Source organism: Pantoea brenneri (genome assembly GCF_038594305.1).
Taxonomy (GTDB): Bacteria; Pseudomonadota; Gammaproteobacteria; order Enterobacterales; family Enterobacteriaceae; genus Pantoea; species Pantoea brenneri.
This window is the reverse complement of sequence record NZ_JBCGBG010000002.1, coordinates 345,062-575,747: the sequence shown is the minus strand read 5'-3', so window position 1 is coordinate 575,747 and position 230,686 is coordinate 345,062. Positions and strand designations below refer to the sequence as shown.

The 230,686-nt window shown below is 54.1% G+C and carries 223 protein-coding genes and 1 pseudogene (2 of these 224 cut by a window edge); 99 read left to right on the top strand and 125 right to left on the bottom strand.

Going from position 1 to position 230,686, the window contains the following annotated elements; genetic code table 11:
* On the bottom strand, positions 1-60 hold the start of the coding sequence (locus tag AABB92_RS13505; protein ID WP_031375949.1) for a hypothetical protein. The gene continues 135 nt to the left of window position 1, outside the view; only the first 60 of its 195 coding nucleotides appear in the window; it begins with the start codon at positions 58-60; the stop codon falls past the left edge of the window.
* Between the two features lie 466 nt (positions 61-526).
* On the opposite strand from AABB92_RS13505, the gene AABB92_RS13500 reads away from it, so the two are divergent.
* Positions 527-1,543 (top strand): substrate-binding domain-containing protein, encoded by a 1,017-nt coding sequence (locus AABB92_RS13500; protein WP_031375948.1) that lies wholly within the window; start codon positions 527-529, stop codon positions 1,541-1,543.
* A gap of 24 nt (positions 1,544-1,567) precedes the next feature.
* Here the strand turns inward: AABB92_RS13500 and AABB92_RS13495 are convergent, their stop codons facing one another.
* Positions 1,568-2,452, bottom strand: a complete 885-nt coding sequence (locus AABB92_RS13495; protein ID WP_046289543.1) for a LysR family transcriptional regulator — start codon at positions 2,450-2,452, stop codon at positions 1,568-1,570.
* Between the two features lie 99 nt (positions 2,453-2,551).
* On the opposite strand from AABB92_RS13495, the gene AABB92_RS13490 reads away from it, so the two are divergent.
* Positions 2,552-3,277 (top strand): SDR family oxidoreductase, encoded by a 726-nt coding sequence (locus AABB92_RS13490; RefSeq protein ID WP_031375947.1) that lies wholly within the window; start codon positions 2,552-2,554, stop codon positions 3,275-3,277.
* Positions 3,278-3,322: 45 nt separating this feature from the next.
* On the opposite strand, the gene AABB92_RS13485 is transcribed toward AABB92_RS13490, so the two are convergent.
* The 4 genes and pseudogenes from AABB92_RS13485 to AABB92_RS13470 all read right to left on the bottom strand — a co-directional run bounded on the left by AABB92_RS13485 (position 3,323) and on the right by AABB92_RS13470 (position 6,565).
* Positions 3,323-4,054: a YoaK family protein gene (locus AABB92_RS13485; protein WP_031375946.1), complete on the bottom strand. Its 732-nt coding sequence runs from the start codon at positions 4,052-4,054 to the stop codon at positions 3,323-3,325.
* Positions 4,055-4,261: 207 nt separating this feature from the next.
* The gene (locus tag AABB92_RS13480; RefSeq protein ID WP_031375945.1) at positions 4,262-4,591 is read right to left on the bottom strand and encodes a DHCW motif cupin fold protein; all 330 of its coding nucleotides are present in this window, start codon (positions 4,589-4,591) and stop codon (positions 4,262-4,264) included.
* A gap of 49 nt (positions 4,592-4,640) precedes the next feature.
* Positions 4,641-5,332 (bottom strand): annotated as a pseudogene (locus AABB92_RS13475) (aspartate/glutamate racemase family protein).
* 78 nt (positions 5,333-5,410) lie between these two features.
* The gene (locus AABB92_RS13470) at positions 5,411-6,565 is read right to left on the bottom strand and encodes an MFS transporter (protein WP_046289542.1); all 1,155 of its coding nucleotides are present in this window, start codon (positions 6,563-6,565) and stop codon (positions 5,411-5,413) included.
* Between the two features lie 136 nt (positions 6,566-6,701).
* Here AABB92_RS13470 and AABB92_RS13465 point away from each other — a divergent pair, with 136 nt between their 5' ends.
* The gene (locus tag AABB92_RS13465; RefSeq protein WP_031375944.1) at positions 6,702-7,220 is read left to right on the top strand and encodes a MarR family winged helix-turn-helix transcriptional regulator; all 519 of its coding nucleotides are present in this window, start codon (positions 6,702-6,704) and stop codon (positions 7,218-7,220) included.
* Here the strand turns inward: AABB92_RS13465 and AABB92_RS13460 are convergent.
* The gene (locus AABB92_RS13460; protein ID WP_031375943.1) at positions 7,217-7,819 is read right to left on the bottom strand and encodes a helix-turn-helix domain-containing protein; all 603 of its coding nucleotides are present in this window, start codon (positions 7,817-7,819) and stop codon (positions 7,217-7,219) included. The genes AABB92_RS13465 and AABB92_RS13460 overlap by 4 nt on opposite strands.
* A 43-nt stretch (positions 7,820-7,862) precedes the next feature.
* Between AABB92_RS13460 and AABB92_RS13455 the strand changes: the two genes are divergently transcribed.
* The 4 genes from AABB92_RS13455 to AABB92_RS13440 all read left to right on the top strand — a co-directional run bounded on the left by AABB92_RS13455 (position 7,863) and on the right by AABB92_RS13440 (position 10,067).
* Complete coding sequence (locus AABB92_RS13455; protein ID WP_031375942.1) at positions 7,863-8,558, top strand: B3/B4 domain-containing protein; 696 nt, start codon at positions 7,863-7,865, stop codon at positions 8,556-8,558.
* A gap of 117 nt (positions 8,559-8,675) precedes the next feature.
* Complete coding sequence (locus tag AABB92_RS13450; RefSeq protein ID WP_031375941.1) at positions 8,676-9,002, top strand: hypothetical protein; 327 nt, start codon at positions 8,676-8,678, stop codon at positions 9,000-9,002.
* Between the two features lie 52 nt (positions 9,003-9,054).
* On the top strand, positions 9,055-9,432 hold the full coding sequence (locus AABB92_RS13445) for a RidA family protein (protein ID WP_031375940.1): 378 nt from the start codon (positions 9,055-9,057) through the stop codon (positions 9,430-9,432).
* Between the two features lie 32 nt (positions 9,433-9,464).
* Positions 9,465-10,067, top strand: a complete 603-nt coding sequence (locus tag AABB92_RS13440) for a LysE family translocator (protein ID WP_046289541.1) — start codon at positions 9,465-9,467, stop codon at positions 10,065-10,067.
* Here AABB92_RS13440 and AABB92_RS13435 read toward each other — a convergent pair.
* The 4 genes from AABB92_RS13435 to AABB92_RS13420 are packed head-to-tail and all read right to left on the bottom strand — an operon-like array spanning position 10,047 to position 11,273.
* Complete coding sequence (locus tag AABB92_RS13435) at positions 10,047-10,427, bottom strand: DUF4865 family protein (RefSeq protein WP_255352433.1); 381 nt, start codon at positions 10,425-10,427, stop codon at positions 10,047-10,049. The two genes, AABB92_RS13440 and AABB92_RS13435, sit on opposite strands and share 21 nt — an antisense overlap.
* Positions 10,337-10,582 carry a DUF4865 family protein gene (locus tag AABB92_RS13430; protein WP_255352432.1) on the bottom strand — a complete coding sequence of 82 codons (246 nt, stop codon included), beginning with the start codon at positions 10,580-10,582 and terminating at the stop codon, positions 10,337-10,339. The genes AABB92_RS13435 and AABB92_RS13430 overlap by 91 nt, the downstream gene beginning before the upstream one ends.
* Positions 10,579-10,968: a tautomerase family protein gene (locus tag AABB92_RS13425; RefSeq protein WP_031375939.1), complete on the bottom strand. Its 390-nt coding sequence runs from the start codon at positions 10,966-10,968 to the stop codon at positions 10,579-10,581. The genes AABB92_RS13430 and AABB92_RS13425 overlap by 4 nt, the downstream gene beginning before the upstream one ends.
* Entirely contained in the window at positions 10,968-11,273 is a 306-nt protein-coding gene (locus AABB92_RS13420; protein WP_031375938.1) for a carboxymuconolactone decarboxylase family protein, read from the bottom strand. Before AABB92_RS13420 ends, AABB92_RS13425 begins: the two co-directional genes overlap by 1 nt.
* A 97-nt stretch (positions 11,274-11,370) precedes the next feature.
* Between AABB92_RS13420 and AABB92_RS13415 the strand changes: the two genes are divergently transcribed.
* Positions 11,371-12,252 (top strand): LysR substrate-binding domain-containing protein, encoded by an 882-nt coding sequence (locus AABB92_RS13415; RefSeq protein ID WP_031375937.1) that lies wholly within the window; start codon positions 11,371-11,373, stop codon positions 12,250-12,252.
* Here the strand turns inward: AABB92_RS13415 and AABB92_RS13410 are convergent.
* Entirely contained in the window at positions 12,239-12,817 is a 579-nt protein-coding gene (locus AABB92_RS13410) for a TetR/AcrR family transcriptional regulator (RefSeq protein ID WP_031375936.1), read from the bottom strand. The genes AABB92_RS13415 and AABB92_RS13410 overlap by 14 nt on opposite strands.
* A 120-nt stretch (positions 12,818-12,937) precedes the next feature.
* The gene (locus AABB92_RS13405; protein ID WP_031375935.1) at positions 12,938-14,059 is read right to left on the bottom strand and encodes a serine hydrolase domain-containing protein; all 1,122 of its coding nucleotides are present in this window, start codon (positions 14,057-14,059) and stop codon (positions 12,938-12,940) included.
* Between the two features lie 443 nt (positions 14,060-14,502).
* On the opposite strand from AABB92_RS13405, the gene AABB92_RS13400 reads away from it, so the two are divergent.
* The 4 genes from AABB92_RS13400 (at position 14,503) to AABB92_RS13385 (ending at position 18,775) form a co-directional block, all read left to right on the top strand.
* Positions 14,503-14,937: a hypothetical protein gene (locus AABB92_RS13400; protein WP_046289540.1), complete on the top strand. Its 435-nt coding sequence runs from the start codon at positions 14,503-14,505 to the stop codon at positions 14,935-14,937.
* Between the two features lie 692 nt (positions 14,938-15,629).
* Positions 15,630-16,865, top strand: coding sequence for an oligosaccharide flippase family protein (locus tag AABB92_RS13395; protein WP_031375933.1), 1,236 nt, complete (start codon positions 15,630-15,632; stop codon positions 16,863-16,865).
* 5 nt (positions 16,866-16,870) lie between these two features.
* Positions 16,871-17,740, top strand: a complete 870-nt coding sequence (locus AABB92_RS13390) for an ATP-grasp fold amidoligase family protein (protein WP_082097638.1) — start codon at positions 16,871-16,873, stop codon at positions 17,738-17,740.
* Between the two features lie 519 nt (positions 17,741-18,259).
* Positions 18,260-18,775: a cyclophilin-like fold protein gene (locus AABB92_RS13385; protein WP_072051045.1), complete on the top strand. Its 516-nt coding sequence runs from the start codon at positions 18,260-18,262 to the stop codon at positions 18,773-18,775.
* A 51-nt stretch (positions 18,776-18,826) separates the two neighbouring features.
* Here AABB92_RS13385 and AABB92_RS13380 read toward each other — a convergent pair whose 3' ends face one another.
* The 7 genes from AABB92_RS13380 to AABB92_RS13350 form a co-directional block, all read right to left on the bottom strand.
* The gene (locus tag AABB92_RS13380; RefSeq protein ID WP_152659122.1) at positions 18,827-19,576 is read right to left on the bottom strand and encodes a carboxymuconolactone decarboxylase family protein; all 750 of its coding nucleotides are present in this window, start codon (positions 19,574-19,576) and stop codon (positions 18,827-18,829) included.
* 7 nt (positions 19,577-19,583) lie between these two features.
* On the bottom strand, positions 19,584-20,069 hold the full coding sequence (locus tag AABB92_RS13375; RefSeq protein ID WP_031375929.1) for a (R)-mandelonitrile lyase: 486 nt from the start codon (positions 20,067-20,069) through the stop codon (positions 19,584-19,586).
* 48 nt (positions 20,070-20,117) lie between these two features.
* The gene (locus tag AABB92_RS13370) at positions 20,118-21,140 is read right to left on the bottom strand and encodes an XdhC family protein (protein ID WP_046289539.1); all 1,023 of its coding nucleotides are present in this window, start codon (positions 21,138-21,140) and stop codon (positions 20,118-20,120) included.
* Complete coding sequence (locus tag AABB92_RS13365; RefSeq protein ID WP_046289538.1) at positions 21,133-22,344, bottom strand: MFS transporter; 1,212 nt, start codon at positions 22,342-22,344, stop codon at positions 21,133-21,135. Before AABB92_RS13365 ends, AABB92_RS13370 begins: the two co-directional genes overlap by 8 nt.
* Before the next feature lie 178 nt (positions 22,345-22,522).
* A complete protein-coding gene (locus AABB92_RS13360) occupies positions 22,523-23,863 on the bottom strand; it encodes a c-type cytochrome (protein WP_031375926.1) in 1,341 nt (446 codons plus the stop codon).
* Positions 23,864-23,887: 24 nt separating this feature from the next.
* A complete protein-coding gene (locus tag AABB92_RS13355) occupies positions 23,888-26,125 on the bottom strand; it encodes a xanthine dehydrogenase family protein molybdopterin-binding subunit (protein WP_046289537.1) in 2,238 nt (745 codons plus the stop codon).
* Complete coding sequence (locus AABB92_RS13350; RefSeq protein ID WP_031377666.1) at positions 26,122-26,580, bottom strand: (2Fe-2S)-binding protein; 459 nt, start codon at positions 26,578-26,580, stop codon at positions 26,122-26,124. The genes AABB92_RS13355 and AABB92_RS13350 overlap by 4 nt, the downstream gene beginning before the upstream one ends.
* Before the next feature lie 373 nt (positions 26,581-26,953).
* Here AABB92_RS13350 and AABB92_RS13345 point away from each other — a divergent pair, with 373 nt between their 5' ends.
* The 4 genes from AABB92_RS13345 to AABB92_RS13330 all read left to right on the top strand — a co-directional run bounded on the left by AABB92_RS13345 (position 26,954) and on the right by AABB92_RS13330 (position 29,630).
* Positions 26,954-27,838 carry a LysR family transcriptional regulator gene (locus AABB92_RS13345; RefSeq protein WP_031377665.1) on the top strand — a complete coding sequence of 295 codons (885 nt, stop codon included), beginning with the start codon at positions 26,954-26,956 and terminating at the stop codon, positions 27,836-27,838.
* Positions 27,839-28,134: 296 nt separating this feature from the next.
* A complete protein-coding gene (locus tag AABB92_RS13340) occupies positions 28,135-28,365 on the top strand; it encodes a tautomerase family protein (protein WP_031377664.1) in 231 nt (76 codons plus the stop codon).
* A gap of 24 nt (positions 28,366-28,389) precedes the next feature.
* Entirely contained in the window at positions 28,390-29,154 is a 765-nt protein-coding gene (locus AABB92_RS13335; protein ID WP_031377663.1) for an SDR family oxidoreductase, read from the top strand.
* Positions 29,155-29,225: 71 nt separating this feature from the next.
* Positions 29,226-29,630 carry a (R)-mandelonitrile lyase gene (locus tag AABB92_RS13330; protein ID WP_031377662.1) on the top strand — a complete coding sequence of 135 codons (405 nt, stop codon included), beginning with the start codon at positions 29,226-29,228 and terminating at the stop codon, positions 29,628-29,630.
* Between the two features lie 330 nt (positions 29,631-29,960).
* Here the strand turns inward: AABB92_RS13330 and AABB92_RS13325 are convergent, their stop codons facing one another.
* The 5 genes from AABB92_RS13325 to AABB92_RS13305 all read right to left on the bottom strand — a co-directional run bounded on the left by AABB92_RS13325 (position 29,961) and on the right by AABB92_RS13305 (position 32,515).
* Positions 29,961-30,197 carry a hypothetical protein gene (locus AABB92_RS13325; protein WP_052720675.1) on the bottom strand — a complete coding sequence of 79 codons (237 nt, stop codon included), beginning with the start codon at positions 30,195-30,197 and terminating at the stop codon, positions 29,961-29,963.
* A gap of 145 nt (positions 30,198-30,342) precedes the next feature.
* Positions 30,343-30,534, bottom strand: coding sequence for a con-10 family general stress protein (locus tag AABB92_RS13320; protein WP_072051044.1), 192 nt, complete (start codon positions 30,532-30,534; stop codon positions 30,343-30,345).
* Between the two features lie 839 nt (positions 30,535-31,373).
* The gene (locus tag AABB92_RS13315) at positions 31,374-31,646 is read right to left on the bottom strand and encodes an NUDIX hydrolase (protein WP_342557947.1); all 273 of its coding nucleotides are present in this window, start codon (positions 31,644-31,646) and stop codon (positions 31,374-31,376) included.
* Positions 31,647-31,700: 54 nt separating this feature from the next.
* Positions 31,701-31,922 (bottom strand): NUDIX hydrolase, encoded by a 222-nt coding sequence (locus AABB92_RS13310; RefSeq protein WP_342557946.1) that lies wholly within the window; start codon positions 31,920-31,922, stop codon positions 31,701-31,703.
* 17 nt (positions 31,923-31,939) lie between these two features.
* On the bottom strand, positions 31,940-32,515 hold the full coding sequence (locus AABB92_RS13305) for a TetR/AcrR family transcriptional regulator (protein ID WP_031377661.1): 576 nt from the start codon (positions 32,513-32,515) through the stop codon (positions 31,940-31,942).
* Between the two features lie 118 nt (positions 32,516-32,633).
* Between AABB92_RS13305 and AABB92_RS13300 the strand changes: the two genes are divergently transcribed.
* Complete coding sequence (locus tag AABB92_RS13300) at positions 32,634-34,076, top strand: amidase (protein WP_046289536.1); 1,443 nt, start codon at positions 32,634-32,636, stop codon at positions 34,074-34,076.
* Positions 34,077-34,197: 121 nt separating this feature from the next.
* Here the strand turns inward: AABB92_RS13300 and AABB92_RS13295 are convergent, their stop codons facing one another.
* The 3 genes from AABB92_RS13295 to AABB92_RS13285 all read right to left on the bottom strand — a co-directional run bounded on the left by AABB92_RS13295 (position 34,198) and on the right by AABB92_RS13285 (position 37,441).
* Positions 34,198-34,950 carry an alpha/beta hydrolase gene (locus tag AABB92_RS13295; protein ID WP_031377716.1) on the bottom strand — a complete coding sequence of 251 codons (753 nt, stop codon included), beginning with the start codon at positions 34,948-34,950 and terminating at the stop codon, positions 34,198-34,200.
* Between the two features lie 166 nt (positions 34,951-35,116).
* Positions 35,117-36,532 carry an NAD-dependent succinate-semialdehyde dehydrogenase gene (locus tag AABB92_RS13290; RefSeq protein ID WP_031377717.1) on the bottom strand — a complete coding sequence of 472 codons (1,416 nt, stop codon included), beginning with the start codon at positions 36,530-36,532 and terminating at the stop codon, positions 35,117-35,119.
* Between the two features lie 99 nt (positions 36,533-36,631).
* A complete protein-coding gene (locus AABB92_RS13285) occupies positions 36,632-37,441 on the bottom strand; it encodes a helix-turn-helix transcriptional regulator (RefSeq protein WP_031377718.1) in 810 nt (269 codons plus the stop codon).
* 223 nt (positions 37,442-37,664) lie between these two features.
* Between AABB92_RS13285 and AABB92_RS13280 the strand changes: the two genes are divergently transcribed.
* The 4 genes from AABB92_RS13280 to arsC all read left to right on the top strand — a co-directional run bounded on the left by AABB92_RS13280 (position 37,665) and on the right by arsC (position 40,766).
* A complete protein-coding gene (locus tag AABB92_RS13280; protein WP_031377719.1) occupies positions 37,665-38,288 on the top strand; it encodes a pyridoxamine 5'-phosphate oxidase family protein in 624 nt (207 codons plus the stop codon).
* A 269-nt stretch (positions 38,289-38,557) separates the two neighbouring features.
* A complete protein-coding gene (locus AABB92_RS13275) occupies positions 38,558-38,911 on the top strand; it encodes a metalloregulator ArsR/SmtB family transcription factor (protein WP_031377729.1) in 354 nt (117 codons plus the stop codon).
* Between the two features lie 94 nt (positions 38,912-39,005).
* Positions 39,006-40,289, top strand: a complete 1,284-nt coding sequence (locus tag AABB92_RS13270) for an arsenic transporter (RefSeq protein WP_031377720.1) — start codon at positions 39,006-39,008, stop codon at positions 40,287-40,289.
* A gap of 48 nt (positions 40,290-40,337) precedes the next feature.
* The gene (gene arsC, locus AABB92_RS13265) at positions 40,338-40,766 is read left to right on the top strand and encodes an arsenate reductase (glutaredoxin) (RefSeq protein ID WP_031377721.1); all 429 of its coding nucleotides are present in this window, start codon (positions 40,338-40,340) and stop codon (positions 40,764-40,766) included.
* Positions 40,767-40,969: 203 nt separating this feature from the next.
* Here arsC and AABB92_RS13260 read toward each other — a convergent pair whose 3' ends face one another.
* Positions 40,970-41,968 (bottom strand): 4-hydroxythreonine-4-phosphate dehydrogenase PdxA, encoded by a 999-nt coding sequence (locus AABB92_RS13260; RefSeq protein ID WP_046289535.1) that lies wholly within the window; start codon positions 41,966-41,968, stop codon positions 40,970-40,972.
* 10 nt (positions 41,969-41,978) lie between these two features.
* Positions 41,979-43,268: an MFS transporter gene (locus AABB92_RS13255; RefSeq protein ID WP_046289534.1), complete on the bottom strand. Its 1,290-nt coding sequence runs from the start codon at positions 43,266-43,268 to the stop codon at positions 41,979-41,981.
* Positions 43,269-43,929: 661 nt separating this feature from the next.
* Between AABB92_RS13255 and AABB92_RS13250 the strand changes: the two genes are divergently transcribed.
* The gene (locus AABB92_RS13250) at positions 43,930-44,280 is read left to right on the top strand and encodes a DUF3147 family protein (RefSeq protein WP_031377723.1); all 351 of its coding nucleotides are present in this window, start codon (positions 43,930-43,932) and stop codon (positions 44,278-44,280) included.
* A gap of 70 nt (positions 44,281-44,350) precedes the next feature.
* Here the strand turns inward: AABB92_RS13250 and AABB92_RS13245 are convergent, their stop codons facing one another.
* The 8 genes from AABB92_RS13245 to ssuD all read right to left on the bottom strand — a co-directional run bounded on the left by AABB92_RS13245 (position 44,351) and on the right by ssuD (position 53,875).
* A complete protein-coding gene (locus AABB92_RS13245) occupies positions 44,351-45,565 on the bottom strand; it encodes an acyl-CoA dehydrogenase family protein (RefSeq protein ID WP_031377724.1) in 1,215 nt (404 codons plus the stop codon).
* On the bottom strand, positions 45,558-47,021 hold the full coding sequence (locus AABB92_RS13240) for an MFS transporter (protein WP_031377725.1): 1,464 nt from the start codon (positions 47,019-47,021) through the stop codon (positions 45,558-45,560). Before AABB92_RS13240 ends, AABB92_RS13245 begins: the two co-directional genes overlap by 8 nt.
* A 182-nt stretch (positions 47,022-47,203) precedes the next feature.
* On the bottom strand, positions 47,204-48,079 hold the full coding sequence (locus AABB92_RS13235) for a MetQ/NlpA family ABC transporter substrate-binding protein (RefSeq protein ID WP_031377726.1): 876 nt from the start codon (positions 48,077-48,079) through the stop codon (positions 47,204-47,206).
* Positions 48,076-48,780, bottom strand: coding sequence for a methionine ABC transporter permease (locus AABB92_RS13230; protein WP_031377727.1), 705 nt, complete (start codon positions 48,778-48,780; stop codon positions 48,076-48,078). The genes AABB92_RS13235 and AABB92_RS13230 overlap by 4 nt, the downstream gene beginning before the upstream one ends.
* Positions 48,777-49,793, bottom strand: a complete 1,017-nt coding sequence (locus tag AABB92_RS13225; RefSeq protein ID WP_046289533.1) for a methionine ABC transporter ATP-binding protein — start codon at positions 49,791-49,793, stop codon at positions 48,777-48,779. The genes AABB92_RS13230 and AABB92_RS13225 overlap by 4 nt, the downstream gene beginning before the upstream one ends.
* Positions 49,790-51,199, bottom strand: coding sequence for an LLM class flavin-dependent oxidoreductase (locus AABB92_RS13220; protein ID WP_031375188.1), 1,410 nt, complete (start codon positions 51,197-51,199; stop codon positions 49,790-49,792). Before AABB92_RS13220 ends, AABB92_RS13225 begins: the two co-directional genes overlap by 4 nt.
* 72 nt (positions 51,200-51,271) lie before the next feature.
* Positions 51,272-52,684, bottom strand: coding sequence for an FAD/NAD(P)-binding protein (locus tag AABB92_RS13215; protein ID WP_031375189.1), 1,413 nt, complete (start codon positions 52,682-52,684; stop codon positions 51,272-51,274).
* A gap of 18 nt (positions 52,685-52,702) precedes the next feature.
* Complete coding sequence (gene ssuD, locus AABB92_RS13210; protein WP_046289532.1) at positions 52,703-53,875, bottom strand: FMNH2-dependent alkanesulfonate monooxygenase; 1,173 nt, start codon at positions 53,873-53,875, stop codon at positions 52,703-52,705.
* 274 nt (positions 53,876-54,149) lie between these two features.
* Between ssuD and AABB92_RS13205 the strand changes: the two genes are divergently transcribed.
* Positions 54,150-56,039 carry a sigma-54-dependent Fis family transcriptional regulator gene (locus AABB92_RS13205; RefSeq protein WP_031375190.1) on the top strand — a complete coding sequence of 630 codons (1,890 nt, stop codon included), beginning with the start codon at positions 54,150-54,152 and terminating at the stop codon, positions 56,037-56,039.
* A 94-nt stretch (positions 56,040-56,133) separates the two neighbouring features.
* Positions 56,134-57,081 (top strand): sulfonate ABC transporter substrate-binding protein, encoded by a 948-nt coding sequence (locus AABB92_RS13200; RefSeq protein WP_031375191.1) that lies wholly within the window; start codon positions 56,134-56,136, stop codon positions 57,079-57,081.
* A gap of 72 nt (positions 57,082-57,153) precedes the next feature.
* Here AABB92_RS13200 and yajD read toward each other — a convergent pair whose 3' ends face one another.
* A complete protein-coding gene (yajD, locus tag AABB92_RS13195; protein WP_031375192.1) occupies positions 57,154-57,501 on the bottom strand; it encodes an HNH nuclease YajD in 348 nt (115 codons plus the stop codon).
* Between the two features lie 456 nt (positions 57,502-57,957).
* On the opposite strand from yajD, the gene AABB92_RS13190 reads away from it, so the two are divergent.
* The 4 genes from AABB92_RS13190 to AABB92_RS13175 all read left to right on the top strand — a co-directional run bounded on the left by AABB92_RS13190 (position 57,958) and on the right by AABB92_RS13175 (position 59,880).
* On the top strand, positions 57,958-58,269 hold the full coding sequence (locus AABB92_RS13190; protein ID WP_031375193.1) for a type II toxin-antitoxin system HigB family toxin: 312 nt from the start codon (positions 57,958-57,960) through the stop codon (positions 58,267-58,269).
* The gene (locus AABB92_RS13185) at positions 58,266-58,685 is read left to right on the top strand and encodes a helix-turn-helix domain-containing protein (RefSeq protein ID WP_031375194.1); all 420 of its coding nucleotides are present in this window, start codon (positions 58,266-58,268) and stop codon (positions 58,683-58,685) included. Before AABB92_RS13190 ends, AABB92_RS13185 begins: the two co-directional genes overlap by 4 nt.
* A gap of 317 nt (positions 58,686-59,002) precedes the next feature.
* On the top strand, positions 59,003-59,161 hold the full coding sequence (locus tag AABB92_RS13180) for a methyl-accepting chemotaxis protein (RefSeq protein ID WP_238585878.1): 159 nt from the start codon (positions 59,003-59,005) through the stop codon (positions 59,159-59,161).
* Positions 59,162-59,340: 179 nt separating this feature from the next.
* Positions 59,341-59,880 (top strand): GNAT family N-acetyltransferase, encoded by a 540-nt coding sequence (locus AABB92_RS13175; RefSeq protein WP_031375196.1) that lies wholly within the window; start codon positions 59,341-59,343, stop codon positions 59,878-59,880.
* Positions 59,881-60,037: 157 nt separating this feature from the next.
* On the opposite strand, the gene AABB92_RS13170 is transcribed toward AABB92_RS13175, so the two are convergent.
* The gene (locus AABB92_RS13170) at positions 60,038-60,601 is read right to left on the bottom strand and encodes a DUF4142 domain-containing protein (protein ID WP_031375197.1); all 564 of its coding nucleotides are present in this window, start codon (positions 60,599-60,601) and stop codon (positions 60,038-60,040) included.
* 104 nt (positions 60,602-60,705) lie between these two features.
* Between AABB92_RS13170 and AABB92_RS13165 the strand changes: the two genes are divergently transcribed.
* A complete protein-coding gene (locus tag AABB92_RS13165) occupies positions 60,706-60,903 on the top strand; it encodes a hypothetical protein (protein ID WP_152659121.1) in 198 nt (65 codons plus the stop codon).
* A gap of 400 nt (positions 60,904-61,303) precedes the next feature.
* On the top strand, positions 61,304-62,716 hold the full coding sequence (locus AABB92_RS13160) for a hypothetical protein (RefSeq protein ID WP_046289531.1): 1,413 nt from the start codon (positions 61,304-61,306) through the stop codon (positions 62,714-62,716).
* Between the two features lie 131 nt (positions 62,717-62,847).
* On the opposite strand, the gene AABB92_RS13155 is transcribed toward AABB92_RS13160, so the two are convergent.
* Positions 62,848-63,717, bottom strand: coding sequence for an alpha/beta fold hydrolase (locus AABB92_RS13155; protein ID WP_031375198.1), 870 nt, complete (start codon positions 63,715-63,717; stop codon positions 62,848-62,850).
* Between the two features lie 840 nt (positions 63,718-64,557).
* Between AABB92_RS13155 and AABB92_RS13150 the strand changes: the two genes are divergently transcribed.
* The 10 genes from AABB92_RS13150 to AABB92_RS13105 all read left to right on the top strand — a co-directional run bounded on the left by AABB92_RS13150 (position 64,558) and on the right by AABB92_RS13105 (position 74,437).
* Entirely contained in the window at positions 64,558-65,067 is a 510-nt protein-coding gene (locus tag AABB92_RS13150; protein ID WP_031375199.1) for a cytochrome b, read from the top strand.
* A 519-nt stretch (positions 65,068-65,586) separates the two neighbouring features.
* The gene (locus tag AABB92_RS13145) at positions 65,587-65,862 is read left to right on the top strand and encodes a YtcA family lipoprotein (protein ID WP_202966903.1); all 276 of its coding nucleotides are present in this window, start codon (positions 65,587-65,589) and stop codon (positions 65,860-65,862) included.
* Between the two features lie 27 nt (positions 65,863-65,889).
* Positions 65,890-66,954, top strand: coding sequence for a multidrug transporter subunit MdtN (gene mdtN, locus AABB92_RS13140; RefSeq protein ID WP_031375201.1), 1,065 nt, complete (start codon positions 65,890-65,892; stop codon positions 66,952-66,954).
* A gap of 89 nt (positions 66,955-67,043) precedes the next feature.
* Entirely contained in the window at positions 67,044-69,032 is a 1,989-nt protein-coding gene (locus AABB92_RS13135; protein ID WP_161797061.1) for an FUSC family protein, read from the top strand.
* Positions 69,033-69,037: 5 nt separating this feature from the next.
* On the top strand, positions 69,038-69,574 hold the full coding sequence (locus AABB92_RS13130; protein ID WP_161797060.1) for a TetR/AcrR family transcriptional regulator: 537 nt from the start codon (positions 69,038-69,040) through the stop codon (positions 69,572-69,574).
* 300 nt (positions 69,575-69,874) lie between these two features.
* On the top strand, positions 69,875-70,540 hold the full coding sequence (locus AABB92_RS13125) for a helix-turn-helix transcriptional regulator (RefSeq protein ID WP_069729973.1): 666 nt from the start codon (positions 69,875-69,877) through the stop codon (positions 70,538-70,540).
* A gap of 355 nt (positions 70,541-70,895) precedes the next feature.
* Complete coding sequence (locus tag AABB92_RS13120) at positions 70,896-71,888, top strand: zinc-dependent alcohol dehydrogenase family protein (RefSeq protein ID WP_031375205.1); 993 nt, start codon at positions 70,896-70,898, stop codon at positions 71,886-71,888.
* Positions 71,889-72,218: 330 nt separating this feature from the next.
* A complete protein-coding gene (locus AABB92_RS13115; protein WP_031375206.1) occupies positions 72,219-72,902 on the top strand; it encodes an O-methyltransferase in 684 nt (227 codons plus the stop codon).
* A gap of 217 nt (positions 72,903-73,119) precedes the next feature.
* Complete coding sequence (locus AABB92_RS13110; protein ID WP_031375207.1) at positions 73,120-73,512, top strand: VOC family protein; 393 nt, start codon at positions 73,120-73,122, stop codon at positions 73,510-73,512.
* Between the two features lie 430 nt (positions 73,513-73,942).
* The gene (locus AABB92_RS13105; RefSeq protein ID WP_031375208.1) at positions 73,943-74,437 is read left to right on the top strand and encodes a glutathione peroxidase; all 495 of its coding nucleotides are present in this window, start codon (positions 73,943-73,945) and stop codon (positions 74,435-74,437) included.
* A 380-nt stretch (positions 74,438-74,817) separates the two neighbouring features.
* Here the strand turns inward: AABB92_RS13105 and AABB92_RS13100 are convergent, their stop codons facing one another.
* From AABB92_RS13100 to AABB92_RS13085, 4 genes are read right to left on the bottom strand one after another with little or no spacing between them, the layout of a single operon-like run.
* A complete protein-coding gene (locus AABB92_RS13100) occupies positions 74,818-75,759 on the bottom strand; it encodes a sugar phosphate isomerase/epimerase family protein (RefSeq protein ID WP_031375209.1) in 942 nt (313 codons plus the stop codon).
* Positions 75,760-75,786: 27 nt separating this feature from the next.
* Entirely contained in the window at positions 75,787-76,215 is a 429-nt protein-coding gene (locus AABB92_RS13095; RefSeq protein ID WP_031375210.1) for a PTS mannitol transporter subunit IIA, read from the bottom strand.
* Between the two features lie 35 nt (positions 76,216-76,250).
* Positions 76,251-77,261 (bottom strand): Gfo/Idh/MocA family protein, encoded by a 1,011-nt coding sequence (locus tag AABB92_RS13090; protein WP_046289529.1) that lies wholly within the window; start codon positions 77,259-77,261, stop codon positions 76,251-76,253.
* Positions 77,262-77,286: 25 nt separating this feature from the next.
* A complete protein-coding gene (locus AABB92_RS13085; RefSeq protein WP_031375211.1) occupies positions 77,287-78,696 on the bottom strand; it encodes a sugar porter family MFS transporter in 1,410 nt (469 codons plus the stop codon).
* A 710-nt stretch (positions 78,697-79,406) separates the two neighbouring features.
* Between AABB92_RS13085 and AABB92_RS13080 the strand changes: the two genes are divergently transcribed.
* Positions 79,407-80,276 (top strand): AraC family transcriptional regulator, encoded by an 870-nt coding sequence (locus AABB92_RS13080; protein ID WP_089562214.1) that lies wholly within the window; start codon positions 79,407-79,409, stop codon positions 80,274-80,276.
* 538 nt (positions 80,277-80,814) lie between these two features.
* Here AABB92_RS13080 and AABB92_RS13075 read toward each other — a convergent pair.
* Positions 80,815-82,209, bottom strand: a complete 1,395-nt coding sequence (locus AABB92_RS13075; protein WP_031374872.1) for a M24 family metallopeptidase — start codon at positions 82,207-82,209, stop codon at positions 80,815-80,817.
* A gap of 17 nt (positions 82,210-82,226) precedes the next feature.
* Complete coding sequence (locus AABB92_RS13070) at positions 82,227-82,988, bottom strand: DeoR/GlpR family DNA-binding transcription regulator (protein ID WP_031374873.1); 762 nt, start codon at positions 82,986-82,988, stop codon at positions 82,227-82,229.
* 176 nt (positions 82,989-83,164) lie between these two features.
* Here AABB92_RS13070 and AABB92_RS13065 point away from each other — a divergent pair, with 176 nt between their 5' ends.
* Positions 83,165-84,784 carry a PTS transporter subunit EIIC gene (locus AABB92_RS13065; RefSeq protein WP_031374874.1) on the top strand — a complete coding sequence of 540 codons (1,620 nt, stop codon included), beginning with the start codon at positions 83,165-83,167 and terminating at the stop codon, positions 84,782-84,784.
* Positions 84,785-85,489, top strand: a complete 705-nt coding sequence (locus tag AABB92_RS13060; RefSeq protein ID WP_031374875.1) for an MBL fold metallo-hydrolase — start codon at positions 84,785-84,787, stop codon at positions 85,487-85,489.
* Positions 85,490-86,224: 735 nt separating this feature from the next.
* Here AABB92_RS13060 and AABB92_RS13055 read toward each other — a convergent pair.
* Both AABB92_RS13055 and AABB92_RS13050 read right to left on the bottom strand, forming a co-directional pair.
* Positions 86,225-87,577 carry an esterase-like activity of phytase family protein gene (locus tag AABB92_RS13055; protein WP_031374876.1) on the bottom strand — a complete coding sequence of 451 codons (1,353 nt, stop codon included), beginning with the start codon at positions 87,575-87,577 and terminating at the stop codon, positions 86,225-86,227.
* 350 nt (positions 87,578-87,927) lie between these two features.
* Positions 87,928-88,890, bottom strand: coding sequence for an NAD(P)H-dependent flavin oxidoreductase (locus tag AABB92_RS13050; protein WP_031374877.1), 963 nt, complete (start codon positions 88,888-88,890; stop codon positions 87,928-87,930).
* 101 nt (positions 88,891-88,991) lie between these two features.
* Here AABB92_RS13050 and AABB92_RS13045 point away from each other — a divergent pair, with 101 nt between their 5' ends.
* Positions 88,992-89,861 (top strand): LysR family transcriptional regulator, encoded by an 870-nt coding sequence (locus tag AABB92_RS13045; protein WP_031374878.1) that lies wholly within the window; start codon positions 88,992-88,994, stop codon positions 89,859-89,861.
* Positions 89,862-90,199: 338 nt separating this feature from the next.
* Here AABB92_RS13045 and AABB92_RS13040 read toward each other — a convergent pair whose 3' ends face one another.
* From AABB92_RS13040 to AABB92_RS12985, 12 genes are all read right to left on the bottom strand, one after another.
* A complete protein-coding gene (locus AABB92_RS13040) occupies positions 90,200-90,733 on the bottom strand; it encodes a hypothetical protein (RefSeq protein WP_031374879.1) in 534 nt (177 codons plus the stop codon).
* On the bottom strand, positions 90,726-91,775 hold the full coding sequence (parM, locus tag AABB92_RS13035; protein WP_031374880.1) for a plasmid segregation protein ParM domain-containing protein: 1,050 nt from the start codon (positions 91,773-91,775) through the stop codon (positions 90,726-90,728). Before parM ends, AABB92_RS13040 begins: the two co-directional genes overlap by 8 nt.
* A gap of 81 nt (positions 91,776-91,856) precedes the next feature.
* Positions 91,857-92,441 carry a C40 family peptidase gene (locus AABB92_RS13030; protein ID WP_238585866.1) on the bottom strand — a complete coding sequence of 195 codons (585 nt, stop codon included), beginning with the start codon at positions 92,439-92,441 and terminating at the stop codon, positions 91,857-91,859.
* Positions 92,442-92,632: 191 nt separating this feature from the next.
* Positions 92,633-93,550: a putative lateral flagellar export/assembly protein LafU gene (gene lafU / locus AABB92_RS13025; protein ID WP_031374882.1), complete on the bottom strand. Its 918-nt coding sequence runs from the start codon at positions 93,548-93,550 to the stop codon at positions 92,633-92,635.
* The gene (gene motA / locus AABB92_RS13020; RefSeq protein ID WP_031374883.1) at positions 93,550-94,413 is read right to left on the bottom strand and encodes a flagellar motor stator protein MotA; all 864 of its coding nucleotides are present in this window, start codon (positions 94,411-94,413) and stop codon (positions 93,550-93,552) included. Before motA ends, lafU begins: the two co-directional genes overlap by 1 nt.
* A 7-nt stretch (positions 94,414-94,420) precedes the next feature.
* Complete coding sequence (locus tag AABB92_RS13015) at positions 94,421-95,113, bottom strand: FliA/WhiG family RNA polymerase sigma factor (RefSeq protein ID WP_031374884.1); 693 nt, start codon at positions 95,111-95,113, stop codon at positions 94,421-94,423.
* A gap of 22 nt (positions 95,114-95,135) precedes the next feature.
* Positions 95,136-95,603, bottom strand: coding sequence for a flagellar basal body-associated FliL family protein (locus AABB92_RS13010; protein WP_031374885.1), 468 nt, complete (start codon positions 95,601-95,603; stop codon positions 95,136-95,138).
* A gap of 11 nt (positions 95,604-95,614) precedes the next feature.
* Positions 95,615-96,664: a flagellar hook-length control protein FliK gene (locus AABB92_RS13005; RefSeq protein WP_052720651.1), complete on the bottom strand. Its 1,050-nt coding sequence runs from the start codon at positions 96,662-96,664 to the stop codon at positions 95,615-95,617.
* A complete protein-coding gene (gene fliT / locus AABB92_RS13000; protein WP_031374887.1) occupies positions 96,664-96,969 on the bottom strand; it encodes a flagellar protein FliT in 306 nt (101 codons plus the stop codon). Before fliT ends, AABB92_RS13005 begins: the two co-directional genes overlap by 1 nt.
* Positions 96,962-97,357 (bottom strand): flagellar export chaperone FliS, encoded by a 396-nt coding sequence (fliS, locus tag AABB92_RS12995; RefSeq protein WP_031374888.1) that lies wholly within the window; start codon positions 97,355-97,357, stop codon positions 96,962-96,964. The genes fliT and fliS overlap by 8 nt, the downstream gene beginning before the upstream one ends.
* Positions 97,358-97,373: 16 nt before the next feature.
* The gene (gene fliD / locus AABB92_RS12990; RefSeq protein ID WP_031374889.1) at positions 97,374-98,678 is read right to left on the bottom strand and encodes a flagellar filament capping protein FliD; all 1,305 of its coding nucleotides are present in this window, start codon (positions 98,676-98,678) and stop codon (positions 97,374-97,376) included.
* Positions 98,679-98,875: 197 nt separating this feature from the next.
* Positions 98,876-99,724: a flagellin N-terminal helical domain-containing protein gene (locus AABB92_RS12985; RefSeq protein WP_031374890.1), complete on the bottom strand. Its 849-nt coding sequence runs from the start codon at positions 99,722-99,724 to the stop codon at positions 98,876-98,878.
* Positions 99,725-100,411: 687 nt separating this feature from the next.
* Between AABB92_RS12985 and AABB92_RS12980 the strand changes: the two genes are divergently transcribed.
* A complete protein-coding gene (locus AABB92_RS12980) occupies positions 100,412-101,353 on the top strand; it encodes a winged helix-turn-helix domain-containing protein (RefSeq protein WP_031374891.1) in 942 nt (313 codons plus the stop codon).
* A complete protein-coding gene (locus AABB92_RS12975) occupies positions 101,331-101,795 on the top strand; it encodes a hypothetical protein (protein ID WP_031374892.1) in 465 nt (154 codons plus the stop codon). The genes AABB92_RS12980 and AABB92_RS12975 overlap by 23 nt, the downstream gene beginning before the upstream one ends.
* A 38-nt stretch (positions 101,796-101,833) precedes the next feature.
* Here AABB92_RS12975 and AABB92_RS12970 read toward each other — a convergent pair whose 3' ends face one another.
* The 12 genes from AABB92_RS12970 to flgB are packed head-to-tail and all read right to left on the bottom strand — an operon-like array spanning position 101,834 to position 111,577.
* On the bottom strand, positions 101,834-102,838 hold the full coding sequence (locus AABB92_RS12970; RefSeq protein WP_031374893.1) for a hypothetical protein: 1,005 nt from the start codon (positions 102,836-102,838) through the stop codon (positions 101,834-101,836).
* A 5-nt stretch (positions 102,839-102,843) separates the two neighbouring features.
* On the bottom strand, positions 102,844-103,764 hold the full coding sequence (flgL, locus tag AABB92_RS12965) for a flagellar hook-associated protein FlgL (RefSeq protein ID WP_046289459.1): 921 nt from the start codon (positions 103,762-103,764) through the stop codon (positions 102,844-102,846).
* A gap of 21 nt (positions 103,765-103,785) precedes the next feature.
* Positions 103,786-105,156, bottom strand: coding sequence for a flagellar hook-associated protein FlgK (gene flgK, locus AABB92_RS12960; protein ID WP_031374895.1), 1,371 nt, complete (start codon positions 105,154-105,156; stop codon positions 103,786-103,788).
* 3 nt (positions 105,157-105,159) lie between these two features.
* Positions 105,160-105,552 carry a rod-binding protein gene (locus AABB92_RS12955; protein ID WP_031374896.1) on the bottom strand — a complete coding sequence of 131 codons (393 nt, stop codon included), beginning with the start codon at positions 105,550-105,552 and terminating at the stop codon, positions 105,160-105,162.
* Positions 105,553-105,561: 9 nt separating this feature from the next.
* Entirely contained in the window at positions 105,562-106,650 is a 1,089-nt protein-coding gene (locus tag AABB92_RS12950) for a flagellar basal body P-ring protein FlgI (protein WP_031374897.1), read from the bottom strand.
* Between the two features lie 11 nt (positions 106,651-106,661).
* Positions 106,662-107,327, bottom strand: coding sequence for a flagellar basal body L-ring protein FlgH (gene flgH, locus AABB92_RS12945; RefSeq protein WP_031374898.1), 666 nt, complete (start codon positions 107,325-107,327; stop codon positions 106,662-106,664).
* Between the two features lie 24 nt (positions 107,328-107,351).
* Positions 107,352-108,137: a flagellar basal-body rod protein FlgG gene (flgG, locus tag AABB92_RS12940; RefSeq protein WP_031374899.1), complete on the bottom strand. Its 786-nt coding sequence runs from the start codon at positions 108,135-108,137 to the stop codon at positions 107,352-107,354.
* 17 nt (positions 108,138-108,154) lie between these two features.
* Positions 108,155-108,886 (bottom strand): flagellar basal body rod protein FlgF, encoded by a 732-nt coding sequence (locus AABB92_RS12935; RefSeq protein ID WP_046289461.1) that lies wholly within the window; start codon positions 108,884-108,886, stop codon positions 108,155-108,157.
* Positions 108,886-110,073 carry a flagellar hook protein FlgE gene (gene flgE / locus AABB92_RS12930; RefSeq protein WP_046289462.1) on the bottom strand — a complete coding sequence of 396 codons (1,188 nt, stop codon included), beginning with the start codon at positions 110,071-110,073 and terminating at the stop codon, positions 108,886-108,888. Before flgE ends, AABB92_RS12935 begins: the two co-directional genes overlap by 1 nt.
* 12 nt (positions 110,074-110,085) lie before the next feature.
* Positions 110,086-110,778, bottom strand: coding sequence for a flagellar hook assembly protein FlgD (gene flgD, locus AABB92_RS12925; RefSeq protein WP_031374901.1), 693 nt, complete (start codon positions 110,776-110,778; stop codon positions 110,086-110,088).
* A 3-nt stretch (positions 110,779-110,781) separates the two neighbouring features.
* Positions 110,782-111,207 carry a flagellar basal body rod protein FlgC gene (flgC, locus tag AABB92_RS12920; protein WP_031374902.1) on the bottom strand — a complete coding sequence of 142 codons (426 nt, stop codon included), beginning with the start codon at positions 111,205-111,207 and terminating at the stop codon, positions 110,782-110,784.
* Between the two features lie 19 nt (positions 111,208-111,226).
* The gene (gene flgB / locus AABB92_RS12915) at positions 111,227-111,577 is read right to left on the bottom strand and encodes a hypothetical protein (RefSeq protein ID WP_006177433.1); all 351 of its coding nucleotides are present in this window, start codon (positions 111,575-111,577) and stop codon (positions 111,227-111,229) included.
* Positions 111,578-111,739: 162 nt separating this feature from the next.
* On the opposite strand from flgB, the gene flgA reads away from it, so the two are divergent.
* From flgA to AABB92_RS12885, 6 genes are all read left to right on the top strand, one after another.
* Positions 111,740-112,450 (top strand): flagellar basal body P-ring formation chaperone FlgA, encoded by a 711-nt coding sequence (gene flgA / locus AABB92_RS12910; RefSeq protein ID WP_238585867.1) that lies wholly within the window; start codon positions 111,740-111,742, stop codon positions 112,448-112,450.
* A gap of 131 nt (positions 112,451-112,581) precedes the next feature.
* Entirely contained in the window at positions 112,582-112,854 is a 273-nt protein-coding gene (gene flgM, locus AABB92_RS12905) for a flagellar biosynthesis anti-sigma factor FlgM (RefSeq protein ID WP_046289464.1), read from the top strand.
* Between the two features lie 2 nt (positions 112,855-112,856).
* Positions 112,857-113,294, top strand: coding sequence for a flagellar protein FlgN (gene flgN, locus AABB92_RS12900; RefSeq protein WP_031374905.1), 438 nt, complete (start codon positions 112,857-112,859; stop codon positions 113,292-113,294).
* Between the two features lie 373 nt (positions 113,295-113,667).
* Positions 113,668-113,808: a hypothetical protein gene (locus AABB92_RS12895; protein ID WP_161797059.1), complete on the top strand. Its 141-nt coding sequence runs from the start codon at positions 113,668-113,670 to the stop codon at positions 113,806-113,808.
* Positions 113,805-116,090, top strand: a complete 2,286-nt coding sequence (locus AABB92_RS12890; protein ID WP_031374906.1) for a glycosyltransferase — start codon at positions 113,805-113,807, stop codon at positions 116,088-116,090. Before AABB92_RS12895 ends, AABB92_RS12890 begins: the two co-directional genes overlap by 4 nt.
* 22 nt (positions 116,091-116,112) lie before the next feature.
* Entirely contained in the window at positions 116,113-116,754 is a 642-nt protein-coding gene (locus tag AABB92_RS12885) for a class I SAM-dependent methyltransferase (RefSeq protein WP_046289465.1), read from the top strand.
* Positions 116,755-116,811: 57 nt separating this feature from the next.
* On the opposite strand, the gene AABB92_RS12880 is transcribed toward AABB92_RS12885, so the two are convergent.
* From AABB92_RS12880 to AABB92_RS12840, 9 genes are read right to left on the bottom strand one after another with little or no spacing between them, the layout of a single operon-like run.
* Positions 116,812-117,747: a hypothetical protein gene (locus tag AABB92_RS12880; protein ID WP_031374907.1), complete on the bottom strand. Its 936-nt coding sequence runs from the start codon at positions 117,745-117,747 to the stop codon at positions 116,812-116,814.
* A 35-nt stretch (positions 117,748-117,782) separates the two neighbouring features.
* Complete coding sequence (locus AABB92_RS12875) at positions 117,783-119,159, bottom strand: glycosyltransferase family 2 protein (protein ID WP_031374908.1); 1,377 nt, start codon at positions 119,157-119,159, stop codon at positions 117,783-117,785.
* Between the two features lies 1 nt (position 119,160).
* Positions 119,161-119,604 carry a flagellar export protein FliJ gene (fliJ, locus tag AABB92_RS12870; protein ID WP_031374909.1) on the bottom strand — a complete coding sequence of 148 codons (444 nt, stop codon included), beginning with the start codon at positions 119,602-119,604 and terminating at the stop codon, positions 119,161-119,163.
* A gap of 6 nt (positions 119,605-119,610) precedes the next feature.
* Positions 119,611-120,930: a flagellar protein export ATPase FliI gene (gene fliI, locus AABB92_RS12865; RefSeq protein WP_031374910.1), complete on the bottom strand. Its 1,320-nt coding sequence runs from the start codon at positions 120,928-120,930 to the stop codon at positions 119,611-119,613.
* Complete coding sequence (gene fliH, locus AABB92_RS12860; RefSeq protein ID WP_046289466.1) at positions 120,923-121,669, bottom strand: flagellar assembly protein FliH; 747 nt, start codon at positions 121,667-121,669, stop codon at positions 120,923-120,925. Before fliH ends, fliI begins: the two co-directional genes overlap by 8 nt.
* Positions 121,670-121,672: 3 nt before the next feature.
* Positions 121,673-122,707 (bottom strand): flagellar motor switch protein FliG, encoded by a 1,035-nt coding sequence (locus tag AABB92_RS12855; protein ID WP_031374912.1) that lies wholly within the window; start codon positions 122,705-122,707, stop codon positions 121,673-121,675.
* A complete protein-coding gene (gene fliF / locus AABB92_RS12850) occupies positions 122,682-124,346 on the bottom strand; it encodes a flagellar basal-body MS-ring/collar protein FliF (protein WP_046289467.1) in 1,665 nt (554 codons plus the stop codon). Before fliF ends, AABB92_RS12855 begins: the two co-directional genes overlap by 26 nt.
* Before the next feature lie 10 nt (positions 124,347-124,356).
* Positions 124,357-124,731, bottom strand: coding sequence for a flagellar hook-basal body complex protein FliE (gene fliE / locus AABB92_RS12845; RefSeq protein ID WP_031374913.1), 375 nt, complete (start codon positions 124,729-124,731; stop codon positions 124,357-124,359).
* 21 nt (positions 124,732-124,752) lie between these two features.
* Positions 124,753-125,784 (bottom strand): sigma-54 interaction domain-containing protein, encoded by a 1,032-nt coding sequence (locus AABB92_RS12840; protein ID WP_031374914.1) that lies wholly within the window; start codon positions 125,782-125,784, stop codon positions 124,753-124,755.
* A gap of 480 nt (positions 125,785-126,264) precedes the next feature.
* Between AABB92_RS12840 and AABB92_RS12835 the strand changes: the two genes are divergently transcribed.
* The 7 genes from AABB92_RS12835 to AABB92_RS12805 are packed head-to-tail and all read left to right on the top strand — an operon-like array spanning position 126,265 to position 132,560.
* Complete coding sequence (locus AABB92_RS12835) at positions 126,265-127,146, top strand: FliM/FliN family flagellar motor switch protein (protein WP_031374915.1); 882 nt, start codon at positions 126,265-126,267, stop codon at positions 127,144-127,146.
* Positions 127,139-127,540: a FliM/FliN family flagellar motor switch protein gene (locus AABB92_RS12830; RefSeq protein WP_031374916.1), complete on the top strand. Its 402-nt coding sequence runs from the start codon at positions 127,139-127,141 to the stop codon at positions 127,538-127,540. Before AABB92_RS12835 ends, AABB92_RS12830 begins: the two co-directional genes overlap by 8 nt.
* On the top strand, positions 127,537-128,289 hold the full coding sequence (gene fliP / locus AABB92_RS12825; RefSeq protein WP_031374917.1) for a flagellar type III secretion system pore protein FliP: 753 nt from the start codon (positions 127,537-127,539) through the stop codon (positions 128,287-128,289). The genes AABB92_RS12830 and fliP overlap by 4 nt, the downstream gene beginning before the upstream one ends.
* 2 nt (positions 128,290-128,291) lie before the next feature.
* The gene (fliQ, locus tag AABB92_RS12820; RefSeq protein ID WP_031374918.1) at positions 128,292-128,564 is read left to right on the top strand and encodes a flagellar biosynthesis protein FliQ; all 273 of its coding nucleotides are present in this window, start codon (positions 128,292-128,294) and stop codon (positions 128,562-128,564) included.
* 6 nt (positions 128,565-128,570) lie between these two features.
* Positions 128,571-129,344 (top strand): flagellar biosynthetic protein FliR, encoded by a 774-nt coding sequence (gene fliR, locus AABB92_RS12815; RefSeq protein ID WP_031374919.1) that lies wholly within the window; start codon positions 128,571-128,573, stop codon positions 129,342-129,344.
* A complete protein-coding gene (flhB, locus tag AABB92_RS12810; RefSeq protein WP_046289468.1) occupies positions 129,344-130,477 on the top strand; it encodes a flagellar biosynthesis protein FlhB in 1,134 nt (377 codons plus the stop codon). Before fliR ends, flhB begins: the two co-directional genes overlap by 1 nt.
* Positions 130,464-132,560 carry a flagellar biosynthesis protein FlhA gene (locus tag AABB92_RS12805; protein ID WP_046289469.1) on the top strand — a complete coding sequence of 699 codons (2,097 nt, stop codon included), beginning with the start codon at positions 130,464-130,466 and terminating at the stop codon, positions 132,558-132,560. Before flhB ends, AABB92_RS12805 begins: the two co-directional genes overlap by 14 nt.
* A gap of 2 nt (positions 132,561-132,562) precedes the next feature.
* Here the strand turns inward: AABB92_RS12805 and AABB92_RS12800 are convergent, their stop codons facing one another.
* From AABB92_RS12800 to AABB92_RS12780, 5 genes are all read right to left on the bottom strand, one after another.
* Positions 132,563-133,564: a lysozyme inhibitor LprI family protein gene (locus AABB92_RS12800; protein ID WP_082097632.1), complete on the bottom strand. Its 1,002-nt coding sequence runs from the start codon at positions 133,562-133,564 to the stop codon at positions 132,563-132,565.
* Positions 133,565-134,534: 970 nt separating this feature from the next.
* The gene (locus AABB92_RS12795) at positions 134,535-135,566 is read right to left on the bottom strand and encodes a methionine synthase (RefSeq protein ID WP_031374922.1); all 1,032 of its coding nucleotides are present in this window, start codon (positions 135,564-135,566) and stop codon (positions 134,535-134,537) included.
* 26 nt (positions 135,567-135,592) lie between these two features.
* Positions 135,593-136,576 carry a DUF1852 domain-containing protein gene (locus tag AABB92_RS12790; protein WP_031374923.1) on the bottom strand — a complete coding sequence of 328 codons (984 nt, stop codon included), beginning with the start codon at positions 136,574-136,576 and terminating at the stop codon, positions 135,593-135,595.
* Positions 136,577-136,940: 364 nt separating this feature from the next.
* Positions 136,941-137,693, bottom strand: coding sequence for an NAD-dependent epimerase/dehydratase family protein (locus AABB92_RS12785; RefSeq protein WP_031374925.1), 753 nt, complete (start codon positions 137,691-137,693; stop codon positions 136,941-136,943).
* 254 nt (positions 137,694-137,947) lie between these two features.
* On the bottom strand, positions 137,948-138,709 hold the full coding sequence (locus AABB92_RS12780; protein WP_031374926.1) for a FadR/GntR family transcriptional regulator: 762 nt from the start codon (positions 138,707-138,709) through the stop codon (positions 137,948-137,950).
* A 223-nt stretch (positions 138,710-138,932) separates the two neighbouring features.
* Between AABB92_RS12780 and AABB92_RS12775 the strand changes: the two genes are divergently transcribed.
* The 8 genes from AABB92_RS12775 (at position 138,933) to AABB92_RS12740 (ending at position 147,058) form a co-directional block, all read left to right on the top strand.
* The gene (locus AABB92_RS12775) at positions 138,933-139,673 is read left to right on the top strand and encodes an SDR family oxidoreductase (protein ID WP_031374927.1); all 741 of its coding nucleotides are present in this window, start codon (positions 138,933-138,935) and stop codon (positions 139,671-139,673) included.
* A 50-nt stretch (positions 139,674-139,723) separates the two neighbouring features.
* Positions 139,724-140,566 carry a fumarylacetoacetate hydrolase family protein gene (locus AABB92_RS12770; RefSeq protein WP_031374928.1) on the top strand — a complete coding sequence of 281 codons (843 nt, stop codon included), beginning with the start codon at positions 139,724-139,726 and terminating at the stop codon, positions 140,564-140,566.
* 26 nt (positions 140,567-140,592) lie between these two features.
* Complete coding sequence (locus tag AABB92_RS12765) at positions 140,593-141,870, top strand: L-fuconate dehydratase (RefSeq protein ID WP_031374929.1); 1,278 nt, start codon at positions 140,593-140,595, stop codon at positions 141,868-141,870.
* Positions 141,871-141,889: 19 nt separating this feature from the next.
* Positions 141,890-142,750 (top strand): amidohydrolase family protein, encoded by an 861-nt coding sequence (locus tag AABB92_RS12760; RefSeq protein WP_031374930.1) that lies wholly within the window; start codon positions 141,890-141,892, stop codon positions 142,748-142,750.
* Positions 142,728-143,504, top strand: coding sequence for an L-fucose dehydrogenase (locus AABB92_RS12755; RefSeq protein ID WP_031374931.1), 777 nt, complete (start codon positions 142,728-142,730; stop codon positions 143,502-143,504). The genes AABB92_RS12760 and AABB92_RS12755 overlap by 23 nt, the downstream gene beginning before the upstream one ends.
* A complete protein-coding gene (locus tag AABB92_RS12750; protein ID WP_031374932.1) occupies positions 143,501-143,845 on the top strand; it encodes an L-rhamnose mutarotase in 345 nt (114 codons plus the stop codon). Before AABB92_RS12755 ends, AABB92_RS12750 begins: the two co-directional genes overlap by 4 nt.
* 114 nt (positions 143,846-143,959) lie before the next feature.
* On the top strand, positions 143,960-145,198 hold the full coding sequence (gene fucP, locus AABB92_RS12745) for an L-fucose:H+ symporter permease (RefSeq protein WP_031374933.1): 1,239 nt from the start codon (positions 143,960-143,962) through the stop codon (positions 145,196-145,198).
* 1,587 nt (positions 145,199-146,785) lie between these two features.
* Complete coding sequence (locus AABB92_RS12740) at positions 146,786-147,058, top strand: hypothetical protein (RefSeq protein ID WP_046289470.1); 273 nt, start codon at positions 146,786-146,788, stop codon at positions 147,056-147,058.
* Positions 147,059-147,241: 183 nt separating this feature from the next.
* Here the strand turns inward: AABB92_RS12740 and AABB92_RS12735 are convergent, their stop codons facing one another.
* Positions 147,242-147,397 carry a YnfU family zinc-binding protein gene (locus AABB92_RS12735; protein ID WP_238585868.1) on the bottom strand — a complete coding sequence of 52 codons (156 nt, stop codon included), beginning with the start codon at positions 147,395-147,397 and terminating at the stop codon, positions 147,242-147,244.
* A gap of 300 nt (positions 147,398-147,697) precedes the next feature.
* Here AABB92_RS12735 and AABB92_RS12730 point away from each other — a divergent pair, with 300 nt between their 5' ends.
* Complete coding sequence (locus AABB92_RS12730) at positions 147,698-156,250, top strand: glycoside hydrolase family 94 protein (protein ID WP_052720654.1); 8,553 nt, start codon at positions 147,698-147,700, stop codon at positions 156,248-156,250.
* 179 nt (positions 156,251-156,429) lie between these two features.
* On the opposite strand, the gene AABB92_RS12725 is transcribed toward AABB92_RS12730, so the two are convergent.
* Positions 156,430-156,816, bottom strand: a complete 387-nt coding sequence (locus AABB92_RS12725) for a nuclear transport factor 2 family protein (RefSeq protein ID WP_031374935.1) — start codon at positions 156,814-156,816, stop codon at positions 156,430-156,432.
* Between the two features lie 182 nt (positions 156,817-156,998).
* Between AABB92_RS12725 and AABB92_RS12720 the strand changes: the two genes are divergently transcribed.
* From AABB92_RS12720 to AABB92_RS12705, 4 genes are read left to right on the top strand one after another with little or no spacing between them, the layout of a single operon-like run.
* Positions 156,999-157,646 (top strand): TetR/AcrR family transcriptional regulator, encoded by a 648-nt coding sequence (locus AABB92_RS12720; protein WP_031374936.1) that lies wholly within the window; start codon positions 156,999-157,001, stop codon positions 157,644-157,646.
* A gap of 48 nt (positions 157,647-157,694) precedes the next feature.
* On the top strand, positions 157,695-158,276 hold the full coding sequence (locus tag AABB92_RS12715; RefSeq protein ID WP_031374937.1) for a TetR/AcrR family transcriptional regulator: 582 nt from the start codon (positions 157,695-157,697) through the stop codon (positions 158,274-158,276).
* Positions 158,277-158,329: 53 nt separating this feature from the next.
* Positions 158,330-159,433, top strand: a complete 1,104-nt coding sequence (locus tag AABB92_RS12710) for an alkene reductase (RefSeq protein ID WP_031374938.1) — start codon at positions 158,330-158,332, stop codon at positions 159,431-159,433.
* A 51-nt stretch (positions 159,434-159,484) separates the two neighbouring features.
* Positions 159,485-160,228, top strand: a complete 744-nt coding sequence (locus AABB92_RS12705; RefSeq protein ID WP_031374939.1) for an SDR family oxidoreductase — start codon at positions 159,485-159,487, stop codon at positions 160,226-160,228.
* A 196-nt stretch (positions 160,229-160,424) separates the two neighbouring features.
* Here the strand turns inward: AABB92_RS12705 and pqiB are convergent, their stop codons facing one another.
* A complete protein-coding gene (gene pqiB, locus AABB92_RS12700; protein ID WP_031374940.1) occupies positions 160,425-162,041 on the bottom strand; it encodes an intermembrane transport protein PqiB in 1,617 nt (538 codons plus the stop codon).
* A gap of 672 nt (positions 162,042-162,713) precedes the next feature.
* Between pqiB and AABB92_RS12695 the strand changes: the two genes are divergently transcribed.
* Entirely contained in the window at positions 162,714-163,025 is a 312-nt protein-coding gene (locus tag AABB92_RS12695; protein WP_031374941.1) for a DUF3302 domain-containing protein, read from the top strand.
* Positions 163,026-163,032: 7 nt separating this feature from the next.
* Positions 163,033-164,169 carry an HlyD family secretion protein gene (locus AABB92_RS12690; protein WP_031374942.1) on the top strand — a complete coding sequence of 379 codons (1,137 nt, stop codon included), beginning with the start codon at positions 163,033-163,035 and terminating at the stop codon, positions 164,167-164,169.
* 111 nt (positions 164,170-164,280) lie between these two features.
* Here AABB92_RS12690 and AABB92_RS12685 read toward each other — a convergent pair whose 3' ends face one another.
* Together AABB92_RS12685 and AABB92_RS12680 are read right to left on the bottom strand one after the other, a co-directional pair.
* A complete protein-coding gene (locus AABB92_RS12685) occupies positions 164,281-164,946 on the bottom strand; it encodes a MarC family NAAT transporter (protein WP_031374943.1) in 666 nt (221 codons plus the stop codon).
* A 268-nt stretch (positions 164,947-165,214) separates the two neighbouring features.
* Entirely contained in the window at positions 165,215-165,871 is a 657-nt protein-coding gene (locus tag AABB92_RS12680; RefSeq protein WP_031374944.1) for a DUF3313 domain-containing protein, read from the bottom strand.
* A 434-nt stretch (positions 165,872-166,305) separates the two neighbouring features.
* On the opposite strand from AABB92_RS12680, the gene yahO reads away from it, so the two are divergent.
* The gene (gene yahO / locus AABB92_RS12675) at positions 166,306-166,575 is read left to right on the top strand and encodes a DUF1471 family periplasmic protein YahO (protein WP_046289472.1); all 270 of its coding nucleotides are present in this window, start codon (positions 166,306-166,308) and stop codon (positions 166,573-166,575) included.
* Positions 166,576-166,785: 210 nt separating this feature from the next.
* Here the strand turns inward: yahO and AABB92_RS12670 are convergent, their stop codons facing one another.
* On the bottom strand, positions 166,786-167,679 hold the full coding sequence (locus tag AABB92_RS12670) for an alpha/beta fold hydrolase (protein WP_202966901.1): 894 nt from the start codon (positions 167,677-167,679) through the stop codon (positions 166,786-166,788).
* A 161-nt stretch (positions 167,680-167,840) separates the two neighbouring features.
* Between AABB92_RS12670 and AABB92_RS12665 the strand changes: the two genes are divergently transcribed.
* Positions 167,841-168,239: a winged helix-turn-helix transcriptional regulator gene (locus AABB92_RS12665; RefSeq protein WP_031374946.1), complete on the top strand. Its 399-nt coding sequence runs from the start codon at positions 167,841-167,843 to the stop codon at positions 168,237-168,239.
* A gap of 628 nt (positions 168,240-168,867) precedes the next feature.
* Here AABB92_RS12665 and AABB92_RS12660 read toward each other — a convergent pair.
* On the bottom strand, positions 168,868-169,779 hold the full coding sequence (locus AABB92_RS12660) for an NmrA/HSCARG family protein (protein WP_046289473.1): 912 nt from the start codon (positions 169,777-169,779) through the stop codon (positions 168,868-168,870).
* Between the two features lie 128 nt (positions 169,780-169,907).
* Between AABB92_RS12660 and AABB92_RS12655 the strand changes: the two genes are divergently transcribed.
* The gene (locus AABB92_RS12655) at positions 169,908-170,342 is read left to right on the top strand and encodes a winged helix-turn-helix transcriptional regulator (protein ID WP_031374947.1); all 435 of its coding nucleotides are present in this window, start codon (positions 169,908-169,910) and stop codon (positions 170,340-170,342) included.
* Between the two features lie 126 nt (positions 170,343-170,468).
* On the opposite strand, the gene AABB92_RS12650 is transcribed toward AABB92_RS12655, so the two are convergent.
* Positions 170,469-171,359, bottom strand: a complete 891-nt coding sequence (locus AABB92_RS12650; RefSeq protein ID WP_052720657.1) for a LysR family transcriptional regulator — start codon at positions 171,357-171,359, stop codon at positions 170,469-170,471.
* Positions 171,360-171,486: 127 nt separating this feature from the next.
* Between AABB92_RS12650 and AABB92_RS12645 the strand changes: the two genes are divergently transcribed.
* The 3 genes from AABB92_RS12645 (at position 171,487) to AABB92_RS12635 (ending at position 174,129) form a co-directional block, all read left to right on the top strand.
* A complete protein-coding gene (locus tag AABB92_RS12645) occupies positions 171,487-172,800 on the top strand; it encodes a nucleobase:cation symporter-2 family protein (protein ID WP_046289474.1) in 1,314 nt (437 codons plus the stop codon).
* The gene (locus tag AABB92_RS12640; protein ID WP_152659119.1) at positions 172,793-173,278 is read left to right on the top strand and encodes a nucleoside deaminase; all 486 of its coding nucleotides are present in this window, start codon (positions 172,793-172,795) and stop codon (positions 173,276-173,278) included. The genes AABB92_RS12645 and AABB92_RS12640 overlap by 8 nt, the downstream gene beginning before the upstream one ends.
* Positions 173,279-173,733: 455 nt before the next feature.
* Positions 173,734-174,129: a VOC family protein gene (locus tag AABB92_RS12635; protein WP_031374951.1), complete on the top strand. Its 396-nt coding sequence runs from the start codon at positions 173,734-173,736 to the stop codon at positions 174,127-174,129.
* 266 nt (positions 174,130-174,395) lie between these two features.
* Here the strand turns inward: AABB92_RS12635 and AABB92_RS12630 are convergent, their stop codons facing one another.
* The 3 genes from AABB92_RS12630 to AABB92_RS12620 all read right to left on the bottom strand — a co-directional run bounded on the left by AABB92_RS12630 (position 174,396) and on the right by AABB92_RS12620 (position 176,503).
* Positions 174,396-174,713, bottom strand: a complete 318-nt coding sequence (locus AABB92_RS12630) for an ArsR/SmtB family transcription factor (protein WP_031376376.1) — start codon at positions 174,711-174,713, stop codon at positions 174,396-174,398.
* A gap of 16 nt (positions 174,714-174,729) precedes the next feature.
* Positions 174,730-175,848, bottom strand: coding sequence for an alkene reductase (locus AABB92_RS12625; protein WP_031376375.1), 1,119 nt, complete (start codon positions 175,846-175,848; stop codon positions 174,730-174,732).
* Between the two features lie 205 nt (positions 175,849-176,053).
* Positions 176,054-176,503: a GNAT family N-acetyltransferase gene (locus AABB92_RS12620; RefSeq protein WP_046289475.1), complete on the bottom strand. Its 450-nt coding sequence runs from the start codon at positions 176,501-176,503 to the stop codon at positions 176,054-176,056.
* Between the two features lie 308 nt (positions 176,504-176,811).
* Between AABB92_RS12620 and AABB92_RS12615 the strand changes: the two genes are divergently transcribed.
* Positions 176,812-177,588 (top strand): COG4705 family protein, encoded by a 777-nt coding sequence (locus tag AABB92_RS12615; protein ID WP_031376374.1) that lies wholly within the window; start codon positions 176,812-176,814, stop codon positions 177,586-177,588.
* Between the two features lie 228 nt (positions 177,589-177,816).
* Here the strand turns inward: AABB92_RS12615 and AABB92_RS12610 are convergent, their stop codons facing one another.
* Positions 177,817-178,446, bottom strand: coding sequence for a LysE family translocator (locus tag AABB92_RS12610; protein ID WP_031376373.1), 630 nt, complete (start codon positions 178,444-178,446; stop codon positions 177,817-177,819).
* A 386-nt stretch (positions 178,447-178,832) separates the two neighbouring features.
* Positions 178,833-179,903 (bottom strand): LacI family DNA-binding transcriptional regulator, encoded by a 1,071-nt coding sequence (locus tag AABB92_RS12605; protein WP_031376372.1) that lies wholly within the window; start codon positions 179,901-179,903, stop codon positions 178,833-178,835.
* Between the two features lie 266 nt (positions 179,904-180,169).
* Here AABB92_RS12605 and AABB92_RS12600 point away from each other — a divergent pair, with 266 nt between their 5' ends.
* The gene (locus AABB92_RS12600; RefSeq protein ID WP_031376371.1) at positions 180,170-181,432 is read left to right on the top strand and encodes a maltoporin; all 1,263 of its coding nucleotides are present in this window, start codon (positions 180,170-180,172) and stop codon (positions 181,430-181,432) included.
* Positions 181,433-181,518: 86 nt separating this feature from the next.
* Here AABB92_RS12600 and AABB92_RS12595 read toward each other — a convergent pair whose 3' ends face one another.
* The 6 genes from AABB92_RS12595 to AABB92_RS12570 form a co-directional block, all read right to left on the bottom strand.
* The gene (locus AABB92_RS12595; protein WP_031376370.1) at positions 181,519-181,833 is read right to left on the bottom strand and encodes a PTS sugar transporter subunit IIB; all 315 of its coding nucleotides are present in this window, start codon (positions 181,831-181,833) and stop codon (positions 181,519-181,521) included.
* 378 nt (positions 181,834-182,211) lie between these two features.
* The gene (locus AABB92_RS12590; RefSeq protein ID WP_046289476.1) at positions 182,212-184,284 is read right to left on the bottom strand and encodes a beta-galactosidase; all 2,073 of its coding nucleotides are present in this window, start codon (positions 184,282-184,284) and stop codon (positions 182,212-182,214) included.
* A gap of 50 nt (positions 184,285-184,334) precedes the next feature.
* Complete coding sequence (locus AABB92_RS12585) at positions 184,335-185,528, bottom strand: glycoside hydrolase family 53 protein (protein WP_031376369.1); 1,194 nt, start codon at positions 185,526-185,528, stop codon at positions 184,335-184,337.
* A gap of 3 nt (positions 185,529-185,531) precedes the next feature.
* Positions 185,532-186,383 carry a sugar ABC transporter permease gene (locus tag AABB92_RS12580; RefSeq protein ID WP_031376368.1) on the bottom strand — a complete coding sequence of 284 codons (852 nt, stop codon included), beginning with the start codon at positions 186,381-186,383 and terminating at the stop codon, positions 185,532-185,534.
* Positions 186,384-186,393: 10 nt separating this feature from the next.
* Positions 186,394-187,701 carry a carbohydrate ABC transporter permease gene (locus AABB92_RS12575; protein ID WP_031376367.1) on the bottom strand — a complete coding sequence of 436 codons (1,308 nt, stop codon included), beginning with the start codon at positions 187,699-187,701 and terminating at the stop codon, positions 186,394-186,396.
* Between the two features lie 42 nt (positions 187,702-187,743).
* Complete coding sequence (locus tag AABB92_RS12570) at positions 187,744-188,964, bottom strand: extracellular solute-binding protein (protein WP_031376366.1); 1,221 nt, start codon at positions 188,962-188,964, stop codon at positions 187,744-187,746.
* 323 nt (positions 188,965-189,287) lie between these two features.
* Between AABB92_RS12570 and AABB92_RS12565 the strand changes: the two genes are divergently transcribed.
* Positions 189,288-190,406 carry an ABC transporter ATP-binding protein gene (locus tag AABB92_RS12565; protein WP_031376365.1) on the top strand — a complete coding sequence of 373 codons (1,119 nt, stop codon included), beginning with the start codon at positions 189,288-189,290 and terminating at the stop codon, positions 190,404-190,406.
* Between the two features lie 173 nt (positions 190,407-190,579).
* Here AABB92_RS12565 and AABB92_RS12560 read toward each other — a convergent pair whose 3' ends face one another.
* The gene (locus tag AABB92_RS12560) at positions 190,580-191,305 is read right to left on the bottom strand and encodes a type 1 glutamine amidotransferase (RefSeq protein ID WP_031376364.1); all 726 of its coding nucleotides are present in this window, start codon (positions 191,303-191,305) and stop codon (positions 190,580-190,582) included.
* 215 nt (positions 191,306-191,520) lie between these two features.
* On the opposite strand from AABB92_RS12560, the gene AABB92_RS12555 reads away from it, so the two are divergent.
* Positions 191,521-192,294 carry an AraC family transcriptional regulator gene (locus AABB92_RS12555; RefSeq protein ID WP_031376363.1) on the top strand — a complete coding sequence of 258 codons (774 nt, stop codon included), beginning with the start codon at positions 191,521-191,523 and terminating at the stop codon, positions 192,292-192,294.
* 165 nt (positions 192,295-192,459) lie between these two features.
* Here the strand turns inward: AABB92_RS12555 and AABB92_RS12550 are convergent, their stop codons facing one another.
* From AABB92_RS12550 to AABB92_RS12540, 3 genes are all read right to left on the bottom strand, one after another.
* The gene (locus AABB92_RS12550; RefSeq protein WP_046289477.1) at positions 192,460-193,005 is read right to left on the bottom strand and encodes a hypothetical protein; all 546 of its coding nucleotides are present in this window, start codon (positions 193,003-193,005) and stop codon (positions 192,460-192,462) included.
* A complete protein-coding gene (locus AABB92_RS12545) occupies positions 193,002-193,547 on the bottom strand; it encodes a carbapenem self-resistance protein CarG family protein (protein WP_052720660.1) in 546 nt (181 codons plus the stop codon). The genes AABB92_RS12550 and AABB92_RS12545 overlap by 4 nt, the downstream gene beginning before the upstream one ends.
* Before the next feature lie 156 nt (positions 193,548-193,703).
* Complete coding sequence (locus AABB92_RS12540; protein WP_031376361.1) at positions 193,704-194,597, bottom strand: LysR substrate-binding domain-containing protein; 894 nt, start codon at positions 194,595-194,597, stop codon at positions 193,704-193,706.
* Positions 194,598-194,634: 37 nt separating this feature from the next.
* Between AABB92_RS12540 and AABB92_RS12535 the strand changes: the two genes are divergently transcribed.
* Positions 194,635-195,795: a zinc-dependent alcohol dehydrogenase family protein gene (locus tag AABB92_RS12535; RefSeq protein ID WP_238585869.1), complete on the top strand. Its 1,161-nt coding sequence runs from the start codon at positions 194,635-194,637 to the stop codon at positions 195,793-195,795.
* 194 nt (positions 195,796-195,989) lie between these two features.
* On the opposite strand, the gene AABB92_RS12530 is transcribed toward AABB92_RS12535, so the two are convergent.
* The 3 genes from AABB92_RS12530 to AABB92_RS12520 form a co-directional block, all read right to left on the bottom strand.
* Positions 195,990-196,301 carry a cupin gene (locus tag AABB92_RS12530; protein WP_031376359.1) on the bottom strand — a complete coding sequence of 104 codons (312 nt, stop codon included), beginning with the start codon at positions 196,299-196,301 and terminating at the stop codon, positions 195,990-195,992.
* A gap of 247 nt (positions 196,302-196,548) precedes the next feature.
* Complete coding sequence (locus AABB92_RS12525; protein ID WP_031376358.1) at positions 196,549-197,892, bottom strand: MFS transporter; 1,344 nt, start codon at positions 197,890-197,892, stop codon at positions 196,549-196,551.
* A 452-nt stretch (positions 197,893-198,344) separates the two neighbouring features.
* On the bottom strand, positions 198,345-199,508 hold the full coding sequence (locus AABB92_RS12520; RefSeq protein WP_031376357.1) for a mandelate racemase/muconate lactonizing enzyme family protein: 1,164 nt from the start codon (positions 199,506-199,508) through the stop codon (positions 198,345-198,347).
* Between the two features lie 182 nt (positions 199,509-199,690).
* On the opposite strand from AABB92_RS12520, the gene AABB92_RS12515 reads away from it, so the two are divergent.
* Both AABB92_RS12515 and AABB92_RS12510 read left to right on the top strand, forming a co-directional pair.
* A complete protein-coding gene (locus tag AABB92_RS12515) occupies positions 199,691-200,617 on the top strand; it encodes a LysR family transcriptional regulator (RefSeq protein WP_046289479.1) in 927 nt (308 codons plus the stop codon).
* Positions 200,618-200,743: 126 nt separating this feature from the next.
* Complete coding sequence (locus tag AABB92_RS12510) at positions 200,744-201,478, top strand: 2-phosphosulfolactate phosphatase (RefSeq protein WP_031376355.1); 735 nt, start codon at positions 200,744-200,746, stop codon at positions 201,476-201,478.
* Between the two features lie 77 nt (positions 201,479-201,555).
* On the opposite strand, the gene AABB92_RS12505 is transcribed toward AABB92_RS12510, so the two are convergent.
* From AABB92_RS12505 to AABB92_RS12490, 4 genes are all read right to left on the bottom strand, one after another.
* Entirely contained in the window at positions 201,556-201,930 is a 375-nt protein-coding gene (locus tag AABB92_RS12505; protein ID WP_342557945.1) for a metallophosphoesterase family protein, read from the bottom strand.
* A gap of 47 nt (positions 201,931-201,977) precedes the next feature.
* On the bottom strand, positions 201,978-202,289 hold the full coding sequence (locus tag AABB92_RS12500) for a metallophosphoesterase (RefSeq protein ID WP_342557944.1): 312 nt from the start codon (positions 202,287-202,289) through the stop codon (positions 201,978-201,980).
* A 289-nt stretch (positions 202,290-202,578) separates the two neighbouring features.
* Positions 202,579-203,748, bottom strand: a complete 1,170-nt coding sequence (locus AABB92_RS12495; RefSeq protein WP_031376354.1) for an MFS transporter — start codon at positions 203,746-203,748, stop codon at positions 202,579-202,581.
* 164 nt (positions 203,749-203,912) lie between these two features.
* Positions 203,913-204,842: a LysR family transcriptional regulator gene (locus tag AABB92_RS12490; protein WP_031376353.1), complete on the bottom strand. Its 930-nt coding sequence runs from the start codon at positions 204,840-204,842 to the stop codon at positions 203,913-203,915.
* Positions 204,843-205,012: 170 nt separating this feature from the next.
* On the opposite strand from AABB92_RS12490, the gene AABB92_RS12485 reads away from it, so the two are divergent.
* Together AABB92_RS12485 and eptA are read left to right on the top strand one after the other, a co-directional pair.
* Positions 205,013-205,537, top strand: a complete 525-nt coding sequence (locus AABB92_RS12485; RefSeq protein WP_031376352.1) for a VOC family protein — start codon at positions 205,013-205,015, stop codon at positions 205,535-205,537.
* 538 nt (positions 205,538-206,075) lie between these two features.
* Entirely contained in the window at positions 206,076-207,716 is a 1,641-nt protein-coding gene (gene eptA, locus AABB92_RS12480) for a phosphoethanolamine transferase EptA (protein ID WP_031376928.1), read from the top strand.
* 339 nt (positions 207,717-208,055) lie between these two features.
* Here the strand turns inward: eptA and AABB92_RS12475 are convergent, their stop codons facing one another.
* On the bottom strand, positions 208,056-208,976 hold the full coding sequence (locus AABB92_RS12475; RefSeq protein WP_031376929.1) for a LysR substrate-binding domain-containing protein: 921 nt from the start codon (positions 208,974-208,976) through the stop codon (positions 208,056-208,058).
* A gap of 117 nt (positions 208,977-209,093) precedes the next feature.
* Here AABB92_RS12475 and AABB92_RS12470 point away from each other — a divergent pair, with 117 nt between their 5' ends.
* A complete protein-coding gene (locus AABB92_RS12470; protein ID WP_046289481.1) occupies positions 209,094-209,816 on the top strand; it encodes an SDR family oxidoreductase in 723 nt (240 codons plus the stop codon).
* 55 nt (positions 209,817-209,871) lie between these two features.
* Here the strand turns inward: AABB92_RS12470 and AABB92_RS12465 are convergent, their stop codons facing one another.
* Both AABB92_RS12465 and AABB92_RS12460 read right to left on the bottom strand, forming a co-directional pair.
* Positions 209,872-210,099, bottom strand: a complete 228-nt coding sequence (locus AABB92_RS12465) for a hypothetical protein (RefSeq protein WP_031376931.1) — start codon at positions 210,097-210,099, stop codon at positions 209,872-209,874.
* Positions 210,100-210,489: 390 nt separating this feature from the next.
* Positions 210,490-212,511, bottom strand: coding sequence for an acyltransferase family protein (locus AABB92_RS12460; protein WP_031376932.1), 2,022 nt, complete (start codon positions 212,509-212,511; stop codon positions 210,490-210,492).
* 1,967 nt (positions 212,512-214,478) lie between these two features.
* Here AABB92_RS12460 and AABB92_RS12455 point away from each other — a divergent pair.
* The 4 genes from AABB92_RS12455 (at position 214,479) to AABB92_RS12440 (ending at position 219,175) form a co-directional block, all read left to right on the top strand.
* Positions 214,479-215,459 (top strand): LacI family DNA-binding transcriptional regulator, encoded by a 981-nt coding sequence (locus AABB92_RS12455; protein WP_031376933.1) that lies wholly within the window; start codon positions 214,479-214,481, stop codon positions 215,457-215,459.
* Between the two features lie 129 nt (positions 215,460-215,588).
* Positions 215,589-216,398, top strand: coding sequence for an inositol monophosphatase family protein (locus AABB92_RS12450; RefSeq protein ID WP_031376934.1), 810 nt, complete (start codon positions 215,589-215,591; stop codon positions 216,396-216,398).
* A gap of 109 nt (positions 216,399-216,507) precedes the next feature.
* Positions 216,508-217,866, top strand: coding sequence for an MFS transporter (locus AABB92_RS12445; protein ID WP_031376935.1), 1,359 nt, complete (start codon positions 216,508-216,510; stop codon positions 217,864-217,866).
* A 22-nt stretch (positions 217,867-217,888) separates the two neighbouring features.
* Positions 217,889-219,175, top strand: a complete 1,287-nt coding sequence (locus tag AABB92_RS12440; protein WP_031376936.1) for a histidine-type phosphatase — start codon at positions 217,889-217,891, stop codon at positions 219,173-219,175.
* A 454-nt stretch (positions 219,176-219,629) separates the two neighbouring features.
* Here the strand turns inward: AABB92_RS12440 and AABB92_RS12435 are convergent, their stop codons facing one another.
* From AABB92_RS12435 to AABB92_RS12425, 3 genes are read right to left on the bottom strand one after another with little or no spacing between them, the layout of a single operon-like run.
* Entirely contained in the window at positions 219,630-220,091 is a 462-nt protein-coding gene (locus AABB92_RS12435) for a DUF1214 domain-containing protein (RefSeq protein WP_238585870.1), read from the bottom strand.
* A gap of 12 nt (positions 220,092-220,103) precedes the next feature.
* Complete coding sequence (locus AABB92_RS12430) at positions 220,104-221,048, bottom strand: DUF1254 domain-containing protein (RefSeq protein WP_238585871.1); 945 nt, start codon at positions 221,046-221,048, stop codon at positions 220,104-220,106.
* A gap of 47 nt (positions 221,049-221,095) precedes the next feature.
* Positions 221,096-221,881, bottom strand: coding sequence for a hypothetical protein (locus AABB92_RS12425; protein ID WP_238585872.1), 786 nt, complete (start codon positions 221,879-221,881; stop codon positions 221,096-221,098).
* 295 nt (positions 221,882-222,176) lie between these two features.
* Between AABB92_RS12425 and AABB92_RS12420 the strand changes: the two genes are divergently transcribed.
* Both AABB92_RS12420 and AABB92_RS12415 read left to right on the top strand, forming a co-directional pair.
* Positions 222,177-223,688, top strand: coding sequence for a DUF1254 domain-containing protein (locus AABB92_RS12420; RefSeq protein ID WP_031376938.1), 1,512 nt, complete (start codon positions 222,177-222,179; stop codon positions 223,686-223,688).
* Between the two features lie 99 nt (positions 223,689-223,787).
* Positions 223,788-224,804 carry a GGDEF domain-containing protein gene (locus AABB92_RS12415; RefSeq protein ID WP_052720663.1) on the top strand — a complete coding sequence of 339 codons (1,017 nt, stop codon included), beginning with the start codon at positions 223,788-223,790 and terminating at the stop codon, positions 224,802-224,804.
* Positions 224,805-225,636: 832 nt separating this feature from the next.
* On the opposite strand, the gene AABB92_RS12410 is transcribed toward AABB92_RS12415, so the two are convergent.
* Together AABB92_RS12410 and AABB92_RS12405 are read right to left on the bottom strand one after the other, a co-directional pair.
* Complete coding sequence (locus tag AABB92_RS12410; RefSeq protein WP_046289482.1) at positions 225,637-227,139, bottom strand: hypothetical protein; 1,503 nt, start codon at positions 227,137-227,139, stop codon at positions 225,637-225,639.
* A 501-nt stretch (positions 227,140-227,640) separates the two neighbouring features.
* A complete protein-coding gene (locus AABB92_RS12405; RefSeq protein ID WP_031376942.1) occupies positions 227,641-228,006 on the bottom strand; it encodes a winged helix-turn-helix transcriptional regulator in 366 nt (121 codons plus the stop codon).
* A gap of 109 nt (positions 228,007-228,115) precedes the next feature.
* Between AABB92_RS12405 and AABB92_RS12400 the strand changes: the two genes are divergently transcribed.
* From AABB92_RS12400 to AABB92_RS12390, 3 genes are all read left to right on the top strand, one after another.
* Positions 228,116-228,850, top strand: a complete 735-nt coding sequence (locus AABB92_RS12400) for an SDR family NAD(P)-dependent oxidoreductase (protein ID WP_031376943.1) — start codon at positions 228,116-228,118, stop codon at positions 228,848-228,850.
* A gap of 70 nt (positions 228,851-228,920) precedes the next feature.
* A complete protein-coding gene (locus AABB92_RS12395; protein ID WP_031376944.1) occupies positions 228,921-229,523 on the top strand; it encodes an NADPH-dependent F420 reductase in 603 nt (200 codons plus the stop codon).
* A gap of 1,147 nt (positions 229,524-230,670) precedes the next feature.
* Positions 230,671-230,686: the beginning of a mechanosensitive ion channel family protein gene (locus tag AABB92_RS12390; protein ID WP_031376945.1), read on the top strand. The gene runs 1,076 nt beyond the window's last position; only the first 16 of its 1,092 coding nucleotides appear in the window; the start codon lies at positions 230,671-230,673; the stop codon falls past the right edge of the window.

Sequence of the window (230,686 nt, the reverse complement as noted above, 5' to 3'; positions counted from 1 at the left end):
CAGATCACTGACAATTGCGCCAACCAACGCGCGAATATCTTTTTCTTCATCGTACTTCACACGACCTCCAGACGGTGTATGCATATACAGTTTAACACCGTTGGAAGACAAAAAACAAAAGTGTCCGGTTCAGGGAAATATAAGCGAAGCGGCAGAAAAGGTTATTATTCGCACAGGCTCAGAATAATATCTGGTACTATTTCGTTAGCAGGGTAACGGCAAAGATATTATCGCCAGATATGGCGCGGGAACTGCTGCAATATATTTATCCCGCCTTTAAGCCCACGGTTAAACATATATATATTATGAAACTTATCAACGCCGCCGGATGTGATCCGTTAACTGATGGAGGTTAACCGGCACCGTCTGATGCGTCATCGTCAGGGCCTGTTTCTTCACGGCCACCGGTTTCCTTCACTGACCTGCCAGTTGGCGGATAAAAAATTTTTCGCCAGCCAAAGCCGGTGCGGTTTAGCGCCAACAGTGTGATAAAACTAAGCCTGTTTCCCCGTCTCACGAGTGACGTATGGCTAAGTTCACCTTAAAACAGATTGCTGCCCAGTCCGGCTTAAGCCTGGCGACGATTGACCGGGCGCTGCATCAGCGTGGCCGGGTGCATGCTCAAACGCAGCATCGCATCCGTCAGGCGATTGCTGACCTTGAACTGCTGCAAAAAACGGCGCTGGCAAAAGGCAGAACCCTCTACTTTGATGTCATTATGCACACGCCCGATCGCTTTCGGGAACTGGTGCGCGAGGCGTTCAGCAGTCAGATAGCCAGCTTCGCCAGCTTTAAGCTCCAGCTGCGCTTTCACTTCAGCGAGACGTTAACCGCCGGGGAGATCAACGCGCTGTTAAGCAAAAGCGCGCTGCACAGCCACGGCATCATTCTCAAAGCGGCCCACTCTGAGTTGCTGAATCCCACTATCGACACCCTGCTTAAGCAGCGGATACCGGTCGTGACGGTGATGAGCGATCTGCCGACCAGTGCGCGCCTGCGCTACATCGGTATGGATAACTTTGATGCCGGCAAACTCGCCGCCTTCTTAATGACAAAATGGCTGCGATCGGAGCAGTCGCACATTGTGGCGATTACCGGCAGTAAAGACTTTATCGGTGAGCAGGAGCGCATTGAAGGTTTTGAACGGGCGATGCAGCAGTTTGCGCCACAGCATCGGGTCAGCGTAGTGGCAGGAGGATACGGTATCGATCCGTTGATGTATCAGTCGCTTAAGCAATTTTTACAGGCCCACCCGGAAACGGATGCGGTCTACACGGTGGGTGGCGGTAATCCAGGCATCCTGCGCGCTTTTGACGAGCAAAAGAGGCCGATTAACGCCTTTATCGGTCACGATCTGGATCGGGAAAATCGAGCGCTGATGCAGGCAGGCAAAATTGATGCGCTGATCGAGCATAATTTACAACTTGATGCTCAACATGCCTTCAGGACGCTGCTGGAATTTCACGGCTTTCTGCCCGCATCGGAGCCACTCGCCCCTTACTCAAAAATCAACATTATTACCCGCTATAACATGACCACCTGAGCCTGCCGCCGACACCGTCAGGTATTACAGCTTCACGTGATCGATCAGCGCACGGAGCTTGGGTGCGAGGTTTTTGCGGCTGGGAAAGTAGAGATAAAATCCCGCAAAGCTCGGCAACCATGCGTCCAGCAACGTCACCAGCTCTCCACGCGCAATGTAAGGCTGAAACGTCTCTTCCATGCCGAAGCTGATCCCACCACCGGCGCAGGCGGTGCGAATCATTACGCCCATGTCATTGGTGGTGAGCTGCGGATTGACTGCCACATCGAATTCACGCCCCTGGTCAGCGAACTCCCAGCGATACGGTGACAGACCCGGTCCTTTACGCCAGCCTATACAGCGATGCTCAATCAGCTGCTGCGGATGCTGCGGCGTTCCATGTCGCGCGAGGTAATCTGGTGAGGCCACGGCAACCTGACGCTGCGCGGCGGAGACCGGCACCGCAATCATATCCTGGGCGATCACTTCCCCCAGCCGCACGCCCGCATCATAACCCTGATCGACAATATCAAACTCTTCATCGGTGACGGTGATATCCAGCTCGATCTGCGGATAGGCGGCCATAAAGCTCGCCAGCAGCTCCCCGCCAAGCATCCGTTCAGCGATGGAGGAGATCGCCAGCCGCAGCTGCCCGCGCGGCTCAGCGGCCAGCTCAGCGATATCGCTAATGGCCCGGTTCAGCTGATTAATCGCCGGTGCCACCTCGGCATACAGCCGTTGCCCCGCCTCGGTCAGTTGAATGGTGCGGGTGGTGCGTTGCATCAGTGACAGGTTGAGCCGGTCTTCCAGTCGCCGCAGCGTCTGACTGATTGCCGGGCGGGTAACCCCCAGCTGCTCGGCCGCCAGACGAAAATTACGCGTCTGCGCCACGATGACAAACACTTCCAGCGCATTTTTATCAGCCATCATTGGTTAGTTACAGTTACCAGTCTATGAAGCAGTGAGCGAATTATCTTTATAGTCGAGCCATCGTAAGATCACCAGCGATATCAGAACAGGAGAAAATTTATGACGCAGAAAGTGATCTTAATTACCGGTGCCTCCAGCGGCATTGGCGCGGGCATCGCCCGTGAACTGGCGAAAACCGGCACTACCTTGCTGCTGGGTGCCAGGCGCGAAGAGCGGCTGAATGCGCTGGCCGAAGAACTGCGGTTTAATGGCGCTGAGGTGGCCGTTAAACCGCTGGACGTCACCCAGCGTGATCAGTTGACCGATTTTGTCGGGTTTGCGCTGGCGCAATGGGGCCGGGTCGATGTGATGATCAATAACGCCGGTATTATGCCGCTCTCACCGCTGGCATCGCTGCGGGTCGAAGAGTGGGACCAGATGATCGATGTCAACATCAAAGGGGTGCTGTACGGCATTGCCGCCGTGCTGCCGCCGATGCTGGCCCGGCAATCCGGTCATATCATCAACATCGCCTCGATTGGCGCACTGGCGGTATCACCGACTGCGGCGGTCTATTGCGCCACCAAGTTTGCGGTACGGGCGATTTCCGACGGGTTACGTCAGGAGAACAGTCAGCTTCGGGTCACCTGTGTGCACCCTGGTGTGGTTGAAAGTGAACTGGCGGCGACCATTACTGACCCGACCGCGGCGCAGGCAATGCAGCAGTATCGGGCCATCGCGCTGCAGCCGGATGCTATTGGCCGGGCGGTACGCTACGCGATTGAACAGCCGGAGGAGGTAGACGTGAATGAAATTGTGGTGCGGCCAACCCGCACCCAGCACTAAGCCCTGGCCCGATGCCGTGCTGGCATCGGGCCGCGGTAAACGCGATCAGTAGAAGCTTCTGCGGCTACGCTGCACGGTGATGGCAATTGCGGTCAGCGCCACCAGCATCAGAAATAGCCCTAAACCGATCATGGCGTTGAAGCCATAGGTTTTGAACAACAGCAGACCGGCAATACAACCGATCAGGAATGAGAACACCGTGGTCAGGTGGGTATGCAGCACCTTCTGGAAGAAACGGCGGTCGGCGCTTTCATCGTGCGAAACATGCGACGACAACCACGATCCCAGCGCAATGCCGGCATCGGTTAAGGTGCCGGTAATATGGGTTGATCTGACGCGACCGTTCGACAGCTGGGTGGAGGTAGCGTTATGAATCCCCATCAGGAAACCCAGCATCACCAGCACTTCGCCGTTAAAGCGCGGGGTATAGAACATGGTTTCAAAGATGGATGCTGCCGTCAGCGCGACGCCTTCAGCCAGAATAATCAGACAGAAAATGGTGCGCAGCCGATGTTTCTGACCGACGATCACCGCCAGTCGGGCAACGGTGCAGCCCATAACAAAGGCGGTAATCAGCGCCAGCAAAAACAACAGAGTGTGCAGGTCGCTGGTGGTGACTTCGGTGGATATCTGTGAGGTGTTACCGGTCATGTGCGACGGAAAAAAACCGAACGCGCCCAGCGCCATGGCGTTAAGGATGCCCGCGGTGGTGGCCAGCACCAGTGCCAGCAGGCGATCTTCAGTATGCGATCTGACTTTCTTCTTTTTTATAAGCACAGGATTCCCCAAAACAGGTAGATGCAAACGGGTTTAACCGCTTCAAGCATACAACCTGATAAGAAATAATCCTGTCAGAAACAGATTACTCCGATGAAATAAACCATTAATTTTGCTGATTTTTATAAAGCAGTTTCAGTTTATCTCTATAAGTGTCAACCTGACTCGTTTGCGCCAGACCGCAGCACGCCAGCGGTTGGCAGAGCGTTAATCAACAATGAACAGTCGCGCGCCAACCGGCGTTGAAGAACGATGCGGTTCTGCGTTGTCTGCCACCTGGTAACTGATGCCAGGCGTCAGCACAAAGCGGCGGCCATCGGCCAGTTCGGTATGCAGTTCCCCGGCAAGACACAGCAGTATGTGGCCTTTAACGCACCAGTGATCGGCGAGATAACCGGGTGAATAATCGACCATCCTGACGCGAATATCGTTGAACTGTAGGGTTCGCCAAATCGCCTGGCCCTGATCGCCGGGATGAACCGTTTCTTCCACCTGCTCCCATTGCGTCAGTCCAAACGGCAAATTATCAATTTTCATGCGTGCTCCCGGGTAAATAGCAGCCAGTCTGCTGCCATGTTGAAAAATGCTATGCCAGCGCCTGGTTTACCGCTTCTTCCGCGTGAATCAGCGTGGTATCAAATAACGGGACGCTGGCATCGCTGTCATCCACCAGCAGGGTGATTTCGGTACATCCCAGAATGATCTCTTCTGCTCCCTGATCCACCAGCTGCTGCATAATCTGCCGGTAGCGCTGACGCGAAGCCGGATTAATTGTGCCGAGGCACAGCTCGTGATAAATCACCTGATGAACCAACGCGCGGTCCTCTTCCGCTGGGACGATAACCTGCAGATTGAACTGTTGCTCCAGCCGCCCGCGATAAAACGCCTGTTCCATGGTGAAGCGGGTCGCCAGCAACCCCACCTTGCGCAATCCCGCCTGCTGAATCCGTCGCCCGGTGGCATCAGCGATGTGCAACAGCGGCACGGAGACCGCTGCGCTGATCTGCGGGGCCACTTTATGCATGGTATTGGTACACAGCACGATAAACTGCGCGCCGGCACGCTCCAGATTCTGCGCCGCCGCGGCCAGCATTTCGCCCGCCTGCTGCCATTCACCCGCCGCCTGCAACTGCTCGATCGGCTGGAAATCGACGCTGTAAAGCACCAGCTGCGCCGAGTGCAATCCACCCAGCCGCTGTTTAACCTGCTGATTGAGGATGCGATAGTAGAGCGCGGTCGACTCCCATGACATTTCCCTAACAGACCGATGACTTTCATTACGGCTCCTGAATATGTGACCCATCAGCAGCATGCCAGATCGCGCGATATCAGCAATGGTTTGTTGAGACTTGTGATTTAGTTTGCCTGCGGTCTGAACTGCCAGGCAATCGCCATCAGCCCCACCACCCCGACGCTCATCATCAGCCAGGCGCTGGTCAGCGATGCCCCGCTGTCACGCACCCAGCCAGCCACCAATGGCATAATGGACGCGATGAGATAGCCTCCGCCCTGCACCCGCGATAGCAGCACGGCGGCCTCGGTGGCATTTCGGGCATGATCGAGCGTGACGATCAGCGACAGCGGAAACAGCGCCCCGATCCCAAGGCCGAGTAGCAGCGTCGACAGCAGCGGCATGGTACCCGGCGCGACAATCAGCGCGATCAGTCCGGCCAGCAGCAGCGTCAGCACCAGCAGCAGTAACCGGCGGCGATCGGGAAAACGCTGCTGAACGGCAGAGATCACCAGTCCGGCAACCACTTCTGTCAGCGTCAGCCCGGCGAGCAGGAAGCCGCTGTTGCGGGCGCTCCAGCCAGCCTGGATATAAAACGGCGGCAGCCAGGCCAGCACCAGGGTATAGGCGCCGGTTCCAATACCGAAAAACAGTAACAGTAACAAAGTGCGCGACGCGGACAGCGCTGCCACCCCAACGGACGGCGCGAGATCCGCCGGACTATCCGGATTCGCTGACCGCCAGACCAGCAGGGTGATCAGTGCCAGCCCGCCCGCCGTGGCCAGCGCCGCGGGTAAACCGAGCAGCGAAAACAGCGGATCCGCACCCGCAGCCATCAGCGCCGCACCCGCCATAATCCCGGTGCTGAATAACGCCATCAGCGTCGGGGCGGCGTGGAGATAGCGCTGCCGGATCAGCGCCGGCATCAGTGCCTGTATCACCCCGATCCCCGCGCCGCCCGCCAGCGCCGTCAGGATCAACGACAACGGCGAGAGCGAAAAGCCACGCCACAGCGAGGCGATCGCCAGACAGATCAGCCCTGCCGCAATGCCGCGCGCCGCACCGCTACGCTTAAGCAGCCACGGGCCAGCCAGTGCGGCAAGCCCCATCATGGCGACCGGCAGCGTGGTCAGCAGGCTAAACGTCGTCGCCGACAAACCGGCCTGCTGTTGCAATGCCGGAAACAGCGGGCCGATAATCGCCAGTAGCGGGCGCAGATTGAGCCCGACAAGAAAGGCGATCGGTGCGAAGATAGCGGGTAATAAGCGGGTGTTTTTCATAGCCGACTCCGTGGACAGGAACAACGCTGACAGCACCAGGCTGTCACTATTTATCTTAACGTTAAGATATATTCCGGCCGCCGTTAAGGGGCTGAGCACAACCCGACAAATTAGCCACACAGTTAACAGGTGAATGATGCAGGACCATATCGATTTTGTAGTCAGTCAGTGGGACAGCGCCATGCCAGATCTGGATGCCTCCTCAATGCGCATCGTCGGCAGGATGCTGCGCCTGATGAAACATCTGGCAAAAGCACGCAGTCAGGCGCTGGAGCAGTTTGACTTCCATGACGGGGAATTTGACGTGCTGGCGACATTGCGCCGGGCCGGGACGCCGTACTGTCTGTCACCGACCCAGCTGTATACCTCGCTGCTTGTCACCTCCGGCGCGATGACCCATCGTCTCAAGCGGCTGGAACAGCGAGGTCTGATCGCGCGCGTGGCGTCACCCGATGATAAGCGCAGTATGCTGGTGGGACTGACCGCGCAGGGTCAGCGCTGTATTGAGCAGGCGTTAGCGGTGCATACTGCCACCCAGAATGCCGTACTGGCACCGCTTTCGCTGTCAGAACGCAACGCGCTGGAAGGAATGCTGAAAACGCTGTTGCTGCCGTTTCCCGGTGAAGCGGTTACCGCAGCGGCAGAAAAAGATTAACGGTGCAGTTCAGCAACCGTCATGGTGAAGATCACCGGCTGTTGATCGGCGCTGGCATAGGCGTGCGGCATATCGGTTCGCGCGACTGCCGCGCAGCCCGGCCCGACCACCAGCGTCTGATCGCCAACGGTTAACGCCAGGCTGCCCTGCTCAACGTGCATCAACTCCAGCGTACCGGCCGGATGGCCTTCGGAGCGGAATGTTTCACCGGCAAACATCTGCCAGCGCCACAGTTCAATCATGTCAGGCCCGCGGGTACCGGCCAGCAGCTGCGCGCGACCACCCTGTTCGCCCTGCCACAAGGTCGGTATCGCACTATGATCAATCAGCCAGGCGGCGGGCGTATGGGTCACATTGACGATATCCGCCACCGACACGCCCAGCGCGGCGGCAATTTTGCATAAAATCGCGATGCTGGGATTGGCTTCGCCCTTCTCAATTTCCACCAGCATCCCTTTGCTGACTCCGGCCCGGCGGGATAGCGCATCCAGCGACAGTTTCTGGCTTTTACGCCAGTTTTTAATGCTGTCAGAGACAGCCTGATTGACGCTCGACACGTCAGCGCCTGCGTCGGTCGATATATTGACTTTTTTGGTCATCGGTCATTACTATGAAATAAATTAGTCACTGAGAGATTATCCAATGTTATCTGTTGATCCGTCAATCGACCCGGCCGTATTTGCACTGGCACCCGGCTTTCGCGCCATGAGCATTGTGGTGGAGGCCGCGCCAGTCACCTGCCCTGAGGTTGCCGGGCAGGCGCTGAAACGGGCCTGCCGCCAGGTGCTGGAGCAGGATGTGGCGTGGGCCGACGCCCATCTCGCGGCGTGGGCGGAGGTGTTCAAAGCGTTTGGCGCGAAGGCGAAACGGACTCCCTGCTCGGCTGACGCGCTGCGCAAACGGGTACTGCGCGATGGCGTAATGCCGGCTATCGATCCGGTGGTGGATCTGTATAACGCCATCAGCATTCAGTATGCGCTGCCGGTCGGCGGTGAAAACATTGCCGCCTACGTTGGCGCGCCGCGGCTGGTGATCGCCGATGGCAGTGAGTCATTCGATACGGTCAAAGAAGGCGAAGTGGTATATGAGTCGCCGGAGCCAGGAGAAGTAATCTGGCGCGACGATCGGGGCGTAACCTGCCGCCGCTGGAACTGGCGTCAGGGTGTGCGCACCCGGCTGGATGCGCAGGCGCGACAGATGTGGTTTATCCTTGAAAGCCTGCCGGCAATGCCGCTGGCGGCGCTGCAACAGGCCAGTGACGATCTGATCGCCGGTCTGCAACAGATGATGCCAGACGCCACCATCGACGCACGCCTGATAGACGCCTCTGACGCGTAAACCTGACCTCAACCGCCTGACAGCATGGGTTAACGGCGAACCGGATATATGGCAGGATACGCGCCCTGTGTCCGGCGATTCTCTGGCGGACCTCTTCTGCAGATAACGGGGGTAGTGTTGGTTAAGGGTAAACTCAAGTGGTTGATACCGCTGCTGGCGGTGCTGGCGCTGGCGGGCTGGTGGTTGATTCCGCATTTCAGCAGCGAGGATAAAGCGTACTACGTTGCGGTATTCTGCGGCATCGATCATCATGATACCCAACGGTTGCTGCCGCAGATGCAGCAGATCATCGAAGGCAGCAATTCTGACTATGCGCTGCAGAAAATCACTTTCAAGCCGGCGCTGGGCCGTCAGGTGATCGACCACTGGCAACAGCTGAGCGCCGATGAGCAACGCCAGGCAGCAACCGATAACCTCACCTGCCAGCAGTTACTGAAACGCTGAAACGGCTAAAGAGATGCTGCGCCGCCCCGGCTATAACCCGCAAGGAAACAGTATGCCGCAACCTGAACGCATCAATTATCCGCAGCTCGGCGAGGTGAAAGCGCCTTATGTGCATGCGGTGAAACATGGCGATACCCTCTACGTTTCCGGCCTGACCGCCTTTGGCACGCCGGCACAGCAGGGTGACATCGCTGAACAGGCGGAGGCGATCTTTTCACAGCTTAAACTGATCGCCGACGCTGAGCAGACGTCGCTGGCCGCTCTGTTGAAGGTGACCATTTTTATCACCGCCTTCACCGACATTGCGGCGCTGCGCGCGGTGCTGTTCCGTCACTACGGCAGCCATCTGCCCGCCAGTTCCCTGGTGCAGGTCAGTGGTCTGTTTTCGGCTGATTTACGCATTGAGATTGAGGCGATTTTCGCCCTATGAATCTCTCACCCTGGAGAGCGTAACCCGTTCCGATGCAGATCGATTATAGTGGTTTCCTTGTTGCCATCTTACCGATAGCGCTGTCGCCGGGCGCCAGTTTTACCCTTGCTATTAACAGCGCGCTGGCCGAAGGTTGGCGCGGCGTCGCGACCATCATTGTGGGCACCGCGCTGGGGATCTATTGCCACGCCTTGCTGGTGGGATTAGGCGTTTCGTCAATGCTGATGGCTTTTCCCTCGCTGTTTCATCTTCTGCAGATCGCCGGTACCGTTTATCTGCTGTGGCTGGCTAGCCAGTTAATTATCAGTGGGCTGCGGGCCCGCCAGCAGGATGTCAGCCTCGATCCGCAACCGGTGACACTGTCACAGGCATTCTTTGCTAACCTGCTCAATCCGAAAGCCGTTTTGCTCTACCTGACCGTGGTATCGCGCTTTACCAGCCAGAGCGGCAACTTATCCGATTTCCTGCTGCTGGCCACGCTGCATATTGTGATCATGGCCAGCTGGCTCAGCGGTGCCAGCCAGTTGCTGATGACCTCGACCCGCACCATCAGCACCGCCACGCTGCGTAAATATATCAACACGCTCGGTGGAACCGTGCTGCTGGCTATCGCCTTATCCGCGCTGATCCCCTGACGCCACCGCACCGCGAGCCAGATAACCGATGCGATATACTTCCGGTTCATCTGCGGACGGCACCGCTGAAGCCGTAACGCTAAGCCCCTGCCAGCGGCTCACATCCCAGGCGCTGAAGCCGGTATGCTGCGCCAGATCGGCAAGGTTGCTGTGCGGGACGATCGGCCAGCGGCGCAGCGTGATAAAGCGCGCCTGCTCGAGCGAGGCTGGCAGCGTATCGCCGTTCAGCGCCAGCCAGCTCTCTATCACCGGCCAGCCAAAATCATCCACTAAGCGCTGAAAGCCCGCGCTTTGCAGGAATCGCTGCAGGGCTGACGCATGCTGCCAGAAATAGAGCGGCGCATAGCGGTTCTCTGCCACTGCCAGTGGTCATCATCCAGCCGGGCGTAGAGATAAGCTTTGGCAATCAGACCTGGAAACCCATCCAGCCGTGCGCCGTTCAGCCGGATACGCTGCTCAATCGTCGCCATCGGGTAATCTGCCGACAGCGTAAAGCGGTAATGCATCACGATCATGACATCACCTCCGCTAACATTCTGCCGCCGCTGAAGCTCCACTCTTCGCTGCTGTTGAACTGGATGATCACCATTACGTCATCCGGGTCGATCCCTAGCGTGCTGTGCAATGAGGCACACAGCTGTTGATAAAAGCGCTGCTTCTGCTGCCGGCTGCGTGGCCGACCGGCGGTAATCTGGAACAGGATGAAATCCTCACTGCGCCCTTCGCTCAGGTAGTAACGGTTGTAAATTCGCTGACTGGCTGGCAGCAACTCGATCAACTGAAAACAATCATCAACCGGCACCGCAAACTCAGCCACCAGCGTCTGATGCAACAGCGCGGAGATTTGCTGTAACCGGGCCTCACTATAACCCTGGCCGAGGGTGATACGGGTTATCGGCATCAGCTGTTCTCCTCAAGGTAACTGAGCGCAGTCACTGCGGCGGGCCAGCCGGCGTAAAAAGCCAGATGGGTAAAGCTCTCGATCAGCTCCTCCTGCGTCAGCCCGTTTTTACGCGCGAAATCAATATGCCAGGGCAACTGCGCGACCCGGCCCAGTGCGGTGAGCGTCGCCAGCGTCAGCAGGCTGCGTTCACGCGCTGACAGCACGCCGCGCTGCCAGATATCATCAAACAGCACCTGTTGGGTCAGTTCAGCCAGCTTCGGTGCGCGCTGCATCAATGTTTCGCGATTCAGTGTCTCTTTCATTTTTTCTCTCCCGTGTTGATAGACAGAGTGTCGCGCAGCGTTATACTCCTGAAAATCAAATTAATCGGCATCAACCATCCACCATTACAGGATGATTATGAACAGAGTGCCTGAGTCACTGGATATGGATGCACTGCGAAGCTTTGTCACCGGCATAGAGGCGGGTAGCTTCGCGCTGGCGGCCCGGCAACTGTGTCGCTCAACCTCGGCGGTGAGTGCGCAGCTTAAAAAGCTCGAGCAGCAATGCGGCACGGCGCTGGTGATGAAAAAGGGACGGCATCTGCAACTGACGCGAAGCGGCGAACTGCTGATGAGCTACGCCAGACGGCTGCTGCTGCTGAATGATGAGACGTTGCGGGCAGTAAAAGGTGACGGGCTGAAGGGTGAAATCCGCATTGGTATGCAGGAAGATTTTGGTGAGTCGTTAATGCCGGCGATTCTCGGTGCGTTCAGCCGTCAGCATCCTGGCGTCACGATTACCGCGCGGGTTGACCGCAATCAGCCGCTGCTGAGCGCGATGGCGCAGCATCAGCTCGACCTTGCGCTGGTGTGGCAGGCCGATCCGCACGCTGCGGGTCAGTTGCCTGGCCAGTGTCCGTTAGTCTGGATACATCATCCTGATTTCACTCTGGCCGATCGGTTGCAGCGCGGCGACCCGCTGCCGCTGGTGGTGTTCGATGCGCCGTGCGTGATGCGCTCGCGGGCAACTGCCGTGCTGGATGCGGCGGGGATCCCGTGGCGGATCGTGTTTACCAGCCACAGCCTGAGCGGTATCTGGGCGGCGCTGCAGGCAGGTTTAGGCCTGACGCTGCGCACCCGCGCCGGTATGCCGGATAAGCTGACGATCGCATCCGAACGGCTGCCGGCTCCCGGTCATATCGGCATTGCGCTGGTGACGCCAGAGACCACGGATGACCCGGCGCAGGCGCTGCTGCAACAGCTGATCATCGACGCCGCCTTACCCTTTACTCAGCGATAAGGTGCCGGTCGGCGGCGCCACCAAATAGCCGCTGGATCAGTGACTGGCAGTAGCCGGCGGACACTTCCCGATCGTTAAACAGGATGTGGTACATCACCGGTGCCACCACCCCATCAATCACCTGCCTGACGTCAAAGCCCGGCTCACCGCGCGCCAGCGCCCGGCTGTTCAGCGTTTCAAGATGCTGCAAGGTATAGCCACAGCATTTCTGGCTGGCGTCTCCGCTGTAGCTGCCGATTACGTCGGTCAGCATTTCACGCCCGACTTTTGATGACATCTCTTCGGCATACTGCACGATAAAAGCCGTCAGATCGCCGATCATCTCACCGGTATCCTCCGGTTCAGCAATCGGCCGCATCCGCGCCACGGCAACATCGGCCAGTAACTGTGACAGATCTCCCCAGCGTCGATAGAGGGTGGACGGGGTAACCCCGGCCCGTTCAGCGATCATCGGCAGGGTTATCGCCGCGCGATCGGTCGTTTTGAGTAACTGATTCACGGCCCGGTGGACTTCCTGCTGGATCCGCGCACTGCGTCCGCCCTGACGAATCATCTCCTTTGCCATCTGTTCCTCCTGCTCTCAGCTGCAATCTGGCGGGTTAAAGCAAATAATTTGCATTAACTTATGGCCGGCAGTTTACCTTATCGGGCGATGCATGGGCAGCAATGTGCGGTTTCCGGCTTTTTAGCCGCCCTCGCAAATTTCATGCGCCAGTCTGACGATCGCTGGGTTGCTGAATAACCGGCTGGCACAGTCAGCTTCTGCCGCCGCATGCATCGAGCCGAGATTGGTTAATATCACCAGCGCGCAGTCGGTTTCTCTGAACCACCAGGCACAGGCGCTGTAACCCAGCACGTTGCCGCCGTGACCGATAGCCGGGCCAAAAGCAGAATCTGTTCTGAACAGGCTTAAGCCAATTTGCGCCTCACCGGCCGGCCGCCAGCATTGCATCTCACGCAGACTTTGCGGGTTAACTAACGCCCCGTTTTTCAGCGCCAGACAAAAGCGCATCAACTCCCCGGCGGTAGAAATCATCCCGCCGGCGGCCCATTCCACTGAGAGGCTGGCAGCAGAAACATTGATCATCGCCGCGCGCTCAGGCGTAAAACATCCGGCGATGCCGGCGTGCTGGATGAAATGTGCGTCCGCCCGATGATATCGCGTGGCGTCGTTGTGCCGATCGGATAGCAGATAGCCCTCCAGCCGGGTCTGTTTAAGCGAGAGCGGCCTGAAGATCCGCTGGTTTAACGCCTGCTCCAGCGTGTTGCCGGTGACCCGCTCAATCAGCATCCCCAGCAGGGTGAAGGAGCTGTTTGAGTAATAAAATTTTTCATCAGGCAGAGCCAGTGCCGGTTTGCCGTGAATATATTCCAGCGCTTCGTCCGGTCGCCAGACCTTATCTGCAACGCTATCTTTACCGCGCGCAACATGAATCCAGCCGGGCTGATCTTCCCAACTGGGGATCCCGGCGTAATGTGATAACAGCTGTCTGATCGTCACCACCCGGGCATTAGCGATGCCAGCAAGCTGTGCCGGTTCCAGCCAGGCAGAGAGCGGATCGTCAAGCGTTATCTGCCCCTCTTCGCTAAGCTGCAGCAGGATAACGGCGACAAATACTTTGGTGATACTGCCAATGCCAAACGCGGTATCGGCTGAATTTGTCAGGCGGTTGCTGAGGTCAGCATAACCCGCCGCATACTGCCAGATCAGACGGTCTGCTCTGCCAATGGCAACGGATATCGCCGGAAAATCTTTGCGGGTCTTTTCATCCAGCAGTTTGCTGAGCTGATCGGCACTGGCGGTCATTGCTGTTCCTCACGGTTAGTCTGTTAAGCATGCAACGCAGCACGGCTGACGCTGCAACCGTTCTCTCCGGCCACCCCGGCCGACGCTGTACTCTAAGCCGATTGCCGGGGTTTGCAAAACGCCGTCTGAAAACGCGTCGGCTGGCACAGGTCGTTAAACGGAATTCGACGTTGACCGCGATCAACTCACGTTGTGCGCTGCACAGGTAGATTCGCGCGGTCAGCCTGCCGCCGGTCATGGCTAAGTTTGAGACAGGCGGCGCTGCCGATCATTATCCGCCAGCGGCTCTGACCAGCAATGCCATCGGCACTATGCTTAATGTCGGGGCTTAATGTCGGGGCTTAATGGCGGGGCTTAATGTCGGGGCTTAATGATCGGGGCTTAATCACTGCGGCTGAAAAACATCGATGCGCCAGCAAAGCAATCATAAACGAGGAAATACCATGAACATCTCAGGTCCTGCGGGTTCCCGCATTTTAACGGCGATGCTGGTCATAACGGCACTGAGCTGCATTGCGACGCCTGCGCAGGCGATCAGCCGCGCCTATCGCGCCCAGCTTGAGCGCAGCGGGTGTAGCCAGATGACCGACGCCGACGGTACCTGCGACATCAAAAAAACCAGAGCGCAGAATCAGGCAAACAGCGTTAACGCCCCCGCCTCCAGCCTGAAGCTGGATCAGCTGATCGGCAAATCGATTGATATCGCCTCCGGTCAGCTGATTGCTGACGGCTGGAAAGCCAATGCCGGTCGCTGGTATCACGATGATCGTGTTCTGACGCTGACCGTCGCCGATAACTTTATCACCGCGGTCTCCCTGAAGCAGGCCGGACACGCCTCACTCACGCTAAAAAAAGAGTCAGGCAGCAGAGCGGATTAGCTGGCCGGTATCCCGCTTTGATGATTCAACGCAGAGCCTGTTGCCTGTCAGCAGGCAAAATACCTGACCTGTCTGGACTCAGGTCGCCAGGCGCTGTGTAGAGAGAAGGATGGAAAAACGAGGTTAACAGCGAAAGCAACGGGCAAAATCATTCTGGACGAAAATTAACACCGGTTGGATCTCGTCCCCTGAGGCCAACCGCGAAGCAGCCAATCAGAAATAGAGATTACAGCTAAACAAGATATCAAAAAGCCGCCTGCGATTAACTCGCTTATATTTATTCATTAAAGGCCGGAGCAGGACTGCGTCGGCCCGTTGTTCGGCATCTTATCCATCACCCACAAATAGTACATGCCGGCATCACTAAACATCACCTCAATGATCGCACCTCCCGTTATCACCTCATCAAACTACATAACACCAATAAACAATGGACTCATTATTTGCAAATAACTGTCACTTTTCTGATTAATTAAAAAAAACTCTTCACTAATTTTATTTGAGCAGCCACACTGTCAACCAAATAAATTTAACAAAAACTAAACAACATGATACTGAGACATTATCTGACCCGATGAAAAACGACTGACAGGGACAAAACTTAACGCAGAAGATAAACGGCCAGCCTGTTTTAGGGTTGCTTCATAAATCACACACTACAGCATTGAAAAATTGTTCATGAGAGATATGAAATGTACTCCAATTCAATATGGATCATGCTTGAGAAGTCAGTTAACATTATCGGCTTAATCTATATTAATGCACTGATGGCAAAATACGTTGGCCCGGAAAATTTTGGTAAGATAAACATCACTACGTCCCTGTTCATATTTGTCCAGACGCTCTCGTGGTTTGGCGGTCAGAATATTATATTTAAACGGATGAGTGAAAAGACCAAGTCCGGAATTGCCCTGGCGATGCATACTCAAAATCAACGGCGCCTTTTCTTCCTCTTATCATCAGCAGCAGTTTTAATTTACCTCTATATTTTCACTGATTTTATTGTTTTTTTATTTGGTGTAGCCAACTGCATTGCCACATACTTTATTGTGATGGACTTTTTCCCCATCTACAACAACACTCAGCTAAAATCAAAAATAAACACAATAACCAATATTATTGGTTTATCCATCGCCCTGTTGATCCGATTCTGTGTGGCACATTTCAAACTGCCAGTTTACTACTTCACAATCCCTATTATCATTATCCCGCTGATACCTTACATCCTGCGCCTTATTTATTTTAACCACACAACTGAAATAGACGAAAGCAGTAAGGGAATTGCTGCCTATAACCGGCACATGTTATTCGCCGGCGGTGCGCTGATTTTATCAAGCCTGTCTGCTGACATATACACGCAGATATCGAGCATTTTTTTAGCTAAGATGCTCTCTTATTCAAACCTGGGCGTTTATAGCGTCGCGTTAACCTTAGGAGGTGCATGGTCATTTATTGTTATGGCCTTAATAACCAGTTTCTTTTCAAGAATATACAGCGAGAAAGATCAACCAACTGTTGAAGCATTACTGATTAAAATCAATCGACTTGTCATTATGTTCTCTCTCATCGCGCTTGGCGGATTCTATATATTTGGTGATTTTGTCATACATTTACTCTATGGCGAAAAGTATATGGATTCGGTAAAGATCATCCCCATCATTATCATTGGCACAATGTTCTCGTCGTTAGGGACAATTTGCTACCGCTATATGATAAAAGAGTCCGGGTACAATTACCTGGCCAGAAAAATGTTGCTATGTTGCATCTTAACCATACCGTTATCCTGGCTAATGATAAGAGCTTTCGGGATTAATGGCGCTGCATACTGTTTTTTAATCGTCGAGATTTCATCCTGTACCCTACTCAATTACTTCTTTAAAAATAAAACCATCATCAAAATGCATCTTAATATTTTCAAACTGAGATAATTTTAATGAAAATGATAAAACACACAGTCAAATCAGCATTAAAATTTAGCGCTCACCTCTACCCTGAACTTTGCGCTAAAACTCACTACTACATTAAGTTCAGAAAAAAACTGAACTTAACAAACCCTACCAACTTCAATGAAAAAATTCAGTGGCTTAAGTTCAACGAGTTTCATGATGATATTTATACCCTGTGCGCTGACAAGTATAAGGTCAGAGAGTACATCAGATCGAAAGGATGTGGCGAAATCCTTAACGAATTATACGGCGTGTACGACGACTCTCGGGAGATTGACTACAGGCTGTTGCCCGATAAGTTTGCACTTAAATGTAACCATGGTGCGGGCTACAATATAATATGCCATAACAAAGCCTCACTGGACATTACGAAAACCAGCAGACAACTGGACAAATGGATGAGACAGGATTTTTCAGCCCACTTTATAGAGCCACAGTATAAGAGAATAGAAAGAAAAATCTTATGCGAAAAATACATTGAAAACGATCGCGGCGGGTTTCCTGATGACTACAAATTCTACTGTTTTAATGGCAAACCCTACGCGGTTATGGTTTGTTCGGGGCGTGAGAAGGGAACGCCTAAATTCTACTATTTTGATATGGACTGGACCCCACTTCCCTTTGAAGACACGGTTGAACTAATAAATAAAAATGATTACCCAGCAATGCCTGAGGGTTTCAAAAAAATGAGAGATTATGCGGTTAAACTCGCCTCAGACTTTAAGTTTGTCCGCGCCGATTTCTACCTGCTCAATGGAAGCGTTATTTTTGGCGAATTGACCTTCACCCCCTCTGCGGGACTTGATGTCACATTGCAGGAGGCCGATGTTATTTTAGGCAGCCAGTTAAGACTTTAGTCTTAACAGCAATAGATTTACTGTCTCCCGGAGCAGGTTACTCCGTTTATCCCGCCTGCTCCGCCCTTACAGATAACTATTTATCCTGTCCTTATTTGCCAATAGCAGCGGTTACCCGGCGCTGAAAAGTGCGCTTTGGATGTCTGGTCGCCACTGACTCACGGCTGGATTGGTCAGGACAGGTTCTTCCCCCTGCTCCACCCTGGATTCCTGCCTGCGCATACTGCTTAGCCGATATCCCGGCCAGACATGGGTAGCGCGTTTTATCAACGCAGGTTAGTCAGCCGTTCTGCCGGTTTCAGGTCACGCTGCCGCAATCTGCCCGGGCGGTGATCCGCTGACCTGGCTTTCATCTGAGAACAGTCATCTATGAGGACGCATTCGCCGGTCAGCTTGCACGCAAGGTCTGAACCGTTGTCAGGTGCGATGCCACAGCAACGCGTAAAACTAAAATATTGCCTGAACGTCAGACTGACCTATATCCTTTTAAGGCTACTATTTTGTATTAAGGTCTTTATCATGAAAGACAGGTTACCCATTCTGGCCCCCGGCACCGCCAGGCGTCAGTACATCTTCAGCATTACAGTAGCGGTACTGATTACGGCCACCAGCCGCCCTGGCGCTGCATCCGCCGCTGTAACATCAGCTGCCAGCCCGGATGCACCAGCCACCAGTGAGACCAGAATGATCAACATGCAAATCGATCACCAGTCGTTCACCCTTATTCCGGCCGAAAACGCCGCCTCCCGTGCCCTGATAAACAAATTGCCGCTCAGCGTGGAAATGCATGAACTGAACGGCAATGAAAAATATGTCGATCTGGCTTTTTCACTGCCGGTCGGGCCGGTAGTCACCGGCACCATTCATGCCGGCGATGTGATGCTGTATGGCAACAACACGCTGGTGCTGTTTTATAAAAGCTTTCATACCGCCTACCGCTATACCCGGATTGGCCGGATAGACGCGCCGGAAGCGTTAGAGAATCATGACAGCATGAAAACAGAAACAATCAGCGTGACGTTGTCACCACAGTGAGGGTGGCCTTTACCACGTGATAAGCGCCAGACACGGCATGGCGCTTTTTCGCTACTGTTGCGCTACTGAATTGAGCGCGGCCTTCAGCCGATCGGCCCAGCCTGGCTGTTGCTGTTCACTGAAAAACGGCACCAGTTCGCTCAGCTGATCGGCAGTCAGGCCGATATTGATGCTGATGCCAAGGTGAGATTTCAACTGCGGTTCTACCCCTTCCATCGCGGCAAGTGCGCCGACCGTCGCCAGCTCACGATTTTTCCAGCTGAAATTGTCCCGTTCAAAAATGTCACCGAACAGATGAGACTGCAGATAATCATTCATCACCGGCGCGAAATCGAACAGCGGTCCTTTCACCGGGCTGCCGACCAGTGCGGTCTGGTTGCGTTTACCGGCGGCCATCATCGTCTCTGGCGCAGGAAGCGGGCCAGGCTGCTGCCCCGGCTGATCCTGTTTTCCCGCCAGCCGTCGGCTTTCGGTCACTTTCATCAACTCGCCCAGCGCATTCAGACTGCGTGGAAAGCCGGCATAGGCATAGAGCTGGACCAGAATTTCGCGACAGTCGCTCAGGGTCAGGCCGGCGTCCAGACCGCGATTGAGCGCCGCGTTCAGTCCGGTTAAATCACCGACGGCCGCATAGGCGGCAATACTGGCAATGTTTTTCTGCTGTAACGACAGTGGCTGAGTTTGTTTCTGCATTTGAGCCTCTATTTTTTTGCGTTCTGCATCGGGCATGGCATCTGCCAGCCCCACGGACGGGGCCAGTGCCATGCAGAGCATCAGTGCGGCATTTAACGTTTTCATCATTCGGTCCTTACGATTTTTCAGCCGCGGCATATTGCCGATCGCTGACCTTTTCCATCCAGTCAACTACCTTGCCGTCCAGCGCTTCTGCGATAGCGATATGCGACAGGCTGTTTTGCGCAGCGGCACCGTGCCAGTGTTTAACGCCGGCCGGGATCCAGACAATATCGCCCGGTCGGATCTCACGCACCGGTCCTCCCCATTCCTGCACCCGACCCACGCCCGCCGTGACAATCAATGTCTGACCGAGCGGATGGGTATGCCATGCGGTGCGGGCAGACGGCTCAAACGTCACCGTCGCGCCACCGGTCCGTGCCGGTGCTGTAGCCTGAAAAGGCGCATCAATACGCACTGCACCGGTGAAATAGTCTGCTGGCCCCTTAACGGAAGGTTGATCACCACTGTGAGATAAGGCGATCTTTGCAGCCGTTTCCTGAGCAGAGACGGCGGAGGCGGTCAGTGCCAGTGCCAGCGCAACAAGGGTAAGTTTCTTCATAGGGCTCCTTACGAGTTGAGGGACAGAGGTTGATGATAATGACAATGACTAAATGATCTGCCGCGGGTCGTCGGCGTTAAGCGATGCCGGGCAGAACGCCTGCCCGGCTGCTGCGCCATTTTTGTAACGAACCACATCGGCCATGATCGACAGGGCAATTTCGGCTGGCGTTTTACTGCCAATTTCCAGCCCCACCGGCGCGTGGATACGGTCAAGCTGTTCGGAACTCATCTCTGCCAGCCGTGCCAGCCGCGCTTTACGATTAACGCTGTTGCGCTGAGATCCCATCACGCCGATGTAGAAGGCTGGCAGGTTAACGGCTTCCATCATGGTGAGATCGTCGATGCGCGGATCGTGAGTTAATGACAGAATGGCGGTGCCGGGATGACAGCCTTCGCGTTCCAGCCAGGCCGCCGGAAACTGATTAATCCATTCCACCCCGTCATTCACCTCCGCCGCCAGGCTGTTCATCACCTCATCCCGATGCTCACAAACAAAGGTTTCAAAGCCCAGCGCCACAGCAAAATTAGCGCAGTAAACCGCCACGCTGGAAAGACCGGCAATGATCACCCGCGCAGGCGCGCACAGGGTCAGTTCGATCTGCTGGAGGTCAAGCGTCACCCGGGTGCGCCGGGTATACGGGGCGGGTTCAAGTGAATGGCACGCGGCAGGCAGCGTCACTTTTTTGGTCAGCGCACTGGCGTTGTTCAGTGCTTCGATCATCTTCGACAGATAAGCGAGGGTCTCGCTTCCCGGCTGGCATTTTTCAACCAGAATATCCAGCACGCCTCCGCAGGGCAGCGCCCTGTCGGGGGCATAGCCGCCTTCGCCATACCGCACCCGCTGGCTCGCCGCAGAAAAATCCCCGTCACGGATGCGGGCAATGAAGTTTTCTTCAATGCAGCCGCCCGACAGCGATCCGCAATAACGGCCATCTGTGGCAATCACCATCATTGCGCCCGGCGGACGAGGCGATGAACCGTAGGTGCGCAACACGGTGCACAGCCAGATCGGTGAGGTTTCGGCCCAGCGCCGGGCCGTCTGCAGTATCTGAAGATCAGGGCTACGCATGTTGCTCCTGCGCCTGATTCACCAGGCCATAGCGGGCGGCCAGTAGCGCAAACAGTGCCGAACAGAGCAGAACCACCACGCCAAAGGCAAACGGACTCCACCAGCCGGCAGCGTCGAACAGCTCGCCTCCGACGCTGGCGCCCAGCGTAATGGCCATCTGAATCACAGCCACCATTAAGCCGCCGCCCGCTTCAGCCTCTTCCGGCAGCGCCCGGCTGAGCCACAATCCCCAGGCGACAGGCGCAGGCGTGGCAATCAGTCCCCACAGCGCCAGCAGCAGACCGGTGCCCCACAGTGAGCCGCCTTCAACAATCAGCAGCCCGCCGATCAGCGCCATCGCTAGCGGGATCAGCACCAGCCAGATAAACAACCGATGTGCCAGTAACCGGCCAATCAGCCAGGTCCCGACCAGACCGGCAGCACCCAGCAGCAGCAGGATAAAAGAGAGGGCGTCGACGCTGGCACCGGTTACCGATTCCATGAAGGGACGAAGATAGGTAAAGATGCTGAACTGGCCCATAAACAGGAACATAATCCCGGTCATCCCCAGTGCCACATGCGGATGTTTCAGTAACCGCAGCGGCGAGGCGCTATTTTTAGTCGCGGAGCCGGAGAGTGAAGGAATGCTGCGCCATTGCCAGATGAACGCCAGGATAGCGAGCGGAACCACCATAAAGAAGACCCCGCGCCAGCCAATATACTGGCCGAGAAAACTGCCGAGCGGTGCCGCAACCGTGGCCGCCAGCGCATTACCGCCGTTGATCAGCGCCAGCCCTTTTGCCACCGCGTGACGTGGCACCAGCCGCATCACCGTGGCGGTAGACATTGACCAGAATCCGCCGATGGCAATGCCCAGCAGCGCGCGTCCCAGCATAAACATGATGCCGTTAACCGCAAACGTCACCACCAGACCGGAGAGGGTCAGCAGCAGCGTAAAGGTCACCAGCACCTTTTTACGATCCAGCTGCCCGGTGAGTGGCGTGTTGAGCAGGCTGGTGAGCACCGCAAAGAAACCGCTGATCGAGATCGCCTGTCCCGCCTGCCCCTGACTGATGTTGAGATCGCTGGCGATCGGGGTCAGCAGGCTGACCGGCATAAATTCTGAGGCGATCAAAACCACCACGCCCAGCGCCATTGAGAACACCGCGCCCCAGGCAGCATGATGTGACTGCGCACCCGGCGCATTAAGGTTTACTGAAGACATTTTCATTCCTGCTAATCAGACAATGCCGCGATCTTATCCCGGAAGGAATAGTTTAATTAATAGCGGTAAACGTGATGAAATTGTGAGTTAAATTCATCAATACGCCGACCAGGCGATCGCGGTTGCCCGATCGGTAACAGCAACCCGGCAACCGCAACCGCAACCGCAACCTGCCGGCTTAGCGCATCTGTAAAATAATCACCTCGCTGCTGGCGGGATCGGTTTTCTCACGCATCGCCTTCACCGCCCCGGCGTCCGTTTTTTCACCCTGATTGCCCCACGCACTGCGAATGAAATTCAGCACATCCGCAGTCTGCCGATCGCTGAGCTGTTTACGATAAGGCGGCATCCGGTAGGCATCCGGTATCCCCTGCGACACTACCCGCGCCGAACCGTTGAGCACCACGTTAATCGCCGAAGCGGGATCGACCTGCAGTGAGGTCACGCCCGCCAGTGGCGGGATCCACGGTGCCTGGCCGCGACCATCCGCTCCGTGGCAACTGCTGCAACGCGCGGTGTAGATCTGGCTGCCGGGATGATCGCTGAGCTGTGGCTGGCTGGTCTGTGTCGGGTATTGCCAGCGCGGGCCTGCGTTGTTACTGCCTGGCGGCAGAGACTTGAGATAGTGCGCAATCGCCCGCAGGTCGCTATCGTGCATAAACTGGGTTGAGTTGTTGAATGCGTCGGTCATCGAACCGAAGACCACGCCATGCTGATTGCGGCCGGTCTTCAGGAAGGTCACCACATCTTCTTCGCTCCAGCGACTGAATCCGCTGTTGGCATCATTGCGCAGGCTGGGCGCATACCAGCCATCCAGTAAGGCACCGGCAAGATAGTCCGGGCTGCTGGCATTCAGCGCTTTTTCATTAAACGCCAGCCCGCGCGGGGTGTGGCAACTGCCGCAGTGGCCCGGCCCCTCTACCAGATAAGCGCCGCGATTCCAGGCCGCATTCTGCTCATCGTTCTCCCGCCATGGCTCACCCGCCGCGAAAGCCGCGCGCCATAACGCCAGCGGCCAGCGCATATTGAGTGGCCAGGGAATCTCGGACGGCGTATTGGATCGGGACGCGGGCTTTACTCCGTGCATCATGAAGGCATAGAGCGCAGCAATATCCTGATCGGAGAGTTTCTGATAGGAGGGAAACGGCATGGCCGGATAGAGACGATGGCCGTCGCGCGCCACGCCGTGACGCACCGCACGATCAAAATCGGCCAGCGAATAGCGTCCGATGCCGCTGTCATCGTCTGGCGTAATGTTGGTGGTATAGATTTTGCCGACCGGCGTGGCCATCGCCAGACCGCCGCTGAACGGGGCGCTGCCTGCCGTACTGTGACAGGCAACACAGTCGCTGAGCCGGGCGACATATTCACCGCGCTGGATCAGGTCGGCCGATGATGCTGATGCCGCTGAACTGACGCGGTCAAACGGCGAATCCGGAGTGTTAAACAGCCAGAGGGCAGCCGCGCCGGCGACCACCACGGCCGCCAGCAGTGTCAGGCTGAGCTTTTTATGTTTCATAATGCATTCCCTTTACGATGTAGCTCAGCTGAAGGTAATCCGGGACAGCGGCATACTACGCACCCGCTCACCGGTCAGACGTGAGACCGCATTGGCGACGGCAGGCGGAACCGCCGGCAGCGGCGGCTCACCGATTCCGCCCATTTTTGCCCCGCTCTCGACAATGCGGACCTGCACCTTCGCCATACGCGACGGAGGCAAAATCGGGTACATATCAAAGTTACGCGCCACCGGTTGCCCGTGCTGATAAACGCTCTCTTCGATCAGCACCTGAGAGAGCCCGAGCGCCACGGCCCCGTTGACCTGCGCCTCGACGATCGCCGGATTCACGATGCTACCCGGATCGATTGCTTGCCAAATCTGGTGCACTCTGACTTCACCGTTTTCGATAGAGACCTCGGCGATTGCGGCGGCCTCGGTTCCGAACGGTGACGCCATCGCCACGCCCCGCGCCCGACGGCTGCCGTCCGCGGCGGTATACGGGCCGGGTTGCCAGCCGCCGGAAAGATCGGCCACCGTCTGCAACAGCGTGGTCAGACGCGGATTGCCCTGCAGCAGATGCAGCCTGAGCGCCATCGGATCGAGCCTGCCCCGCTCGGCAATTTCATCGAGGAAGCATTCATAGAAAAAGTCATTCATCGAATTGCCGACCGATCGCCAGTAACCCAGCCGCACCGGGCCTTTATGATAAATCTGCGCGATACGAACGTGCGGAATGGCGTAGGCTTTGCCCGATAACCCTTCCACCGCGGTAGGATCCAGCGTGTCGCCGTGCTGACCGGCCAGCCCCTCGGTCGGCCCTTCACAGATGCTGACCGCCTCCAGCGCCAGCGGGTAGCCGTCGGCATCCAGTCCGGCACGAAACCGCACGGCGGCCATCGGGCGATGGGTATCGCGCAGGAACTCCTCTTCACGACTCCAGATCAGTTTGACTGGCCGCCCAACCGCCCTGGCCAGCTGGACGGCTTGTGGCCAGACCATCGCGGACTCATAGAGGAAGTGACGGCCAAAAAATCCGCCCAGCAGCGGGGAATGGATAATGATCTTATCCGGGCTGAGGCCGGTACGCTTAGCCACGTCGGCCTGGAACATTTCCGGTGCCTGATTGGGGATCCACAACTCCAGCGAGCCGTCGGAATTAAAACGTGCCAGCGCGGACGGCGGCTCAAGCTGGGCGTGGTTAAGATACTGGCTCTGGTAGTGGGCGCTAAAGGTGCTCTTCGCCTCAGCCAGTCCGTGCTGAAGGTCGCCACGAACCTCAGCGTTTTCCCCGTCGCCAGGCTGCTGCGCCAGCACGGCGGCGAACGCATCAGAGGAGAAGTCAGCGGGCATATAGCTGCCGTCTGGCTTCTCTGGCTCCAGCCACTCAACCTGCAGCGTTTCAACCGCACGTTTCGCCTGCCACCAGCGTTCGGCCACCACCGCGACGGCGCCAGGCAGTTGATGAACCGAATGCACGCCTTTCATCGCGCTGACCTGTGCGGCATTGCGCAGCGTACCCACCGTCAGACCGAGTCGCGGCGCGTGCTGTACGGCCGCGTGCAGCATGTTATCCACCCGGCAGTCGATGGTGTAAATCGCCTTGCCGGTCGATTTTTCATGCATATCCAGTCGCTGAACCGGCTTACCAATCCAGCGAAAGTGAGCGGGATCTTTCAGGCTGACCGAATCGACTGAGGGTACCGGCAGCTCACGCGCCCGCGCAGCCAGTTCGCCATAGCGTAATGAGCGCCCTGATTCGCCATGGATCACCCGTCCCGGCTCAGTGTGCAGGCTGGTAACCGGCACCGCGAGTTCAGCGGCAGCGGCCTCGATCAGCATCTGTCGTGCCAGCGCGCCGAGCCGTCGCATGGTGGTATAGCTGGTCCGCACCGACTGGCTTCCGCCGGTGATGCGCATCCCGTTATCCATTACCTGATATTGCGAACCAGGCGGCGCGTTCTCCACCATGAAGGATGCCGGATCGGCGTCCAGTTCTTCACCGACAATCTGCGCCATGGCGGTGAAGATCCCCTGCCCGCCTTCAATAAAGGGCGACAGAAATTTCACTGAGCTGTCCGCGCGTATTTCCAGAAAGGCTGGCACCCGGGTACCGGCTGGCATTGCGGCCGCGGCGGACTGTGCGCGGCTCTGTCCGACCGGCAACCCGACGCCCAGCACCAGCGCGCCCGCCAGACCGCTGCCCGAAATCAGAAAACGACGCCGGGAGAGATTGACCGGCTGTTCGCCAAATGTCCTGGTATCAGGCGTGCGGCGGCTCATGCTTTCTCTCCTTCACCGGCCAGTCGATGGACGGCAGCATTGATCGCGTTATAAGTGCCGCAGCGGCACAGGTTGATCATCGCTGCAGCAATCTGCTCATCCGTTGGCTGGCGGGTCTGTTTTAACAGTGCCGTTGCCGCCATCACCTGCCCCGACTGGCAGTAGCCGCACTGGGGGACCTGAAGATTGACCCAGGCGTCCACCACCCGCCGGCCCACTTCATCGTCTTCAATGGCTTCAATGGTGGTGATCTGTTTACCGGCGACCTTCTCTACCGGCGTCACGCAGGATCGGACGATCTGGCCATCAACCAATACCGAACAGGCGCCGCATTGCGCCAGGCCGCAGCCATATTTGGTGCCGGTCATCCCCAAATCGTCACGAATCACCCACAACAGCGGCGTATCCGCCTCGGCATCGGTTTGATAGGTTTGATTATTAATGTGCAGTTCCATAGGTTTTCCGCTCCAGAGGGGGGTGACATTGCCCGGAAGTCAATTAATCGCTTAGGCGCATTTTGCTCAACGCGCAACAAAAGACGGCAGCAGAGAAAGTGGATGAATAACATGATTAAGCGGGCAGATTATCCTGACAAAAATTAAGCGCATGATTAATAGCGCTGGTCTGAATGCCCTGATGAATTCAATTCACAAATAGCGCGGCCTGGTGGCGCTTATTCCCGCGCTCTGCCGACATAGGTATGGATAGCCCGCTGTTAATTCGCCATCGCTACCGTCGGGTTAATCATAAAGGCGATGGTGGTGGCTGATTAGATCGGATAATCTGCATCTGCTTGTGAATATAACTCACAAATAAAGGACTGAACCGATGAATGATATACAGGCATTTATTGCTGTTGCGCGCGAAAAGAGTTTTACCAAAGCGGCGGCGGGTCTGGGCGTCAGCCCGTCGGCTTTAAGCCACACCATCCGTAATCTGGAAGAGCGGGTCGGGGTTCCCCTGCTGGCACGCACCACGCGTAACGTCGCGCCTACCGAGGCCGGAGAACGCTTACTGAAATCTGTCGCCCCGCTATTTGAGCAGATCAATCATGAAATTGAGCGCATCGGTGAATTACGTAATACGCCAGCCGGCAATATTCGTATTACCTGTTCAGACGATGCCGCCGAAGGGTTATTACGTCCGATGCTGCCGGCGTTTCTGGAGAAATATCCCGATATCAGCGTAGAAATCTCGATTGATTATGGCTTCACTAATATCGTGTCAGAACGGTTTGATGCCGGTATCAGGCTGGGCGAATCGATCAGTAAAGATATGATCGCAGTTCGCATGGGGCCAGACTGGCGCCTTTCGGTCGTGGGGACGCCCGGCTATTTTAACACTCATCCATTACCGGTTATTCCACAGGATCTGGCTCAGCATCGTTGCATTAATATTCGCCATTCTCCTGCTGGCAGTGTTTATGCCTGGGAGTTTGAAAAAGCGGGACGCAAACTGAATATCCGGGTAAACGGACCGTTGCTTTCTAATAGCATCATACACGTGCTGAATGGCGCGCTGGATGGCATTGGTCTGGCCTATGTGCCGGAAGCGATGGCCAAACCGCACATCGAAAACGGCACGCTGATTGAAGTGCTGGCTGACTGGAGCCCGACCTTTGAAGGTTTTCATCTCTACTATCCCAACCGCCGCCATACCTCCTCTGCCTTCGTGGCCTTTGTCGATGCGGTCAGATACCGCGGCAAAGCCTGAGGTTGTTTCCGCAGAGTTGTTTCCGCAGATTAGTCGCCGCCCTGGCCGCCGGTTGTCATTCTCACTAGCGCTATCCAGCGCCGGCCGGACGGACTGCCTCAGCTGACCGGGGTGATTACGCCACCCCGCCACGCCGATAATACACCTGCCGCCCATGCCTTTGCCGTTATTCATGAATGACACTCATAAGCTTATTTCCGACAGCGCGCTTCACAGCGCAGCGTTCTCAGCCCAGACTCTTTTACCGGAACAGGCGTCACTGTTCCCCTGTTTAACAAAACTATTAAGGATCAGCGATGCCGCATTTAAGCCTGACGTTTAATCCGCAGGAAATGACGGACACAGAAATTGACGCCATGGCTGAAGATCTGTGTGCGGTACTGATACGTCATTTGAATATCAATGAGGCCGCGATCTCCCTGGCGCTCACCCGCGTCAGTGCGGCTAACTGGAAAGCAGAAGTTTACGATCCGATTATTTTGCCCAGCCTGGCGAGGCTCTATAAAAAACCAGGCTACTCACTCTGATTCTGATCACTATCCGGGACTAAGATGATTAATTATGACTATCGCGGAAAAGTTGCGCTGGTAACCGGCGCAGCCTCCGGAATGGGTTTTGCCACCGCCCGCGCTTTCTGTGAAGCGGGTGCGGCAGTGGTGATGGCTGATTTTAATCCGCAGGCCTTATCACAGGCGGCAGAGTCGCTACGCGATAAAGGTTATACCCTGCTTGAAGTAGTGTGCGACGTGACCGATGAGGCACAGGTTAAAAATGTGGTCGACCAGGCGGTGACGGCTTTTGGCCGACTCGATGCGGCTTATAACAATGCCGGAATTCAAAGCCCGGTGGCTGAAACAGCCGATGCCAGTGGAGAGGAGTTCGATCGGGTTAATGCGGTGAATCTGCGTGGTATCTGGAACTGTATGAAATATGAACTTCAGCAGATGCGCATTCAGGGATCGGGTGCCATCGTTAACTGTTCCTCTCTCGGCGGACTGGTCGGTATTGCCGGCCGCGGTGTGTATCACGCCTCCAAACATGGTGTGCTGGGTCTGACCAAAAGTGCGGCACTGGAATACGCCGCGCGCGGCATTACGATTAACGCGGTCTGTCCGGGCATCATCAGCACGCCAATGGTCGGGACGATGCTGGAAAAAGAGCCCGAAGCGATGGATGAATTGCTGAAGCTACAACCGATTGGTCGTCTCGGCCTGCCGGAGGAAGTGGCAGCAGCCGTGCTGTGGCTGTGCAGTCCGGGTGCCAGCTTTGTGGTCGGCCATGCACTGGCCGTTGACGGTGGCTATACCGTGCAGTAAATCCGCTGCCCCCTGATGCAGCAGCCGGTACAACAAACATTACTCACCCTGAATCAGTAAGGAACAATAAAATGACTGATATTTTCAAATGTGGCTCTCAGCCTTCAATGGTCGGTCCGGAAGAGTGGTTTACCGGTACCGTGCGTATCGATCCGCTGTTTCCGGCCAACGAATTTGCCCGCGCCAGTGGCGGTGCCGTAACCTTTGAGCCCGGTGCACGGACGGCCTGGCACACCCATCCGCGCGGTCAGACACTGATCGTCACGGCAGGTTCCGGCTATGTTCAGACCTGGGGCGAAACCGCACGGGAAATTAAGCCCGGTGATGTGGTCTGGATCCCCCCGTTTGAAAAACACTGGCATGGCGCGAGTGCAACCACGGCCATGACGCATATCGCTATCCAGGAAAATGAAGAAGGAAAAGTCGTCGAGTGGCTGGAACATGTCACTGACGAACAATACGGCAAAATCCGTTAACGCCCTCTCACCCTGCGGGCAGGCATTCGGATCATCCGGATGCCTGCGTAGCCGTTATCTGACCCGCTTTCAGACTTCACGCTGAACAGTAAGCTGAACATCACCTGAGAATCGCCAGCCTTCATCGTCCGAAACGGTAAATAATCGCCGGACGGTCGATCTGGCAGCAGGTGGAATAAAAAAAGCCCGTAAATACGGGCTGAACGCTAACAATTGCGTAAAAATCACATCACGATTTCTTCCACCAAAAGAAGCGTGGATCTTTCCTGACTCCCTTTTCAGGAAATAAGATCATTATCTGAAAACAGTTCTCCTGGGCCGCTAACGTTACTACCGGCCAAAAAGCAGGCGAAGTGTCCGGTAATAGGTGCGTTCTTCCTCCATTGACTGACAGAGCTCAAGCTGTCTGACTAATTTACAACACAGGGTCTTCCGGTTAATGGCTTCACCCGAGCGCATCAACTCACAAACAAGCACCCCCACCACCAGCGCGTGCGCGGCATCCTCGTCGTTAAGGTTCATTCTATTCAGAAAGTGTTCCAGCAGTTCGCTATTATTATCTCGCATACCGGCCCCAGCACGATAAAATAATTGCCACTGCTCTCTTGCCAGGTATAAGGAAAGCCTGACCCAGAATTCCCGGGCATGGTTTATCTTAATCTCGTTAAATTAACGCTTAAACTTACAGCATCAGGATTTTCGATCTGAGACTTTATCCGGCGGCTTTTTCCGCAGGCGGCCTGCGGCTCACTTTACCCCCTAGTCGACCCGCCTCAACCGCACGCTCCGGATTATTCTTGAAGTTTCCGCTACTTATCTGTCCGCCTTTGCGTCCCGCCTCGCGCGCCCGCTCTGGATTTTCTGCAAAATTACCCGATCCACCACGCCGTTTTTGTTGTTGCATAATTTCACCTCAACTGAATGTACACAAATAAACAAATACCCCACCAGAACAATTTAAATATTAAAACTGAAGTGATTATTTTCAAGAAAAATATTTAATCAAATAAAGTCATTTTGCCGCTTGGCTTTTTGGCTAAAACTGTCTAAGCAAAATTAAATTTAATTACATTTCAATTATTTAATTTATAAAACTGTACAGTAATTTCACCAAAGGTATAAATTTCTGAAATGTGAAATATGTGATCAGCATCACATTTTAACCAAATTGAATAATCAGGAATAATTTTATTTAACTTTCGTTTAACAACGAATTCTGGCGAATAAAAAGCCATCGCCTGAATATTATTCAGAAATTAAGCGAAGCGATATAAAAAAATAAATGTGGCCGCATGTAAGATGATTAATTATAAGCCAACCGTTAGAGGATTCGCTGGTAAGCCCAGCATTAAATATGAATAAAAAACCGCTAGCCTGACTATTCAACAGGATAGCAAGGCGTCATGCACTTTAATATGGTACTACGCTTAATGACCTGAAGGGTAACTCACTGGGGCCTGCCGGTCGGGAAACTACGCGAGCCCGTGAAGCCGGCATTCGGTTAAGGAGGTGCTGACACCTTACAGTTGCTGCTTTCTTCGCTCAGCAGAGATGTCAGACTACCGGGCTGCCGCTGCGTGGTATTAACCCACCGCAACAACCGTTAATGCGCCATTAATCACCAGAGGCTACCGGGAATATTTTGTCGCTGACAACCCCTAATCTGACTCAGGTGAAGAGGCCTTAGCATCGTCTTCAGCAGGCGGCGAAAGGGTCTGTTCTGCCCGCCTGCCTGCGGTCTGGCTAACCGCTGAGCAGGTTTTTTGCCGAGGTCAACAGAAAGGCGGTCACCGAGGTAGCGTCAGAAATCTCTCCCTCGAGTATCATTTGCCTGAATGCGGCTATTTTGATGCTTTTTACCTGCAGATCCTGCTCTTCCTGTTCGAGCTGTTGCCCCTCAAACTTGAGTTCTGTCGCCAGAAAAATATGGTAACCCTGAGAAGAGTACCCCTGTGCCAGTTTCTGGTAGCCGACATAGTCCAGCTTTCCCGCCACCAGACCGGTCTCTTCACGCAATTCGCCAGCAGCAATTGACGCCGGGGCGGCATCTGGCGCGTGCTCCCAGCTTCCCTAGGGCAACTCCAGCGTGCGCTTCCCTAGCGGATAACGGTACTGTTCGACCAGATAGATTTCATCATCCTGCACCGCAACGATGACGACAAAATCGTCTTTCTCAATCACCGAATAGATGCCCTGGCTGCCGTCAGCCCGCAGAATTTGATCTTCTCTGAGCGTCATCCAGCGGTTTCGATAAATTTCTGTCGATGTGACTGTGGTTATTGCTGCACGCATCACTGTCTCCTTGATTATCAGAATGCTTTTACCATCGCGTTTAACTTCTCAAGCACAAACTCAGCCGCGCCGTCGAATCCTGCATTCTGAGCCACCACCTGCAGTCCCTCAAGCATCAGGGTGATCTCTTTGGCCGCTGTTTCCGGTTGACTGGCACCGGCTTCGCGACAAAGCGCCACCAGCCGGTGAAATTGCCGCTGCTTATGGGCAAATATCAGCGCCCTGACCTCAGCATAATGCCCGGTTGTTTCCGCCAGGGTGTTAGTAAACGGACAGCCACGCTTCAGCGTCCCGCTGAGGTTGGCGGCGATAAACTCGCCAAATCCCCTAATCCGGGCGGCCGGATTGTCAGGAAACTGCTCAGCAAGCCGATCAAAGATCTGACTGTAATCTTCAATCAATCGCCCTATCCACGTCAGAACCAGCACTTCTTTAGAGGCAAAGTGGCGATAGAGCGTCATCTTGGTCGATTCTGCCTCTTCTGCTATCGCATCTACCGTCACACGGTTAATGCCTTCCTGATAGAAAAGCTTTTCAGCAGCCTGAAGAATGCGTTCTCGCGGCGGCAATCGCGGTTGGATCTCTCTCGTCACTATTCACTCCTTGCAACGATACTAATTAGTATACTACGATACCGATCGGTATCACTCGATACTAAACAGTATACACGCACAGTCGCTGTTCGTCTTGTCAGCCACTAACCGGACCCTTATGAAACTTTCAGAATACACCGCCTGCGATGCTACCGGCCTCGCTGAGCTGATTAACCAGGGCGACGTCACGCCCGCAGAAGTTAAAGCCGCCGCGATTAACGCCATCAATAAGGTTAACGCTGAGGTCAATGCCGTGATTGAAATCTGGCAGCAGGAAGAGAGCCAGCCGCACGGTCCGTTTCAGGGAGTGCCGATGCTGGTCAAGGATCTGGGTATTTCCGTTAAAGGTCGCCGTAACGAACTGGGCAGCCGTCTGGCGGCCGGTCACGTTTCGTCTCACGATTCCAACCTCGCGCACCGCATGCGCCAGGCCGGTCTGCTGTTACTGGGACGTACCACCACCCCTGAACTTGCCACCAGCACCACCACCGAATCGCGTTTTCAGGGTGAAACCGCGACGCCCTGGAATCCGGCCTACAGTGCGGGCGGCTCAAGCGGCGGCTCGGCGGCGGCAGTGGCGGCCGGTATGGTGCCAGCAGCGCATGCAACCGACGGCGGAGGATCGATTCGGGTTCCGGCTTCAGCAAACGGATTGTTTGGCTTAAAACCGAGCCGTGGCCGCATCAGCATGGGACCGGATGTTGATGAAGTCTGGTCCGGGCTTGCAGTGCATGGCTTTCTCAGCCGCACGGTGAGAGATAACGCGGCGTTACTGGATGCGCTTCAGGGCAACCAGGCCGGCGATCCCTTCACCATTCCCGCCTCCGCGCAAAGCTTGCGCGCCTGCGTCACTCAGGATCCCGGCCGGCTAAAAATCGGTGTCATGATGCATCCGCTGAATGGCGCCCGCACTGCGCCGGAAGTCGCTGGCGCACTGGAAAAGACCGTCGCACAGCTTGTTTCGCTGGGCCATCAGGTTGAAGAGGTTTCGCTGGAAATCGGCAGCTGGGGGGCGTTTGTTGAAATGAACAGCCGCTTCTGGGCGGCAAATACCGCCGCCTGGATAGATGCACTGGCGGCCGCGATGAACAGACCGGTCAACCACGAGACGCTGGAGCCAGCCAATCTGGCGCTGTGGCAACTGGGCCATAGCCTGACGGCAACGGATTTCATCGCGGCGATGCAGATGCGTAACAGCGTCACGCAGAAGATGGCGCAGTTTTATCAGCAGTACGACCTGCTGCTGACGCCGGTACTGCCAACGTTACCGACGCGGCTGGGTGAGTACAATCAGCATCAGCATCAGCTGGATGGGCGCGGCTGGATGCATCACGTGTTTGATCACTCGCCGTTTACCGCGCTGGCTAACGTGTGTGGCACGCCGGCCATGTCGGTCCCGCTGGGATTCAGTCCGGCAAATCAGCTGCCTGTGGGCATGCAATTTCTAGCCGGTTTTAATCAGGAGGCGGTGTTACTGAAACTGGCAGGTCAGCTGGAGCGCGCGTTTCCCTGGCATCACCGAAAACCCGCTATCTGGGCCGGGAACGACTGCGCGGGATAAGCCGTTAGCTCTCTGCTGACAACAGCGGCGGTGTCAGGCAACAGCGGGTAAGGTCAGAGAACGACGCGGATAACTGCACAGCAGAAGCAGCCTGATCGCTGCCTCTGCTGGTAATGGCAGGTTAGTTTAATGATTTTGCTGCGCCTTCGATGATGGCGGCGATTTTTTGCGGCTGTGACGCGTAAATCGCGTGGTTTCCTTTCAGTTCGGTCACCTTGCTGTTAGCCCGCTTAGCCATGAAGCGCTCCAGTTCAGGATTGATCGCCCGATCGGTGCTGGCGACCACCGCCCAGCTTGGTTTGGTTTTCCATGCCGGTTTGCCTGCAGGTGCATTAAACGCCGCGACGGCTGGCATAACCTGGGAACGCGCCAGCAGATCGGTTTCTTTTACCGGTAAATCCGCGGCAAAGTCAGCGTGGAACGATTCAGGTTTCAGATAGAGAAAGTGATCGTCGGTTTCCGCGATAGAGTGCGCAGCAGGCGGATATTTTTTCGCCAGGCTCAGTAACGAGTCACCTTCATCCGGTTCCATCGCCGCGATATACACCAGCCCCGCCACCGAAGGATCGTTACCCGCCTCGCTGATAATCATCCCGCCGTAGCTGTGGCCCACCAGCAGGGTTTTTCCGCTCTGCATTTTCAGCACGCGCTGGGTCGCAGCGACGTCATCCGCCAGTGAGGTTTGCGGTTCCTGCACAATCGAAACCTTGTATCCCGCTTTGCCCAGTATTTTAGCGATCGGATTCCAGCCAGAACCATCAACGAAAGCCCCGTGGACCAGCACAATATTTTTTACCGGCTCCGCCAGTGAGGACGCTGCATACACCGACATAACCAGACCTAACGCGATTGAAACCATTGATTTTTTAAACATGTGATTCACCTTATCAGTTTTGAATGCGATTCTGCGGCGTAACGCGTCCTGCCGGAGCGGGTCATCGCCAGCGTATTGTTTAAGCTGAATAATCTGTACCGCGCGTCGGATCGGACGGCATTAACGGCTAGCAGACCGTTAGCTGCCGTAACCGACGCGTCCCGGATCACACCGGCTGTTTAGCCCAGACTGCCTGCGCATTGGTAAATTCCCGCAGGCCGAAATGGGAGAGTTCGCGACCGTAGCCACTCTTTTTCACCCCACCGACCGGAATGCGGGCATTGGTGGCGGAGAAACCATTGATGAATACGCCGCCGGTTTCCATCCGGCGCGCCAGCCGCTGTCCACGCGTCACGTCACCGGTCCAGAGATTGCCGCCCAGCCCGTAATCACTCTGGTTCGCCAGTTCAATGGCGTGCTCAGCATTTTCCGCCACGCTGATGGCGGCGACCGGACCAAAGGTCTCTTCATCAAAGGCCGCCATACCCGGCACCACATTCCCCAGCACCGTCGGAGCATAAAAATTGCCGCTTCCCGCCAGCTTTGTTCCGCCCAGCAGCAGCGTGGCACCGGCTGACAGGGTGCGTTCAACCTGATGATGCAGTTCATCGCGCAGATCTTTTCTGGCCATCGGCCCGATATCGGTCTGCGGGTCGAGCGGATCGCCCACTTTCAACGCGCTGACCGCTTTAACAAACTTTTGGGTAAATTCGCTGGCAATCGGGGCTTCCAGAATGAACCGCTTAGCGGCCAGACAGACCTGCCCGGCGTTCTGGAAACGGGCCTCAACGGCTGCCTTCACCGCCAGGTCGATATTGGCATCGGCCAGCACAATAAAGGCATCCGAACCGCCCAGCTCAAGCAGACTTTTTTTCAGTGCCTTACCGGCGATGGCCGCCACCGCTGAACCGGCGCGCAGGCTGCCTGTTAAGGTGACCGCCGCCACACGATCGTCTTCGATGACCCGCGCAACGGTGTCATTGTCAGCAATCAGATTAGTGAACAACCCCACCGGGAAACCGGCGGCTTCATAAGCGTCCTGCAGGGCATAAGCAGAGCCGATAACGTTCGGGGCGTGCTTCAGGATGAAGCCATTGCCGGAGAGCATAATCGGACCTGAAGCGCGAATAACCTGCCATAACGGGAAGTTCCACGGCATCACCGCCAGTACGGTGCCAATCGGCAACCAGGAGACATACACCCGATCGTCGTTATCAACAGCCACCGGTTCGTCGGCCAGCACCGCCGGACCATTTTCCGCCAGCCATTCAAGGGTGACGGCGCACTTCTCTACTTCTGCCCGGGCAGCCTTCAGGGTTTTGCCCATTTCTGCGCTGATCAAGGCCGACAGGTTGTCAGAACGCTGACGTAGCACCACTGCGAGGCGACGGTAAGCCGCCACCCGCTCACGCAGCGGAGTGGCCCGCCAGATGCGAAATGCTGCTGCATTCTGCTCCAGCAACTGCTCTATCTGTTGCGCCGTCTGGCCGGCATAGGTCGCGATCAGCTCATCGGTTGCGGGATTACGTGATACCGCCAGCGGAGCGGAAACTGAATCGGGTCGGGCTGATTGAGATGACATATTGACTGCCTCCTGAAAGATGAAATGCAGCGCGGCTGTGCTGCGTTAAATCCATCTTAGGCATCTCATTTCAGCCCAGGAAGGCGTGTTGTTATCCTATTACTGGCAGTCACTGGCTACGTGTCGGGGGATATAGGTGACCAGAGACAGGTCGGGTCTGCCCTCAGGAGTTAACGCCACGTAGGTGAATTCGATGTGTCCGGAAACCGGGTGCATCAGGCGCTTACTTCCTTCGCTCATGCCCTGCACGTCGGTGTCCTGCCACCATTCGTGGAACTCCGGTGAGTTGTCTGACAGCTCTTTGATCAGCGCATCAAACGGGGCTTTGTTCTGAGCATGCGCCCGGGAGGCGCGAAAAACCGAGATCATGCCGCGCGCCATCTGTTCCCAGTCGAGGATCAGGGTGCGATAGGGCTGATAGAGAAAAAGCAGCCGCAGCGTATTGCGTTCGTGCGGCTTGAGCGAGCCGTAGTCGATGAACAGGTCGGCAATGGCGTCATTCCAGGCGAGGATATCCAGCCGGGCATTGCGCACGTAAGCCGGAATAGGATCGATGGCCCTGACCAGCATATCGAGACCTTCCGTCACCCCCGAATCGGCCTGACGCGGCACCGGTTGTTCCCTGGGAGAGAGCGCAAAAAGGTGAGATGATTCGACCCGGTTGAGTTTAAGCACGCTGGCGATTCGCTGCAGCGCGTCGGCAGAGGGCTTAATTTCGCGGCCCTGCTCCAGCCAGGTATACCAGCTGACGCTGACGCCAGCCAGAATCGCCACCTCTTCGCGGCGTAGGCCGGGCGTCCGGCGCGCGCCTTTCGGCAGCCCATATTCCTGCGGATTTAACCTCGCCCGCCGGCTTATCAAAAAAGCCCCTAATTCACGCCGTTGCTCTGGTGTGGTTTTTTTTACCATCTGGCATCCCCTTTAACATTTTTATTGTGGTTCTGCGAACAACTGACACGTCCCGCTGTTTTTATATCAATACGGTGTTTTTATTAAAGCCTTCGCTCACGCTTACTTACACTCTTTCGCCCCCCGCCGGGTGACGACAGTGCGCCGGCGTGAGATATGGCAACAAGGCGACGTTAGCCATAATCTGTAGCGGACATCCCCGATTAAAACGGAAGTGGATAAGATGACTGAAGAGAAAACCTCGATTACTGAGCTGGCAGAACTGGAGCGGATTTACGGCGCGGTGGCTACACCTTCACTGGCCAAGGTGACTGACCATATTCATCCGGCTTATCGTCCCTTTATCGAAGCCTCCTCGTTTGTGGCGCTGGCGACCTCCGGTCCGGACGGACTGGACGTATCACCGCGCGGCGATCCGGCGGGCTTCATTGAAATCCAGGATGACCGCACGCTGCTGTTGCCCGACCGGCGAGGCAATAACCGCATCGATAGCCTGCGCAATATTCTGCACGACAACCGGGTGGCGCTGCTGTTTCTCATCCCGGGGATTGGCGAGACCTTGCGGGTCAACGGCAAGGCGACAATCAGCACCGATCCAGCGCTGTTGGCCCGCTTCGCCGTCAATCATCAATTCCCTAAAACCGTCTTGCGCATTGCGGTAGAGAGCGTCTTTTTCCAGTGCAGTCGCGCCATTATCCGCGCCAGATTATGGGACCCGGCGGTTCAGATTGAGCGTCAGCAACTGCCCAGCACCGGCAGTATCCTGAACCAGATCGCCGGTAACGCGATTGATGGCGAGGCGTATGATAAAGCCCTGCCGGAGCGGTTGAAAAACACGCTGTACTGAGTGTTTCAGCATGCTGACACAGTCAACCGCTGGCCAGCGATGGCCGACGCGCCACGCCTTGCTGCCCGGTTAATGTTGTGGAGAGTGCGGTAACCGGCGTTGTCACGCCAGCAGCACTGTCGATATGCTGTTTCAGCACGGCGCTGCTGATTACCTCCGCCGCTGCATGCTGCCAGCCATCAAAAAAACAAATTCGAAAAAGTGAATATGTTATTGACCCGGCGTGGCGAAAGCCTGAGACTGAATCGCTACGGTCACAGGATGCTATCATGTCGCAAATCACCCCGCTTCAACTGTTCAAAAACCTTTCTGACGAAACCCGACTTTATCTGGTGTTATTACTGCGTGAAAAAGGCGAGCTGTGCGTCTGTGAGCTGGCGTCGACGCTGCAACAGCCCCAGCCGAAAATATCCCGTCATCTGGCTTTATTACGGCAACACGGGCTGCTTATCGACCGGCGCGACGGCAAATGGATCCACTATCGTTTGTCTCCCCATATGCCTGCCTGGGCCGCCATGATTATCGAGCAGGCTTATCTCAGCCAGCAGGATGAGATCCGACTGATTCGCCAGCAGGCCGAGCGCGACAATGCCACCACCAACGGCAAGCCGGTCTGCATCTAAAAATTTTGTCCTTACATATTCGAAATAGCGGATATTTTTCGATTCAGTATCTACAGCCCGGCTGGCCGGGTGACGTTATTCAACAGGAGAAGCTATGTTTCTGGCGAGCGCGATTTTCGTCCTCACCCTGGTGCTGGTTATCTGGCAACCTAAAGGATTAAGCATTGGCTGGAGTGCCACGCTCGGTGCCGGCCTGGCGTTGCTGAGTGGTGTGGTGCAGATAGCCGATATCCCTGTGGTCTGGCACATCGTCTGGAACGCCACCGCCACCTTCATCGAGGTGATCATCATCAGCCTGCTGCTGGATGAGTCCGGCTTTTTTGAATGGGCCGCGCTGCACGTTTCACGCTGGGGCGGCGGCAGAGGCCGTCGGCTGTTCGCAGCGATTGTGCTGCTGGGGGCGGCAGTCGCTGCGCTGTTTGCCAATGACGGGGCGGCATTGATCCTGACTCCGATTGTGATTGCCATGCTGCTGGCGCTGGGTTTCAGCCCCGCCGCAACGCTGGCCTTTGTGATGGCGGCAGGCTTTATTGCCGATACCGCCAGCCTGCCGCTGATCGTCTCAAACCTGGTGAATATCGTCACGGCGGACTACTTCCGGCTCGGATTCAGTGACTATGCTGCGGTGATGGTGCCGGTTAACCTCGCCTCGGTTGCTGCCACCCTGGTTATGCTGCTGCTGTTTTTCCGTCGGGATATCCCGCACAGCTATGACCTGAGCAAGCTGAAGTCACCCGGCGAGGCGATTCGGGATCGCCGCACCTTTAACGCTGGCTGGCTGGTTTTGATTCTGCTGCTGGTCGGTTTCTTCGGCCTGGAACCGCTGGGAGTGCCGGTCAGCCTGGTGGCGGCGGTGGCGGCAGCTATCCTGCTGGCCGTGGCCCGTCGTGGTCGGGTGATTGATACCGGCAAGGTGCTGAAAGGCGCGCCCTGGCAGATCGTTATCTTCTCGCTTGGCATGTATCTGGTGGTGTATGGCCTGCAAAATGCCGGCCTGACCGACTACCTTTCTGCCGTGCTGAACCGCTTCGCTGAACATGGCCTCTGGGGTGCCACGCTGGGAACCGGTTTGCTCACCGCCCTGCTCTCTTCGGTGATGAACAATATGCCGACGGTGTTGGTGGGCGCGCTCTCCATCGACGGCAGCAGCGCGCAGGGCGTAGTCAGAGAGGCGATGGTCTACGCCAATATTATCGGCTGCGATCTGGGGCCGAAGATCACCCCGATCGGTAGCCTGGCGACTCTGCTGTGGCTGCACGTTCTGGCGCAGAGAAACATCACCATCAGCTGGGGATATTACTGCCGCGTGGGGATAGTTATGACGCTGCCGGTGCTGCTGGTTACGCTAACGGCGCTGGCGCTGCGACTCTCTTTCTGACCTGACAAGCGGAACGTGCCAGTGCCGTTCCGTAACGGAGAATGCTTTATGCGAGACATCACTATTTATCACAACCCGGAATGCGGCACTTCGCGTAATACCCTGGCCCTGATCCGCAACAGCGGGGTCGAGCCGGCAATCGTGCTCTATCTGGAGACGCCGCCAACCCGCGAAACGCTTAAAAAACTGATCGCAGAGATGGGCATCAGCGTGCGCGCCCTGCTGCGGCAGAATACCGAGCCCTACCAGCAGCTGGGGCTGGCGGATCAGCAGCTGAGTGATGATACGTTGCTGGACGCGATGCTGGCTTATCCGCTGCTGATTAACCGCCCAATCGTGGTGACGCCGCTCGGCACCCGGCTCTGCCGTCCTTCTGAGCAGGTGCTGGATATTCTGCCGGATCGGCAGCAAGGCGCGTTCAGCAAAGAGGACGGAGAACCCGTCATTGATCAGCAGGGTAACCGCATCGGTGATTAACCACATTCTGCGAAGTTAACGATGTTCAGGCAACGGCGCGGCAGAGGATAACCGGGAATCTGCCGCACCACCGTCATCGCGTTAACTGTTGCAGAGGTTTACCGGCGCGGCGCGTTCAGGCGAAGGGGTGCTGGTGGGGTGCGCGACGATCCGCCCCGTTAAACCGGCTGATCCCGGCAGTCAGCCGGGATCACTGTGCCATCTTAACCAGCGCTGCCCGCCATTTTTACCAGCAGGCGGAAGGCATTCTCAAACGCCGAGGGCGTGGCAAGATTTTGCCCATACAGGTTATAGGCGGTGCCGTGGTTGGCGGTGGCAATCGGGACCGGCAACCCACCCTGAACCGTTACGCCGCGCTCAAAGCCCAGCATTTTTAGCGCCGTGGCGAACTGGTCGTGGTACATCGATACCACCGCATCCAGCTTACCGGTCTCCACCGCTTTATAGGTGGTATCCGCCGGGTAAGGCCCGTAAACGTCAATCCCCAGTGCTCTGGCCTGCGACATCGCCGGTTGGATAATCGTCTGCTCCTCATCGCCAAACAGGCCATTCTCGCCGCCGTGCGGGTTAAGCGCCTGCACGGCAATTTTGGGCGCGGCGATGCCAGCCTGACGCAGCGTACGATCCATCAGTGAAATCGTCTCCACCACACCGTTAACGCTGAGATTTTTCACGATATCGCGGAACGGAATGTGCGACGTCGCGCGTCCCGCCCAGAGATCATCTACCACGTTAACCTCACAGCAGAAGTCGTCAAACTTCAGCAGCTCAGCAAACCAGTGCAGCTCATCGCGATGCTTCAGTCCGCCCATGTGCATCGCCTGCTTATTCAGCGGCGCGAAGCAGATCCCCTGGGTAATACCCTGCTGGGTTAATTCGACGGCACGGGCCAGCGTCTCCAGGATATAGACGCCGCTTTGTTCGCTGGCGCTGCCATAGTGGAACGGCGTACGTCGGGACCAGTCGTGATTGAGCAGCAGCGGCCGGTCGGCGGTGAACGCAATTGCTGTGGTATCGGTGATTTCGTCATAGTCGAAACGCTGACCGGCAATGGCCATGCCTTTTTCCAGCTCATGGCGGTCCGCGATGATAATCACGTTAGCCAGCGCGCGCAGCGCCGGCTGTGACAGCACTTTCGCCACCAGCTCCGGACCAATACCTGCTGGATCGCCCAGCACCAGTGCAACAGAAGGTTTTTTCATCAGGGATTCCTCAGTGATACGCATTTTTAACCGGCTCAACCGCGCCGCGAGAAGGAGCATCTTCAGATAAGGGAATATCTGGACGCATAAAGAAGGTCAGTACGATGCCCACCATCAGCAGAAGCACCGAGCCGTAAAACGGCAGGCTCCAGTTACCGGTTTTGTCGATGATGATGCCAAACAGAATGGGCGAGATGATGCCTGCCACCGCCGAACCGGCGTTCACCAGCCCACTGGCGACACCGACATATTTAGGGGTGATCTCCATCGGTACCGCCCAGATCGGACCAATCGTCAGTTCGAGGCAGAAAAAGGCCAGACCGAGGCAGACCGTAATCACGGTCATATCGGTGGAACCGATCACCGGTATCAGCAGTAATCCGGCGGAAAGAAAGCTGAAGATAATCACGTTACGACGCGCAGCGACCACGTTGCCGGTGCGTTTCAGGATCCGGTCGCTGACCACCCCGCCGACCGTGTTGCCGACCACGCCGGAGAGAAAGACCGCCGAGGTAAACAGCGCTGACGATTTGAGATCCATGCCACGACCGTTCATAAAGAAAGTGGGCAGCCAGGTAAAAAACAGCCAGCCGGTCCAGCCGTAGCAGAAATAGACGCCCATGGTCGGGCCAATGCGTTTCAGCAGTGCCTTCCACGGCGTTGGCGCTTTAACCGTCAGGCTGGCATCCGGTTTTGGCAGGATTTTGCGCTCCTCCTCACTCATGTCGGCAATCAGATGTGGGTTGTCGCGGAAGCCGGCAATCCAGAATGCCAGCCACACCGCAGTGATGACCCCTAAGGCAATAAAGGAGAAACGCCAGGAGTGCAGCATCACCAGCAGCGCCACCAGTGACGGTGTCACCGCATTACCGAAGCGGGAGAAGGAGTGGGTGATGCCCTGGACGAAACCACGTTTTTCACTGGAGAACCAGAACGTCATGGCCCGTGCCTGGGAAGGCAGCGCGGCGCCTTCACCAATGCCTAACAACATCCGTGACAGAAACAGAGAGGCGAAGCCACCAGCAAAGCCGGTACAAACGGTAGCCACCACCCAGATGCTGCCGCAGATAATGATGGTTTTGCGGGCACCGTAGCGATCGACAAACCAGCCGCCAACAATCTGGAAAACTAAATAGGTGTAAGCAAAAGCGGAAAAAATAAGTCCAAGATCGGTGTTGTTAAGGCCTAAATCCTGCTTAATCAGCCCGGCAGCTGTCGACAGGTTGACGCGATCGACATACATCAGAAATGACAGGGCGCAGAAAAGCGCCAGTATTTTCGTACTGTATCGGTTTTTCATAGAGGAACCTTGTGTGTTCAGGTCAGAGGTTGAATGTCGCTATCAGGCGGCGCAACGTAACGGGCAATCTATCCCGTAGGGGGAAGCGGTCTGCTACAACCATCGAAGCGCAGGGTGTGAGCTGGCATAGTCGTCCCTTTTTCTATTAGCGTTAACAGCAGAGGTTACTGCTTACGTTCATATGAACGGATGTTGTTCATTTGTTATATTTTATCGCCTATTTTTTGCCTGCTCATTGTGAGTACAATCACAATTATCCGGCTTTATAAAATTCATCGCTGGGGTTGTGAAGTCTGTCGCAGCAAAGCCGCCCAGGGATGAACATATGAACAATCAAAGGGTAAGCCACTAACAAAAGCTCAGCGGCTTTTTTAGTTTCTATGTTCGCGATGCGTGCAGATGCACGTCGTATTTTTGGCGGCTGGCGGCTGGCGCAGGCAATCTGATGCGGCCCGGTAAAAGGTGTCCCGTGCCGTAAGCGGTTTGTTTTATTGGCGGAAAGGATATATTTGATTAATGGCTCTGCCTGCCTGACCAGCCTGCGCTGACCACCACCGCAGCACAGGTCCGGGATAGCCCCGCGTGTTTCGCCTGCTGATACGCACCGGGTGAGCGGGTTTGCCGCATCCGGCTGGCAGCTCACTGATTAACGAGGAAAACTATGCTCTGGCTGGTGTCAAAATATGCGATAACCGCATTTATGGTGGTGCTGATTTCCGAAACGGCCAAACGCAGCGATCGGCTCGGCGGGCTGCTGGCCGCCCTGCCGTTGGTCACCGTGCTGGTGCTGGTGTGGATGAAGCTGGAAGGCCAGACGGCGGAGAAAATTTCTGCCCACGCCTGGTACACTTTCTGGTATGTGGTGCCAACCCTGCCGATGTTTATCCTGTTTCCGTTTCTCCATCAGCGTTATGGCTTCTGGCTGACGCTGACCCTCTGCTGTGGCCTGACGCTGCTGCTGTTTGCGCTCTGGGCGATCCTGTTAAAACGTTGCGGCATTGCGCTGTGGTAACGCTCCGCCAGGGTGCGGCTGAAAGGCGATTGCGGGCTGCCGTTTAGCGACCCGCAATCGCCAGGCTGATCTAAGCGGTTCCGTTGCCGATCTGCCAGATAAAGGTCGGATCGCTGCCGTTAACCTGCCAGTCACCGACATTTCGCATTTTGTAGATCACCGGATTATGTGACGACAGCGTGCGGGCATTGCGCCAGTGACGGTCCAGCGCCTGACTGACGCGGGTGTCAGAGGCACCCAGCGCATTAAATAACTCACTGGCGGCGCGGGTGATCAGATCAACCGCAATGACCTGCGCCTGGGCTGATTCGACTTCCGCCAGCACATTAGCCGCGTGGCGTTGTACCTCATCGACATCACCTTGCTGCAACACAAACGCCTGCTGCAATGAGTGGGTTGCGCGCGCCACCGCCGCCTCTGTCGCCCACGCCCAGCTGCTGATCTGACCCACCACCTGCAGCACCTGAACATCCTGCTTAACCTGGCCGGCATTACCGTGACTGTAGATTCGCTTACGCTGTGCCACGCCCTGCGCCACATCACGTACCACCGCCCGTCCAATGCCTGCCAGCGCGGCCAGCAACACATGCTGATAGAAGGCGGTCTGATAGCGAAAACGCTCGCTGAAGTCATAGACGTGTGGCTGTTCTACCCGCGCCTGATTAAAGCGCGTCGTCCCGCTGCCGGTCAGGCGCTGGCCAAAACCATCCCAGTCATCGTCGCGTTCGACGCCTGTCTGATGGGTGCTGACCAGCGCGATAACATCGCGGCCGTTGTCGCTGCGCCGGGCATAGACATCAATCCAGTCAGCATACAGCGTGCCGGTGCTGTAAAATTTCTCGCCGCTGAGCCGCCAGCCCTGCTCCGCTGGCGTCACCCTGGTATTGACCTCACCCAGCTTAACCGCACCGATTTCACTCCAGCCACTGCCGACCAGTTCGCCATCAATAAAGCGACTAAACCAGCGACGCCGGTCGTCACTGTCCGGCTGATTCAGCCGATCCTCCACAAAGGCAAAATGCGCCCGCAGCGCCTGCGGCAGGTTGGAATCCGCTGCGGCCAGCTCAGTCAGTAATTCGAACAGCTGCGGCAGCGAGACGCCGAATCCCCCCTCCGCCACCGGAATGCGCAACGTGCCAAATCGCGCCTGTTTCAGCCAGCGGATCGGCTCATCCAGCAGCACCCGATCGGCTTCGCGCGCAGCGGCACCTGCCGCAATGCGGTCGAAAACCGGTCTGAAACGGTGTTGCAGTGCGACGAAGTCGTTGTGGTTTAATTCAGACATGCTTTTCTCCTGATTCAGGTTGCGCATCAATGTCCTGTCGGGTGGGTTCAAAACGGATAACTAACAGGAAAACGATCGGAATAATGGCGGCGAGAGAGACGATCCAGAACAGATTGGTGCCGTAACGCGCCTGCAAAATTGGCAGGATAAACAGCGCCAGCGCACTGCCAATCCCCGACAGGGAACGGCCGAAGCCAACACCGGTGGCCCGGATATGGGTGGGATAAGAGAGCGCCGGATAGATCATCATCTGCGCGCCGGGACCAAAACCTTCGGCAAACAGCCACAGGCCCAGCATCAGTACCGCAAACACCACCCCGAGCGTTGCCTGCGGATGGCCAATTAACGCCAGCGAGACCAGTGCGATAAACTGCAGTGCAAAACCGGCAATCGCGACATGCCGTGAGGGAAATTTCCACGCCAGCCGCATCCCCAGCAGCCCACCGGTAAAGGCAAACAGCGCATTCAGTCCCAGCGAGGCGGAAATGGTTTCAAATACGCCGGCACCGAGGAACTGCGCCAGGATCGACGGCAGGAAAAAGGCGATGGCGGTGTATTCGAATGAAATACAGATGTTCATCACTGCGGTGACCAGGGTGCGCTCAAGGTAGGGCTTCTGAAACAGCACCCGAAAACTCACCTCAGGCACCGCCGCGTGTTTCATCACCGGTTCAGCGGCTTTTTCTTCATGGGCGATAATGCCGTACGAGTCACGCAGAATGCGCACCGCGCCGCTTAAGTCGCCCTGATTAGCCGCCCACAGCGGCGACTCGTTCATAAACTTGCTGCGCACCGCGATAATCAATAGCGCCGGCACCGCACCGAACAGCAGCGAGGCGCGCCACAGCCAGTCGATATGCTCAGCCGGCAGCAGGAAATAGAGGGCGAAAATAATAAAGAAACAGGCTGACGATGCCGCGTACCACATCGGGCACCAGGCCGCGAGACGGGAGGCTTTATTTCCCTTGCCCGAGAATTTTGAAAACTCCGCCAGATAGGCCATGGCCACCGGCAGATCAATCCCCACCCCAATGCCCATCAGAAATCGCGCACCAATCAACACCCACACGTTGGGTGCCAGCCCCGCCGCAATAGCCGATACCACAAAGAACAGCATGTCCGCCATAAACACCGAATAGCGGCCATATTTATCGGTCAGCCATCCACCCACCAGATTACCCACAATGGTGCCGATCATAATCGATGAAGTTACCAGGCCGGTGAGGGTCGGCGTCAGACCAAACTCCTTCACCACATCATCGATACCGTAAGAGAGCGTGGTCAGATCGTAGGCATCGAGAAACACGCCGCCCAGCGCCAGAAAAACAATCCAGCGCGCGTAGCTGTTTTTTTCGGCACGGCTATTGATCAGTTTCGCCACATCACTCACCGAGCGCACCGGTGCCGAATGTGGTGGAGGGACGTTCAGGGTGTCGTCAATATTCAGTGTACTCATGATATCCTCGTTATTGTATTCAGCAGGTGACCCGGTGTTTATATGAATTAACCGGACGGTAAACAAACAACAAATACAGATAACTATTTCATTTATATCAATAACTTAAACATGAATTTCAGGCAGCAAAAAAACCGGATGAATCGCCCGATTCACCCGGTATTTTTAAAACATGAATCTTTTTATTCAGCCGAAACCGGCACCAGCACACCTTTTACCAGCGGATCCTGGGTCTGTTTTAACCACTGCTGCAAACGCGGATCGGCAAAAGCTTTTTTCAGCCTGATAATGTTGTCGTCCGACAGCCAGCGGGTGCCAATCACCAACTGTGAGGCGAAGGTTCGTGGCGCGGGCGGAAATAAGATCCCTTTATCGCGCGGTACTTTTCCGGCATCAAACTGCGAAACATAACCAATGGCGGCATCCACTGAATTCAGCGCGCGAGGCATGGTTAATAAATCCAGTTCCTTAAATACCCACTGATGCGGATTATCTTTAATATCCCGCAGTCTGGCGGTCCGTGGCTCTATCGACGGATCGAGTGTCAGTAACCCGATGCGCTGCAACAGCCACAACGCCTGCCCCTGATTAGCCCCATCGTTTGGCACTACAATCACCGCGCCTGGCGGCAGATCGCTGATGGAACGGTAACGATCGGAGTAAATGCCGAAAGCCCACTGGAACAGCGGTTGGGTTGCCGTCAGCTCAAACTTATTTGCCTCGACAACCTGTTTAAGCCACCACTGATGCTGATAAACCGTGGCAGCGTATTGCCCTTCGGCTACGGCGCGATCGGCCTGCACCGGATCCTGCAAACCGGCTGCTTCCAGCTTAATGCCATAGTCAGGCGCAATATGTTGCGCCACATACTCGATTAGCCGTGCCTCACCGGCCATTGCCGGCTCAAAATGGACCTTCAGCGTGCTGCCAAAGGTCACCGCCCGGCTCTGGTGAGCAAAGGTAAACCAGGCAATGCCGGCGATCACCACCAGCACCAGCGCGGCAACTGCCCACGGCCATTTTTTCTTTTGTCTGATTTCAAAGTCGTGATGTGTCATAACCGATGTTTTCCCTGATGAGGTTGCAGTGCCGCAATAACACGGTCACCCAAAAACTGAACCAGCTGGATAGTGACAATCAGCACGATGATGGTTGCAATCATGATGTGTTGATCAAAGCGCTGATAACCGTAAACCACCGCCAGATAGCCAATACCGCCCGCGCCGATGGTGCCGGCGATAGCGGAATATTCGATCATTGAGATCAGATTCAGCACCACCGCAGCGACGATAGCCGGCAATGCTTCACTGAGCTGGGCGCGGGTAATGATTTGCCAGACTGAACCGCCCGACACCAGCCCAACAGCCGTCACCTCGGCGGGCAATTCCCGTAACGCGTTTTCGACCAGCCGGGCGAAAAACGGCGTGCCGGCAATGATCATCGGCACTACCGCGGCCGGAATACCGATGGTGGTGCCGGTCAGCCAGAAGGTAAAAGGAATGATCGCTGCCATCAGCACCAGAAAAGGCAGCGACCGGCCGATGTTAACGAGGCCACTCAGGCTGCGATGAAGCGTCGGCTGCGGAAACAGCCCCTGCCGTGAGCTATTAAACAACACCACACCCAGCACGCCGCCGAACGACACCACAAACAGCATGACGATGATGACCATCAGCCAGGTTTCACCATAGGCGGGCAGCATCAGCGCAGGGAGCTGGCCCCACGGCGTATCCTGGCTGATGACGTCGGCGGGCTTCATACGGCCTCCCGCAGGAGCGGACGCTGATCGAGCAGCCCGGCATGAATGCCAAATAGCCCAAGCTGTTCAATCAGCTGAGTCGGCGTGACGGCGCTGTGCGAAAAGCGGATCGCCACCTGCATTCGCCCGGCCAGCGCGCCACCCACCTGCTCGACGTGCGCCGCCAGCAGATCGACCTGCACGCCAAACCGCTGCGTCAGCTGGCTGATCCAGTCGGGAGCGATCGGACGATCGCCGTAGGTGAGCTGCAGCAGCAGGTCGCCATGGCCGGCGAGCGGCCGTAGCGGGAACAGCTGTTGTCCGAGTGAGGAGTCCGGGCTGGCGAGCAAGGTGCGTAACGCACCCTGATGCACCAGCCGGCCCTCGGCGATCTGCGCCACCGCGTCAGCCGCGCGCCGTACCACATCCATCTCATGCGTAATAAAGATGATCGATAAGCCGAACTGGTCACGCAGGGTTTTGAGTAACGTCAGAATCGCGCTGGTGGCGTCGGGATCGAGTCCGGAGGTCGCTTCATCAGCCAGCAGCACCGACGGTTTAAGCGCCAGTGCACGGGCGATCCCCACACGCTGACGCTGGCCGCCTGACAGCTGCGCCGGATAAAAGTCCGCCTTCGCACTCAGGCCGACGCTCTCCAGCAGCGTCCCGACGTGACGTTTGATCTCACCCGGCACCACGCCGAGCCATTCCAGCGGCAGGGCAACATTCTGCCAGGCGGTTTTACGTTGCAGCAGAGCCGATGACTGAAAGACGGTGCCAATCGCCCGGCGTTTGCGGCGCAGCATTTCCCCGCTGTAGTGCGACAGATCCTCACCATTGACCCGGATGCTGCCCGAGGTTGGCTTCTCCAGCAGACTGATGCATTTCGCCAGCGTCGATTTGCCCGCACCACTCGGCCCGACCACAGCAGTGATCGAACCGGCGGGCACGCTCAGGGTAATCGCGTTGAGCACCTCAATGGTGCGATTGTTCGGCGCGGCGTAGCTTTTGCACAAACCCTCGATCTCAATCATGAGGCCTCCGCGCTTTTAATCCGTGCTTCTGCCGCAGCAGGCCAGCGATAACCGGCAGCCGGATGCGGTAACGCCAGCCGCGGCCCCTGACCAAACAGCTTTTCACGCAGCGTACCCGGCTGATAATCCTGTTTGTAGACGCCACGCCGCTGCAACTCCGGCACCAGCAGCCCGACCACGTCGGTAAAAGTTTCATGCGTCACGGCATAGGCGAGATTGAAGCCGTCAACGTCCGTCTCCTCTACCCAGCTCTGCAACTCATCGGCAACCGTGGCGGCACTGCCCACCAGCAGCGGACCAAAACCGCCAATCCCGACCCAGTCTGCCAGTCCCTGCACCGTCCACTGACGATCGGGATCGGCGGTTGAAAAGGTCTCCACCGCCGACTGAATGGCGTTGGTGTGCAGATGTTTTAATACCTGATCCGGCTGATACTGGCCGAAATCGATACCGGTCCAGCCGGAAATCAGCGCCAGTGCGCCTTCGTAGCTGACATAGCGTTTGTATTCGGTCCATTTGTCCTGCGCCGCCCGATCGGTCTCGCCGACAATCACCGTTTGCAGATTAAAGATCAGAATCGATCGCGGATCGCGTCCCGCTTCGGCCGCCCGTCGCCGGATATCCGCCACGGTCTTTTTCAGCAGCACTTTCGACGGCGCGGCGACGAAAACGCACTCGGCATGGCCGGCTGCGAAGGCTTTACCGCGGCTGGAGGCCCCGGCCTGATACAGCACCGGCGTGCGCTGCGGCGACGGTTCGCACAGATGAATACCCGGCACCTGGAAGAATTTGCCCTGATGATTAATCGGATGGATCTTATGCGGATCGCTGAAGATACGGCGTTCACGATCGCGCAGAATCGCGTCCTCCTCCCAGCTGCCCTCCAGCAGCTTGTAGATCACCTGCAGATATTCGTCGGCATAGTCGTAGCGGGCATCATGATCGGTTTGCGTCTGGTGACCGATATTGCGCGCCCCACTTTCCAGATACGAGGTGACGATATTCCAGCCGACCCGGCCTTTGGTGAGATGATCAAGGGTTGAGAGGCGACGGGCAAACGGATAAGGATGCTCAAACGACAGCGACGCCGTCAGGCCAAAACCAAGATGTTCGGTGACCAGCGCCATCGGAGTGATTAACGCCAGCGGATCATTTACCGGCACCTGCGTGGCCTGACGAATCGCCGCCTGATTGTTGCCGTTCAGCACGTCATACACGCCCAGCACGTCGGCAATAAACAGCCCATCAAATTTACCACGCTCCAGCAGCCGCGCCAGATCGGTCCAGTATTCCAGATCTTTGTACTGCCAGGATCGGTCGCGCGGATGGGCCCACAAGCCGGGTGACTGGTGACCGACACAGTTCATATCGAAAGCATTAAGGCGAATTTCACGTTGCGATGGCATAGCGACTCCTGAGCGGATGCGGCAATTGCTTGCCGCCCACGTTTAATTATCGATTGGGTTTACAGGTTAGTTTTAGTGCGTGAGTGAGCCGGGACATCGCTCATGGTGAGGAGAATGGGTGCCCGCGAGCAGGTGCTGCGCCACGGATTCCGCGTGTTCGGCCACCTGCGGCAGTCCCATCAGCTCGCCAAAATGCCCGCGCGCCGCCGGTCCGGCCACATAGAGCTGCGGGTTGGCCGCGCCCTGCGCGTTCAGGGTCTGCGAAAGTGCGTTTACGTGGATACCCAACGCCAGCGGATCGGGCTGGATCACCCCGTCAGCCTGCAACTGATGCAGTAACGGGCTGCTGCTCAGCAGCGCGCCATGAGCCGGTCCGGTAGTGACAATCACTTTATCGACCCGAATCGTAGTGGCATCCCCGCCCCGCAGCCCCAGCGTCAGGCTGAGCTGCTGTTCGATGACGTCGGCGGCTAACAGGCGGGCAGCCAGTACCGTCAGCTGGCCGCTGGCCTGCTGCTGACTGAGTACCGCGCTGACCTGCGGCGCAATCCGGTAGCGGTGTACGTCCCACCACGGCCGCAGATGCTGCAAAAAGCGCCGCTGTTCCGCCAGCGAGAGGCTTTGCCAGATGCGCTGTCCGTTGCGGCGGATATCATCCAGCACCAGCTGCCACGGCAGGTTCTGCACGGCGGCTAGCCTGATCTCCTGACGGATCCGGTGCAGCCAGCCACGCGCCGTCGCCGGCTGTGGCTGCGCGTAGTCCAGCGTCAGGTTGTCATAACTGCCGCTGAGGTTCGGGCGTGGCAGTTGTCCGCGCCGTGAGAAAACGGTGAGGGTGCCGTGGTGCCCCTGACGATGCAGTGAGGCCACCACATCGGACATGGTTAAACCCGAGCCGATAATGGCCACGCGATCGCCCGGCGCAACCTGTGCCAGCGCATCGCGTTGCCACGGATTCGCGATCACGGCCGGATGATGCAGCAAAGGTTGCAGCAATGCCGGCAACGCGGGCGGCGGATGACTGATCGCCAGCACTACGTGGTCGGCCTTTAGCTGCTGGCCGGAGGCGGTCGTCACCACGCCATCACGCAGGGTAACGGCCCGATCACACAGGTGGCTGAGCTGCACCGCAGAGTCCGCCCGCGCCTGGTTAAACTGCTGGTTGACCCAGCGGCCAAACTGACCGCGCTGCGGGTAAACATTGCCATCCGGCCACAGCGCATCGGGATCGGCCTGTACGCCAGTCGAGGCCCGGAACCAGCGATCGAAAGCGCCGTCCGGGTCACCGGCTAGCTGCATCCGGGCGGCGGGTACGTTGATGCGGTGGGCCGGATCGACCGTACCGTACGCCACACCCTGACCAGGCTGCTCGCGCGGTTCAATCAGCGTGACCCGTAATCCCGCCGGACCAAGCCGCGCCAGATGAATCGCCAGCGCGGTCCCGGTAAATCCGCCACCAATAATAACGATGTGCTGTTGTGACATACGTGGCCTTTTCCTCTGTTAACGCGCGCTGGCTGGTTTATCCGGACGACGGTCGCCACCGATGGTTTCACCAAACGGCCCGGTATTCACCCGACGCTGCTGTTTATCGGTGTTCGCCGCCAGCGGCAGCAGCGGCATCACCAGTTCGGCGAAGCGATGGGCCTCCTCAAGGTGCGGATAGCCGGAGAAGATAAAGTTCCCGATGCCCAGCGCCTGATATTCACGAATGCGATCGGCTACCTGTTGTGGATTGCCCACCAGCGCGGTACCGGCACCGCCACGCACCAGCCCGACCCCAGCCCACAGGTTCGGCCCGATGCGCAGGCTGTCGCGTGAGCCCTGATGCAGCGCACTCATTCGCGCCTGGCCGGCTGAATCCATCCGGGCAAAAATTTTCTGCGCTGCTGCGATGGTCTCTTCATCCAGGTGAGCGATCAGGCGGTCGGCGGCGGCCCAGGCTTCCTCTTCAGTCTCACGAACAATGACATGCAAACGAATACCGTAAGAGAGTGTGCGCCCCTTTTCTGCGGCGCGCTGGCGCACCACGGCCAGCTTCTCAGCCACCTGCCCGACCGGCTCGCCCCAGGTGAGATAAGTATCGATCTGCTCAGCCGCAACGTCGATAGCCTCGTCCGACGATCCACCAAAATAGAGCGGAGGACCATCCTGCTGCACCGGCGGAAACAAAATTTCAGCCCCTTCAACCCGAATGTGCTCGCCGCTGAAATCGACCTTTTCGCCCTTCAGGAGTCGCGAATAGACGGTCAGAAATTCCCGGGTAACCTGATAACGCTCAGCATGACTGAGGAAAATGCCGTCACCTTTGTTTTCCACTGGATCACCGCCGGTCACCACATTGATCAGCAAGCGCCCCTCTGACAGGCGATCGAGTGTGGCCGCCATCCGCGCCGCCAGGCTGGGCGGCTGCAGGCCGGGACGAACCGCCACCAGATAACGCAATTTTTTCGTCATTGGTGCCAGCGCAGCGGCCACCAGCCATGAATCCTCGCAGCTTTTGCCGGTCGGGATTAATACGCCGTAGTAGCCAAGGTTATCCGCAGCTAACGCAACTTGTTGTAAATAGGGTAGATCTACCGCTCTTCCACCCTCGGTGGTGCCAAGATAACGTCCGTCACCATGGGTAGGCAAAAACCAGAACAGGTTAAGGTTTGCCTGTGTTGCGTCGCGCATTAGCAGATTCCTTTATAACGATATTTGAATTTAATACATAGCAGCCATTCATTTGGTTATATGTGGTTTAGCAGAGAACGTGCCAACCGCGCAGTTTCTATTATTACTTTTAATTCAACGGCTTATATTTTTCGATAATCAATGGCCTCAGTTGCCAATGCAACAACTGCGGTGACAGGCTGCTGCATTTGCAACTTTTTGCCGTTGGCAGCCTCTCGTTTCCGGCCTGCTGTCACGCTATCGTCATGGCTGGCTTTTCTTGCAGGGGAATGAGATGCAGATTTCCGGTCCGGAGCTAATTGATCCCGCCTCACGTGCGTTTAAAAACGTGCTTGATCAGCTCGCACCTACCGATGCGACGGTTCTGATTATTGGTGAAACGGGCACCGGCAAAGAGGTGATGGCGCGTTATCTGCATCATCACAGCCCGCGCAGCCAGCATCCTTTCCTGGCGGTCAACTGTGGCGCGCTGACCGAAAGTCTGGCCGAGTCAGAGCTATTCGGTCATGAAAAAGGGGCCTTTACCGGTGCCCAGGATCGGCATCTGGGCTGGTTCGAAGCCGCAGAAGGCGGCACGCTGCTGCTGGATGAGATAGGCGAACTGAGTCTGCCGTTACAGGTCAAACTGCTGCGGGTGTTGCAGGAGCGCGAAATCATCCGGGTAGGATCGTCAAAAGCGGTCAAGGTCAACGTCCGGGTGATTGCCGCGACCCATGTCGATTTAGCGGTGGCGATCCGCGAACGGCGTTTTCGCGACGATCTGTTCTACCGGCTGAATGTCGCCAGTGTGACGTTGCCGCCGTTGCGCCAGCGCTGTGAGGATATTCCGCTACTGGCCGGTCACTTTCTGCAACTTTATGCCCGGCGTCTGGGACGTCCGCAGTTGCGGCTTAGCGAGGACGCCATCGACACGCTGCGTGACTACCCGTGGCCGGGCAATATCCGCGAACTGGAAAATACGCTGCATAACGCCGTGCTGCTGAGTACTGGCGCCCTGATCACGCCGCAGCAGTTGCGGTTAGGGCCGGTTGCCAGCAGCGAGGTGCCGCAGGGTGAAGAGGCACTGAGTCGTTTTCTGCGCCAGCAGATGCAGGAGAGCGACAGCCCGATCTACCCGCGCGTGATCGCCGCGCTGGTGAAAAATGCACTGGAGCTGAGCCACGGCAATCAGGTACAGGCGGCGTCACTACTCGGCATCAGTCGTCATACCCTGCGCACCCAGCTCGGGCACCTTGGGGTGATAAAGCCGCGCCGCAACCTGATGCGTCTGCGCGATCCGTCGCTGCTGCAGCCGGTCCGACCGGAGCGGGAACTGCGTATTGGTTATCAGAAATTTGGCAATCTTGGCATTCTGAAAGCGCGACAGACGCTGGAGAAACAGCTGGCGGGCCAGGGCGTGAGCGTATTGTGGAGCGAGTTCCCGGCCGGACCGCAGCTGTTACATGCGCTGAGTAACCATGAGATCGATTTCGGCACCACCGGTGAGGTACCGCCGCTGTTCGCGCAGGCCGGCAACAGTCCGATGGTGTATGTCGCCTGGGAGCCCGCTGCGCCGCAGAGCGTGGCGTTGCTGGTCACCCATGACAGCCCGGTGCGGCAGATCGCGGACCTGCGGGGAAAACGTATCGCAGTCAACCGGGGATCTAACGTTCACTATCTGCTGTTACAGATTCTGGATGAAGCCGGTCTGGCGCTGGATGAGGTACGCATCGTTTATGCTCCGCCAAAATATCCACTGACGCCCAGCGATCTGAACGCGGTTGATGCCTGGATGATGTGGGATCCGCTACTCAGCGATGCGGAGAAATCGGGCCAATTACGGGTGATCGCCGATGGCGTCGGGCGGGTCAACAATCATCAGTTCTACCTGGCTGAACGCGGGTTTGCTGCCCATTCGGCCGATCTGCTGCAACGGCTGCTTGACGCGCTGGAGCAGACCGGGCGTTACATCGATGCAAACCGTCACGAAGCGGCTGAACTGTTATCCGGCGAGCTGGGCATCCCGACCGCCTCACTGCAGCATGCGCTGGCGCGGCGCAGTCATCAAACCCAGCGGATGAACCTGGCGATTATTCGTGAGCAGCAGATCATTGCTGACCGCTTCTATGCGCTCGGCCTGTTTAATCGGGCGATAAAAGTGCGCGACACCGTCTGGCAGCAATAATGTTTTTTAGCTAAGCATAGAATTTTTCATCGCTAAGCGCTTTAAGCGCCGTTTGTTATGTTGCGCTGATTACAACCAGACTCAGGAAAGAGAGATGAAAAAAGTTTTACTCAGTGCGCTTATTGTCGCCGCGCAGGCGGGGATGATTTTCACTACTCAGGCTGAACAGTCACCGCAGACGGTTAACATCGGCTTTCAGAAAGCCAATATCTTCGCCCTGCTGAAGTATCGCGGCACGCTGGATGAGACCTTCAGGAAACAGGGGATCGCGGTGCACTGGGTCGAGTTCCCGGCCGGGCCGCAGATGCTGGAAGGACTGAACGTGGGCAGTATTGACCTTGCCGCCACCGGCGATGCTCCGCCCACCTTTGCGCAGGCGGCGAATGCCGATCTGGTTTATCTGGCGCACTCCCCGGCCAATCCACAGACTGAAGCCATTGTGGTGCCGGCTAACTCCCCCATCAAAAATGTGGCGGATTTGAAAGGTAAGCGGGTGGCGCTGAATAAAGGGTCGGACGTCAACTATCTGCTGGTGACGGCGCTGGAACAGGCGGGCCTGAACTATAAAGATATCACTCCGGTCTATTTACCGCCGGCGGATGCGCGCGCGGCATTTCAGCGTGGCGCGGTCGATGCCTGGGTTATCTGGGACCCTTACTATGCTGAAGTGGAAACCAACGCCAACGCCCGGCTGATAAAAAATGCTGAAGGGCTGGTGCCGCATTACACCTTCTATCTTGCCAGCCGTAAGTTTGCTGAAAGCTATCCGCAGACCGCACTGCAGGTAATCGACCAGCTTGGCACCCTCAGTAGCTGGGCCAATCAGCACCCGCAGGAGGCAGCAAAAATCATGTCCTCGTCAACCGGCCTGCCGCAGCCAATCTGGCAACGTGCGCTGGCGAGAATGCCTTACGGTGCGCAGCGCATGACGCCGGAGGTCTTTACGCAGCAGCAGGCGCTGGCCGATAAATTTACCGGGATTGGGTTATTGCCGGTGAAAGTAGACGTCCGCAGCGCGACCTGGTCGCTGGATAAAAAATAAAGCGCCAGTCTTCGAATCAGCGCTGCCGACTGGCCGGAATGCAGAATGGCCGATCGGCAGCGCCGGTGAGATTTATTTCTTCTTCGTCAGCATCGATTTTAAATCGGCAAACGGATTATAGGTTGCTGCGCCCACATCATCCTGCGCGTCCTCTCCCGCCACCACGTTGGTGCCGTACTGATCGGCTTCGGTGTACTTCGAGTGCTCGTGGTCGTGACAATAGAGACACAATAGCTCCCAGTTGCTGCCATCTTCCGGGTTATTGGTGTGATCGTGATCGATATGGTGCACGGTTAATTCACGCAGGTTCGAATAAACGAACTCGCGTGAGCAACGTCCACACACCCACGGATAGATTTTTAACGCTTTTTCACGATAGCCACTTTCCAGCCGCGTGTAGTTTTTCGGGATCAGAGCCATTGCCGATGTTACCTGTTAACAAGAGTATTTTAGCGGGTATTTAAGCCAGCCAGTCTGCTTAACAGGGTACATTAAGTTGCAAATTAAGTCCGCATTTCGCCGCCAGCGGTGAGGCAAATCCTGCGCTGCCGGACGCCAGTCAACAAAGCAACGTGGGCACGTCAAACCCCTATCTGCGCCTCAAGGCGCTGCAGGCCAATAAAATTAATGCACTGGAAAATAAACAGCGCCAGCACTCATTGACGCTCTACCGGCTGCGACATCTCCTGGCCAGACACGGTAGAGAAGATCCTTTCAGCATTATCGCAACGATTCTGGATTCCTGCTTAACCTGTAATACCTGCCCACTACGGCGGGCCCGCTCTTCCTTCTTACCGTGACTTATCTGGTATTGCCACCGGGAGTATTGTGCGTTATTGTGTTTACATATTGTGAACTACTGAAGGGAATCACTTAATGCACGTCATTTCAAAAGAGCCACTTGAGCAAGCGGCACGGCTCTTTCCAAACGATGCCTTAGCCATAAAGGCGCTGTATCGTCTGGTTCGCGAAACAGATTTCAAATCGCCGGATGAACTGCGTGCCGCCGTGCCAAGCCTGGATAATTTTAAGTACCGCAACAAGTGGTGGGTTTTAGATGTAGGTGGCAATAACTTACGCGTGATCGCCTACATCAACTTCGTGAATAAGCGCTTTTACGTGAAGCACATCGCCACCCATGCTGAATACGATAAGCTGACTCGCTACTATCGGGAGAATAAAGAATGATCGTCGACACCAATAAAGCTATCGAGGCAACAAAACAACTGGTCGCCGCCGTCCCTTTCCTGGGGGGCAGTGTCTCCGAGAAGGACTACCGTGACGCACTGGCGCTGGTGGACTACCTGATCGACCACGACGACGAAAACCCGCTGATTGACTTCCTGGCGGCCAAAATCGCCGACTATGAGGATAACAGCGAGCGCTTTGCCGAGTTTAATAACTCAGTTGATGAAATGCCGGTGGGCGTCGCTCTGCTGCGCACGCTGATTGACCAGCATAAGCTGACCTACTCCGATCTGAAGGAAGAGATTGGTTCTAAATCCCTTGTAAGCCAGATCCTCTCCGGCCAGCGTTCCCTGACGATCTCACATATCAAGGCGCTTTCAGCCCGGTTCGGCGTGAAGCCGCAATGGTTCCTCTAACCTTAGCCACCAGCCCGCTTAACAGCGGGCTTTTTATTTCCCACAGAAAGATGCGTTGACCCGCAACAAGTGACTTTCTGCACCATCGCCATAAGCCCGGGGCTGAAGAGGCTCTTTTCAAACTTCCCCGGACGGCACAAGCCAGCGCACCGGGCTACTCTTCTTTTAGTGAACAAACCGCCCACCAGCGATTTTTTCTTCTCAGAGGTTCCGAGGGATAAGAAGATCTGCGCCGTGGTTCTGACTGTGGGCAAGCCCGCAATGATGACCGTCGTCTGGGTTAACGGCACGTTATCGAACGCGTAAGGCGCTGCGCCATGCCCGCCGACTTTATCGCCGCCCAGATTAGGTTGATCTCGTTAAACGCCAGCATTGAAGCAGCCCGGGCAGATGTTCATAGACGAGGCTTCCCGGTCATTGCCAGCGCGATCCGCACGCTGACGCAAAGAACCGCTGACATCACCGGCCAGATTTGAGGGCTTCAGAGACAAATCAAAAATTCAGCTGACGAGGCAGATAATGGTTAAGACTGCACCGTGCAGTCTGTTAGGCGATAAGGCTTACGCTGCCAGGCTCGATAATCAACCTACAGGTTGAAACGCACGCGCTGGCATAGCAACATCATTGCAAGGGTAAACCGCAACACGGAGGAAGCATGACACCACAGCTTGAGACTCAACGGCTGCTGCTCGAACCGCTTCAGCGTCACGACGCAGCAGCTATTCAGGTACTGTTCCCGCAGTGGGAAATTGTGCGTTATCTGACGGCTGCCATACCCTGGCCCTACCCCGACGGTGCCGCGCAGGATTACGTCGAGAATATCGCATTACCCGCGATGCAGGCCGGACAGGCCTGGTGCTGGACCATCAGGCGGCAGGAAAAACCTGAACAGCTCATCGGTCTTATTGAACTGCGCGATCAGGAAAATGATAACCGGGGTTTCTGGCTGGTGCCGGAATGGCAGAGGCACGGCTTCATGACGGAAGCGTGCCAGGCGGTGAACGATTTCTGGTTCAGGACGCTGGGCCGGCCGGTGATGCGGGTGCCGAAAGCCGCGGTCAATAGCGGCTCGGTATCAATCTCACGTCATTCCGGAATGCGGTTGATCGAAACCGGCAAGAAAGCCTATGTCGCCGGTCTGCTGGACTATCAACTGTGGGAGATAACGCGCGATGAGTGGTGTATGCGGCAATAAAATACCGCTCTGGCGGGCTTTCTCAGGCGGCAGGCCAGGCTTTTAGTCCGACTGGCGTATCGCCAGTGTCGGCGCCGATACCGCTGATGGCCGGTTGCCCAGCCCGCAGGGCACATTGCCCACCGGACAACCTGATAACTGCTCCTGTTCTGCCCACTTACATCGCCATCTGCTGAGCGGACTTCAGATGCTGCTCAACTACCGGAATGTGCGCGTCAGCCAGCGCCTTCACATCCGGATCCTTGATCTTACTGGCGTCACTTTGCAGCTTCGACAGCACCATCTTGTGATCCATGGTGCCGGCATTTTCCATGTACATCTTGTCAAACGCGCCGCCGCTCTGCTTTTCCAGCGTGGCGGCCATCGCCGTGTGTTTGGCGTCCGGCTCCGTCGGCAAGGTCACACCCTTTTGCTGGGCGACCATTTGTACTTTGCTCAGGGCGTCACCATGGTCTTTAACCATCTGCTGGGCAAACGCTTTGACTTTGCTGCTTTCAGCCTTAGTCAGGGCGATCTTTGCGGCGGCAATTTCATTGATATTGGCCTGTGCCATGTCTTTCAACGCTTTTTCGTCGCCGGCGCTGAGCTTAGCCTTCGATCCATTCTGCATAGCAGCGTCCGCAGCGCTGGTCGTTGTCTTTGCCTGCACGCCGACAGTGCTGAACATTGCTGCGAATAGCGATACGGCTATCAGACCTTTAAGGGTTTTACTCTTTTGCATTTTGTTCTCCCGATCGTCATGGTGAGGTCAGTATTAATTCATTAATCGTGAACAGTCTCGTCGTGAAATAACAACTTCACTGGTCAGTATAGTGGATCAATGATTTGAGCCAGCCAGATGCGCTATTTTCTTTAACCGGGACGGCAGAAAATGCCGAAAGCAAAAAGCGGGAATCGCAGCAGAAAAAATTTAAAGCGAAGGGCGGAAAGATGGTGTTTCACTCACTCGCCCGCACTACTGATTCAGAACAATCATTCTGCCGTATCGCTAAAAATGCTATTCATTCGGGTATACGATTCTGAATATCGGTCATAACATCAGCAGTAATCAGAGCAAATCTTTGAAGCATATTAACGTCCGCTTAAGGCCAGACGCGGACGCCGATTGGTATATTCACAACAAAGGTAAAGTTGTACGGTTTCGCTTAGCCGGGCGAACAGATAATTATCTGTTCTGACTGAATGACAAGCCGACCGAAACAATGCAATGTCGCTGATAATGCAATATCGCTGATGACGCACTCCGTTTGTTTGCCGCAATGAAATCCTTTTTTCTGGTAGCTCACGGCACGACAAGCGGCGGACAATTTTGTGCAGAAGTGGCGGCAGCAACCGCACACTCTGTTTTTTCTGGCGCGTAACACTAACGATCCCGCTTCTGATGCCGATAACTCCCTTTCTTACACTATATGAAGGAACATGTATGTACTGCGTACGCCATTTAATCCGGCCACTTTTTTTTCTGACGCTGCTGCCCTTTTCTCTGGTTCAGGCTGCGGATAATCCTGTATTGACCGGCGGCAAAACTAACCCCTTTTCGGTCACCAAAATCCACGATCGTGTGAATTACATGGTGTCGTTAAACTTCAATAATGGAAAAACAGCTCAGCAATGGCGATCCGTTGATTGTAAGCACGGCACGGCACAGCTTCTGTACAAGGATTTATTGAATGAGAGCGGGCTTACTAAAGCTCGCTTTTACGGCAATAGTTACCTCCGCTATGCGCCGGCACAGGATGACAGTCAAATGACGGCAGAGGATATTCGCAAGGTTTGTCAGTTACCCATAAAAGAGGCACGCTGGGAAAAATTATCAGCCACGTCTGAGTACGGTACTACCAACCTTGTCGATGTGAATAGCATTGAGCATATTGGTGATATTTTATCGGTGCGCATGGGATATGACTTTGCAGATATCATCTGGGAACCGCCTTATGACGCCCCGCTTGAATTAAAGATTGAGCATTACCTGTATAACTGTAAAACCCATCAGGGTGATGCTGTGGCTGCGATGAACGTCGACAGTGAAGGCCGCGTTACCGATTCACTCATCACTGCTGATATCATTCGTCGCAAGAGTAGCTTCAAAATTGACGGCCAAATGACCCAACGCTTTGAGCAACTCTGCCAGTTACCCGCAGGGAAAACTTTCAGAGCCGAAGGACACTTTGTCCCTGCGGCTAATAAGCCAGCATCAAAGCTGATGGGGCCAACAATGCCCGATCTGAGCAATAATAATCCGCAGTGGCTGAGTAAATTCCCTCTTTCAGCAGCCATTGAGCATCAGGCACAGTCACTGATTAAACCCTGGGCGCTTCCGCGCTTTAAGCAGGTTCGCTATACCACGGTCAGCGCCCTGGGTAAGGTTAAAGTACAGCTGGATGCACAAGCAGATGGTTATATACGCAAACTGGAAGACTATGGTATCTGGACGGTGCAACGTTTAACGCTGGCTAATCAGCTACAGCTGAAGTTCACAATGTCCATCAGTAATGGTGCTTCGCGGCTCAACACGTTGCAGACGGATCTGCGTTTCCCGTTAGTGACCGGGCAACACTATCAGGCGAAATGGGAAAGCATTGATGCCGATAAGAAAGTCACTGCTTCAGCGTTACGTTGCGACGTAACCGATCAGGGGGATGCGCATGAAATTTCACCTGAGTTTAGTGGGAAATATCTGCTGGTTAAGTGTGATGAAACTGACGAAGGGCAACCGGGTAGCAGTGATAAATTTGCCTGGCTGCAGGACCTCAATATTTTCGTCCCGGTCGCGACGCAAATAAGTGGTAAACCTGAAAGCCTGGTCACGCTGGAAGATGTCAAAGTGATGCGTTAATAATAATCAGGCTCGCCGCTTTAATCGGTGAGCCTGATAGTTAAATAATCCCCTGAGGGTTAAGTCATGCACTCTCGTGGAAAAACCAGCGATCGGTCGATTATGTGTCACAGAGGCAGCTAGAGGTTATTTCAGGGTGGCACCTGCTGTAAAAGAAAATGACGGAGTTCAGCTGTTAATTCGTCTGGTGCCTCTTCTGCCATATGGTGACCGCTCGCGATGGCTTTACCCGTGACATCGGCTGCCCAGTTTTTCCAGATCCCCACTATATCGCCATATAACGCCTCCAGATCGTCATATTTTGACCATAAACAGAGCGTCGGGCATGCAATCATCCGTCCGCTCTGACGGTCATGAAGTTCGTGTTCTTTGTCTATACCCAGACCGGCGCGATAATCCTCAATCATCCCATGTACCGTTTCCGGATCGTGGATGGCTCGTCTGAACTCACTGTATTCTTCATCTCCCATGGTTTCGGGCTGGCCTCCATACCACTTGTCCGGATCGGCGAGGATCGCCCGCTCTGGTTTTTCGGGTTGAGCAAAGAAGAACCAGTGGTACCACTGCCGCGCAAATTTCTCATTACAGCGGTTCAGGGCTTCGAGTATGGGAATGCAATCCAGTACGACAAGGCGAGTGATTCGGTCAGGATAATCCAGCGCAGCTCGGTAGGCTGTATAGCTTCCTCTGTCATGTCCCACCAGCGCAAACTGCCTGAAACCCAGCTGGTTCATCAGTTCAATACAATCTTTTGCCTTGGCTCTTTTAGCAGAGCCAGCATGATCAGGCTGGTCAGCAGGCTTTGAAGAGCGGCCGAAACCACGTAAATCAGGACAAACGACGGTAAAAGATTTCGCAAGCTCCGGCGCCACTTTTGACCAGGTTGCGTGGGTTCGCGGGTGTCCGTGGAGCAGCAGCACCGGAGGACCATTACCGCCATAACGGACATTGAGCACCGCTTCTGACAGGCTGAGTTGTGTATGGGTAAATCCTTCAAACATAGGCGATCCCCGCGCCAGGTATTTGATGAGATTATAGGCTGGAGTCTGCCATTAATCCTTTTCTGCCACAGTTGAATACTGAAAATGCTGTAGCGAGTGAGATAAGTAATCAAAAACTCAGCAATAATCGGCAGACTGAGGCCGGAAATCAGAAATGGTCGGGCATCCGATAGGGCATAGCGTTTGATTGTTTGTTGTTCAGGAAACACCTGATGATATTGCTGCTGCCCGTACCGGGAGTTTTAAGAATCAGGTCACTGCCCAATGAGAATATTCCGGCAACGTGGCAAAATATCCTTCTCCCTGACTGTTCCCGGTCGTGGTCCGATAATTAACGGCCAAAGCACTATTATTTGCGTATCTCAGCTCCTGATATTAAACAGCATAGCCAGACAGGGAACCAGCAGGCGTCAGGCTTGTCAGATTTGGCTCAAAAGCGATAAGGCGCGGCCTGAGCCTGTGCCCGGCGTAATTTATTATAAAGCTGACTGGCATCGTTTAAGGCCTTTAACTTCAGGCAGTTACCCAAGAGCAACAGGACGTTAAAGGCCACTTCAGCGATCCGGCTGTTAATACGGAATTAAGACTCAATAGAATAATTTTTAATACAGCCCGAGTTGATCAATAATATTTTCTCTCTTAATTTATCTGGCACTAAATATTCTTTTCGGGGGTGATTAACTGCGGATAAATAAAGTAAATCGGGATATTTATTTATAAGAATGATCTTATAGCCACCCTTCTGTCCATTGCTTAAAGTGCGCGCCCAATTTCCACGGCAGTGTTTATTGAAGGTGTCATGGATGCACTTAAGAAATTTAGTTATAGGGAATTAACCTTGTGTCACCGCGTTATTCATTACCGCAGATCTGGTTGCACTGGATCTCCGCCATTATTATCATCTGGGCCACGCTCAGTGGATTCTATGTTGCATTATTTCATCACTCTCCGCAGTGCGCACGCTGGATTGGATTTATCAATGTCTCCGTTACAACAATTTATATCCCTCTCTTCATATTAAGGATCTGGTTTGCATGGCGCCACGGAAAACCTGGCGATAATCTCCTCAGTCATAAAGAAGAAAAGCTTGCTGCAGCCGGACACTTCCTGCTTTACAGCAATATTGCTTTAGTCCTGATTACGGGCGTAATGATGATGGAAAAACCGATTAACGTATTTGACCTGATTGTGTTACCGCAACCGATTAATGACCCCGGGATTACGACCGTTTTTAATCAGGTGCATATTATTTCCTGCATGACGTTGGCGCTGCTGGTAATCGGACATATTTTAGCCGTCGTTAAGCATCAGCGTAAAGGTAAGCCATTACTGCGGCGCATGGGCTGGTAAGTCGATATCGTTTCACAAATGCGCCTCAATTCACTGTGATTATCAACCTGACATCAATACTGTCAGAGGTCTGGTGTTAGCAGAGAATGGGGCGTGAGATTAATGCCTGACGGGAGTGAAGCCTGTCAGGCTGCAGCAAATAATCCAGCCGTTCACACGGTGATGCTCGTCAGGGAGAGGGGAGCAATGAGTCGTTATCATTACTTGCTGGCTTCGATCCCGCCAGCCGTACCAAACCCGCCTGCGTCTGGTATCCTTCTCAGCAGCTAACCTGCCGTCAGCAGTGTCCACCGCCGCCTGACCGGACCGCAAATACCCGTAAAAATCCTCCTTCTCAGCCAGCAAACCAGACGTCTGAATTAGCGCAGTCCCTCACCTTTCTGTCCGGCTGAAAGACGCCATACGACGCCTTCTGTTAGTGCCAGAAAGCGTCACAGCCTTGCCCGAGGCACCGAATACACCTACTAAATACAGGGTTGTATGTCGACGTCGGGTTGATATAGGGTATGTGAAAATTCAATGACGCATTTATTTATGAAATACAGAAAAATTCTGCTGGCTGCCGTCATCTTTCAGCTAAGCGGCTGTGCAGCGCACTCTCCCTCGGTCAATATTTTGGGCGCGTACTTCCCGGATTGGTTATTTTGCATTTCCGGTGGATGCCTGATCTCAGCGGCAATATACCTGTCACTAACCCGGTATGGGAAAAATGCGTGGCTCACACCTTATATCCTGACTTATCCGCTGCTGATCACCCTTTTCTCAATGGGATTGTGGATCCTGTTTTTTTATTAATCTCAATTTGTTAACCATGGAAAACAGATGTCTATTCAGTTAAAAAATGGCGCGGGACAGCGGCGGTTTATTCTGGCGCTGTCAGTGCTTACGCTGGCAATATTATTCTGGTTAATCTGGGTATTTGATCAGACACCCGGCACTGATGATGCCTATGTTTATGCTGATACCATAACCATCGCCCCTCAGGTTAACGGGGTGATCATAAAAATGCCGGTGAAAGAGAATGATCTTGTTCGTCAGGGAGATATTTTATTCGAAATAGATCCTCGTCCCTATCACGATGCCTTAATACGCGAAAAGGCAAACCTTGCCCAGCTGGAGCAGCAAATTATTCTTACCCAGCGCGACGTCAGTGCGCAGCAGTTCAATGCACAGGCGGCAGTAAAACGGGTTGATGCCGCCCGCGCTACGGCTGAGCAGGATGCGGCTACCCTGCGACGAATGGACGCGCTGCGCGGACAAAACTACGTTTCCGGGGAATCTCTGGATCAGGCGCGAGCCCGGCAGCGTGCATCGGCGGCGCAGTTACAGTCAGCCAGACTGCAAGCTGAACAGGCTAATGCTGCGGTCAGCAGCGTAGCGGCATTGATTGCGAAACGTGAAGTCATCAAAGCAGATATCTCCACCGCCGAATTTAATCTGGAACATACCGTTATCCGGGCGCCGTTTGAAGGCCGTATCACCTCATTAAAAACCACCAGCGGTCAGTACGTCAGCACAGGACAGGCTGTTTTTACCCTGATTGACAGTAAGAACTGGTACGTGGTGGCAAACTACCGCGAGTCTGAACTTAAACATATTCACAACGGTGACAGCGTCGATGTTTATCTGATGAGTGATACCGGAAAGCATTTTAGCGGAACCGTAGACTCCATTGGATATGGGGTTTATCCCGATGATGGCGGGTCGTTACAGGGTGGTTTACCGAGTGTTGCCCGCAATATTAACTGGGTGCGTGTTGCCCAGCGCTTCCCGGTACGCATTCGCATTACAGCTCCTGACCGTCGGCTTTTCAGAATGGGAACCTCTGCGGTAGTGAAAGTGCATTCCGGCCGTCTGCGACATGAAAGGAAGGGTATTGCAGCATGACAACGCCAGCCATCACCGGCGGAAAAACCAGTGCTCTGCTTCGTTTTTTGCAGCAGGAGTTAAGGGGATTCCCCGGGCGTTATAATGCCATGCTGCGGTATCTGCTTTCTTCCGTCATCGTCATCATCACTTCGCTGACGCTGGGCGTCCCGCAGCTTGCCTATTCTCTGTTGGTGGTTTTTTTTGCCACCCAGAAAAATATTGTATTAACCCGGATGATATTTCCGCTGTTCCTGCTGGTGAATACCGCGGCAGTCGCGGCGGCGATCCTTATCCTGAAATTCACCATTGATGTGCCGATGCTCCGTCTGTTGAGCGTCTCTGTTGCGTTGCTTATTCTGCTGTATCAGATGCGATCTTCCAGAAAATGGGGCTTTCTCTATTTTGCCGTCGCTATCACCATCACCTACGCACAAAGCTTTGTCGATCTCAGTTCAGATGGCGAAATGTTGCTGCGTAACTGTCTGTGGTCGTGGGTGGCCGGCTGTTATGCCACTGTGGTGGCGCATATCGTTAATACGCTGCTGCTGCCGGTGGAGCCGGTCAGACAGTTGCAGCAGGAGCTGGACAGGATCCTGACGGCGACCCGCCGGGCGCTGGAAACAGCAGCTGCAGGCAAGCCGACGACGCCAGTCACGCTGGAAGAGATCCAGACCAGTGTGCTGACGTTACACAGCTGTCTCAAGTTCTCCATCATGCGGTCGCAGCCGTTTCGCGCCAATAAGGAAAAGCACCTCGCCGAAATCGCCACCGCTGAACGGCTTTATTCTGCCTCACGTCAGCTGGCCAGTCTGCACGGCGGCTTAACCGACACGGCCTCCAATCACTGCCGCAAACTGGCCGTCGAGTGCCGTTCCTTTCTTCAGTGTTTGCGGGAAAACCGGCGCTATCTTCCTGAGCCGGCGGATCGGTCGCAAATTGACGCCCTGCCAGCCTGTCTTCAGGAAATGTACAGTGCGCTACGCAGTGTCTCCCTGCTGGACGCACAACGCAGCGAGCCTCAGCAATCAGGCGACACGCTTCCCGCGACTGCCCGGCCGAAAGCAGCGCTTTCATATGACTATATTAAATACGGCATCAAGACATTACTCGCGGTTGCCCTCTGTTATATCTTTTATACCAGCGTCCAGTGGCCTGGCATTCATACCTCGATGCTCACCTGTATCATTGTTGCCGTACCCGGCCTTGGCGCCTCAGTTCATAAAAGCCTGCTGCGGATCGGTGGCTGCCTGGTCGGCAGTCTGCTGGCGTTATTCTGCACAATCTTTATCCTGCCTCACATCGACTCAATAACCGGGCTGCTGCTGATGGTGATACCCGCTATCGCTCTCAGCGGCTGGGTGACGGCCGGCTCCGAGCGAAGCAGCTATGCCGGGGTTCAGATTTTGTTCGCATTTTCGCTGGCCATGTTTGCAAGCTTTTCTCCCCACCCGGACCTGTCTGAGATTCGCGACAGACTGGTGGGTATCTTACTGGGCATTACAGTTTCGACCCTGATACACAGCCTGATCTGGCCGGAAACGGAGGGAAGAACACTGCGTCATGCCCTGGCGGGCTTGTTTGAATCTATGGCGGCAAGAATGAGCCTGGTTGAAGGGAAAACCAACAGCCAGGCGGAAGGCTGGTTTAAACTGGATGCCACACAAAAATTACTGGCCCAGGTGGCGCTCGAACCCAACTGGCGCAGCAACGATAATGAAGATCTGACGCTAGCCTGTCAGACTTTGCTGGGTAAACTGCGTGAGATCCACGTTGCAATTTCCAGGCTGGAAAACGAGTATGCGCGGTCTGCCGGCGATGCTGATCAGCATGAGGCGGTTACGCTTGCCCGTCGTCTGCTGCAGAGTCTGTCAGCCGGGATGACGCGCTATGCCAGGGGATTGCAAAGTGAACCGGGCTGTGCACCGGCTATCGCTACACCGGTAGATCCGCTAATGGCTGATATGCAGCAGAGTGAGGTGGAAAGTGACGCGATCCTGAACAGTCCCCTTCTGCTCAGGACCCGTGAACTGGTCAGCCTCTGCTGCTCTGTGCCTGCCTGGCCGTATGACAACAAACTGAATGTATCCGGAGTGTGATGCTGATGAAGATGGAGATGATCCGCCGTAATGCGGATGAGACCAAAAAGAAACTGTTAGCTGCGGCACGAGATATCCTTGCTGAGGAAGGTTATGTCGCTTTCAGTGAGAATAAAATTTGCGAACTGGCCGGCGTCACTCGTGGTGCCCTGCGTTATCATTTTCCCACTGGCCGATATGATCTCTTAAATGAACTCATCCCCCTGCTTTTACAGCAGATACCGGCCAGCACCACCTCAGACTGTAAGACACGTATCCTGGAGTTAATCCAGTTTATGCAGCAACAGCCGCTGCACAATCCGCTGGTTCTGATCATGGAAATATGGCAGGCGACGTTTGCGGATAAAGATCTGCGGGAGTCAGTGGGACAGACACTCGATCAGCGATTCCAGGTATTTTTCAATGTCAAAACCCTTGAGGAGTTGCCCGAAGAGATTACGCCATACCGGTTAATGTTCTGGGGATCGATTTTGTCGCTGCAATATCATAAAAATAATAATAACGGTTTGCAGACAATCATAGAATTCATGAAAGCGCATTAATACTGTCAGTTGTCGTCTCTCAGCACGTCTGTTTAACAGGCTATAATTCTGTACAGGCCCGAAGGTAGTTTATTCTTATGGGCTTGTCTTTTACTGATACAGACAAACCTATCGATGCCATATTTATTATAAATATTCATGCCTGTGCAGGTTTAATTTTACAGCCCATTATGCAATAGCGAAGAGCCGAAGGATTCAGTCTGTAAATATAACATTTACCGGCCGAATCCTGTTGCTGTGTCGCTATGTCGCATGGAAATGGCAGGCTGTTTTGAATACGTGTACATCAGGGAGCTTAATATGATGGATAAACCTCTTCTTATTGTGATGACCGAAAATAACTGGTTATTTGCGGGTCTGAGTGACCTGTTGCCAGAGATGACCTGCCTGAGGATGGACTATGCTAGCCAACATATGCCACGGGAGGTGAAGAAAGCCCGCAACATCATCGTTGCCGTGGACAGCCTGATATTTTTCCGGGGCGAATGGCTGACGTTCAACAGCCTCCGGGCCTGTCGGGAAGATATTTCTGTGGTCTGGCTGACTCAGGAACATACCGGGCGGGTTTTCCCGGCAACCAGCCGGGGTGACAGGATCCTGTCACAGACAGAGGATATTAGCTCGCTTGCGCAGATGATCAGAGAAATTGCCGAGCAGTCGGTATCCCGGATAAGAGCAGATCGTGTCAGACCGGTCAGCCTGACGCTGACGGAGCGTCGGCTGCTGCCCTTTTTTATCGCCGGTGTCAGTCTGCCGGACCTGTCCAGACAGCTGGGTTGCGCGATAAAAACCCTCTACCACCACCGTCATAGTATCGTGACCAAAGCGGGATTCAGGCAGCCGGTATTTCTGGAGTACGTGTATAAATCTAATCCGGGATTTAGCGGTATATTCAGTCCGGAATCAACCGCGTGGAAAACAATATGGCATGAGGAGCAGAAACAAGGCCTGTCCGTCGATGGATAATCTGGCTTATTACAGGCTTTCGTATTGCGGTAAAGCTTCCCGACCCGCATTCACACCGGCCGGGCAACGACAACTTTCCTGCCTGATTTATTTTCAGCCAACGGAGCAAGTGAAACGGCAGGATAGAGCGGACGACACGACAGACCTGTGCGGGTTTCCAGGTGATGATATTGCTCCGGTAAGGTTTTTGCCAGCCAGGTTTACTGAGGCCGCTGATTGTTACCGGATTAATAACACTGTCGTTCCTCAACGACTATTTTTACAGCGATGACAACCACGTAGATTAGTCGCAGATGAATCGGGTTTGCGCTCTGCGCTACCCGTAAGCTATCCCGCTAACTGACGAGGTCTGAAAATGTCTAAAGTTGTTACCTTTAACCGCACCGGTGGTCCCGAGGTTCTGGAAATTGTTGATGTACCGGTGCCGACACCGGCTGCAGGAGAAGTTCAGATTCGCGTAAAGGCAATAGGTGTTAACCGGGCGGAAATTATGTACCGCACTGGTCAGTATGTGATCGAACCCGAATTCCCGGCGCGTCTGGGTTATGAAGCGGCTGGCGTGGTTGAAGCAGTCGGTGAAAACGTCGACGGTTTTACGCGCGGGGATGCAGTCAGCGTGATCCCGTCGTTCATGTTCAGTGAATACGGCATGTATGGCGAACGGGTTAACGTACCTGTACATGCGGTGGTGAAACACCCAGAAAATCTCTCCTTTGAACAGGCCGCCGCAAGCTGGATGATGTACGTAACCGCTTACGGTGCGCTGGTTGAGTACGGTAATTTACAGGCCGGACAGAATGTCATCATCCGCGCAGCCTCAAGTAGCGTTGGGCTGGCAGCCATTCAGATAGCCAATATGCTGGGCGCAAATCCTGTGGCCCTGACCCGCACCAGCGAGAAGCGTGAGATGCTGATTAAAGCCGGGGCAGCCGCCGTTATCGCCACGGCAGAACATGATATGGTCACTGAAATCAATCGCCTGACGAATGATCAGGGTGCCCATATTGTCTTTGATCCTGTAGGCGGCCCGGACGTGGCAAAGCTGATGCAGGTCATGGCACCCCAGGGACTGTTCTTTCAGTATGGCGCGCTCGATAGCCGTGATATGCAGGTACCGGTGTTCGAACTTCTTGGTAAACACCTCACCCTACGTGGCTATGAGCTGTTCGAAATTACCACCGATCCGGAAAAAATGGCGCGAGCAAAAAGCTTCGTCACCGACGGCCTGCGTTGCGGCAAACTTAAACCGGTAATTGATAAAACATTCAGGTTCGATGAGATTGCTGATGCGCACCGTTATATGGAAGCAAACGGTCAGGTAGGTAAAATCGTTGTCACTGTTGAATAAAGCGTCTGCTGCACGGCTCACCTGCGGGGCCGTGCAGTGACTGCGTCCTTTTAACCAGACGTGCAGGGCCTGACCGGGATCCGGCGGCCATGTTTTTTAATGATTTATCCGCCCAGTCAGAACACAACCCCATATATAAAAAGACGGCAAACAGCCTGGATGCTGATGGCTGTGACAGGTCTGTCTGATGTCAGGACTATGCGAACCAGGATCAAGGTAAACGTGGCGGTCCTTACAGATTTTGAATCTGTAGCCGATCTGACATATTAAAAACTGAAACAATATACAGCTAAACTGATTATAAAATGATTAATGGAGAACGGATGCTTTATGCGAATCCCTGATTATCCCTCCCAGGACTCAGAAAGATGGACACAAGTCGACGCCTGGTTTGCTGAAAAGCTTGCCCCTGAAGATTCAGACTTAAAATATGCGCTCGCCAACAATGCAGAGAAAGGGCTACCGACACACGATGTATCTGCATTACAAGGCAAAATGCTGGCAATGTTCATCCGGATGACACGTGCTGTACAGGTCCTTGAAATTGGTACGCTTGGAGGATACAGCACGATCTGGATGGCAAGAGCGCTACCTCCAACCGGAAGCATAACGACCCTTGAGTTCAATAAGCATCATGCTGAAGTTGCCGGTCAGAATATAGATAAGGCAGGACTTACTGAGCGCGTTAAACTGCTCACGGGTGCTGCACTGGATCTCTTGCCCACGCTTAGCGGCCCCTTTGATCTTATTTTTATTGATGCCGATAAAGTGAATAACCCACATTATCTGGAATGGGTAATCAAACTGTCGAAACCTGGTACGGTTATTGTTGGCGATAACACGGTGCGTGGCGGTAAAGTCCTTGATGCCGATAATGAAGATCCTAACGTAAAAGGGCTCCGCAAGTTTATTCAAATGATATCGAAGGATCAGCGCCTCGAAGCCACCGCCATGCAGACTGTGGGCGAAAAGGGATGGGACGGCTTTGTCATAGCTATCGTTAAGACCCTGTAATTTTAATATCCGCCTGGACAAAACTCATTGATTATCAACCGTAAGCTAACGGATGAGAAATGCTTTGCTTCAGATAAATTGACGACAATAATTTCAACCTTAATCGCCTTGCAGCTTAATCGCGTCGGCGGGTTTAAAGCTATCCGATCCTTTGCAGATTGTTTATCAACAACGCTTCAGCGAGTATTGTCGATAATAACCATCAGGGAGGAAAACTATGAAGATAGCTAATATAGATCATATACATGTCTACGTTGACCATATTGAGCACGCAGAGCGCTGGTATCAAGAGATCCTCGGATTTTCACGCGATAACGCACTCGCCTTCTGGTTCAAACAGGGTGGACCGCTGGTGATAAGAAATCACGGCGCATCGCTTTCTCTTTTCCTCAGAAAATCTCAGCATCCTGGCCATACGATGGCGTTAGGCGTGGAAGCCACCTTTTTCAGCATCCTATTACCCCGCCTCAAACACAATGAAATCACTTTCACCATAAATGACCACGATGTCTCGATGTCGGTGTACTTTAGCGATCTTAGTGACAACAAGATTGAAGTGACCTCTTACGATTACATTCAGGCAAAACAGATACTGAGCAACGTTGCCTGAGAATGTCGCTGTTAGCCCTTTCACACGCACCAGGCCTGCCTCTACTCAGCAGCCAGCAAAAAACAGCGTCGAACAGCTCACCTCCGTTCCAGACACATAGCAGCAGGATGAGGGAAAAATGCCAGGTTTGGTGGAAAATGGACACGGGTCAGATGAGGGTGCGTTAAACTCCGGGGCGCAGGTGAGTCCTGGTCGCCTTTATGTCCGGTGCTAGCAGTATGGCTCTCCTGTGTTTTAATCACGCGAAATCAGCAGAGGGAGCAGGCCATGACGACTTTCTACCAGACTGAAGCCACTACCACTGTCGTCATTGACCTTGCCGTAAAGCCTGACGTCATAATATCTGCTGCTCGCCACGCCTCACGGCGCGAGCAGCATCGCACGGCGTTGCAATGTCGACGTCAAATAATTCTGCTTTGAGGATGCCGTCATGACCCCTTTTCATCAACTGACTGCTACCAGTCTGCGTGGCCAGCCTGTCCCGATGGCCGACTACGCTGGCAAGGTGGTTCTGGTGGTTAATACCGCCAGCCATTGTGGCTTCACGCCGCAATACGCGGGCCTTGAAGCGCTGTATAAGAAATACGCCGATCAGGGTCTGGTGGTGCTTGGTTTTCCCTGTAATCAGTTCGGAAAGCAGGAACCCGGCGGTGCCGATGACATCGCGCAGACCTGCCATATCAACTACGGCGTGAGCTTCCCGATGTTCGGGAAAATAGAGGTTAACGGTGCCGCCGCGCACCCGCTGTTTCGTTACCTGAAAGATGCGTTGCCCGGCGTGCTGGGTGGTCGGATCAAGTGGAACTTCACCAAGTTCCTGATCGGGCGTAACGGCAAACCGCTCAGGCGTTTTGCACCGATCACCCCTCCGCAAAAAATGGAAGCCGCCATTCTGGCTGCACTTGAAACTGACGCAAAACCTTAGTGTCAGACATTCGCCTTTCGGTGCTTGCGTCACGCTGATTCCGGCCGGGTGAGGTTACCGCTCGCGCCTCACGCAAAGCGGACAATGGCAGAGGTAACCCGGCCCAGCGAACGCCTGCTATTGCGTAACGGTTATCGTGTAGCGTCACGGCGAGATAGTTGCCCGACCTTCAGGCAACATAAATCGCTTATCGGGTATCACCTTAACGTTATGCCATGACCTTTTGTTGCCCTGTTCCGTTCTTCCCCCTAATCAGACGTTGCGTCAGTTTCAGATCCTGGCGCACAGGCTTTTCCGTCATCAGGACCGACCGCTTTATGCCCATGCTGAGTGACGAATCTCCTTCAACACTCCTGCCCTGGCTGGCTGGCACAGTATGGTTAGCGACTCAGGGTGGCGTTTAATGCATCAATAGAGGTTTGTAATCCGGCCTCTACGCTCATAGTCAGATCTTCCATTTCCAGCGAGACATCACCGTCATAGCCGGTCATGCGTAACACTGAAAAGAACTCTTTCCACCATTTCAGATCCTGACCGCATCCTACCGCCACATAGTTCCAGCTGCGCGTTTTCGTCGCAGTGACCGGCTGATACTCAAGCAAACCATCAATGTCGGCAAGGCCGCGCTCAATACGCGCATCTTTGCCATGCACGTGGAAAACTGCACCTTCGAGCTTACGGGCAGCGGCGATGGGGTCGGCACCCATCGCTATAAGATGAGACGGATCAAGGTTGATGCCAATCATATCGTCCACCGCATTACGCAGGCGCAGCAGTGTCGAAGGATTGTAAACCAGCTGGGACGGGAACGCCTCGATAGCAATCTGCTCTACACCGTGCTGTCTGGCATGCTGTACAAACTTTTTCCACCAGGGAATGGCGACTTCATTCCACTGATAATCAATCACGCCGGGCATGTAGTCTGGCCAGGAGACAGTGGAAGTTATCCAGTTAGGCACCCGATCATCGGGGCCACCGCCCGGCAGGCCACTCATCATCACAATTTTCTTAACGCCCAGCTTGCCCGCCAGTTCGACCGCCCGGTAGCTGCTTTTAGTATGCTTTTCTCCCAGTTCACCTGGCGCTAATGGATTACCTGAACAGTTAAGGGCGACAATGCGGATTTCACGCTGTGCCAGTTGATGTCTGAATTGTTCGAGCTTCGCTGATGATGCCAGCAGCTCCTCAGTTTTCACGTGCGGACAGGGTGACCAGCCGCCTGCTGTCATCTCAATACCGCTAATACCGTAGCTTTTAACTTTATCCAGCATGGCCGTAAAAGGTAAATCGGCAAGAACATCGGTACATAGTGCGAGTTTCATGATTAAATCCTTCGGCTGTTATTAAGATCAGGCTTTCTCAAACTGTTCGATGAATTGCTGTTTTGTTGTAGCCTTGGCTAATAAGGTCGTTTTCACTTCATCACCCAATAGATTCGCCATACCCGCCAGCACATCAATATGTTCATTTGCTGTCGCCGCGACGGCGACCACAATGAAGACAACCTTGCCGCCTCCCCAGCTTACGCCGTTGGGAAACTGAAAAACCTGGAAGCCGGTTTTAATAACCAGATCGAGGTTCTCCTTTGCACAATGAGGAAACGCAATTCCGGCACCTATATAGGTCGGGACACTCCTTTCCCGGGCCATCATGCCATTAAAAAAACCTGGCTTAACGTAACCCGATTTTTCTAATGCTTCTGCCGCAATCCTTATCGCTTCGGTTTTATCCGCTGCCCGACACTGTAAATGCAATGCCTCTTCCGTCAGTCGTAACATGGTTCAATCCTCACTTAGTTGCGCGCAGGAAAGGGTTAACGATATACAGCCGGCCGTTGCGGAATAAGCACATCATGTTTTTCCCCGTCTTTCAGAGACGCCAGGCCAGCATCGCAGACCAGGGCAACGACATAGCCATCCCAGGAGGAAGGACCGCTCATCTCTTTACCTGAATGAATGTTATCGATGAAGTGCTGCACCTCGCGATCATAGGCTGTGGTAAAGCGTTCCATACAGGACTGAGCGATATGTTGCGCATGCCCCTTTAGCGAACGGGTGGCGATGAGCTGTTGTTCGTTCAACGCAGCAATGGCATTTTCACCGATCACTTCACACCGGATGTCATAACCGTAGTGACAGTTCACAAACAGTTCGTCGTCCACGCGCACCCCTGATTCCGTCTCAAAAATGACAATAAGCGGATCCTGTAAATGTGGCAGCGCACGGCGGGTTTTCTTGCGCGGCTTATCGACCCGAACGGATATGATATTCTCATTCAACAGATAGCGAACAATGTCGATTTCGTGGGTGGCGGAGTCATTAATCGCCATTTCGAGCGTATAACTTTCAGGTACTGAGGGATTACGGTGCGCGCAGTGAATCAGCATGATATCGCCGAGTTCACCGCTATCAATTACCTGCTTCAGCGCCTGATAACCGGGGTCAAAACGGCGCATAAAACCAAGCTGCAGCAGCCGTTTCCCCGCTTTAACCTCAGCATCAATAATTTCTCTGGATTCGTCCGCGGTTGGCGTCAATGGCTTTTCGCAAAATACCGGTTTACCGGCGTTAAAAGCCGCCAGGATCTGTGCTTTATGCGCCGGACCAATTGAACAGATAAATACCGCATCAACCTGATCAGAATTAATCATTGCCTCTGCATCATAAAACGCAGTCGCGTTATATTCACTGGCAATCGCATCGGCAGCAGCGTGGTTAATATCACAGACGGCGGTAACTTTCGCGCCGGTAATAATATCGTTAAAACGTTTCAGGTGGTCGCGGCCAATCATACCCAACCCGATTAATCCGATTTTGACAGTCATTGTTCAATCCTCTATTACAGTGGCGTTAAAAGCGAAATTTCTTTTCAATCTGTTCTAATGTCAGGCCACTGGTTTCGGGCAGATATTTCACCAGCAGGATCAGCATAATGACGTTAGCCGCACCAAAGAAGCCGAAGGTCATTCCACCGCCGTAATGACTTAACAGGTAGGGGAATATCGACTGAATCATGAAATCAAACATCCACAGACCAAATACCGCGAACCCCATGCCTGCGCCTCGCATTCTTAACGGATAGATTTCTGCTAACATCAGCCAGAAAACGGGCGCGATCCAGCCCTGCATAAATACCAGGAAAAGCAGCATCAGGCCGAGAATAATGTAGGGAGCATGCGCAAAATTAGCCTGCAGGCTTTCGCTTCCATTGATGGTTTCGGTATGAAAAAAAAGCTTAAACGCAACGCCAATCAGTACCAGACTGACGGTAACGCCCGCCTGACCGGTAAAGAACATTTTTCGACGAGAGTGTTTACCAATTAACGCGATACCCAGTAACGTCGCCAGTACCGAAATAACGCCGTTAGCTACCGCCCCCGTCACGGCGGCGGCGTCACCAAGGCCGGTCGCTTTAAGAACCGTAGGGGCGTAATACATGATGGTGTTTACACCCGTGACGCGCGTTGCCAGTACAATCATTAAGCCAATCAACACCAGCTGAACCACCCAGCGATGTTTTAATTCGGCGAATAGATTGAATTTCACCTCATCGGCTTTGACTATCTGTTGTATCTCTTTTATTTCGCGTTCCACCTCTTCCGGCAAACGTAACGTTTTGAGGACTTTTCTTGCTTTATCCGTCTCGCCACGCCGGACAAAAAATCGTGGGGATTCCGGCATCATCAGCATTCCAATCCACAATAAGGCGCCAGGAAGTGCCGGTATGGCTAACATAATGCGCCAGTTGTGCTGCATTTCAGGATAGAGATTGACGATGGCGGCATTGACCGAATAGGCAAGGAACTGACCGGTGACAATCATCAGTTCGTTGACCGTAACCATTCTTTCTCGCTGATCGGCACGTGCCAGTTCAGATATATATATTGGTACGGTTACCGAGGCACACCCGACGGCTAATCCCAGAATAAACCGCGCCACTATCATTGACGGCACATCCCATGCAAAGGCAGTCCCTAATGCACCAAAAATAAAAATGATCGCAACCCAAAGCAGGTTTTTTCTGCGCCCCTGTTTATCGGAGAGATAGCCACCAAATAAGGAGCCCAGCGCTGCACCGAATAACAGAAATGAGGTAATAAAACCCTCCTGAGTCGGAGTCAGGTTTAAATCATATTTCATGAAGATCAAGGCACCGGAAATTACGCCCGTATCATAGCCAAAGCACAAACCACCGATGGTAGAAACGATAGTTATCATCCTCATTCTTTGAGGGTTTTGCAGGTGAGTTTTATTGTACATATCTGTTCCATCTGGTTGTAAGGTAAGCCACTGCAAGCCAGTTAATGACCCGCGACAGGCTCATAATATTTAGCTGAATATCAGTGAATATTTTTTAATACAGAGAAACGTTATTTTTTCATGTCTATGAATAAAATATTCGACACACCTTTATCGTTGCCATGAAGTTATATCAAACAGAATTTTAAATACCAGCAACCTTGAGATACTGCATTCTGCCACGTGCGGAGGATCAAAAATTGCGAAGGAAAAACCCTTTTTCAGGTGACGATTGTCACAACCTGTGGTTTATACGTTGACATAGCAAGAATGAAGAGAGTTAAAAACATCTTTATTCACTACCAGCAGATTAGAATAAAGCCTCGTGTTAGCTGGTCTGCTCGTCAAATAATGCGGCACGCTTAGCAATAGCAAATTTCATGACTTTTCATTTTTTTGTCTGTTTAACCCCTGTAATTAGCAGGGTTTTGACAATTCGGCACAGGCTCCCGTTTTTCGCCAGGCCTGGCTACAGTGCGATTTAAACTGTGACGAAGATCAACCTGATATTCAGCTTTACACCGCTGGATCACAACAACCTGCAGTTGCATGCCAAAAAATATTTAAAATATATTATTTATCAGTAAGTTAATTTATTGTAAAAAGCAACATTGATGATTACGGGTTCGCTCAGTAATGTAACAATAGCGATCTGATAACAGGAGCATCCTATGCTGACCTTTTGCCTCAATGAACATTGTTCTTCACGCGGGTTTGAAACCGGTCTGCGACCTCGTCTTACATTTATCTGTAAAGCTGAAGGGAGTGAGGCGGCGATTCCACGGGTGATGCACAAGCACCACGACCGCTTCGAACTCATGTTCATTCGTGGCGGCAGCGGTGTCTATAACATAGACGGCCGGGGTTACAGCGTTAAAAAAGGTGACCTGATAGTGTTTAACGCCAATGTGTTGCATGACGAAACCCCAACAGCAACGGAAGACTTATTGATTTATAGCTGTGGCGTTGAGCAATTGAAAGTAGACGGTTTACCTGTAAATGTTCTCACGCCCCGCACACAGTCGCCGGTAATACCTTGCGGTGAGTTTTATGATGAGATAGGTCAGCTGTTTGATCTGATGTGGTCGCACGTCAGCAGCAAGCAGTTGTACAGCGCTGAAATTGGCAATAATCTGCTGGGCGTCTTGATTTTAATCTGCCGGAATTTATGGCTGGAGCACAAACACGAGCAGGAAACACCTATTATTCTGCTGGGACAGCGCGTTAAAGAGTATATAGATAACCACTATAAGGAAGATATTGCGCTGATGTCTATAGCCACTACGTTGAATATGAATCAGTTTTATTTGTCCCACGCCTTCAAAGACTATTCTGGTTATTCTCCGAAGCAGTATCAGACTCGCCGTCGTATTGGTGAAGCACAAAATTTATTATTAAGTACCGAGTCCGGCATAACTGAAATAGCTAACGCTGTCGGTTACGATAATGTCAATAATTTCCATCGCATATTCCATAACCTTGTCGGCATACCGCCGGCTCGTTATAAAAAATTCTGGCTGACCGGTCAGATTAAAACCTGACCGGATGACAAAATGATCTGCATAGGTCTATTGTTTCCTGCAGCACCGAAATACCTTGACTGGTATGATCAAGAATAAATTTTTACGATGGTGTTCGGTATTAGTGTGGGTGCGATTAGCTGCCGCAGTTCAGCCCCTTTTTTCTGCTATTCCTTGCTGCAGTCTGGCTTTATGAAATAACAATCGCTTCGAGAGTTATATGAATGATCTGTGTGGCGGCATCTCTATAATCACCCCGGCGTTCATAGAGATGCCTGCAAAAGCACAACTTAAGTGGGCAATATAATACACCTCTGGAACAGTTCGTTAATATTAAGTAGGTTTTATCTTTAGTAGCCAGCATACAGAATACAGCACGCAACACCCAATAATAAGTATATGAATGTTGTGTGCTGTACAGAAATTTCAGTTGGATTTTATAGCTCTTGATAAAACGCCTGTTCACCCGACTCAACTATGTTCGGATGATTTCCTGACATACTCATTATGCAGGACCTATAGTACTTTTCACCTCAATACAGTTTTTACGTCATATTCATTACCGACTACAGCGTAAGGCAAAATTCTTTTTCAAAAAGAAAGGACGAAGATAAGCAACAGAATTGGATAGTGGAATGACCTCCTCACTGAGGTTAATGCCCAGTTCTTCACGCAGGTATTTTCTGCGCGTTTCAATACGATTCCACATTGACGGGTAAGCTTTCCGGATATCCTGCTGGAGCTGAGCATCTGCTAGTGCAATACATTCTTCGGCACTGACACCGGTATATCCGGGAACAGACGGAATGATATCAATCTGCATAATCATGCCGCTTTTAAGCTGCTCTGAGGAGCCATAAAAAATGGGGGATGACATCCATTCCTCATCAGAAACGAGGTGCCCCGGATTCAGATGCCAGCCGTAGCGTTCTTTAGGATAAATCTGCTGAATGAGATCGTAAAGCGCGCCGCCGGGCATGCCTATTTTGATATTTTCCAGCCAACCGACAACCGCTGAAAAGTACGGCTTTGCCATGCGTTCCAGATAGTCCTTCTGCGACTCCGGCAATTCACTTTCTTCAGCGATCACAAAGCCAGTACGGCTTGACAATCCACCTTTGAATCCTGTGGTAATCGAAAGCTGATCGCCCGACTGGACCTTTTTATATGTCGGATAAATATTAGCTTTATCAAAACGCTGGCCTGTTGCGGCAATCGTGACTACGGTATTGTACTGACCTTCAGATGCGAGAAGAGCCCCCAATTCTACTTCTCTAATGCCAGGCTCAACAGCGTTGAGGGCGTCAAGAATACAGTTAGATGAAAGGTTGGCACCATACTCATAATGGGCAATTTCATTGGCATTACAGGTTGCTCGTGCCCCGCTGTGGCCGCCAATAAAAAGGTGAACAGCATTTTCCAGCACCGCCTCTTTATTGAGTGTTTTTTTTATTGCATCCACAATAAAGTACGGTAGATCGAAATAATCACGCCCATTTCCGGCGGCTGGCGTAAACATTTTCCAGCCTGCCAGACCCACTTTCTTATTGGTATTGAGACCGGCATTGCTAAAAATGGTTTCCAGTGGTACTTCATTCTCCATGGGCTGGTTTGGCAGGGAAAAGAATGGACTGTGCACCAGTGATACCGGAACACGCGAGAAGCGGGCTAGCTTCAGGTTCTCGTTACCGAGAATCACCGTGCAGTCACCTGATTTATCCAGTAGCAGCAGACCTTCTTCGAAGCGAGGAATGAAGCCGGTCAGATATTCGAAATTCCCCCCGTGCTCCTTGTCTGCATAAATTATCAGAGTATCGAAACCTTCATTCTCCATGCCTTCCAGAATTTTCTCTTTCCGCGCCAGAATTGTTTCATCAGACAGAAAGACAGGTTCAACTTCAGTGAATTTAACAGGTGCAGCTGTCGGCCCGTACTGGATTGCCCTTGAAACCATGTTGTACTACCTCACGTTTAAGTATTTGTCAGTATCAACTCGACGTTATTGTCCTGCAGCGACTGGATAAAACTGCTTTCCGGCAATTCATCTGTCACCAGATAATTGATCCACGATAAATCACAAACTTTGAAGAATCCCGTTGTGTTGATTTTGGTGTGATCTGCAACTGCAATAACGGTTGTGCCCTGCATAACCATCTGCCTTTTGACGAGACCTTCTTCTTCTGTATGAATAAAAAGCCCTTTATCGGAAATGGCGAATACGCCAAGCAAAACGTAATCAACGTGATACTTTTCAATTTTCTGTATGGTTTCGCTTCCGTACAGGAACATTTGTTCTTTATGAAGGTTTCCCGGCAATATTTTGATGTCGCATTTTTTATTTCTAGCCAGCCGGTTCGCATTTGTAAGCGAGTTGGTAACTGCCAGGATATTTTTATCGCTCAGATGCGGAATTACTGTCTCCACTGTGGTGGATGAGTCAAAGATCACGCTGCTGTTATCGTTGATGAGCTCAGCCGCCTTAATGGCGATGCGCTCTTTTACAGGGTTTTGAATCTCAGAACGCTGGCTGTAATCAAAAATAAGGGCATCACGATTGTTGATCACTGCACCACCATGCGTACGTTTGACCACATTCATTTCTTCCAGCCGGATCAGGTCTCTTCTGATCGTATCCTTGGAAACGTCTAGTTTAGATACGAGGCTTTCAATTGATATGCTTTTGTTTTCCTGAATAATTTTCTTAATTTTATTCAATCTTTCTTCAATCAGCATAGGTTATCTCCTTCTGGGTGCTGAAGCTATCATTGACTGCATTAATTTGCAATATAGTGATCATTAATATCTTTTAATCTGCATCATATTGCATTTAAATGCATTGCGAGCTTATAGTGAATTCGACCAACATTAGATTAGTTTTTCATCACCCCCTCTTCTCAAGGCATGCCACTATGGAAAACAACTTGTTCAATTCATTACAAAAAATAGGTAAATCTTTTGTCCTGCCTATTGCCGCTCTGCCGCTGGCTGGCCTTTTGCTCGGCGTAGGATCAACTCTGACAAACCCTGAACGTAGCACGCTGCTGGTCGAAGGAGGCACGCTATTCAAAAATGCGGCTGTTCTGACTGACAGCGGTAACGTTGTGTTTAGCATTTTACCCTTGCTGTTTGCCGTGGCGGTTGCTCTTGGGCTTGCCAGAACCAGCAAAGAGGTTGCTGCGCTTTCTGCACTCATCGCCTATTTTGTGATGAACGCTTCGCTTGCCAGCACTATTAAAAACTTTATGGTTCTGGCGGATCTGCAGAAAACGCCTGGGCTTATAAGTAATTTTCTGAACTTCCAGAATACGATGAATACCAGCGTTCTGGGTGGCGTCATTATGGGGTTGATCGTAGCCTGGTTGCATAACCGGCTTTACAAAATAAAGCTTCCGGAAATCTTCGCTTTCTTCTCTGGCGTTCGCTTTATCCCGATAATATCCTCCGTTGCCGCTATCATCGTCGGCATGCTTCTGGCTTTCATCTGGCCACTCATAGCACATGGCATCGTTATGCTGGGAGAAGGAATCGCCCACATGGGCGCTTTCGGGACATTTTTGTTTGGCTTCATACTCCGTGCACTTATTCCGACTGGGCTGCATCACGTTTTTTATATGCCGTTCTGGCAAACGGCCCTGGGTGGTACTGCTGAGGTAGGTGGTCAGTTGGTTGTAGGTGCTCAGAATATCCTTTTTGCGCAACTGGGCCACGGGGATGTAATCAGCCCGGAAGTCGCCAGGTTCTACTCCGGCAATTACGTAGTTATGATGTTTGGCTTCCCCGCCGCTGCTCTGGCGATGTACCACACCGCTTACTTGCGCAATAAACCCAGGGCAAAGGGGTTGCTGTTCTCTACTGCCGTCACCTCTTTTCTGACCGGAATCACAGAGCCACTTGAATTTTCATTCATGTTTGCTTCGCCGCTGCTCTATTTCGGGATCCATTGCGTGCTGGCTGGCCTGGCATTTGCTGCCGTTAACCTGCTGGATGCCGGTGTGGGTTACACCTTCTCGGGTGGGGTACTGGACTTCTTTATATACGGCATTATTCCGGGCAACGATCGCACGCACTGGATCCCCATCGTGCTTATCGGAGTGGTTTTTGCTGTTCTCTATTATTTTGCCTTCCGTTTCACCATTCAGTGGCTGCATCTGAAAACGCCGGGCCGTGAAGATGCCAATGAAGAAGTGAAACTGCATACAAAGCAGGACTATCTGGACCGGAATAAATCTGCCGAACCAATGCCGGAGCAGACTGACGCCGCTTGCATCAGTGAGAAGACACTGCTCACAGCACAGATTATTGAAGGCCTTGGCGGGCTGGATAACATTGATGAACTGGATAACTGTGCCACGCGGCTTCGTGTGTCTCTTCATTCAGGAGAAAAGGTCGATAAGGAACGGCTTAAGCAGACCGGTGCAGCGGGTGTTTTCGTTGCTGGCAATAATGTTCAGGTTATTTATGGTCTTAACGTGGGCCACATCAAAACCGAACTCGATGAGTACATCAGTTCATTACAGGGGAGCAAATAAATGCAGTTACGTAAGAAGTTATTCATGGTTTCAGGGGGGACTTACGGCAGGCTCGGCAATGCCTATGCCATTCAGCATGATAGAGGCTTTGCTCTGATTGACTGTAGCGTGCCAGGCGCGCAGGAAACCATCTGCAAGAACTTACACTATTGGGGGATCCCGGAAAACGAGATCACGCACGTGCTTCTCACTCATGGCCATGACGATCATGCAGGCTGCGCGGCTTATTTTCAGCTCAGAGGCGCAAAAGTCTGCGTCGGTTCAGCCGACGCCCATATGCTGATTAACGGTAATTTTGGTCCTGATAGTCCGCAGACCAACCATGTCATGCCAGCCTGCCGCCCTGATATTTTGCTGGAGAATGACACCGTCCTTAATGTTGGCGGCCTCAGCATCAAGGTATTTACGATGCGTGGACATACTGATGGCAGCGTAATTTATTATGTTCATCTCGATGAAGATGAAGTGCTCTTTGCTGGTGACATGTTCTTTACGGATGGTGAAAAAGGGGATCAGGCATTCACTGGCTGGAAAGGTGACATGACTTACAGTGGCGAAAAGCTGGGAGAGAGCTTCGCCAGGCTGTGGAAACTTAACCTACGGCCAACCGTGGTTCTGGGTGGTCATGGTATCGCCAGAATCGGGAACGATGCCCATGAAGCCATCAAGGTCGCGTATAAATACTGGCAGTCAAACAACCGCTGAGTAACCTCACTACCTGAATTTCTGATGGTGTCGTCTGTCATGGCAGATGCCATCAGGATTTTCAGGGCTGATGTTTCGACAAAATCATAACAGGCCAGCTTGCATTTCCCAGGTGGATAAGCAGTCTCTGGACAGCGTTAACTCAGCTTAAAAAGATAACAGTCGCTAAAGCGGATTACTTCGCAGTATTCGGTATAGGGCCAGAAGCGGACGATGACATTTCAGACCGCGCTGAAGAGATGTTATGGTTACGGTATTAGCCTATGTCCCTTAATCACCTGAACAAAAATACTATTAGCCTTCCCAAAACATATTGAACGATGTTCGCTACGGCTTTCCCGATGAAGCAAGGATGCTCATCCCGTCTCGAACGCCTTGTGGATATCACTGAAGTCCGGCGCTGGAACTGAAACATATAACGTCGTGGTTATGTGACACTGGCCAACAAAGCTTATGCAGGACATGCACTTCGCAACGCACTGTTACGAGAAAGGAAAAAGCGATTATCCTCCGAAAATAGGATGAAAATTCCTGCGAACGAGGGCTCAACGTTCGCCTGTGATGCTTACCAACGGCAACGCAGCGAAAAGATGTGTAATCGGTTAAAGGACTAGTGGCGTACCGCCACCCGTTATTAAATAATTTAGTGGAATTATCCGATGACGGTAAAACCGGCTGCATCCGTTTCTTTTACAACAGGTCATTAACGGACACAGCCAAGAGTGAGGAGAACGTTTATTTCAGCGGTTCCGCCAGCGTTACGATCCACAACTCGCTGTCCGACTCGGGTTTTTCCAGCGGCTTCAGGCCGATAGTGGTGGCAACCGGCTTATCATCGACCGTCAGCGTCCCCTGCTCGTTCACCCGATAATCCTTGCGCTTCTTACCTTCAACTGGATTTTTCATGACCATTTTCACGCCGAAGTCGTTGTCATTGGCGACTGCCAGCGTTTTATTGTCGATCAGCGCCAGGCCTTCGGCCTTCTCCTGCTGCCAGCCGAGTTGACGTAAATCGACCACCCGCGTTTTAGCGGCAAGCTTAATGCCGCGCTGCGCCAGCGTTTTCTCATCGTCAAACTCCGGGTACTCGTCAGGCTTATCGAATGCGGCCAGATCGGTAGCCCGGCTCAGATCTACTTTATAGATAAGGTTACGCATCGCGTCGTCTTTGCCGCTACCTTGTTCTATCAGCAGGATATGTTGATTGTCGAGCGCCACGATATCGCCAATTTTCGCGTCGTTGTTTTTAGCATAAGCCTCACTGTCGATAGGGTAACCGTACATCGCGGTTTTCCCGGTCGCCGGATCGAAGCTCACCAGGCGGGTAAAGCGCGCCTGCTTTTTACTTTTACCGTTAATATCCAGCGTACTCTGCACCGCAGCGATAATGCGTCCATCCGGCATGCGGGTGAGTCCTTCAAAGCCACGATTTGGCTGACGCCATTTGAGAACGTTCGGCAGACCGCCCGCGATCGATTTTTCCCCTTCCGCGGCCTGCGGCCCGTGCATCGACAGGATCCTGCCGCGCTGATCCACGTTAATCAGGAACGGACCATACTCATCGCACAGCCAGTATCCGCCCTTGCCGTCCGTCGTAATGCCTTCCGTATCCAGACCACGGTTATCGCCATGCAGCACTTTCAACGTATCGCTGAGCGCGACTTCATTAGTTGAGCCGATGACGCCATCCTGTAGCGGCAAGCCGTTCACATTGCCCTTCTCGTCATGCAGCGGCCGGGCATCCGTGGCCTCCGCTTTGCCGTTCTGCACCCGAATCTTCATCAGCAGCGGGGCGAAGTCTGGCGTAACGAAAATTTTCGCCTCCTTTTTACCCATATCAGGCGAGTCGGCATTCGGTCCGCGATCGGTGACGGTTTCGAAGGTGAGCGCGTCGCCCTGCTTGCCGGTAAACAGCAAGCCGGAGCCGATCCCCACCGGCAACCCATTCGGAAAGGCGCTGGCGAACGCGCCGCTGTAGCTTACGCGCGTACCTTCGGGAAAAGTGACGATATAGTGTTGCGGTTGCGCCGCTAGCGTTGATAAAGAGAATCCACAACCGATAACCAGAGGAATAATTTTTCTTTTCATATTGTTAGCATCCATGAGGGGAAGCTAGCATCGTAATTAATAAAAATGACAGTAAAATGATATTCCAGCTTAATACTGGCGGCTAACAGGCTGATTTCACCCCCGTTAGCTGCGGGATAGTGAGGTGATGAGGGTAGCCCAGCTAGTACGGCAAATGGCTTTACCTGTGGCTGAGCTTAACATCATTCAGGTCACGGGTAGTTTGTCGTGTCTTCATGGTGGTATGTCGCCGGACCGGTAAACTACTCTCTTTGCTGATAGCGAATATCACCCGCTTTGCCTCATCACCTTTCACCGGCCCTGTCAGGCAGCGCGTGCTGCCTGGTGACAACTGCGTTAACGGCGTACTGTTATTCATTAAAGTCCTGCATCAGGTCGGAAACAATCTCTGCCGCCGGACGAATGGATTTGATGACAGATATACCGGTCCCGGTGGACACGATGCCCTGGTCAAAATTACCGAGTCTCATGGCCTGCCACAGCGAGTGGTAACCGTTCATCGCCTTAAACATGGCATCACGATCGGTGCCCTGCGCATCCAGTTCTGCCAGCGCAGGAGTCAGATCGGTAGGTAAGGTACGGTAATAAGCCGGCAGCGTGCGGAACAGCAGCAAATCTTCCGCCGTGGAGTCGACGATCAGTCGTTTGACTTTCTCAGCGGCGGGGTTCTCGACCGCCGTTAAAAACAGGCTGCCCGCATAAACACCTTCCGCCCCCAGAGCCAGTGCGGCACGCACGCCGCGGATATCGCCAATACCACCGGCCGCGATGACCGGGACTTTTACGCTATCCGCAATCATTGGAACGATGCTGAAGGTCCCGATCACCCGGGTCGGCACGGTTCCCCCTTCGTCAAAGCCGGTGGCGATGATGATGTCGGCCCCTAATCGTTCGGCTTCTTTTGAATTAGCGACGGTCGGCGTCAGGGCGCGATAAAGGATTTTAATGCCGTGGCTTTTTAAGAAATCAAAAATTTCAGCTTCCAGCAGCTCGTTGATCAGCACCACTTCCACGCCTTCTTCAACCAGCATTTCTGCGGTGGGCCGCCAGAAACCCATATCCGGGCCGTTGAGCACGGTGGCGGCAAAAGGTTTGCTGGTCAGCTTTTTAACTTTTCGGATCTCCTCCCGCATGCGGTCCAGTGCCACATAACGCGATCCCGGCAGGCTTTCCTGGCCGGCGTGTGGGCCCAGCGTACCCAGCCCGCCAGCATTTGAAACGGCAGCGACCAGTTCCGCATTGGTCAGGAAATACAACGGTGCCTGAATGAGTGGATAGCGAATATTCAGGATTTTAGTGACGCGGTTATTCATTTTTGCTCCTGCAGAAAATTACACAGGCAAAATGTTACGCTTTACATAATGGAATGGAATCGCCAAAAATAGAAATCTGATGCCCATATATGGAAAGAACAATGGATTTTAACGCAACGAAATTGTTCATCGCCGTAGTGAATGCCGGCAGTTTTTCTGCCGCCAGTGAGCGAATGGGCGTACCGATCTCTACCCTAAGCCGAAAAATTAATGAGCTTGAGCAGGCCCTGCATGTCCAGCTACTGGATCGCTCACGCCAGGGCGTTAAACCCACGCACCGCGGGCAGCAATTTTTTGAGCAGGCGCGGCTGGGTGTCGAGTTGCTGGAGGAGGCGCAAAAATCTGTTACCTCTGCCCACACGCTACAGGGCAAATTGCGCCTCTCTGTCCCGCCTGAGTTCTCACTATGGTGGGATTTACTGATCGCATTTCAGCAACGTTATCCTGATATCACCCTGTTTTGTCATTCCAGCGAAAGGGTGGTCGATTTGTTCGAAGATGGTATCGATGTGGCGCTGAGAATGGGCGAGTTAAAAACCGATGACGTGATCGCTAAGCCCGTCATGAATATGGAAACGGTGTTTGTGGCCAGCCCTGCATTTTTGGCACGTCACGGCACCCCAAAGACGCTGGCTGAAATGGCCCGGCTACCGATTGTTGCCTGGGAAACGCTGAATCGTGGTTTTTTTGAATGGAACGCGGAAGCGGAAAAAGTAAAATACGCGCCCTTCTTTACCACTAATAACGTGCAGGGATTACTTCATTATGCTCTGCAGGGAATGGGTATCGCAAAGCTGCTGAATATATCTGTCCGGCCCTGGCTGGAAAGCGGTGAACTGATACAGCTATTACCCGGGATAGCCACGCAAAGCCTCCCGCTGCACCTGGTCTATGCCCGCCATAAACATCCGTCAACCCTGGTGCGAGTGTATCTGGATTTTTGTACCGAATGGACGGAAAAGCTGAAGTGATGTGTTAGCAAAATGACGTGCTTCAGATAGCTGCTGGCTGATTAAACGTTCAAACCGATCCATCGGCACGCACCCGTTATGGTGCTCCAGCGACATGATGTCGAACGCCACTGTCAGGCTTCAATCAGGATGCAACGCATTTGCCGCATCATCATCTGCTGCTGCTGCTGCGACAGCTTTGCTCAAGGCAGGGAGTGAGTAACGCGATAAGTTACAGATAGCTGACGTCTCGCCACAAGCAAAAAACTGCCCTCTGGCGGCCTGGTGTAATTATCCCGTTGCGCGGCGTCTTTAAGCCGGGCAGCCGGGCGGCACCTCGCCCGGCCTGCGGAATAACCTCAGAAGATCCCTTTTTGTCGGATTTTTTGCATTTTTTCTAGCGGTGCATCGACCTTACTCACTTCCACATTATCGCGTTCAGCTGCTGCCGGGCTGCTGCTTTTCGCGGTCAAACGTAACTGTTGCAGGGCGAGTTTTTGCTGTTCCATCAGCGGCCTGAGCGCGGCGATCTCTTCACGAATTTTCTGTAACTCCGCCAGCTGCACTGACGATTCATCAGCCTGAGGCTGCATCTGCATCTGCTGCTGGGGCTGAAGCTCCTTCAGCAGTGTTTCAAAGCTGAGATTGTCACGTCCCAGCGACTCAGCCACATGATGACATCGCGCAGGGTCCATCAGAAACAGCTGGAGTCCCGCCAGGTAAACATCGCGGTGAAAAGCGCGGATGGTCATATTTGAATCATCCACGTTGTCCGACTGCCCCACCGACTGGTGCCACTGCTGTAGCTGCTGCATCGCACGCAAATCCGCGTGCGACTGCTCCGGCGTCAGGTGAAGGGAGAGATTAACCCGCCGGATCTGCCCCTTATGCATCCTCGCCAACCTCGGCCATCAAGGGTTCTTCAATGTCCCGGGCACCGGTGTCGGAATGATAAAGGCAGATTTCGCGAGACAGGGCGCTTTGCGGATTTTCAATAGTGATCACGCGTTCCCCGAGGGTCGCGTAAGCCTCGCGGACCGCGCCTTCAATCAGATGCGCGCCGCCACCGACCAGATAAACCCGGTTCGGGTTTTTGGCAAACTTCTTCGCTTCGTAAGCCACCTGGTCACCCAGTTCCTGGATTTTGATTTCAATCTTCTCAAGGATCTCATCGATACGGGATTCATCGTTAATCACGCTTTTTACGAAATCCAGATCCTGGCGGCGCTTGATAAGCTCATTCGCCACCAGATAGCTTGAATCACTGTCCGCCGCCGCCAGCAGCTTACGCGTAGCATCGGTGACCATCGCCACGCCGATTTCGTTGTTACCGTAAATCGCCGAGACATCATCAAACTCGCCTACGATAATCCCCATATCCAGCGTGGTACCGCCGCAGTCAATCACCAGCGATTTGGTAAATTCGTTGACGCTCGAATTGAGAAGGTGCGACAGCGCCGCCGGCAGACTTTCAGGCATCACCTGCACGTCCACAATGCGGAACAGCTCGCCTTTATTCAGCGTGATATCGCGCATCAGATTTTTACGTTTAGCTTCAATACGCTCTTCGTTACGCTGGCAGTCATCCGGGTTATAAAACTGGGTAATCGGTAAGGTGACGATCACTTCCACGTCGCACGGCACGACGCCGGTTTGCAGCAGCGCATGATGCACCGCCAGCAGGTTTAAATCATCATATTGATAGTCGATGTGGGTGGTCGACAACGCCTTATCAGAGGTGGCGTCGTAGGTATATTTGGTGGTGCCGATGGTGTAGTTATACACCGACTGACCACGCAGCAGGGCCGCGCTTTTCCACTCTTTACGGAATGAGTTTGGGGAAACGACCGTTTTCAGGCTGCCGTTTTCAATCCAGCTGATTTTTACGTTGGTGGAGCCATCATCAATGGCGAATTTTTTACGCATCTGGTTCATGAAAAGTATCTCAGTCAATCTCTAAATAAGGGGGCCATCCCTGGCGGCGCATACCTTGAAGGGGTATTCAGCGTCAGGCCGTTACAGCACGGCCTCTTCAGTTAATATCCGGCGGGCACCCAGGTAGTGATTCTGCCAGAAGGCATCAGAAAGCTGGCTGACGCGAATGTTCAAACCGGTTCGCGGTGCTTCGATAAATTCACCGTTCCCGATATACACGCCGACATGGTCGGCTCCGGGACGCTGGTTAATATTGAAAAACACCAGGTCGCCATGGCGTAATTTTTCCTGCCGCACAGGATGCAAGGTTCGGTCCTGGAACATCGCGTTGGCGGTGCGCGGCAGGTTGCGGCTTAACACCGGATTAAAGGCGTAAAAGACCAGCCCGCTACAGTCAAACCCCTGCTCCGGCGATTGCCCGCCCCAGACATAAGGTTTGCCTAACTGCTTTTTCAGCTGGACGATCACCTGTCTTAACGAGGCCTGCAGCCGCGGGCTGATCGTCTCGCCGGGCAGCGGATCCCAGATCATATCGGTGGACAACCTTCCTGGCTGCCAGCGTGAGTGCATCGCCAGCCATTCACGGTTTTGCTGGCGTTCGAGACGGCGCTTTTCAGCCTCATGCAGCTTCTGTTCCGGGGTAACAGGCACCACGGCAAGGCGCATACGGTTTTTCCTGAGCAGCAGCTCGCGGTTCCGCATCCTGGTCTTTAACGCCTCGTCTTTTTCCGCCGCGGACATCGTCTGGGTGCGTGGCGCGGCCTCAGTGGCGGCGCAAAATGCCAGGGTCAGCGCGACGAAGAGCGCTCTGTAGGCCGGTTTATGGATCTGAATAAAGCTGAACATCGTGAAACCATTTAGTGCTTTTGCGAGAGTCTGTCGACGATCGGCTTGATCACCTTTTCACCGTGCTGGCCAAAGAACTGATACAGCGATTCGCTGGCCGACTGGGTAAGGACCATGATCTCAATGCGGCGATTCGATGAGCTAAGGGGGTTATCCGGATCGATCAGCATCTGATCGGCCATTCCGCTAACCTGTAAAATCTTGCTTTGGTCCAATCCGGCGCGGGTCAACACCTTACGGGCCTGCATCGCGCGCTCGCCAGAAAGGTTCCAGTTGTTATAGAGATCCTGATCGCGGAAACGCGTCGCGTCCGTATGGCCGGTGATAATGATCTTGTTGTCGATTTTATTCAGCTCCGGGGCGAATTCCGTGAGCAACCGTGTGAAGAACGGCGTCAGAATCGCGCTGCTGCGCTGGAACATTTCACGTTTCCGATCGTCGGTAATCAGGATGCGCAACCCCTGCGGCACAATCTCAATTTGCAGGTTTGACTGGGCATCATAGGCGGAGGTGATCTTCATGATGATGCGTGCGAGATCTTCGATCTCGTTCTGCGAACGCGATTTCACCTCATCCAGGCTTTCGCCTCTGACCTTCGTTGCGGGCGTGACGTCATCGCGCTGCTTTTTCTGTGCTTCACTGTCGCGTTTCTCCGTCACGGCAAGCTTGCCGCCCATTCCGTGCGGCTGGGTGATAGGCGACAGGGTATGCCCGTCAAAAATCGACTGACCGTTAAGCTGGGAGACGATCTCTTTACGCTCCTCTTCGGTTACCGACCCCATGATCCACAGCACCATGAACAGCGCCATCATTGCCAGCGTAAAGTCGGCAAAGGCCACCTTCCACGCGCCGCCATGAAACGCGTCATGGCTTTTGCGCGAGGAGCGTTTGATGATCGTGGTGTGTTCTTTTCCGCGACCGCCACGCATCAGGACTCACCTGTCATCTGATTCACCCAGCCATCAAGCGTGGCAAAGGTTGGTTTTGAATCAAGCGGCAGCATTTTGCGGCCGGCGTCTACCGCCAGCAGCGTCGGTTTTCCGGCGACATGGTTCACCAGCACGGTACGCACGCACTCGATCACCGCCATCTGCTTTTTGGTGCGCTGCTCCATGGCGTTTGCCACCGGATCCATCAAGCAGTAGCAGAAGAAAACACCGAGGAACGTTCCCACCAGCGCGGCGGCCACTTTCACACCGATCACCGCAATAGACCCGTCGATGGATTGCATGGTAATGATGATGCCCAGCACCGCCGCACAGATACCAAAGCCCGGCATGGCTTCGGCGGTACGCTGCAGTGAGCGGGACGGCTGAAGAAGGTTCTCTTCCATCGCCACCAGCTCCTGCTCCAGCAGCCCTTCCAGCTCATGCTCGTTAATCTTGCCCATCGCCATCAGACGGAAGTTATCCGCAATAAAAGTGATGATCGCTTTGTTTTGCAGAATCAGCGGGTACTTTTGAAACAGCGGGCTGCTTTCCGGAACTTCGATGTGCTCATCCAGCACCTTCAGCCCCCCATCCTGAACCAGCTCAAGCAGTTCATACAGCAGCATCAGCAGCTGACGCTGATACTCATCGGTATATTCGTTTTTGCGCATGATGCCGCGAAACTGGCGATACATTTCCGCCAGAACCGGTTTAGGATTCGCCAGCACCATCGCCCCAAGACCCGCCCCGAGAATAATGATGATCTCACCGGGCTGCCAGAACGAGGCCAGACGCCCACCGGACATAAGAAAACCGCCTACCACGCAGGCGAAAATAATGAAAATACCGAGAAACTTTTGCATATACCTTTCACTTCTGAAAAAAACACTGGATCTTCTGAGCGATCTTTTTATTGAGCTGACAGACACGCGCCTCGGTGAGATCGAGGACTAACGCAATTTCTTTTAAGCTCATTTCCTGCTGGTAATAGAGCGTGAGAATCATCTGCTCACGCTCATCAAGACTTGCCAGCGCAGCCCGTAACGTACCGCTGGTGACCATTTCATCTTCCAGCGAACGTGTATTTAGCGTGCCGTTCAGGGCATCGTCGCTCAATAAATCATCAAGGCTCTCCAGCGTCTTCGCGCAGTCCAGCAGCAAATACTCGTGGTACTCCTCTGCGGTAATGGAAAGCTGCGCATTCAGATCTTCAAAGCTCGGCGTTCTGCCAAGCACGCGGGTGAGATCCCGAATTGCGTCATTGAGCTTGTGGCTTTTCTGCCGCAATCGACGCGGACGCCAGTCCAGCTCGCGCAGTTCGTCGAGCACGGCGCCGCGAATGCGCTGGGCCGCATACGCGCCAAACTGTTCGTCGGGATGACCGTAGCGCCGCAGCGATGACAACAGGCCCATCAGCGCAATTTGCTCCATGTCCTCTTTGTCCATTACACTGCTGGTTTGCCACGCGAGCTGTTTCACCACCCGGTGAACCAGCGGCAGGTAAGCGTTGACGTAACGCGCTTCATCAGCGGGTGTCAGCGAGTCATCAGCAATAAAATCCATCATTTCCATCAACTGCCGCGACTTACTGGAAAACCATTTTGCTGATGATCACGTCGTTAAACGGCATCCGCGTATTCAGACTCTGAAAGCGTTCGCTGTAAGCCTGCATCAGCTTGTCACGCAGTAATTCCACGTTCATGCTGCGTACCGCGTCGTATTCCATCGCCGACAGCAGGTTGACCGTTGCGCCGCGAATGGCGGGGGAAAGTTCATTCGCACGGCGGGCATCGGCCGGCGAGTGCGTGGTCAGCGCCAGCTCCAGCAGCAAATATCGTTCTGCATCGCGATGGCTTTTCAGGGTGATGACGACGTTCTTGATCTCCACGAACTCCACCGGGGTCTCTTCGGAAGCGCTGAAAAGGCTGGTGAGGCTGGAGAGCTTGCCTTTATCCTGGTTTAAATAATGTGTGCCGAGGACGGTCAGTACGGCGGCAAAAATGGCGGCGATTAGGGCAATCACCAGTCCTAATGAAAATGTTTTTATAGTCATAATGAGTCTGTTTACACCGTAAGTAATACTGAGTCGTCTTTGTTGAGTGCCGCCCTCGCCTCGTCGGCGGCAATGTCTGCCCCGGCGATCGGACTCTCTGGCGGCACCTGCGCATGCTGCTGTTCACGACCCTGTTGCGATTGTCCCGACTGGGAAGAAACCTGCACATTCACCTGAACGAAATTCTGTTCCGTCAGGCTCTGGCGCAATTCGGTGCTGATTTGCTGCAGCGCGCGGTAGGTTTCCCCGTTGCTGGCGCTGATATGCACCTGCATGCGTCCGTTTTCGATCTGCAGGGAGATATCTACTTTGCCCATTTCGGGCGGATCGAGCCGGATGGTGGCATGCTGCACCTGGTTTCTGACCTGGAGCTGCAAACGATCGTTGAGGGCGCTGTGTAGCTGCTGCGCCCATTTCGCCTCGTCGGCATCCAGGGTGATCGACGGCAGATTCAGCGTCTGTTTCTCTGACGCGTGAGTGAACGTCTGAGGCACAACGGGCTGTCCCGTCGCAGGCATCATCGTCATCAACGGTTTAGTGAGATCCGCCACCGCCGGTTTTATGCCCTGAACAAGCGGTTCTGGCGCGACGTCAACTAACGCGGGCTGCGCAGGAGCGGCGCGCGGTGTCGTCAGGGTTGTTTGCCCCGCCGTGATATTTTGCATCGTCAACGCATTGCCGGGCTGCGGCATAAGCGTGGCAGAGGCATTAAGCGTCCTGGCGGGCAGCTGGCTTGCCATCAGCAGTGCGTCCAGCAGCTGCTGTGGCGAGCCGTCTGGATCGTTAATATCGCGGGTGGCGTCGGCCTGCTTCTCCGTCTGTTCATCGTCGGGAGATTTCACCTCCGCCAGCACCATAGCAGTGTCCCGCTGCTGCTCACCGCCAATCAAAACGTTAATGATGTTGAGCAGCGCATCGCTGAAACCCGGTTGCGCCTGACCTGAGGCGTCAAAAGCCGCAGGCATTTCGCCCGCATTACTAAACGCGGGCAGCACCGGGGAGGCGTTGACAGGATCAGTAGCCGCCGGAACCGGCGTCATTTGTGAAAGCAACAGATCCATTAACCCCGTTCCTCTGCGCTGGAAAACTGCGCGTAGGCCGCGGCCCCTTCCCGGTTACGACGCGTGCGTGCGAGCTGCTTTTCCAGCTCATCGCTTTGTGCCTGGCAGAAATGATTCACCCGAAGGTGTACCTGCCGCAGTGCAGCCAGCGCTTCACGTTTTTCCGTGCTTATCGGTTGCCCTTTCAGCGAGCTCAGCAGTGCCGCAATCTGTGCGTCAACGTCCTGCATGGTCGGCCAGTCGTGCTGGCTGGCCGCCTGCTCCAGGGAACGCGCCAGAAAACGCATAACCTGAATATCATCCATTCTGCTGCCCCATTCTTTCCCAGCCGTCCTGCAGGTTGCGGAGGATCACTTCCACCTCTTCCACGCTGGCGACGGAGAGTTTGTGGCTGGCATCGTAGAGACGATAAACACAGTAGTCATAAAGATTGGCCAGGCTTAACGCCAGCTCTCCGCCCTTGTCAAAATCCAGCGAGCTGGTCAGGGCGTTCAGAATGTCGATGCATTTATTAATGCTCTGCACCTTGCGATCGTATCGACGCGCAGCAATATGACTTTTTGCCCGCACCAGCTCATCCATCAGGCCGTGAAACAGCATCAACACCAGCTGATGTGGATTTGCTGCGGCGGCCTGAATAGCCAGATCGGATTGTTGATAGTGGCTATAACCCTGCTGTTCGTTCCCGTACATAGAAGTGGTTGTTTCCTTAAGCTAAACCAAACATGCCCATGGTGTTATTCATCTGCGCCATCGCTTTTTGCAGCTGGGTAAACTGCTTCAGATAGCGGTTGTAAGAGCTTTCATAGCGCGCATTCATCGCTTCGGTTTTGGTATCAATGTCGCTCTGCTGACGATCCAGCACTTCCTGGCGCCCCTTCAGCAGGCCGTTGGTCGAGTTGAGATAGCGGTCAAGTGACTTATCCATCGCCGTCAGCATGCCTTCCTTACCGTTAAACAGATCGTTCAGCTTTTGCGGGTCAGCTTTGATCGCCTTATCCAGCTTTTTGCCGTCAATCTGCAATTTGCCTTCCCGATCGGCGGTAATGCCGAAATCAGACATGCGCTTGTCGCCAAATACCTGACGCATCACGTCGTTCAGTTCGCGATCGAGTGAGGACATGGTGGCGTCACCGGCAAAAGCCCCGCGGGATTCATCATTGCCGTTGCCACTTTTAGTCAGTTTGGTCAGGGTGTCCTGCAGGGTGTTATAGGCATCCACAAAGGTCTGCAGCTGTTCTTTCGTTCCCGCACTGTCCGTCCCTACCGAAACGGTCAGCGGCTTGTTGGCTTCCGTGACCGAGGTCAGTTCGATGGTCACGCCGTCGATCAGCTTATCCAGCGTGTTGGAGCTGTTGGTGAAGGTCATATCGCCCATCTTTATGACGGAGTCCGCAGCCTTCGAGATTGTTTGTGGATTAGAGAAATCCAAACCGGTCGGGCTGGTCACGGAGAGGGTATTTTTAGCGCCGCTCTCATCACTGCTTAGCATCAGCGTGACTTCACCGTCGGTGCGGATCAGCGATGCCGTCACGCCAGGGTTATCTTTATGACCGTTGATGGCTTTGGTCAGGTCGCTCAGGCTCTCCATATCCGTCAAATCCACGGTGATGGTTTCGGCTTTCGCGCCAGTGCCAAGCGTAATATCCATCGTGCCCGACGCATTTTTGATGCTGTCGTCGGACATCTTGTCAAAACCGATCTGATGCGCAGAGGCCAGCGCCTCAACTTCGATGTTGTAGGTGCCCTTCAACGCATTTGATTGCGCGGTGACGTTGGCAATTCCCTCGCGGTTCATGCTGACGAGGTTTTTCAGCATCCCTTCGTTGGTTTTGTTCAGCCCGCTCATCGCCGTGCGGAAATCGGTCAACGCTGTTTTCAACGCATCGAGGGCTTTCTTCTGCGAATCCATCGTGGTGGTTTTGGTCTTCAGCTGGTTTTGCAACGATGCGATGTCGTAGGTCGCCAGCTGCTGAGCCAGAGTCTGGGGATCAATACTGCTAAAATCGGCCATGTGTTTTTCTCCTTTCGCACCTGTTGCTATGCCACATCACAACACAAGCAAACTTTGTGCCAGTTTTAATAATGTTTAGATTCAGTATGTTATATTTAAGCGGGAAGAAAGGTTTCCCCTCAGGGGAAAGACCAGGAAGGGAAACGCCGCATACAAAAACACCGCCTTACAGCGGTGTTTTTTTAAAGGTGAGTGGATTAGCCCAGCAGGGACATCACCATACCGGACATGCTGTTGGACTGTTTCAGCATCGACATGCTGGTTTGCGCCAGCATCTGGTTACGGGTCATGCTGGATGCTTCGCTGGCGAAGTCAGCATCGCGGATGTTACCCAGCGCCAGGTCGGTGTTGTCTTTCATGTTTGCCAGGTTAGCCGCGGTGTGACCCAGACGGTTGATGTTCGCACCCAGTTTGGAACGCAGCGTACCCACCTCAGAAATCGCACCTTCGATGTTGGTGATCATCGCCTGAGCGCCAGAAACGGTGGTCAGTGCGTCAGCGGTAGTCAGGGCACCCAGGCCGCTTGCGCCTTGTACTGCGGTCAGATCAGCGCTGACATCAACCTTGAGGCTTTCACCTTCGGATGCACCAATCTGGAAGTTCATTGCGGCAGTGAATTTACCGCCGCTCGCGAACAGGCTCTCACCGGCATATTTGGTGTTATTCATGATGTTGTTCAGTTCGCTGTTCAGCTCGTCCATTTCAGACTGCAGCGCTTTACGATCTTCCGGGCCGTTAGTGTCGTTCGCTGACTGAGTCGCGAGGTCTTTCATGCGGTACATGATGTTGCTGACTTCGTCGAACGCGCCTTCAGCAGTCTGCAGCAGTGCAGTGGCATCAGAGATGTTGCGCTGTGCAACGGCCATGCCGTTAGTCTGACCCTGAAGACGGGTAGCGATCTGCAGGCCTGCAGCATCATCCGCAGCAGAGTTAATGCGTTTACCGGTACCCAGACGCTCCATTGCGGTGGAGAGCATGCTGTTGGATTTATTCAGCGCGTTAACGGAAGCCATTGAAGAGGCGTTAGTAAAAATAGAAAGTGCCATTTTGTATTCTCCTTTTTGAACCTGTCTGCCAGGTTCTTCTCTCTGGTACTCATGTAAAACGACACACCCCAGCGAAGAATTAAATCCAGGATAAAAATATTTTGCGATGGTGGCTGAGGATAACGGATATATAAAAGATGCAAACCATGCCGGGAAATAATATTAAGCAAAAGGGAGAAAGATAAAGCGGCACATTCCCATCCCGACTTAAATCAGCATGACATTTTATAACGTTTTTTATTCAAAAAATGAAAAGCATCTCATTTGCACAAGGTCATTAAGAACATTTTATTTACATGCCAAAGTCAATTGTTAATAAATCGAACAATACACCACGTCATTTAACGTTTAACGAAAAGCATTAATACCCGCCTCGTTTATTGGTTTATTAATTCGTTGCATATCACATTTTTATCGCGTAAAAATGGGCCCCGGAAGAGAAACTTCCTAAATACGCCTAAGAAAGGGCCTAAATCGCTGGATTAAACTCTCCCTGCACACCGCATGTTCTCGCGTTTAATCCCCTGACCTCTCCTTTTCTTTGCATCATTTCCGCAGGCAAGCGGCAATTCTCAATGAATTTTAAACGGATTTAACCCTTAATTTACATTAAGCACTTAGCGACGCGTTCGCGGGATGCCTTTATGAATTAAATTCTTCAGGAGTGGAAATCCACCAACACTTGCCATGAATAAAATCTATTATGCGGTTAACAACTGGTTAATTGATTTACCCTCAGGTTCGATCATCAGCCTGGTTTCGGGTGAGCGTAAACGACTCGGCGAGTATCAATTAAAGCTGCTGAATGTGCTGGCGACAAACGCAGGGAAAATACTCTCCCGCGAGGAATTGACCACGCTGGTGTGGGAACGCCGGGTGATTGGAAATAATAGTCTTCCCAATGCGATACATGCATTACGTGCCGCACTTGAAGACGATGGAAAAACGCAGAAAATTATAAAAACCATACCCAAAAAAGGTTATTTGCTGGAACAAGACTGGTGCCGCTCGGTTGAACACGATAGTGACGATATCGATCAGCCTGCCAGTACGACATTAACGGACGCCACAGAGGAAATAACGGAGGAAACGCCGGATGCTTCTGCTGAGCTATTGCCCCCGACGTCTTCCGATCCGGACAGCAGCGGGATTGAGGTCACGCCACAATCGCAATCTGATAAGCGATCGCGCCTGCAACAGCCTCTGATCGCGCTTGCTGTGCTGATTGCCGTAATGGTCTTCAGCGCTGTCGCAGGCTGGCGTTACGCAAACGAGCAAGGTTCCCGACTGATCGCTACCGAGCAGGAGTCGGGGGTGTACAGCAATATCCGCATCTACGAGATCTCAGAAGCAAACCGGCTGGAGATGAACAAAGAGGATTTCTACAGCAAGATCAAAGACACCCTGTACGCCATTAACCAGCAGATAAAATCACAGTCCATCAGCATGACGGTCTATTACCAGAGCGTCGACCAGACGCTTAACTACACCTTCGCGCTTGAAAGCCGATGCGACAGGAAACAGCTGGTGATGGCGATCTATCACTGGCGAATCGACACCACACAATTAAACAACCTGCTGTTGCGAGAAACGAGGAGAAAACTCAGTGAGATGGAAGTCTGCTCTTAACGGGAAGTGGCTGCTTGTCTATTTTCTGATGGCAGCCAGCACGTTTGCGGGGGCCCGGCTGATCACGCCAGCCGCAGCGCCACAGGCGGGTGTAGAAGGGTTTATTCAGCTGGGCTTTTACGATCTGATGTCGCGCCGCAAAGAGATCTACGATTCACACATGCAAACCGTCAACCACGCCACGTTGACGACGATAACCAACCCGAACGATAACCGTTTTGTATTGAAGGGGAAATTTAGCGAGATCAATGAGCAAAACGGTAAGCGTTTCTTCTCCTACACGCCTATCTATTACAGCACGGCGCAAAAAGGGCTGATGATTGATGGTCTGGTGGATATGCTGATGCACATTGATTTCTGGATGCAGCCGGTTTACGTCGGCAATAAACAGCTGGTTGTCGGACAAAGCGGGGCTATTTTCCTCTACCCGCTGCGCAAGTGATCCCGCCTTCGCCCGCGTCTGGAAACGCGGGCAGGGCTTTATCCCAGCACGTTTTTTACGGTCGACAGCGAGATATTTCCTTGCGCCAACAGGGCCTGTGAAAGCAGGCCGTACTGCTTGCCACCGTTAGCCAGCGCGTCACCAAGGGCGCGCGACGTTTCCAGCGCCTCCTGAGGGTTATACGCCGTTGCCATATCCTGAATGCGCGCCGTCACGCGTTCCTGATGCTGATGCAGCTTGCTCCGCTCGCGGGTGATTTGCTCCAGCGTTTGCTGAAGCGTGCCGCTGGCTGCACGGTCCCACTGGCTGCTGAGCTGGTTAATCTGATCTTCACGGCTGGCTTCCGCCTGCGGAGCGAGCAGCGTAAACGCGTCCGCCGGGAACTGGTGGCCTTCGCCACGCACGCTCAACTGCTGACTGACCTGCGCCCAGCGGCTCTCATCCACCTGGAATAGCGCAGTGCCGTCCCGACCCAGCGTGGCATGGATCCCCAGACGTCCCAGGCCCACGTTCAGATGCATCAGCGCCTGCCGGGGCGTAGCGTCAGCCGGTATCGACACGGCGGTAAGTTCCCGCTTGCTGCCGCCAAGCGCAAACACCAGCGTTTCCCCCTGGGTCTGCTCCAGCACCTTTTCCATGCCCGGCAGGGCAAAACTGACCCGGCTTTTTTGCTGCAGCGTCACGTTGAAGTTACGATCGATGGTGCCGCCCGAAAGCGTGCTGCGCTGCTGTAACAGACGGCTCACCGTCGGGGCGTGCGCGTCACCTTTTCCGCGTATCGCCTGATGGCGTAGCACCAACAGCTGATTTTCCGTTTCAGACAGATAATCCTCCGCCTTCTGCACCGCCGTGAGCTGCTGGTTAAGCTGGACGTTGTAACGCAATGGGCGGCGAGAGAGCAGCGCGGACTCGGGAAAAGGTTGCGACGTGCGGCTGGTCTGCGCGATTTGCTCAGTGCGCGCAACGGGCGCAGCCGCCCCCGGCGTGGTTCTGACCGGGGACGGCGTGGTGGTTAAGGAGTTTGTTTTTAAACCGACTTGCATAACCATTACAACATACTGAAGAGTGAGAGCTGGCTAATCATACTGTACGCTTTGTTGGTGATTTGTACCGAGTTGGTGAACAGTTGCAGGTTAATGCTGGTGGTAGCCCAGTCGGTATCCGAAAGATCGCGGATCACCTGATCGTTGGCCGTGCTGACGTCGGTATGCGCGTCAGCCAGCATCGACAGGCGGTTCTGCCGTCCGCCGAGGTCGGTAAACAGCGCCGCGACCTTATCGCTTGACTGACCGGAAATCGTCAGCATTTCGTCGATATCGGCCTGGTAATCACTCACCGACAGCGACGGGTCCTGCATTTTATCGCTCAGCGCTTTAAGCTTGTTCAGCATCTCCAGATCGTCGTCGCTGCCGGAAAACGCGCCCGCCACATGGGTATTCTCTGTGACGTTTACGCCGTTCGCCACCGTGGTTTCACGCGTGCCGTTGTTGCCCTGATAGACATATTTCCCCTGCGCCTCATCCCAGCTAACCGGTTTGGTATCCGTTTTAGTACCGGAGAAGAGATAACCGCCACTTTCATTTTGCGCATTCAGCGAGGCGACCAGCGAATCCAGCATCGAAGATAGCTCCGCGCCATAGCCCGCCATATCCTGGTCGCTGTGAACGCCGCCGTTGGCCGCGGACAGCAGCTTGTCATTCAGCGCCAGCAGCTGTTTGCTCATGGCGTCAATGTTCGCTTCCTGTCTGGAGAGCGCACCGCTCAGGCCGGTAATATTGCTCTGGTACTGCTTAATCGCCGACTGTTCACGATTAAGCTGCACCAGACGCGTGGCGACCACCGGATCGTCAGAAGGGACGTTAATCCGTTTCTGGGTCGCCATTTGTTCCATCAGTTTGCTGGCGCGGGTGCCGTTAACGCCAAGCTGCGCCATCATGGCATCGGAATTATAAAGACTGCTGATTCGCATAAGTAGGTTCCTTAACGCCGGTTAAAACAGGCCTAACAGGTCGTTGAAAATCTGGTTGCCGGTCGCAATGACCTTAACGTTTGACTGATATGCCTGCATGTAGACCTGCAGGTTGATCGCTTCTTCGTCCTCGTTGACCGCGCTGAGATTATTGCGCTGCAGCTGTGCCTGCTCGAAGACCCCCTGCGCCGCCTCCATCTCGCTCTTAGACTTTTTGCTGGCGATCCCGATGTTGGAAATAATGGCGGCAGCGCCTTCATTCAGGCTCATGTTGCCCATGCCGCCGATATCCACCTTGGTGTTTTTCAGCTCGATCAGCTTTTGCAGGTTATCGCCGTTCCCCTGCTCCCCTTGCTTGTCTGACAACGCCAGCTCGTCCGGCTTGAGGTCGTTAACCTGTATGATGCCGTTAGGGTTGGTAAGATCGAACGTAAACAGCGGCTTGCCATTATTACCATTCTTATCAACGCCTTGTGCCAGCTGGTCGTTAAACAGCGTCGCTACCGCCTCCGCCATACCCTGCACCGAGGCCTGCATTTGCGCCAGATCGCCGGTTTCGTAGTCATACAGCGCGCCAAGCTGCCCGCCGGTAGAAGGATTTAACGTGAAGTTGGTATTAAAGAAGTTCAGGCTCAGTACCGGGTTACCGCTGCTGTCCATGCTGCTGCTCAGCTCGCCCGCTACCTTGCCGCTCACCAGCGGCTGGCCGTTTTTCATCGCCACGGAGTAGCTGCCGTTACTGTCTTCGCTCACCTTGACGTCGGCATAGGTGCTCAGCTGTTTTACCAGCTCATCACGCTGATCCCGCAGCACGTTGCTGTTGCCGCCGGTCGAATCCATCTCCATGATTTTTTTATTGTAATCAGCGATACCGGCCGTCAGGCTGTTGATCTGCCCCACCATGGTGTCGCGCTGATTGGTGATCGACGTTTTCTGGCTATTGATGAAGTCGTTCATATTGTTAAAGCGCGTCGCCAGCGAGCCCGCCTGGTTCAGCAGTTGCTGACGATTGGCCTCACTTTCTGGCTCTTTGGTCAGCGCGCTCAGGGCGGCAAAGAAATCATCCAGCCCGGAGCCCAGGCTGGTGGACTCGGTACCGATTACTTTTTCCAGCGAGCTCAGGTATTGGTTATTAATGCCGTAGTAGTTGGCTTTACTGTTGCTCTGCCAGACCTGGCTGGTCAGGTACTGATCGGAGATACGGCGGATGCTGTCCACCTGCACACCCGCGCCGGCCGACATTCCGCCCTGACCCATTGTCACCACTGAGCTTTGAATAATGCCCTGGCGGCTGTAGCCCGGCGTCAGCATGTTCGTGATGTTCATGGAAGTCACGCTCATCCCAAACTGGGCCGCCTGCAGGCCACTCCAGGCAATGTTGATCATGTTCATCGGTTACTCCTGCCCGCGCCGCATCACCGGTACTACGGGGGTCTTTAATAGCTGAGGATGTTGTTGTAAAGCGGCCATACTCTGCGAATTCTTAAACGCGGCACTCTGCTGCGGCCCAAGCTGGGTAATAATCATCTGCGCGATGCCGGTGCTGCGCTGCGACGCCAGCTGCGAGGTGAGCTTGTCGTCGTAGAATTCCTGCATCATGCGCTGCTGTTTGCTGTCGAACGGATTGCCGTCTGCCAGCGCCTGCGAGGCTTTACGCATCTCTTTCATCAGCGAGCGCAGGAACATGGCTTCAAACTGCTCCGCCGCCTGCTCAAGGTTTTGCGGTTTGACCTGCCCGGTCATATCACCGGGCAGCATGGCGCTGTTACGGGTAATGGCATCTAACATAACCGCTCCTTAAATCACCACCAGTTCGGCATCCAGCGCACCGGCTTCGTGCAGGGCCTGCAGAATCGCCATCGTGTCATCCGGCGCGGCGCCAAGGCTGTTCAGGGTATTGACGATACTGCGCAGGCTGGTTCCCGCGGCAACCGTCACCATCTGCCCGCGACCACGATTAACACTCACATCACTTTCCGGGGTCACCACGGTCTGGCCCGGGCTAAACGCGCCTGGCTGGCTGACGTTGGCAGACTCGCGGATGGTTACCGTCAGGTTGCCGTGTGACACCGCGGCGGCATGCACCACGACGCCATCGCCAATTACCACCGTGCCGGTGCGGGCGTTAAACACCACGCGCGGCGGCTGTTTCCCGGCATTGATTTGCACATCTTCCAGCATCGACATAAACGCCACGCGCTCGCCAGCCGACTGTGGCGCGTTGACCACCACGTTAGTGGCGCTTTGCGCCGTGGCGGTACCAGCGCCAAACGCGTTATTCAGCGCCACGGCAACACCGTTTGCCGTTTTAAAACTCGGGCGCCTGAGGTTCAAAATCACCTGGCTGTTCTGCTGAAAATCGGACGGAATTTCACGCTCAACGGACCCACCGTTGGGTACCCGTCCGACGGTCGGCGTGTTGATGGTGACGCTGGAGCCGCTGTTGCCTTCAGCCTTCACGCCTCCCACCACCACGTTTCCCTGCGCCAGGGCATAGACCTCACCGTCCGCCCCGCGCAGCTGGGTCAGCAGCAGCGTCCCGCCGCGCAGGCTCTTCGCATCGCCAATCGACGATACGGTGACGTCAATGGCCTGACCGCGCGCGTACCCCGGCGGCAGCGTCGCGCTGATTGCCACGGCAGCCACGTTTTTCACCTTATGATCGATTTTGGTTGGCAGCTGAACGCCGAACTGGCGCAGCATGTTGGTTATCGACTGGCTGGTAAATTTCACCTGGTTTTTATCGCCGGTGCCGTCGAGGCCCACCACCAGGCTATAACCCACCAGCTGGTTGCCACGAACGCCCTGGATATCCACCACGTTGCCCAGCCGTTCCGCCGCCACGCCGCTGGTCCACAGCAGCAGAAATAGCATCATTTTATGCATGGCAGACTCCATTAAAGCGGGAACAGTGGATGGTTGAAGAAGCGGGTCAGCCATCCTGCAGAGTTGGCATCGCTCAACGCTCCGCGTCCCGCATAGGAGATACGCGCGTTGGCAATACGCTGGGATGAGACGGAGTTGTCGCGCTCAATGTCATCCGCACGCACCAGTCCGGTTACGCGCATGTACTCGTCACCCTGATTGAGGGTCAGCCATTTTTCACCGCGTACCGCCAGCACGCCGTTAGGCAACACCTTGTAGACCGCAACGGTGATGGCACCACGCAGGCTGTTTTGCTGCTGCGAGGTGGCATTACCATTGAAGTTACGGTTGGCGTCTATCGAACCGGAGAGCTTATCCACGGAATGGCCGAAGGCCTCCGGCACGCCGATGGAGACATCGTTTTTCTTACCGAAATTGGTGCGCGCCTGTTTGCTGGCCTGGGTCGATTCATCCAGCTTCACGGTCAGGATGTCGCCAACGCGATAGGCGCGGCGATCCTGTGTCAGTGACCAGTTATAGTTGCCGTTATACACACCACCGCCCTGCACCTGCACAGGCGGCATGGCAAAATCTTCTGGCGGCGCATAGGCTGCGTCGTCTTTATGTACCAGCAGCGCCGGGCTTTCACACCCGGCCAGCAGCAGTACAAAAAAACCGATAACACACTGCTTTTTCATTTTTTGTCCACTTCACTGCACGCATCACATCGACTGCGTGACAAACTTCATCATGTCGTCCGCGGCTGACACCATTTTGGCGTTCATCTCATAGGCGCGCTGAACGGTAATCATATCGACCATCTCTTCCACCACCTGGACGTTGGAGCCTTCAAGCGACCCCTGCTCAAGCTGTCCGAAAGCTTCTTCGCCCGCAACGCCCTCAACCGCTTCGCCGCTGGCTGCGGTTTCGCGGTACAGATTGCCGCCGATGGCTTCCAGGCCGGCCGGATTGACAAAATTCACCAGGGTGATCTGCCCCAGCTCAACCGGCTCGTTTTCGCCTGCCACCGTCGCGGTGACCGTGCCGTCTTTGCCGATCTGGATATCCTTCACGTTATCCGGCAGTTCAATCTGCGGTACCAGCGGCAGCCCCTGGGCGTTGGTCAGCAGGCCGTCCGGGTTCTTCTGGAAATTCCCGGCACGGGTATAGGCAATATCACCATCACTGGTTTCCACCTGGAAAAAACCCTGTCCGGTAATCGCCACATCGAGCTTCTGTCCGGTGTTCTGAATATTGCCGGTGGAGAACTCTTTCTGAGTACCAACAATCTTGACCCCGGTACCGAACTGAATGCCGGTGGGCGAGGTGTTGTTCTGATCCAGCTGTCCGCCTGGCGTACGCTGGTTCTGATAAAACAGGTCCGCAAACATCACGCGATCGCGCTTGAAGCCGGTGGTGTTGACGTTGGCCAGGTTGTTAGAGATGGCACTCATCTTCGCGTCTTGCGCAGCAAGACCGGTTTTGCTGATCCATAAAGCGGGATTCATTGTTATTCCTTACTCAATCAGGTATTGCGCAACAGGCGATTTCCCGCCGTCGCCAGATCTTCCGCCGCCTTCATCATTTTGATCTGAGCTTCAAACTGACGGTTCAGGGCAATGCTCGACACCATTTCGTTAATCGCCGAGACGTTGGAGCTTTCAAGATGCCGTGACACCAGTTCCACCTCTTCAGTACGCGGGTTAACGTTGGCGGCGGTGATCATAAATCCAGCGCTGTTCTTGCTCAGCTGCGCGGCAGGGATGTCGACCAGCTTGATCCGGTCGATCTCCATCGGTGCGGCTACGTTGCCGTCGTCCGGTACGATGGAAATCACCCCGTCATCAGCAATGGTGATGGCGGTAAAGGGCGGCAGCACAATCGGACCGTTATCACCAGAGACCGGCAAACCGTCGATGGTCAGCTCCCCTTCCGGCCCAACCTCAATCTGGCCGTTGCGGGTGTAAACCTCACGGTTGCCGCTCACCAGCGCAATCAGACCGCTGCCTTTAATGGCCACGTCCAGATCGCGGCCGGTCACGCGCGTGGCGCCCGGCGTGAGATCCACGCCGCCCTGCTGCTGCTGAACCAGATAACGGGAGGCGTAACCCTCCCCCTGGATCGGCTGCGACAGGGCGCTGTCCAGATCGTGGCGAAAGCCCTGCGTGTTCACGTTGGCCAGGTTATTGGCGTGGATCTGCTGCTGTGACAGGCTTCGGGTTGCGCCGCTCACGGCGGTATAAATTAAGTGGTCCATTACACCGCCTGGAACAGCGCCGTCATCATGCTGTCGTTGGTGCTGATGACTTTGGTGTTGGCCTGATAGTTACGCTGGGCGGTCATCAGCCCGACCAGTTCCGCCGTCAGGTCAACGTTAGATCCTTCCAGCGTGTTGGATGTCAGCGCCCCCAGCAGGCCAGAGCCCGGCGTACCGGTCAGCGGCGCGCCGGAGCTGGCAGTTTGTGACCAGGTGGTGCCGTTCTGCGAGGCAAGACCGTTCGGGTTGGAGAAGGTCGCCAGGATCACCTGCCCCTGCAGCAGACGTTCGCCGTTAGAGAAGGTGGCGTAAACGCTGCCGTCTTTATCGATCATCTGGCCGGTACGTTCGCCAGAGGCATAGCCGTTACCATTGTTTTTACTGACCGAGAAATCGGAACCAAACTGCGTGGTGCCGTTATAGTTGAGCGCCAGTTCAATCCCGTCCGCGCCCGGAATGTTGGCCGTAATGTTGACGGCACTGTTAGGTGCCTGCAAAACACCCTGCTCGGTAAACGTCATCTTCTGCGTGGTGCCCATATCCTGGTCATCCATGTAGTAGTGCACTTCCCACTCGTTGTCGGTGGTTTTAACAAAGTACTGCTTAAGGGTGTGCTCACGCCCCAGCGAGTCGTACACCTGCGTGGCGTATGTGTGGTTGTAGGACGTTTCGTCCTTCGGATCGAAGGTGCCGTTGACGGGCAGCTTTTCGTTGGCGTTCAGGTTCGCCGTGAAGTCGAGCGTGCTGGTGGCCTTTGCCGGCAGCGAGCCGCTGCTGATGGTGAGATTGCCCACCGTACCGGTCTGGATCACGCCGTTAGCGTCCACCGGATAGCCTTGCAGGTACATCCCCTGATTGTTGACCAGGTTACCGTGGTTGTCGGTCTGCATGTAGCCCGCACGGGTGTAAGAGGTGGTGCCTGCGCTGTCGCGCATCACGAAAAAGCCGTCGCCGTTAATGGCTAAATCGAGGCTATTGGCAGAGGAAAAGATACTTCCGCTTTTGGAAATGCTCTGGGCGATGCCGGTAACGCCCACGCCCAGCGGCTGACCTTCCGCATACAGCGAAGCGAACTCCGCGCGGCCCGACTTAAAGCCGACGGTGCCAGAGTTAGCAATATTGTTGGAGATGGCACCAAGCTGTTGGTTAATGGCATTTAAGCCTGAAATTGCAATATCAAAGCTCATAATTGTTCCTGATTAACTGATTAGTCCTTTAGGGTTTTTGTTTTGCGACTGCCCAAACTGCGTAATATTGTTGTAAGCCACTTCGCCAATGCCGGTGATATTCAACACCGTGGGGCTGCCGTCGAGCGGAATGCGAACGTTATTCACCATTCCGCCTACTTCGATCAGCACGCTGGCCTCTTCAGTGTCGGTGACCACAGAGAGGGTATAGGTGCCCGCCTTCAGCCCCAGTTCTTCAGGATCAAAGGTAAATTTGACCTCGCCTTGTTCCTGCTTGCCGAGCTCAATTTTGCTCTCGGTTCCGCTCGCATCTTTGGCGATCACGGTGACGGTATTCGCGGCATGGTCCAGCGTCAGGCGGCCATCTACCGGGGTGCTGCCGTCGGTTTCGAGGGTGTCGGTTTGCACCATCACCTTCTGCCCCACCAGATTGCCGGTCGACAGCGTCTGCAGGTTGTCCATCAGCACGGCGTTATTCGCCATCAGCTTCGACATGGTTTCCATCGACTGCACCTGAGTCAGCTGCGCCAGCTGGCTGACATATTCCGTCCCGTCGGTTGGATTGAGCGGGTCCTGGTTCTGGATCTGCGCCACCAGCAGCTGCATAAACAGGTTGTTCATGCTGGCTGCCGTGTTGTCATTCGCCGTCACACCACTGTTGTAGGCGGTCGTGCCGGATTGGGTAGATACGCCGTTTACGCTCATGAATTACGCTTCTCCAAGACGAAGCAGGCTTTGCTGCATGCTTTTTACATTGTTAAGAACATCCACATTGGTTTCGAAGTTGCGTGACGCGGACATCATGTCGGCCATCTCCTCCACCACGTTGACGTCCGGATACCAGACGTAACCGTCGGTATTTGCCATCGGGTGATGCGGCTCATAGCGCTGAAGCGCATTTCCCGTGGAGACGACGTCCAGCACCTGCACACGTGCACCGGTCAGTGCCCGGTCGTTCATCAGCTGGCCATTCTGGTAAACCGCGGCAAATACCGGGCGACGCGCTTTGTAGACAGTCTCTTCATCCAGCGCCGGGGTTTCGGCGTTGGCGAGGTTACTGGCGATGGTGTTCAGACGAACGGTTTGCGCCGTCATCGCCGATCCCGAAACGCGGTAAATATCGCTAAAAGCCATTTTTCGTTACCTGATTCAATTACTTACCTTCAATTGCTTTCTTCAAGCCGGTAAATTTCATGTTTAAAAACGCCAGGCTCATCTGGTAGTCCTGCACGTTTTTGGAAAACTCCGCCTGCTCCACATCCAGCGCGACGGTATTGCCGTCCGAGGAGGGTTGGTAAGGCACGCGATACATCTCCTGCGGCGCAGAGCCGGGAAAGAAATCCCGCTGCGAACGTTGCATCTCCGCGGCAAAATCAATATCTTTAGCCTGGAAATTGGGGGTATCGACGTTAGCCAGATTTGCTGAAAGCAGTTCCGCCCTGGAAAGTCGAAGTGCTACAGCCTGCGGATGAACGCCCAATGCCTTATCAAAAGTAATACTCAAAACTCACTCCTTTCTGATGATGGACACCTGCGATAGTCCTGGTTGCTGAATCCTTCAAAGCAACTATCGTGCCAGGTTTTTAACATCATGAATTTAATACAATTTTCAATAACAGCCGCCGGAGATGGGAAAGGATTTTTCCGCCGCGGAATTCCGGCCCTGTTGGTCGCTGTTTTTGTCCTGCCTGCCTTCGCGCAGCCTGCCCCCACCACTGCACGCAAGCAGGTTTACGCCCGGGTACAACAGCAGGCGGTCGACGCTATTCGCCACGAGGCGGAACGCAATCGCTGGGAGGCCTACCAGGCGAAGCTGAACCTGTTTATCCCCGCCGAAATTTCGCAATATGCTCCCTGCCCCTCGCCGCTCAGCGTCAGCATGGCGGGAGGCGAACGCCTTGATTTACGCCGGCTGCGGTTTGACGTGCGCTGTGAGGCCGGAAGCGGCTGGGACATTGCGGTAACGGTTAAGCCCGATATCTATCTTCAGGTATTGATGGCGAAACAGACGCTGGAGCGCGGACATATGCTGACGGCCAGCGATCTGACACGCCGGAAATTCAATATCAGCAATTTGCGTAGCGGCTACCTCACACGCCCGGACGATGTGGTAGGGCTAACCCTCAAGCGTCGCGTTCGCGAACTTCAGCCCATCAGCCAGAGCCAGCTTGATTCACCGGTCATGGTCGAGCGCGGTCAGCGTGTGCTGATGGTGGCCGTCCAGGATGGGGTAGAAGCGCGCACCATGGGCATCGCCAGCAAGAAAGGACGTAAAGGCGAGCTGATTAAGGTGAAAAACGAAAGCAGTGAACGTGAGGTCACCGCGATGGTGGTGGATATGGGCGTGGTCAGAACCGGCTACGCCTCGGCCAGATAAAAAATGACCTGGCGCTTAAGTTTTCGCAGTGATACGCCGCTTTACCCGGGTAAGGCGTCAGGAAAGCTTTTTTCCGCTTTCTCTCACCTGGCTAAAACGACCAATAAAAACACCGAAGATGGAGTAGCGCGATGAAAGTGACATCCACCCAGTATGCAATGACCAGCGCAGTGAATCAGGCCGGTTCTGCCACCCCAACGCGCGCCGCAGACACGGAAGAGATGAAAACCACCCGAGCCGCCGCCATCGACCCGGTTCTTGGTGACGCGCAGACACAGCTATCCACCTTGCCAGAGGTGGACATGGACCGCGTCAACAGCATGAAAGAAGCGATTGCGAGCGGAAAAATCAGCATCGATGTCGACTCGCTGGCCAGCGCAATCGAGAAATATTATCAGAGGTAACAATGAGTAACGCCGCACAGTGCGTAAAAATGCTGGTCCAGGGCATGATTGAAGATCGTGAAACCTACACAACGCTGAAGACGCTACTTGCCGATCAGCGCCAGTGGCTGATCGCGCGTGATGCCGCACAGCTTGACCTGCTCAACCCGCAGCTGATGTCGCTTTACGAGAAGCTGTCTCACAACAGCAAGGTGCGTTATCAACTGCTCACTCAACTCGGCATCCCCGTCGGCGCGCCCGGTCTGCGGACGCTGTTCTCTCGCCTTCCGGCTCAGCATCAGAGTCAGTTAAACAGACTCTGGGACTCCCTCGAACAGATTGCGGCCGAGTGCAACGCGCTCAATGACAGCAACATTGCCGTTCTGTCGATGCAGCAGGAGATTTTGCAAAACCTGTTAAATATCAGCGAGCCGGAAAACTGGCTTTATCAGCAGGTATAGCGGCGAGGGTAATTATTTACCCTGCCACCAGGAAATTATTAACACGACCGGTTAATTCCCCCTTCATAGCTCAATCGATGAATGTCTTTTAACCAATAATTCACTCATTTCATTCATCTGTTTACATTTAAATAAAACGGCTTTGACGAATGTCATCAGCAAATGAAAAACGAATCAATGTGCTCAACTGACAATATATTGGCAATGCATATCAACAAAAAGCGCAGGATGAAACGGCCAGTCGGTTCGAAGAGGGCGCTATGGGCTGGATTTATATTGAAACCGATTACTGCTATGAGACTACCATCCGCAAGTTATGTGCCTGTTGAAAAAAAGTAAAGGCCGGGGAATCATTTCCGGACATGACTATACGATGAGTGATTTTATAAAAGACTATCGCTGTGCCGTCATCGCGGCGGTTTACCCATGTTGCGTTGCCTTTGGCTGGGAATTTATTTTTATGACGGTTGATGTGACAGAAAAACAAAGTTTTGCCATCAGGGAAATTAAATGAGCGAACAAAGCAACCTTTATGCAACGATAATATCCGCAACGTTACCGCTCGATCAGTTGATGACTATTTTTAACAACGCCGCTAAAAATAAGTTATCAGTAACTCTCAAAGACGCGACCCCGGACAGATTCACTGAACTGGCGTTCTACTTTGGGCGTGAAAATTATGTTTGCACCGGTCACGCCGATCACCAGCAGTGCTATTATTTCGCTCCTGTATCAGAAAACGCACAGCGAATTGTTATCACCGCAACGCAGGATAACTTCCATTTTGTTAAGCCTGTTATGCGCCTGATGAGTGAACAGGGTCATCTGGTCACCACGCTTAGCTGTGAGGGATTGAATCAGCAGAGACTGCTGAATGCCCTGCGTCATTGCGATGTCGCCTGGTTTGAATGGGGTGACGGCGCCATTATCCTCGCCAGCCAGTTGCCCAAATATTGTCGACTGGTTTGCCGTATTCACCGCTACGAGCTGTATGGTGATGCCTTTTTACAGGCTAACTGGAACACAATTGACGAAGTGGTTTTCGTCAGTGAGGCAATGAAAAAGCGCTTCATCAAGGTCATGGGGAAAAAATTTCCGTCTCAGTTGCAAATGACCGTCCTGCCGAATTTGACCGGACATGTTGCGGCGATAAAACCAACGTTGGGTCGTAATCCCTGGCATATTGCTTGTGTTGCGCGTTTCGCCGCGCAGAAGAACCTGGTCATGCTGCTTCCTGTCATGCAGGCGCTGGTTAAAATTGACTCACGTTACACACTTTTCATCGCAGGCCGCGTGGAGGATCAGTGCCTGTACGAAAGCTTCTGCGAACTGGTCAATGTGTATGGATTACGCCGTAATATCGTCATTTGTGGGACCCTGGCCGCCAATGAGATGGCCGCATGGTATGTCGGCAAATCGTTCCTGTTATCCACCAGCTACCATGAATCTCAGGGTATGGCAGTATTTGAGGCGATGCTGGCCGGATTGAAGCCCGTTGTATTTCACGCCCAGGGCGGCCTGACGGAATATTTACCTGACCGGTACCTTTTCCTCTCATCCGATGAGGCGGTAAAACAGATAACAGCAGGCAATGCCCATCCTGAGCAGTACATGCAGGAGGCGCAAACGCTATTGGCACAACAAGACCTGCCGCAGCGCTACACGCCTGTCTGGCAGCCTGTGATGTCCAATTCTACCCTGTTTTCAATCGTTATCCCCTGCTTCAACCGCGAACGCTATCTGCTTCCTGCCGTGTGCTCAGCCCTGAACCAAAGAGACCGACACATCGAGGTGGTTGTGGTTGACGATGGTTCAACGGATGGCAGTCTGGCAAGCCTTAAGCATATTAACGATCCCCGACTGCGTATCGTTGGTAAACCTCATACCAATGCGCCTGATACCCGTAATCGCTGTATTTCAGAAGCCCGCGGTCAGTATCTGGTCTGGCTCGATAGTGATGATTTACTACACCCTAACGCCATTACCCACTACCGCACGCTGATACAGCGCTGGCCTCACACCGATGTCATATCCTGTGCGCTCGAAACGCTTCAGGAAGAAAAGCAATTTTTCGCGCTGTTTAATCACCCACCAGCAAACTGGCTCACCCAACTGCCGCAAGGAAACTTTATTTCTAATCCCGGTTGCTGTGTACGCCGTAAGCTTTATGCAGAGGTGGGGAACTACGATACGCACTATCTGCGCGCGCATGATTATGAATTCTGGTCCCGTGCGGTGGGTAAAGCACAAATCACATTTACCCCTCAGTGCAACATTCTCTATCGACTCCATGACGACAATCTGACCGGATTAGGTAAACCGGTTGATGCCACCTATGAATTTCGCATCTTCCAGGCGCTGCTCAACCGGTACCGGCCTGAAAAGTTGTTTCCGGGCAAGAGCTGTAAAGAAATCGATGCCTTTGTTCAGCGTCGCAATGAGGCTCTGATCGCGGCCTGCGATCTGGACCATATCGTTATCGTCCTCGACGCAATAACCACCCCGCTGGAGCAACTTCTTCAGCAAATCCAGCACCTTGGCACGCAGAAGGATAAAAACTTCCATCTGGTTATTATCTCAGATAAGGCATTGCCGTTTTCCAGTCTGCCGGTGCTGGTTGCAACCTCACTGGATGCCGCCCCTCTGCGTGACTATCTGACCACCACATTCCCGAATAAATATTGCCGGGCGTTTAGCCTTCGTACGGATTCGCCGGAGCATCCGCAGATGATTTCCGATTTAAAACAGGCGCTGTTGAACAACACACCAATCGCGCCTTATCTGACCAACCTTTGAGTCTGAAGCACCGGAATACACCATGACTGATACTGAAAATTTGCTGGCCTTTCGCCACTCCGCGCAATACTGGGACGACCGCTATCGTCTGGCAGGTAACTCTGGCGCGGGTTCTTATGGCCGCCTCGCCCAATTTAAGGCTGAGGTGCTAAATGCTTTTGTCGAGCGTGAGAAAATAAGCTCAGTGGTTGAGTTTGGCTGTGGGGACGGAAACCAGCTCTCCCTGTCTCGCTACCCACGTTATACCGGCTTCGATGTTTCGGAACATGCGTTACAGCGTTGCCGGGAACGTTTTGCCGGCGATACTTCAAAAGCGTTTTATCCGGTGAGTGAGTGGAAGGGTAAGACTGCAGAACTCGCGCTGTCTCTGGACGTGATTTATCACCTGATTGAAGATGGCGTCTTCACGCAATATATGGAAACGCTGTTTAACGCCGCAGAACGTTTCGTGGCGATCTATGCGTCAAATGATGAGAAGCTTAATGCGTTGCTGGGTGGGCATGTTAAACATGTTCGTCACCGTAAATTTACGGACTGGATCGTAAAACATAAGTCAGCAGAATGGGAGTTACTCGACTGGATCCCTAACGCCTATCCATTCAACATCCGCGATCAAAACAATACCTCTTTTGCAGATTTCTACCTTTTCCGACGACTGGCATAAATTCAGGCAGTGATTAACGCATATACCATGCGGTATATGCGTTAATCCCATGTCGAATTAAATTAACGACAATCCACACAGCAAGCTGTAGTCCGCGGTACTCGCCTTTTCCACCGCAATGGCCTGCTGCTGCCAGGCAAACCATGCGCTGAACAGGACAATGAAATCATCCTCAGTCAGCTGACCGTTATCTTCCAGCCACATCGCACACAGCATCTTCAACTGGAAGAACTGACGCGTCAGCAACATGAGCGCCTCACCGTAGTTGGACGCTTCCAGACCCGGGAAGAATTCGCTATACAGCCGGTAAATCAGCATATTACGCAGAATATGCGGTTGCTCCTCCCGCAGTGGAATCGGCTTTGCATCCAGTTCGCGCAGGCGATCCTGTAACCTCGCCGGCTCCATGACCGCCAGTTCGCTGAGCTTCAGCATGAACATCATTTTCTGCATCGGTGGAAGATTCAGGTTCAGGCGCATCGCCCCCATCTCGCCCAGGGCTTTGACACGGTTCGCCTCGATCGTCGGCAGCAGAGCCAACTGTTGATTCAGGATGCCGCCCTCGGCCAGCTGCGAAAGCTCGTCACCCATCGTGACCAGAAGCTGAGGCTCACCCTGTTTTTCATCGACATAGCGCTGTGCCTTGCTGAGCAGCACGCCAATAGCATAGAGACTGCTTTCCAGCGTCAGCGCCGGGTGTACCGCCATATTGATACACTGCTGGTTGAGCGTTTCGTTCCACAGGTCAGCCCGGCGTTCAGCGCCAGATTCAACCTCATTGGTATGCAGCAGAAACGCGGCTGGATTGAGCAGAATTTCTCGCGCGGCGCTTTCGCAGGCCGCGTTAAGGCTGTCGCGCTGCTGGTTGCCGAGGGTGACTCGCGTTTCAGGCCAGCCGTCTGCGCCACTCTGGCAGGCGGGACAGTCACAAGGCGCATTGCGATCGTTAAAGCGCATCACGTATTCAGGTTGGTAATGTTCAATCATTTCCATACAAACTGCTCCGGCCGCTGAAAGGGCGACATTTATCATTGAAAATTTTTACGGAAAAACCAGTGGGTACAGTCAATCGTCGTGCCGCTGGTCGGGTCATGTATTTCAGGTAAAAAGGCGAAACTCGGCTGCAGGCCCAGCCAGCAGTGAGCCTGCATTTGCGCGGGCCAGCAGGTTTCCAGCGCGTGTGCCTGTCGGTAATGTTCAAGCAGGGTCGGGATATAGGGTCCGTTGACCGCATAGGCACAGCCACACCCGCCTTCCAGCACGCGCACAACGCCGGGCAGTGACCTGAGCGGTGAAATCCTGTCGTAACGCGCGCCCAGCAACACCACCTGCCAGTCGATATGCGGTAAACGCGTCAGCAGCTGATTGACCGTTTTCAGGGAGATCTCTTTACGCACAAACCTGACCGACGCATCCAGCATCAGCACGCTGCCCCACTGCTCGCTCAGCGCCTGTTCAAGCACCTGACAGTGCCGTTCAGGTTCAGTGTGCTGCGGGTCGGTCGCAACAGGCACCAGTTGCTTCGCCTCCATTCCCAGCGCCGTCAGCGCCTCTATCTGAGCGGCCAGCACATCGGCACGTTGCGGATCGTAAAGCACCGCCACCCGGTCAAATGCCTGCCACTCAACGGCGGCGCTCAGCGGCGCCTGACTTAAACGTCGGTAGTGGTTCAGTAAGTTGCGGTCGCTAACGAAATCTTCCAGCGTCAGGTCAACCGGTTTTGAGGAGCCGAGAACGAAATCTTTATCGTAGGTATTGTCACTGTGAGAAATACAGAGGATCGCCTGACGCGGATCGATCTGCTGCACCGGCGTGGTGAAGTTATTCAGAAACGCCTGTTCTTCCGCCAGGGTCGCGGTGTCTTCATAGCGATGATTTTTGAGGAAATTGCGATGGTAGCCGAACGTGCCGTTGAGCGCATGACGCTCACCAAACGAATGAGTCTGGTAGATTTTATCCAGATGGCTGTACCAGATATAAATCGTATCGCTGCCGGAAAACAGGGCATTGCTGGCCTGCATCGCCGCCACCTGAGCGCTGATTTTATTCGGCGGATAGTAATCATCATCATCGAAGCAAATGATGTACTCCCCCTTCGCCATTTCATTGAGCATGTTGCGTTTTTTGCCCAAATCAAGCCGTTGCGGACTGTGAACATAGCGCACCGTACACAGAGCCGGATCGACCATCATGGCGATCAGATCGGCGTTACTGTGCGTGGAGTCATCAAGAATAATCAGCTCACGCTTATCCGCCGGATAGTCCTGGTACTGGAAGATATAGAGCAGATAGGGCAGAAACGCCCGTCGGTTCCAGGTAGGACACACCACGCTGACAAAGGGCGTCAACTGCGTTTTTTTCTGCTGCTGGCGTTTCAGCAGCGTCTGCATCAGATTCGTCGTCATCTTATCGCTGCCGCTTCGCCTGCTGCTGACGCAGCCAGCACTGGGCCGACACTGCATCGGTTGTTTTCTGATCGCGACGTTCATTGGCCAGGCGTTGCGCATCGCGGCGCTGTGCCAGCACCCTCTCCAGGCTTTGCTCCTTACGGGACTCGGCCAGCAGGTTGCCCTGCAGCTTTTGAACCTCGACGCTCGCCAGCGCCTGCTCCTGCTTTTGCCAGTCAATGACGCGCTGGATCTGGCGTTTATAGACCGACTGATTGCAGAGCATCGTCGCGCCACCAGCAAGCGCCTGAACCGGATCGCTCACCAGACCAGTCAGCGCATGGATATTCTTTTCCAGCCGCTGGCACAGCTGCTGCTGGGACACCAGCCGGGCGCTAAGATCTTTCACCGCGCGGTTGCGTATCTGGTGAAGTTGCTCGAGAGTGGTAATGATTTTTTTCATCGTTCATCATCCTGCCTGAGCCAGAACGTTCAGGTCGGCAATGGTTTTGTCGAGTGGCGCCGCATCCTGCACTTCCTGCTGCAAAAAGCGGGTTATCGCCGGAGAGAGGTTAACCGCTTTATCCGCCAGCGGATCGGCCCCCGCCACATAGCCTCCCAGCGGGATCAGCGGCTTAATGCTCTGATATTCGGCATAAAGCTGCTTAAGCGTTCGGGCAGAACGCTGATGATCGCGCTGGGTCACCTGACTCATACAGCGGCTGATGGACTGCCCGATGTCGATTGCCGGGTAATGACCGGCTTCCGCGAGGTGGCGTGACAGGACAATGTGCCCGTCCAGTACCGCACGGGCGCAGTCCACGATCGGGTCCTGCTGGTCATCACCTTCTGCCAGAACGGTGTAAATAGCGGTCATTGAACCCTGGCTTTCACTGTTGCCCGCGCTTTCAACCAGTTTCGGGATCAGCCCAAACGCCGAGGGTGGATAGCCTTTGGTGGCAGGCGGCTCGCCCAGCGAAAGCGCGATTTCGCGTTGCGCCATGGCGTAACGCGTCAGCGAGTCCACCAGCAGCAGCACGTCTTTGCCTTTATCGCGATAGTAACTGGCAATGGTGTGGCAGAGTTCAGTCGCCTTGATACGCATCAGCGGCGATTCGTCAGCCGGAGCGGCGACAATCACCGATTTACGCCGTCCGGCCTCGCCCAGTGAATGGTCAATAAACTCTTTCACCTCGCGACCGCGTTCGCCAATCAGACCGACCACCACCACTTCTGCCTGGGTGTAACGGGTAATCATGCCGAGCAACACGCTTTTGCCCACGCCGCTTCCCGCCATGAGCCCCACGCGCTGGCCTTTGCCGATGGTCAGCAGGCCGTTGATCGCCCGCACGCCCACGTCGAGCGGCGCGTCGACCGGCTGACGTTTCAACGGATGAATCTGCGGTAGCTGCTGCGGCAAAAGGGTATCGCCGGTCAGCTTGCCTTGATCATCAATCGGCTCACCCAGGCCATTCACCACTCGTCCCAGCCACTGATCGCCAATCAGCACCCCGCTCTGTTTATCCAGCGGGAAGACGCGCGCGCCCGCCATCAGTCCGGCGGGCTGTTTGAAGGGCATTAAAAAGGTCACGTCGCGATCGAAGCCCACAACCTGAGCCTCAATCAGCTCCCCTTCCACCCCTTCAATCTCGCAAAGTTGCCCCACGGCCAGGCGACAGCCCACGCACTCAAGCAAAATCCCGGTCACGCGTACCAGCCTGCCTGCGACACGCGCCAGGTTGATATTTTCCAGCGAGCGTAAGACCTGATCGAATTCGTTATTACTCATCGTGCGATTCCGGCAGCAGGTTCGCTTTCAGGGCATCCATGCACTGATCGAGCCGATGCTGGCAGCCCACATCCATTTCGGTGGTGGTGGTGATCACCCGACACTCTCCCGGCGCCAGATCGGGATCGGCGGTTAAGCCCCAGCGGGCCACTTTTTCCGGCTCTGCTTCGCTGATCCGGCGGTGTTCCTCACTGTTCAGTAAGACTTTTACCTGCTCCGGCTGCTGCGGAAGCGCGTTAAGCGCCTCCTCCACCAGGGCTAAAATTTGCGTGGGATGCAGGGTCAGCTCGCAGCGGATCACCTGGCGGGTGACTTTTTCCACCAGCTGCAGCAGCTCTTCGCGGCGACGCTGTTCATAGTTCGCCATGAAGGATTCCATCGACGCGATAATGCTGTTCAGCGGCTGGGCGGCGTCGAGAAACTGCTGGTGCGCCTGCACTTTGCCCTCGGAACGCCCCTTACGGACCCCTTCGTCAAAGCCGAGGCGCAGCCCTTCCTGATAGCCCTCGCTTTTGCCCTCTTCCAGACCCTGTGCGAAGCCGCTGTTCAACCCATCCTGAAAACCCTGCTGAAACTGCGCCTGAAGCGCCGCATCATCTGTCTCGGGATGCGCGTCATCGGGCCGATGCTGCAGCTGGTGACGCTTACGCAGCGGCGGAAACTTATGCAGGCGGGGTTTTATCACCGCCTGACGGCTGGAGGTCAGCGCACTTAACGGTAAACTCTTTTTTTGATACATCGGTTACTCCATGGTCTGCTCGGCAAAGAGTTGAACCTGAATTTCGCCCTCTTCCGCCAGCTGGCGTACCGTAGCCATAATCTCTTTACGCACGTGATCCACACGGCTGACCGGTACAGGGCCAAGGCGCGTAGTGGTCGATTGCAGCAGAGTCACCTGACGTTTTGGCATCACATTGAAGATGGCCTGGCGCAGTATCGGCTCGGTACCTTTAAGCGCAATCGCCCACTCTTCAATGGAGATTTCTTCCATCAGACGTTGCAGGGTGGCAGGCGTCTGGCGGCTGAGGATAAAGAATTCGTACATCTCCTGTTCCAGCTCATCCACCACCTCGGCATCGCGCTCGCGCAGCTGTTCCAGCAGCTGCTGCTGGTTACCCGGAATACGGTTAACGATGTTGGCGGCATGTTTAATGCCGATCACTTTCGAACCGTGTTCGGACAACACCGCCACGCCGCGTTCAATCAGCCTGTCCAGCTCATCAATCACATCACGGTTAACATCGTCGAGACGGGCAATGCGCCAGACGATTTCATCCTGCCGCTCCTGCGACAGCACGCTGAGAACTCCGGCGGCCACATCGGGCGGCAGGAAGGCCAGAAACACCGCCTGGAGCTGAAGGTGCTCTTGCTCAATCAGGGCCGCCAGCTGCGGCACATCCACCCATTGCAGGCGCGCCATACGGTGGCGGATCTCATCCCCGTAGATGCTGTTGATCACGCTGCTGGCAATTTCACCCCCCAGCGCTTTCTCCAGAATGCCGCGCAGGTAGCTGCGCGACGCTCCGTTGATCCCGCTATGCTCGCGGTAATCATCAAAGAAGTTATTCATCGCGTGACGGGCGTGATCGACCTTGACGCCGTGCAGACGCGCCATGGTGTCGCTGAGCAGGATCACCTCGTCGCGGTTCATTTTCTGCATCACTTTCGCCGCCGCCTCTTCGCCAACGCTGAGCAACAAAATGGCTGCCTGTTCCAGCCGGCTGCGCCCCGTTTTCACGCTACCTTTACTGCTATGATTTGCTGTCAGTTCGCTCATTGCTGTTGATCCATTGTTTCAGTACTTCGGCCATACGTTCAGTTTCGTTTTCGGCCAGCATTTGCAGATATTCCACCTTGGTTTCCAGACCCGAACTTTGCGGCGGTAATTCCGGGTCCTGATTGAATGCCTGTCGCGGCAGGCCGGTCAGACTGGCGTCGGTAGCTTCCTGATGGTTGTCAATCTCATTGCTCTCTTCGAGGGCAACACGCTCAGCCAGATCACCACGCCCATAGCGCTGAGCTAGCGGACGCAGACCAAACAGCAGCGTGAGCAGAATCAACAAGCCGATACCGCCATTTTGTCCCCAGTACTGAATGTCCGGGTCCTGCCACCACTTCATGTCCGGCAGACCCTCCACCGTTCTTTCGACGAAGGCCAGTTTGTCCAGCGTCAGTGAATCGCCGCGCGCTTTTTCAATACCGGCCGCCTCTTCCACCAGCCGGGTCAGGGCGGTGAGTTGCTCTGGCGTCATGCTGGCCAGCGAGGGTGCCGCCTGGTTGAGAGCCACCGCGACCCGCAATTTTTCCAGTTTGTAACCCGGATGGCGGATATGACGAATATCGCGATCGAAAGCGTATTTACGCTGCTCCTGGCTGCGGCTGGAGAGTGAAGAAGGATTGCTGTTTTGCGTCTGGGTCTGGGTCTGCGTCTGCCCCGCCGGCGGGTTAACCGGCTGCGCAGGCGAGTTAACGGGGCGATTGCTCAGTGAGCCAGGGATGCCGATAGCCAGTTCATTGGTGGTATTTTCCCGCGAAATGTTTTCATCGCTGATTTGCGGCTGTTTGCCCAGTCGCTCCTGCGTTTCTTCCACGCTGCTCATATCGACGTCAGGCGTTACGCTGATGCGGAAGTTCTCGCTGCCAAACAGCGGCGTCAACAGACCGGCAATGTTTCCGATCGTTTCACGTCTGATGCGATCAATAACGTCGCGTCCCTGACGGATGCTCGCCATATTGCTGCCGCTCTGCTGCCCGTTCTCCGACAGTAAATTCCCGGCCTGATCCACCACCCGCACGCTGGCGGCCTGTAGCCCAGGCACACTGCCTGCCACAAGCTGGACAATGGCCGCCACCTGCTGTTCATCCAGCTGCTTGCCATAGCGCAGCTGAAGCATCACCGACGCGCTGCTTTGCGGTTTGTTGGTCATCACAAACGAGCTGGATTCGCTCAACCCGAGGTGAACGCGTGCGTTCTCAACCGGATCGAGCGCCATAATGCTGCGGGCCAGTTCGCCTTCCAGACTGCGCTTGTAGCGCACATTCTGGACAAACTGGCTGCTGCCGAGCATCTCTTCTTTGTCCATCAGCTCATAGCCGTCCGGCATCACAGCGGTGATGCCTTTGGCCGCCAGCGCCATACGTGCCCGGGGTAATTTATCCTCAGGAATGAGGATTTGGCCGTTGTCCGGGTTGATACGGTAGGCGATGGATTCAGCGCCCAGCACCTCGACCACCTGCGCCATCGGCAGCTTCTCCTGGCTACCGTACAGCGCAACGTAGCCCTGATTGCTGCGCCAGAGTGAGAAGACGATGGCCCCGGTCAGCAGTACGGCACCGGCCGCAATCAGCCAGTGTGGTTTCAGGCGGCTTTGCGGGAGGAGTAACGCGGAAAACTTATCTTTTAACTTTGTCAGCACGAGGGGAACCTTACAGCGGAGTATTCATCACTTCGTCGAGCGCAGTGGTGAGTTTGTTACGCACCTGCAGCATGGCGGAAAACGCCACGCTGGCCTTCTGCGATTCGATCATTGCCCCGGCCAGATCGTCGCTACGACCCAGCTCAATGGCCTGTTGTTTTTCCCCTGCTGCGTGCTGCATGGCATCGACGTTGTCGATAGCATTATTCAGGACTTGCGAAAAGGAGGGTTGACCGGCTCCGGTGACGCCCGGGAGATCTCTTCCCAGCGCTATCAGTGCAGTGCTATTTAGCCCGCCTGAAGAGGCAACGGCAGCCGTGTTATGCATTCTGTCCAGCATGGCCTGCTGGCGGGCCTGCATCCCAATGGCGGTAATTTTGTCCATAGCGTTATTCTCTGACGTGCGTTACGAGTAGCATTCGATATCGATACCTTCTTCACGCATTGACGCGAGTCGGTAGCGTAAAGCACGCGGTGTTATCCCCAGGAAAGCAGCCGTTTTGGACTTATTGCCCTTATGACGCTTCAGTAACTCAATGATGTACTGATACTGAGCCATCCGGCCGTGATGTTTAACGTTATCAATGGCAGCCGGTGCAGCCTGCGGTTCACGGTAGGCAGGCATTAAATCGACCGCAGAGACCGGGGGCAGCGGCGTCGACACCGGCAGACCAAAATCTTTCGCAGCGATCACGTCTCCGTTGCTCAAAATCATGCCACGCTGGATGACGTTCTCCAGCTCACGCACGTTGCCAGGCCAGTCATAGGCCAGCAGCGCATGACGGGCATCGTCGCTTAAACGAATATTGCCTTTGTGGAATGCCTTATATTTTGCAATAAAGCGCAGCGCCATCGGGATAATATCCGGGCGGCGTTCCCGCAGAGGCGCAATATGAATCGGCACCACGGAAATACGATAAAACAGATCCTGACGAAATCGCCCCTCGGCAATTTCCTGCTGCAAATCTTTATTGGTGGAGGCGACCAGTCGAATATCCAGTGGGATCTTTTTATGGCTTCCCAGTCGTTCCACTTCCTGCTCCTGCAGCACGCGCAGTAATTTCGCCTGCAGTGCCAGCGGCATATCTCCTATTTCATCCAGCAGCAGCGTTCCGCCATTGGCTTGCTCAAACTTACCGGCAACGCTGGTCACCGCCCCGGTAAACGCGCCTTTTTCGTAGCCGAATAAAACAGCCTCCAGCATACTTTCCGGAATTGCGGCGCAATTGACGCCAACGTAGGGAGCATCGCTGCCTAAGGCATTTTCATGGATGTAACGCGATACACACTCTTTACCGGTACCTGTCTCACCTGTAATAAGTACCGATACGTTATATTTAGCAACACGGCGAGCCAATGAAAATACATTTACGCTTTCTGGCGCGCTGGCAACAAATCCATTTTCATCACGTACTTCATGTTCAATAACAATACTCATAACAACTCACCAACATTTAAGATAATTGTTAGCTGAAGCGCATACGGGCCCAATGCGCCATTGCTGGCACACATATATAAAGGCAAGTATTCGATAAGGACAACGTGAATTAACCGACTCTTTTACATCGTGTAAATTCATGACTTTCGCGCATTATAGTGATGCAATAAGAATTGTCTTGTTTTTAATGGGTATTAAAAGTTTAATCTTGAAATTTCAGTAACTTACGAAAATTATTAATGGAAATTAATCATCCTTAAATAACGAATTAATAATCCATAGCGTATTGATTACGCCCTTTAAACAGCGTCTAATTCACACCCTTAATAAAGCCCTCCGCGCTGGAGCTTTATGACAGGCAAACCAACTCACTTACAAAGCGACACGGTTAAACAGAACTTAGATATTTTTTTGCCCATAAGCAAACTTTCCCGTCACTTCAGAAAGAGGCTATGAGGCGATCGTTATGCGGAAGACCCTATGTCAGCAGCTCCTCAGAGAATAAAAATCTACCAGCGTCAGGCACTCCCCGATATGGTAAAGCTCGATGTGAGCAAGCTTGGGCGCCCCTGGCATAAGCTGCCAAAATTAATGAACGGTAACTTTGATATATTCGATGCGCGGCTGAGCATTTATTTCATTAAAAAGCTTCGCGTTAACGTTTCATTAAAGTCGATGTCCTTTGCCATCGATCAGCACTATAAAAATACGCAACTTTTTTCAACACCGTTCGGTTCGATCGCATTCAGCATAGAAAGGAATTTGTTATTACAGATCCTCCACGATTACTACGGTCTGGGAAAAGAGAGTCGGACTAAATCGCTGGATATCAATCAGCCGATGACAAAAACGGAAGACCGGCTAAAAAATAAAATTGGTCTGGACCTGACCCGACTGCTTATTGATAAAGAAATTTTTGGCCAGGACGTTGAGATTAAAAGTGATAACACCACGGTAATTAACCAGTGGTCATGGTGCGTCACGTTCACGCTGGAGGGATACGAAGAAGGCAGCTTTACCCTGCTGTTTGATAGCGCCCATGTTGACCAGATGCTGGCAACGTTGCGTTCGCCCGGCAGTGACCCTCAGGCCAGCCGCCAGATGTCGCCAACGCCGGCACAGATTGAACGCCTGTTTTACTCCCTGCCGCTGAAGTTCAGCGGGCATGTCGCCAGCCTTAACCTGACCATTGCCCAGCTCGCAAAGATCAGGCCCGGTGACATTATCCCGGTAAACATTAACGAAAGCATTCCGGTCTATATCGGAAAAGAACAGATTTTTGACGCCAGAATCGCAGAAGATCGCGGCAATTTATTACTCTGTGAATTTAACGACAGAACCATTGAGAAGCATTATGAGTGACCAGCAACAAGACCTGAGCCAGTCCCTGGATTTTGGCGACCTGAATCTCACAGAGATGCCACGTGAAGAGACCGTTGAGGGCAATATTCGTCTGGATCTCCAGGCGGAACCCGAATCCTCTTCCGCTATTGACGACCTGCGCAAGATGGCGCTGTTTAGCCGTATTCCGGTCACGCTCACGCTGGAAGTGGCCTCCGTTGAGGTTTCGCTGGCCGATCTGCTCCACGTGGAACATGACTCGGTGATTGAGCTTGATAAGATGGCCGGCGAGCCGCTGGACATCAAGGTAAACGGCATTCTGTTTGGCAAGGCGGAAGCCGTGGTGCTGAACGATAAATACGGCCTGCGCATTCTTGAGTTCAACAGCAAAGAACTGGGCGAGCTGAACCCATGATTTTCCGCCCTGGTACCGCCCTGCCCTGGCTGTTGCTGGGCGGTTTGCTTTTCTCTCCGCAGCTGCTGGCCGCCAATGGCGACATCACGCTGTTCAGCTCAGCCATCACCGACGGCGGCCAGGACTACAACGTCAAAATTGAAATCCTGATCCTGATGACCCTGCTGGGTCTGCTGCCGATCATGTTGATGATGATGACCTGCTTTACACGCTTCATTATCGTGCTGGCTATTTTGCGTCAGGCGCTGGGTCTGCAACAAAGCCCGCCCAACAAAATCCTGACGGGAATTGCGCTGGCGCTGACGCTGCTGGTGATGCGTCCGGTGTGGACCACCATTTATCAGGATGCCATCGTGCCGTTTCAGAATGACGAAATCACCATGAAGCAGGCATTTGGCAAAGCCGAACTGCCGCTGAAGCACTTTATGCTGGCGCAGACCAGCAATAAGGCGATAGCACAGATGATGACGATTGCGGGCGTCACCGGGGAGCCGAAACAGCAGGACTTAACCGTCGTGACGCCGGCGTATCTGCTGAGCGAGCTGAAAACAGCGTTCCAGATAGGCTTTATGATTTATATCCCTTTCCTGGTCATTGACCTGATTGTCGCCAGTATTTTGATGGCGATGGGGATGATGATGCTGTCACCGCTGATTGTTTCGCTGCCCTTCAAGCTGATGCTGTTTGTGCTGTGTGACGGCTGGACGCTGATCGTCGGCACGCTGACCTCCAGCGTACAGGGACTATAGCCATGGTCACGATGGACATCGCCGGAGACATCATGGCCACCGGCATTAAGCTGGTGCTGGTGATCTCCGCCGTCGCGATTATACCGAGTCTGATTGTCGGCCTGTGTGTCAGTATCTTTCAGGCTACCACGCAAATTAACGAACAAACGCTGAGCTTCCTGCCCCGCCTTCTGGTGACGCTGGCAGTGCTGATTATTGGCGGTAAATGGATGCTTACCCAACTGGTGGATTTCACCGTCAATATTTTTCAGCAGGCCGCGGCACTGGTGGGTTAACGGGCAATGGGTATCGATATTCATGCGCTGATTAACCCGTTGCTGGCGTTGGTCTTCCCCTTCTTCCGCATTCTGGCGTTTCTGCATTTTTGTCCGGTGCTGGATAACCGCGCCTTTAGTCGGCGGATCAAAACCGTGCTGGCGCTGGCGCTGGCCGTCATCATCACGCCGATGCTGCCCGAAAAGGTGGTGCTGACCGAACTGATGTCGATGCGTACCATCCTGCTGACGGGGGAGCAACTGCTGTGGGGAATGCTGTTCGGGATGGCAATGCAGCTGGTGTTTGTCGCACTGCAAACCGCAGGACACATCTTGTCGATGAATATGGGTCTGGGGATGGCGATGATGAACGACCCGGTGAACGGCAGCTCGACCACCGTGATTTCCCAGCTGATCTACACCTTCTGTGGTTTGCTCTTTTTTATCATGGACGGGCACCTGCTGATCGTAACCATTCTCTATAAAGGCTTTATCTGGTGGCCCATCGGCCAGGCGATCAACCAACCTACCCTGTTACTGATTGTGAAAAGTCTGGGCTGGATTATGACGTCAGCCACGCTGATTGCGATCCCGACCACCTTTGTCATGCTGATTGTGCAGGGCGGGTTTGGGCTACTCAACCGCGTTTCCCCGACCCTTAACCTCTTCTCGCTGGGCTTTCCGATCAGCATGTTGTTTGGCCTGCTCTGTATCTCAATGATGATGACCAATATTCCCGACCACTATCTCAATCTGACCAATGACATCCTGGCCAGACTCGAAGCCGTGAGGAGCCAGTAATGTCTGGCGGCGGAGATAAAAGCGAAAAACCCACGGCGCAAAAGCGACGCAAAGCGCGCGAAAAAGGGGACCTGCCGCGCTCCAAAGATCTCACCATGGCGGTGGGCCTGCTGGCGTCGTTTATCACCATGACAACCTTTTTTCCCTACTACAAACAGCTTATCGAAGAGTCTTTCACCGCGGTGGGGATGATGGCCGGCCGGCTGGATGACGAAGGAATGCTAAACCAGTTTTTACTGCTCAACGTTTGGGTATTTTTGCGCTTTATCGCCACGCTGGTTCCCATTCCTCTTGCCTGCGTTGTAGCAAGCCTGGTGCCGGGAGGCTGGGTTTTTACCGTTTCAAAGCTGAAGCCGGACTTTAAAAAACTCAGCCCCATCAGCGGTGTAAAGCGGATGTTTTCCAGCAGCCACTATGTAGACGTTGCCAAGATGATGCTCAAGTGCGGCATCATCCTCGCCGTGCTGTACACCATGGTACACAGCTCGCTGAATCCGTTGTTGCATCTGCAACGCCTGAATTTAAACCAGGCGATACATCAGGGCTTTGGCATCCTGCATCACGTGCTGGTCTGTTTCATTTCCGTCATTGTGGTTTTCGCCCTGCTGGACGTGCCGTTAACCCAATTCATGTTCACCAAAAAATTGCGCATGACCAGGCAAGAGGTGAAAGAAGAGTACAAGAACAACGACGGCAACCCGCAAATAAAGGGACGTATTCGCCAGCTACAGCGTCAGATGGCGATGGGGCAAATCAGCCGCACGGTGCCGGATGCGGACGTCATTATCACCAACCCGACGCACTACGCCGTGGCGCTGAAATATGACCCGAACAAAGCCGAAGCGCCCTACATCGTCGCCAAAGGGATGGACGATATTGCGCTGCATATTCGTGACGTGGCGAGACATCATCAGATCGAAATTGTGGAGTTTCCACCGCTGGCACGTGCCGTGTATCACACCACACGCGTGAATCAGCAAATTCCCGCCCAGCTTTTCCGCGCCATTGCGCATGTGCTGACCTATGTCATGCAGCTGAAATCCTGGCGTACCGGCCAGCTTGAACAGAAACCCCGCCTGAACAGGCAGCTAACCATTCCAAAAGAGGTCTTAAAAGCCGATGGCGAACAGTAAGTTACAGCAGATGCTTGCCATACTCCGTAAAGGACACGTGGGCGTTCCGATATTACTCCTGAGCGTGTTGGCGATGATCATGTTGCCGTTATCACCGCTGATGCTGGATATCTTATTCACCTTCAACATTGTGCTGGCAGTGGTGGTATTGCTGGTCGCGGTGAACATGCAACGCCCGCTGGATTTTGCCGTCTTCCCGACGCTGTTGCTGATCACGACGCTGATGCGACTCACCCTGAACGTGGCCTCTACCCGCGTGGTGTTGCTGCACGGTCATGAGGGGGAAGGTGCCGCAGGTAAGGTCATCGAGGCCTTTGGTCAGGTGGTGATCGGCGGCGATTTCGTCGTCGGCTTCGTGGTCTTTATCATCCTGATGATCATCAACTTTGTGGTGGTCACCAAAGGGGCCGAACGTATCTCGGAGGTCTCCGCCCGCTTTACCCTGGATGCGTTGCCAGGCAAACAGATGGCGATCGACTCGGATCTTAACGCCGGGCTTATCAACCAGAACCAGGCGCGCGAACGCCGCAGAGAGGTCTCGAAAGAGGCTGATTTCTACGGCGCGATGGACGGGGCCTCCAAGTTTGTGCGCGGCGATGCCATCGCCGGAATTATGGTGCTGGTGATTAACGTTATCGGCGGGATCTGCATCGGTATTTTCAAATACGGCCTTGATGCCAGCCACGCCTTCCAGCAGTACGTGCTGCTGACCATCGGTGATGGTCTGGCTGCGCAGATCCCTTCCCTGTTGTTAGCCACCGCCGCGGCGATTATCGTTACCCGCGTCAGCGACGGGGATAACGTCAGCGACGAGATCAAAACACAGCTGCTGGCCAAGCCGCAGGTGCTTTATACCGGCGCCTTCGTGATGTTTATCCTGGCGATTGTGCCGGGAATGCCGCACATCGCCTTTCTGTGCTTCACTGCGCTGCTGCTGTTTGCCGCCTGGCGTCAGAGCAAGGTCGTACAACCTGCGGCAGAAGAAACGGATTACGATGCCATCAATGAGGCACTCTCAACGGATGCCATGCCTGCGATTAGCTGGGAAAGCATCCCTCTGGTCGAACCCATCGGGCTGAATCTGGGGTATAAGCTGGTGACGCTCATTGATTCAGCAAAAGGCAGCCCGCTGTCACAACGTATTCGGGGAGTTCGCCAGGTGGTATCGGAGCAGTGCGGTGTGCTGCTGCCTGAGATCCGTATCCGCGAAAACTTCCGCCTGAAGCCCGCCCAGTATGCGATATACATCAACGGCATACGTACCGCACTTGGTGAAGTGTATGCCGAAAAGCTGATGGCAATTCCTGGCGCTGAACTCTACGGTGAAATTGATGGCGTGCTGGATACCGATCCTGCCTATGGCATGGCTATCGTCTGGATCGACGCCGAACAAAAAGCCAAAGCGCTGAATCTGGGCTATCAGGTGGTGGACTGTGCCAGCGTCGTCGCCACACACGTGAATAAAATTGCCCGCGAAAATCTGCCGGAGCTGTTTAATTACGACGACATTACCCATCTGCACGCCGGTCTGGCCTCTCAGGCACCTAAGCTGGCAGAAGATCTGACCAACGCGCTTAGCTTCAGCCTGCTGCTGCGTATTTATCGCCAGCTGTTGCTGGAGCAGGTGTCGCTTAAAGATATTGTCACCATCGCCTCAACGCTGCTGGAAAGCTCTGCGGTCACCAAAGATCCGATTCTGCTGACGGCGGATGTGCGCTACGCGCTACGTCGGGCCATTATTCATGCCATCAACGGTGACCGGCAAAAACTGGCTGCCTACACCCTTGATAATGCGCTGGAAAATATTTTGCTCGGGGCACTCAATCAGTCCCAGCAGGCAGGGAAAGTGGCGCTGGACAGTTTTGCGGTCGATCCGAATATCCTCACGCAGCTGCAAAATACCATGCCGGTGATTCAGGAGCAGATGAAAGCGAAAGGTATGCCGCCGTTGCTGCTGGTCACGCCGCAGCTACGGCCGCTGATTGCACGCTATGGTCGGCTGTTTGCCAGCAACCTGCACGTGCTTTCCTATAACGAGGTACCGGATGACGCAGATTTAACCATTGTGGGTACGCTGGCGTAATGTCAGCGGGTCTGGTTATCCAGAAAACGTAATTTCCAGCTGGCCAGCGTACGTGGCATTTTGCGCTGGTCGCTTCCGTCGGTGCTGTAGTAATGCAGTTCCAGTCCGCCGCCTTTGGCCGGGGAGATCCTTCCGGCCCAGATTTCTCCCTTCGGCGTATACATAATGATGGCCGTTCTGCTGTTCGCGGCGCCCTGTACCCACATCGACAACACGCGCGCTCCGATATTATCGATATCATCCTGGTAGATATACACGTTCGCGCTGTTGACGAAGTTCTGGTAATCGTCGCCCACCAGCTGACGGAATTTTTCATCCAGCACCGCATCCGCGAATATCCCTAACGACAGCAGCGTGGGTTTAGGTCGCGGATCGGTTTCGGAGAGTTGATAAGCCCCATCCAGAAATACGCCTGCAGGCATGGATAATCGGCAACCCCAGTCTGAGTTACTGTAAACCTGTAATGAGCCGTCTTTTTTTGGGATCAGCAGCAGCTTACAGTTACTGGTCTCGGCGATATTATCCACGGCGAGCATACCGTAGAACCGGCGTGCTTCGGCGGTAAATTCGTCCCGGTTCAGGCCCGCCCAGGCGCGGATGTCCAGCGTCGCACTCCACTGTGCGTTTCGGCTGAACTGGATCACCCCACCGCTCATATTTGGCGCCAGCATGTTCCACCATTTCCCTTCCCATTTGAAATCGCGATTGGTGTCGGATAACGCACTGATACCGGCGTAGTACGCCCGTTCGATACAGTTATCGGAGGTACATTTCTTCAGCAGCTTTCCCCAGTCGTCATATTTTTTATTACTGTCTTCCACACCTTCCTGCTGCAACGCCTGGTGGTAAACGACCATCAACGTGCTATCCAGCCAGTGCAGGTTATCATTATTGCAGATGGTATTTTCCAGAGGCGTGACCGCGCGCTGGCAGTTCACCGCCAGGGCGCTTGCGCTGAAAAATACCATCAGTAAAAACAAAACTCTAAAAAGTCCCGGCGACATATTATTCAACTTTTAGCCAAAAAGGCGGATATTGTCGCGAATGAAAACCTCCATTGCAATATAAACCCTGATTAGTCGCGATATAACAGTGAAAGATAAATGAAATGTTAAACAACATTTTTATTATGTTGCAATTAATAAAGCGTGTAGAGAAATGAGCGCATGATAATAAACAGCGAACAGTAATATTTTCGCATTTTATTGAACAGAATAAATTTATCATGGCGTAGCCTGCCCGGAATATTGCTTCCGCAATATTGCTGTGGCTTTGGTCAGAAAACCTCCGAGCACCGGGAAAGCCAGTTCCGGCTTTAAGCCGGCACTTCCAGGCCGCGCGCTTAACGTCCGAATCAGACGCAGCCGACTGGATAGAGAAATAATGCGAAAAATATATCACTGCGCGACCTATGCTGATTATTTGCAGCGCGCCATGTTGCTGAAATGACTTGCCGGCCAGCGTATCAGCGATATCACAAAAATGAAGATTTCCGATATCCGGCAGAGCCATCTACATCTGCAGCAGGAAAAACCGGTGCGCGGAATACCCTTCCCTTGTCACTGCACTGTTAAATTCGCGGGCTGAGACGGAAACAGGCGACCCGGTGACCTCATTTCCTAAGGCAGCAGAGTATGGCCGCCGGTCAGGCTACAGACCTGAGCAGCGAAACAGGCGCAGCGCCAACCTTCCATCAACAGCGTTCAGCTGCTGAACGGCTTTAGCATAAACAGGCTGTCGATAGCCGGACGAGGCTGGGTCATAACAGAGAGGAAATGACAGATAAAGGAAACGCGTTCAGGGAGGGAAGCGGCGGCTGGTGAAAACAATTGATTTTGCAGAAGAGTTTTGCAGAAGACCCTTTTTACAGCCGCTAAAACGGCGCAGATTCGGATGAACTCAGTCCGGAAGATCTCCGAAAACCGGCCGGATTAAACGGTCCGGACTGAGCCTTTTCATCTGCGCTTAAGGGGATTATTTGCCGAGAATCTCCCGGCGCACGATGTCCGCGCCCGCGCTTAATGCAGCCAGTTTGCCGCTGGCGACCTGACGGGATAACGGCACCATGCCACAGTTGGTCGATGGATAAAGTTTGTCGGCATCAACGAATTGCAGCGCTTTACGCAGGGTATCGGCGACCTGTTCGGCGGTTTCAACCGCGTTGGTTGCCACGTCAATTGCCCCCACCATCACCTTTTTGCCGCGGATCAGTTCAATCAGATCCATCGGTACGCGCGAGTTCTGGCACTCCAGCGAGATGATGTCGATAGCTGATTTCTGCAGCTTAGGGAACACCTCTTCATACTGCCGCCACTCGGTGCCGAGCGTCTTCTTCCAGTCGGTGTTGGCTTTAATCCCGTAGCCGTAACAAATGTGGACAGCAGTTTCACATTTAAGCCCTTCAACCGCTCTCTCTAACGCGGCAATACCCCAGTCGTTGACTTCATCGAAGAAGACGTTAAAGGCTGGCTCATCAAACTGGATGATATCGACGCCGGCCGCCTCTAATTCTCTGGCTTCCTGATTGAGAATTTTGGCAAATTCCCAGGCGAGTTTTTCGCGACTTTTGTAGTGACCGTCATAAAGCGTATCAATCATCGTCATCGGACCGGGCAGCGCCCATTTAATCGGATGGCTGGTCAGCTGGCGTAAAAACCGGGCGTCTTCAACAAATACCGGCTTCAGGCGGGCAACCTCACCGACCACTGAAGGCACGCTCGCATCATAACGATCGCGAATTTTCACGATCTGACGTTTTTCAAAATCGACACCGCTGAGGTGTTCAATAAAGGTGGTGACAAAATGCTGACGTGTTTGCTCACCATCACTGACAATATCGATACCGGAATGCAGCTGATCTGCCAGGCTGATACGCAGCGCATCAAGTTTGCCCTCAGCTAATTCGTCACCCTGCAATTTCCACGGCGACCACAGCGTCTCAGGTTGGGCCAGCCATGAAGGTTTAGGTAAACTGCCAGCAGTCGATGTCGGTAATAATGTGTTCATAATAAATAACCTTTTATTTGGATGGTTCAAACAACGGGCTGGGCAAACCATTGCTCAAGAAGTGTCTGCCAGGGCTTAATGAAAAGTTCTTCAGTGAATTTACCCTGCTCAACCGCCAGCTGGCTGCGCTCTTCTCGATCGTAAACAATTCGCGTTAATGAATAATCCTGATGCGTCAGGCTCGGTTGATAGACGTTGCCCGCCGCTGAATTGGCATTGTAGATTTCAGGCCGGTATATTTTCTGAAATGTTTCCATGGTGCTGATGGTGCTAATCAGTTCCAGGTTGCTGTAATCGTGCAGCAGATCACCCTGAAAATAAAAAGCCAGCGGCGCAACGCTGTTACGCGGCATGAAATAACGCGCTCTCAGCCCCATCTTCGCGAAATAGTCATCGGTCAGCGAGGTTTCATTCTGGGCATATTCAACACCCAGCACCGGATGATGGTTACCGGTGCGGTGATAGGTATTTTTACTGGAGACGCTCAGGCATATCACCGGCGACTTACTGAATTTCTCTTTATATGCCGCAGAGTTAACAAAGCTTTTGAAGATATTGCCATGCAGAACGCCATAATTTTCTGGCGTACTGAATTCGCTTCTGTTTTTATTGTGTGCCGGCAACACCACGCTGAAATCATAATCGCGCACATACGAAGAGAAGTTATTGCCGACAATACCTTCAAAGCGTTGTTGGGTGTGATGATCAATGATATGGGTTTTTAAAACCTCAATCACCGGGAAGGCATCATTACGGCCCTGCGCATTAATAGCCAACTCCACTGAGATAATTTCCAGCTCAACAGAATAACGATCGCCTTTCGGATTATCCCAGTTCGCCAGCGAGTTAAAACGGTTATCAATCATGACCAGGGCGTTGCGTAAATTATCCTGACGCTTTTCACCCCGGGCTAAATTGGCAAAGTTAGTGGTGATGCGCGTATTTTCAGACGGATTATAATTCTCGTCGAAACGCAGACTTTTAAGAGTAAATGTAAACGCATTATTCATCGCAATCTGGCACCCTGATCGTCTGATTCAAAATATGAGAATCGCGCATCGAAGCGGCGATTAATTGCGCACCGCTGGCGACTCTTCATATTATCAATTGATATTAACAATGCATCCTTTATGCCTCAGTCGGAGTGTGAGGAAAAGTGATTTAATTTCACCGAACATGAGAGATGTTCATGATCAGTTATCAGAATGAAGATCAGGTGTTACAGCGGTGGCAGGCATCCGACAGCCGCTTTGGGGTCCCGCTGCCTGAAGCGCATCAGCCCTGCCTGCATCAATATCGTCTCTGCCTGTTCATCCTTCCCTCAGACACGAGCCGGCGATTTCAACGCAGTTTGACGTTATGAGAACTATTCCGTCAGAAGTTAAGCGATGCCGTGCCGAATTCCCGGAAGGCGTCATCCATCGGTTGATAACCGAGTACCTCACGGGTCGCGGTGAGGTCAAAACGCTTAAACCGATTATCTGAAATTCCATAGCCGATAAAGAAACCGATATTTTCCGCCTCAATCGCGCAGGTTATCAGCCTGACCGCATCCTGCGGGCTCAGCCACGCGCTGTAGTCGCGGGCATTTTTCAGCACGCCGGCCTGTTTAGGTTCAAAGGCCCCGATTCTGAGCGCAACACAGGAAAGGCGGTGCTGGCTGGCATAAAAAGAACAGAGCGCCTCGCCGTAGCACTTGGTGACGCCATACAGATTAGCCGGTGCCACTGCCATTCCCGGCTGGATCTGCACATCAACCGGATAACCCTCAATGGTCTGGGCGCTGCTGGCAAAAACAAAACGCCCACAGGTGGAGTCAGCCGCCGCTTCAAGCAGCCAGGTTACGGCAACAATATTTGCAGGCAGCAGCTGTTCAAAGAGGGCATCGGCATGCGGGATACCGGCCAGATGTACGATTGCATCAGGCTGCGCGGTGGCCAGCAGCGTTGCCGCCGCGCCCGGTTGTGAAAGATCGGCGGCGATAAACCGATGCGGCGAGGGGATTTCATCATCCGGCAGCGTCAGATCGGTCAGGATGAAATCATAGGCTTCACTCAGGGCGCTGAAGCAGGTGCGGCCAATGCGGCCACTGGCACCGGTAAGCAGGATCTTTTTGCGGTCTGGCATTCTCTCGGTTCCTTGATTAATCGAATCGGATGGTGATCAAACGCAGATAAAAAGTCGTGACGCTGAAGTGCTGCGACAGCTCACCATCAATCGTGAACCGCCGACAGATCGGCGCAAATCCTGAATGCGCAAGCTGGCCCGCAAGCGCTCATGCAGCGGGATGGCGGGCTTGATTATCCCGCTTCAAAAACCGCTCTGCCGCAGACAACGGATAACATCAACGCGCTGTCACGGCGGAGAGACTGATGGCTGTTTTACCCCTGGCCGAAAATCTTAATCACCGCATCCAGATGCTCTTTCATCGCCTTCTTCGCGGCACGGCTGTCACGCGCTTCCAGCGCATTCAGAATCCCGAGATGTTCGATCTCAGAACGGTGCGGCATGTCCTGTGGGGTGTAGTGGAGTTGTAAGCTGCGGAACATGGTGCCGTAACGGTGGCCGAGCAGGTGACCAATGATAAACGCATAGGCTGGATTGCCGCTGGCCTGGGCAATGCGGATATGGAACAGGCGGTCGCCTGGATGGGTTGCCGAGCCATTGCGATTATCATAGCAGTTTTGCTCGTATGCCTGCCTGATCGCAGTAAGTTCTTCATCCGTGGCGTTTCTTGCCGCCAGGGCAGCCGTTTCAGGTTCGATCAACCGGCGGGTCTGTAACAGCGAAAATGGCGGCAGCTCAGCGGTAAAATCCAGTTCGATGTTCAGCTCATCATCGACGTCAGCCCACTGATTGCGGCCCGCCTGCGACATCACCGGTTCCTGCGAAGGCGCAGCCGGTAAGGCTGGCGGCTGACGCACAATCACGCCGTTACCGACCCGCACATCCACCAGCCCAATCACTTCAAGCGCGATCAACGCTTCCCGCACCGACGCGCGACTGACCTGCAACAGACTGGCTAATTCACGTTCGGCTGGCAGTCGGCTGCCGGGTGGAAACTCTTTATTATCAATTAATGTTTTTAGCTGGTCAGCTATCTGCCTGTAAATCCTTGGGTTTTCTAATCTTTTTATCGGCATCGGACACCTGAGGTCAATTCTCATTAAGTGATTCAGCTAGCATTTTCCAGACAAAAATCTTGCTGCTTTGTTTTATGCATGTAAAAAATTGGTTAACCGAAATGGCGTTTTAAGCAGTAGCTTGCTGGACATCTTAGCAAAAAGCACTGGTTTTAACGCATTTTTTTCGCCTCTAATGGCCTGACCATTAGACCTATAAAATGACATTTTAGCGGGAGTTGCCATGAACCTGGCAGGGAAAAAAGTACTGATTACCGCCGCAGGACAGGGTATCGGTTTTACCACCGCTGCACTGTTTGCCCGCGAAGGTGCAGAGGTGATTGCCACAGATATCAATATCAGCGCGTTACAGCAGATACCGGGTATTACGGCACAACATCTCGACGTTACCGATCCCCAGGCGATTGCCGCGCTGGCAGAAACAACCGGTCCGCTCGATGTGCTGTTTAACTGCGCCGGTGTGGTTCACAGCGGCGACATACTCAGCTGCAGCGAAAGCGAATGGCAGTTCGCGCTGGATCTCAATGTCACCGCGATGTTCCGCATGATCCGCGCTTTCCTGCCGGCGATGCTGGAACGCAACCACGGCTCGGTGATCAACATGTCGTCGGTCGCCTCCAGCATCAAAGGCGTACCAAACCGCTTTGCCTACAGCGCCTCCAAAGCGGCTGTGATTGGCCTGACCCGCTCGGTGGCGGCAGATTACATTACCCGCGGCATCCGCTGTAATGCGATTTGCCCCGGCACGGTGGAATCGCCTTCCCTGCGCCAGCGCATTGCCGCTCAGGCCCTGGCCGAAGGACGCAGCGAAGCGGAGGTTTATGCGGCGTTTGTTGCCCGCCAGCCGATTGGCCGTATTGGTAAAACCGAGGAGATTGCCCAGCTGGCGCTCTATCTCGCCTCTGATGCCAGTTCCTACACCACCGGCACGGTGCAGATTATTGACGGCGGCTGGAGTAACTGATCCCGCAGCCGCTCTGCTTCCCTGACTTTTTCACAGAAGGATAGTGATCGATGAAACTACTACGATACGGCAATGCAGGATCCGAACGCCCTGGGCTACTGGACAGCAACGGAAAACTGCGCGATCTCAGCGCTCACGTCACCGACATCGATGGCGATACCCTGCAACCGGCCACGCTGGACGCATTACGCCAGCTCGATCCGCACAGCCTGCCGCTGGTAAGCGGTGAACCCCGCCTCGGCGCGTGCGTTGCCAGAAGCGGGAAGTTTATCTGTATCGGCCTGAACTACGCCGATCACGCGGCGGAAACCGGGGCTGAAATTCCGAAAGAACCGGTGGTCTTCAGCAAGTGGACCAGCGCCATTGTCGGCCCGAACGATGACGTCGAAATCCCGCGTGATTCAGTGAAAACCGACTGGGAGGTTGAGCTGGGCGTGGTAATCGGCACCGGCGGCCGCTATATCAGCGAAGCCGACGCCATGGCGCACGTCGCGGGTTACTGCGTGATTAACGACGTCTCTGAACGGGAGTTTCAGATTGAGCGCGGCGGAACCTGGGACAAAGGCAAAGGCTGCGACACCTTTGGTCCGATTGGTCCGTGGCTGGTTACCGCCGATGAAATCCCCGATCCACATCAGCTGAACCTGTGGCTGGAAGTGGATGGCACGCGTTATCAGAACGGCAATACCCGCACCATGATTTTCCGCATTCCCGAAATCATCAGTTATCTCAGTCGTTTTATGAGCCTGCAACCTGGCGACATTATCTCTACCGGTACACCGCCGGGCGTCGGTCTGGGACAAAAACCGCCGCTGTATCTGAAAGCCGGTCAGGTTATGCATCTTGGAATTGAAGGTCTGGGTGAACAGCGTCAGAAGACGGTACAGGCATAGCCTCATTACAGCGAAAGGAATGTTCGATGACGACGATTACGGCTTTACGTGTAGAGGATGTGCGCTTCCCGACGTCGCTGACGATGGATGGCTCGGATGCGATGAATCCCGATCCCGACTACTCGGCGGCGTATGTGATTCTGGAAACCGACCATCCGGCGCTGCGGGGGCATGGCCTGACCTTCACTATCGGGCGCGGTAACGAAATCTGTTGTGCCGCGATTGGTGCACTGCAGCATCTGATCGTTGGCCGCCAACTGGCGGATATCACCGCCGATATGGGGAAATTCTGGCGGGATTTCACCAGCGACAGCCAGCTGCGCTGGATTGGCCCGGATAAAGGTGCCATTCATCTGGCGACCGGTGCAGTGGTCAATGCGGTATGGGATTTATGGAGTAAGGCGGTCGGCAAACCGGTGTGGCAGCTGGTGGCGGATATGACGCCGGAAGAGCTGGTGCGCTGCATCGATTTTCGCTACATCACCGACTGCATTACTCCGCAGGAGGCGCTGACGCTGATGCAACAGCGGGCCGACAACAAAGCACAGCGTCTCGAAAAACTGCTGGCGGAAGGTTACCCCTGCTACACCACCTCGGCCGGCTGGCTGGGCTATCCCGACGACAAGCTGCGCCGTCTGTGTCAGCAGGCGGTGGATGCCGGTTTCGATTACCTGAAGCTGAAGGTCGGACGAGACCTCGAAGATGACATTCGCCGGGTGCGGATTGCCCGCGAAGTGATCGGTCCGGACCGCAAGCTGATGATCGACGCCAATCAGGTGTGGGAAACCCGCGATGCCATTCCGTGGGTGAATGCGCTGGCGTTTGCCGATCCCTGGTTTATCGAAGAACCGACCAGTCCGGATGATATCGAAGGCCATCGCACCATTCGGCAGGGTGTTGCGCCGGTCAAGGTCGCCACCGGCGAGATGTGCCAGAACCGCATCATGTTTAAGCAGTTCATCATGCGTGAAGCGATTGACGTGGTGCAGATTGACGCCTGCCGCATGGGCGGCATCAACGAAGTGCTGGCGGTGATGCTGATGGCGGCCAAATATAACCTGCCGGTCTGCCCGCATGCCGGCGGAGTCGGGTTATGCGAGTACGTGCAGCACCTTTCGATGATCGATTATCTCTGCATCGCCGGAACCCATGAAGGCCGGGTTATCGAATATGTTGACCACCTTCATGAGCATTTTGTCGATCCCTGCGAGATCCGCGGTGCAGCCTACATGCCGCCCAAATCGCCCGGCTTCTCCATCGAAATGCATCAGGCGTCGATCGAAAAATATCGCTACCACGCCTGAGCCGCAAAGGAGAATGCCTATGATGCGAGTCGACAGCCACCAGCATTTCTGGCGCTACACGGCGCAGGATTACCGCTGGATCAACGATGACATGGGTTTGCTGAAACAGGACTTTCTGCCGCAGACGCTGCGGCCGATCCTGCAGCGCCACGATGTGCAGAAAACGGTTCTGGTGCAGGCAAGATGCAGCCTGGAGGAAACCCGCTGGCTGCTGGATATTGCCGGCCAGACCGATTTTGTCGCGGCGGTGACCGGCTGGCTCGATCTGCGCGACGCCGATCTGCCGCAACAGCTGGAAAGGTTAGCCCATCCATTGTTGCGCGGTTTTCGCCATCCGGTTCAGGACGAGCCTTATCCGGCGCACTGGCTGGCCGATCCGGCCATCAACGCCGGGATTCGCCAGCTTCAGCAGCGGGAATATCTCTATGAACTGCTGGTGACGCATCACCATCTGGCCGAAGCCGTTGAGTTCGCGCAGCGCCATGACCAGCATTTTCTGGTGCTCGATCACTTCGGTAAGCCCGATCTGACGCTGGGGGCCAGCCACTGGAAGCAGCAGGTTGCGCCGCTGAAGGCGCTGAAACATGTCAGCTGTAAGCTCTCCGGTCTGCTGACCGAGCCACGACCAGCGGGCCTCTCAGCCGACGATTTGCTGCCTTTTTTTGATGCTGCACTGGAGATTTTCGGCAGCGAACGGCTGATGTTCGGCTCCGACTGGCCGGTTTCGCTGCTGGCAGGTGCCGATGAAAATCCATGGCAACTCTGGCAACCGGCCATTGCAAAACTCAGTGCCGCCGAACAGGCAGCCATTTATGGCGGCAATGCCTGCTCTCTTTATCGATTACAGGAAACACACGATGAATCTGTATCTGCAAAATAAAGTGGTAATCGTCACCGGCGGCGGTTCCGGTATTGGTGAAGCGATCTCACTGACGCTGGCCGAAGAAGGCGCCATTCCGGTGATCGTCAGCAATACCGAACCGGCGAATGAGCTGATGCATAAGCTGCAACAACTCTCGCCGCAGGCCAGCTTTGTGCTCGCCGAACTGCGTGATGAAGTGAGCTGCAAGGCCGCGCTCGATCAGATCCTGACCCGTTACTCCTCGATTGACGGCCTGGTGAACAACGCCGGGGCCAATGACAACGTTGGGCTGGACGCCGGACGCGCCGCCTTTGTGCAGTCACTCGAACAGAATCTGATTCACTACTACCTGATGGCGCATCTGTGCCTGAATGCGCTGCGTGCCAGCCGGGGAGCGATCGTGAATATCAGTTCGAAAACCGCGTTAACCGGTCAGGGCAATACCAGCGGCTATGCCTCGGCCAAAGGCGGCATTCTGGCGCTGACCCGTGAATGGGCGGCGGCCCTGCTGGACGAGGGCATCCGCGTGAATGCGGTTATCCCGGCTGAAGTGATGACGCCGCTCTATGCGCGCTGGATTCAAAGTTTCGATCACCACGAAGAGAAACTGCAAAAAATCACCTCACATATTCCGCTCGGGCAGCGCATGACCACGCCGCAGGAGATCGCCAATACGGTGGTCTTTCTGCTCTCTTCACGCGCGTCGCACACCACGGGACAGTGGCTGACCGTCGATGGCGGTTACACCCATCTTGATCGGGCGCTGACATGACGCGCCGCTATTGCCAGGCGCTGGATCTTAGCGACGATCCGCGTCTTATCGCAGAGTATCAACGCTATCACCAGCAGATCTGGCCGGAAATTACCGCGCACCTGCGTCGCTACGGCATTGCAGAGATGGAAATTTACCGGCTGGGTAACCGGCTGATGATGGTGATCGAAACCACGGACGACTTTGACCGCGCGCTGTTCGAACGTCGCAGCCTTGAAGACCCGAAAGTCTGCGAGTGGGAAGCCCTGATGTGGAAATATCAGCGCCCCACCCCGTGGACAGCCGCCGGGGAAAAGTGGGTTGAAATGACGCGCATATTTTCACTGACAGAACAGCCGTAGTGCCTCTCGTTATTCCAGAGAGCTGACCGTTTTTCACGTTATCTGACATAAAAAAACCAGCCATCCGAGCTGACCCTACTCCTGCAGGCACCACCAGATACTGAGGAATACACTATGTTCGCCAATAAAACTGCTGCTCCGGCCTATGCGGCGCGCAAAACCACGTCCGGTTTCCGTCTGGCGTTTATTCTGGTCACCACGCTGTTTTTCCTGTGGGGATTATCCTACGGGCTGCTGGATGTGCTGAATAAGCATTTCCAGGAGGTATTACACGTTAATAAGGCGCAGTCCGGGCTGTTACAGGCCGCCTATTTTGGTGCCTATTTCATCATTGCCCTGCCGGCCGGATTTTTCATGGATCGCTTCGGCTATAAAGCCGGCATCCTGGTCGGATTATGTTTGTATGCGGTGGGCGCACTGCTGTTTGTTCCGGCCGCCTCAGCGGGCAGCTTTAGCCTGTTTCTGTTCGCGCTGTTTGTGATCGCTCTCGGGCTGGGGTGTCTCGAAACTGCCGCAAACCCGTTTGCCACCGTACTGGGCGATCCGGCTGGCGCAGAACGCCGTCTGAATCTGTCACAGTCGTTTAACGGCTTAGGGCAGTTTATTGGTCCGGTGATTGGCGGCTCGCTGTTCTTTTCCTCCACACAAAGCACCACCGCTGACGGGCTCTCGTCAGTGAAAACCACCTACGTCGCGATTGCTTTTTTAGTGCTGCTGATTGCCTTCCTGTTCGGACGGACGAAGTTGCCGGATATTCGTGAGCAGAGCACTGATGCAGACCAGGGCATTACGAAAGGATTATGGCAGCATGGTCACTTTACCGGCGGCGTGATTGCCCAGTTCTTTTACGTCGCCGCCCAGGTTGGGGTTGGCGCTTTCTTTATCAACTACACCACCGAGCACTGGCATACGCTGTCGAACCAGAATGCCTCTTATCTGCTGTCGGTGGGCATGATCAGCTTTATGGTTGGCCGTTTCTTCAGTACCTGGCTGATGGGTTTTATCCGCCCGGCTACCCTGCTGGTGGCTTATGCCATTATCAATATCGTGCTGTGCGCCGTGGTGGTTGCCGGTATCGACAATGTCTCCGTGATTGCCCTGGTCGCGATATTCTTCTTTATGTCGATTATGTTCCCGACCATTTTTGCCATGGGCGTGAAAAACATGGGCAAGCAAACCAAACGGGCCAGTTCAGTGATGATCATGGCGATTGTCGGAGGCGCAGTGATGCCCTATATGATGGGCGCCATCGCCGATCATTACACCACGGCCGTTTCCTACGCGCTGCCGATGATCTGCTTTGCAGTGGTATTAGTGTATGCGCTTAAGCAAAGAGCAAACGCCGGCCACTGAGTCACTGCCCGCTGAATAAAACAACGGCGTGAACAGGCGGGTTGTCTGTTCACGCCGGTTTATTTCTGAACTGAAAGCAGCATGCTGATGCTCTCTTCTGCTGAATGACTCGCCGGTCCCGGCGATGCTCGCCCCGATGAAACGCCCCTTTCCAGCCTCGACGCATTGCAGCCGTGATGACCATCGCGTCATCGGACAGTGCATGGTGTGAGAGGGGATCTGCGGCATTGGCTCAGACTGAAAAACAGCCATGCACTGTGCGTACCGTTTGGGTCGCTGCTCACGTTAAGGCTGGCTGCCGCTGCGGGCTGATAGAGTGCGTCGGGAGTTGTCCGCTGAAGTGAGCGCGCTTCGTCACTCTGCGAATAAACCGATTGTTGTACGTTGGCCGGATTTCGGACAAAAAAAAGCCCGGCCAGCAGCAGCCAGGGCAAATAAACGTGCTTTCTCCGAGGGTCGCTTAACCATCGTTAGCGCTAAATTAACACATATCGCGCCAATGTAAATAGCGCACAATCTTTTACAATTAAATAATGTAGCGTGCGATACTATTGAGCCCATTTATAGCTCCATTTCTGCAGGTTTGCGGGGCTGATTGCTGACGGTACTGATTTACGCTTAGCCAGGAGACTGACGCGCAGAAAGCTGCGGCTTAGCCATGGCACTGGCGCGAGGCGAACTGTGGCTTCGCCTGGATCATTGTCGTGCTGCAAGCTGCGGCTTTACCACACCACCAGTGCCGGGCTAACTGCGGCCTTAGCCAGCATCGCTGACGCGTTCAGCCTTTACGGTCCGCAGCGTAACAGGATAATGAGCGAAATCCGTGACAAAGATGCGCCATTACGCTGCGTCAGAGATGCTGAACCGGCGCAAGTCGGCATTAAGTGGTAGTAAACTAACCGATTATGGCTACCCGCTTTACAACCAGCGGTTGAAAGATTCCTTACAGTAGCCTTGCGCTATTCTGAAAGAGAAAAGATTGAATTTTAACAAAAGATGTTAAATGTTATGGTGCCAGCGTTGCTGCTAATCCCCCTGCGCGGCGGGGTGTAAAGGGTCTGACGAGTCATTCGTTGTGTGTCATCTGTCACGGGCTATTTTGACCCCTGATAGCTCACCGGGAGGCACCCGGAGCAGTAGTTTTAATTTAGCTACGCCCGCTAAAGTCTCATCAGGAATGGGTCTTTATGGCGTGGCTCTATTAACCGCATTCAGGGCACATTAGCTGCCGCCGGCTTAGCATGCGGCCCTGATACGCAGCACAACCACCGAACAACTGCCGCGAGTGGATGATTGATTCGCACAGCCAGAAAAACTGAACCTGATGCATTACGTATTGATGTACGGCTGGCGATTTATTGCAGCAGTCTGGGCTACAGGTCACATTAATTTTAAAACTCCGCCTTTCTGCCGTTCTTTTTTATCATTACGGATACGCTGAAGCTCTCATTTATTTTTGCCAGAACAGCTATATTGATCGTTACGGATTAATTTATATCAGCCCGCTTAATTGATGCCAGAAAAAAGGAGAGAGGGAATAAATCTTCCTGCGATGGATTAAGCACATGAATCGATGAGAGGTTTATCATGAAAAAATCAGCCTGTAGTGAACTGCACGGCAGAATTATTCATGCAAGAACGATTCTACCCGCCAGAAATATTGCACTTTACGAGGTCGATTTTGAAAATGGCACCACAGCGGTGTTACGCGTCAGCACAACGTTTCCGTTACGGGAAGGCGACACTATTGAACGAATTAATGATGTCTGGCGTTCGGGCCAGCATGTCATTACGCCCTCCCCGTTCGAGTTCGTGGAGAAGCGTGAATCCCAGCGCTATTTCATTGAATATGAGCGTTAATCAGAAATTGTCAGGGTTGAATTTAACCCGCGGCGGCAGGAAAGGCGAAACCTGAACTTCGCAATCCATTGATAGTTATAAATATGATAATTAAAAATATAACGACCCCGCCAGTCAGGGCGGCGATTGCAGGTTGCCGTCCGATTGCGTGAGCCGTTAATCCCGGCTGCTTTTTTGTACTTTCTAAATGATGAACAGTGACTTACAGTGCGGACACAGCACGGCCTGACCTTTGTTCTTTTTCGCGATCAACTGCCGGGAGAACTTCTTACACACCGGGCACTGCGTATTCGTTTCGTTGTTGTGCAAGGCGTCGAAAAGAAAGCTTAACCAGGTCATGTCCGTATCCTCTGAAGTGGGGCAATCAGCGTAGCACAGCGCGAAATAATTAGCTTTTTATATAAGTCACCGCTGGTTAAATAAAGTTAACATCCGGACAAGTCTGCCTTTTTATTTTTCTGTTTTTATTTTCTGATCATCGTCAGCAGCACGCCGGTTTTATTAACATCGGTGCCAAAGGTGCAAACAAGACTATAATTAACCTATCGGAATCTGCTATCACCTGTGGCGCCCTCTTCCTTTTTCTCACCCTTTCTTTTTTTTCGGACCCAGAACCTGCGCGAGCGCAAGGAAATAAATGTGAAAATAAATCTGACGACGTGGTTCAGTCGGGAAAGCGAATTGCCAGCCGATCATTTTCCGCTATTCCCGCCAGAAGGTATTTATCAGGCCCAGCGGCCCGATATTTTTTCTGCTGAACAAATGGATAACTACGGCGAGAAATTAGCAAAAACACACCAGCTGTCGAGCGGTAAATGGTCCTACCGGCTGCTACAGCAGCTGGCGGATAACGAGCTGTCACTGACGCAGAGCGCTGAGATCCTCAGCGAGGGCGATAAACGCAGCCAGACACCGGCCGCCGTCTGGCTGCTGGATAATTTCTACATCATTGAAGAGCAAATCCGGCTGGTACGACACCTGTTACCGGCAAAGTTCGGTAAAGGATTACCGATGCTGGAACAATCGGCGCATTACCTGCGCATTCAGGCGATCGCCGAAGAGATGATCAAGCACAGCGATGGCCGGCTTGAAACCAGCGTGCTGCTGCCGTTTATCGCCGCCTATCAGCGTGTCACCCCGCTGCTGCTCGGCGAACTGTGGGCGATGCCCGCCATGTTGCGCTTTGCGCTGATCAATAATCTGGCGCGGATTGCGGCAGAGGTCGCCAGGGTGCATCAGGAACGTAATAAAGCTGAAGAATGGATCACCGATATACTGGCCACCGCCGCCAAAGACAGCTCAAAAGTGATCCTCGTCATCGCCGATATGGCCCGTCAGAACCCACAGATTTCCGGCGCTTTCGTGGCTGAACTTGAACGCCGGCTAAGCGGCCAGAACAATACGCTCGCCTTAACCTGGGTTGAGCAACAGCTCGAAAACAGCGGCCGCAAAACCTCAGAGGTAATTGAACAGTTCAACCGCCAGCTGGCACTGAGTCAGCTGTCGGTCAGCAACAGTATCACCGGCCTGCGCCAGCTGGGCGAGATTGACTGGCAGGCCTTTGTTGAGTCGGTCAGCCAGGTTGAAGCTATTCTCCAGCAGGACCCGGCCGGCACTTATCCTCTGATGCACTTCGACAGTCGCGATGATTACCGCCACGTTATTGAACGTCTGGCGCGGCACAGTCGGTTCGATGAGCGGCAAGTGGCCCGGACGGTGCTGGATCTGGCCAGCCAGCCCGGACTTCCCCTGCGTCAGCAGCATGTCGGCTACTTCCTGCTGGATAAAGGCTATCTTCAGCTTGAACAGCGGCTTCAGGTTAACGTCACGTGGCTGAATAAGAGCCGCCAGCATCTCAGCCAGACACCTTTACTCTCCTGGCTGGGCAGCCTGCTGCTGCTGACCACCGCATTCAGCGCTGAGATGCTGGTCAGCACCCAGCAGGCCGGCATCGGGTCGTTACTCTGGCTGCTGGTGCTGCCGACCATTATCGTTAGCAGTCAGCTGGCGTTACAGCTGCTGAGCGAACTCACCACCCGAACCCGCCATCCGCTTCCGCTGCCGCGTCTCGATTACGCTAAGGCGATACCGCCGCACCATCAGACGCTGGTGGTGATCCCCTGTTTGCTGAGCAGCAACGCGGCCACCGACGCGCTGCTTCGCTCACTGGAGATCTGTTATCTCGGCAACGCCTTAGCCAATATCCGTTTTGCCTTACTGACCGACTTTACCGACAGCGCTGAACAGAATCATATTCATGATGCGGAGCTTATCCGTTATGCGGTACTGAAAACCGACGCGCTGAATCGCCGCTACAACGGCAGTGCCGCAGAGAGCGCGCTGTTTTCACTGCTGCACCGCGATCGTACCCATAATATTTCGCAGGGCGTCTGGATGGGTTATGAACGTAAACGCGGCAAAATCCATGCGCTGAACCGCTGGCTGCAGGGAGAAGATAATAGTTTCAGCGTGACGGCGGGAGCGACCCAGGCGCAGCTGCACGGCGTCAGATACGTCATTACGCTCGACAGCGACACCATCCTGCCGCGCGAGACTGCACATAAACTGATTGGCGTGATGGCGCATCCGCTGAATGCGCCAGTGTTTGATACGCAGTTAAACCGGGTGGTTGAAGGTTATGCCATCCTTCAGCCCCGGCTGGCCGAGGAGATCCCGGTTCACGGTCAGGGCCGCTATGCCAGGCTGTGCAGCAGCGTGCCGGGTAATGATGCTTACTCCTCGCTCTCCTCAGATATTTATCAGGATCTGTTTGGCGAAGGATCGTTTGTCGGTAAAGGCATTTACGATGTGGCGGCTTTCTCGCGTGCCACCCGTAATACCTGTCCGGAAAACCTGGTACTGAGTCACGATCTGCTGGAAGGCTGTTACGCCCGCTCCGGTGTGGTCAGTAACGTGGTGCTCTATGAGCAATATCCGGCGAATTACCTGAGTGATGTCGCCCGGCGGTTTCGCTGGGTAAGAGGTGACTGGCAGCTGCTGAACTGGCTGCGGCCGCAGGTCCGGCTGGAGGATGGTCACCGGCAGAAAAACCCGCTCAGCCCGCTGTCCCGCTGGAAGTTAATCGATAACCTGCGCCGCAGTCTGGTCGCGCCTGCCCTGTTGTCGCTGGTGTTTATGCTCTGTACCCTGGTGCCGAATCCGGCCTTCTGGGCCGCCGGCATTATGCTGTTTCTGCTGCTGCCTGGCGTGCCAGCGCTGATCATTGATGGCGTGACCAAAAGTAAAAAACGCGCCTGGCGTCAGCACCTGCAGATCCTGTTTACCGATGCGTTTAACCGCATCTCCCGTGCTGGCCTGGCGCTGGCCGTGCTGCCGCACGAAAGCTACTGGTCGCTGAAAGCGATCATCGTCACCCTGTGGCGTCTGAACATCAGCCATCGCTACCTTAACGAGTGGAAGAGCGCCTCTGCAACTCCCTCCGCCGCCCACGATTTACGCTATTTTTACCGCTGCATGTGGATTAACCCACTGGCAGGCGTGGCGCTGGTGCTGCTGACCGGGCTGTCGATGCCCGCGTTGATCCATCTGGCACTGGCGCTGGGGTTACTCTGGACCATAACCCCGGCGCTGCTCAGCCGCATGAGCCAGCCTGTTGCGCCGAAGCGGATCGCGCTGTCAGCCGCACAACAGGGTTTTCTGCGCCGCACCGCCCGCGAAACCTGGGCGTGGTTCAGTGAATTTGCCGGTGACGAGAACAACCATCTGCCACCGGATAATCTGCAGGAAATCCCGCAGATGCGGATAGCGCACCGCACCTCACCCACCAATATCGGGCTGTCGCTGCTGGCTAACCTGACCGCATGGGATTTTGGCTACGTCAGTCAGGATCAGGTGATCAGGCGATCGCTTGCCACCCTCGATACCCTTGACCGGATGGAGCATTTCCGCGGCCATCTGTATAACTGGTATGACACCCAGACGTTACAGCCGCTCAATCCACGCTATGTCTCCAGCGTGGACAGCGGCAACATGGCGGCTCACCTGGTCACGCTACAGGCCGGGCTGGCGCAGTGGAAATATCAGCCGGTGATCGCCCCGACAGCCATGCTGGACGGTCTGCGTGACACGTTTTTACTGCTCCAGGCGCAGCTCGGTACGCACCAGCACGACCTGCTGGCTAACATCGACGCCCGGCTACGGGCGATGGCACACGCCTCACCCGCTAACCTGTTATCCGAACTGGAGGCGCTGCTACCGCTGAGTGCCGAGCTACAACAGCGCTATCAACCGACAGGCCGCATCAACTGGCCTGCCCTGTTCCACCAGCAGCTCGATGACTTCGCCCAGGAGTGGCGTCGCTTTTTCAGCTGGGTCACACCGCAGGCACCTTTCCCGGCTGAGATGCCGTCCCTGCTGTGGCTGGCTGAATTAAGTCAGCATCGCCCTGGACTGACCCGGCAACAGAGCGATCCGGTGGTGTGGGCCGCCCGTGAGCGGATGGCCGCGCTGCTGGAGCTGGACAGCCGTCTTAGCGATCACGCCAGCATGGACTTCCGCTTCTTATATTTTCCGGCCACGTCGTTGCTCAGCGTGGGCTACAACATCGACAGCGGTCTGCTCGACGCCAGCAAATATGACCTGTTCCCGTCAGAAGTGCGGCTGACCCACTATTTCGCCATCTCCGCCAATCAGCTGCCGGCCAAAAGCTGGTTTGTGCTGGGTCGCCTCTTTACCCGGCTGGATAATCAGCCCGCCGTGATGTCGTGGAGCGGCTCGATGTTTGAATATCTGATGCCGCATCTGGTGATGCCGGTCTACCCCGATACGCTGCTGGAAAAGATGGCGTTATCGGCGGTCAGGCAGCAGATCCGTTCCGCGAAAACGACCGGTACGCCGTGGGGAGTGTCGGAATCCGGTTATGCCGCCTTTGACGTGAATCATAACTATCAGTACCGGGCATTCGGCACGCCCGAATTAGGGTTAAAACGCGGCCTGAATGATGACCTGGTGGTTGCGCCTTACGCCACGCTGCTGGCGCTGATGGTACTGCCGCAGGAGGCGACCGATAACCTGCTCAGGCTGAAAGTGATGGGCGCAAAAGGTGAATATGGCTATTACGAGGCGCTGGATTTCACCGCCGATCGGCTGGCTCCCGGCCAGCCATTTACCCTGGTCAAATCCTATATGGCCCATCATCAGGCGATGGGATTTCTGGCGCTGTCGCACCTGCTGCTGGGCGCGCCGATGGTGGCCCGCTTCATGTCCAGCGCGCTGTTTCAGTCGTCGCGCCTGCTGCTGCAGGAAAAAGTGCCGGATGATATCGAGCTGTACACTCCGCGCCGCAGCTTCGACGAGACGGTCGATAACAAACTGCAGCGTAGCGTGCCCGACCAGCGTGAGTTCAGCGGTTCCGATCCGCGCCAGCCACAGCTTCAGCTGCTTTCCAATGCCAATTATCATCTGATGGTGACCCACTCCGGCGCGGGCTACAGCCTGTGGAAGGGGCTGGCGCTGACCCGCTGGCGGGCAGACGGCACCCGTAATCAGTACGGCACGTTCTGCTATGTCACCGACCATCATTCCGGCGACGTCATCAGCCACAGCTATCAGCCCACCTGCTGTGCACGACCCGACTATAAGGCCCGCTTCAATGATGCCGGTATTGAGTTTGACGCCGCGGGCACCACGTTCAGCATCCATACCCACATCGTGGTCTCGCCGGAAGATGATGTCGAGATCAGACGGATAACCGTCACTAATCGTTCCCGTCAGCCGCGCCGGTTCGATATCACCAGCTATGCCGAAGTGGTGCTGGCACCGCCCGCCAGCGATCTGGCCCATCCCGCCTTCAGTAACCTTTTTGTACAGACAGAAATTTTGCCGGGGCTGGAAGCGATTCTGGCGCATCGCCGGCCGCGAGAAGAGCAGGAAGTGACGGCGTGGATGTTTCATGCGATGGCGATCCATGGCAATACCGACCGTGAAACTTCCTATGAAACCGACCGGGCCCGCTTCCTCGGACGGGGCAATAGCCGTGCCAATCCGCAGGCACTGACGCCTGGCGGGGAGCTGACCGGTCATCAGGGCGCGGTACTGGACCCGCTACTGTCGATTCGCCAGACCGTCGGTCTCAAAGCCGGTGAAGCGGTCACCATCGATATGCTTTATGGCGTGACGCCGCAGCGCGACACCACGGTTGCGCTGATCGAGAAGTACCGTAACCATATCAGCGCCGATCGGGTGTTCGAACTGGCCTGGTCGCACAGTCAGGTAGCGCTGCGTCAGCTGAATATCCGCACGGAAGATACCGGCCTGTTTAATCAGCTGGCCAGTGCGCTGCTGTTCCCTTCCGCCGAGATGCGTGGCGATCTCAGTAATCTGCTGCAAAACCGGCTGGGTCAGGCGTCCTTATGGCGTCATGCGATCTCAGGTGATCTGCCGATTCTGCTGGTACGTATCGGGAACAACGACCAGCTTGATTTGATCACCACGGTTATCCAGGCGCATCAGTACTGGCGTCAGAAAGGCCTGACGATCGACCTGATAATCATGAACAGCGATCAGGGCGGCTACCAGCAGAACCTCTACAACCAGCTCACCACCCTGATCCCGGCGGGCGAAGAGCGACAACAGGTCGACAAGCCCGGCGGGATCTTTATTCGGAAGAGTGAAAGTTTCTCCGCAGAAGATTTGCGGCTGTTGCTGAGCGTGGCAGCCGTGGTGCTGGAAGGCCGCGATGGCAGCCTGGCCGATCAGCTCAGCGCGCTGTTGAAACCGCTACGCATGCCGCCCGCTTATCCGTTTATCGCCAGCAGCAAAACGCCTGAACCGGCGGCGGTACGCTTTTCCCCGGATGGGTTGCAGTTTTTCAACGGTAGCGGCGGCTTTAGCGCCGACGGCAGTGAATATCAGATCATTCTTTCCGGTCAGCAGCAGACGCCCGCACCGTGGAGTAACGTGCTGGCTAACAGCCAGTCAGGCAGCGTTATCTCTGAAAGTGGCCAGGCCTATAGCTGGTATGAAAACGCGCATGAATATCGCCTGACGCCGTGGCACAACGATCCGGTGAGTGATAGCAGTGGTGAAGCGCTCTATTTACGTGATGAAGAGAGCGGCGATGTCTGGTCGCCCACGCCTCTGCCGATCCGGGGAACAGGCGATTACCTGACCCGTCACGGCTTCGGTTACAGCTGTTTTGAACACACGGAGCAGGGCATCAGCAGCACCTTAACGGTATTCATGGCTGAACAGGCGCCGGTCAGGCTGTCACTGCTGACGCTGAGTAACCAGTCGGGACGGACCCGTAATTTGTCGATCACCGGCTACGTCGAATGGGTTCTGGGTGAGCTGGCGAGCCGATCGGCGCAGCACGTGGTGACCTCGGCTGCCACCCTGGGTAGCGGTAATGCGGTGCTGGCTAAAAACTTCTATAACAGCGCGGGTTCAGCGCGCACCGCCTTTTTCGCCGTTACCGGCACGCAGATTGCCCATAGCGGCAACAGGCTGGAGTGCCTGGGCCGTAACGGCACCACGCGGCAGCCAGCCATGATGAATTTTCGCGGCCTGTCGGGCAATACCGGCGCCGGGCTGGATCCCTGTGCCGCGCTGCAGACGCTGACTACGCTGATAGACGGTGACAGCCGCAGCTTTGTTTTTGCCCTTGGCGTGGGTGAGGATGAAGCGGCAGCAATCACGCTGATGCAACAGCTGTTGTCAGCCGAACAGGCCAGCAATGAGCTGGCAAAGGTAAAACGCTACTGGCAAAGCGTGCTGACTAAAGTACAGATTCAAACGCCTGATCCGGCGGTGGATCTGCTGGCCAACGGCTGGCTGCTGTATCAGACGCTGGCCAGTCGCTTACTGGCGCGCAGCGGTTATTACCAGTCCGGCGGAGCTTACGGTTTCCGCGATCAGCTACAGGATACGCTGGCGCTGACCCATGCGGCACCGCAGCGTCTGCGCGATCAGCTGTTGCTGTGCGCCTCGAGGCAGTTTATTGAGGGCGACGTTCAGCACTGGTGGCATCCACCTGGCGGCCGCGGCGTCAGAACCCGCTGCTCCGACGACTATCTCTGGCTCCCCTATGCGCTGTGCCACTACGTGCAGGCGACTGAGGATATAGCGCTGCTGTCACAGCCTGTCAGTTATCTCGAAGGCCGCTTACTGGCGGCGGATGAAGAATCGGTGTATGAGCTGCCCGGCATCAGCAAGGTCAGTGAAACGCTGTGGCAGCATGCGGTTCGTGCGGTGAAACACGCCCTGCGCTTTGGTCAGCACGGTTTACCGCTGATGGGATCGGGCGACTGGAATGACGGCATGAGCACGGTCGGAATTGCCGGCAAAGGGGAAAGCGTCTGGCTCGGCTTTTTCCTTTATACGGTGCTGTCCCGTTTCGCCGCGCTGGCGGTTCGGGTCGGTGACAATCAGACTGCCGGGCTGTGTCAGCGCCATGCGCAGGATCTTAAAACCGCGCTCAACGGTGCGGCCTGGGATGGTGAATGGTATCTGCGCGGATTCTTTGACAGCGGTCAGACGCTTGGCTCTCACGTTGATCCGGAATGCCGCATCGACGCGATTGCCCAGAGCTGGTCGGTATTGTCCGGGGCGGGTGACGCTGCCAAAAGCCAGTCCGCGATGGATGCGCTGTTCCGGCATCTGGTCGATCAGCAGAACGGGCTGATTAAACTGCTGACGCCGCCTTTCGATGGCGCAGGCCCTAATCCGGGCTACATTCGCGGCTACTTGCCTGGGGTGCGCGAAAATGGCGGGCAGTACACGCACGGTGCGCTGTGGGCGATCATGGCCTTTGCGGCACGCGGCGAAACCGAACGTGCCTGGTCGCTGTTCTCGATGATTAATCCGGTTAATCACAGCAGCGATCAGCAGCGTTCGGCGATCTACAAAGTTGAACCCTACGTGATGGCCGCGGACGTCTATGCGGCAGAAGGTCACAGCGGGCGCGGCGGCTGGACCTGGTACACCGGCTCTTCCGGCTGGGCTTACCAGCTGATTACCGAAAGCCTGCTTGGGATCACCCGACGCGGCGCGCGCCTCTCTGTCCGCCCCCGGCTTCCCGCTGGCTGGCGCGAGGTAAAGGTGGTCTACCGTGAAGGAGATGGCATCTATAACATCACCGTGTCACGCGGTGACGGCGAATGGCAGCTGTGGCTGGATGGTGAGCAGTGTGACGGCGATGAAATAGTGCTGGAGAGCCAGCAAAAAGTGCATTAGGTGGTGGTTCAGCTGCCAGCCGAAAAGGCCTGAATCAAAGCGGGTGGATTAACGGTATTTAAGGCGTTGTCCGCAGTCCGTCACGGCTGCGGACAATTCCAGCCGCCAGCGATCGCGCCGATGGCTGAGCCTGGCGCGCTGCGGCTAGCTGATTCACACCACTGCGCTTGCTGCCCGCTTCAGCAAGGGGCGGCGTGAGTATGATAAATCTTGCTGACCACGCTCCAGCGCCCGTTTATTTTCAGTAGATTGAAAAAATCAGTAAAGCGAAAACCCGATATGTCGTCGGTATCGATGCGGGCGCTGGCGGCCGTACCTACAATGTCGACGCGAACAACCGCGGCCTGCGCGTCGGGAGAAGGACGGAAGGCGGTGTCGATGGTGTCAAACAGTCCCTGAATGGGACCACCGCTAAGATTACCGTTGTCGTCAACGCCAAATATTGTGGCTTGATCACTAAAAGCCGGTTTCATCAGCGCACTGTTCGCCAGCTTCCCGCCCTCGTTGTACTGATTCAGCACATCCAGAATAGCGTTGTAGTCCTGCACGTAGGTGGTGTCAGTCATCTCTTTTTACTCCATTTTGATTACGCGGCTATCTGTTCAGATAACCGCCTGATTTGATGCCGGAACAAGGCAGGTCATATCCCTCACCCTGCCGATCCTATTTTGTAGTGACCACTAAATAATGTAACCATTGTATAGTGATCGCTATGTAAAGTGTCAAGCAAATAACCGGAAGGCACGCTATGAAAACTCCCGTTCGGCCTGACGCCGTGGAAAAGCCCAAAGGCCGGCCGCGCAGCTTTGACCGTGATAAGGCGTTGCTGAAGGCGCTGGATCTTTTCTGGCGCAAAGGCTTTGAGCCGGCATCGGTTGCCGAGCTTTGTGCCGCAATGGAGATCAACCCGCCCAGCCTCTATTCCGCCTTTGGCAACAAGGCCAGCCTGTTTCTGGAAGCGGTAAATTACTACGAGCGGGTTTACTGGCAGGCAAGCTGGGCGCGGCTTGAAGAGGCCCAGGAGATCGCTGAGGCCATTGACAGATTCTTCAGTGAAGCTGCCGATATCCTGCTCTCCCCTTCTGCACCCTGTGGCTGCATGGTGGTTCTGGCGGCGATCAATGTCTCTGCCGAATCAGCCGATGTGGTCAGGGCGGTCAGTCTTCTCAGGCAGGAGGGAAAAGATCTGTTTGAAAAACGGCTGAGCCGGGCGGTGCAGGAACAGCAGCTGCCCGCGGAAACCAATACCGCTGCGCTGGCTACCGTGCTGAACACCCTGCTGGAAGGCATGTCGATTGAAGCGAAGGACGGCGCCACGCCTGAAAGCCTGAAACTGATCGGCCAGCATGCCGTCAGGCTGCTGCAGCCGCTCAGCACCCGATCGCACAATATGTAATAGTCAGTACTAGACGACCGGTCAGTTTTTAAATAGAGTATCCGCATTATGAAAAAACACGCGACAGATATGCGCCAGCACATCATTGATGTGGCACGGGCGATTATTACGCATAAGGGTTACAGCGCCGTCGGGCTTTCCGAGATAGTCCAGGCTGCCGGTATTCCCAAGGGCTCGTTTTACTACTACTTCAAATCCAAGGAAGAGTTTGCAGAAGCGCTGCTGGAGCACTACTTCAGCCACTATCTGCAGGAAGTAGACCACCAGCTGAGCGGTGCCGGAACGGCCAGAGAGCGGCTGCTGCGCTATTTCGCCTTCTGGAAGACCACCCAGGGCGCGGACCTGCCAGAAAGCAAATGCCTGGTGGTCAAGCTCGGTGCAGAAGTCTGCGATCAGTACGACAGCATGCGTCAGGTACTGGCGACGGGCACTCAGGAAATTGTGCACAAAATTGCTGGCTGTATCCGGCTGGGACAGGAAGACGGTTCGCTGTCTGCGGTGAGCGATGCCGGTGAGCTGGCTGAAGAACTTTATCAGCTCTGGCTGGGCGCTTCCCTGATGGCAAAAATTCACGATCCGGACAACGCCTTCGGCAAAGCAATGAAGGCAACAACACGGCTGCTCGGGTAGCCGTGTTTTTTTATCCATTTACTAGACGACCGGTCAACTATTAAGAGGTTTATATGACTGACAACAGTACCCGTACCGATTTATTTTCTCCCGTCGCGATGGGCAGCCTTGAGCTGGCTAACCGCATTGTAATGGCACCCGTTACCCGCAGCCGTTACGGTGAGGATGGCGTGCCTGATGAACTGCATGCGACCTACTATGCGCAGCGTGCCGGCGCGGGCCTGATTATTTCAGAAGCCACCAACATCTCGGCTCAGGGCCGCGGTTATGCCGCCACGCCGGGGATCTGGAAAGAAGAGCAGGTCGCTGGCTGGAAAAAAGTGACGGACGCGGTCCACGCTCAGGGTGGAAAAATCGTCTGCCAGCTGTGGCACGTTGGCCGTTTTTCAAGCGTGGAGCTGCAGCCTGACGGTGCAAGTCCGGTTGCGCCATCCGCCATTAAAGCTGACGGCCAGACCTATACCGTGAATGGTTTTGTGCCGGTTTCTACACCGCGCGCGCTCGAAACAGCAGAAATTCCCGGCATTATCGAACAGTACAAACACGCAGCAGAAAACGCGCTGCGGGCAGGTTTTGACGGCGTTGAGGTGCATTCAGCCAACAGCTACCTGCTTGACCAGTTCCTGCGGGACTCCACCAATCACCGTACCGACAGCTACGGTGGCTCCATCGAAAACCGGGCCCGCCTGACGCTGGAAGTCACCGAAGCCATCGTTAACATCTGGGGTAATGACCGGGTCGGTATCCGCCTGTCGCCGGTTACGCCTGACGCCGGAAATACCCCGCCGGACAGCAACGTGATGGCGATGTATGGCTATCTCATCCAGCAGTTGAACCGCTTTAACCTGGCCTGGCTGCACTTTGTCGAAGGTGCAACGGCCACCTCGCGCGACGTGCCTGCCGATGTGGATATGGATGCGCTGAGCGCGCAGTTCACAGGTCCGTTTATCGGTAACAACAACTACGATTTGGAGATGGCTATCAGCCGCCGTAACGCAGGGATTATCGATGCCGTCGCCTTTGGCCGCCTGTTCATTTCCAACCCGGATCTGGTGAAGCGCCTGCGTTACGGTGCGGAACTGACCATTGCGCCGAAAGAAGCGTATTACGGCGGTGGCGCTAAGGGTTATACCGACTGGCCGCAAGGCAATTACTGATAGCGAGCGGCGGGGATCCCCCCGCCTTTTCCGGATAAAGAAGGACCAGAAATGAATCATCTGCAGAATAAAACGGCGGTTATTACCGGCGCATCATCGGGTATTGGCGCTGCAGCCGCGCGGGAACTGGCACGTCACGGCGTAAACATCGTTGCGGCCGCGCTGGACCAGGATGGCCTTGACCGGTTAGTGGCAAGCATCAAATCAGACGGCGGCCAGGCTGCTGGCCGGGTGACCGACGTAACACGTCTGGAGGAAACACAGGCGCTGGTTAACTACGCCACTGAGACCTTTGGTCAGGTTGATATCCTGATCAACAACGCCGGCCTGATGCTTTTCTCCGGCTGGAGCGACGTGGTGTGGGAAGACTGGAACAAAATGGTCGACGTCAATATCAAGGGATATCTGAACGCCATTGCGGCAGTGCTGCCGGCAATGCTGGAGCGGGAAGATGGCCAGATACTGAACATGGCGTCCGTGGCGGGCCATCAGGTCGATGCCGGTGCCGGCGTATACAGCGCCACCAAATTTTTTGTCCATGCGATGACGGAATCGATGCGCAAAGATCCGGGCGTGAACAAGGGTATTCGCGTCAACACAATCAGTCCCGGCGTCATCAACACCGGCTGGGCCGATAAGGTCAGCGATCCGGAAGGTCGTAAAGTGGCGCAGGCGCTGAACAACATTGCCATCAGCCCGCAGGATGTGGCCAGCGCCGTGGTGTATGCGCTTAATCAGCCGAAAAACGTGACGGTTAATGACCTGATTATCTCGCCTGCCCGGCAGAACTGGTAAAGTGCAGCAGGCAGCCTGCTGGCTGCCCTCTGGAAACATTGCCGGGTATCCAGCTCCCTTCCCTTCTCGCCTCAAAAACGCGGTTATTAGTGATGCATCAACTTCACTCAGTAGCATCATTGCCAGCCACGCGCTGATCGGCTCTGATCCGATAGATTAGGTGGAATGTAGGCGACTATAGTGATTGAGCTGCGCTTTAGCGGTCAGCTTGCGTGGCGGCATCTGCTACCAGAGCATTACTTTTACGGTTCAGTAACTTCAGCAAGGATTGCAGATCGCGCAGCACCTGATCAAGACGCTGCATATTTCCCACCAGCCGATCGTAGGCAAGCGAACCCGGCTGCAACCCCTTCAGGCTGCTGTTCAGCTCACGTAATGCGTGTTGCAGTTCAACCGGCAGGGTTTGCATGGCCGGACTGGCGGTCAGCTGATTCAAATCTTTCACTGTTTGTTGTAATTCAACCATCGTGCGCTGGCTTTGTTTCAGCGTCGCGCTGGTCTGCATTACCAGTGGAGTAAGCGGCAAATGATTGACCTTATCCAGCACTGACACCAGTTTCTGTTGTAGCTGGTTCAGCCCGCCGGGCGCGGTCGGGATGATTTCATAGCCAGCGATAAACTGCGGCCCGGTGTACGCCGCCACATCGGTTAAAAAATCCAAATCAATATAGAGTGCGCCAGACAGCAGACTGCTGGTTCTCAGCGTGGCACGCATTCCACGGGCGATGCCACTCTTCAGCCGTTCGACCAGGTTAAAATCCGGCATCTCCCTGACAAATCGGTCCGGCTCCAGATTGATCAATACCGGCACGCGATAGTCCGTCGCCATATTCTGCGATCTGCCCGGTAAAACAAAAGGGACCTGGATAACGGTTCCGAGACGGATGCCGCGAAATTCAACCGGCGCACCCGGCTTCAGGCCACGCACCGAATCGGTGAATAACAGCAGGAAAGGCACACGCCGGGTGTAGTAGGACCGTTCAGTGCTCTGCCTGTCGTCAAAAAGCGGGTATTCGGCGTTATTACGCGCCACTCGCCCCGGCTCCCACCCTGATGGAACCGCAAAGCTGACACCCCCACTTAACAGCGAAACCACTGAATCTGACTCAACCCGCAGACCTGACGCCGAGCGGCCAACGTTAATCCCGCGCGTCTGCCAGAAGCGGGTGTTGTTGGTCACCAGACGATCATAAGGCGATGCGATAAACAGCCGATAGGTCATGCCGCGTCGCTGAGTGTCAAAGCGGCTGCTTTCAACTGACCCGACCCGGAAACCACTAAACATCACCGGATCGCCGGTCTGAAGCTGCCCTTTTTTCTGGCTATTCAGAATTACACGGATGCCCTGCGCATTGACGGATGCCAGCGGCGGAGCATCCAGTAGCGAGTAGCGCGTTAAGGGACTACCTGCATCGCCAGGCTGTAACGCGATATAAGCGCCGCTCATTAGCGTGCTGAGACCGGTAATGCCTTCGTGCCCTATTTGCGGTTTGACCAGCCAGAACATGCTGTTGCGGTGTAACAACTTCTCCATCCCCGGATGCAGACGTAGCTTAATCTCCACATGACGAAGATCCTCCGCCAGCGCGGTCGTCTCTACCTCGCCGATAATAATACTGCGGTTTTTAATCGGGGTATTGCCAGCTTTAATCCCTTCAGCAGTATCGGTAATCAGCGTGATCTGCGCACCCTGATGGCTGAAGTGATAAACCACCATTGCGGCAGCAGCCAGTAACGTCAGCAGCGGAATAATCCATATAACCCACCCGCGTGAAGGCGGTAAGGTCACAGCGCTGGTATCAGAATTTTTCATCTAATGGCGACTCCACATGAAAATAGCGATACCGCTGACAGTGACTGCCTTCATCGGGTAGCGAACTGGAAAAGCGCCAGCTATAAAATCCGATTGTTACCCAGCCATTCAAATTATTCTCTAACCATTATCTGATAATTTTATAGCGCGCCCGGTTATAACAAATTCGCTTTATGCTGCCGCTGATCACTATATTATTATACTTAACAGTTCTAACGGCGGCGCGAGGGCAATTAAATTCCACTCAGGACTAATTGCGCATGGAAATTCCGTCACCTAAATTATCGAAAAAATAAGTATAGCTATCCTGATGAACAGCAACAGAGACCTGCTGGATTTTTGTCGACTGAGATCACATCTGGCTGGATATTTAAAAAGTCAGGTCATCCGCAAAAGAGAACAAAGGCACTGAAAATACAGTTATTAGCGCAAAGATTTATTACTCCTGTCAAATTCGCCGTTAAAAAAATTCAACAATACGATATTAATCATTCGGTTGTAATTTAATCATCACACTCAACAGAGGGCATGCCTGCCCCGCCGACATGAAAAACAGTACCACCAAATCATACTCATAAAGATTATTTATTTTTTATCAAATCGACCTTATTGCCGGGCAGCACCATTAAGCCTATGCTTGAAATCATGCTGCAAATTTAATTCGAGGCATTTATGTTTCTTAACTACTTTGCATTGGGTGTGCTGTTTGCGGTGTTTATCATTATTTTCTATGGCATTATTGTCCTGCATGACATTCCTTATCTCATCGCGAAGTCCCGCAATCATCCACACGCTGATGCTATTCACGTGGCGGGCTGGGTCAGCTTATTTACTTTACATGTCATATGGCCATTTTTATGGATCTGGGCGACGCTCTATCGCCCGGAACGGGGCTGGGGAATGAACACCAATGCCGCCCTGGAGCAACGCGTGACGGAGCTTGAAAAACAACTCAATAATCGCAACCTACGCAAGCCGGAGTAACAACGCGATGGATCTACTGATCATTCTCACCTATGTCGCGTTTGCCTGGGCTATTTTTAAAATCTTCAGGATACCGATAAATAAATGGACGGTGCCAACCGCAGCACTGGGCGGCGTTTTTTTGATCGGCGCGCTGATTATGTTAATGAATTACAACCATCCCTATACTTCGCTGGCGCAGAAAGCGGTGATCGCGATTCCGATTACGCCTCAGGTCACCGGCGTGGTCAGCGAAGTGACCGATAAGCAGAACCAACGTATCAAAAAAGGTGAGGTGCTGTTTCGCTTAGACAACACCCGTTATCAGGCGCGGGTAGACAGGCTGCAGGCTGATTTAATGACCGCTATTCACAATGTCCAGGCGTTAAAAGGTCAGCTGGACGAAGCGATTGCTAATACCTCGCATGTCTCCGCCGAACGGGATCGATTGTATAAAGATTACCAGCGCTATCTGGAGGGCAGTAAGGCCAAAGTTAATCCGTTTTCCGAAAGAGATATTGATAACGCCCGACAGGACTATTATGCGCAGGATGCGCTGGTAAAAGGTTCGGTTGCGGAACAGGCCCAGATAAAAAGCAGTTTAGATAGCGTGGTGAACGGCGAGCAATCGCAGATTGTCAGCCTGCGGGCGCAGCTGGCAGAAGCCCGATATAATCTTGATCAAACCATCGTACGGGCCCCCGGTAATGGCTATGTCACCCAGGTCCTGATCCGGCCAGGCTCGTATGCCGCCGCCCTGCCTCTGCGGCCGGTGATGATTTTTATACCCGAACAGAAGCGGCAGATTGTTGCCCAGTTCAGACAGAATTCGCTGTTGCGTCTGGAGATGGGTGACGAAGCAGAAGTGGTTTTTAATGCCCTGCCGGGTCAGGTGTTTTCCGGCAAGCTGACCCAGATCCTGCCGGTGGTGCCGGGTGGCGCCTATCAGGCACAAGGCACGCTGCAATCTCTGACTGTTGCATCCGGTAGCGATGGAGTGCTGGCCACCATTGAACTGGAACCGAACGCTGATGTGGACGCCTTACCAGACGGCATTTTTGCGCAGGTTGCGGTTTATTCAGACCACTTCGCCCATGTTTCGGTGATGCGTAAGGTGCTGCTGCGTATGACCAGCTGGCTCCATTACCTCTATCTCGATCATTAAGCGAGCCTGAATAGCCACCGGCATGGCGATGGCGGGTTAACATAGTCGGAAGATTATTAACCCCTGTGTTGATGGCTGAAATAGCCATGATTCAGACAGCATAACGCCGGATTAGCGAATGCTGGCAACAATCTCAAGTACGCCATTAATAATAAACTGCACACCCATACAGACCAGCAAAAATCCCATCAGACGGGAAATGGCATCAATACCACTTTTGCCGATCAGCCGCATGATTTTGTCGGTACTGCGCAGACAGACCCAGGCAATAATTGCCACCAGCAGAAAGATTAACGGTGGTGCCACCAGAATCACCCAGGCTGGAAATTCATTGGCGTGCCGTAATGTAGAAGCCGAACTGATCAGCATCGCAATGGTACCCGGCCCGGCAGTGCTGGGCATGGCGAGCGGCACAAAAGCAATGCTGGTTTTAGAAGCTTCAGTCTCTTTCACCGCTTTGATTAATACCTCCCTACTCTGGTCTTCCTCCGGTTGCGGAAACAACATCCGAAAACCGATGAAAGCCACAATCAGCCCACCCGCAATTCGCAGGCCGGGAATAGAAATACCAAAGGTATCCATCACCAGTTGACCGGCATACCAGGCCACCATCAGGATAATAAAAACATAGAGAGAGGTTTTATTCGCTATCTGGTTGCGGGTGGCACTGTTCATCTGGCCGCTTAATCCTAAAAACAACACGACGGTAGTTAATGGATTAGCCAGCGGCAGAATGACAATCAGCCCCAGCCCAATAGCTTTTATCAGATCCAGCATCATGAATTTCCTTCGCAGAAATAACACAGGGATTCAGGTGCCGTGCCGGTTAATGTCACTGTTGGCACCAGACAGACCAAAAAAGGTCAGGTATTAAGCACGACGTAACAGACACCAGCCCCAATAATGTTAAAAATTATTCAGGCTCTGCTACGCGGCTCCCGTCGTTTTTTAAAATTCTGCTTCAGCGAGTAAATATCTTTTTATACATCCGCTGTAATTAAAATCCGCATCAGCTTGATTACAATAAGAAAGCGTATGCCTTTGTCTATTTCCCGGGAAAGTCGACCACGTCGGCAACCATGGTGTCGATGGCACTTTTGATGTCATCTCTGGTTATCTGAGATTCGCTATTAGAGACTTTACCGCCATAGGCTTTTCTCACCACTTTGATCACCGGCTTATTGGTTGAGACGTCAATTAACGCCGCCTCAATAAACAGGAAGGTGTTTTGTGAACGTTTTCCGGTTACGGTCATGGTTCCTGCCACAATTGCGGTAACCGGCAGCACTTCGTAAAACTGTATGTCTTTATTTTCAGCAGAAACGGCAGTAATCGCTGTTCTGAGCATTAAACCGCCTGCATGTGGCTGATTGCTTAAACTCTTGTGGGTACCGACCGCGCTTTTAAGCCGTTGTTCGGTGTATAGCCGGATTTGCTCGAGTGTAGCAGCACTTACGCGACTATCCGGTGCCGGAGACGGGAAATAGACCACCGGTGAAACATAAATATCCTTATAATTGCTTAGCCGAAAATCGGGTGATACCCAGCGCAGTACCTGGTGACCCGATGTCGTTTCTACCGAGCGTAAATCAGAGTAATCACTTAGAAAGCCTGAATACTGATTGGTTTCTGCCACCTTAGAAGAACATCCGGTCAGTGTCAGAAACAAAGCAATGACGCAAAACCTTAGCAGGATAATCATAATTGCCCCCATGAGCATGGTTATTTATACAGCGGAGAGTTTTTGCACCATTAATTATAATTCAGTTATCACTAAAGACGATGATTAATTATCCTGCCGTAAAATAAGACCAGTGACAGGTAAAGTCACGGCTGTTATTTTTTAACATATGACCTCATCAGCGGACGAAAAAAGGGTTTACGATATAAAAAGCACGGCTTTTTAGCATCGAAAATATACACCATTCGAAAAAATAAAATTAATTACCACGCTAATGCTATGGCAGACACTAATGACATGGGTGACAGTCAGATTAATCCTGTTTAATGAACAACACGCTCATCACAAAAAGTAAAAATAAAACAACATCCGTTGGGAAAGAAGCGCGTGCAGGAGATATAATTATTATGGCATTTAATACTTATTCCACACTAAATAAAGCTGGAGAAGATCAGATGAAAAAAATCATTTACGTGATAGCGGCTTGTGCCTTTTCATTAAACGCATTGGCGGCAGAAATGATGCCGAAAAATGATTTTGAAAAAGTGCAAAACCAGTATGAAAAAGTCGGTAGTGTGTCAACATCAGGCGAAGTCAGTGCATCCGATGCCAAAGCCGAACTGTCCAGTATGGCGGATAAAAAAGGCGGCGATATTTATGTTCTGACTTCGGGTAACACCAATAATAAAATGCATGCAACAGCGGATGTCTATAAGAAAAAGTGATAGCTGCGCATCATCAAAAGCAGCTACGTCAATCCTTTACCACATCATTCGCGGCAGATGTGGTCAATGCGCTAACCGGAAACACCGGTTAGCGCATTTTTATGGCATTAACTGAGCGGTTTCACGTTTAAAAAGGATGCCTGAACATAATCTTTTAACGACAATAATTGTTACCTGTTTAAACCCCGCATTCTGCCGCCTGGTCTGAGATTAAAGCGCATCAATCCAGCCGGTGACCGCTTTATTCACGTCCTCACTGCGATCCTGCATAATCCAGTGACCGGTATCGGTCCAGTAGTCTGTTTTTGACTTTGGATTTGCAAACCATCTGCGCATATTTTCAGCCTGAGTGGCATCGCGACAAAGGTGATACACAGGAACCGTTAAGCGACGGCAAAAGTCCTCGCTCGCTTTGCCAACACCCACTTGTCCCGGCCCGAGAAACAGTGGACCGAATGATTCCCGTACCACCTGCAGCGGCACACCCTGAAGGCGTCTTGCATGCCAGCGTTTAAATGCGGGCTGGGTATTTTTATCGTAAAACAGTTCAAACAGCGCCGGACCGGTCACATAAGGATCGCCGTTTAGCAGGTCATCAGTGGCTTTCTGAAAAAGCGCCGCCTGCTTATCCGCGAATCCCATCGAGCCGTCTATCGAGACTACCGCATTCACCAGATCGGGCCTTTTCGCCGCAAGACGGGCTGCAATCTGCCCTCCCATCGAATGGCCAATCAGAATAAATTTTTGACCAGGAAAGTCGGTCAAAATCAGTGATTCAATATCGGCAACATAGTCAGCAGGGGTGTAATGTCCTGATGGCATCACCTCCGATCGGCCATGCCCGCGCAAATCAACCGCCACCGTGCGGTATTTGCTTTCAAGCTCGGGTAATTGCCAGCTCCAGTCATGTGAATCACACGTCCAGCCGTGTAATACCATTATGTTTTTGCCTTGCCCTTTTTCGGTATAAAACAGCCGGGCCGTTGACGACCTCTGCGGCGCAGAAAGTGTCGGACTCGCTTTAACGGCTGTCGAGAGAACGGTGGCGCTGGCGAAGGCCAGCAGGTTACGCCTCGACAGGGCGAACTTTTGTGGTTTCATCATAGATCCTTAGTACTCGCTAAACGTTTGTCCTGCCGTTTTATTTAGCAGAGGATGCGGTCGGGAGTAAGATATTTATACCAACGTCAGTAGCATGGTATATAACATTCAACTAAGGTCAATTACGCACTTTGAAGCTAGTAAATATACTGAAGGATACCTGAATGACAGATATCGTTGATCCCGTTTTTTTTGCGGACTGCGCCGCGCGTGTTTTTTTCGATCAGGTTGCAAACAAATGGAGTGTCATGATTCTCACTTTATTGAATGAAAATACAATGCGCTTCAACGAAATGAAGCGCAGCATGGAAGGCATTACACATAAAGCGCTCACCCAGGCCTTACGCAAAATGGAACGTAACGGCTTGATTAACCGTACTGTTTTAGCCACTTCTCCGGTTGCAGTGGAATACGCCATTACCGATCTGGGCCGCTCTCTGCAAAAACCGTTCAGCGCCATGTATGACTGGGCGATTAATCATCTGGACGATATTGAACAAGCGCAACAAGCCTATGATGCCAGCGTCTCTGAGGTTGATGAGAATCGTCGCCTGCAGAAATAAAACGACAGGCTGTGCGTGAATCTGGCTCACTGCCGGTGAGCGGATAAATATCAGTGACGTTGCATTCTGAGGTTTTATTCGGGTCGTTCGCAGCGTTACGCGCCGGCATTTCAACCATCCGCTAAAATAACTGCTCTCAATTGAGTTATTGCGCCAGCGGAATATTAAGTGCGTTATAAAAGGGTGATAAAGGCAGCCATAAATCAGCCTTAATAATAAATACCGTCCCGACGAAGTTAACTCTGAAATGTGCCAGTTCGGAAAGTATCTTATCGCTTGCGGCAACATTGGTTATAAAAACGCCTCAGCTAATGCTTATTTTTGAATTTACGCTTTGCCGTGATTTTAAGCTGACAGAGTGCCATTAAATAATGACAGCCTGGCTATTCAGACTCGCTGTTTCGCCGACCACAGACCGCATAACACGTCTCACCTTACCTGACGGCCCTTAAGACATCCGATACCTCAAACGCTGCACAGCGCCTGACGTCATAGGGTGAGGTATCTTTTGGTGTTATTAAGGCTATTCCTTTCGCCAGCCGTGATTAAAATCATGGTCAATCCGCGTGGTGCCACAAGCGGAGCTGCGATCAAAAACAGCCGGAGGCGGCCAGCTCCGGCAGTCAGCCTATCGCAATAGCAGATTAGCCTGTGGAGCATTGAGTGCCGCTTCAAAGCTCTGCTTAGCAGGCCCCGCCAGCCATTGCTCCAGCGTCATCATCCTGCCAAATTCCTGTTCCAGCGCCGGTATGTCCGCCGAACCCGTGACAATGCCGTTATCCACCAGCTCAGTGAGGCGATGAAGAAAGCTATTCTGCTCTAATAACGCATCCGGAAAGCGATGATAATGAACCGCATGACCTGCGGCATCAGAGAAAGCACGCTCCAGCTCTTCGCCCGTCAACGCCTGGCTTGCCAGCTCCAGGGTCTGCCCCACGTAACGTTCAGGATGACACAGGATGTGAGAATTAATGCGCCCCAGGTCATGCAGCGTAATCATCTGCAGAGCCTGATTGCGCTGCATAAAGTAGAAAAAATTGCCGCTGTTAAGTCCCAGGCCAGGTAGCAACATCATTTCCATAAAGCTTGCCGGACGCGTAATGGTTGTGGCGAGCGGCAAACTGCGCAGGTAATCTTCTATTTGTGATTTACTGTCAAAGTGGCCCATGCCGGTAGGGCCTTTTCCTGCCGCCCCGGCCGAAGAATAGACGAGATGGCTGACCCCCGCCGCCAGGGCGCTGTCGGCGATGACTTTACCCTGCAACACCTCCTGCTCATCGCTGACTTCGCCCCCGGGTGAACTGGGCTGAACACTAAATACCCCCCGGATCCCTGCCATTGCCTGATCAATCGATGCGCGGTCAAACACATTGCCGACGGCCAGAGTAATGCCCTCCGCCGCCAGCGCCCTTGCCTTCTCGCTTTGTGAGTCCCGCACCAAAGCACGGACCTGCCGTCCAGCGGCTCGTAACGCGCGGGCCACTGCGCCACCTTGCTGCCCGGTGGCGCCGAAAACGAGAAATTCTGCTGTTTGCACCATTGTGGTTCTCCATAGTAACTAATGTAAGTCACAGTATGTAACCAGTGATATTCTGTTCACAAGACGGCACATTTTTGGTCCTTAGTAACAAAAAGATAACTATTGGCGATGTGCGATGGAGGAGATGTATGGCGCGTGAGATTTATGGCAGACCGGTCATCGAAACACCGGATGGACCGAAACTGACGCCTTGTGCGCCGGGCAGTGTGCTGGCAAGGCTGGGAGATAAATGGACGATTCTTGTTATTTCGCTATTGGCACTTTCGCCAGACGCGCCTTTGCGTTTTGGGGCCATTCGCCGTGGCATTCCTGATATTTCACAGCGGATGCTGACCCTGACTCTGCGTAATCTCGAAAGAGATGGCCTTGTTGCCCGATATTTTTATCCGGAACTTCCACCGCGGGTGGAATATCAACTCACTGAACGGGGTTGCTCGATGCTAAAGCCGCTGGCGGGATTCACTGACTGGATCAAGGATAGCTGGCAGGATATTGAAGCTTCGCGCAAAGCCTTCGATGATTCACAAGGCAAGGCCACCACTTCGGCCAAAGATCACCCGTAGTTTCCTGCGGGTCGATCGCCGGCCTCAGGTCGTGGATTGCGGTTGAGGGTAAGGGGTCCGTCCGCGCCACCCGCGCACATGGCTTAATCCGTTCGCGATTGATGACTGGCGGGCAGAACAATGAAATTAAAGCGTTGTTCTGTTGCCCGCATTATCCTGCTCAAAAATCTTATGCTTCACTAACCGATCGCGAAGCCAGATTTGTGCTTTTCCGGCTTTAGCCTGTCTGGACCACAGCAGATCCACCGCAACAATCCAGTCGGTGTGCGGATATTCCTGCTGTCGTAATTCGACCAGCTTGCCGGTTTGCAATTCACGTTTAACCAATTCTCGCGGTAGCGACGCCCATCCCAGACCCGCCAGTGCCGCATCAAGCATTGCACTGTAGCTTTCCACTCGCCACAGCATGGGGCTGCCGAGGTATTCGGTTGTGGCGATCTTTTTTTCCTGTGAGCCAAACGTAATGTGTCGCCAGTTGTGCAAATCGGCAAATGAAACCGGGATCTGTTGCGCAAGCGGATGATCAACACTGACGACGTGTACCATCACCACCTTACCCAGTTGAGCGAACTGAATGGTCTCGCTCTCAACAGAATGCGAAAGGGTAATACCCAGATCAACCTCACCACTTTTCACCATAGCTTCTACGTCGCCGCGAAACGGTTCCTTAATATGGATATCAACCTCCGGAAAGGTCATAGAGAATTCATATAGCACCGGCGCAATGGTGATGTAGGGAAGTTCTATTGCCAGGCTGACGTGGCTCTCAATCTGCTGGTTGAAAGCGGTTACGCGTTGATCAAAAGCATGACATCTTTCCAGTATCGTTTTGACATATTCCCGCAGAACTTCCCCTTCAGGCGTAAGCCTGACCTGCCTTGGCGTGCGTTCAAATAGTGCAATATTAAGTTCAATCTCCAGATTGCTCATCGCCATGTTCACCGAGGACTGGGATTTCTTCAAATTACGCGCAGCAGCAGAGAAGGAACCCGATTTGGCAACCTGCTCAAACGTCATAAGTTGTTCCAATGAATATTTCAAATTACCTCTCAGCTTTCAATTTTTATGAAAACAGCTCACTTACTTTTATCATTTTTTTACATATAGAGTGAGTTCTCTTTTTTTAAAAATGATGGGGATGCTTATGGAAACCTTGATTGCAGAAAAGTCGCCTCAACGCTCGCTGACGCCCGGCCGAATAGCGTCGCTGGGCTTTCAGCATGTGCTCGTTATGTACGCGGGCACGGTAACGGTGCCTTTAATTCTGGCTTCGGTAATGGGTTTAAATGGATCTCAGACGGTTACGCTGGTTAACGCCTGCCTGTTGACATCCGGACTTGCTACCCTGCTTCAGTCTGTTGGGTTAGGTCGCTTTGGTGGCAGACTGCCGTTAATCCAGGGATGCTCGTTTATCGTGCTGGCACCGATGGCGATGATTGGTCAGCAGTATGGGATTACCACGGTTTTTGGTTCTGCAATCGCCTGTGGATTGTTTACCGTGCTTATTGCCCCGCTATTTAGCCGCCTGGTGCGCTTTTTCCCGCCCATTGTGATTGGCTGCGTTATTACCATCATTGGCATTTCTTTGATGCCAGCAGCGGCAATCTGGATTGGCGGAGGAAACCCCGATGCAGCTGATTTTGCCAGCCCCTCTCACCTGTTACTCGGTCTGGCGACCCTGGTGATTACGCTGTTCTTCTATTGCAAAACGCGCGGCATTATCAGGAATTTCGCTATCCTGGCGGGCATGCTGGCTGGAACCCTGCTCGCTTTTGCCGCAGGATTAACCGATTTCTCAGCCGTCAGTTATGCTGACTGGATCGGTATCAGCATGCCTTTCTCCTTTGGCCTGCCGGTGTTTTCACCCGTTCCTGTGTTTATATCCTGCCTGGCAATGATAATTGTGATGACAGAAACCACCGGCAACGTGCTGCTGATAGATAAGCTGATCGGTCGTCCGACCACACCGCAACGCCTTTCCGATACGATACGCGCTGACGGTCTTTCAACGATGATCGGCGGTTGTCTTAACAGTTTTCCGTACAATGCCTTTTCTCAAAATGCCGGGCTGATCATGCTCACACGCATTACCAGTCGTTCAGTGCTGGCTGCCGCAGGCGTGATACTGGTGCTGCTCGGCCTGTTTCCTAAACTGGGTGCCATTGTTGCAGCCATTCCTCGTCCGGTGCTGGGCGGTGTGGGTATTCTGATGTTTGGTATGACGCTGGCGGCTGGCATCCAGCAACTCAAAGAGGTCAGCTTTGAAAATGATAATAATATGCTGATTGTTGCCGTATCGATTAGCGTCGGTGTTATTCCTATGGCCTTCCCTGCTTTATTTACTTCGCTTCCATCATCATTAAGATTAATTTTTGACAGCGGCATTTTTATGGGCGGATTCACTGCTGTTTTACTCAATGCCTTACTGAATGCCAGAAAAGGAAAAAAAGATGAATAACACAACGGATATTAAATTTCTGCAAATGTCGAATGAGGTCGGGAAACGCGCTATCGCTTTAGGTAATCATCCTTTCGGTGCGGTGCTGGTTGGCCCTGATAAGGAGACGGTGCTGCTGACCCAATGTAATATCGATAGCGTTAACCATGCTGAATCGACACTTGCGCGAATAGCGGCAAGCAATTTTCCGGCTGACTATCTCTGGAACTGTACGCTTTACACCGCGGTAGAGCCTTGCTGTATGTGCGCCGGTACCATCTACTGGGCCAATATTGGCCGGGTTGTCTATGGAATGAGCGAAGCACGTCTGCTTGAATGTACCGGAAACCACCATGAAAACCCGACCATGAGTATTCCGGCGTCATATGTTTTTCAGCATGGGCAGAAAAAAATTGAACTGACTGGCCCGGTAGATGAAGTCGAAGCAGAGACGCTGCGGTTACAGAAGGATTTTTGGGAAACCCGAAAAAGCTGTTAACTTTTAACGGGTTAATCTGTCTGCCTTACTGTTGAAAGATATATTATTCCGCTTACGGCCTTATCCTATTACGGATAAGGCCGGGGGAGTTTGAAACAGCGTTAGTATCAATACGATTTATGACCAATATAAATGAGTCATTAGTGGATTATCACTTTTTAAGGATCAAGCGACTCATCTTCTGATGAACATCGGCGAAGGCTTTTATCGGTAAATGGACTATGATCAAGGCAAGCAGCGTTCGCTTTCGCTTGTCTCTTGCGGCAGCATTTAATAATAGCGGAACAGCTTCATGCTAACGCTATAGTTTTACCCGGAACAACAATTGACTTTTTAATCCTCATTACAGGCTTTATAAAAAATCATTCAACACTGCACGGCTTTATGCATTTTTTATTTTATATGCTAAAACGGATCTTCCCGGCATATGTGCCGGACACCTGACGGAGCAGAAAATGAGAACGCAAAAGCGGTGCATGGGATATGTGGCAGTGGTTGTCGATGACTACGATCGCGCGATTGAGTATTACACTGACAAGCTCGGGTTTACCCTGATTGAAGATACACCACAGCCGGGCAAGCGCTGGGTCGTGGTGACGCCGAATCCGGCAAGCGACTGCAATATTCTGCTGGCCCGCGCCTCAACCGAGCGGCAGGAAAGCTTTATCGGCAATCAGTGCGGCGGCAGAGTATTCCTGTTCCTTCAGACCGATGATTTCTGGCGCGACTATAACGCCATGAAGGCCAAAGGCGTCGAATTCTGCGAGCAGCCTCGCGAAGAGGAGTACGGTACGGTGGTGGTATTTGAGGATCTCTACGGCAATCGTTGGGACCTTTACCAGAATAAATAACCTTAACGCGCTTTGCCGGATGCGCCATCATCGCAGCCGGCACCTTTCTTACCGCCGCTAAGGCGGTTGCACTTTCCCCATCACACAGACTGAACAGCTTTTATCCATCCGCAACGGCATATCCCAGCGCTTTATCCTGTCTGGAAAAAACCCGGCTACGCTCAGCATTCAGCCATCTGCAGCGCCGCTTCCGGTTTCGCTGCGGCTGTAACGGATCTCGCCAACCCGACGGCCAGTATAGAGAACGGCTAATGGGTGAAAGCAGACTATAAAAGCTGCTGCAGTGATTGTGTCACAGCATCAGTGACTTCATGAATGCGTTGCTCGGCGCGGCGATAATAGGTCCATTTACCGACTTTACTGGCTTCTACCAGGCCTGCGCTTTGAAGCGCTTTGAGACATAACGACGTGGCGGGCTGTGATAAGCCCGCCTTGTCCTGTATGAGACTGGCACAGACGCCATACTGATCGAAAGGATAGAGCTGCGAATAACCCGCAAACGCTTCGTCAGGATTTTTTAGCCATTTAAGTACCGCCACCCGTGTCGGGTTGGAGAGTAATTTCAGGGCATTTTCTGGTGACATGCCGCCTCGCAAAACATCAGGATGGATAAACCGGATAGTCAGTATATCCTTTCTCACTGCCGCCATACAGGGAGGCAGGATCGACACTGTTCAGCGGATGGCCCGATTTAAAACGCGCCGGCAAATCAGGATTGGCGATAAAGGTTCGGCCAAAACCAAACAGATCTCCCCAGCCTTTTTCCAGCATCAGCTGCGCTTTTTCCCGGGTATAACGACCAGAATACATAATTGGTGAGCGGAAGGTTTCACGTAGCGCGATGCGGAAGCTTTCCGGCATCTCCGGACTGTTATCCCAGTCTGCTTCGGCTATGGAGAGATAGCCAATTCCGAGTTGGTCCAGCAGCTGCGCGGCGCGAATGTAAGTGGCGTGCGGATCGCTTTCAACCAGACCAAGATAGACGCGCTCTTCATCCGTGCTCGAAAAAAGCGGTGCAAAACGGACGCCGACCCGCTGGCTGCCAAATACCGAACTGACCGCTTCGGTCACTTCACTCAGGAAACGCAGACGATTTTCCAGTGAACCGCCATATTCATCTGTGCGGAAGTTAGTGTGTTCGGAGATAAACTGGTTAATCAGATACCCGTTGGCCGAATGCAACTCGACGCCATCGAAACCCGCTTCTTTAGCGTTTTCTGCGGCGCGCCGATACAGCGCCACCACCTCTTTGACTTCTGAAGTCGTCAGTTCGCGAGGGGTACTGGGAGAGGTTAACATGCCGGCTCCGGGTCCGGTTTCGATAAAGACCCGGACGTTGTTGGCTGCAACGGCTGAAGGTGCAACCGGAGCCTGCTTGCCTGGCTGCAGTTCATTATGCGATACCCGGCCGACGTGCCAGAGCTGACAGAAAATGGTGCCGCCCTGCTGGTGCACTGCCTCAGTCACTTTTTTCCAGCCTTCGACCTGTGCTTCGCTGTGGATACCTGGCGTCCAGGCGTATCCCTGACCACGAGGTTCAATCTGTGTCCCTTCGGTGATCATAAAACCTGCACCAGCGCGCTGGCGATAGTATTCCACCATCATCTCACCGGGAATATTACCCGGCTGTTCACTACGGCAACGCGTCAGCGGTGGCAGAGCAATACGGTTACGAAGCTGGAGATCACCCAGCGTCAGGGGAGCGAATAAAGACGGCATAACAAACAATCCTTTAGTGTCGAAAGTGGCGACATTATATTTACACATTTAAATTTGTAAATGTGTAATCTGTGCTTTTAGTCCCGATCGGGGTGATATGGAGGTTGCAGCGTAACGGATCGCTTAGCCTGTATGCGTCACGCCGGGAGGCGTTATTTAAGGCAGCCAGCCGCGCTACGCGGGTTAAGTCGACGCTCTCTCAGCCTTATAACGTTTTTGCGAAACACACCGCCTCGTCCCGGCCAATATAAGGCCCGTAATTCTCAATGACTGAGTAGCCATTTTTACTATAAAACTCAACCGCCCGCTGGTTGACCCGCCGGGTTTCAAGCCACAGGGCTTGATAACCCATACTCTTCGCCGAGCTTTCCATAAAAGTAAGTAACGCATTGCCAATGCCAGCAGAACTTCGATCTGAAAACATTCTCTTAAGTTCAGCTATATCATTCGCGAGTGGGCGGATAGCTCCGCATCCAACAGCAATGCCCTGTTTGTTTTTTGCCACAACCCATAATGACCGCTCTCCTTGTAGAGATTCTGGTGTGAAATGGCGTTTACCGCTATCGCCGGTGATCGCAGCCAGCTCTGCTGACAACTTTTCAATCAAATCGAGCGAGTCTGGTGCTGACGGGTCAGCTTTTTCGACGGTGATCATAGAGATACCTGTTGTTCGACGACTGTTGAATATAAAAGATATTAATGAAAAATGCGTTACTCGTCAGCGACGATATTGCGAAATGACAGGATGAGCAGTGTCGTTTTCGCCGATCGGCCACGCCCGCCACTCCCCGCCCACGGCGACCATCACCTCAAAATTCATGCGTTTCTAACCACAAAATAATTCGATTCCCGCACCAGAAAAATTTCGCTGATACATTCCTTCAGCTTAACCTTTTCTTAAGATTAATCCGATAATCTGCGCACTGTATTAGCCCATTTTGGGCTTTTCCGGAGCCTGAACCGATGCAAAATAACACGACACACTCTTTATCTCTGAGCAAAGTTCCTGCCGTCACCGCGGCTTTCTGGTTGACCAAGATCGCAGCGACAACGCTGGGTGAAACCGGCGGCGATGCGGTCACCATGTCGATGAATCTGGGTTATCTCACCGGTACTCTGATTTTCGCCATCATCTTTTTAATTGCGGTTGTGGTGCAGATTAAACGTCACAGCTTTAACAAATGGATCTACTGGTTTACCGTCGTGGCCACCACCACGGTCGGCACCACGCTGGCGGACTTTGCCGATCGCTCGCTGGGTATAGGTTATCTGGGCGGCACGCTGCTGCTGAGCACGCTGCTGGTTCTCTCTCTGTTTATCTGGCGCATTACCTGCGGCACCATCGCCGTGAGTTCCGTCAACAACGATATCTCAGAGTGCTTCTACTGGATTACCATCATGTTTTCTCAAACGCTGGGCACCGCGTTAGGTGACTGGACCGCAGACAGCGAAGGTCTGGGCTACGACGGCGGGATCCTGCTGTTTGTTGGCGCACTGGCCATTATCTGGGCCGCCAGTCGCTTTACTTCGCTTTCGCGGACTGGGCTGTTCTGGGCGGCCTTTATCCTGACCCGCCCGCTCGGCGCGGTAGTGGGCGACTTGCTGGATAAGCCGGTGGCATCCGGCGGTCTGGCGCTGAGTCGCTATAGTGCCTCGCTGGCTCTGGCGCTGATTATTATTGCGTTTCTCTGGCTGCTGCCTCAGCGCCCGGCGATGAAAACTGCTACCGCCAACGGATAAAAAAAGCGCCACCGGCAGCGTTGCCGACGACGCTCAGCGCTCGTGAATACATTCGGGGCCGCCAGCAATGGCGGCTTTTTTATTATTCAGTGCAGGCCAGGCCGGGAAGGTATCGTTGCGGCGCAGGCTGTCGTGCCTTAAAGAAGTCCCGCTTCTCACTCAACGCCAACATTGTGTATCCGGGATCAAAGCGAAATGGCATCCTGCAAAAGCCACGCTCCAGCGCCGTCAGCTGCGGCTCAATACCAGCTTCAGCCCTGCAATGCCGAAGCAGCAGGCTAACAGCGCATCGAGCCCGCGCCGGATACGCCGATAAAAAGCACTCATCACCGCAGTGGAGAACAGCAAGGCATAGCCACAGAACACTATCACGCAAATAGCGGCACAACCGCAGAGGATGGCGGGCAACGCAGCGGCCGTCGCGCCCGGCTTGAGCGCGACGGACATAATAGCGACCCAGGTGAGAATGGCTTTTGGATTACCGATGTGCATCAGAATGCCCTGGCGGAACAGCTTGCCATAGGCGACCTTCTCATCGCCTGGCGCGAATTGTGCCTCGTCCGGTCGGCGTAGCGCGGATTTACCCGCTTTGAAGGCAAGCCACAGCAGATATAACCCCCCGCCAATTTTCAACACGATCAGCAGTTGGGCGAAGGTCGCCAGCACGGTCAGCACGCCGCAGGCCGCCAGCAGCGCCCACAGCATGGAACCGCCAATCACCCCACCTGCCAGTGCCAGGGCAGCGCCGCGACCTTTTTTCATCGCTGTCCCCATAATCGCCATATTACTCGGCCCAGGGCTGGCCGTTGCGACAAAGTAAGTGGTGTAAATCAGGATTAACTCGTGCGAAAGCGCCATGTTTGCCTCGGTTATCAGATGGAGTGCCCGTTGCCACTTTATATCGGGATCCGCGAAAGGTGTTGAGTGAATTTAAACAAATTCCGCACCCCAACTGGGATGCCGGCAAACGTTGTCAGCATCTGATCGGTGGAAGCTAACATGACCCGGCAATGAAACAGGCTGCCGCTGACTGTTATTCTGCACCAGACAGAGCGATGACCTGCTGGTCAAAAATCAATACTATTGCCCACTTCTGTCAGAAGCGGGCATTTTAGCCGGCAGGCGCGTGTCCGTTATTAATCAAACCGGATGCCGCTCTCACTGGCGTTCCATGCTGCGAACGTTGTTCTGCCGCCTCTCCTGCGGACAGGCAATGCAGAAGGACGCCATCTGCTGGGCCAGCGCTATTCAAGCCGACTGGCAATCAGCCTCAGCTGCTCGGCGATCTGCTTCAAATCGCGCTGCTGCTGTCCGGCGGCACCGGTCGAGCTGCGTACCACCAGCCTGGCGGGCAGGATAGAGGAAGAACGCTGCTCATCGTGCTCGCTGGCTAACAGGATACGCGCTACCGCCTCTTTGCCCTGCAGATCGAGATCCAGCGAAACCGTGGTCAGCGCCGGATGGAAAAACGCGCTTTCATAGGTGTCGTCGTAGCCAATCACTGAGATCTGGCCCGGTACCGAAACGCCGCGCTGATGCAGTGCGCTTAGCACGCCTAACGCCATCTGATCGTTACCCACCAGCAGCGCGCTGAAATCGGGCGCTTCGCGCAGCAGTTGTAAAACCCCGTTGTAACCACTCTGCGCATCCCAGTTGCCGTGGCTGATGCTGACCGGCTTCAGGCGATAGCTTTCGAGCGTGTCCAGCCAGCTTTTTAACCGCAGGTTGGCCGAAACCGACTGCTCAGGACCGGCCAGCAGGGCGAATTCCCGATGCCCCTGCTCATAAAGATATTTGACGCTGGCGCGGGTGCCGTCAGCCGGATTAAACGAAACGTTAAACACGGCGCTGTAAGGATCAACATCGAGGAAAAGACAGAGAATATCGTCGTTCTCCTGCGCGATGTGCTCTGCATCGCTGCTCTCCAGCGGGACGTTGATGATCACCTTATCAACCCGCTGAGACTTCAGCTCATTGATACAATCCTGCAGGCTTTGATTGACGTTCTCATCAATCATCGCGATCAGCACCTGATAATCCGCAGCGTTTGCATAGCGTTTTACCGCGGCGGCCACCTGCGACGGGGCATGCAGCGCCAGCGAGGTGGTCACCAGACCCAGCGTGGTACTCTGTTTGCCCACCAGCTGCTGCGCCAGCCTGTTTGGCACATAGCGCAGGGTTTCAATTGCCTGTTCCACCTTGCGTCGCGTTGATTCTGAGACGTTTGCCGATTTGTTTAAAACCCGCGAAACCGTCTGATAAGAAACGCCTGCATGGCGGGCGACATCTTCTAAGGTGGCATTTTTTGATTTCATAATTCGCATCCCTGATGACCAATGGCGAAATGTTATCACAGCTCACCACCCCGCCAGGTTACCCCAGTCACATTGCATGAGTAAAAACAAAAAGTAATACCTTCACATCCCGCAATTTGGTGATCTGATTCACCATTCGTTACATAACTATGTCATTTATTTGCAATGCATCACACATTACCGCGATTTAATTTGTCACTCCTCTGACAAAAAGCGTTTACTGCCGCTGTCATGTGAACGTATTACAAATACAAAATGAGGATAACATGGAAACAAGGTTACGTACTGCTGCTGTGGCGCTCGCTGCGGCCCTGACTTCTCCAACGCTGTACGCTGCGATCGACAACATCGATTTCCACGGCTATCTGCGTGGCGGCGTGGGTGTGTCACAGGATGGCGGTATTGAAGAGTATCAGAAGAATAAAATCGGCCGACTGGGCAACGAGGCAGATACCTACGGCGAGATCGAACTGGGCAGCGAAGTCTACAAAAAGGATGATGTCAGTTTCTACGTTGACACCATGGTCAGCATGTTCTCCGACGGCTCTAACGATAACGAAACCACCTTTGGCGACGATGCGCAGTTTGGCCTGCGTCAGCTTAATCTGCAGATCAAAGGACTGGTGCCAGGCGATAAAAATGCGGTGATCTGGGGCGGTAAACGCTACTACCAGCGCCACGATCTGCACATCATCGATACCAAATACTGGAATATTTCCGGCTCCGGGGCCGGTATTGAAAACTATACGCTCGGTCCGGGTGCCATCTCGTTCGCGTGGATCCGGGGCGATGCTAACGATGTGGATTACCGCGTCGATGGCGATAACGATGTGAACATCAACTATCTTGATTTGCGCTATGCGGGCTGGAAACCCTGGAGCGGAGCCTGGACCGAGTTCGGCATCGATTACGCCATGCCAAATACCACCAAAAAGCAGGAAGAGTATGGCGGCCTGTATGACGCGGACAACGGCGTGATGCTGACCGGCGAGATCAGCCAGGACATCTGGGGTGGCTATCAGAAACTGGTGCTGCAGTATGCTGATAAAGGCCTGGCGCAGAACATGATTTCACAGGGTGGCGGCTGGTATGACATGTGGAACGATACCAGCAACGCCAAAGGCTACCGCGTGATCAACACCGGTCTGCTGCCGATTACCAACAGGTTCTCGCTTAATCAGGTCTTCACCTGGGGTTCCGCAGATGATGTGACCGCCCAGACCAGCAAAAGTACCCTGCTGTCGCTGGTAGGACGCGGTCAGTATCAGTTTACCGAGTATGTTCGCGGCATCGGCGAAGTTGGCAGTTTCTGGCAGAAAGATGAGAACAAAGTCGGTGGCGACTACAAGCAGGCTGGACAGAAATATACCCTGGCGCTGGGTCTGGCCGCCGGTCCGGAATTTATGTCACGCCCGGAACTGCGCCTGTTCGCCTCTTATCTGAATGATTCGGAAAACGGACACAGCTTCCAGGATAACACCAGTAATGACACCTGGAACTTCGGCGTACAAGTCGAAGCCTGGTGGTAAACGCACTATCTCCTCGTTGTGATCTTTATTTTCAGGCTCTTTATGCAGGGGCTTATTTGGATAACCGGTGACGGTTATCCATTTTTTTATTCCGCCTGAAAGAAGCGCGACTCCAGTAGCTGACGCAGACGATCGGACCGGGTACCGAAGATCGCGTGCACCTCGTGCCCCAGAATCACCACGCCAATTGCCCCCGCCTGTTGCAAGCCAGCCGTATCCACCGCCGCCAGCGATTTCACCGTCACCCGCAGCCGGGTTAAGCAGGCGTCCACCTGCTGAATATTGTCTCGCCCGCCAAAGCAGCGCATCAGCTGATCCAGCAGTTCACCGTTAACCGGTGCCTCACCGACAGGCGGTTCCTGCCGGCTGACGTAGTGCTTAAACGATTTCAGACTCACCATTTGGGTCTCCTTCAGATAAGAAAAAGGCGGGCTGCTGCCCGCCACTCAACACTGATAAAGGTAAAAGAATCGAATACCTGCCCGGCAACCTGTGCCGAAGCGGCACTCATCCTGCTCCTTTTAGACAGACAACCTCTGCTAAACCAGCGCCCTACCAACAGTCCAGCTCAGCCATCCAACCGACAACGCCTGAAGCCAAAAGCGTGGAAGAACAGCATCACGGGCCAGGGATGGCCTGTGATGAGCGGGCAGGGATGCCGTCTTTTGCATCTTTGCATCTTTGCATCTTTGCATCTTTGCGGAAGGCATATGCCCCTTAAGCCGGTAACGTCATAGCCGTTTCAGCCCGGCGGATGCCTTACACACTGGCCGCCCGCTTTAAACCGCTCCCTGATCCAACGGCGCAGACAATACGCGACAGCCCCAGGGCGCCAGCGTCAATGTGCCACTCAGCGAGACGCCATCCATCAGATCGCTGATCCCGGCTGGCAGTTGCAGTTGCTGCGCCTGTCCGGTGTAGTTCTGCAGGAAGATAAACGCCTGTTCACCATCGGTACGGCTTTGCGCCGTGACGCCCGGCGGCATATCAATCGGCAGCGCACGCGGTAACGCCAGCTGCCTGATCAACGCGCCGTAGAAATCACGGTGAAACGGCAGATCATTACGCGAAGCGATGTACCAGGCTTTACCCTTGCCTACCGGGTTGACGGTGACCGCCGGGGTTCCCGCGTAGAAGTCGCTCTCATAACTGGCGACCACCGTTGCCCCCTCCGGATGGATATGCTCGCACAGTTCCCGCGCCTGATACGGCCCACGCAGGCCCAGCTCGTTACCGTTGACGCCGCGCACGCCGTTGAACTCGTCGTCGGTCAGGCTATCGATCTCTTCTGCCCAGATGCCAAGCAGCGGCCGCAGCGGGCCGGGAAATCCGCCGAGGTAACAGAGATCGCTTTCATTAACGATGCCGCTCCAGTAGCTGGCAACAAAGTGGCCGCCCCGCTCCAGATGTTGCTGCACGCGCGCTGCAAAGCCATCACGGACCATGTAGAGCATCGGCGCAATCACCAGGTCATAGCCGCTGAGATCACTGTCGCCGTTGATCACGTCCACCGCCACGCCCTGTTCCCAGAAAGCGCGATAGTGTTCGTTAACGGTGCGTTCATAGTGCAGGCCGAGGTTGCGGGGACCCTGAGCGTTATCCATCGCCCAGCGACTTTCCCAGTCGAAAATAATCGCTACCCGGGCCTCAACCCGGCTACCCAGCACCGGCGTCATCGCCGCCAGCATCCGCCCTAACTCGCTGACTTCGCGGCCGGTGCGGGTATCAAGGTGGCCGACGTGATCGACGACCGCGCCATGAAATTTCTCCACCGAGCCGCGACTTTTCCGCCACTGAAAATACTGCACGGCATCTGCGCCATGCGCGACCGCCTGCAGGGAAGAGAGAATATGCATCCCCGGCTTTTTGAGCTTGCTGGTTGGCTGCCAGTTGGTGGCGCTCGGCGTCGACTCCATCAGAACAAAGGGTTTGCCCTGCTTCAGAGTTCGCATCAGATCGTGGTACATCGCGGTGTAGCAGGCCAGCGCGGTTTCATCCTTCTGGTTGTGCCACATCGGATAGCTGTCCCAGGAGATAAAGTCGAGCGTAGGTGCCAGCTTCCAGTAGTCGTAATCGTAGAAATACTCCATGAAGTTGGTGGTGGCCGGCAGATCGGGATTGGCCTGCTTCAGCGGCTTGATCTCTTCGCGGCAGAAGTCGTTAACCTGATCGGTCATAAAGCGCCGCCAGTCGAGGTTCAGACCGTGAATCGACATTTCACCCTGCGGAGCCGGTGAGACAATCTGCGACCAGTCGCTGTAGGTATGGCTCCAGAAGTCGCTCCACCAGGCGTGATTCAGCTTCTCCAGCGTTTCGTAGCGGCGCTGCAGCCAGCCGCGAAAGGCCTGCTGACAGCGATCGCAGTGGCACTCGCCGCCATACTCATTAGAGATATGCCAGCCAATTACCGCCGGATGATGGGCGTAACGTGTCGCCAGCTGGCTGTTCATCGCCTGCACTTTCTGGCGATAAACCGGCGAGGTCATGCAGTGATTATGCCGACCGCCATGCAGAGCCGGCACCCGATCGCGGCCGACGCGCAACACCTGCGGATAAGCCTGCGACATCCACGCCGGACGGGCGCCGCTCGGCGTGGCGAGAAACACCGAAATGCCCTGCTGCCAGAGCTTATCGATCACCTCATCCAGCCAGGCAAAATCATACTGCCCCTCTTCCGGCTCCAGCTTCGCCCAGCTAAAAATCCCGACTGACATGACGTTACAGTGCGCCTGCTTCATCATTGCCACATCGTCATCAATAATGCCCGGCTGGTGTTGCCACTGTTCCGGATTGTAGTCAGCGCCATGCAGCAGCGAGGTCACCCTGGCGCTGAGCGGGGGAAATTTATTCATACCTGTTCCTCAGAGGTGTCAGAGACATCAGCGTTAGCGCTAATGGTTGATTAATGAAAAACCTGTAGCGAAGGCAGCGCCTTGCCGTGACAGTCAAACAGCGCCTGATTTTCACGGGCGTTACCCTGTTTCCATTCGTCGTGGATATATTTCATGCCGGCTGGCGTCGCCCAGGTGTTGCCGGGTGCCGGGATCCACGCTGGTTCCCAATACACCACGCCCTTGCCGCGATGGTCAGGCACCGCCAGCACCGCTTTTATCAGGTCATGCAGATAGGCTGCCTGGCCCGCCACCGTGGCGGGATAGCCGCCGGCCTGCTGCTCTTTGGCCTGGAAGCTGTTCTCCGCGCTGTCGCAGTTTTCCAGCGTGTAGCCGTAGGCCGCTTCCACCACCATCACGTCTTTGTCATAGCGCCGGGAGATATCGTCCATGTTGGCTTTCAGCGCGCCGATCGGGCCGTTCCAGTAGGTGTACATCGACAGGCCGATCACATCGAACGGCACCTGACGCTTAACGATTTCGTCGAACCACCAGCGAAACATGTCGTTTTTAGTGCCTTCAGCCAGGTGCAGCATGATCTTCACCTGATGCGGATCGCTGAGGTTTTCACGCAGCCCGCCGATCGCGGCTTTCAGCAGACCGGCCAGACGATCAAACTCGCCGCCGTTCTGGCCCCAGCTTTTGCCCTCCGGCCACAGCATCCCGCCGTTGAGTTCGTTGCCAATCTGCACGATATCCGGCATCACGCCCTCAGCCTTAAAGCGGGCAAGGGTGTCGCGGGTGTAGTCATGAACCTGCGTTTCCAGCTGAGGAAAGGTCAGCGACTGCCAGGCTTTTGGCTTGAACTGCTTGCCGGGATCGGTCCAGAAATCGCTGTAATGAACGTCGAGCAGCAGCTTCAGGCCGGCGGCCTTAACCCGCTTCGCCAGCGCCAGCGTGGTCGCCAGGTCGTTACCGCCGCCGCCGTAGCTGTGACCGCTGCCGTCGGTCGGGTCGACCCACAGCCGCAGACGAATGGTGTTGATGCCACTGGCTTTCAGAATGGCGATGGCATCCTGCTGCTGGTTGGCGGCGTTGTAGAATTTCGCGCCCTGCCGCTCCAGTTCCGCCAGCGAAGAGATGTCCGCGCCCTTGATAAAATCAGCGGGCCACGGACCGGCCGAAGCGATCACCGGCGTATTAGCGGCGAGCAGCGGTGTCGCCCAGGCCAGTGCCAGGGCGAGAAATAAGCTTTTTGGCGTCATGATTTATCCTTTAGTACTGCCTGAGGCCAGGCCAGAAACGAAGTATTTCTGCAGTGCCAGATAGAACACCGCTACCGGCACCGCGATCAGCACTGCGCCGGCCGCATAAGTGGTGTAGCTGGCGCCCATTTTCTGCGACACCAGGTTATAGAGGCCGATCGGCAAAGTGAACTGATCGGGAGTCCGCAAAATGGTGCTGGAGAGGATGAAATCACCCAGCGGACCGGTGAAGGAGAACAGCGCCACTACCGCCAGAATCGGCTTCGACAACGGCATGATGATCTCGACAAAGATGCGGAAGTTGCCCGCGCCGTCCATGCGCGCCGACTCATCCAGATCTTTCGGTATCGAGTCGAGATAGCCCTTCATCAGATAGGTGTTCATCGGAATCATGCCACCCACGTAGATCAGCACCAGCGCCAGATGGCTGTTGATCAACCCCAGCAGCTGCGACAGCACGAAAATCGCGATCAGCGCCGAAAACTGCGGGATCATCTGTAACAACAGAAACAGCATCAGCCCGTTCTGCCGCCCCTTGAACCGAAAACGCGAGAAGGCGTAGGCGGTGCAGCTGACGCTGAGCAGCGTCAGCACCATGGTCAGGAAACTGATCTTCATCGAGTTCCAGTACCACGTCAGGTAAGGCACCGTGCCATTAAACAGGTCGCGGTAGTGCTGCAGCGACGCATTCTCCGGAATAATTGCGCTGCTGAGCAGGCTGTTGCCCGCATTCAGTGACGCGCCCACCGTCCAGATCAGCGGATAAATGATGATGGTCGAGACGGTTAATACCACCAGCCAGGTCAGCGACAGGCGTATCCACCGTTCGCGTTTAATACTGCCGGACTTCGCCATAACTGCTCCCTTACGCCATCTCATCTTGTTTAAACGACCGGGTCGCGCGGAACTGCCACAGCGCCAGACCCACCACGAAAATCGACAGCAATAGGGTGATGGTGGCGGCAATGGCGTACTGCGACGATGACATCGTGAGCTTATAAATCCACGACACCAGAATATCGGTCCCGCCGGCATTCGAACCCGCGACGGCCGGACCGCCGTTGTTAAACAGGTAGATGATGTTGAAATTATTAAAGTTGAAGGTGTATTGCGTGATGATGATCGGCGCAATCGCGTACAGCACCAGCGGCAGCGTGATGGTTTTCAGCCGCGTCCAGGCACTGGCACCGTCCATGATCGCCGCCTCATAGAGATCGTCGGGAATCGCCTGCAACACACCGGTGGTCATCGCGAAAACAAACGGGAAGCCCAGCCAGGTCTGCATCATGATCAGCGCGGTTTTGCTCCAGAACGGATCGGTCATCCACGCTTTGGGTGCAATGCCAAAGAAGTCGAGAATGGCGTTGTTGATCACGCCAAAGCTGTCGTTGAACATGCCGGCAAAAACCAGAATGGTGACAAAGCCCGGCACCGCCCACGGCAGGATAAAGAGGGTGCGGATCAGCGGCTTAAAGCGCAGGTCTTTCTGATTGACCAGAATCGCCAGCATCACCCCCACGGTGCACTGCAGCGTGGTGGCCAGCAGCGTCCACACTACCGTCCATTGCAGCACGTCAAAGAAGGTCGATCGCCAGATCGACAGGGTAAAAATGTTGATAAAGTTTTTGAACCCCACCCAGTCCACCAGCTTCGCCGGTGGCGTGTGATAGAGGTTGTAATTGGTGAAGGCAATCGCGAAGCCAAACAGAATCGGAAACACCACCACGAATACCAGCAGAATAAAGCCCGGTGAAATCATCAGGTAGGGGAAGCCGTCGCGCAGCAGCAGCTGATATTGCTGACGCACACTGCTGAGCGACTGGCCATTGTCACGCTTCACGCCGTTCAGCCAGGCATCACGCACCGACAGTCCCCAGACCGCAATGCCGAAGGCGGCAATCAGCAGGCTGATGATCCCCTCCGCCAGCAGAAAGATGGAGTTATCGCGCGGCACCGCTTCGCCCAGCGTGTAAAGACCCCACATCCCTTCACGCAGGAAATCGTGGAACACGCCGATAAAACAGCCGAGCAAAATCAGAAAACAGAGCCCTTTTGCCCACTGGCGGTGGTAAAACTGGCCGAAGCCAGGCAGCAGCGCTAACAGCGCACCGGTGGTCGCATGACGACGCGGATGCGTAGCGCTGACCAGATTTTCATCGGTAGAAATAGCCACACCCTGATCCTTTTCCTGTAGGGGTTATCGCCCGGCGCACCATTACTGGTTGCTGGCCTGCATCGCTTCGATCTGCATGATGATCTGCTTCACAGCATTATCCAGCGCGGCTTTCGGTGGCTGCTTGCCGGAAACGCTCAGCTCCAGCGCGGCATTTGCCGGCCCCCACACTTCCTGCATCTCCGGCACGCCTGGCATGGCCGAGGCGCGCGTTGCCTGCACCGCTACCGCGTTGGCTTTCTCATCATCTTTAATGATCGGATCGTTCATCAGCGCCGTGACCGGTGGGATTTCCTGGGTTTTCTGAAAACGCTCTTTCACGTACTGCGGCTGGTTGATAAAGGAGATGAATTTCTGCGCCAGCGCCTGATCTTTGCTCCAGGTTGAAACTACATACCCCTTCACGCCAAGAAACGAGCTCATCGGCTTGCCGTTGGGCAGCAGCGGCAACGGGGCTACGCCATAGTTAATACCCGCAGCCTGATACGGCTGAAACGCCCACGGACCGTTGATCACCGCTGCCGCTTTTTTCTCGGTAAACAGCGAGTCGATGGCATTCAGCCCGTTGTCGCCCATGATCCCGCCCGGCAGCAGCCCTTCGCTGAAGAAACGCGTCAGGTAAGTCACCGCTTCAACGCTGCCGGTGGTGTTCAGCCCGACATCCTGGGTATTGAGTGTCCCATCGCTATTCTTGCCAAAGATATAGGCGCCCATCGGTGCCATTACGCCCCAGCTGTAGTAAATCTGGTCAAACTTCGCCAGCAGGCCATACTGCTTCGCCGCACGCTGCTTTTGCGAGAAGGCACGATATTCATCCAGCGTTTTCAGCGGTGACGGCAGCAGATCTTTGTTGTAAATCAGCACCAGCGTCTCAACCGCTTTCGGCACGCCATAAACCACCTTGTTCTGGGTAAAGGCAGCCATCGCCGATGGGGTGTAGGCGCTCTGCTCAGCCGCATCAATTTTCAGCGGGGCCAGCAGCCCCTGTACGACGGCGCTGCCTAGCTGATCGTTGGGAATGACCAGCACGTCCGGGCCGATGCCCGCCGGACCGTCCAGACGCAGCTTCTCAATCTGCTGAGCAAACGGCATCTCCTGCACCTTTACCTCTACGTCGTACTGCTTTTGAAAATCGGCGATCGCGGTTTTGATTCCGTCCGATTTCTTAATATCTTCCCAGATCGTAAGTTGCTGAGCGGCCCAGGCGGATTGATTAAGCATCAATGCTGACAGGAGTAGCGTAACGCTGATTTTGATTTTCATTTCTGGCCTCATGTGAAGGTATGACATTTTAAGCTGTCATTCGCTGAAATTTTTTCGCTAACGCCTGCAGAGTCCTGACTAAACGGGCAGGTATATTCTGGATAACGTATCGCACAGGTGGCCTACGCTACGCGGAACACCGACGCCGCTCCAGCCTGTTAGCACCAATGTGTGATCGGTATTACAGAAATCAAAAACAGCGGTAGGGCGCGCTTCGCTGCAACGTTATAGTCAACACAGGCACCATCAGGGCTGACGTGAAAATCAACCAACTGTTATACGTCGTACATTTTAACAGCCATACCCTTGCCATGAGGATCAGCATGTCCAGCATCAGATTGAGAAACGTCACCAAACGCTTTGGTAAAACAGAAACGCTGAAAAACATCACGCTTGATATTGAGGCCGGTGAGTTTGCTGTCTTCGTCGGTCCGTCCGGCTGCGGTAAATCCACGCTGTTACGGCTGATTGCCGGGCTGGAAGAGATCAGTGACGGTGAGATTTCGATTGGCGATGAGGTGGTGAATGACATTGCGCCTTCGCATCGCGGTGTGGCGATGGTGTTTCAGTCCTATGCGCTCTATCCGCATATGACCGTGGCGGAGAACATCGGCTACGGCCTGAAAGTTAACGGCCTGCCGAAAGCGCAGATTCAGCATCAGGTGGAGATGGTGGCGAAAACGTTGCAGCTGTCTCACCTGCTCGATCGTAAACCTAAGCAGCTGTCGGGTGGACAGCGTCAACGTGTGGCTATCGGCCGGGCGATTGTGCGTAACCCGCGGGTGTTTATGTTCGATGAACCGCTGTCGAACCTCGATGCCGAACTGCGTGTCGATATGCGACTGCACATCGCCAGGCTGCATCAGGAACTGAAAACCACCATGGTTTATGTGACGCACGACCAGACCGAGGCGATGACGCTAGCCGATAAGATTGTGGTGATGAACTACGGCAAGGTGGAACAGGTCGGGTCGCCGATGGCGCTCTATTACAATCCGATCAACCGCTTTGTGGCTGGCTTTATCGGCTCGCCGAAAATGAATTTTCTGCCAGCACGCGTTGAGCAATGCGGCCCCGGCGGCCTGATCGCGGTGGTTAACGATGGCGAACACCGGCTGCACCTTCCCTCCCCGGTGCGCCAGCTTCAGCCAGGCGATGACATCACGCTGGGCATCAGACCGGAACAGCTACAGATTAATGGCGATGGTCCGCTCAACATTAATTTTCATTGTGAAGTGGTTGAACGACTCGGGAACAATACCTGTCTGTTTGGTCAGAGCCACGGCTACGACGGCTTCAAAATGCTGCTGCCTGGCGATGTCCACTTCCGTCCCTACCAGACGCTGCGGCCAACCTTCCAGCCGCACCACTGCATGGTGTTTGATGCGCAGGGCGAGCGCATCAGCGCGGATATCGCGATGCCGCAGGTCCGCGCCGCCTGATTGGCTGGCTGCCGCGATGTGCGCTGACCGCCCATCGTCGCTGCCAGGGTGCGCGCCACAGCGTTAGAGGCCGGCGGAGTTTTTACGCTCCCGGCTGCATCGTTATTCGTTGCGGGGCGTAACCGCCGCATTACCCTAAAAAAGCCCGGAGATGGCGTCCACCGGGCGTGCTGTTACGCGTTGGATGCGTGGTAACGGGCTTCAAGCTTATCGAGAAAACAGAACAGTACCTCGTTCATTTGCCGGTAATCTTCGGCACGCAGCTGCTCCGCCGTGCTGACGAAGCGATAGTCGGCTGCGCGGCTCAGATCGTTTTCAGAATGTGCGATAAGCCGTTCCACCAGCTCGCGCGTCAGTTCCATGTGGCACTGGAATCCGTACACCAAATCGGAATAAGCGACAATCTGACGTGGGCAACCAACACTGCTGGCAATGATTTCAGCCTGCGCCGTCAGGCCTGGCATATCGTTATGCCAGTGCCCTACCTCGAGCGTAGTGGCAAAATCTGAGAACAATGCATGCTGGCAGCCCGCTTCGGTCAGGGTGATCGGGAACTTACCGATCTCTTTTTCCGGGCTGTGAGCAAATGGCGCGCCAAGCGCTTCGCCAATCAACTGTGAGCCGAGGCAGACGCCGATCACCGCTTTGCCAGCGCGGACCGCAGCGGCAATGACCGCCTGCTCACCTTTCGAATCAAAATGAGCACACTCTTCAACCGTCACCGCCGGGTCCTGCGGTCCCCCCATCACAATCAGCAAATCGATCGCTTCAGCATCTGCTGGTAAAGGTTCACCGGCGTACACACGGGAAAAGGTGACGTGATGGCCACGACGGCTGGCCCAGGTTTCATAGGCTCCCGGCGCTTCAAAATCTTCATGTACGATAAAATGAACGCGCAATTCTGCTCTCTCCAGACAATAAAAATCAGGCTTACTCAGTACGGCGAGGTTGTCATCGCACGGCATATCACCCGGCTGACGCTGCCGCCTCTTTGCAGATCAGGTCTATCCGATTTAGGATGGCGGCAGAGAATACCGCTGCCGAACCAGCCGGTGAAGTCCGGGTCCGGCAGCGGTAAGTGGAGGTCATCATAAAGGGTGCAGCTGAATCTGAAATGCCAAACAAAATAGCTAAAGCGCCAAAACACGATGAGGCAATCGGCTGGTCAGGACTTGCCCTCCGTTACGAGCGAGGAGACGTTGATCCCCCTCATTACCATATTGAAGGCCAGCTGCTGTTTGCCACGCGTGGGGTGATGCTGGTTGAAACCGGAGATAATCGCTGGGTGATCCCGCCGCAGCGCGCGCTCTGGCTTCCGCCGTTACAGCAACACAGCTATACATTGTTATCCCAGACTGAATTGCGCACGCTCTACTTCAGCAGCAGCCTGATTGCGGCGTGTCCGAACTTTACAAAAAGCGGCCTTGTGCACGTGATAGCGGCGACCCCGCTGGTGAAAGAACTGATAGCCGGGTTATTCAGTGATGCGTATCAGGGGCCAAGTCACCGGACGATGGCGCTGCTGCTGATGGAGATTCTCAGTGAAACGACCGATCTGTCAACGGAACTTCCGATGCCACGTGACGAGCGTCTTTGCCGGGCGGCTAACGCGTTGATTGTGTCCCAGCGTTGGGAGGCATCCTTAAGCGAACTGGCGGATATTGCCACGCTGTCGGAACGCACCTTTTCCCGCCTGTTTATCCGCGATACCGGCTTTAGCTTTCGCCACTGGAAACAGCGGGCCAGGATCTGTGCTTCATTAGATCTGCTCTCGCAGGGGATTCCGATCAAGCAGGTCGCCTGGCAACTGGGCTTTTCCTGCCCGGCTGCTTTTGCTGCTGCTTTCCGCGCTATTCTGGGCGCGACCCCGCGTGAGTACCTGCTATAGCGTTCAGCCTGAAGGCGACGGCTGAAAACAGAACTGAGGCTGAATCGGTCAAACTACACCCGCATTCGCCGTGAAAACACCGGCAGCAACACCCGTTTTATGCCGCTGCTGTCGTCTGGCCGGGTTACAGGTAAAAGTTTAAAACCGACACATCAGGTTCGGTCGCTAATACAGCAGATCACGCTGTTCCGGTTCGCCAACAAGCCGGAGATGGCCCTGCCTGTCATGCGTAAATTGAGCCTGATAACGTACCTTATCCACTCCCATCACCAGATTATCAACATCCGTATTGGCAACACGTACTGACTTATTTTTCGCCCAGTCGGGGAGCGCCTGAATATAATAAGTAAAAGTCACGTCAATAAGGTCGGGGTTATTTTTCGAGACACTGTTGATCGATCTTACGCGCATCCTGCCATAGCATAAATCATGATTTTTAGTGAATGACGCCTGGCCGTAAGCGGTGAGCGACCAGATTTTCTTGCCGGTTTTTATCCGGGAAGTAACCAGTCCCGCATCATCAAGCGCCTCCATTTTTGCATTAATCCAGCTATCGCTGCCTGCTGTGATTGCAACCGGCCACTGCGTTTCACCAAGACAAAGCGGCTGTTGATTCAGTGATTGCTGTATCAGCTCACGATATAACTTTTCATCACTTGCCTGACTGCAAAGTGGCAGCAGCAAAACCCCGATTGCCGTCCTGTATTTCATCGGAACTTTTCCATCTCCAGATGCTGAAAGGCTTCATCAACGTCATCAAAATTCTGTTCAGTGAGGTAAAGTCCTGCTGACTCCCAGTAAAATACCGACGTTCCCGGATCGCTGCGATTTTCCTCTAATCTGAATCGTGAAAATTTTACCGGGGATTTATCGGTAAGGTCACCGCCGCCCTCGGCATATTTGACCGCCCTGATAAGATAAATTTTGTCTTTATCGCGATGGAGTTCAATTCCCCCGACCTTGAGTGCTGAGGCTGACAGTTTTAAGTCTGTCCAGGTAAAGCCCTCGTCATCCGGGACCGGCACGATAAACCAGTTTTCGCCCTGTCTGATAAAGATGCTAAGGGTTTCACTGGGATGTGAGGTGTTATTGTCATAGGTGGCGGAAAAAACAGCGTCTGCTATGCCATCGCTATTTAAATCGATGCTGTTCAGACCGCTATTCAGATCAATGCGGGTATTGACCTGTGATAAAGCCGGAAGGCTTATCAAAACCGCCGATAAGATGATAAAAGTCCGTCTCAGTGTGATCATGTACTTATCCGTATGAAGTCCGTGTCCAGTAACGCCAGACCTGCGCTGCACGTGGCACTGCCTGCCCGGTTGTCCCGCTTGATGAAACTGCTGCAGGCCACTTTGCGTCCGCTGAGTGAGTCAGCATATTACCGCTAGCGGTAAGTAAATTCGCTATTAACGTTGATGACGCTGATTGAATAACTCAGAGAGCCAGTCAATGAATACCCTGACTTTAGGCGGCAGGTAGCGTCGGTCAGGGTAGAGAATAGAAACCGGCTTTGTCACCGTTGCGTAATCCGCTAACACCTCCGTCAGCCTGCCGGCTGCGATGTAAGGCTCTAACGCCGTACGCAGTGCCTGGAGCATACCGAGACCTGCCAGGCCACAGGATAACAACACATCTGAATTGTTAACCCGCAGACTGTCTGGCGGACGCCGTGAAACCACTTCACCGTTAACCACAAATTTCCAGTCCTGGACATCGCGGCTGTGTTCACTAAAAAAATGCACCGCCTTATGATCGGCAAGATCATCCGGCGTCATAGGGGTGCCATAAGTTTTCAGATAGGACGGCGCTGCACAGGTCACCATCTGCAGGTCGCCGATACGCCGCGAAATAAAATTTGAATCCGCAAGTTCACCGAGGCGAATGACACAGTCAACGCCTTCGGTAATCAGATCGGTCAGACGATCTGAAGCCGTTAAGACAATGGTGATCTGCGGATATAAAGCCTGAAAATCCGCCAGCCTGGGTATCAGGATGCTGTGCGTCAGGGCCAGCGGAGCATCTATGCGAAGCTCGCCATGCGGCGGCTGACTGGGTGAATAAGAGGCCATCATTTCGCCGACATCGGTCAGGAGCGCTTTGGCACGCAGATAAATTTCCTCTCCTTCGGCCGTCACACTCAGACTGCGCGTGGTGCGATGCAGCAGTTTGATGCCCAGCGTATCCTCCAGTTGCTTCACCGACTTGCTGACCGCAGGACGATGTAACTGCAGAGCGTCAGCGGCGCGGGTAAAGCTGCGCAGCTCAACCACCTGAACAAAAATCTCCATCAACTCAAGCATGTTCGGGCGCACTTGTTTTTAACTCCGCTGCAATCTTATGACCAAAATTGTGATAGTGCGGAGTATAACCCATCCGGATTGTTTCTCCTGCAGTAACACTGAAGGTCTTTTTGTTGGCTTTTTAGCCGCAATCGCTTTGCCTATTATTGCCCTCTCTGTTACAGACACACAGGAAATGACGGCAATGAAAGCATGGTTATTAAAAGATTTTGGTCTTGAAAACTTAAAACCCGAAGAGGTTGAGACGCCTGCTCCGGGTCCGGGTGAGCTGCTGATAAAAGTAGGGGCGGTTTCGCTGAACTTCAGGGACAAGGCCATCGTGGAGGGTTTTTATGAACCACATCTGGTTCCTCAAAACCTGATCCCGGTCTCTGATGCGACCGGAACCGTGGTGGCAACCGGTGAAGGGGTAACCCGTTTCAGCATCGGCGATCGCGTTAACTCACATCTTTATTCCCGCTGGCTGGATGGCGAACCGGCTGCCGATGAACCGGCCTGGTGTATTGGCATGCCGTTACCCGGTGGCCTGGCCGAATATATGATTCTTCATCAGGACAGCGCCGTGAAAGCGCCAGACAACATGACCGATGAGGAAGCCTCTACCCTTCCTATTGCCGCCCTGACGGCATGGTACTCACTGATGGATATTGGCAACCTGCAGCCCGGACAAACCGTTCTGGTACAGGGAACCGGCGGCGTTTCGGTTTTTGCTGCTCAGATAGCGCATGCCTACGGCGCTCGTGTGATTGCAACATCCAGCAACGACGCCAACCTCGATCGGATTAAAGCGCTCGGGGCGGATGAGGGAATTAACTATAAAAAATATCCTCAATGGGAAAGCAAAGTGCTGGAACTGACCGAGGGTAAGGGTGCTGACGTAACGGTGGAAGTCGCCGGCGGCAACGGCATCAACCAGTCGATTGCGGCGACCAAAGTGGCCGGAACGATAGCTCAGGTCGGGTTTCTGACAGGTCAGGCGGCGCAGCTGGATTTGATGCCGTTAATTTTTCGCCAGACGACAATCCGTGGCATTGCGGTTGCCCCCCGCTCCTCGTTTGATCGGATGAATTCCTTCCTGAACAAACATAATATCAAGCCGGTTATTGAACAGGTTTACCGCTTCAACGAGGCAGTAGAGGCTTTTGAGCATCTCTCGCGTGGTGCTTTTGGCAAAATCGTTATCAAAGTGGCTGACTGATAACCAGGCCGGGCGAGAATCTGGCAGTTTTACTGGCTGCCAGATTCAGTCGCACGCCTCAGGGTTAAACTCTGGTAACCGTGTCTGATCGCTCAACAGCTAACCTGTTGCACAACGGTTGTGAGAACCTGTGACAGCCCGCTTAATGCCCGCAGCGGACAGGAACAATAACGCGCGCGTGAAGATAAACCGGACTAGATAGAATCTTCTTTTTCAATAACCAGCACGCGCGCTTCGCCTTGTGGATGGGCAACATGCTCGGTGCCTTCGCTGGCATAAAAAATATCTCCGGCGTTCATTTGCCTGCTTTTAACTTCACCGTTTTCTTTGTAGAACATCTCAACACAACCCGCCATAACCGCAAAAACTTCCTGCCCGTCATTGATATGCCACTGGTAAGGTTGATCGGTCCAGTGCAGTTTGACGCTGATCTTATCGAAGCTGGCAATAGGTTGAGCATCCCAGGCTTTTGCAGCGGTAAATTCCTTACTGCGATAAAAATTCATCTTCTCTCCTTCGGCAGCACTGTTTGAATGGCGTCAGCCCAATGAATACCAAACGGGATTGAATAATTCTATCTTCTGCAGCGATCCTGTCCCGATCTGGCCGCCATCGGTCCGCTTTCGCCTGATGCAGCTGTCCCGACCGACGCGTCGGGAAGGCAGCCACTATCCTGATGCCGGGCTGGCTACAGGCCTGGCCCGGCCCGGTCCGGAAATGTTAAGAAAGCAGCTTGCCGCTGACCCGGCGGAGTTATTTATGGGCTGACAGCGAGTGGCTACGGTTAGCCCGGAAAGCTGGCTTCATATCCCAGGCGTTTTCGTTTCGCCCCACCGCCATGGCGAAAAGCACACCACCGATGATCGAAAACAGTCCCAGCACCGCCCAGGCAAGCGTCATATCGGTTCCGCCAGCCAGATGCTTCAGATAACCTGCCACCAGCGGCCCGCCGAACTGGCCAATAAAATTGCTGCAGCCACCGACAAAGGCCACCGCCGGTACTGCCTTTTTGGTCGGCAGAATTTCGGTCAGACGCACGTAGACCAGCGGTACCAGCATTTTCATCGTGAGCCCGACAAACATAAACAGCATGATCTGCAGCCAGTAGAGTGAGCCGGGCACAAAGGCCGCTGCGGCCAGCGCGATGCCGCACAGCACGGTAGGAATGGCGGCGTGAAGACGGCGTTCCTGATTAAATTTGTCCGATCGCCGGGTTATGTACCAGATGCCAGCCATGGTCATCAGAAACGGTAAGCCGCTGATAAATCCCACCATAAATTCGCTGAGCGTGCCGTATCCCTTGAGCGCCGTAGGCAGCCACAGGGTAAATCCGTAGGCCAGCATGCTATGCAGAGAATAACCAATCAGCATCAACCAGAGCGCCGGAATGCGCAGTATGGTCCACCAGGGGTCCGATTTTTCCTTCACGTAGTGAGCCTGTTCGGATGCCAGATCGGCCTGAATCACGTCCTGCTCCTCCTGACTCAGCCAGCGGGCGGACTGAATATTTTTGGGGATGCGATAGAACCAGAGGATGCAGAACAGCCATGCCGGTGCGCCCTCAATCACCATCATCATTCGCCAGTCATGATGTGCCAGGATCCAGCCTGAAATCGGCCCGGCAAGAAAGGCACCGGCTCCCAGGCTGAGGTTCCAGATACCAAAGGCCCGGCCACGTTCACGCTTCATAAACCACTGTGCGAGAAACATCGCTGTCGCCGCCTGAATCGGTCCCTCCGCCAGCCCGAGGAAAAAGCGCACCGCAATCAGTTCTGTTAAGTTTCGCGTCAGGCCGGTTGCCATGGCACATGCTCCGAACAGAAACAGGCTTAGTCCGATGACGCGTCGGGAGCCAAAACGCAGTGCCAGCCAGCCCGCCGTAAACTGCGTTGCTACGTAGCCCCAGGCGAATGCGCCACCAAGCCAGCCCGCCTCGACCGGCGTGAGTTTCAGCTCAGCAACAATATGCGGCAGCGCCATGCCGATATTGACGCGGTCAAAAAAGGAGATGGTATACATAATAAAAACGGCGGGTAATATTATCGTCCAGCGTTTTTTTCCGATCGGCATATTACCGTTGAATACATTGTCATTCATATTCGCTTCCTCGTCTGGAACAGGTGTAGGGGGAGGAAATACTGAATTCAGATCCGTTTAAATATCAGCCAGCTATTAGTTATTATTTTTTCGTTGCGACGACAAAATAGATCCGTCGCCTTTTTTTGAATGTCGATGATATGAGAACACCGCAATTCAGCCATCACGGTGCGTGGCGCGAACGGCCTGTCCGCCATGCTGCGCTGAAGCGGTTGGGGAAGAAAAATTCACCCGCGGTTGAATACCTTTGTTGCAGCGGTGATTAACGGCGACGGGCAGCAGATCATGCCCGCCAGCGGGTCAGTGATTCGGCTGCGGCTTTCCCGATAATGCAGGGAATACCGCAGCGCGGACGGTGTTGTCGGGTCAGGTGACCTGATTGTTTCAGACGTACTTCCCGCTTCGCCTGCCGGCAAAACCAGCAGGCGTTATATCATCAGGTAAGCCGCAACTTATTCCGCCAGCGCACGCATCTCTTTAATCAAATCCGATTTACCTTCAAAGCCGATACCCGGCAGCTCTGGCATGATGATGTGCCCCGCTTCGACCTTCACCGAGTCCGGGAAACCACCGTAGGGCTGGAACAGATCCGGATAGCTTTCGTTGCCTCCCAGACCGAGACCCGCAGCGATATTGAGAGACATCTGATGTCCGCCGTGCGGGATACAGCGCGACGGTGACCAGCCAAACTGTTTCAGCACCTCGAGGGTGCGCAGATATTCAACCAGGCCATAAGAGAGCGCGCAGTCAAACTGGAGATAGTCGCGATCCGGACGCATTCCGCCGTAGCGCAGCAAATTGCGGGCATCCTGATGAGAGAACAGGTTTTCACCGGTCGCCATCGGACCTGGATAGAATTCCGACAGCGCGGCCTGCAAAGAATAATCCAGCGGATCGCCCACCTCTTCGTACCAGAAGAGCGGATATTCACGCAGCATTTTGGCGTAGGCGATGCCGGTTTCCAGATCGAAACGACCATTAGCATCCACCGCAAGGCGCCCTTCACTGCCGATCTCGTCCAGAACGGCTTCAATCCGTCGGCGGTCTTCATCAATTGAGGCACCGCCGATCTTCATTTTCACCACGTTGTAGCCACGGTTGAGATAGCCGCGCATTTCCTGACGCAGTGCACTCAGGTCTTTACCGGGATAGTAATAGCCACCCGCTGCGTAGACAAACACCCGCGGATTAGCCTCGACGCCTTTCATTTCGGCCAGCAGACGGAAAAGCGGCTTGTTGGCAATTTTCGCGGTCGCATCCCAGATCGCCATGTCCAGCGTGCCGACCGCAACAGAACGCTCGCCGTGGCCGCCTGGCTTCTCGTTGCTCATCATGATGTCCCAGATCTTATGCGGATCCAGATTGTCGCCACCGGCATTCAGCAGGCTGGCCGGTTCGGCTTCCAGAATACGATTGCGGAAACGTTCACGGATCAGACCACCCTGACCATAACGGCCGTTCGAGTTAAAGCCGTATCCCACTACCCGGCGTCCGTCTACCTCAACATCCGTCACCACCGCGACCAGGCTCGCCGTCATTTTGCTGAAGTCGATGTACGCGTTACGAATGGGGGAAGCAATAGGTTTGGTTATTTCTACAACATCGAGGATACGCATGTTTTCTCCGGCAGTTTTCAGTCAAATACGATTACGCTTAAGTCCCTGCGGCCTGCGCTGGCTCATGCCGGTTGTTTATGGGCATAATGCAGTAACGTGATTTTCAGGGGCCTCAGTATGGGGTCTGAATTCATCCTAAGCAGTAACCGGGCTTCGTTCTAATGCCAAAGAGGCAGGCTGTAATGCAAAACAGGCATCACTTAGAGTTAGCATGGCTTGAAGACTGCGTTGCGCTGGCGCAGACGCTCAATTTCTCACGCGCAGCGGCTTCACGATATGTGACACAGCCTGCATTCAGTCGCAGAATTGTTTCGCTGGAAGAGTGGCTGGGCACGCCGCTTTTTGAGAGGAATCGGCGTGGGGTCAGCCTGACGCGTGCCGGAGAGATCTTTGTCGGGCAAATCCCCGACCTGATTCGCGCACTCTATACCCTGAGAAGTGAAGCTATCGACGCGGCAGGCGAAGCCAGACCGGACGTGATCTTTTCCGCCACCCACTCGTTGTCGTTTTCCTTTTTCCCGATGCTGATGCGGAATAATGAGAAAATTGCCCGCTTTGGCTCATTCCGGCTGCTCTCTGATACCCTGAGTGCCTGCGAGCGAATGATCGAAAAAGGCGACGCGCAGTTTCTGCTCTGTTATTACCATCCGCATATGCACATCAATCTCGACCAGTCGAAATATCTCAGCGTCCGGCTTGGACGGGAAACCTTACTGCCGTATTCAAAGTGCGATCCTGATACCCGACAGCCACTCTGGCAGGCATCAGGCGGGAAAAAGTTTCCTTTCCTGGCGTATTCAGCCGAGTCCGGACTCGGCAGGATCCTGTCAAATACATCCCAGGTTAACCGTGCCAGACGTGGGATGGAGTTCGCTTTTACCGCCGATCTTGCGGCAACGCTGCTGGCGATGGTCAGAGCCGGCGATGGCATCGCCTGGCTGCCGGAAACGCTGGCCGCCCCGGACGTTGAGGCTGGCAGGATCAGCCTTGCTGCCGCTGAAGACAGCGCCCTCTGGATACCGATCGACATCCGGCTTTTTCGGCCAGCCGCGAGAATGTCCCGCGCGGTAGAGGCGCTATGGGAAATCTTTGTCGATGACCAGATTTAGTCAGCACAGCGACCCGCTGATTGAGGCGCGAACAGGCAGAGCAGACAAAGGATCTGGCGGTCGGTAGAGGCGGATAACGGTGGGATGATAGAGTCCGCTGAACGGTAAGCTAACTGAGAAAAGATAATGGAAGCGTTCAGCCAGCAGCGATTCGGAGTTCGTCTTGAGTGGGGCTTGTCTGCCGTCGATTACTTAGCCGCGGAAGCGGACTGCATTGTGGTTATCGATGTAATGTCATTTTCAACCTGCGTCAGCCTGGCGGTCGATAATGGCGCGCGCATTTATCCCTATCCGTGGAAAGACCCATCCGCTTGCCAGTATGCGATGAAAATCGGCGCAAAGGCAGCCAGTCCGGAACGACGATTCAGCGGTGAAGGTTACAGCCTGTCGCCGGTTTCGATTCAACACATTCGTGAAGGCGAAAGTCTGGTGCTGCCGTCCCCTAACGGTTCGGCTATTTCGTTCAGGGCGCGGGAGAGCGGAAAGCCGGTTTTCACCGGCTGTTTACGGAATATCTCAGCAACTGCAAATGCCTGCCGCCGTTTTAAGCGTGTTCTGATAATCCCTTGCGGCGAGCGGTGGCCTGACGGTAGCCTTCGTCCCGCTGTTGAAGATTACGCCGCAGCAGGCGGCATTATCGCTGCGCTGGGACACCGGGATTGCTCACCCGAAGCTCAGGCGGCGGTTGCTGTCTGGCAAAGTTATCTGCAACAGGATCTGCTGCCTCTTCGTGAATGTGCTTCTGCGCTTGAACTGCAACAGCGCGGGTTTGATGCGGATGTTGCGCTCTGTCTGGCAGTTGATGCGGCTAAACGAGCATGCCAGCTGTATGGCGATTTTTATGCGCCAGCGCTGGAATGAGAGACCGGTTGATCAGCCGGTAACTTCTCTTCTTTCTCCGGCGCTTTGCCTGTCAACGCCGGGTTTTAATCTGCCGGTCACACACAGACATGATGGCTGGTAAGTCGATTGTTGACATAGCGATGAATCATTAAGGCAGGCGGTTCAGCTACCGGGGGAATGTTTTCTGTTCCGAACCACACAGGATTGGCCGGGCAGACGGAGCCACAGATATAAGCTGGAATACCGGCAAACGTGCCCGCTACTGGCCGGTGGACATGCCCTGTAGCAATCGCCAGCAGCCTGGCCGGTGCGTTTTTAATCAGCGTTTCCAGCGAATCTATTCCTCTGCACATCGATTCATCCAGGGTCGGGATGCCAGATTCAACGACGTGGTGATGCATAAACAGCAGCGCGGGTGAATTCCCCGCATAGTTGAGTTGTTTATCCAGCCATTCCAGATGCCCGTTCACGCTGCCATAATCCTGACCAGCAACGGTTGAATCCAGCCCTATTAATCTCAGCCCTCCAGCTTGATGATAAAGTGCAAAGCTTGCGTCAGCGTATCAGATCTTCCCACACTTCCCCATCTCATGGCCATCAGATGGCGATCGTCGGAGTTTCCCGGCAGGACGAGTGAAGGATAATTCTGCCGTTCCAGCCGTTCAGCGATCTGTTTATCGCCTTCGCACCACCCGCCGTCTGTCAGGTCACCGGTAAGCACTAATATGTCCGGTTGCAGATGAGCCAGCCATGTCAGCACCTGTTCAAATCGCTGGAGATGATCATTTTCAGATGAGGCATGAATATCCGAAACCTGAGCTATCAGCATAACGTCCTTAATGGTTTTGATCGGATGGTTTTCACGGAGGTTAACGGATCATCCGGTAGCGTGGCTCTGCTGGCGATGGCTTTCTATTGTTATCCAGTTAAGCAGATACTGCGCAAAATTCAGCAGCCTGTTTTCAGCGTAAAGCGGAATAAATGGCACAGCAGAGACCTGCTACAGCCGCACCTGAGGTAAACGCGATATCTGTTTGTCACCCATACCCCGCCCCACGCAATAAAGATCTCTTCTGGCCAGTAAGCCAATCGGGTTGATTGCCCACCGGCCAGCAACATTAATGTTGCCCGACAGCCTGACCGGTTTTATCGGTCAGGCCGGATAATACCGCCAGTATCAGCGCAATCACGGATAACACTGCACCCGCCCAGTTTGGTGACTGCAGACCGAATCCGGCAGCAATCACTGCGCCACCCAGCCAGGCACCAACCGCATTGCCGAGATTGAACAGGCCGATGTTAACCGCGGCCGCCAGCGTGGGTGCGCCTGCCGCCCGCGCTTTGTCCATCACCCGCTTCTGGATAGGTGAAACGGTGGCGAATCCGAAGGCCGCCATCAGGAATATACAGATTGCCGACATCACCTGGCTGTGGCTGGTGAAATTAAACACCATCAGCACGATGGCCTGAGCAGCCAGCGTAACGTAAAGCATCGGCATCAGCGCCCGGTCAGCATAGCGGCCACCCAACTGATTACCGACAAACAGACCAAGTCCGAACAGCAGCATCAGCCAGGTCAGGCTGCTCTCACGGTATCCCGCCAGCTCCGTCATCATCGGTGCGATGTAGGTTATGGAGGTAAAAAACGCGCCCGGTCCGAAGACGGTAATGCCCATCGCGAGCAGCACGTTAACGTTTCTGAAGGCATTAAACTCATGGGCAAAGTTGTGGTTCTCTGGTCGCGGCTGATGCGGGATCAACCGGGCAATGCCGATCACCGTAATGATGCCGATCACTGCAATCGCCATAAAGGCCTTCCGCCACGAGAGGTGCTGACCAATCCAGGTGCCGACCGGTACACCAATAAGGTTTGCCACGGTTAAGCCCATAAACATAAAGGCAATGGCTCTTACGCGCTTCGACGGTGGCACACTATCAGCCGCAATAATTGAACCGATGCCAAAGAATGCACCGTGCGTCATCGAGGTGATAATTCTGCCCAGAATCGCTACGCCCAGCGTCGGAGCAAAAGCCGTTACCAGATTGCCAGCCACAAACAGCCCCATCAGGAAGACCAGCATCGCTTTACGCGGGACTTTTGAGCCGAAAATAATCAGCGCTGGCGCACCCACAAATACGCCCAGCGCGTAGGAGGTAGCCAGATAGCCGGCAACCGGAATCGTGACGTTAAAATCGGCGGCAATAACGGGCAAAAGGCCAGCAATGATGAATTCAGTGGTACCAATACCGAATGCACCGATCGCCAGCGCCCAGAGAGCAAATGGCATAACACCTATCCTGTCAGTAAAATTCACGTTTGAGCCGACCGGCGAAACGCTGGCTCCGGGTGAGGAAGCCAGTCAGATAGCGCAGGAGCAGCGGGACGGTCAGAATATAAGTTTGCCAAAAGTTGATAAACAGCCCTGAAATCGCCTGAGCGTCGACAAAAATTCTACCTCAGGTCGCCGAAAACCCCTTCACCCGCTTTTTTAAGCAGCTCATCGACGATAATGCGGACCTTAGGTATCAGGTGCCGGGTGCGGGGCCATACGACATTCAGCTCAACCGGGGCCGGCATATGATCGGCCATAACCGCCACCAGATTGCCTGCCGCAATATGGCTGTTCACCATCGCTTCCGGAAACTGCGCCACTCCAGCGCCGCCGAGGCAGGCCAGCAGCATTGCATCGCCGTCACTGATCTGGTGTGCGTTTCCCGATACGTATTTTATTTCCCGTTCTCCGGCAGGACGCAACCGCCAGGCAAGCGGGGCGCCCCGCCGGAATCCCATGATGCAGCAGTGTTTTTTCAGTGAGTCACTGTCGGTGGGCGTGCCATGCTGCCTGAGATAATCGGGCGACGCGCACAGTATCAGACGCTGACGGCTCAGACGACGGGCGATCAGCTCATCGGTGCTTTGCAGTTCACCCAGCCGCAAAACCAGATCAACGCCCTCCTCCACCGGATCAATCAGCCGGTCATTAAAGGTCAGCGCCAGCCGCAGCGCCGGATAACGGCTAATCAGATCAAGCAGCACCGGCATCATCAGGTTGCGGCCAAAAGATGCCGGCATGTCGATACGCACCGTGCCTGCCGGATTGTCCTGACGTCGGCTGAGGCTGTTCTCCGCCGAGTCCATAATCTCCAGCGCTGACAGACAGCTTGCCAGATAGGCTTCGCCGTCACTGGTCAGGCTCAGTTTGCGGGTCGAACGGTGAAACAAGCGCGTTCCCAGCCGCTCCTCAAGCCTTGCCACGCTTTTACCGACCGCGGATTTAGTAATGCCCAGCTGCTCAGCGGCTTCGGTAAAGCTGCTCGATTTTGCCGTAATGACAAAGTGAGTAATGCCCCGCAGCGACTCTGCGGTGAAAAAGGTAGACATAAAGTTGACTCAGTGGCGACTTACAGGCGGTTTATCGATGTTTAATTCTATACCAGGCTTATCTCCATCGGTAAATAAATCCCCGGCGCTGGCCGCCATCACAGCCAGGCCGGACTGATTGACCCCTCTGCACGCTGTTTCAACACTTAATCACATCACAGGAGAAAATTATGTCTGTCGGGACTATTCGCGGTATGGACCATGTCGGTATCACCGTGTCTGATATTGATCAAGCGACCCGTTTCTTTGCGGATGCGTTTGGCGCTGAAGTGATTTACGACTCGGTTTCACCCTCTGATGAGGACGTGAAAGGCGAAGAGACGGAAAGTATTCTCAACCTGTTTCCCGGCACCCGCATCACCACGGTCAGGATGATGACGCTGAAGCACGGACCGGGACTTGAGCTATTCGAAATGAAAGGACCGGAACAGAATCAGCCGGTGCGTCCCAGCGACTATGGGTTACAGCATTTCGCGGTGTACGTTGATGATATTAACCAGGCTATCAGCCTGTTCGAAGCGGCCGGCGGCAAAATGTTTACCGCACCTCAGCCGCTGATGTTTCCGACCGAAACCGGCGAAAATAACCTCTTCTGCTATGGCCGCACACCCTGGGGCAGCGTGATTGAACTGATCTCACTGCCATCAAAATTGCCGTATGAAGATCAGACCTCCCTGCGCCGCTGGAAACCCTGACCCTATCGGGTGCGCCTGCCAGGGCGCACCCGCCCCGCTGAACTGCCCGCTTTTCACCCGCTTGCCCGTGACCTGTTGCGCGAGGGTTTGCGCCGCCCGTTCCGCCTGTAAATTCACCGCCCTTTGCTGTGATCCCGCATCCTGTCGCCCGCGGTTGCTCGCGAATCCCCGTAATCAGGTGCTAGCGAAGCGGCTGTTTTTCTGAGCAAATCCCCTGCCCTGGCGAATAATGCGACAGACCTGCCAGTCAATCGAACTATAGCGTGACGCACATCACATATCCGTTCAGTAAACCCAGATAATAGCGGCGTTTAGTTTAGATTTACTTAACTTTTACTTACGGTAACTTATACTTTTCGAGGCAACTGTGATGCAGATTTTGTTAAGCAACTACCTGTTTTATTAAGCGATGCGGGTAAGCGTTTTATTTAACTTTTGTCGCCAGGGTTCACAGCCTCAGAATTTTAGTTAACGAATGTTAATAAAATGATGGCTGAATATTTACCGGTCAGTCTTTCTCAGGTGACGGAATACCTTTATGTCTCAACTGCACTTCAGTAAGCCCGTTTTGCACCGCGTTACTTATATTGTGTTGTTCTCGTTTTACATCTCATTTTTTCTCAATCTCCCGTTCTATCGGCAGGCGCTGGATTTAGTTCCGCTGAACAGCGTCGGCAATATTCTGTTCTTCCTCAGCATGCCGCTGGTGGCGTTCAGCGTGATTAATATCGTGGTCACCCTCGCCTCCTTTCTCTGGCTGGACAGGATAACCATCGCGCTGTTTATTATCGCCGCAGCCACGGCGCAGTATTTTATTCAGCACTACGGCATCGTGCTCGACCGATCGATGATCACTAACATCGTGGATACCACCCCGGCCGAGAGCATGGCGCTGTTCACGCCGAAAATGTTAGCGGTGTTGTTTCTCACCGGCTTTGTGATGGCTGCACTGGCTTTCTGGCCGCGATTTAAAAGGACGCTGCCGCGCTGGAAAAGCCTGGTCGCCCGCGGGATCAACGTCGCAGCTTCGCTGGTGATGATCGCGCTGGTGGCGATGCTGTTCTACAAAGATTACGCTTCGCTGATCCGCAATAATCATGAGCTGGTCAAGGCCCTGAGTCCGGCGAATTTCATCGCTGCCTCGCTCTCATACTATCGACATCATCATCAGGCTGACCTGCCGCTGGTGAAAATAGGCGAAGATGCGCATCAGCTTCCGCAGATGCTGGACGGTCCGAAGCGCAATCTGACGATTCTGGTGGTGGGCGAAACCTCACGCGCCGCAAACTTTTCGCTGGGCGGTTATGGGCGGCCGACCAATCCGCTGCTGGCTGACGATGAGGTGGTCTATTTTCCTGACTTCACCTCGTGCGGCACCTCAACGGCGGTTTCGGTCCCCTGCATGTTTTCGAACATGCCGCGCGCACATTATGATGATGCGCTGGCCAGCCATCAGGAAGGAGTGCTGGATATTATCCAGCGGGCGGGCCTGAGCGTTTTATGGCACGAAAACGATGCGGGATGTAAGGGCGCCTGCGACCGGGTTCCGAATCAGGATGTAAATGCCCTGAACCTGCCCGGCATGTGCATTAAAGGTGAGTGTTACGATGAGGTGCTTTTTCATGGGTTGGAAGCGTATATCGAAAAGCTGCAGGGCAATGGCGTAATCGTCCTGCATACCATCGGCAGTCACGGGCCGACTTACAGTCACCGTTATCCGCCGGCGTTTCGCAAATTCACCCCGACCTGTGAAACCAAACAGATTCAGGAGTGCTCGCAGCAGCAGCTGGTCAACACCTATGACAACACCATTTTGTACGCTGACTATATCGTCGATAAAGCGATTGAGTTGCTGAAGGCGCATCAGGATCGGTTCACCACCAGCCTGGTGTATCTCTCTGATCACGGCGAGTCGCTGGGCGAAAACGGAGTCTACCTGCACGGCCTGCCCTATACGATTGCGCCTGCCGTGCAGACCCGGGTGCCGATGCTGATCTGGCTGTCGCCTGACTTCCAGCAGCGTTACGCGGTGGACCGGTACTGCCTGAGCCAGCAGGCGACAGCGCATGCCTACTCTCAGGACAACCTGTTTTCTACCCTGTTGGGGATCACCGGCGTACAGACGCGCGAGTACGTCGCCGCCGACGATATGCTGGCGGCGTGCCGCAAAACAGGTTGATAAGGCTCATTGCATCGGGCTCTGTTTCACCGAGGTGGTAACAGTCAGACCGCGTTTCACTGAGCATATCGATGATGACCTGCTCGGTTTGCTCACCGCTTGCGATCCATGCCAGCGGTCATTCCGCTATCGCCGTGCCGGGAACCCGTCACGCTGCGGTGACCGCTGAAGGGATGCCGGGAACACGCCCTCAGCGGACTGACACTTATCATCGTGACGGATAGTCGAGGCGGTGGAGTGCATCCTGGTCGGTTTGAATCCCTCATCGCGCAACCGGTGTAGCGCCGTAAACCTGCCCCACTGTTCCCCTCCCGTCGCTGAATACCCTGGCTGAACCCGTTATTCGCCAGCTTTGCGCTGGCATAGCGAGACAAGGGTTTCCCGCAGCCAGCGATGCGCCGGGTCGGCGTGCAGCCGGGGATGCCAGATAGCTGAGATTTTGATGGCGGGCGTGACCACCGGTAATGCAAATTCGGCCAGCCCGGCGCGCTGTGGACTGGCGGGCAACCATCCCAGCGCCGATAAAGGGACCAGTCCGATAAGATCGGTCTGGCGTACGATGTTAATGGCGTTGGCGAAGCCGGGAACAACCATCAGGATCTGGCGCTGTAAGCCCTCGCCCGCCAGCGCAGCATCTACCGGACCATAGATTTTATTTTCCCTTGATACCACCACGTGCGGATAACTGGCATAACGTTCAGCCGTTACGCCGGGTGCCTGAAGCAGCGGATGTTGGCTGCGACAGATGCCCACAAAGCGATCGGTGAATAAGGTGCGGGTCATCAGTTCAGGTGCATCGGTACCCAGCACGCCAATCTCCAGATCAACCGCTCCCTCGCGTAACGGCCGGGCATCTTTGTCGCTTTTGGTGACAAAATGCAGGCGGACGCGCGGGGCCGTCTTCAGCAATTGATGAATCAGTGAATCGGCGATCAGATCGATAAATCCTTCGTTGGCCTTGAGGGTAAAGCTGCGCTCAAGCGTGGCGAGATCTAACACCTGCCGGGTCGGTTGCAGGATGGCGTAAGCGCTGCGGGCGATCTCCGCTACCCGCTCAGTCAGTCCCTCGGCATACGGAGTCAGCACTAACTGACGTCCCGCCTGGACCAGCAACCGATCGCCGGTGACAGCGCGCAATCGGGTCAGATTGCGGCTCATTGCCGAGACGCTCAGGCCCATCCGCTGGGCCGCATGCGTGACGCTGCGCTCGGCCAGCAACGCATCCAGCGCCTTTAGCAAATTCAGATCGATATCCTGCATTTCAATGACCCCGCCAGTTTGCATTTGATGCAACCGAGTGTTGCATACTACGCGTCTGGTGCAATCCTCAAATGTCGGTAAGCTCAGGTTTGGTTCATCAAATCCGGAGTGATTACTATGGCTGACACAACGTTGCCGTCTGCGACACCGCATATCCTGCTGATTGGCGCCTCACGAGGCATCGGCCTGGCGATGGCTGAAGAATTCCTCCGACGTGACTGGCAGGTCACGGCCACCATCCGAGCCGCCCGCTCCCCTGCGCTCGATAATCTGTCTGAGCACTATCCGCACCGGCTGACAATCGAGCAGCTGGATATAACCGATCGGACTCAGCTGGCTGATTTACATACCCGGCTGGCGGATAAGCATTTCGATGTGTTGTTTATCAATGCCGGCAGCGCCAATCGCAATCAGGATGACACTATCGCTGAGGTGAGTAGCGAAGAATTTGCCCAGCTGATGATAACCAACGCACTGTCGCCAATGCGTACCATTGAGGCGCTGCAGGATCGGGTAACCGCCCAGGGCCTGATCGGCATTATGTCGTCTGGTCAGGGCAGTATTGCTAATAACACCAAAGGCGGGAAAGAGGTCTATCGCGGTACCAAAGCCGCGTTGAATCAGTACATGCGGAGCTATGCAGCCCGCGCAGCTGAAGTGCATCCGGCTCGATCTTTGCTGCTGCTGGCACCCGGCTGGATTCGAACGGAGCTGGGAGGAGACAATGCCGCATTCAGTCTTGAAGAAACCGTTCCGGACATCGTCGATACTCTCGTCTCAAGACTCGGCAAACCCGGCCTGCAGTTCTTAGACCGCTTTGGCAAAGTGGTTGCGTGGTGATCGATTTATGGATCACCTGAGCGCAGAAAAGCAGCGCACGGATCTAAAACGCGGGTCAGGTAATCAGGTATTTGATGGTGATCCACAGCAGATATATCCCTAAGATAATCTGCACAATCCGGCTGCCCCATCGGGTAAAACGCCAGGCATGGCGTTCGCTGGCATCAGCCGCGGCGATCGTCGGGTTGGGATTGATTTTTCTTTGCTGCGGCCTGAACTCCAGCCAGAGCAAAATAATTGTGGCTATTGCGACAAACGCTTTCAGAAGCACTGAGTCGTTCATGCGTGATGTCCTGCGGAAAAGGGAGGGTCATCAGTAACATAACTGAACCGCAAGCATGTCGTATAGCGGCGTTTTCGGGAGTCAGGGTAATTTTTTGTCATCAGGAAGACAAGAAATCTTTTAGTTAAAACTCCATTGCTGTTTCGTTGGGATGACTTTCTCCAGTTTACTAAAGGAAACTCCAATAGTGTTGACACACTTTGCCCACATTAAGCTAAAATAAAATCTTTTTAGAGTGAGTTTAAAATCGGGTGGGATGCAAACGGCTTTATACAGAGCCAATACCATTCATACAGATTTTAGTAATATCGAACGCTAAACTATAAGGAAAGATTTTAATAGCTAGACATATTAAAGAAGGAAAAGGGCCTTATGAAGACCCTTTTTTTATCAAAATGGATTTCCAATATCTCTTAGATATTCCTGCCCAAATTTATAAGCGGCGAAGTCTGTTAAATGACCAACATCTCGATAAAGCGGTGTTTTATCCAGAGCTGTAGAGCAATAGTTGTTTTCGCACTGTACTTTCTTAGGGTCTATCACGATCAAGGTTGGAAATTCTTTCTGCAGCTGATCGAACAGCGGCAGCGTCCATTCTTTTTCATGACTCTGTGGGTTCTGGTTGTCGCATTCTTCCTGGCGATACGGCTCCCTGAAGATCACGTGGTGACGGATACATTGCTGATAATTAACGGGCATAGGGGCTACGGTCCTTATGATAACCGGTCGTGCTTCTGATGCGACTATCGTGTTTAAGGCCTGCCGAATGGCTCTGCTGAAGCGTGCCTTAGTCAGTGCATCTGAGCGTTCATCACCAGGATGATTGATGAGATGAGGACCGCTTACGTACCATTCCCATACCTGCCCCAGAATGACGTAGTTATAGTGATTCTTAGCGATCAGCTCATAGTACCTGGCAGTATTATCATGACATCTGTCAAAAGTCTGGTTCCTGAATGACCACCAGTCATACAGGTATGTATCCGGCAGCGCTAAGCACAGTGCTGTACTCAACCCAGTCATCCGGATGTGGGCGTCCTGAGCAAGCACATCGAAAAATCCCCAGAAATGGTTTGAGTGAGAATCGCCAATAAGCAACGCTGTTTTCTGACCGTTAAGATCACCGAACATGCATCTGCCTGCATCCTGAGATCCATCCAGGCAGTCTGGCCGATGTCCGGCTTGCTGCAAACCCCTATTGATATTGTTAGCCACTCGCTCATATTCAGCACCAAATCGTCCTGGAATACCGTCACGATGCTCAGCATATTTAAACGCTGCATTGAAGATGATGATAGGGACGATGATCAGCAGAGGAATAGTATATTTGAGTGGCCAGCGGCATCGCCGGCACGGCTGTTCTACGAGATAATAACTAATCAGCGACAGCAGGACCGTCAGTGTCAGGCACAAAAGAAGTGTGGAACCGGTCAGGTCGTAACCCAGGTACCGTGCAATGGCCAGAACGGGCCAGTGCCAGAGATATAACGAATACGATATCCTGCCCACAAATGCGACGGGGGATAGTCCAAGAATCTTTGATGCGATGCTATTCCCGTATGTTCCGGTAAACATGATCAACGCTGAAGCTACGACGACCAGCAACGCGTATATATTTGGATAGAACCCGATAACGTCAGGATGCATGGCGATGTAAAGCAACACAGCCAGCGCTAAAATGCCCGCAACGTGAGAGAGTACTGCAGGAATCGAGCGGACGTAGCGGGTCAGGAAAAATGCAGCTCCCCCCACCATGAATTCGAATATCCGGGTCAGCAGGGAGTAATAAGCAGCATCTGCTTCTTTGCTGGCCATAAACAGCGCCAGACCAGCTGCCAGCGGCGTCAGGATAAACCACGTTACAGCAAGGGCTTTAGTCGGGTTGGTGACTACCGATTGCAGCGACTTAAGATGCAAGATGGCACCCGCCAATAAAATACCAAGCGGGAGAAAAAGGTACCACTGCCACTCGATCGCGAGGGACCAGGTATGGAGTAAAGGAAACAGATCAGCGGCGGGGGAAGCGTAGGCGGCGCTCTGTCGCGCAAAAAACTGGTTCGAAAGAAATAAAGCGTTGTACTTCCCACTATGCAGGTATGCCAGAAAATCATCCGGCAGAAAAAAATAGAACGTTGCTATCAGCGTAGCCATGGACATCGTGATAAAAGCTGGCTGTATACGCCAGAGACGGTGCACGAAAAAGTTCGCCAGCCTGAACGAATATTTCTCTCTTTGCTTGATGATAATGCCGGTTATCAAAAAACCGGAAATCGCAAAGAAAATATCGACCCCTATAAAACCGGAAGCTATCTGGCTAATCCCGGCATGAAACAGTATGACAAGAACAACAGCCAGTGCTCTGAGGCCATCAATGTCTTTTCGGTAGGTATCTGTGAAGCTTTTATTTGACATAAAGCGGACTATGTAAGGGGATTGAAAGGATATAGTATATTATTTGTAAGGGGGAAATAGAAGGGATAAATCTCTGGTCACTTAGGTTCAGCCTTGTCAAGATTCATGTATTGTTTTTTCTTTGCTGTTATCTTTTAGGCGGCACCTCAAAGACTTGAGTAACCATATCATTTTTAGGGAGAGGGCCAGATTTAGATGAATGACACATAAAAGAATTAGGAATTGTTCATGAAATTGGGTTTTATAAAAAACTTTGCCATTGACCATATACTTTTAACTGTAGCGACCGTAGCGATAAGTGATATTCAATATTTATATTTAAAGACATGGTGAATCTGAATAGCGCTGCTCATTTTCCACCCCCCCATAATTACCGTGCTGTATAGTTTTATTGGTAGATTAAAACGTGGAAATTCAATCAAAACCATTAATAGGGACTTTTGATAGAGCGTCAGACTGACTATTACTAAGCTGGCGATGGATGCTATTTTTCATTTTCTGTGTTTTATCCATTATAGTTGACGCAGGGAACTTATATTCTGTTGTCGAATAATCATTCATCACTGAGTTACATAACGAACTCGTAAGAGAGTTATGTTTCCACCACTTTTTTATTTCTGACGATGTTAAAAAAACATATCGAAGATTAATTCTCTGCGTAAGGTGACTATATATAAAGGAGGGGTTTTTAATGACCTAAATAAAACGCGTCTGATTTTTTATACTATCGTGTGCGGGCTTAATCCACTATCAAACCACTTCAGCTCAGGCCATACCGCAGAAATCTTTCCAGCCTCCTGTCGGTGAAAGGCATAACAGACGGGCTGAATCGGGCAATTTGACCTTACGGTGAGAATGGTAAAGATGTCATGCCTGGTACTAACTGCCTGCAGGGGGAAATAGAGGTAATGAGGCGGAAACGGTGGAGATGGAGCAAACGGAGCGGGTCCAGGAGTATTGGCTAACAGAGGCGGAAGTAATTGAAGCCGTGATATTTCTCCAGAGTTGAGTGGTGGTTAATCATCAAAGAGATACTCTTTCGACAGGATACAGGCCCTGGCGGGCTTAACTAATCCGTAGCGAACAGGACAAGAGATGAATCCGCTTTCCAAAAACTGGATTGAACTTCTCAGAATTCTGAAAAATGGACAAAGCCAGATGCATGTTTTGCCAACAAAATTATCCTTGAAGCAAATTTTTCATCCCTTTCATGATATTTAACAGCCAGTCTCATGTTCTTTTTCCCGTACAACCTTGCTCAGGATAAACTGCCACGGTTCTTTTGCTTTCATTGGCGGCTAGAGTGCGCATGTTGATGTAATGATTGACTTTCCGCTGACGACCCTCTTTTGCGCAGCCCTTCAAACAATGCCTGCATCGCTCAAGAAGTTTTCTGGATGTCGAACAACCAAGCTCATACTCACGGTGTAGAAACGGTGTCAGAGATAAGAGGCTCAGAGCGCGCAATTCACCCCTCAGGGCTGATTCAGGAATCAGTGCTACTCTCATTCATCGCGTACCAGCATACATGGGTTGATCCAATCGCAGATTGTAATTGAACTGACTAATTGGCCAGCACTATGCGCGTATATAGCACGTATCAGTGCCAACCCCGCTGAGCAGGTTGAGGTTCCATTACATACAGAAACCCCTCAGTAGAGCCTTTAAGCCTCCTCTTACCGGCATCAACGAACGACAGAATAGGTTTGCCTTACCTCGCCATTAAGAAACATGCCATTAACGCCTGATCCATCGTAACATTCTCCGTGACCTGCTAACCTCTTTTGGAGACATTCTGACAGCTATAGGTGCAGCGTCTGGCGCAAAGTAGGCAGGAGGTGAGCGTTCGCTATCCGCGATAAACTGATATGGCCTGCCGACTTCCAGTCTGCGGTGAAAACATCTGGATTCAGAGCCCATTTTAGCGGCGCAGGCATTCAGGGCACATTGACAGGGTAAGAGAACGGATGAAGGTAAAAGGGAAAAACTGGGTCAAGGCAGAGGATGTCGCGCGGCTGGCGGGCGTCTCTCGCTCGGCAGTATCGAGAACCTTTACACCGGGCGCGTCGGTTGCCGAAAAGACGCGCGCCAAAGTCATGCATGCGGCTGAGCAACTGGGCTATCAGGTCAATATCATCGCCCGAACCATGAACACCGGCAGCAGTAATTTCATCGGCATCATCACCGCCGGTTTCGATAACCCTTTCCGCAGCAAACTGCTCTCCCCGCTGGTGAATCAACTGGCGGTACACGGCTTTATGCCGCTGTTGATGAACGCCGATGATCCTGACCAGCTCGCCCCGTCACTTAAACAGCTACTGAGTTATCATGTTGCCGGCGTCATCATTACCTCTGGCGCACCGCCTCTTTTGCTGGCGGAGGAGTATCTGGAGCGTAAAATTCCGGTCACCCTGATCAATCGTCATGCGGATTTAGCCGGCTGCGATCGTGTCGCCAGTGATAATCAGCAGGGCATGCAGCTGATGGTCGATTATTGTCGCCAGAAGGGATGGAGTAATATTGGCTTTATTGGCGAAGATCTCTCGAATTTCAGCACCAGCGAGCGTTATTCGGCGCTAACTTCGCTGACTCCCGATTTATCCGTTTCAGCGCGCTTTATTACTGGCGGCGGATACGCTGCCGGTCGTGCGGCCTCGATTGAGCTTAGCCACTGTCAGGCGCTGTTATGCGCCACTGACATGCTGGCATTGGGCGCGATGGACGGCCTGCGATCGCTCGGCAGTGAGACTCCCCTTCCGGCGGTCATCGGCTTTGATGATATTCCGCAGGCTGACTGGGATCCTTACAATCTCACCACCGTTCAGCAGGATACCGAGGGGCTGGCGCAGCAGGCGGTCGACCTGCTGGTGACGCGCATCGCCCGGTTTGATCTGCCCTCCCGACATCGCGCCGTCCCGGTGAAATTAATAGTTCGTAATAGCGCGTAATGGAAAATTAATTTTATGCGGAGTGAATCACAGATTATTCTCCGCAGAATCGCCACACTCCTTTCTGCCCTGCGGGGCTAATTTTTTGCTACAAAATGCACACGTGTGCATTTTCATTAAGGAGATGTTATGGCTACCCATGAAGATGATTCGCTTTTGGCGCGCTACCGCTTCGCCTGCAGTGTTGCTGAGTCAGGGGGAAAGCTGGCTGATGAGTTCTACCAGCAGCGTGAAAAGTTGCAGACCGACCACAAAGGCACTGACCTGCAGGACGTGGTAAGCCGCGCCGATCGCGAGGTGGAAGCCTTCGTTAAGCAGCGGATTGCCGAGGCATTTCCTGATGATGGGTTTTTAGGTGAAGAGAGCGGCACGGCTGCTCGCAACAGCCGGGTGCTGTGGGTGGTGGATCCGATCGACGGGACCAGCTGTTTTCTCAACGGCCTGCATACCTGGTGTCTGTCACTGGCGATTGTAGTCGATGGCGAACCGGTGATCGGCGTGGTTTATGACCCTAACCATCATGAACTTTTTCACGCGCTTAAAGGGCACGGTGCCTGGCTGAACGATCGGCGAATTACGCCACACCCGGCCAGCGATGTGGCGGGCGGCGTGATGGGTGTCGGGACGTCACATCGCGTTTCAGCGGCTGATTTCCTGCCCTTCCTCGAGGCGCTGTTACAGCATGGCGGCATGTTTGTGCGCAATGGGTCGGGTGCGCTGATGAGCGCCTGGGCGGCGGCCGGACGGCTGATCGGCTATTACGAACCGCATATGAATCCGTGGGATGGCTTGCCGGGCATCGTTTTGATGCGCGAAGCGGGTGGCACCACAAATGACTACCTGGCGGCGAACGGCCTGGCCGACGGCAACCCGGTATTACTGGCAAGTAACGCGCTCTATCCGCAGTTAAAACAGTGGGTTAAACAAAGTTTACGCTAACCTGGGCAGGCAGGGCTTCTGATTCTGTACTCTACATAAAAACAGGGATCTGGCCGTCATGGATGATCAACAGCGATCAGCGGCACCTCCGCCTATCGGAGACAAGATGATGTCTGGATTACTCAGTTTTTTCCGCACCAGCCCTGAGCAAAGCGCCGGTGCTTTTGATCCACAACGCTTTCGCTTTGTCAGATGGCAGACGTTTCTTGCCATGACGCTGGCGTACGTGACGTTTTATGTCTGTCGCCTCTCGTTTACCGTCGCCAAAAGTGCGCTTGTCGAGCTGGGTATCTCCCCCTCAGAACTCGGCATGATTGGTTCGGCGCTATTTTTCAGCTACGCCATCGGCAAGCTGGTTAACGGTTTTCTCGCCGATCATGCCCATGTGGTGCGCTTTATGAGCCTGGGACTGTTACTCAGCGCGGGCATGAACCTGATGATGGGCATGACCACCAATGCGATGCTGCTGGCGATCTTCTGGGGCATTAACGGCTGGGCGCAGTCGATGGGCGTAGGGCCGTGCGCGGTGTCGCTGGCACGCTGGTACGGCACCAAAGAGCGCGGCACGTTCTATTCAATCTGGTCGACGGCACATAATATTGGCGAGGCCATCACTTACATGCTGATCGCCGCGGTGATTGCCGGTTACGGCTGGCACATGGGGTATCTCTCGACCGCGGCGCTCGGCGCGGCAGGCGTGGTGCTGATGCTGCTGTTTATGCGCGATTCCCCACAGAGCTGCGGCTTTCCGTCAATCCATCAGATCAGTAATGAGCCGATGGAAGAAGACGAGGCCAAAAGCTCAATCCTGAAAAATCAGCTGCTGGCGCTGCGTAATCCGGCGCTCTGGACGCTGGCGCTGGCCTCAGCCTTTATGTATATCGACCGCTACGGCGTGAACTCCTGGGGCATCTTTTTTCTGCAACAGGGCAAGGGCTATACCACCGTTGAAGCCTCGGCCATCATTGGCGTCAATGCGATTGCGGGTATTGTCGGCACCATACTGGCCGGGATCCTGTCTGACCGTTTCTTCGCCCGTAACCGCAGCATCATGGCCGGATTCATCAGTCTGCTGAACACCGGCGGGTTTGCCCTGATGCTGTGGTCACCACACAGTTACTACACCGATATCATTTCGATGGTAATTTTCGGCGCCACCATCGGGGCACTGACCTGCTTCCTCGGCGGACTGCTGGCGGTCGATATCTCTTCACGCAAAGCGGCCGGCGCGGCACTCGGCACCATCGGCATTGTCAGCTATGCCGGGGCAGGATTCGGTGAGTTTCTGACCGGTATCATCATCGATAAAACCTCGGTGATCGAGAACGGCAAAAAGATCTACGACTTTCACACGCTGTCGCTGTTCTGGGTTGCAGCCGGTCTGGCGTCTGCGCTGTTGTGTTTTATCACCGCTGTGATGGTGGCAAGACTGAACGCCAGTGAACGCCGCACCCTCTATTCATCTTAATTACCTCATTAAGGACGCTATTATGATGCTACTCACCCGTCAGGCCGCCGCACGCCTGTTGATTGTCGGCGCGCTGTGGTCAGGTGCCATGCAGGCGCACGCGGATTCACAGTATCAGCTGGAAAAAGTGGTCGAACTGAGTCGCCACGGCATTCGCCCGCCGACGCCGGGAAACCGCAAAGATATAGAGGCTGCCACGCATCGCGCCTGGACAAGCTGGAGCACCCAGGATGGTGAACTTACTGGCCACGGCTATGCTGCCGTGGTGAATAAAGGACGCTGGGAAGGCGAGCATTATCGTGAACTGGGGCTGCTCACCGCCGGATGCCCGCAGCCGCAGGATCTCTTTGCGCGCGCCAGCCCGCTGCAGCGCACACGCGCCACTGCGCAGGCGCTGGTGGACGGCGCATTCCCTGGCTGCGGCGTCGCCATTCACGTCGTACCGGGTGAAAACGACCCGCTGTTCCAGACCGAAGCGTTTCCAGCTACCAATACCGATCCGGCAACACAACTGGCCGCGGTAAAGGAAAAAGCGGGTGATTTAAGCGCGCGCCAGCAGGCGTTGCAGCCTGCCGTGCTGGCGCTTAAAAATGCGGTATGTCTGCCCGGGGCAGACTGCTCATTTTTTGAGAAACCGTGGCAGATTAAGCAGGGTAAAAGCGGAAAGGCCTCGATTGACGGGTTGAGCGTGCTGGCCAACATGGTGGAAACACTGCGGCTCGGATGGAGTGAGAATCTGCCCGTCAGCCAGCTGGCGTGGGGAAAAATAACATCGTCTGACCAGATCACCGCGATCCTGCCGCTGCTGACGGAGAATTACGATCTCGGAAATGATGTGCTGTATACCGCCCGGAAACGCGGTTCAATCCTGCTTAACGCCATGTTGCAGGGTGCAGAGCAAGGGGTGAATAAAACGGCGGATAGCCTGCCGGATACGCGCTGGCTGCTGCTGGTGGCGCACGATACCAACATTGCGATGGTGCGAACGCTAATGGGCTTTAGCTGGACGCTACCGGGTTATACGCGCGGCAACATTCCACCGGGAAGCAGCCTGGTGTTTGAACGCTGGCGTGACAGAAAGAGCGGCGAGCGGTTTATGCACGTCTATTTCCAGGCGCAGAGTATGGATGATCTGCGTCATCTGCAAGCCGTTGATCGGGCGCACCCGCTGCTGCGTGAAGAATGGCGACAGTCAGATTGCCGGGTCACGGACGTTGGCACGCTGTGTCCGATGAAAAGTACCGTGCGCGCGTTGAGCAAAAATCTCGATCGCCACGCCATTACGCCACTGGACTATTCAGCGTTCTGATCAGGCAATACCCGCCGCGGGCAGCCCTGCCCGCTCAGCCGTTTGTCTGTCTGAACATGGGGTGTCGACTTGTCTGCGGCGCTGAATAAACGATGGTGCTTATGCAACAGCCGGTGCGTTGTTGGCTGCAGGCAGGCAGCCTCATCACTATTGACCGGCTGGATAGCGGCATCGCAGCTTGATGCCATCACGCTAACCCACGGAGGGCGCTTTGGTTGCGTCCCCGGCTTTCATCGCAGAGGTGACCGCAGCATCCAGCTCCTCATCATTGCCACCGCCGCGTGCTTCAGGCGAACCCCCCAGCTTCATCGCTGTGAAGGTCGCCAGCCAGCGTCTGGATATTTGTGCCTGCGGGCAGCTCTTCGGCCTGTGACGCGAGGGAACGATGTGACAACGGGCGGGCTTATCCGGCACCGCCACTATTTTTCATTGAGGAAATTTGGTCAGCGGGTGTTTATTCCGTTTTTCGCACGACCTCGGGTAATTTCCAGCTACCGTCCATCACTGAATCTTTGGGCTGATACAACCTGAATAACAGATAAAAATTGCCCTCAGGCGCAGGCAGCCAGTTGGCGTTCTTATCCTCGGGCTGAGTATGAGATAGCGTGATGTTCAGGCTACCATCTTTATCTTTTACCAGGCCTTGAGTGTCTGAACCGATTTTGTAGCGGTTAAGTGGGTTATCGACCAGCATCTTAGTGTCGGCATCGTAAATCGTGACCGACCAGAATGCGTTAACCGGGGGTTCTGAGTTCAGCGTAAGCGTATAGCTGCTGGCTCCGGAAAGCGCCTTGCCTTCGCTGTCATTATAACGAACCGGGTAAACAGCCTCTCGCTCTCCCTGACCACCCAGATAAGGGCCTGAAACCAGCGAACGCAGCGGGTAGTTGTAGCCAAAATCATCCAGTCCTTTCACATAGCTCCATCCCTAGCGTACTTCTGAAGTGCTCACCATCGTAGACACCGCGACATAAGGTGCATCCTTCACACCGCGCTTAACGCCTTCGAGTATGGGCGAGGCGATGTTACTGCTATCAAAGCCCTTTTCAGTCAGGCCAAAACGGCTGAACTGGCCGAACAATCCTTTATCCTCTGGCTTGACCGGGTTCGATTTGATGGCAAAGGCGAGCTGACGGAAAAAATCCAGCCCGTCGTTTTTGAGTGCAGGCATCGGTGCCAGAGTATCGTTATAGACCTTGCCGCTGGCGGACTGCAGATGGAATTGCTTCTGCAATGCATGCAGTGGCGCCATATCTTCACCCTGGGTTACGCGCATGCGGCCCCATAACCAGATTTTGTTGGTGGATACCTTCAGCACGGTGGCGTCTTTAGGCAACTCACCCTTCCAGCCCGGCGGAACAAAGACAAATTTACCGGCTTTGGTTCCGGTGGTGCGGCGACCGATATAGTGCTCCAGCTCCTGCCACATGTTGAAGACGTCCACTACATAATAGCGATCGTGCAAATCCGGCACTGTCAGTACGTAGGGTTCATCAAGCTGAACGACTGCGCTCATGTAGAGCGTATCGTTGTTCGCAGAAGGCATATCTTTCGCTGCGGGCGTTGCCAGCTCCGTTGCCCAGCCGATCTGATTCAGCGGCGCGCGATAGCTGGTTGGCGGCTTAGGTGCTGGCACATCAGTATATTCGCGGGCAATCTGCTCCATACGTACCAAAGGATAGCCCCATGTCCAGGCCATCACGGCTGAACTGTAACCGTCAGCCTCCATCCCTTTTTTGAACACTTCCGGCGAACCCTGAAGGGTAAGCACCGGGTCCTGATAGGTCGCTTCGGCAGCTTGCGCCGTCAGAGATAATGAAGAACCCGTCAGGCCAGCCAGTAGCATCGCACCGACCAGAACCTTTTTTTTCATCAGCATGAGGTTTTCCTTTTTTGAACAAAAACAGAAACGAAAAATGATTAATCCATAAACTGCAAATTGAGCCCGGCAAAAATTTGCCAGCGCGGCTGCCCCGGCCCGCGATCGGCAACGCTGCCCTGCGGCTCAACGAAAAAGTTATAAACGGTATTTCCTTTCTTAATGATCTGCCCGACGCCCAGCCCCAGCGGAACGCCATAGCTGTCATTCTGGAAGTTATAGTTCCAGATTGGTGCCGATCGCAGGTAGGTTCCACCGCCTAACTGGTAAAAGACAAATGGCTGGAAGGCGCCCAGATTGACGTCACTGCGGTCGCCTTCACCGGCAAAACTGTGCTGCCAGGAGGCAAGATAGCCGTACTGAATTTTGGGGTTGCTGGCATCAAACAGGACGTTGACCAGCCCGGCTGACCACTTTTCACTGCCCAGCGCGTTTTCGGTTGCCGTCGGCGCGGTGAGCTGCGGGCCGAAGCCGAAGCTCACCGCCGGATTACCGGTATCGATCAGGTAGGCAGTAAACAGGTTGAGATCACCGAGACCGGTCTGATGCCCGCCAGTCGGGGGCGAAGGATAGGTATTAACCGGCAGTGAGGCGCGCAGGATCCAGTTGGTCTCACCCAGCGAAAACGGTTTGGCGTAGCGTAACCAGAACTGATTAGCATCCTTGTCGCTTTCACTGATATCGCCAATGTAATAGTTCTGCATGTTGAACGCAGTCATGTTCGCAAGCGGGTTATTGGCCTGAGCGGAATCCTGTCCGGTTGCGTGCAGCGCTCCTGAAGCCATAAACAGCAAGGCGGCAGATAATCCTGATCGAGCTTTCATCATTATTTCCTTTTGGCAGGGAATTTATGGCTACGTTATTAATGCTGGAGAGCAAAATTGGTGACAGTGAGGTTCACGACTGCTAATGATTAAAGGCGAATTACGCGGTTCGCTTACTTCAGACAGAAAGTATAGTTATAACTCAAATTTTCACGCTGTTTCAGCACGTTGCTACAATTAAGAATTGTGCTTCTGCTCACTACAGCGAAATTCTTGTCAGCTGCATCACGTTATATCAGTACAGATATCGTCACTTATTCCGGTCTCAATTCGCCCTTTATTTGATGGAGTCGCCACAATGGAACTATCCAGAAGAACCTTTTACCGCCTGATTCTGGGGGGCGCAGTGGGTCTGGCTGCGCTCAGGCAGATGCCTGCCGCCCAGGCGAAATCGCTTAATATCCCGTTACGTCATGGCGCGGGTGATAAAGGGGAAACGCAGGGGGGAATGCCGCCCGCAGGCGCGGTCTGCTCGGTTACTGATTTTGACTATCAGCTAAAATATCAGCGCGCATTCGAAGCGGTACTGTGGAATATGCCGGCGGTGGCGATATACAGCTTCCGCCGGGCAGCCTTCAGTAACCTCGGCATGAAGGACAATGATATCGTGGCCTATTCCGGTACGGCGACGCCGCTGCTTGAAGCCATCACGGCCAACAGTACTACACCCTACATCACCGCCTTTACCGACCTGCAAAAAGGCCCGGTGGTACTGGAGGTGCCCGAAGCCGGTGCGGAAGGCAGTCTCTACGGTCAGATTGTGGACGCATGGCAGTTCACCATTGCTGATGTCGGACCTGCCGGCATGGATAAAGGCAAACAGTCCAGATACCTGCTGACGCCGCCGGGCTATGATCAGGCCATTCCGGCAGGCTATCTCCACGTCGCGTCACCCAGTTATCGCATCGCCCTTGCGTTTCGCTCGGTGCCGGCGGCCGGTAAGTCAGCAGAGGATGCCTACCACTATTCGAAAAAGCTGCGGATGTATTTTCTCAGCGAGGCCGGGAATCTGCCGCCGCAGAAATTTGTCGATCCCAGTGACAGGGTTTATCCCACGCTGCCGTTTTACGACGAGCGACATTTCGATGATATGCACGCGGTGCTGAGCGTGGAACCGGTGCGTGAGCAGGACAAAGTGATGATGGGGATGCTGACATCGCTGGGCATTGAGCGGGGTAAACCCTTTGCACCGGATGATACTGCGCGGCTCGCGATGCGCCAGGCCGCCATCGATGCCTGGTTTTTTTTGCAGCAATGGTACGATAACTTCCCGACAGAAAAACTTTACTGGCCCGACCGGCACTATGCGTCGTTGCTGCAGGCAGACAAAAATAATCGCTTCACGTTTGTTTATGACGACCGCATCGATCTTATCAACCGTGCGGCTGAGTATTTCTGGTGTACCTATATGCCGGAACAGCTCTCGGCTTCACCGGCGACGCAGTACCTGATGGCACTGGCAGATGCTGACGGCGCGCCGCTGGAAGCCGGTCAGCTGTATAAAATTGATGTTCCCGCGCAGATGCCGGTGAAGCAGTTCTGGGCGCTGACCGTATATAACCGCGATACAATGTCGTTCATTTACAGTGAGAGCGGGCGAACCACGCTGTCGTCCTACGATCTGGAGCGGATGAAAAAGAACGCTGACGGCGGTGTGACGATCTACATTGGACCTGAAGCACCCGCCGGGCTGGAAAATAACTGGCTGCCTACGGCCGGTAAACGGCCGCTGCCCGCCATGCGTTTTTACGGCGGGACCGACGCGCTGAACAATAAATCTTTTAAGCTGGATGATTTTCAGCGCGTCTGACAACGCAGGAGCACACTCATGCTGATGAATGCGGATGATGCCAGAAAGGAGCTGCTGCTTACCCGTTCCGGGTGCGTCTGGTTTCTCTAGCTGAACGTGGTGTATACGCTGTACCTCTCCGCCCGCTATTTTTTTCATGACCAGCCCGAAACACAATCGAGCGCGGTGCTGTTTTTCAGTGTCGTTATCCTGCTGTTCTCGCTCTGGAACCTTATTCTGACCGCCCTTTTCAGTCGAAACGGCTTTCTGGTTAAACGTGGGGTATTGCTCAGCATTGTGCTGCTGTATGGCGTTCTCTGGGGGCTGGAACTCCATACGCTTTATGTCGGTGCGGCCCCGGCTGAATTCATCATTCTGCTGTCGCTGCTGCTGGTGTTTCCCGCTGTGATTGCCTTTCACCTTTCACTCAGACTTATTGCGGCGTTCGCCATCCCTGTGTTGCTGGTGGTGACGGGTGAAGTCATTCTGGCCGGATCAGAGGTAAACCTGTTTCTGCTGTTTTCGTACCTCACTGCGCTGGTCGCTGTATTCTCGGCGCGGCTGGTGCTGATTGAGTGGTTCCGCAAGTCAGAAGAGAGTGAGCGGCACAACGCCCGTTTGATTAAAAAGCTGACGCGGCTTGCAGACCGGGATCCGCTGACCGGCTTAGCCAATAAACGTTACCTGCGGGAATATTTTCATGCCCGCACCGCAACGCTTCCTGCGGGATGCGACACGGTGTTCCTGATGATGATTGATGTCGATTATTTCAAAAAATATAACGACCATTACGGACATCTCGCTGGCGATCAATGTCTGATGCAGGTTGCCCGATGCATCCGTGAGTCGGTGCGGGATGAAACCGATCTGGTGGCGAGATTTGGTGGTGAAGAGTTTACCGTACTGCTACTTTCCTCCGATACACAGAGCGTCCGAACCGTAGGTGAACGGATCCAGCAGAACCTGGCCCGCGCCGCTATCCCACATGCCCACTCCGGGATTGCCGCGGAGGTCACTGTGAGTATCGGGGCGGCACAGTTTATAACCAGTGATTCGCTGGATAAGCTGCTCGCAGCGGCTGACCAGCAGCTTTATCGGGCAAAACGCGAAGGACGTAACAGATTTTGTGTTGGCTGATGCAGTCTCACATGTGTGGCGTCGCACCCTGCGCCTGACGGAAATAATCGCCTGGCGCAGGCATTCCCCAACTGGCGGGTAGCACAACGCATTGTATTCAGATACGCCCAGGCTAGGGTTGTTGCGCTGCTATTTGCGTTCAGGGCACAGCCAGGCCGTTTGTCAGCAGCAGACGGACGATAATGATGAGGGATCATGTGCTCCCGGTTAACAGCAGCACATGACGGATCAATGACCTTTATTAATCACCGCCTCTATTTGTTTCTGCTCAACCGGTTGTTGATTAACGCTCCATTCCGACGTTGTGAAACACTATTGCCATAGTGGATTTCGGCGCGAGTATTCAACATCTCTATCCCCGTGAAATAAACCATCAGCATGAGCATTGACCTGATTATCAAAATGTATGGAATCCGAAAAAATAAATCCAGTATCAAAGGAGGCGGCACGAAATTATGAGTCAGAGAGGAAAGTAAATTATGGTCGCATAGATGATATTTTTTCCCGACCTGTTTACATTGCTCGTCAGCTCAGCCGGATGAATATTCCTTATGAGTTCGTCGGTAGTCATTGATGAGCACTTATACAGGCCCAAAGATATGCAGGGTTACGTTTATCACAGTTAGTCGCGTTATTCGGGTATTTTAAACAGGGAAACCTGCGACGTTGTGTACCGGGAGGCCTGAGCCTCCCATCCTGCTGAGGGTGAAGCGCGACAAGCAGACAGCGACTGCGCTATTACGTCGCGTTCATCCTCGTTAGCGATAATCAGATGTCAGACGATACCTGCCCTTCTAAGCCTGCCGGTCCAGCATCTTCTTTCATTCAGACGCTAAAAATTACCCGCTGCGCTGTGTCCACTGCGCTGACCGCCTTGTCCACGGCCCCCCATCGCGGAACTATGCGCATTACTGTTGCCATTGTTGCGTGCTGATGCGGCTTCATTATGCGTGCCTCGATGCTGGCCACCGTTGTTGTGTAAACTTTCAACCACGAAGACTTTTGCAATCACCGGGGCTGGAATATTGGTGACGATTGCCGGGACTTTGTTTACCGGTGTTAACTGTCCAACCGTGGGTGCGTTTAAGGTGTTTTGCGCATCAATTGCAGCTTGAGCTTCGGCTTGAGCTTTTGTAGCGGCTAATGATTTGGCGGCTGCTGCAGCTTCAAGCGCCTGAATTTGCTGGTGTGCTATCTGAACGTTGTCATTTATGGCAGCATATTTAGCCGCTGTCAGATCACGCATTGCCTGCTGCGCCTGGCCTTCAGACACGGCGGCATATTTAGCCGCTGTCAGATCACGCATTGCCTGCTGCGCCTGGCCTTCAGACACGGCGGCATATTTAGCCGCTGTCTGATCACGCATTGCCTGCTGCGCCTGACCTTCAGACACGGCGGCATATTTAGCCGACGTCAAAGCAGCCTGAGCCTGCTGAGCTTCGTGCTGTGCCTGCTCTGCTACCTGCGACATGTGGGCTGCCAGCTGGGATGCATGAGCGGCCTCAGATTCATGCTGCGCCAGTGAAGCATTACGCGCGGCGTTTAATGCTGCATTCTGCGCTTCAGCGCGGTCACGATTTGCCTGCACCTGTGCTTCAGCCTTTCTCGCATCATCACGCATTTGTGCTTCCCGCCCCGCCTGCTGAAGCTGGCTGTCAAATTTTGAATCCACTATTCCGCTGAATCGCTGGTTATGATTAATCTGCTCTTTCGTCTGGGCACTTAAACGACGGCTTACTTCATTTCGCTGATCGGCTTGTGCGACAGCATTCTGCAGACCTTCGTTAATCGTCTGCGCCTGCGCATTAGCCTCATCCATTTTCATTTGTGAACCGCTGATAGTCAGGCCGGTGTTCTGTCCGTTAGCTGACCATCCGTCATAGCCAGGTCGCACAGTAGTTTGACTCCAACTTTGATTATCACCAGAGACTTGCGTAACAGCGTCAGGATTTGAAATATGTGGATTGGCTGATTCATCAATATGAGTTGGGATGGATGAAATCAGAGGGTCTTGCTGGATAACGGCTGGCGGGTTAACGCTGGTAACCTGAATGATATTCTGGTGTTTAGTTGACCCCTGAAGCAGCTGATCCAGCAGCTTACGGGGTTCTGGATCGCCAATTGATATTCTGGCTTCTTCTATTAAATCGGCATTCATCGTGTCCAGAACAGCACGTGCAGCATCCGGAGTCGCGTGCTGATATACAGCACTATTCAATGCTGCGCGAAGTGATTCAATCGCCTGAATACTGTCGTTACTATAATTGCTCGCCATCGCGCTAAACGATGAGAAAAAAGCTAACACAACAGCAACACAATTGGTTTTTTTGTTCATTATCAGTTACCTGAGTCAGGGTTTTTCGGCTGAAAATCTTTCAGTCTTATTTTTTTTCAGATATTAACAGGCCAGAAACCCCCATTAAAATCTAAAAAGAAGCCACCTGGAGGATCATCTCAGGAAGAGAAGTGAAAACGATTACATAGGTGACTTTAAGCGGAGAGTGCCGCCTGTGAGGCGAAATCTAACCCTGAATGCGTAGGCTAAAATTGATCTTAATCAGTTTTGTTAAGCATAAATATGAATGCGATTACACGCACATTTCAATCGATTGTTTCGCAACGAAAAATATTATGCAAAAAGTGCTATCTGAACATTCGGATTAATCATTCATCCGGCAATAAAACCTGTGCAACTGACCGGAAGCGTGCCCACCTTTTAGCTCATCCGATTACCCGCACAAATAACAGACTGAGTGCTGCCATTCCGGCTATCGGGCAGGATAAATTGAGGCAGTTATCCTGCATAACTGCCCTGTTCCTCTTCCCTGTAATGCCTCTATTTGCTTTCGCGACTGGCAAAGATGTTTGCCATTTGCTCAGCATTTTTCGTACCCCAGTTGCAAAGCGGGATAATGGCATCGGACAGGCTGCTGCCAAGCGGGGTCAGTGAATAATCCACACGCGGTGGCACCTCCTTATAATCAGTTCGCAACAGCACCTGATCGGCTTCAAGATCTTTCAACTGCTGAATAAGAACCTTATCACTCACCTCCGGAATCAGACGCTTTAGCTCTCCATAGCGTTTAGAACCGTCTCGCAGAAAAAAAAGAATCAGTGGTTTCCACTTGCCCGATATCACGCGCAGCGTCGCGTTGAGTCCACAACCGGTACCGCAAATTTCACTTTCAGATGGGATTGTCATTAGATACTTACCAAAAGGTGCATACTTGACGTTAAGTTAGCAGACGAACAGACTGGCCTGCAAGCGAGCAGATTCCTGCTTTCGTTTAACTCACCAAAAGGTAAACGACATGACCAGACTGAATGGAAAGACTGCGGTAATTACCGGTGGCGCGACCGGGATAGGCCTTGCGGCAGCAAAACGGTTCATAGAAGAAGGCGCTTTCGTCTTCATTTTTGGTCGCAGACAGGAAGAACTTGATGCTGCAGTAGCCGCTCTCGGACCTGATGCCCGCGCAGTGAAAGGATCGGTTTCTCAGCCGGCTGACCTCGATCGACTCTACGCTGCAGTTAAAGCTGAACGGGGCACGCTCGATATCGTTTTCGCCAATGCCGGAACGGGAAGCCCTCTCCCGCTAGGTCAGATCACAGCGAAGCACATCGACGAAACTTTCGACACCAACGTCAAGGGCACCATCTTTACGGTCCAGCAGGCGTTGCCGTTAATGGCTGCGGGTGGCTCGATTATCCTGACTGGCTCCAGTGCCGGCACAACAGGTGCACCCGGATTTACGGCCTACAGTGCAAGTAAGGCGGCCGTTCGCAACCTCGCCAGGAGCTGGGCGGCAGACCTGAAAGGCAGCGGAATTCGGGTGAACGTGCTGTCACCCGGTGCCACTGCGACTGAACTGGCGAAGGAAGCACTGGGTGAGGAAGGCCAGCAAGCCTACGGTGCGATGACGCCGCTGCAGCGCATGGCGGAACCAGAGGAAATTGGGGCGGTGGCTGCATTTCTTGCTTCTGGCGACAGTAGCTTTATGACCGCCAGTGAGGTCGCCGTTGATGGTGGGCTGGCTCAGCTCTGAACAGGCCAGCCGACCGAAAACGCCTATCGGTTTCCAGAATAGCGCCGTCATATGAATACAGAGGCACGATATGAACTATGCAATTATTGGTTTTGGCAGTGCAGGAAAGGCACTTGCCGCGGCGTTTGCCCGAAAAGGCATCGACGTTTCCGTTGCCACCACCCGTGACCCGGAGAGTTTTGCATCCGAGGCGGCCCTGATTGGACCCGGGATCAGGCCAGAAAAATTAGTGGATGCCGTCAACGCCGACATCATCTTTTTAGCTGTCCGCTATCAGTCACACCCCGAGGTAGCGAAAATTCTGCCGTCCTGGCAGGGAAAAACGATTGTCGATGTGACGAATGCTTACGGAGTGCCCCCCGAGGAACTGGATGGTGAACCCTCTGCCCGCGTTGTGGCACGCGCCTTCACTGGCAGTAAAGTGGTTAAGGGCTTCAATCATTTGATCGCTTCTGTGCTGGCTGAGGACCCGGCTGTTAATGGCGGCCGCAGGGTGGTGTTTCTCGCCAGCGATCATGACAGTGCGCTTGACGAAGTGGGCACACTGGCCGAAACGCTGGGTTTCGCACCAATCATGCTGGGTAGCCTGTCGGAAGGCGGAATGCTGGTGCAGGCTGAGGGGAAAAAATGGGGTGAACTGATATTTAAGGATTTAGTGAAGTTCAGCAAATAATATTTAACCCAAGGCTTAATGCCATTTTGATTTAATATCAGCCCAGCAAAACTGGATATCTGCTCCAGCGAAATGCTTAACAGCATGATGACTCTTGTTATAGTAAAAAAGCTGCGCCCCGCCCACCGTTCTACTGACCGTGTGGCAGCATTAACTGTGCGCGTCGGGGCGCAAACGCATACAGAAAAATAAAGGTAATAAGTTTTGCATTTACAGAATGAAGCGGCGCTAAATAAAGGGTAAGGCTTTCTGGTTAGACTGCTGAATATTTTCATTCAGCTTTATCGCGGAAGCCTGTTCATTTTCACTCCCCGTTTTAGCGTTCTACCGAGACGGCGATTCTCTGCCTGATATCAGGCGTGCATTATCGTCTGGAAAAAATGCGCAGATGCTGTTCAGCGCGCCGGCTAAGTGTGGGCGGGTAGCGGCGGTATGACTCAGTGAACTGACCGAAACGCATAAAATACTCTGCCAGCCCTGGACCGGATCATCTCGCCGAAACGGCAGCGTTCGCTTAACCCGACGAGCCAAACGGTATCAATGTCGTCTCACGGGTTCCGACCACGCGTGCGCATCTTATGATGATGGCGGGATTAACATTGGTCTCTCACCTGCCGTTATCAGCGGGAATAATTCCTCTGTGCCTCTTCCGGTTGCGATAGCCTGCATTAGCCCATCACATTCATCACGCCAGCCGGTTTGCAGAGGCGCTGCTGCGGAACCGCTTCCGGAGATCAGCTCAGCTCTAATCAGCTCAGCTCAGCTCAGCGGCGGGGAGCGGCACGGCTGATCACCCAGACAACTGCGTTTCAGCATAACCACGCCGGCCGCAACCATTTTCGGTTAACCCGGCCACTATAGTTCATACTAAATGCTGTGCATGTCGTCGCGCTGCGACGGGCACACAGCGTGGACGCCCGTCTATCTGGCCGGGCAGCAAACGACATAACGATGCCGATGTGGGCATTGATATTGATAAATTTCGGGATTTCAGGAGATTTCATGTGTTACGTCAGTTGATAAATTGAATTACGGGTAAGCCGGGGTGTTACGTGATTTACCTGCTGATAACCGTGAAAACAACGGTTACTGAATTTTTAAATTTATCTGACAACCCAAGGTTGTTGACTGAATATAAGGGAAAATAATGCCGTTGATATTTG

Coding starts and splice junctions, on each gene's coding strand:
- flgN (WP_031374905.1), top strand. CDS start 112,857: ATGAGTAACGCCGCACAGTGCGTAAAAATGCTGGTCCAGGGCATGATT.
- AABB92_RS13055 (WP_031374876.1), bottom strand. CDS start 87,577: ATGAAAAGAAAAATTATTCCTCTGGTTATCGGTTGTGGATTCTCTTTA.
- mdtN (WP_031375201.1), top strand. CDS start 65,890: ATGTCTATTCAGTTAAAAAATGGCGCGGGACAGCGGCGGTTTATTCTG.
- fliI (WP_031374910.1), bottom strand. CDS start 120,930: ATGAGTAATAACGAATTCGATCAGGTCTTACGCTCGCTGGAAAATATC.
- AABB92_RS12935 (WP_046289461.1), bottom strand. CDS start 108,886: ATGGACCACTTAATTTATACCGCCGTGAGCGGCGCAACCCGAAGCCTG.
- AABB92_RS12985 (WP_031374890.1), bottom strand. CDS start 99,724: ATGGCACTTTCTATTTTTACTAACGCCTCTTCAATGGCTTCCGTTAAC.
- AABB92_RS12515 (WP_046289479.1), top strand. CDS start 199,691: ATGCAAAACAGGCATCACTTAGAGTTAGCATGGCTTGAAGACTGCGTT.
- parM (WP_031374880.1), bottom strand. CDS start 91,775: ATGAACCAGATGCGTAAAAAATTCGCCATTGATGATGGCTCCACCAAC.
- AABB92_RS12535 (WP_238585869.1), top strand. CDS start 194,635: ATGACCAAAATTGTGATAGTGCGGAGTATAACCCATCCGGATTGTTTC.
- AABB92_RS12425 (WP_238585872.1), bottom strand. CDS start 221,881: ATGATGAAAGCTCGATCAGGATTATCTGCCGCCTTGCTGTTTATGGCT.
- AABB92_RS12445 (WP_031376935.1), top strand. CDS start 216,508: ATGTCTGGATTACTCAGTTTTTTCCGCACCAGCCCTGAGCAAAGCGCC.
- AABB92_RS12855 (WP_031374912.1), bottom strand. CDS start 122,707: ATGAGCGAACTGACAGCAAATCATAGCAGTAAAGGTAGCGTGAAAACG.
- AABB92_RS12545 (WP_052720660.1), bottom strand. CDS start 193,547: ATGATCACACTGAGACGGACTTTTATCATCTTATCGGCGGTTTTGATA.
- AABB92_RS12650 (WP_052720657.1), bottom strand. CDS start 171,359: ATGACGTTTGAGCAGGTTGCCAAATCGGGTTCCTTCTCTGCTGCTGCG.
- AABB92_RS12835 (WP_031374915.1), top strand. CDS start 126,265: ATGTCAGCAGCTCCTCAGAGAATAAAAATCTACCAGCGTCAGGCACTC.
- AABB92_RS13010 (WP_031374885.1), bottom strand. CDS start 95,603: ATGACTATAAAAACATTTTCATTAGGACTGGTGATTGCCCTAATCGCC.
- AABB92_RS12550 (WP_046289477.1), bottom strand. CDS start 193,005: ATGAAATACAGGACGGCAATCGGGGTTTTGCTGCTGCCACTTTGCAGT.
- AABB92_RS12520 (WP_031376357.1), bottom strand. CDS start 199,508: ATGCGTATCCTCGATGTTGTAGAAATAACCAAACCTATTGCTTCCCCC.
- flgL (WP_046289459.1), bottom strand. CDS start 103,764: ATGCGAATCAGCAGTCTTTATAATTCCGATGCCATGATGGCGCAGCTT.
- fliQ (WP_031374918.1), top strand. CDS start 128,292: ATGGTCACGATGGACATCGCCGGAGACATCATGGCCACCGGCATTAAG.
- AABB92_RS13320 (WP_072051044.1), bottom strand. CDS start 30,534: ATGCAACAACAAAAACGGCGTGGTGGATCGGGTAATTTTGCAGAAAAT.
- AABB92_RS12525 (WP_031376358.1), bottom strand. CDS start 197,892: ATGAATGACAATGTATTCAACGGTAATATGCCGATCGGAAAAAAACGC.
- AABB92_RS12400 (WP_031376943.1), top strand. CDS start 228,116: ATGACCAGACTGAATGGAAAGACTGCGGTAATTACCGGTGGCGCGACC.
- flhB (WP_046289468.1), top strand. CDS start 129,344: ATGTCTGGCGGCGGAGATAAAAGCGAAAAACCCACGGCGCAAAAGCGA.
- AABB92_RS12705 (WP_031374939.1), top strand. CDS start 159,485: ATGAATCATCTGCAGAATAAAACGGCGGTTATTACCGGCGCATCATCG.
- AABB92_RS12490 (WP_031376353.1), bottom strand. CDS start 204,842: ATGTCTACCTTTTTCACCGCAGAGTCGCTGCGGGGCATTACTCACTTT.
- AABB92_RS13395 (WP_031375933.1), top strand. CDS start 15,630: ATGTACTCCAATTCAATATGGATCATGCTTGAGAAGTCAGTTAACATT.
- flgG (WP_031374899.1), bottom strand. CDS start 108,137: ATGAATCCCGCTTTATGGATCAGCAAAACCGGTCTTGCTGCGCAAGAC.
- eptA (WP_031376928.1), top strand. CDS start 206,076: ATGTCTCAACTGCACTTCAGTAAGCCCGTTTTGCACCGCGTTACTTAT.
- AABB92_RS13310 (WP_342557946.1), bottom strand. CDS start 31,922: ATGCGTGCAGCAATAACCACAGTCACATCGACAGAAATTTATCGAAAC.
- AABB92_RS13225 (WP_046289533.1), bottom strand. CDS start 49,793: ATGATTGAGATCGAGGGTTTGTGCAAAAGCTACGCCGCGCCGAACAAT.
- AABB92_RS13300 (WP_046289536.1), top strand. CDS start 32,634: ATGAAACTTTCAGAATACACCGCCTGCGATGCTACCGGCCTCGCTGAG.
- flgK (WP_031374895.1), bottom strand. CDS start 105,156: ATGAACATGATCAACATTGCCTGGAGTGGCCTGCAGGCGGCCCAGTTT.
- AABB92_RS13400 (WP_046289540.1), top strand. CDS start 14,503: ATGAACATCTCAGGTCCTGCGGGTTCCCGCATTTTAACGGCGATGCTG.
- AABB92_RS13390 (WP_082097638.1), top strand. CDS start 16,871: ATGAAAATGATAAAACACACAGTCAAATCAGCATTAAAATTTAGCGCT.
- AABB92_RS12805 (WP_046289469.1), top strand. CDS start 130,464: ATGGCGAACAGTAAGTTACAGCAGATGCTTGCCATACTCCGTAAAGGA.
- AABB92_RS13290 (WP_031377717.1), bottom strand. CDS start 36,532: ATGTCATCTCAATCAGCCCGACCCGATTCAGTTTCCGCTCCGCTGGCG.
- AABB92_RS12955 (WP_031374896.1), bottom strand. CDS start 105,552: ATGTTAGATGCCATTACCCGTAACAGCGCCATGCTGCCCGGTGATATG.
- pqiB (WP_031374940.1), bottom strand. CDS start 162,041: ATGAAAAATTCTGATACCAGCGCTGTGACCTTACCGCCTTCACGCGGG.
- flgE (WP_046289462.1), bottom strand. CDS start 110,073: ATGAGCTTTGATATTGCAATTTCAGGCTTAAATGCCATTAACCAACAG.
- AABB92_RS12970 (WP_031374893.1), bottom strand. CDS start 102,838: ATGCAAGTCGGTTTAAAAACAAACTCCTTAACCACCACGCCGTCCCCG.
- AABB92_RS12405 (WP_031376942.1), bottom strand. CDS start 228,006: ATGACAATCCCATCTGAAAGTGAAATTTGCGGTACCGGTTGTGGACTC.
- AABB92_RS12695 (WP_031374941.1), top strand. CDS start 162,714: ATGTTTCTTAACTACTTTGCATTGGGTGTGCTGTTTGCGGTGTTTATC.
- AABB92_RS12500 (WP_342557944.1), bottom strand. CDS start 202,289: ATGCTGATAGCTCAGGTTTCGGATATTCATGCCTCATCTGAAAATGAT.
- AABB92_RS13425 (WP_031375939.1), bottom strand. CDS start 10,968: ATGCCGATAACCCGTATCACCCTCGGCCAGGGTTATAGTGAGGCCCGG.
- AABB92_RS12830 (WP_031374916.1), top strand. CDS start 127,139: ATGAGTGACCAGCAACAAGACCTGAGCCAGTCCCTGGATTTTGGCGAC.
- AABB92_RS12455 (WP_031376933.1), top strand. CDS start 214,479: ATGAAGGTAAAAGGGAAAAACTGGGTCAAGGCAGAGGATGTCGCGCGG.
- arsC (WP_031377721.1), top strand. CDS start 40,338: ATGCGAGACATCACTATTTATCACAACCCGGAATGCGGCACTTCGCGT.
- AABB92_RS13120 (WP_031375205.1), top strand. CDS start 70,896: ATGTCTAAAGTTGTTACCTTTAACCGCACCGGTGGTCCCGAGGTTCTG.
- AABB92_RS12755 (WP_031374931.1), top strand. CDS start 142,728: ATGAATCTGTATCTGCAAAATAAAGTGGTAATCGTCACCGGCGGCGGT.
- AABB92_RS13215 (WP_031375189.1), bottom strand. CDS start 52,684: ATGTCACAACAGCACATCGTTATTATTGGTGGCGGATTTACCGGGACC.
- fucP (WP_031374933.1), top strand. CDS start 143,960: ATGTTCGCCAATAAAACTGCTGCTCCGGCCTATGCGGCGCGCAAAACC.
- AABB92_RS13405 (WP_031375935.1), bottom strand. CDS start 14,059: ATGACCGCCAGTGCCGATCAGCTCAGCAAACTGCTGGATGAAAAGACC.
- AABB92_RS13065 (WP_031374874.1), top strand. CDS start 83,165: ATGGAAAACAACTTGTTCAATTCATTACAAAAAATAGGTAAATCTTTT.
- AABB92_RS12605 (WP_031376372.1), bottom strand. CDS start 179,903: ATGAAATCAAAAAATGCCACCTTAGAAGATGTCGCCCGCCATGCAGGC.
- fliE (WP_031374913.1), bottom strand. CDS start 124,731: ATGGACAAAATTACCGCCATTGGGATGCAGGCCCGCCAGCAGGCCATG.
- AABB92_RS12750 (WP_031374932.1), top strand. CDS start 143,501: ATGACGCGCCGCTATTGCCAGGCGCTGGATCTTAGCGACGATCCGCGT.
- AABB92_RS13105 (WP_031375208.1), top strand. CDS start 73,943: ATGACCCCTTTTCATCAACTGACTGCTACCAGTCTGCGTGGCCAGCCT.
- AABB92_RS13465 (WP_031375944.1), top strand. CDS start 6,702: ATGCAGGACCATATCGATTTTGTAGTCAGTCAGTGGGACAGCGCCATG.
- flgC (WP_031374902.1), bottom strand. CDS start 111,207: ATGGCTTTTAGCGATATTTACCGCGTTTCGGGATCGGCGATGACGGCG.
- AABB92_RS13495 (WP_046289543.1), bottom strand. CDS start 2,452: ATGATGGCTGATAAAAATGCGCTGGAAGTGTTTGTCATCGTGGCGCAG.
- AABB92_RS12485 (WP_031376352.1), top strand. CDS start 205,013: ATGTCTGTCGGGACTATTCGCGGTATGGACCATGTCGGTATCACCGTG.
- AABB92_RS13070 (WP_031374873.1), bottom strand. CDS start 82,988: ATGCTGATTGAAGAAAGATTGAATAAAATTAAGAAAATTATTCAGGAA.
- AABB92_RS13230 (WP_031377727.1), bottom strand. CDS start 48,780: ATGAAGCCCGCCGACGTCATCAGCCAGGATACGCCGTGGGGCCAGCTC.
- AABB92_RS13085 (WP_031375211.1), bottom strand. CDS start 78,696: ATGTACAATAAAACTCACCTGCAAAACCCTCAAAGAATGAGGATGATA.
- AABB92_RS13420 (WP_031375938.1), bottom strand. CDS start 11,273: ATGAAAGAGACACTGAATCGCGAAACATTGATGCAGCGCGCACCGAAG.
- AABB92_RS12470 (WP_046289481.1), top strand. CDS start 209,094: ATGGCTGACACAACGTTGCCGTCTGCGACACCGCATATCCTGCTGATT.
- AABB92_RS13280 (WP_031377719.1), top strand. CDS start 37,665: ATGACTGAAGAGAAAACCTCGATTACTGAGCTGGCAGAACTGGAGCGG.
- AABB92_RS13340 (WP_031377664.1), top strand. CDS start 28,135: ATGCCGCATTTAAGCCTGACGTTTAATCCGCAGGAAATGACGGACACA.
- AABB92_RS13415 (WP_031375937.1), top strand. CDS start 11,371: ATGAACAGAGTGCCTGAGTCACTGGATATGGATGCACTGCGAAGCTTT.
- AABB92_RS12785 (WP_031374925.1), bottom strand. CDS start 137,693: ATGCCAGACCGCAAAAAGATCCTGCTTACCGGTGCCAGTGGCCGCATT.
- AABB92_RS12585 (WP_031376369.1), bottom strand. CDS start 185,528: ATGACGCCAAAAAGCTTATTTCTCGCCCTGGCACTGGCCTGGGCGACA.
- AABB92_RS13430 (WP_255352432.1), bottom strand. CDS start 10,582: ATGATCGTGATGCATTACCGCTTTACGCTGTCGGCAGATTACCCGATG.
- AABB92_RS13080 (WP_089562214.1), top strand. CDS start 79,407: ATGCTGACCTTTTGCCTCAATGAACATTGTTCTTCACGCGGGTTTGAA.
- AABB92_RS13135 (WP_161797061.1), top strand. CDS start 67,044: ATGCTGCGGTATCTGCTTTCTTCCGTCATCGTCATCATCACTTCGCTG.
- AABB92_RS12655 (WP_031374947.1), top strand. CDS start 169,908: ATGGCGCGTGAGATTTATGGCAGACCGGTCATCGAAACACCGGATGGA.
- AABB92_RS12640 (WP_152659119.1), top strand. CDS start 172,793: ATGAATAACACAACGGATATTAAATTTCTGCAAATGTCGAATGAGGTC.
- AABB92_RS12735 (WP_238585868.1), bottom strand. CDS start 147,397: ATGACCTGGTTAAGCTTTCTTTTCGACGCCTTGCACAACAACGAAACG.
- AABB92_RS13365 (WP_046289538.1), bottom strand. CDS start 22,344: ATGTCTTCAGTAAACCTTAATGCGCCGGGTGCGCAGTCACATCATGCT.
- AABB92_RS13410 (WP_031375936.1), bottom strand. CDS start 12,817: ATGGCAAAGGAGATGATTCGTCAGGGCGGACGCAGTGCGCGGATCCAG.
- AABB92_RS13110 (WP_031375207.1), top strand. CDS start 73,120: ATGAAGATAGCTAATATAGATCATATACATGTCTACGTTGACCATATT.
- AABB92_RS12800 (WP_082097632.1), bottom strand. CDS start 133,564: ATGTCGCCGGGACTTTTTAGAGTTTTGTTTTTACTGATGGTATTTTTC.
- AABB92_RS12590 (WP_046289476.1), bottom strand. CDS start 184,284: ATGAATAAATTTCCCCCGCTCAGCGCCAGGGTGACCTCGCTGCTGCAT.
- AABB92_RS13490 (WP_031375947.1), top strand. CDS start 2,552: ATGACGCAGAAAGTGATCTTAATTACCGGTGCCTCCAGCGGCATTGGC.
- AABB92_RS13360 (WP_031375926.1), bottom strand. CDS start 23,863: ATGAAACATAAAAAGCTCAGCCTGACACTGCTGGCGGCCGTGGTGGTC.
- AABB92_RS13440 (WP_046289541.1), top strand. CDS start 9,465: ATGCAGATCGATTATAGTGGTTTCCTTGTTGCCATCTTACCGATAGCG.
- AABB92_RS13275 (WP_031377729.1), top strand. CDS start 38,558: ATGTCGCAAATCACCCCGCTTCAACTGTTCAAAAACCTTTCTGACGAA.
- AABB92_RS13245 (WP_031377724.1), bottom strand. CDS start 45,565: ATGTCTGAATTAAACCACAACGACTTCGTCGCACTGCAACACCGTTTC.
- AABB92_RS12625 (WP_031376375.1), bottom strand. CDS start 175,848: ATGCCGTCTTTATTCGCTCCCCTGACGCTGGGTGATCTCCAGCTTCGT.
- AABB92_RS12615 (WP_031376374.1), top strand. CDS start 176,812: ATGCAAAATAACACGACACACTCTTTATCTCTGAGCAAAGTTCCTGCC.
- AABB92_RS13235 (WP_031377726.1), bottom strand. CDS start 48,079: ATGACACATCACGACTTTGAAATCAGACAAAAGAAAAAATGGCCGTGG.
- AABB92_RS13060 (WP_031374875.1), top strand. CDS start 84,785: ATGCAGTTACGTAAGAAGTTATTCATGGTTTCAGGGGGGACTTACGGC.
- AABB92_RS13500 (WP_031375948.1), top strand. CDS start 527: ATGGCTAAGTTCACCTTAAAACAGATTGCTGCCCAGTCCGGCTTAAGC.
- AABB92_RS12565 (WP_031376365.1), top strand. CDS start 189,288: ATGTCCAGCATCAGATTGAGAAACGTCACCAAACGCTTTGGTAAAACA.
- flgD (WP_031374901.1), bottom strand. CDS start 110,778: ATGAGCGTAAACGGCGTATCTACCCAATCCGGCACGACCGCCTACAAC.
- AABB92_RS13335 (WP_031377663.1), top strand. CDS start 28,390: ATGATTAATTATGACTATCGCGGAAAAGTTGCGCTGGTAACCGGCGCA.
- AABB92_RS12680 (WP_031374944.1), bottom strand. CDS start 165,871: ATGATTATCCTGCTAAGGTTTTGCGTCATTGCTTTGTTTCTGACACTG.
- AABB92_RS12760 (WP_031374930.1), top strand. CDS start 141,890: ATGATGCGAGTCGACAGCCACCAGCATTTCTGGCGCTACACGGCGCAG.
- AABB92_RS12715 (WP_031374937.1), top strand. CDS start 157,695: ATGAAAAAACACGCGACAGATATGCGCCAGCACATCATTGATGTGGCA.
- AABB92_RS13045 (WP_031374878.1), top strand. CDS start 88,992: ATGGATTTTAACGCAACGAAATTGTTCATCGCCGTAGTGAATGCCGGC.
- AABB92_RS13385 (WP_072051045.1), top strand. CDS start 18,260: ATGAAAGACAGGTTACCCATTCTGGCCCCCGGCACCGCCAGGCGTCAG.
- AABB92_RS12765 (WP_031374929.1), top strand. CDS start 140,593: ATGACGACGATTACGGCTTTACGTGTAGAGGATGTGCGCTTCCCGACG.
- AABB92_RS12530 (WP_031376359.1), bottom strand. CDS start 196,301: ATGAATTTTTATCGCAGTAAGGAATTTACCGCTGCAAAAGCCTGGGAT.
- AABB92_RS13155 (WP_031375198.1), bottom strand. CDS start 63,717: ATGTTTGAAGGATTTACCCATACACAACTCAGCCTGTCAGAAGCGGTG.
- AABB92_RS12840 (WP_031374914.1), bottom strand. CDS start 125,784: ATGAGTATTGTTATTGAACATGAAGTACGTGATGAAAATGGATTTGTT.
- AABB92_RS12725 (WP_031374935.1), bottom strand. CDS start 156,816: ATGACTGACACCACCTACGTGCAGGACTACAACGCTATTCTGGATGTG.
- AABB92_RS13470 (WP_046289542.1), bottom strand. CDS start 6,565: ATGAAAAACACCCGCTTATTACCCGCTATCTTCGCACCGATCGCCTTT.
- flgM (WP_046289464.1), top strand. CDS start 112,582: ATGAAAGTGACATCCACCCAGTATGCAATGACCAGCGCAGTGAATCAG.
- AABB92_RS12795 (WP_031374922.1), bottom strand. CDS start 135,566: ATGAACACATTATTACCGACATCGACTGCTGGCAGTTTACCTAAACCT.
- AABB92_RS13445 (WP_031375940.1), top strand. CDS start 9,055: ATGCCGCAACCTGAACGCATCAATTATCCGCAGCTCGGCGAGGTGAAA.
- AABB92_RS13285 (WP_031377718.1), bottom strand. CDS start 37,441: ATGGTAAAAAAAACCACACCAGAGCAACGGCGTGAATTAGGGGCTTTT.
- AABB92_RS13255 (WP_046289534.1), bottom strand. CDS start 43,268: ATGAAAAACCGATACAGTACGAAAATACTGGCGCTTTTCTGCGCCCTG.
- AABB92_RS13370 (WP_046289539.1), bottom strand. CDS start 21,140: ATGCGTAGCCCTGATCTTCAGATACTGCAGACGGCCCGGCGCTGGGCC.
- AABB92_RS12610 (WP_031376373.1), bottom strand. CDS start 178,446: ATGGCGCTTTCGCACGAGTTAATCCTGATTTACACCACTTACTTTGTC.
- AABB92_RS13260 (WP_046289535.1), bottom strand. CDS start 41,968: ATGAAAAAACCTTCTGTTGCACTGGTGCTGGGCGATCCAGCAGGTATT.
- AABB92_RS13100 (WP_031375209.1), bottom strand. CDS start 75,759: ATGAAACTCGCACTATGTACCGATGTTCTTGCCGATTTACCTTTTACG.
- AABB92_RS13325 (WP_052720675.1), bottom strand. CDS start 30,197: ATGCGAGATAATAATAGCGAACTGCTGGAACACTTTCTGAATAGAATG.
- fliT (WP_031374887.1), bottom strand. CDS start 96,969: ATGGATGATATTCAGGTTATGCGTTTTCTGGCGCGTTCCCTGGAGCAG.
- AABB92_RS12430 (WP_238585871.1), bottom strand. CDS start 221,048: ATGAAAAAAAAGGTTCTGGTCGGTGCGATGCTACTGGCTGGCCTGACG.
- AABB92_RS12720 (WP_031374936.1), top strand. CDS start 156,999: ATGAAAACTCCCGTTCGGCCTGACGCCGTGGAAAAGCCCAAAGGCCGG.
- AABB92_RS12475 (WP_031376929.1), bottom strand. CDS start 208,976: ATGCAGGATATCGATCTGAATTTGCTAAAGGCGCTGGATGCGTTGCTG.
- fliH (WP_046289466.1), bottom strand. CDS start 121,669: ATGTATCAAAAAAAGAGTTTACCGTTAAGTGCGCTGACCTCCAGCCGT.
- AABB92_RS13145 (WP_202966903.1), top strand. CDS start 65,587: ATGACGCATTTATTTATGAAATACAGAAAAATTCTGCTGGCTGCCGTC.
- AABB92_RS12775 (WP_031374927.1), top strand. CDS start 138,933: ATGAACCTGGCAGGGAAAAAAGTACTGATTACCGCCGCAGGACAGGGT.
- AABB92_RS13295 (WP_031377716.1), bottom strand. CDS start 34,950: ATGTTTAAAAAATCAATGGTTTCAATCGCGTTAGGTCTGGTTATGTCG.
- AABB92_RS12630 (WP_031376376.1), bottom strand. CDS start 174,713: ATGTCACCAGAAAATGCCCTGAAATTACTCTCCAACCCGACACGGGTG.
- AABB92_RS13240 (WP_031377725.1), bottom strand. CDS start 47,021: ATGAGTACACTGAATATTGACGACACCCTGAACGTCCCTCCACCACAT.
- AABB92_RS13380 (WP_152659122.1), bottom strand. CDS start 19,576: ATGATGAAAACGTTAAATGCCGCACTGATGCTCTGCATGGCACTGGCC.
- AABB92_RS12895 (WP_161797059.1), top strand. CDS start 113,668: ATGAGTGATTTTATAAAAGACTATCGCTGTGCCGTCATCGCGGCGGTT.
- AABB92_RS13480 (WP_031375945.1), bottom strand. CDS start 4,591: ATGAAAATTGATAATTTGCCGTTTGGACTGACGCAATGGGAGCAGGTG.
- AABB92_RS12570 (WP_031376366.1), bottom strand. CDS start 188,964: ATGAAAATCAAAATCAGCGTTACGCTACTCCTGTCAGCATTGATGCTT.
- AABB92_RS12540 (WP_031376361.1), bottom strand. CDS start 194,597: ATGCTTGAGTTGATGGAGATTTTTGTTCAGGTGGTTGAGCTGCGCAGC.
- AABB92_RS13050 (WP_031374877.1), bottom strand. CDS start 88,890: ATGAATAACCGCGTCACTAAAATCCTGAATATTCGCTATCCACTCATT.
- AABB92_RS13040 (WP_031374879.1), bottom strand. CDS start 90,733: ATGCATAAGGGGCAGATCCGGCGGGTTAATCTCTCCCTTCACCTGACG.
- AABB92_RS13330 (WP_031377662.1), top strand. CDS start 29,226: ATGACTGATATTTTCAAATGTGGCTCTCAGCCTTCAATGGTCGGTCCG.
- AABB92_RS12710 (WP_031374938.1), top strand. CDS start 158,330: ATGACTGACAACAGTACCCGTACCGATTTATTTTCTCCCGTCGCGATG.
- AABB92_RS12395 (WP_031376944.1), top strand. CDS start 228,921: ATGAACTATGCAATTATTGGTTTTGGCAGTGCAGGAAAGGCACTTGCC.
- AABB92_RS13125 (WP_069729973.1), top strand. CDS start 69,875: ATGATGGATAAACCTCTTCTTATTGTGATGACCGAAAATAACTGGTTA.
- AABB92_RS13200 (WP_031375191.1), top strand. CDS start 56,134: ATGAAAAAAGTTTTACTCAGTGCGCTTATTGTCGCCGCGCAGGCGGGG.
- AABB92_RS12740 (WP_046289470.1), top strand. CDS start 146,786: ATGAAAAAATCAGCCTGTAGTGAACTGCACGGCAGAATTATTCATGCA.
- fliP (WP_031374917.1), top strand. CDS start 127,537: ATGATTTTCCGCCCTGGTACCGCCCTGCCCTGGCTGTTGCTGGGCGGT.
- AABB92_RS12595 (WP_031376370.1), bottom strand. CDS start 181,833: ATGGTGAGTCTGAAATCGTTTAAGCACTACGTCAGCCGGCAGGAACCG.
- AABB92_RS12460 (WP_031376932.1), bottom strand. CDS start 212,511: ATGTCAAATAAAAGCTTCACAGATACCTACCGAAAAGACATTGATGGC.
- AABB92_RS12420 (WP_031376938.1), top strand. CDS start 222,177: ATGGAACTATCCAGAAGAACCTTTTACCGCCTGATTCTGGGGGGCGCA.
- AABB92_RS12690 (WP_031374942.1), top strand. CDS start 163,033: ATGGATCTACTGATCATTCTCACCTATGTCGCGTTTGCCTGGGCTATT.
- AABB92_RS12875 (WP_031374908.1), bottom strand. CDS start 119,159: ATGACGACGAATCTGATGCAGACGCTGCTGAAACGCCAGCAGCAGAAA.
- AABB92_RS13375 (WP_031375929.1), bottom strand. CDS start 20,069: ATGAAGAAACTTACCCTTGTTGCGCTGGCACTGGCACTGACCGCCTCC.
- AABB92_RS13250 (WP_031377723.1), top strand. CDS start 43,930: ATGCTCTGGCTGGTGTCAAAATATGCGATAACCGCATTTATGGTGGTG.
- AABB92_RS12790 (WP_031374923.1), bottom strand. CDS start 136,576: ATGAATAATGCGTTTACATTTACTCTTAAAAGTCTGCGTTTCGACGAG.
- AABB92_RS13270 (WP_031377720.1), top strand. CDS start 39,006: ATGTTTCTGGCGAGCGCGATTTTCGTCCTCACCCTGGTGCTGGTTATC.
- AABB92_RS12450 (WP_031376934.1), top strand. CDS start 215,589: ATGGCTACCCATGAAGATGATTCGCTTTTGGCGCGCTACCGCTTCGCC.
- AABB92_RS12885 (WP_046289465.1), top strand. CDS start 116,113: ATGACTGATACTGAAAATTTGCTGGCCTTTCGCCACTCCGCGCAATAC.
- AABB92_RS13130 (WP_161797060.1), top strand. CDS start 69,038: ATGAAGATGGAGATGATCCGCCGTAATGCGGATGAGACCAAAAAGAAA.
- fliR (WP_031374919.1), top strand. CDS start 128,571: ATGGGTATCGATATTCATGCGCTGATTAACCCGTTGCTGGCGTTGGTC.
- AABB92_RS12635 (WP_031374951.1), top strand. CDS start 173,734: ATGAGAACGCAAAAGCGGTGCATGGGATATGTGGCAGTGGTTGTCGAT.
- AABB92_RS13075 (WP_031374872.1), bottom strand. CDS start 82,209: ATGGTTTCAAGGGCAATCCAGTACGGGCCGACAGCTGCACCTGTTAAA.
- AABB92_RS12410 (WP_046289482.1), bottom strand. CDS start 227,139: ATGAACAAAAAAACCAATTGTGTTGCTGTTGTGTTAGCTTTTTTCTCA.
- AABB92_RS13460 (WP_031375943.1), bottom strand. CDS start 7,819: ATGACCAAAAAAGTCAATATATCGACCGACGCAGGCGCTGACGTGTCG.
- fliD (WP_031374889.1), bottom strand. CDS start 98,678: ATGGCCGATTTTAGCAGTATTGATCCCCAGACTCTGGCTCAGCAGCTG.
- AABB92_RS12950 (WP_031374897.1), bottom strand. CDS start 106,650: ATGCATAAAATGATGCTATTTCTGCTGCTGTGGACCAGCGGCGTGGCG.
- AABB92_RS13090 (WP_046289529.1), bottom strand. CDS start 77,261: ATGACTGTCAAAATCGGATTAATCGGGTTGGGTATGATTGGCCGCGAC.
- AABB92_RS13185 (WP_031375194.1), top strand. CDS start 58,266: ATGATCGTCGACACCAATAAAGCTATCGAGGCAACAAAACAACTGGTC.
- ssuD (WP_046289532.1), bottom strand. CDS start 53,875: ATGCGCGACGCAACACAGGCAAACCTTAACCTGTTCTGGTTTTTGCCT.
- AABB92_RS13175 (WP_031375196.1), top strand. CDS start 59,341: ATGACACCACAGCTTGAGACTCAACGGCTGCTGCTCGAACCGCTTCAG.
- AABB92_RS12555 (WP_031376363.1), top strand. CDS start 191,521: ATGCCAAACAAAATAGCTAAAGCGCCAAAACACGATGAGGCAATCGGC.
- yajD (WP_031375192.1), bottom strand. CDS start 57,501: ATGGCTCTGATCCCGAAAAACTACACGCGGCTGGAAAGTGGCTATCGT.
- AABB92_RS12770 (WP_031374928.1), top strand. CDS start 139,724: ATGAAACTACTACGATACGGCAATGCAGGATCCGAACGCCCTGGGCTA.
- AABB92_RS13205 (WP_031375190.1), top strand. CDS start 54,150: ATGCAGATTTCCGGTCCGGAGCTAATTGATCCCGCCTCACGTGCGTTT.
- AABB92_RS12980 (WP_031374891.1), top strand. CDS start 100,412: ATGAATAAAATCTATTATGCGGTTAACAACTGGTTAATTGATTTACCC.
- AABB92_RS13180 (WP_238585878.1), top strand. CDS start 59,003: ATGCCCGCCGACTTTATCGCCGCCCAGATTAGGTTGATCTCGTTAAAC.
- AABB92_RS13455 (WP_031375942.1), top strand. CDS start 7,863: ATGTTATCTGTTGATCCGTCAATCGACCCGGCCGTATTTGCACTGGCA.
- AABB92_RS12685 (WP_031374943.1), bottom strand. CDS start 164,946: ATGCTGGATCTGATAAAAGCTATTGGGCTGGGGCTGATTGTCATTCTG.
- AABB92_RS13350 (WP_031377666.1), bottom strand. CDS start 26,580: ATGGAACTGCACATTAATAATCAAACCTATCAAACCGATGCCGAGGCG.
- AABB92_RS13095 (WP_031375210.1), bottom strand. CDS start 76,215: ATGTTACGACTGACGGAAGAGGCATTGCATTTACAGTGTCGGGCAGCG.
- AABB92_RS13190 (WP_031375193.1), top strand. CDS start 57,958: ATGCACGTCATTTCAAAAGAGCCACTTGAGCAAGCGGCACGGCTCTTT.
- AABB92_RS13030 (WP_238585866.1), bottom strand. CDS start 92,441: ATGCGCCTTGCCGTGGTGCCTGTTACCCCGGAACAGAAGCTGCATGAG.
- AABB92_RS13345 (WP_031377665.1), top strand. CDS start 26,954: ATGAATGATATACAGGCATTTATTGCTGTTGCGCGCGAAAAGAGTTTT.
- fliS (WP_031374888.1), bottom strand. CDS start 97,357: ATGTACGGGAACGAACAGCAGGGTTATAGCCACTATCAACAATCCGAT.
- yahO (WP_046289472.1), top strand. CDS start 166,306: ATGAAAAAAATCATTTACGTGATAGCGGCTTGTGCCTTTTCATTAAAC.
- AABB92_RS13115 (WP_031375206.1), top strand. CDS start 72,219: ATGCGAATCCCTGATTATCCCTCCCAGGACTCAGAAAGATGGACACAA.
- flgH (WP_031374898.1), bottom strand. CDS start 107,327: ATGAAAAAGCAGTGTGTTATCGGTTTTTTTGTACTGCTGCTGGCCGGG.
- AABB92_RS12780 (WP_031374926.1), bottom strand. CDS start 138,709: ATGCCGATAAAAAGATTAGAAAACCCAAGGATTTACAGGCAGATAGCT.
- AABB92_RS12600 (WP_031376371.1), top strand. CDS start 180,170: ATGGAAACAAGGTTACGTACTGCTGCTGTGGCGCTCGCTGCGGCCCTG.
- AABB92_RS12510 (WP_031376355.1), top strand. CDS start 200,744: ATGGAAGCGTTCAGCCAGCAGCGATTCGGAGTTCGTCTTGAGTGGGGC.
- AABB92_RS12645 (WP_046289474.1), top strand. CDS start 171,487: ATGGAAACCTTGATTGCAGAAAAGTCGCCTCAACGCTCGCTGACGCCC.
- AABB92_RS12670 (WP_202966901.1), bottom strand. CDS start 167,679: ATGATGAAACCACAAAAGTTCGCCCTGTCGAGGCGTAACCTGCTGGCC.
- AABB92_RS13005 (WP_052720651.1), bottom strand. CDS start 96,664: ATGGATCTGTTGCTTTCACAAATGACGCCGGTTCCGGCGGCTACTGAT.
- AABB92_RS13355 (WP_046289537.1), bottom strand. CDS start 26,125: ATGAGCCGCCGCACGCCTGATACCAGGACATTTGGCGAACAGCCGGTC.
- AABB92_RS12465 (WP_031376931.1), bottom strand. CDS start 210,099: ATGAACGACTCAGTGCTTCTGAAAGCGTTTGTCGCAATAGCCACAATT.
- AABB92_RS13220 (WP_031375188.1), bottom strand. CDS start 51,199: ATGCCATCGCAACGTGAAATTCGCCTTAATGCTTTCGATATGAACTGT.
- AABB92_RS12620 (WP_046289475.1), bottom strand. CDS start 176,503: ATGATCACCGTCGAAAAAGCTGACCCGTCAGCACCAGACTCGCTCGAT.
- AABB92_RS13015 (WP_031374884.1), bottom strand. CDS start 95,113: ATGGATTTTATTGCTGATGACTCGCTGACACCCGCTGATGAAGCGCGT.
- AABB92_RS12665 (WP_031374946.1), top strand. CDS start 167,841: ATGACAGATATCGTTGATCCCGTTTTTTTTGCGGACTGCGCCGCGCGT.
- fliJ (WP_031374909.1), bottom strand. CDS start 119,604: ATGAAAAAAATCATTACCACTCTCGAGCAACTTCACCAGATACGCAAC.
- motA (WP_031374883.1), bottom strand. CDS start 94,413: ATGCAAAAGTTTCTCGGTATTTTCATTATTTTCGCCTGCGTGGTAGGC.
- AABB92_RS12580 (WP_031376368.1), bottom strand. CDS start 186,383: ATGGCGAAGTCCGGCAGTATTAAACGCGAACGGTGGATACGCCTGTCG.
- AABB92_RS12440 (WP_031376936.1), top strand. CDS start 217,889: ATGATGCTACTCACCCGTCAGGCCGCCGCACGCCTGTTGATTGTCGGC.
- AABB92_RS13170 (WP_031375197.1), bottom strand. CDS start 60,601: ATGCAAAAGAGTAAAACCCTTAAAGGTCTGATAGCCGTATCGCTATTC.
- AABB92_RS13160 (WP_046289531.1), top strand. CDS start 61,304: ATGTACTGCGTACGCCATTTAATCCGGCCACTTTTTTTTCTGACGCTG.
- lafU (WP_031374882.1), bottom strand. CDS start 93,550: ATGCGTGGCGGTCGCGGAAAAGAACACACCACGATCATCAAACGCTCC.
- AABB92_RS12890 (WP_031374906.1), top strand. CDS start 113,805: ATGAGCGAACAAAGCAACCTTTATGCAACGATAATATCCGCAACGTTA.
- AABB92_RS12880 (WP_031374907.1), bottom strand. CDS start 117,747: ATGGAAATGATTGAACATTACCAACCTGAATACGTGATGCGCTTTAAC.
- AABB92_RS12660 (WP_046289473.1), bottom strand. CDS start 169,779: ATGGTGCAAACAGCAGAATTTCTCGTTTTCGGCGCCACCGGGCAGCAA.
- AABB92_RS12495 (WP_031376354.1), bottom strand. CDS start 203,748: ATGCCATTTGCTCTCTGGGCGCTGGCGATCGGTGCATTCGGTATTGGT.